This is a genomic window from Candidatus Neomarinimicrobiota bacterium (genome assembly GCA_017656425.1).
GTDB lineage: Bacteria > Fidelibacterota > UBA2242 > UBA2242 > B5-G15 > JACDNV01.
This window is the reverse complement of the sequence record JACDNV010000003.1, coordinates 1-230,293: the sequence shown is the minus strand read 5'-3', so window position 1 is coordinate 230,293 and position 230,293 is coordinate 1. Positions and strand designations below refer to the sequence as shown.

The 230,293-nt window shown below is 34.1% G+C and carries 231 protein-coding genes; 152 read left to right on the top strand and 79 right to left on the bottom strand.

From position 1 onward, the window contains the following. Positions 1-29 precede the first annotated feature (29 nt). Entirely contained in the window at positions 30-755 is a 726-nt protein-coding gene (locus H0Z29_03825) for a FadR family transcriptional regulator (protein ID MBO8130633.1), read from the top strand. Positions 756-1,065: 310 nt separating this feature from the next. On the opposite strand, the gene H0Z29_03820 is transcribed toward H0Z29_03825, so the two are convergent. From H0Z29_03820 to H0Z29_03805, 4 genes are all read right to left on the bottom strand, one after another. Further along, positions 1,066-1,281: a transposase gene (locus H0Z29_03820; GenBank protein ID MBO8130632.1), complete on the bottom strand. Its 216-nt coding sequence runs from the start codon at positions 1,279-1,281 to the stop codon at positions 1,066-1,068. Positions 1,282-1,296: 15 nt separating this feature from the next. Further along, positions 1,297-1,437, bottom strand: a complete 141-nt coding sequence (locus H0Z29_03815; GenBank protein ID MBO8130631.1) for a transposase — start codon at positions 1,435-1,437, stop codon at positions 1,297-1,299. A 64-nt stretch (positions 1,438-1,501) separates the two neighbouring features. Continuing rightward, on the bottom strand, positions 1,502-1,852 hold the full coding sequence (locus tag H0Z29_03810; GenBank protein ID MBO8130630.1) for a transposase: 351 nt from the start codon (positions 1,850-1,852) through the stop codon (positions 1,502-1,504). Further along, positions 1,815-1,976, bottom strand: coding sequence for a hypothetical protein (locus H0Z29_03805; GenBank protein ID MBO8130629.1), 162 nt, complete (start codon positions 1,974-1,976; stop codon positions 1,815-1,817). The genes H0Z29_03810 and H0Z29_03805 overlap by 38 nt, the downstream gene beginning before the upstream one ends. A 309-nt stretch (positions 1,977-2,285) precedes the next feature. On the opposite strand from H0Z29_03805, the gene H0Z29_03800 reads away from it, so the two are divergent. Both H0Z29_03800 and H0Z29_03795 read left to right on the top strand, forming a co-directional pair. Beyond that, positions 2,286-2,948: a corrinoid protein gene (locus H0Z29_03800; protein ID MBO8130628.1), complete on the top strand. Its 663-nt coding sequence runs from the start codon at positions 2,286-2,288 to the stop codon at positions 2,946-2,948. Continuing rightward, positions 2,939-3,820 carry a homocysteine S-methyltransferase family protein gene (locus tag H0Z29_03795; protein MBO8130627.1) on the top strand — a complete coding sequence of 294 codons (882 nt, stop codon included), beginning with the start codon at positions 2,939-2,941 and terminating at the stop codon, positions 3,818-3,820. The genes H0Z29_03800 and H0Z29_03795 overlap by 10 nt, the downstream gene beginning before the upstream one ends. Here H0Z29_03795 and H0Z29_03790 read toward each other — a convergent pair. Then, a complete protein-coding gene (locus tag H0Z29_03790) occupies positions 3,817-4,536 on the bottom strand; it encodes a TIGR02206 family membrane protein (protein ID MBO8130626.1) in 720 nt (239 codons plus the stop codon). The genes H0Z29_03795 and H0Z29_03790 overlap by 4 nt on opposite strands. 75 nt (positions 4,537-4,611) lie before the next feature. On the opposite strand from H0Z29_03790, the gene H0Z29_03785 reads away from it, so the two are divergent. Beyond that, positions 4,612-5,256: a class I SAM-dependent methyltransferase gene (locus H0Z29_03785; GenBank protein MBO8130625.1), complete on the top strand. Its 645-nt coding sequence runs from the start codon at positions 4,612-4,614 to the stop codon at positions 5,254-5,256. Here H0Z29_03785 and H0Z29_03780 read toward each other — a convergent pair. The 8 genes from H0Z29_03780 to H0Z29_03745 form a co-directional block, all read right to left on the bottom strand. Beyond that, positions 5,249-5,560 carry a DUF3467 domain-containing protein gene (locus tag H0Z29_03780; GenBank protein ID MBO8130624.1) on the bottom strand — a complete coding sequence of 104 codons (312 nt, stop codon included), beginning with the start codon at positions 5,558-5,560 and terminating at the stop codon, positions 5,249-5,251. The genes H0Z29_03785 and H0Z29_03780 overlap by 8 nt on opposite strands. After that, complete coding sequence (locus H0Z29_03775) at positions 5,561-5,887, bottom strand: hypothetical protein (GenBank protein MBO8130623.1); 327 nt, start codon at positions 5,885-5,887, stop codon at positions 5,561-5,563. A gap of 194 nt (positions 5,888-6,081) precedes the next feature. Further along, positions 6,082-7,344 (bottom strand): hypothetical protein, encoded by a 1,263-nt coding sequence (locus tag H0Z29_03770; GenBank protein ID MBO8130622.1) that lies wholly within the window; start codon positions 7,342-7,344, stop codon positions 6,082-6,084. Between the two features lie 9 nt (positions 7,345-7,353). Next, the gene (locus H0Z29_03765) at positions 7,354-7,827 is read right to left on the bottom strand and encodes a hypothetical protein (GenBank protein MBO8130621.1); all 474 of its coding nucleotides are present in this window, start codon (positions 7,825-7,827) and stop codon (positions 7,354-7,356) included. Positions 7,828-7,938: 111 nt separating this feature from the next. Then, positions 7,939-8,343, bottom strand: a complete 405-nt coding sequence (locus H0Z29_03760) for a hypothetical protein (GenBank protein ID MBO8130620.1) — start codon at positions 8,341-8,343, stop codon at positions 7,939-7,941. 187 nt (positions 8,344-8,530) lie between these two features. Continuing rightward, complete coding sequence (locus H0Z29_03755; protein ID MBO8130619.1) at positions 8,531-12,169, bottom strand: hypothetical protein; 3,639 nt, start codon at positions 12,167-12,169, stop codon at positions 8,531-8,533. Then, positions 12,156-13,490, bottom strand: coding sequence for a replication-associated recombination protein A (locus tag H0Z29_03750; protein MBO8130618.1), 1,335 nt, complete (start codon positions 13,488-13,490; stop codon positions 12,156-12,158). The genes H0Z29_03755 and H0Z29_03750 overlap by 14 nt, the downstream gene beginning before the upstream one ends. Before the next feature lie 71 nt (positions 13,491-13,561). Beyond that, positions 13,562-14,833, bottom strand: coding sequence for an MFS transporter (locus H0Z29_03745; protein MBO8130617.1), 1,272 nt, complete (start codon positions 14,831-14,833; stop codon positions 13,562-13,564). Between the two features lie 109 nt (positions 14,834-14,942). Between H0Z29_03745 and H0Z29_03740 the strand changes: the two genes are divergently transcribed. Continuing rightward, positions 14,943-15,173 carry a YfhL family 4Fe-4S dicluster ferredoxin gene (locus tag H0Z29_03740; GenBank protein ID MBO8130616.1) on the top strand — a complete coding sequence of 77 codons (231 nt, stop codon included), beginning with the start codon at positions 14,943-14,945 and terminating at the stop codon, positions 15,171-15,173. 143 nt (positions 15,174-15,316) lie between these two features. On the opposite strand, the gene rpmA is transcribed toward H0Z29_03740, so the two are convergent. After that, a complete protein-coding gene (gene rpmA / locus H0Z29_03735; GenBank protein MBO8130615.1) occupies positions 15,317-15,571 on the bottom strand; it encodes a 50S ribosomal protein L27 in 255 nt (84 codons plus the stop codon). After that, positions 15,561-15,971, bottom strand: coding sequence for a 50S ribosomal protein L21 (gene rplU / locus H0Z29_03730; protein MBO8130614.1), 411 nt, complete (start codon positions 15,969-15,971; stop codon positions 15,561-15,563). The genes rpmA and rplU overlap by 11 nt, the downstream gene beginning before the upstream one ends. Before the next feature lie 463 nt (positions 15,972-16,434). On the opposite strand from rplU, the gene H0Z29_03725 reads away from it, so the two are divergent. From H0Z29_03725 to H0Z29_03705, 5 genes are all read left to right on the top strand, one after another. Next, the gene (locus H0Z29_03725; GenBank protein MBO8130613.1) at positions 16,435-16,779 is read left to right on the top strand and encodes a winged helix-turn-helix transcriptional regulator; all 345 of its coding nucleotides are present in this window, start codon (positions 16,435-16,437) and stop codon (positions 16,777-16,779) included. A gap of 16 nt (positions 16,780-16,795) precedes the next feature. After that, the gene (locus H0Z29_03720) at positions 16,796-17,986 is read left to right on the top strand and encodes a CDP-glycerol glycerophosphotransferase family protein (protein ID MBO8130612.1); all 1,191 of its coding nucleotides are present in this window, start codon (positions 16,796-16,798) and stop codon (positions 17,984-17,986) included. 134 nt (positions 17,987-18,120) lie between these two features. Beyond that, positions 18,121-18,756 (top strand): DUF2490 domain-containing protein, encoded by a 636-nt coding sequence (locus tag H0Z29_03715; GenBank protein MBO8130611.1) that lies wholly within the window; start codon positions 18,121-18,123, stop codon positions 18,754-18,756. A gap of 13 nt (positions 18,757-18,769) precedes the next feature. Next, positions 18,770-19,504 (top strand): MBL fold metallo-hydrolase, encoded by a 735-nt coding sequence (locus tag H0Z29_03710; protein MBO8130610.1) that lies wholly within the window; start codon positions 18,770-18,772, stop codon positions 19,502-19,504. Between the two features lie 157 nt (positions 19,505-19,661). After that, positions 19,662-21,824, top strand: a complete 2,163-nt coding sequence (locus tag H0Z29_03705; GenBank protein ID MBO8130609.1) for a PBP1A family penicillin-binding protein — start codon at positions 19,662-19,664, stop codon at positions 21,822-21,824. Between the two features lie 14 nt (positions 21,825-21,838). Here the strand turns inward: H0Z29_03705 and H0Z29_03700 are convergent, their stop codons facing one another. From H0Z29_03700 to H0Z29_03610, 19 genes are all read right to left on the bottom strand, one after another. Continuing rightward, positions 21,839-22,798 (bottom strand): PhoH family protein, encoded by a 960-nt coding sequence (locus H0Z29_03700; GenBank protein MBO8130608.1) that lies wholly within the window; start codon positions 22,796-22,798, stop codon positions 21,839-21,841. Positions 22,799-22,848: 50 nt separating this feature from the next. Further along, a complete protein-coding gene (aspS, locus tag H0Z29_03695) occupies positions 22,849-24,615 on the bottom strand; it encodes an aspartate--tRNA ligase (protein ID MBO8130607.1) in 1,767 nt (588 codons plus the stop codon). 16 nt (positions 24,616-24,631) lie between these two features. Further along, positions 24,632-25,033: a hypothetical protein gene (locus H0Z29_03690; protein MBO8130606.1), complete on the bottom strand. Its 402-nt coding sequence runs from the start codon at positions 25,031-25,033 to the stop codon at positions 24,632-24,634. Then, entirely contained in the window at positions 25,005-26,438 is a 1,434-nt protein-coding gene (gene atpD / locus H0Z29_03685) for a F0F1 ATP synthase subunit beta (GenBank protein MBO8130605.1), read from the bottom strand. The genes H0Z29_03690 and atpD overlap by 29 nt, the downstream gene beginning before the upstream one ends. An 8-nt stretch (positions 26,439-26,446) precedes the next feature. Beyond that, on the bottom strand, positions 26,447-27,307 hold the full coding sequence (gene atpG, locus H0Z29_03680; protein MBO8130604.1) for an ATP synthase F1 subunit gamma: 861 nt from the start codon (positions 27,305-27,307) through the stop codon (positions 26,447-26,449). Between the two features lie 12 nt (positions 27,308-27,319). After that, positions 27,320-28,846: a F0F1 ATP synthase subunit alpha gene (locus H0Z29_03675; protein ID MBO8130603.1), complete on the bottom strand. Its 1,527-nt coding sequence runs from the start codon at positions 28,844-28,846 to the stop codon at positions 27,320-27,322. Beyond that, on the bottom strand, positions 28,847-29,380 hold the full coding sequence (locus H0Z29_03670; protein ID MBO8130602.1) for a F0F1 ATP synthase subunit delta: 534 nt from the start codon (positions 29,378-29,380) through the stop codon (positions 28,847-28,849). Next, the gene (gene atpF / locus H0Z29_03665) at positions 29,377-29,868 is read right to left on the bottom strand and encodes a F0F1 ATP synthase subunit B (protein ID MBO8130601.1); all 492 of its coding nucleotides are present in this window, start codon (positions 29,866-29,868) and stop codon (positions 29,377-29,379) included. Before atpF ends, H0Z29_03670 begins: the two co-directional genes overlap by 4 nt. Positions 29,869-29,882: 14 nt before the next feature. Then, a complete protein-coding gene (gene atpE / locus H0Z29_03660; protein ID MBO8130600.1) occupies positions 29,883-30,110 on the bottom strand; it encodes an ATP synthase F0 subunit C in 228 nt (75 codons plus the stop codon). 12 nt (positions 30,111-30,122) lie between these two features. Then, positions 30,123-30,917: a F0F1 ATP synthase subunit A gene (gene atpB / locus H0Z29_03655; protein ID MBO8130599.1), complete on the bottom strand. Its 795-nt coding sequence runs from the start codon at positions 30,915-30,917 to the stop codon at positions 30,123-30,125. Between the two features lie 351 nt (positions 30,918-31,268). Continuing rightward, positions 31,269-31,508: an AtpZ/AtpI family protein gene (locus H0Z29_03650; GenBank protein ID MBO8130598.1), complete on the bottom strand. Its 240-nt coding sequence runs from the start codon at positions 31,506-31,508 to the stop codon at positions 31,269-31,271. After that, positions 31,486-31,869, bottom strand: coding sequence for a polymer-forming cytoskeletal protein (locus tag H0Z29_03645; protein ID MBO8130597.1), 384 nt, complete (start codon positions 31,867-31,869; stop codon positions 31,486-31,488). Before H0Z29_03645 ends, H0Z29_03650 begins: the two co-directional genes overlap by 23 nt. Further along, on the bottom strand, positions 31,866-32,690 hold the full coding sequence (locus tag H0Z29_03640; GenBank protein ID MBO8130596.1) for a M23 family metallopeptidase: 825 nt from the start codon (positions 32,688-32,690) through the stop codon (positions 31,866-31,868). Before H0Z29_03640 ends, H0Z29_03645 begins: the two co-directional genes overlap by 4 nt. Further along, positions 32,687-33,544, bottom strand: a complete 858-nt coding sequence (locus tag H0Z29_03635; protein ID MBO8130595.1) for a ParB/RepB/Spo0J family partition protein — start codon at positions 33,542-33,544, stop codon at positions 32,687-32,689. The genes H0Z29_03640 and H0Z29_03635 overlap by 4 nt, the downstream gene beginning before the upstream one ends. Then, entirely contained in the window at positions 33,525-34,301 is a 777-nt protein-coding gene (locus H0Z29_03630) for a ParA family protein (GenBank protein ID MBO8130594.1), read from the bottom strand. The genes H0Z29_03635 and H0Z29_03630 overlap by 20 nt, the downstream gene beginning before the upstream one ends. 193 nt (positions 34,302-34,494) lie before the next feature. Continuing rightward, the gene (locus tag H0Z29_03625) at positions 34,495-35,289 is read right to left on the bottom strand and encodes a hypothetical protein (GenBank protein ID MBO8130593.1); all 795 of its coding nucleotides are present in this window, start codon (positions 35,287-35,289) and stop codon (positions 34,495-34,497) included. Positions 35,290-35,300: 11 nt separating this feature from the next. Then, complete coding sequence (locus H0Z29_03620) at positions 35,301-36,236, bottom strand: calcium/sodium antiporter (protein MBO8130592.1); 936 nt, start codon at positions 36,234-36,236, stop codon at positions 35,301-35,303. A gap of 6 nt (positions 36,237-36,242) precedes the next feature. Further along, positions 36,243-36,743: a nitroreductase family protein gene (locus H0Z29_03615; protein ID MBO8130591.1), complete on the bottom strand. Its 501-nt coding sequence runs from the start codon at positions 36,741-36,743 to the stop codon at positions 36,243-36,245. A gap of 145 nt (positions 36,744-36,888) precedes the next feature. Continuing rightward, positions 36,889-37,704: a purine-nucleoside phosphorylase gene (locus H0Z29_03610; GenBank protein MBO8130590.1), complete on the bottom strand. Its 816-nt coding sequence runs from the start codon at positions 37,702-37,704 to the stop codon at positions 36,889-36,891. A 185-nt stretch (positions 37,705-37,889) separates the two neighbouring features. Between H0Z29_03610 and H0Z29_03605 the strand changes: the two genes are divergently transcribed. Continuing rightward, complete coding sequence (locus H0Z29_03605; GenBank protein ID MBO8130589.1) at positions 37,890-38,903, top strand: arsenic efflux protein; 1,014 nt, start codon at positions 37,890-37,892, stop codon at positions 38,901-38,903. A 2-nt stretch (positions 38,904-38,905) separates the two neighbouring features. On the opposite strand, the gene H0Z29_03600 is transcribed toward H0Z29_03605, so the two are convergent. From H0Z29_03600 to H0Z29_03570, 7 genes are all read right to left on the bottom strand, one after another. Then, positions 38,906-40,633, bottom strand: coding sequence for a ferrous iron transporter B (locus H0Z29_03600; protein MBO8130588.1), 1,728 nt, complete (start codon positions 40,631-40,633; stop codon positions 38,906-38,908). A gap of 15 nt (positions 40,634-40,648) precedes the next feature. Further along, a complete protein-coding gene (locus H0Z29_03595; GenBank protein ID MBO8130587.1) occupies positions 40,649-40,894 on the bottom strand; it encodes a ferrous iron transport protein A in 246 nt (81 codons plus the stop codon). Between the two features lie 19 nt (positions 40,895-40,913). Beyond that, positions 40,914-41,822 (bottom strand): hypothetical protein, encoded by a 909-nt coding sequence (locus tag H0Z29_03590; GenBank protein MBO8130586.1) that lies wholly within the window; start codon positions 41,820-41,822, stop codon positions 40,914-40,916. Next, the gene (locus H0Z29_03585; GenBank protein MBO8130585.1) at positions 41,806-42,558 is read right to left on the bottom strand and encodes a metal-dependent transcriptional regulator; all 753 of its coding nucleotides are present in this window, start codon (positions 42,556-42,558) and stop codon (positions 41,806-41,808) included. Before H0Z29_03585 ends, H0Z29_03590 begins: the two co-directional genes overlap by 17 nt. A 459-nt stretch (positions 42,559-43,017) precedes the next feature. Further along, entirely contained in the window at positions 43,018-43,788 is a 771-nt protein-coding gene (locus tag H0Z29_03580; protein ID MBO8130584.1) for a tetratricopeptide repeat protein, read from the bottom strand. A 20-nt stretch (positions 43,789-43,808) separates the two neighbouring features. Continuing rightward, positions 43,809-44,579 carry a YjbH domain-containing protein gene (locus H0Z29_03575; protein ID MBO8130583.1) on the bottom strand — a complete coding sequence of 257 codons (771 nt, stop codon included), beginning with the start codon at positions 44,577-44,579 and terminating at the stop codon, positions 43,809-43,811. A gap of 14 nt (positions 44,580-44,593) precedes the next feature. Beyond that, a complete protein-coding gene (locus H0Z29_03570) occupies positions 44,594-46,450 on the bottom strand; it encodes a PAS domain S-box protein (protein ID MBO8130582.1) in 1,857 nt (618 codons plus the stop codon). 269 nt (positions 46,451-46,719) lie between these two features. On the opposite strand from H0Z29_03570, the gene H0Z29_03565 reads away from it, so the two are divergent. From H0Z29_03565 to H0Z29_03110, 92 genes are all read left to right on the top strand, one after another. Continuing rightward, positions 46,720-49,368, top strand: coding sequence for an Hpt domain-containing protein (locus H0Z29_03565; GenBank protein MBO8130581.1), 2,649 nt, complete (start codon positions 46,720-46,722; stop codon positions 49,366-49,368). 2 nt (positions 49,369-49,370) lie between these two features. Next, a complete protein-coding gene (locus tag H0Z29_03560; protein MBO8130580.1) occupies positions 49,371-49,961 on the top strand; it encodes a chemotaxis protein CheW in 591 nt (196 codons plus the stop codon). A 104-nt stretch (positions 49,962-50,065) separates the two neighbouring features. Then, positions 50,066-52,693: a Cache 3/Cache 2 fusion domain-containing protein gene (locus tag H0Z29_03555; GenBank protein MBO8130579.1), complete on the top strand. Its 2,628-nt coding sequence runs from the start codon at positions 50,066-50,068 to the stop codon at positions 52,691-52,693. Between the two features lie 39 nt (positions 52,694-52,732). Next, positions 52,733-53,281, top strand: a complete 549-nt coding sequence (locus H0Z29_03550; GenBank protein ID MBO8130578.1) for a hypothetical protein — start codon at positions 52,733-52,735, stop codon at positions 53,279-53,281. A gap of 17 nt (positions 53,282-53,298) precedes the next feature. Beyond that, positions 53,299-55,350, top strand: coding sequence for a methyl-accepting chemotaxis protein (locus H0Z29_03545; GenBank protein ID MBO8130577.1), 2,052 nt, complete (start codon positions 53,299-53,301; stop codon positions 55,348-55,350). Positions 55,351-55,360: 10 nt separating this feature from the next. Beyond that, positions 55,361-56,188 carry a methyltransferase gene (locus tag H0Z29_03540; protein ID MBO8130576.1) on the top strand — a complete coding sequence of 276 codons (828 nt, stop codon included), beginning with the start codon at positions 55,361-55,363 and terminating at the stop codon, positions 56,186-56,188. Beyond that, a complete protein-coding gene (locus H0Z29_03535) occupies positions 56,178-56,843 on the top strand; it encodes a hypothetical protein (GenBank protein ID MBO8130575.1) in 666 nt (221 codons plus the stop codon). Before H0Z29_03540 ends, H0Z29_03535 begins: the two co-directional genes overlap by 11 nt. A 62-nt stretch (positions 56,844-56,905) precedes the next feature. Further along, complete coding sequence (locus tag H0Z29_03530) at positions 56,906-57,355, top strand: chemotaxis protein CheD (protein ID MBO8130574.1); 450 nt, start codon at positions 56,906-56,908, stop codon at positions 57,353-57,355. Beyond that, positions 57,352-58,200, top strand: a complete 849-nt coding sequence (locus H0Z29_03525) for an HDOD domain-containing protein (GenBank protein ID MBO8130573.1) — start codon at positions 57,352-57,354, stop codon at positions 58,198-58,200. The genes H0Z29_03530 and H0Z29_03525 overlap by 4 nt, the downstream gene beginning before the upstream one ends. Before the next feature lie 13 nt (positions 58,201-58,213). After that, a complete protein-coding gene (locus H0Z29_03520) occupies positions 58,214-58,594 on the top strand; it encodes a response regulator (protein ID MBO8130572.1) in 381 nt (126 codons plus the stop codon). 2 nt (positions 58,595-58,596) lie between these two features. Continuing rightward, positions 58,597-59,061, top strand: coding sequence for a chemotaxis protein CheX (locus H0Z29_03515; GenBank protein ID MBO8130571.1), 465 nt, complete (start codon positions 58,597-58,599; stop codon positions 59,059-59,061). Continuing rightward, positions 59,062-60,093, top strand: a complete 1,032-nt coding sequence (locus tag H0Z29_03510; GenBank protein ID MBO8130570.1) for a chemotaxis response regulator protein-glutamate methylesterase — start codon at positions 59,062-59,064, stop codon at positions 60,091-60,093. Positions 60,094-60,191: 98 nt separating this feature from the next. After that, entirely contained in the window at positions 60,192-61,061 is an 870-nt protein-coding gene (locus H0Z29_03505; GenBank protein MBO8130569.1) for an HDOD domain-containing protein, read from the top strand. An 11-nt stretch (positions 61,062-61,072) separates the two neighbouring features. Continuing rightward, a complete protein-coding gene (locus tag H0Z29_03500; protein ID MBO8130568.1) occupies positions 61,073-61,438 on the top strand; it encodes a response regulator in 366 nt (121 codons plus the stop codon). Positions 61,439-61,447: 9 nt separating this feature from the next. Next, on the top strand, positions 61,448-62,086 hold the full coding sequence (locus H0Z29_03495; GenBank protein ID MBO8130567.1) for a hypothetical protein: 639 nt from the start codon (positions 61,448-61,450) through the stop codon (positions 62,084-62,086). After that, the gene (locus tag H0Z29_03490) at positions 62,083-62,319 is read left to right on the top strand and encodes a hypothetical protein (protein ID MBO8130566.1); all 237 of its coding nucleotides are present in this window, start codon (positions 62,083-62,085) and stop codon (positions 62,317-62,319) included. Before H0Z29_03495 ends, H0Z29_03490 begins: the two co-directional genes overlap by 4 nt. A gap of 15 nt (positions 62,320-62,334) precedes the next feature. Further along, a complete protein-coding gene (locus tag H0Z29_03485; protein MBO8130565.1) occupies positions 62,335-63,717 on the top strand; it encodes a DUF342 domain-containing protein in 1,383 nt (460 codons plus the stop codon). After that, on the top strand, positions 63,707-65,059 hold the full coding sequence (locus tag H0Z29_03480; protein MBO8130564.1) for a response regulator: 1,353 nt from the start codon (positions 63,707-63,709) through the stop codon (positions 65,057-65,059). Before H0Z29_03485 ends, H0Z29_03480 begins: the two co-directional genes overlap by 11 nt. Then, on the top strand, positions 65,059-65,616 hold the full coding sequence (locus H0Z29_03475) for a hypothetical protein (GenBank protein MBO8130563.1): 558 nt from the start codon (positions 65,059-65,061) through the stop codon (positions 65,614-65,616). Before H0Z29_03480 ends, H0Z29_03475 begins: the two co-directional genes overlap by 1 nt. Positions 65,617-65,707: 91 nt before the next feature. Beyond that, a complete protein-coding gene (locus tag H0Z29_03470; GenBank protein MBO8130562.1) occupies positions 65,708-67,087 on the top strand; it encodes a sigma-54-dependent Fis family transcriptional regulator in 1,380 nt (459 codons plus the stop codon). Positions 67,088-67,231: 144 nt separating this feature from the next. Next, positions 67,232-67,675, top strand: coding sequence for a hypothetical protein (locus H0Z29_03465; protein ID MBO8130561.1), 444 nt, complete (start codon positions 67,232-67,234; stop codon positions 67,673-67,675). 14 nt (positions 67,676-67,689) lie between these two features. Continuing rightward, positions 67,690-68,169 (top strand): flagellar basal body rod protein FlgC, encoded by a 480-nt coding sequence (flgC, locus tag H0Z29_03460; GenBank protein ID MBO8130560.1) that lies wholly within the window; start codon positions 67,690-67,692, stop codon positions 68,167-68,169. A gap of 7 nt (positions 68,170-68,176) precedes the next feature. Continuing rightward, positions 68,177-68,473 carry a hypothetical protein gene (locus H0Z29_03455; protein ID MBO8130559.1) on the top strand — a complete coding sequence of 99 codons (297 nt, stop codon included), beginning with the start codon at positions 68,177-68,179 and terminating at the stop codon, positions 68,471-68,473. Positions 68,474-68,483: 10 nt separating this feature from the next. Continuing rightward, entirely contained in the window at positions 68,484-68,780 is a 297-nt protein-coding gene (gene fliE, locus H0Z29_03450) for a flagellar hook-basal body complex protein FliE (GenBank protein ID MBO8130558.1), read from the top strand. Positions 68,781-68,783: 3 nt separating this feature from the next. Continuing rightward, positions 68,784-70,388, top strand: coding sequence for a flagellar M-ring protein FliF (gene fliF, locus H0Z29_03445; protein MBO8130557.1), 1,605 nt, complete (start codon positions 68,784-68,786; stop codon positions 70,386-70,388). Positions 70,389-70,404: 16 nt separating this feature from the next. Next, a complete protein-coding gene (gene fliG / locus H0Z29_03440) occupies positions 70,405-71,412 on the top strand; it encodes a flagellar motor switch protein FliG (GenBank protein ID MBO8130556.1) in 1,008 nt (335 codons plus the stop codon). After that, on the top strand, positions 71,409-72,095 hold the full coding sequence (locus tag H0Z29_03435; GenBank protein MBO8130555.1) for a hypothetical protein: 687 nt from the start codon (positions 71,409-71,411) through the stop codon (positions 72,093-72,095). Before fliG ends, H0Z29_03435 begins: the two co-directional genes overlap by 4 nt. Continuing rightward, positions 72,096-73,427 carry a flagellar protein export ATPase FliI gene (fliI, locus tag H0Z29_03430; GenBank protein MBO8130554.1) on the top strand — a complete coding sequence of 444 codons (1,332 nt, stop codon included), beginning with the start codon at positions 72,096-72,098 and terminating at the stop codon, positions 73,425-73,427. A gap of 1 nt (position 73,428) precedes the next feature. Then, entirely contained in the window at positions 73,429-73,866 is a 438-nt protein-coding gene (gene fliJ, locus H0Z29_03425; protein MBO8130553.1) for a flagellar export protein FliJ, read from the top strand. A gap of 3 nt (positions 73,867-73,869) precedes the next feature. Further along, a complete protein-coding gene (locus tag H0Z29_03420) occupies positions 73,870-74,400 on the top strand; it encodes a hypothetical protein (protein ID MBO8130552.1) in 531 nt (176 codons plus the stop codon). Continuing rightward, entirely contained in the window at positions 74,397-76,283 is a 1,887-nt protein-coding gene (locus tag H0Z29_03415; protein MBO8130551.1) for a flagellar hook-length control protein FliK, read from the top strand. Before H0Z29_03420 ends, H0Z29_03415 begins: the two co-directional genes overlap by 4 nt. A gap of 15 nt (positions 76,284-76,298) precedes the next feature. Continuing rightward, a complete protein-coding gene (locus H0Z29_03410; GenBank protein ID MBO8130550.1) occupies positions 76,299-77,012 on the top strand; it encodes an Ig-like domain repeat protein in 714 nt (237 codons plus the stop codon). Next, positions 77,009-77,410, top strand: a complete 402-nt coding sequence (locus H0Z29_03405) for a hypothetical protein (GenBank protein MBO8130549.1) — start codon at positions 77,009-77,011, stop codon at positions 77,408-77,410. Before H0Z29_03410 ends, H0Z29_03405 begins: the two co-directional genes overlap by 4 nt. A 97-nt stretch (positions 77,411-77,507) precedes the next feature. Beyond that, positions 77,508-79,433 carry a flagellar hook-basal body complex protein gene (locus H0Z29_03400; GenBank protein ID MBO8130548.1) on the top strand — a complete coding sequence of 642 codons (1,926 nt, stop codon included), beginning with the start codon at positions 77,508-77,510 and terminating at the stop codon, positions 79,431-79,433. An 89-nt stretch (positions 79,434-79,522) separates the two neighbouring features. Continuing rightward, on the top strand, positions 79,523-80,296 hold the full coding sequence (locus H0Z29_03395) for a motility protein A (GenBank protein ID MBO8130547.1): 774 nt from the start codon (positions 79,523-79,525) through the stop codon (positions 80,294-80,296). Next, positions 80,296-80,994, top strand: a complete 699-nt coding sequence (locus H0Z29_03390; GenBank protein MBO8130546.1) for a flagellar motor protein MotB — start codon at positions 80,296-80,298, stop codon at positions 80,992-80,994. The genes H0Z29_03395 and H0Z29_03390 overlap by 1 nt, the downstream gene beginning before the upstream one ends. A gap of 271 nt (positions 80,995-81,265) precedes the next feature. Continuing rightward, positions 81,266-81,946, top strand: coding sequence for a flagellar basal body-associated FliL family protein (locus H0Z29_03385; GenBank protein ID MBO8130545.1), 681 nt, complete (start codon positions 81,266-81,268; stop codon positions 81,944-81,946). 12 nt (positions 81,947-81,958) lie between these two features. Further along, entirely contained in the window at positions 81,959-82,945 is a 987-nt protein-coding gene (fliM, locus tag H0Z29_03380) for a flagellar motor switch protein FliM (GenBank protein MBO8130544.1), read from the top strand. Then, entirely contained in the window at positions 82,935-83,798 is an 864-nt protein-coding gene (fliN, locus tag H0Z29_03375) for a flagellar motor switch protein FliN (protein ID MBO8130543.1), read from the top strand. The genes fliM and fliN overlap by 11 nt, the downstream gene beginning before the upstream one ends. Next, complete coding sequence (locus H0Z29_03370; GenBank protein ID MBO8130542.1) at positions 83,795-84,355, top strand: flagellar biosynthetic protein FliO; 561 nt, start codon at positions 83,795-83,797, stop codon at positions 84,353-84,355. Before fliN ends, H0Z29_03370 begins: the two co-directional genes overlap by 4 nt. Further along, positions 84,339-85,088: a flagellar type III secretion system pore protein FliP gene (fliP, locus tag H0Z29_03365; GenBank protein ID MBO8130541.1), complete on the top strand. Its 750-nt coding sequence runs from the start codon at positions 84,339-84,341 to the stop codon at positions 85,086-85,088. Before H0Z29_03370 ends, fliP begins: the two co-directional genes overlap by 17 nt. Then, positions 85,085-85,354, top strand: coding sequence for a flagellar biosynthesis protein FliQ (gene fliQ, locus H0Z29_03360; GenBank protein ID MBO8130540.1), 270 nt, complete (start codon positions 85,085-85,087; stop codon positions 85,352-85,354). Before fliP ends, fliQ begins: the two co-directional genes overlap by 4 nt. 4 nt (positions 85,355-85,358) lie before the next feature. After that, positions 85,359-86,138, top strand: a complete 780-nt coding sequence (fliR, locus tag H0Z29_03355) for a flagellar biosynthetic protein FliR (protein ID MBO8130539.1) — start codon at positions 85,359-85,361, stop codon at positions 86,136-86,138. A gap of 3 nt (positions 86,139-86,141) precedes the next feature. Continuing rightward, entirely contained in the window at positions 86,142-87,236 is a 1,095-nt protein-coding gene (flhB, locus tag H0Z29_03350; protein MBO8130538.1) for a flagellar biosynthesis protein FlhB, read from the top strand. Further along, positions 87,229-89,307 carry a flagellar biosynthesis protein FlhA gene (flhA, locus tag H0Z29_03345; protein MBO8130537.1) on the top strand — a complete coding sequence of 693 codons (2,079 nt, stop codon included), beginning with the start codon at positions 87,229-87,231 and terminating at the stop codon, positions 89,305-89,307. The genes flhB and flhA overlap by 8 nt, the downstream gene beginning before the upstream one ends. Further along, positions 89,297-90,382, top strand: a complete 1,086-nt coding sequence (locus H0Z29_03340) for a hypothetical protein (GenBank protein ID MBO8130536.1) — start codon at positions 89,297-89,299, stop codon at positions 90,380-90,382. Before flhA ends, H0Z29_03340 begins: the two co-directional genes overlap by 11 nt. A gap of 6 nt (positions 90,383-90,388) precedes the next feature. Then, positions 90,389-91,264 (top strand): AAA family ATPase, encoded by an 876-nt coding sequence (locus tag H0Z29_03335; protein ID MBO8130535.1) that lies wholly within the window; start codon positions 90,389-90,391, stop codon positions 91,262-91,264. Beyond that, on the top strand, positions 91,261-91,509 hold the full coding sequence (locus H0Z29_03330) for a hypothetical protein (protein MBO8130534.1): 249 nt from the start codon (positions 91,261-91,263) through the stop codon (positions 91,507-91,509). Before H0Z29_03335 ends, H0Z29_03330 begins: the two co-directional genes overlap by 4 nt. After that, complete coding sequence (locus H0Z29_03325) at positions 91,499-92,284, top strand: FliA/WhiG family RNA polymerase sigma factor (GenBank protein MBO8130533.1); 786 nt, start codon at positions 91,499-91,501, stop codon at positions 92,282-92,284. The genes H0Z29_03330 and H0Z29_03325 overlap by 11 nt, the downstream gene beginning before the upstream one ends. After that, on the top strand, positions 92,271-92,519 hold the full coding sequence (locus tag H0Z29_03320) for a hypothetical protein (protein MBO8130532.1): 249 nt from the start codon (positions 92,271-92,273) through the stop codon (positions 92,517-92,519). Before H0Z29_03325 ends, H0Z29_03320 begins: the two co-directional genes overlap by 14 nt. Then, positions 92,500-93,264: a hypothetical protein gene (locus H0Z29_03315; GenBank protein ID MBO8130531.1), complete on the top strand. Its 765-nt coding sequence runs from the start codon at positions 92,500-92,502 to the stop codon at positions 93,262-93,264. The genes H0Z29_03320 and H0Z29_03315 overlap by 20 nt, the downstream gene beginning before the upstream one ends. Next, positions 93,261-93,530 carry a hypothetical protein gene (locus H0Z29_03310; protein ID MBO8130530.1) on the top strand — a complete coding sequence of 90 codons (270 nt, stop codon included), beginning with the start codon at positions 93,261-93,263 and terminating at the stop codon, positions 93,528-93,530. The genes H0Z29_03315 and H0Z29_03310 overlap by 4 nt, the downstream gene beginning before the upstream one ends. Before the next feature lie 9 nt (positions 93,531-93,539). After that, complete coding sequence (locus H0Z29_03305) at positions 93,540-94,748, top strand: PAS domain-containing protein (protein MBO8130529.1); 1,209 nt, start codon at positions 93,540-93,542, stop codon at positions 94,746-94,748. A gap of 5 nt (positions 94,749-94,753) precedes the next feature. Beyond that, on the top strand, positions 94,754-95,575 hold the full coding sequence (locus tag H0Z29_03300; protein ID MBO8130528.1) for a GAF domain-containing protein: 822 nt from the start codon (positions 94,754-94,756) through the stop codon (positions 95,573-95,575). 222 nt (positions 95,576-95,797) lie between these two features. Further along, positions 95,798-96,514: a flagellar hook-basal body complex protein gene (locus H0Z29_03295; GenBank protein MBO8130527.1), complete on the top strand. Its 717-nt coding sequence runs from the start codon at positions 95,798-95,800 to the stop codon at positions 96,512-96,514. Between the two features lie 17 nt (positions 96,515-96,531). Further along, positions 96,532-97,320, top strand: coding sequence for a flagellar basal-body rod protein FlgG (flgG, locus tag H0Z29_03290; GenBank protein MBO8130526.1), 789 nt, complete (start codon positions 96,532-96,534; stop codon positions 97,318-97,320). Between the two features lie 2 nt (positions 97,321-97,322). Beyond that, positions 97,323-98,015: a flagellar basal body P-ring formation protein FlgA gene (gene flgA / locus H0Z29_03285; protein ID MBO8130525.1), complete on the top strand. Its 693-nt coding sequence runs from the start codon at positions 97,323-97,325 to the stop codon at positions 98,013-98,015. Then, a complete protein-coding gene (locus H0Z29_03280) occupies positions 98,012-98,635 on the top strand; it encodes a flagellar basal body L-ring protein FlgH (protein ID MBO8130524.1) in 624 nt (207 codons plus the stop codon). Before flgA ends, H0Z29_03280 begins: the two co-directional genes overlap by 4 nt. After that, positions 98,584-99,756: a flagellar basal body P-ring protein FlgI gene (locus H0Z29_03275; GenBank protein ID MBO8130523.1), complete on the top strand. Its 1,173-nt coding sequence runs from the start codon at positions 98,584-98,586 to the stop codon at positions 99,754-99,756. Before H0Z29_03280 ends, H0Z29_03275 begins: the two co-directional genes overlap by 52 nt. A gap of 6 nt (positions 99,757-99,762) precedes the next feature. Further along, the gene (locus tag H0Z29_03270) at positions 99,763-100,134 is read left to right on the top strand and encodes a hypothetical protein (protein ID MBO8130522.1); all 372 of its coding nucleotides are present in this window, start codon (positions 99,763-99,765) and stop codon (positions 100,132-100,134) included. Next, positions 100,127-100,639: a flagellar protein FlgN gene (locus tag H0Z29_03265; GenBank protein MBO8130521.1), complete on the top strand. Its 513-nt coding sequence runs from the start codon at positions 100,127-100,129 to the stop codon at positions 100,637-100,639. The genes H0Z29_03270 and H0Z29_03265 overlap by 8 nt, the downstream gene beginning before the upstream one ends. A gap of 7 nt (positions 100,640-100,646) precedes the next feature. After that, on the top strand, positions 100,647-102,005 hold the full coding sequence (gene flgK / locus H0Z29_03260; protein ID MBO8130520.1) for a flagellar hook-associated protein FlgK: 1,359 nt from the start codon (positions 100,647-100,649) through the stop codon (positions 102,003-102,005). A 30-nt stretch (positions 102,006-102,035) separates the two neighbouring features. Further along, the gene (locus H0Z29_03255) at positions 102,036-102,917 is read left to right on the top strand and encodes a flagellar hook-associated protein 3 (protein MBO8130519.1); all 882 of its coding nucleotides are present in this window, start codon (positions 102,036-102,038) and stop codon (positions 102,915-102,917) included. Positions 102,918-102,935: 18 nt separating this feature from the next. Continuing rightward, entirely contained in the window at positions 102,936-103,364 is a 429-nt protein-coding gene (gene fliW, locus H0Z29_03250) for a flagellar assembly protein FliW (GenBank protein MBO8130518.1), read from the top strand. Positions 103,365-103,400: 36 nt separating this feature from the next. Then, complete coding sequence (gene csrA, locus H0Z29_03245; GenBank protein MBO8130517.1) at positions 103,401-103,637, top strand: carbon storage regulator CsrA; 237 nt, start codon at positions 103,401-103,403, stop codon at positions 103,635-103,637. Between the two features lie 62 nt (positions 103,638-103,699). Further along, on the top strand, positions 103,700-105,640 hold the full coding sequence (locus H0Z29_03240) for a glycosyltransferase (protein MBO8130516.1): 1,941 nt from the start codon (positions 103,700-103,702) through the stop codon (positions 105,638-105,640). A gap of 3 nt (positions 105,641-105,643) precedes the next feature. Next, positions 105,644-107,548: an asparagine synthase (glutamine-hydrolyzing) gene (gene asnB, locus H0Z29_03235; GenBank protein MBO8130515.1), complete on the top strand. Its 1,905-nt coding sequence runs from the start codon at positions 105,644-105,646 to the stop codon at positions 107,546-107,548. After that, the gene (locus H0Z29_03230; protein MBO8130514.1) at positions 107,545-108,669 is read left to right on the top strand and encodes a glycosyltransferase family 4 protein; all 1,125 of its coding nucleotides are present in this window, start codon (positions 107,545-107,547) and stop codon (positions 108,667-108,669) included. The genes asnB and H0Z29_03230 overlap by 4 nt, the downstream gene beginning before the upstream one ends. Next, the gene (locus H0Z29_03225) at positions 108,650-109,609 is read left to right on the top strand and encodes a glycosyltransferase (protein ID MBO8130513.1); all 960 of its coding nucleotides are present in this window, start codon (positions 108,650-108,652) and stop codon (positions 109,607-109,609) included. The genes H0Z29_03230 and H0Z29_03225 overlap by 20 nt, the downstream gene beginning before the upstream one ends. Before the next feature lie 18 nt (positions 109,610-109,627). Then, positions 109,628-110,590 (top strand): methyltransferase domain-containing protein, encoded by a 963-nt coding sequence (locus tag H0Z29_03220; protein ID MBO8130512.1) that lies wholly within the window; start codon positions 109,628-109,630, stop codon positions 110,588-110,590. Between the two features lie 4 nt (positions 110,591-110,594). Continuing rightward, positions 110,595-111,530 (top strand): GDP-L-fucose synthase, encoded by a 936-nt coding sequence (locus tag H0Z29_03215; protein MBO8130511.1) that lies wholly within the window; start codon positions 110,595-110,597, stop codon positions 111,528-111,530. A 14-nt stretch (positions 111,531-111,544) separates the two neighbouring features. Continuing rightward, a complete protein-coding gene (locus tag H0Z29_03210) occupies positions 111,545-112,315 on the top strand; it encodes an SDR family oxidoreductase (GenBank protein MBO8130510.1) in 771 nt (256 codons plus the stop codon). Between the two features lie 3 nt (positions 112,316-112,318). Next, entirely contained in the window at positions 112,319-113,362 is a 1,044-nt protein-coding gene (locus H0Z29_03205) for an FkbM family methyltransferase (protein ID MBO8130509.1), read from the top strand. 196 nt (positions 113,363-113,558) lie between these two features. Next, complete coding sequence (locus H0Z29_03200) at positions 113,559-114,404, top strand: sulfotransferase domain-containing protein (GenBank protein MBO8130508.1); 846 nt, start codon at positions 113,559-113,561, stop codon at positions 114,402-114,404. A gap of 70 nt (positions 114,405-114,474) precedes the next feature. Continuing rightward, positions 114,475-115,413: an NAD(P)-dependent oxidoreductase gene (locus H0Z29_03195; GenBank protein MBO8130507.1), complete on the top strand. Its 939-nt coding sequence runs from the start codon at positions 114,475-114,477 to the stop codon at positions 115,411-115,413. Between the two features lie 14 nt (positions 115,414-115,427). Then, positions 115,428-116,123, top strand: a complete 696-nt coding sequence (locus tag H0Z29_03190) for an NTP transferase domain-containing protein (GenBank protein MBO8130506.1) — start codon at positions 115,428-115,430, stop codon at positions 116,121-116,123. A 29-nt stretch (positions 116,124-116,152) separates the two neighbouring features. Further along, entirely contained in the window at positions 116,153-117,145 is a 993-nt protein-coding gene (locus H0Z29_03185; protein ID MBO8130505.1) for a kinase, read from the top strand. 10 nt (positions 117,146-117,155) lie between these two features. Next, complete coding sequence (locus H0Z29_03180) at positions 117,156-118,037, top strand: glycosyltransferase family 2 protein (GenBank protein MBO8130504.1); 882 nt, start codon at positions 117,156-117,158, stop codon at positions 118,035-118,037. Further along, on the top strand, positions 118,034-118,969 hold the full coding sequence (locus tag H0Z29_03175) for a glycosyltransferase (protein MBO8130503.1): 936 nt from the start codon (positions 118,034-118,036) through the stop codon (positions 118,967-118,969). Before H0Z29_03180 ends, H0Z29_03175 begins: the two co-directional genes overlap by 4 nt. Positions 118,970-119,002: 33 nt before the next feature. After that, a complete protein-coding gene (locus tag H0Z29_03170) occupies positions 119,003-120,268 on the top strand; it encodes a glycosyltransferase family 4 protein (protein ID MBO8130502.1) in 1,266 nt (421 codons plus the stop codon). Continuing rightward, positions 120,261-121,337: a radical SAM protein gene (locus H0Z29_03165; GenBank protein MBO8130501.1), complete on the top strand. Its 1,077-nt coding sequence runs from the start codon at positions 120,261-120,263 to the stop codon at positions 121,335-121,337. Before H0Z29_03170 ends, H0Z29_03165 begins: the two co-directional genes overlap by 8 nt. After that, entirely contained in the window at positions 121,334-122,095 is a 762-nt protein-coding gene (locus tag H0Z29_03160) for a sulfotransferase (protein MBO8130500.1), read from the top strand. Before H0Z29_03165 ends, H0Z29_03160 begins: the two co-directional genes overlap by 4 nt. A gap of 13 nt (positions 122,096-122,108) precedes the next feature. Beyond that, complete coding sequence (locus H0Z29_03155; GenBank protein MBO8130499.1) at positions 122,109-123,047, top strand: glycosyltransferase; 939 nt, start codon at positions 122,109-122,111, stop codon at positions 123,045-123,047. A 73-nt stretch (positions 123,048-123,120) separates the two neighbouring features. Further along, positions 123,121-124,035 carry a class I SAM-dependent methyltransferase gene (locus H0Z29_03150; GenBank protein MBO8130498.1) on the top strand — a complete coding sequence of 305 codons (915 nt, stop codon included), beginning with the start codon at positions 123,121-123,123 and terminating at the stop codon, positions 124,033-124,035. Beyond that, positions 124,035-126,983 carry a glycosyltransferase gene (locus H0Z29_03145; protein MBO8130497.1) on the top strand — a complete coding sequence of 983 codons (2,949 nt, stop codon included), beginning with the start codon at positions 124,035-124,037 and terminating at the stop codon, positions 126,981-126,983. The genes H0Z29_03150 and H0Z29_03145 overlap by 1 nt, the downstream gene beginning before the upstream one ends. A gap of 16 nt (positions 126,984-126,999) precedes the next feature. Then, on the top strand, positions 127,000-127,767 hold the full coding sequence (locus H0Z29_03140) for a sulfotransferase domain-containing protein (protein MBO8130496.1): 768 nt from the start codon (positions 127,000-127,002) through the stop codon (positions 127,765-127,767). 50 nt (positions 127,768-127,817) lie between these two features. Beyond that, positions 127,818-129,407 carry a tetratricopeptide repeat protein gene (locus H0Z29_03135; GenBank protein MBO8130495.1) on the top strand — a complete coding sequence of 530 codons (1,590 nt, stop codon included), beginning with the start codon at positions 127,818-127,820 and terminating at the stop codon, positions 129,405-129,407. After that, on the top strand, positions 129,404-130,924 hold the full coding sequence (locus H0Z29_03130) for a glycosyltransferase family protein (GenBank protein MBO8130494.1): 1,521 nt from the start codon (positions 129,404-129,406) through the stop codon (positions 130,922-130,924). Before H0Z29_03135 ends, H0Z29_03130 begins: the two co-directional genes overlap by 4 nt. Then, a complete protein-coding gene (locus H0Z29_03125) occupies positions 130,914-131,762 on the top strand; it encodes a glycosyltransferase family 9 protein (protein MBO8130493.1) in 849 nt (282 codons plus the stop codon). The genes H0Z29_03130 and H0Z29_03125 overlap by 11 nt, the downstream gene beginning before the upstream one ends. 1 nt (position 131,763) lies before the next feature. Then, positions 131,764-132,753 (top strand): cyclic nucleotide-binding domain-containing protein, encoded by a 990-nt coding sequence (locus H0Z29_03120; protein ID MBO8130492.1) that lies wholly within the window; start codon positions 131,764-131,766, stop codon positions 132,751-132,753. Continuing rightward, complete coding sequence (locus H0Z29_03115) at positions 132,743-133,801, top strand: glycosyltransferase (GenBank protein ID MBO8130491.1); 1,059 nt, start codon at positions 132,743-132,745, stop codon at positions 133,799-133,801. The genes H0Z29_03120 and H0Z29_03115 overlap by 11 nt, the downstream gene beginning before the upstream one ends. 2 nt (positions 133,802-133,803) lie before the next feature. After that, positions 133,804-135,159 carry a glycosyltransferase gene (locus H0Z29_03110; GenBank protein MBO8130490.1) on the top strand — a complete coding sequence of 452 codons (1,356 nt, stop codon included), beginning with the start codon at positions 133,804-133,806 and terminating at the stop codon, positions 135,157-135,159. A 54-nt stretch (positions 135,160-135,213) separates the two neighbouring features. On the opposite strand, the gene H0Z29_03105 is transcribed toward H0Z29_03110, so the two are convergent. From H0Z29_03105 to H0Z29_03065, 9 genes are all read right to left on the bottom strand, one after another. After that, the gene (locus tag H0Z29_03105) at positions 135,214-135,729 is read right to left on the bottom strand and encodes a hypothetical protein (GenBank protein ID MBO8130489.1); all 516 of its coding nucleotides are present in this window, start codon (positions 135,727-135,729) and stop codon (positions 135,214-135,216) included. Positions 135,730-135,731: 2 nt separating this feature from the next. After that, on the bottom strand, positions 135,732-136,148 hold the full coding sequence (locus H0Z29_03100) for a hypothetical protein (protein MBO8130488.1): 417 nt from the start codon (positions 136,146-136,148) through the stop codon (positions 135,732-135,734). 6 nt (positions 136,149-136,154) lie between these two features. Beyond that, positions 136,155-136,541 carry a flagellar protein FlaG gene (locus tag H0Z29_03095; protein MBO8130487.1) on the bottom strand — a complete coding sequence of 129 codons (387 nt, stop codon included), beginning with the start codon at positions 136,539-136,541 and terminating at the stop codon, positions 136,155-136,157. Between the two features lie 16 nt (positions 136,542-136,557). Further along, complete coding sequence (gene fliD, locus H0Z29_03090) at positions 136,558-138,039, bottom strand: flagellar filament capping protein FliD (protein ID MBO8130486.1); 1,482 nt, start codon at positions 138,037-138,039, stop codon at positions 136,558-136,560. A gap of 15 nt (positions 138,040-138,054) precedes the next feature. After that, the gene (locus H0Z29_03085) at positions 138,055-138,384 is read right to left on the bottom strand and encodes a flagellar protein FliS (protein MBO8130485.1); all 330 of its coding nucleotides are present in this window, start codon (positions 138,382-138,384) and stop codon (positions 138,055-138,057) included. A 198-nt stretch (positions 138,385-138,582) separates the two neighbouring features. After that, positions 138,583-139,404 (bottom strand): flagellin, encoded by an 822-nt coding sequence (locus tag H0Z29_03080; GenBank protein MBO8130484.1) that lies wholly within the window; start codon positions 139,402-139,404, stop codon positions 138,583-138,585. 329 nt (positions 139,405-139,733) lie between these two features. Then, the gene (locus H0Z29_03075) at positions 139,734-140,693 is read right to left on the bottom strand and encodes a glycosyltransferase family 4 protein (GenBank protein ID MBO8130483.1); all 960 of its coding nucleotides are present in this window, start codon (positions 140,691-140,693) and stop codon (positions 139,734-139,736) included. Positions 140,694-140,760: 67 nt separating this feature from the next. Continuing rightward, positions 140,761-140,955, bottom strand: coding sequence for a helix-turn-helix domain-containing protein (locus tag H0Z29_03070; GenBank protein MBO8130482.1), 195 nt, complete (start codon positions 140,953-140,955; stop codon positions 140,761-140,763). 57 nt (positions 140,956-141,012) lie between these two features. Then, positions 141,013-141,834: a flagellin gene (locus H0Z29_03065; protein MBO8130481.1), complete on the bottom strand. Its 822-nt coding sequence runs from the start codon at positions 141,832-141,834 to the stop codon at positions 141,013-141,015. A 215-nt stretch (positions 141,835-142,049) separates the two neighbouring features. On the opposite strand from H0Z29_03065, the gene H0Z29_03060 reads away from it, so the two are divergent. Further along, complete coding sequence (locus H0Z29_03060; protein ID MBO8130480.1) at positions 142,050-143,231, top strand: hypothetical protein; 1,182 nt, start codon at positions 142,050-142,052, stop codon at positions 143,229-143,231. Here the strand turns inward: H0Z29_03060 and H0Z29_03055 are convergent. From H0Z29_03055 to H0Z29_03030, 6 genes are read right to left on the bottom strand one after another with little or no spacing between them, the layout of a single operon-like run. Continuing rightward, positions 143,228-143,563 carry a type II toxin-antitoxin system PemK/MazF family toxin gene (locus H0Z29_03055; GenBank protein ID MBO8130479.1) on the bottom strand — a complete coding sequence of 112 codons (336 nt, stop codon included), beginning with the start codon at positions 143,561-143,563 and terminating at the stop codon, positions 143,228-143,230. The two genes, H0Z29_03060 and H0Z29_03055, sit on opposite strands and share 4 nt — an antisense overlap. Next, entirely contained in the window at positions 143,550-143,792 is a 243-nt protein-coding gene (locus tag H0Z29_03050) for a hypothetical protein (GenBank protein MBO8130478.1), read from the bottom strand. Before H0Z29_03050 ends, H0Z29_03055 begins: the two co-directional genes overlap by 14 nt. An 11-nt stretch (positions 143,793-143,803) precedes the next feature. After that, positions 143,804-144,118, bottom strand: coding sequence for a type II toxin-antitoxin system PemK/MazF family toxin (locus H0Z29_03045; protein ID MBO8130477.1), 315 nt, complete (start codon positions 144,116-144,118; stop codon positions 143,804-143,806). Positions 144,119-144,160: 42 nt separating this feature from the next. Then, a complete protein-coding gene (locus H0Z29_03040; protein ID MBO8130476.1) occupies positions 144,161-145,057 on the bottom strand; it encodes a homocysteine S-methyltransferase family protein in 897 nt (298 codons plus the stop codon). Next, on the bottom strand, positions 145,047-145,799 hold the full coding sequence (locus tag H0Z29_03035; GenBank protein ID MBO8130475.1) for a phosphatase PAP2 family protein: 753 nt from the start codon (positions 145,797-145,799) through the stop codon (positions 145,047-145,049). Before H0Z29_03035 ends, H0Z29_03040 begins: the two co-directional genes overlap by 11 nt. Continuing rightward, positions 145,786-146,343: a flavin reductase family protein gene (locus H0Z29_03030; GenBank protein MBO8130474.1), complete on the bottom strand. Its 558-nt coding sequence runs from the start codon at positions 146,341-146,343 to the stop codon at positions 145,786-145,788. Before H0Z29_03030 ends, H0Z29_03035 begins: the two co-directional genes overlap by 14 nt. A gap of 130 nt (positions 146,344-146,473) precedes the next feature. On the opposite strand from H0Z29_03030, the gene H0Z29_03025 reads away from it, so the two are divergent. Then, positions 146,474-147,112: a corrinoid protein gene (locus H0Z29_03025; protein ID MBO8130473.1), complete on the top strand. Its 639-nt coding sequence runs from the start codon at positions 146,474-146,476 to the stop codon at positions 147,110-147,112. A gap of 79 nt (positions 147,113-147,191) precedes the next feature. Here H0Z29_03025 and H0Z29_03020 read toward each other — a convergent pair whose 3' ends face one another. Next, entirely contained in the window at positions 147,192-147,353 is a 162-nt protein-coding gene (locus H0Z29_03020; protein ID MBO8130472.1) for a hypothetical protein, read from the bottom strand. A gap of 118 nt (positions 147,354-147,471) precedes the next feature. Here H0Z29_03020 and H0Z29_03015 point away from each other — a divergent pair, with 118 nt between their 5' ends. The 10 genes from H0Z29_03015 to mgtE all read left to right on the top strand — a co-directional run bounded on the left by H0Z29_03015 (position 147,472) and on the right by mgtE (position 157,388). Continuing rightward, positions 147,472-148,029 (top strand): DJ-1/PfpI family protein, encoded by a 558-nt coding sequence (locus H0Z29_03015; protein ID MBO8130471.1) that lies wholly within the window; start codon positions 147,472-147,474, stop codon positions 148,027-148,029. Beyond that, positions 148,026-148,733 (top strand): HAD hydrolase-like protein, encoded by a 708-nt coding sequence (locus tag H0Z29_03010; protein MBO8130470.1) that lies wholly within the window; start codon positions 148,026-148,028, stop codon positions 148,731-148,733. The genes H0Z29_03015 and H0Z29_03010 overlap by 4 nt, the downstream gene beginning before the upstream one ends. Before the next feature lie 139 nt (positions 148,734-148,872). After that, positions 148,873-150,006 carry a cation transporter gene (locus H0Z29_03005; protein ID MBO8130469.1) on the top strand — a complete coding sequence of 378 codons (1,134 nt, stop codon included), beginning with the start codon at positions 148,873-148,875 and terminating at the stop codon, positions 150,004-150,006. A gap of 26 nt (positions 150,007-150,032) precedes the next feature. Then, positions 150,033-151,001, top strand: coding sequence for an aminopeptidase (locus H0Z29_03000; GenBank protein MBO8130468.1), 969 nt, complete (start codon positions 150,033-150,035; stop codon positions 150,999-151,001). 31 nt (positions 151,002-151,032) lie between these two features. Then, positions 151,033-152,184, top strand: coding sequence for an aminotransferase class V-fold PLP-dependent enzyme (locus H0Z29_02995; GenBank protein MBO8130467.1), 1,152 nt, complete (start codon positions 151,033-151,035; stop codon positions 152,182-152,184). Then, the gene (locus tag H0Z29_02990; GenBank protein ID MBO8130466.1) at positions 152,181-152,774 is read left to right on the top strand and encodes a LemA family protein; all 594 of its coding nucleotides are present in this window, start codon (positions 152,181-152,183) and stop codon (positions 152,772-152,774) included. Before H0Z29_02995 ends, H0Z29_02990 begins: the two co-directional genes overlap by 4 nt. Beyond that, on the top strand, positions 152,775-153,488 hold the full coding sequence (locus H0Z29_02985; GenBank protein ID MBO8130465.1) for a TPM domain-containing protein: 714 nt from the start codon (positions 152,775-152,777) through the stop codon (positions 153,486-153,488). It begins immediately after the preceding gene. A gap of 5 nt (positions 153,489-153,493) precedes the next feature. Continuing rightward, positions 153,494-153,946 (top strand): TPM domain-containing protein, encoded by a 453-nt coding sequence (locus tag H0Z29_02980; GenBank protein ID MBO8130464.1) that lies wholly within the window; start codon positions 153,494-153,496, stop codon positions 153,944-153,946. Positions 153,947-153,966: 20 nt separating this feature from the next. Next, the gene (locus H0Z29_02975; GenBank protein ID MBO8130463.1) at positions 153,967-156,000 is read left to right on the top strand and encodes a hypothetical protein; all 2,034 of its coding nucleotides are present in this window, start codon (positions 153,967-153,969) and stop codon (positions 155,998-156,000) included. A 32-nt stretch (positions 156,001-156,032) separates the two neighbouring features. Next, on the top strand, positions 156,033-157,388 hold the full coding sequence (gene mgtE / locus H0Z29_02970) for a magnesium transporter (protein MBO8130462.1): 1,356 nt from the start codon (positions 156,033-156,035) through the stop codon (positions 157,386-157,388). 4 nt (positions 157,389-157,392) lie between these two features. On the opposite strand, the gene H0Z29_02965 is transcribed toward mgtE, so the two are convergent. The 4 genes from H0Z29_02965 to amrB all read right to left on the bottom strand — a co-directional run bounded on the left by H0Z29_02965 (position 157,393) and on the right by amrB (position 164,263). Continuing rightward, positions 157,393-160,506, bottom strand: a complete 3,114-nt coding sequence (locus H0Z29_02965; GenBank protein ID MBO8130461.1) for a PD40 domain-containing protein — start codon at positions 160,504-160,506, stop codon at positions 157,393-157,395. 70 nt (positions 160,507-160,576) lie between these two features. Beyond that, the gene (locus H0Z29_02960; GenBank protein MBO8130460.1) at positions 160,577-162,559 is read right to left on the bottom strand and encodes a T9SS type A sorting domain-containing protein; all 1,983 of its coding nucleotides are present in this window, start codon (positions 162,557-162,559) and stop codon (positions 160,577-160,579) included. Positions 162,560-162,573: 14 nt separating this feature from the next. Continuing rightward, entirely contained in the window at positions 162,574-163,437 is an 864-nt protein-coding gene (locus H0Z29_02955) for a DUF2520 domain-containing protein (protein ID MBO8130459.1), read from the bottom strand. Next, positions 163,427-164,263 (bottom strand): AmmeMemoRadiSam system protein B, encoded by an 837-nt coding sequence (gene amrB, locus H0Z29_02950; protein ID MBO8130458.1) that lies wholly within the window; start codon positions 164,261-164,263, stop codon positions 163,427-163,429. Before amrB ends, H0Z29_02955 begins: the two co-directional genes overlap by 11 nt. A gap of 151 nt (positions 164,264-164,414) precedes the next feature. Between amrB and H0Z29_02945 the strand changes: the two genes are divergently transcribed. Then, the gene (locus H0Z29_02945) at positions 164,415-165,632 is read left to right on the top strand and encodes an aminopeptidase P family protein (protein ID MBO8130457.1); all 1,218 of its coding nucleotides are present in this window, start codon (positions 164,415-164,417) and stop codon (positions 165,630-165,632) included. A gap of 336 nt (positions 165,633-165,968) precedes the next feature. Here the strand turns inward: H0Z29_02945 and H0Z29_02940 are convergent, their stop codons facing one another. Further along, entirely contained in the window at positions 165,969-166,412 is a 444-nt protein-coding gene (locus tag H0Z29_02940; protein MBO8130456.1) for a hypothetical protein, read from the bottom strand. Positions 166,413-166,587: 175 nt separating this feature from the next. On the opposite strand from H0Z29_02940, the gene nadB reads away from it, so the two are divergent. The 10 genes from nadB (at position 166,588) to hflX (ending at position 176,611) form a co-directional block, all read left to right on the top strand. After that, positions 166,588-168,156, top strand: coding sequence for an L-aspartate oxidase (nadB, locus tag H0Z29_02935; GenBank protein ID MBO8130455.1), 1,569 nt, complete (start codon positions 166,588-166,590; stop codon positions 168,154-168,156). Between the two features lie 126 nt (positions 168,157-168,282). Further along, entirely contained in the window at positions 168,283-168,498 is a 216-nt protein-coding gene (yajC, locus tag H0Z29_02930) for a preprotein translocase subunit YajC (GenBank protein MBO8130454.1), read from the top strand. Positions 168,499-168,509: 11 nt separating this feature from the next. Next, positions 168,510-169,022 (top strand): peptide deformylase, encoded by a 513-nt coding sequence (gene def, locus H0Z29_02925; GenBank protein ID MBO8130453.1) that lies wholly within the window; start codon positions 168,510-168,512, stop codon positions 169,020-169,022. 12 nt (positions 169,023-169,034) lie between these two features. Continuing rightward, the gene (locus tag H0Z29_02920) at positions 169,035-169,964 is read left to right on the top strand and encodes a methionyl-tRNA formyltransferase (GenBank protein ID MBO8130452.1); all 930 of its coding nucleotides are present in this window, start codon (positions 169,035-169,037) and stop codon (positions 169,962-169,964) included. Further along, a complete protein-coding gene (gene rsmB / locus H0Z29_02915; GenBank protein MBO8130451.1) occupies positions 169,961-171,274 on the top strand; it encodes a 16S rRNA (cytosine(967)-C(5))-methyltransferase RsmB in 1,314 nt (437 codons plus the stop codon). The genes H0Z29_02920 and rsmB overlap by 4 nt, the downstream gene beginning before the upstream one ends. A gap of 23 nt (positions 171,275-171,297) precedes the next feature. Then, entirely contained in the window at positions 171,298-172,038 is a 741-nt protein-coding gene (locus tag H0Z29_02910) for a PASTA domain-containing protein (GenBank protein ID MBO8130450.1), read from the top strand. After that, positions 172,038-172,712 (top strand): ribulose-phosphate 3-epimerase, encoded by a 675-nt coding sequence (rpe, locus tag H0Z29_02905; protein MBO8130449.1) that lies wholly within the window; start codon positions 172,038-172,040, stop codon positions 172,710-172,712. The genes H0Z29_02910 and rpe overlap by 1 nt, the downstream gene beginning before the upstream one ends. Next, positions 172,690-173,271 carry a hypothetical protein gene (locus H0Z29_02900; protein MBO8130448.1) on the top strand — a complete coding sequence of 194 codons (582 nt, stop codon included), beginning with the start codon at positions 172,690-172,692 and terminating at the stop codon, positions 173,269-173,271. The genes rpe and H0Z29_02900 overlap by 23 nt, the downstream gene beginning before the upstream one ends. Before the next feature lie 3 nt (positions 173,272-173,274). Continuing rightward, positions 173,275-175,362 carry a BatA domain-containing protein gene (locus H0Z29_02895; GenBank protein MBO8130447.1) on the top strand — a complete coding sequence of 696 codons (2,088 nt, stop codon included), beginning with the start codon at positions 173,275-173,277 and terminating at the stop codon, positions 175,360-175,362. Continuing rightward, the gene (gene hflX / locus H0Z29_02890; protein MBO8130446.1) at positions 175,343-176,611 is read left to right on the top strand and encodes a GTPase HflX; all 1,269 of its coding nucleotides are present in this window, start codon (positions 175,343-175,345) and stop codon (positions 176,609-176,611) included. Before H0Z29_02895 ends, hflX begins: the two co-directional genes overlap by 20 nt. Here the strand turns inward: hflX and H0Z29_02885 are convergent. Further along, the gene (locus tag H0Z29_02885) at positions 176,608-177,477 is read right to left on the bottom strand and encodes an NAD(P)-dependent oxidoreductase (protein MBO8130445.1); all 870 of its coding nucleotides are present in this window, start codon (positions 177,475-177,477) and stop codon (positions 176,608-176,610) included. The genes hflX and H0Z29_02885 overlap by 4 nt on opposite strands. 154 nt (positions 177,478-177,631) lie before the next feature. On the opposite strand from H0Z29_02885, the gene H0Z29_02880 reads away from it, so the two are divergent. From H0Z29_02880 to H0Z29_02860, 5 genes are all read left to right on the top strand, one after another. Further along, the gene (locus tag H0Z29_02880; protein ID MBO8130444.1) at positions 177,632-178,465 is read left to right on the top strand and encodes an energy transducer TonB; all 834 of its coding nucleotides are present in this window, start codon (positions 177,632-177,634) and stop codon (positions 178,463-178,465) included. A gap of 143 nt (positions 178,466-178,608) precedes the next feature. Continuing rightward, on the top strand, positions 178,609-179,004 hold the full coding sequence (locus H0Z29_02875; GenBank protein MBO8130443.1) for a Neelaredoxin: 396 nt from the start codon (positions 178,609-178,611) through the stop codon (positions 179,002-179,004). A gap of 255 nt (positions 179,005-179,259) precedes the next feature. Beyond that, positions 179,260-180,381, top strand: a complete 1,122-nt coding sequence (locus H0Z29_02870) for a GNAT family N-acetyltransferase (protein ID MBO8130442.1) — start codon at positions 179,260-179,262, stop codon at positions 180,379-180,381. 384 nt (positions 180,382-180,765) lie between these two features. Continuing rightward, positions 180,766-181,743, top strand: a complete 978-nt coding sequence (locus H0Z29_02865) for an NAD(P)-dependent oxidoreductase (GenBank protein MBO8130441.1) — start codon at positions 180,766-180,768, stop codon at positions 181,741-181,743. Then, positions 181,734-182,603, top strand: a complete 870-nt coding sequence (locus H0Z29_02860; GenBank protein MBO8130440.1) for a phosphatase PAP2 family protein — start codon at positions 181,734-181,736, stop codon at positions 182,601-182,603. Before H0Z29_02865 ends, H0Z29_02860 begins: the two co-directional genes overlap by 10 nt. On the opposite strand, the gene H0Z29_02855 is transcribed toward H0Z29_02860, so the two are convergent. Both H0Z29_02855 and H0Z29_02850 read right to left on the bottom strand, forming a co-directional pair. Further along, entirely contained in the window at positions 182,594-183,841 is a 1,248-nt protein-coding gene (locus H0Z29_02855; protein MBO8130439.1) for an HlyC/CorC family transporter, read from the bottom strand. The genes H0Z29_02860 and H0Z29_02855 overlap by 10 nt on opposite strands. Continuing rightward, positions 183,838-185,094, bottom strand: coding sequence for an HlyC/CorC family transporter (locus tag H0Z29_02850; GenBank protein ID MBO8130438.1), 1,257 nt, complete (start codon positions 185,092-185,094; stop codon positions 183,838-183,840). The genes H0Z29_02855 and H0Z29_02850 overlap by 4 nt, the downstream gene beginning before the upstream one ends. 166 nt (positions 185,095-185,260) lie before the next feature. Between H0Z29_02850 and H0Z29_02845 the strand changes: the two genes are divergently transcribed. The 4 genes from H0Z29_02845 to H0Z29_02830 all read left to right on the top strand — a co-directional run bounded on the left by H0Z29_02845 (position 185,261) and on the right by H0Z29_02830 (position 189,041). Then, positions 185,261-186,061: a 3'(2'),5'-bisphosphate nucleotidase CysQ gene (locus tag H0Z29_02845; GenBank protein ID MBO8130437.1), complete on the top strand. Its 801-nt coding sequence runs from the start codon at positions 185,261-185,263 to the stop codon at positions 186,059-186,061. 42 nt (positions 186,062-186,103) lie between these two features. Further along, the gene (locus H0Z29_02840) at positions 186,104-186,367 is read left to right on the top strand and encodes a hypothetical protein (protein MBO8130436.1); all 264 of its coding nucleotides are present in this window, start codon (positions 186,104-186,106) and stop codon (positions 186,365-186,367) included. Positions 186,368-186,630: 263 nt separating this feature from the next. Next, the gene (locus H0Z29_02835; GenBank protein MBO8130435.1) at positions 186,631-187,209 is read left to right on the top strand and encodes a hypothetical protein; all 579 of its coding nucleotides are present in this window, start codon (positions 186,631-186,633) and stop codon (positions 187,207-187,209) included. A 224-nt stretch (positions 187,210-187,433) separates the two neighbouring features. After that, positions 187,434-189,041: a dihydropteroate synthase gene (locus tag H0Z29_02830; GenBank protein MBO8130434.1), complete on the top strand. Its 1,608-nt coding sequence runs from the start codon at positions 187,434-187,436 to the stop codon at positions 189,039-189,041. Here H0Z29_02830 and deoC read toward each other — a convergent pair. From deoC to H0Z29_02805, 5 genes are all read right to left on the bottom strand, one after another. Continuing rightward, positions 189,036-189,683, bottom strand: coding sequence for a deoxyribose-phosphate aldolase (deoC, locus tag H0Z29_02825; GenBank protein ID MBO8130433.1), 648 nt, complete (start codon positions 189,681-189,683; stop codon positions 189,036-189,038). The genes H0Z29_02830 and deoC overlap by 6 nt on opposite strands. Before the next feature lie 39 nt (positions 189,684-189,722). Then, positions 189,723-191,081, bottom strand: coding sequence for a phosphoglucosamine mutase (glmM, locus tag H0Z29_02820; protein MBO8130432.1), 1,359 nt, complete (start codon positions 191,079-191,081; stop codon positions 189,723-189,725). A 70-nt stretch (positions 191,082-191,151) separates the two neighbouring features. Further along, positions 191,152-191,358 (bottom strand): 30S ribosomal protein S21, encoded by a 207-nt coding sequence (locus H0Z29_02815; GenBank protein ID MBO8130431.1) that lies wholly within the window; start codon positions 191,356-191,358, stop codon positions 191,152-191,154. A gap of 26 nt (positions 191,359-191,384) precedes the next feature. After that, positions 191,385-192,245, bottom strand: a complete 861-nt coding sequence (locus tag H0Z29_02810) for a sigma-70 family RNA polymerase sigma factor (GenBank protein MBO8130430.1) — start codon at positions 192,243-192,245, stop codon at positions 191,385-191,387. Positions 192,246-192,340: 95 nt separating this feature from the next. Beyond that, on the bottom strand, positions 192,341-194,470 hold the full coding sequence (locus tag H0Z29_02805; protein ID MBO8130429.1) for a patatin-like phospholipase family protein: 2,130 nt from the start codon (positions 194,468-194,470) through the stop codon (positions 192,341-192,343). Positions 194,471-194,662: 192 nt separating this feature from the next. Here H0Z29_02805 and H0Z29_02800 point away from each other — a divergent pair, with 192 nt between their 5' ends. Genes H0Z29_02800 through H0Z29_02785 form a run of 4 tightly spaced genes read left to right on the top strand, consistent with a single transcriptional unit; the run spans position 194,663 to position 204,793 of the window. Further along, entirely contained in the window at positions 194,663-197,473 is a 2,811-nt protein-coding gene (locus H0Z29_02800; protein ID MBO8130428.1) for a PAS domain S-box protein, read from the top strand. After that, positions 197,473-198,672 (top strand): hypothetical protein, encoded by a 1,200-nt coding sequence (locus tag H0Z29_02795; protein MBO8130427.1) that lies wholly within the window; start codon positions 197,473-197,475, stop codon positions 198,670-198,672. The genes H0Z29_02800 and H0Z29_02795 overlap by 1 nt, the downstream gene beginning before the upstream one ends. Before the next feature lie 19 nt (positions 198,673-198,691). Continuing rightward, complete coding sequence (locus tag H0Z29_02790; GenBank protein ID MBO8130426.1) at positions 198,692-200,044, top strand: hypothetical protein; 1,353 nt, start codon at positions 198,692-198,694, stop codon at positions 200,042-200,044. A gap of 54 nt (positions 200,045-200,098) precedes the next feature. Beyond that, positions 200,099-204,793, top strand: coding sequence for a PAS domain S-box protein (locus H0Z29_02785; GenBank protein MBO8130425.1), 4,695 nt, complete (start codon positions 200,099-200,101; stop codon positions 204,791-204,793). Here H0Z29_02785 and H0Z29_02780 read toward each other — a convergent pair. From H0Z29_02780 to H0Z29_02750, 7 genes are read right to left on the bottom strand one after another with little or no spacing between them, the layout of a single operon-like run. Then, complete coding sequence (locus tag H0Z29_02780; protein ID MBO8130424.1) at positions 204,786-206,372, bottom strand: transglutaminase; 1,587 nt, start codon at positions 206,370-206,372, stop codon at positions 204,786-204,788. The two genes, H0Z29_02785 and H0Z29_02780, sit on opposite strands and share 8 nt — an antisense overlap. 11 nt (positions 206,373-206,383) lie before the next feature. After that, positions 206,384-206,824 carry a type II 3-dehydroquinate dehydratase gene (locus tag H0Z29_02775; GenBank protein ID MBO8130423.1) on the bottom strand — a complete coding sequence of 147 codons (441 nt, stop codon included), beginning with the start codon at positions 206,822-206,824 and terminating at the stop codon, positions 206,384-206,386. A gap of 60 nt (positions 206,825-206,884) precedes the next feature. Continuing rightward, positions 206,885-207,667: a CRISPR-associated endoribonuclease Cas6 gene (gene cas6, locus H0Z29_02770; GenBank protein ID MBO8130422.1), complete on the bottom strand. Its 783-nt coding sequence runs from the start codon at positions 207,665-207,667 to the stop codon at positions 206,885-206,887. A 49-nt stretch (positions 207,668-207,716) separates the two neighbouring features. Beyond that, positions 207,717-208,181, bottom strand: a complete 465-nt coding sequence (locus tag H0Z29_02765) for a Mut7-C RNAse domain-containing protein (protein MBO8130421.1) — start codon at positions 208,179-208,181, stop codon at positions 207,717-207,719. 22 nt (positions 208,182-208,203) lie between these two features. Next, positions 208,204-208,905: a hypothetical protein gene (locus H0Z29_02760; GenBank protein MBO8130420.1), complete on the bottom strand. Its 702-nt coding sequence runs from the start codon at positions 208,903-208,905 to the stop codon at positions 208,204-208,206. Further along, complete coding sequence (locus H0Z29_02755) at positions 208,902-210,020, bottom strand: HEAT repeat domain-containing protein (protein ID MBO8130419.1); 1,119 nt, start codon at positions 210,018-210,020, stop codon at positions 208,902-208,904. Before H0Z29_02755 ends, H0Z29_02760 begins: the two co-directional genes overlap by 4 nt. A 32-nt stretch (positions 210,021-210,052) precedes the next feature. Next, complete coding sequence (locus H0Z29_02750) at positions 210,053-210,811, bottom strand: UDP-2,3-diacylglucosamine diphosphatase (protein MBO8130418.1); 759 nt, start codon at positions 210,809-210,811, stop codon at positions 210,053-210,055. Between the two features lie 177 nt (positions 210,812-210,988). On the opposite strand from H0Z29_02750, the gene buk reads away from it, so the two are divergent. From buk to H0Z29_02705, 9 genes are all read left to right on the top strand, one after another. Then, the gene (buk, locus tag H0Z29_02745; protein MBO8130417.1) at positions 210,989-212,062 is read left to right on the top strand and encodes a butyrate kinase; all 1,074 of its coding nucleotides are present in this window, start codon (positions 210,989-210,991) and stop codon (positions 212,060-212,062) included. A gap of 11 nt (positions 212,063-212,073) precedes the next feature. Beyond that, the gene (locus H0Z29_02740; protein MBO8130416.1) at positions 212,074-212,973 is read left to right on the top strand and encodes a bifunctional enoyl-CoA hydratase/phosphate acetyltransferase; all 900 of its coding nucleotides are present in this window, start codon (positions 212,074-212,076) and stop codon (positions 212,971-212,973) included. 150 nt (positions 212,974-213,123) lie between these two features. Then, positions 213,124-215,346, top strand: coding sequence for a type I DNA topoisomerase (gene topA, locus H0Z29_02735; protein ID MBO8130415.1), 2,223 nt, complete (start codon positions 213,124-213,126; stop codon positions 215,344-215,346). A 41-nt stretch (positions 215,347-215,387) separates the two neighbouring features. Further along, positions 215,388-216,854: a glycine--tRNA ligase gene (locus H0Z29_02730; protein MBO8130414.1), complete on the top strand. Its 1,467-nt coding sequence runs from the start codon at positions 215,388-215,390 to the stop codon at positions 216,852-216,854. A gap of 26 nt (positions 216,855-216,880) precedes the next feature. After that, complete coding sequence (locus H0Z29_02725) at positions 216,881-217,912, top strand: UDP-N-acetylmuramate dehydrogenase (GenBank protein ID MBO8130413.1); 1,032 nt, start codon at positions 216,881-216,883, stop codon at positions 217,910-217,912. A 300-nt stretch (positions 217,913-218,212) separates the two neighbouring features. After that, positions 218,213-220,753 carry a TonB-dependent receptor gene (locus tag H0Z29_02720; GenBank protein ID MBO8130412.1) on the top strand — a complete coding sequence of 847 codons (2,541 nt, stop codon included), beginning with the start codon at positions 218,213-218,215 and terminating at the stop codon, positions 220,751-220,753. A gap of 106 nt (positions 220,754-220,859) precedes the next feature. Next, positions 220,860-221,969 (top strand): DUF4876 domain-containing protein, encoded by a 1,110-nt coding sequence (locus tag H0Z29_02715; GenBank protein MBO8130411.1) that lies wholly within the window; start codon positions 220,860-220,862, stop codon positions 221,967-221,969. Between the two features lies 1 nt (position 221,970). Further along, complete coding sequence (locus tag H0Z29_02710) at positions 221,971-223,383, top strand: hypothetical protein (protein ID MBO8130410.1); 1,413 nt, start codon at positions 221,971-221,973, stop codon at positions 223,381-223,383. 14 nt (positions 223,384-223,397) lie between these two features. Beyond that, positions 223,398-225,584 carry a T9SS type A sorting domain-containing protein gene (locus H0Z29_02705; protein MBO8130409.1) on the top strand — a complete coding sequence of 729 codons (2,187 nt, stop codon included), beginning with the start codon at positions 223,398-223,400 and terminating at the stop codon, positions 225,582-225,584. Positions 225,585-225,590: 6 nt separating this feature from the next. Here H0Z29_02705 and H0Z29_02700 read toward each other — a convergent pair whose 3' ends face one another. Next, positions 225,591-226,751 (bottom strand): MFS transporter, encoded by a 1,161-nt coding sequence (locus tag H0Z29_02700; protein MBO8130408.1) that lies wholly within the window; start codon positions 226,749-226,751, stop codon positions 225,591-225,593. Between the two features lie 106 nt (positions 226,752-226,857). Beyond that, on the bottom strand, positions 226,858-227,433 hold the full coding sequence (locus H0Z29_02695) for a GNAT family N-acetyltransferase (protein ID MBO8130407.1): 576 nt from the start codon (positions 227,431-227,433) through the stop codon (positions 226,858-226,860). Positions 227,434-227,531: 98 nt separating this feature from the next. Here H0Z29_02695 and H0Z29_02690 point away from each other — a divergent pair, with 98 nt between their 5' ends. From H0Z29_02690 to H0Z29_02675, 4 genes are read left to right on the top strand one after another with little or no spacing between them, the layout of a single operon-like run. Further along, a complete protein-coding gene (locus tag H0Z29_02690; protein ID MBO8130406.1) occupies positions 227,532-228,083 on the top strand; it encodes an archaemetzincin family Zn-dependent metalloprotease in 552 nt (183 codons plus the stop codon). Further along, positions 228,070-228,945: an AAA family ATPase gene (locus tag H0Z29_02685; GenBank protein MBO8130405.1), complete on the top strand. Its 876-nt coding sequence runs from the start codon at positions 228,070-228,072 to the stop codon at positions 228,943-228,945. Before H0Z29_02690 ends, H0Z29_02685 begins: the two co-directional genes overlap by 14 nt. Beyond that, entirely contained in the window at positions 228,938-229,624 is a 687-nt protein-coding gene (locus tag H0Z29_02680; GenBank protein ID MBO8130404.1) for a hypothetical protein, read from the top strand. The genes H0Z29_02685 and H0Z29_02680 overlap by 8 nt, the downstream gene beginning before the upstream one ends. Before the next feature lie 57 nt (positions 229,625-229,681). Further along, the gene (locus tag H0Z29_02675) at positions 229,682-230,128 is read left to right on the top strand and encodes a hypothetical protein (GenBank protein ID MBO8130403.1); all 447 of its coding nucleotides are present in this window, start codon (positions 229,682-229,684) and stop codon (positions 230,126-230,128) included. The last annotated feature ends 165 nt before the right edge of the window (positions 230,129-230,293 follow it).

Genomic DNA, 230,293 nt, shown 5'->3' with positions numbered 1-230,293 from the left:
CTGAGTGGATCTAAGAAGTGAGGTGAGTAATGGCGTATGAATTTAAGGCAATTAAAAGAGCAGTAACATTAAGTCAGGAAGTGCAAGACCAGATTGAACGAGCGATTCTGGAAAAGAAATTTCAGCCCGGAGAGAAATTACCTACAGAGTTTGAATTGGCCGAGATGTTTGGTGTGAGTCGTACGGCTATACGTGAGGCATTACAAATGTTAAGAGCAAAAGGATTGATCTCTGTAAAGAAAAGAGATGGCATTTATATAGAGAATTATTCCCCTAAAAATGTTATTAAGCCTATGAGGTTTTTTTTTGAATTGAATTTTAATGAAGATTTAATAAAGCATCTGGTAGAAATAAGAAAGATTATAGAGCCTGAAATTTGTAGATTGGCAGCGCGTAATAGATCCGAGGAAAATTTAGGAGAGCTTGAAGAAAACCTTAATAAATTTTCCAATGTTGACGAAAGCGAAACTGAACTTGAAGGTAAACTGGACAGGGATTTTCATAGAATAATTGCCCGTTCAACACAAAATCCCATTATTCCGATTATGATGGATCCGATTTATCAAATCTTACCTAAAATAAAAACATTGATATTAGCCAAAATTAAAACTGCAAAGAATTCGGCTCAAATATATCATCAACAAATTTATGAGCACATTAGGGATCAGGATGAAGATGGGGCATATTTAATTATGAAAAAGCATATGAATATTGCCGAATCTCATTCAAAAGAACTTATTTCTAAGATAAAATAGCTTTAATTATAGAAATTATTTTTTAGAATACTTAAAGCATAATAACATAGTGTCAGAATAAATTGTGTCTGATAAGATAGACTAGCCACACCATGAAAAAATCGTATTGTTTAGGTATAAACGTTTGATATATAGAGAGATATAGTGACAAGATTCTTGAAAAAGCACCTTTTTGGTAAATTGTTGATGATGATCAAAAAAAAAGATAATAGCCCGATATGACGAAACCCAAGAAACGTTTTGATCGAAGTATTTCTCCGTGACTGTTTCATTTTTTGTGTAAATACCTATTTTCATTAGAATTCCAGGTTTAACCTTCCTTCGAAATGGATAGCCAATTGGGCAATAATTTTTGTCCAGTCGTTAATGGTTTTTTCCCATTTCTTTCCGAAGGATCTCTTAGAGACTGGACACGTGTTTGTGGGAAAACAGTCTCAATGGCTTCAGGGAATCCCTTTAAACCATCCACACAGGCAATTAGAATGTCTTCTACACCACGGTTCTGTAATTCAGTTAACACCGACAACCAGAAATTTGCTCCTTAACTCTCACCAATCCAGATACCCAATAAATCCCGTTGCCCCTGAGCATCAATACCAAGACAGGTATAGGCAGACCTGGTTTGAACTTTCCCATCACTGCGAATCTTATAGTGAATAGCATCAAAATATACCAATAACATAAACCGACTCTAACGGATGCTGTTGCCAGTCTTTGACTTCCTGAAGTACCTATCGGTAAGACGACTAATGAAGACAGTGGATAACTCCAGTCCATAAAGATCTTGTAAATGTTCCTGGATATCCCGTCCCGAATAGGGATCCTACGGATACACTCATCCCTTTGGCATACAAAGAGAGAATCTTACCCTCAAGATCACCAAATTCACTTTGATGCTTGGCAATCAGCAATGGTTCAAATTCACCTTCACGGTTCAGGTGAACTTGTCTCAAAAGAGATCCTTCGGATATTGCAATACTACCATATTTTCCTTTTAGACTTTTGGTACTACTACCATTGCGTAAGTTGCTACCCTGATGCTCTCTCTTCTGATAACGTTCATAACCCAGATGGTGAGTCAGCTCTTCCTGTAACAGTTGCTATAGTTAAGTGTTTGATGAACTTTTTAATGACGCCATTTTTACCAAGCAAGTCATCCATAGTTTTGACAGTTTCCAGATCCTTTTTCAGTTTCTGGATGACGGCTTTTTCTAATTTCATGGTAAATACCTCCTCGTTAAACGGTTAAACATAGCTCACAGAAGGTATTTACACAAGTCAGAAACAGTAAGAAAGATATTTTCTTTATCCCATTTACACAAAAATTGGGAAACTCCCGTTAAGGCGGGTGAATTTACACAACATTTTTGACTTGATGAATTGACATAACCTTTTGAAGTTCATATTCATGAAAAAATTAACTTATATTAAATAAAAATATTCGTTAAAATATTCGTAAATATTGCTGAATTTTTGATATTGTGGTTTTTGTTGTGAGAATATGTGAAGAATATTTTCCGGAGAAGAGTGATGGATAAATCTGATCTATTCAAAAGAATGGCAAAAGCGGTATTATTGGGGGATAAAGAGGTATCTTCAACAGCGGTTAAGAAAGCTCTTGAATTGGGGTTCACTCCAAATGAAATTTTAGAAAAAGCTCTTATTCCTGGTATCCGGAAGGCAGGGGATTTGTATGAAAAGGGGAATTATTTCCTGCCTGAGCTTATAGCCTGTGCCAATGCTATGAAATCATCTTTTGAGATTTTAAAACCTATAATAGAAAATAGTGGAAAAAGAGTTAACAACTATGGAAAAGTTGTTATTGGAACTGTTGAGGGAGATATTCATGATATAGGGAAGACACTGGTAAGTGTTATGTTAGGTACATCTGGGTTTGAAGTTATTGATCTTGGCGCTGATGTTCCTACAAACCGTTTTATTGAGGAAGGTATAAATAATAATGCCAGAATTATCTGTCTATCTGCTCTTTTAACTACAACTATGCTTAAGCAGAGGGAGTTAATAGAAACCTTAGTAAAAGAAAATTTAAGGGATAAATTTAAAGTTATTGTTGGTGGGGCGCCTGTTACTGCTGAGTGGGCAGAGAGTATCGGTGCCGATGGGTATGGTAAAAATGCGGTGGAGGCAGTTATAATAGCTGAAAAACTTATCGGAGTAGAAAAATGGATTTAATAAAACGAATTAATAAAAAGAATGGTTTAATCTTTGATGGTGCAATGGGTACTATGCTAATTGCAAAGGGATTGGAAAAGGGTAGACCGTCAGAAATTTTCAATTTAGAAAATCCAGATGCTGTGTATGAGATTCATCTTGAATATATAAAAGCTGGTTCTGATGTTATAACCACCAATACCTTTGGTGGCTCAGGCTTGAAATTATCCAAGACAGAACTAAATGGAAAGACAGAGGAAATCAATAGAATTGCTGTTAGAGTTGCAAGGAGAGCAGCCGATGGTTCTGTGATAGTAGCTGGTGATATTGGACCCACCGGGGAAATGTTAAAGCCCTATGGCGTGCTTGAACCTGAAGCAGCTGTTGATATCTTTGCAGAGCAGGCTTATTATCTGGATTCAGAGGGAGTCGATGCTTTTATAGTAGAGACAATGTTTGATATAAATGAGATGATCACTGCGCTTAAAGGTGTAAGAAAAGTTAGTGATAAGCCAATTTTTGCTACACTGACTTTTGTAAAAAAACCTGTTGGCTTTTTTACTTTAATGGGTAACGATATTCCAAATAGTATGCGTAGAATGCTTGATGAGGGAGCTGATATTGTGGGTGCAAATTGTTCTATTGGTAGTGATGCAATGGTTGATCTGGCTGCTCAGATTCGAAAATCAGTGGACAGTCCCGTTATAGTGCAACCAAATGCAGGAGTTCCAAAAATTATTGATGAAGAGGTGGTATACCCAGAATCTAAGGAATTCTTCGCCGAAAATATTATTAAGATTAAAACCTTGGGTGTGGAAGTCGTCGGGGGATGTTGTGGCACAAGCCCGGAATATATCGATATTATTTCTAAGAGATTGAAAAGAAAATTTTAATTGTGGTTTTTCACTTCTTCCGAAGAAATTTTCCTTTCATGATACGCGTATGGTTGATATGATAACCAGTAGACAAACATAAAAAATATTGCCAGTACCAGTAGATACCAGGGCCAGGCAGGAAGAAGACTTATCGGCCCAAAATTCACATCAGGCGGTCTTCTTAAGAACAAATAATTACCGTTTGTAAAATAGTTTACCACTGAATCTACGATTGCTAGAATCATCAGCGCAGCAAAAGCTGTCTTCCAGCTTCCCTTTGTAGGATATTGTTTTTGTATTAATATAAGATAAAAAATGGTAAATATAGAAATCCCATGGGATATAAACATTTCAAAATATTTAACCGATGGGAATCCTAATTCAAGGTCTGGGATTATAATAGCAAAGGTAGACCCTGCAATAACCCAGTAATAGCAAATATTAAAGATTGTCTGATTATTTTTTAACAAGTGATAGGCAAGTAAAAATTGTGTAACACTACATACGTGAAATGGGAGGTCCTTTTCAATGTGGAATTCACCACTGATAATAAAAAGAATTCGCCATGAAAGATTTTGGAAAACGATCAGAACAGCAAGAATTTTATCAAATGATTTTTTTAATCTTTTTGGGTTATATTCTTCCAGTAGTTTTATAGAAAGTGCAATAGTAAATAATGTCAAAAGAGTTGCTATAATATGTTCGAAGCTGAATAGTCTAAAACTTTTTTGCATACATCTTAAATAATAATAAAATGTTTGAAAAATCAAGTTATATTTATATTTTCAATGTTATGGAGTTTTATTTTAATGGATAGAAATAAATTAACTTGGGGAAGTTGTAATTCAGTAAAAAAATACAAAGAAAATCGATACAAAAATCCTGATCAGAGATTGGTTTCCTATACCGAACGCCGCCTTGTAAGGAATATTCTCTCAAGAGTACTGGAATACAGAAGAATAATACTTGATATCCCCTGTGGCTATGGGAGATTTAGTGATTTGCTCAGCAATTATTCTACTGAATTGGTTTCAGCTGATTTAAATATATATGCACTTAATCTGATAAGAGACGATCATAGGCATATTTATTCATTAAGTTTTTTTGAATATGTCAACAGTGACATTTTATCGTTACCATTTAAGTGTGATACCTTTGATTTAGTATTCTGCTTTCGCCTTTTACAGCATTTTAAGGGTTTCGATACCGTAAAGTTCACTTTGAGAGAGTTAATCAGGGTGAGTAGAAGGTATGTGTTATTCTCCATTTATATTGAAAATCCATTACATAGAATAATGAGGATTGCCAGGGATTTTGATATGAATATTTTCATGATTTCAAAAGATAGATTAAGGAGTATTTTACAAGAATTGAATGTCAGAATAATATACGCAAAAAGGATATTACCCTATTTTCATGCAAACACTATCATTCTGGTCGAAAAAATTAGTTAGGTAAATCTTCCTTAGGGGTAAATGGAATATTCAACTCTCTTTCGGGGATTTTAATCTCACCAAACTTATCTTCAAACTTTTTTATGTTGTCCATCAATGTCATAAGAAGTGTCTTAGCATGGATGGGAGTCAGGATAATTCTTGATTTTACAACGGCTTTATTCTGCCCAGGCATAATTCTGGCGAAGTCAATTACAAATTCAGCTGGAGAATGAGAGATTACTGTAAAATTGCTATATTTTCCTTCAGAGATATCCTGTGGTATCTCAATCTTCAATTCCTTTATAGATTTTTCATTTTCCATTTATAAATCCTCATCTTCTTCAAGATTATCAATGTCATCTAAATCTTCATCGATGTCTTTTCCTTCTTCTTCTTCCTCTTCCTCATCGAGGTCGTATTCTATATCCCATGCTTCTTCATCTTCGGTATTGTATTGATCTTCAAATTCCAATTCATCCTCGAATTCACTCCATATTTCCTTCTTTTTTTCAAAACTTGCCGGATCAATTTCCGATTCATCGTAGTCTTCAGTTTCTGTTGACAACATTTCATCTTTATACAGGTTAATGTCGAAGAAATCCACGTCATCAATAATATCATTGTAAACTAGCAGCTCAAGAAAATCTATGTATTTTTTATCTCTGAGATTGGTCTTGCAATGGGGGCATACAAGGGATTCTTTTAATTGTTCCTCTGTTAATATCTCCCCACATTCGGGGCATTTAAGGTCTTCCATTACGCCTCCAACGTTAAATTGCGTGGTAATATAATCTTAGAAATAATGTAGGTCAAGTAAAATATGATTTTTATTTACCCATCGTTTTAAGAGGAGACTTCATTGGATTTGATAAAAATTGTTCTTTCTTCCCTGGTCGCATGATATATATATTCCAGTAAGCTTATATCTATCCTATCTAATTGAACATTGCGTCTTGAAGTCACAATTTTTGCTGTGTTTATCATTTTATCAAATTTGTGTTCTGTAAAGCCTTCAGCTCCGCCCCATGTAAATGAAGGTATATATTTTGGAGGGAAATTACATCCATAAATATTACAACCTACGCCGACAACAGTACCAGTATTAAACATGGTGTTAATTCCAGTCTTCGAATGATCAGCTATAGTTAATCCCACAAAAGTACTCTGGCTATCAACATATTTACCATTTACCCATACTTTGACATTGCTGTAATTGTTTTTTAAATCAGAGCAATTTGTATCAGCTCCTATATTAACCCACTCGCCCACATAGGAATGCCCTATAAATCCGTCGTGTTGTTTATTGGAGTAACCCTGAAAGACACTTGATTCGACCTCTCCTCCAATTTTACAGACCTTCCCAATGTGACAACCTTTGTATATTTTTGCTCCTATCTTGATCACAGAATTTTCACCTATGTAACATGGACCGATAATTGTGCTATTTGACATTATTATTACATTTTTTTCAATAATGATTGGACCTTCTTCAGCATCAAGCACAGTGCCAGGTTTAATTACTGCATTTTTACCAATATAAATATTCTTTTTATTCAGAATAGAAACATTATCGTGGATTATGCCCTCGATAGTACCACAGGTGTAATATTTATTAAAATCTTCTATTATCATTTGTCCGGTAGTTAGTGGTATTTCAAAAAAATAGTTGTATACAAAAGGATTTATCTCCTGAGATGTTATATTTTCAGGAATATTTATTTTTATTCTGTTATTTTCGAAATCTATGAATTTTACGCTGTGGCTTTTATCTAAGTACGCAATTGCAGGAATTCCATTTACCGTAAAAATTGTATTTTTGTTTTGAGTTGCAGTTTTTATATCGTTAAGGGTGAATATCATTCTTCCGTTTATCCATAGACCGTCATCGATATAGCTTGGATTTACAGGGTAGGAGGGATATCTCTTTTGTATCGCATCTTTTAGAAATGGTCTGATAAAAAGACTAATTCTATTTTTATTATCAATTATCGATAGAATTTTTTCTAAGATTGGTCTCGTTCCTGAGATTAGCTCAAATACGGCACGTGTATATGCTATAGGTAAAAAATTATCAGAAAGCTGGTCCTCAAATATATAGATATTCATTTTTACCTTTTATTTTATATTGTTTAGAATTTCTATGACCTTATCATAAAATTTTGTTGAATTGTTACTGACTATTTCGATGTTGAAATATTTTGAAGAATGGTCGAATTTTTTCCCTATTCTTTGATTATATGCCGAATTTTTAACAATATTTGCAGTGGTAATATTGAATTTAAGGTTAAGATCAACAGAACAGAAGAATTTATCTTTTATTATTTCTTTATAAAAATTTTTGTTTGGGATTCCTTTACGATTGAGGTAATAATCAATTAAGGGAATCAAGTAATGTCTGTCAACTCCCCTAATAAGATGAAAAAATGATTGATGTATGAGAAAATATATCTCGGAGTTCTTTAGCTTTAAGTCTTTAAATTTTTCAAAAGCTTTCATAAAGAATAGCTCATCAACCGGTAGGCAAAGTAGAATTTTCTTAATATCGGGATTATCAACGATTGTAAATAGAGGATATTTTTCCTTCATCATGGTAACTCCTGATAGCTATAATTAAAATAAAACTAAATTTTTAAATAGCAAAAGTCTAATTGCGTTATTTGTTTTGTACTTTTGTTTATTAAAGTGAGAAATAATTGATTTTTATTCGCTGTTTTCTTCTTTTGCTTTTGATGATTTATATCCCCCTCTATCTCTTTTTGGCTTTTCTTCTTTTTCTTTAGCTGGCTCTTCTTCTATTTTTGAGGTCTTGCTAGATTCAATTTCATCCACTTTAGCAGTCTCACTGTCAGGCTCTGGTTCCTCTTTTTTCTCTTTTATTTTTTCTTCTGTTTTTTCGGCTTTTGTAAATACTGCTTCCATCCAGGAATCCCTATCCATGACCTTATACCATCCACAATTGTTGCAAACTTTGTAGTAAATTTTATTCCCAAAATATGAGCTTCTTCGATATACAACTTTTCCTGAGCACTCAGGACAGTCCTCTGCTGAATGTGCGTCGTAAGGCCTTCCACTGCTTTTTTTACCTGAGTTCACTTTTGTTGTCATTTTTTCATCTCAATAGTTTCTTCCTTATTCTTACTACTAAATATAAACTGGTTAACTATATATTTCAACAAATAAAAGATAGTTTGTTAAAAATTTATTCCTAATTATCAATTTATACTTCAAATAGCAATACATTACAACCAATGTATAAATATTTTAAATTATAAGAAAGCCCCGGTATTTATTGTTATAAACCATATGAACGCAGTCTTCCACCTCTTTCTTCATATTTTAAATCACGTAAAGTTGATGATTTAACATTTATTCTTAAATAATATTGTTTGCCATAACCTGTCGGTACCCAGCTGAAATAAAATTCCCAGCAATGCAGGTCTCTCGATATTTGTATGCTATGACTCACAAATTTTTTGTTTACCAAGTCTATATCGGTTGAATATCCTACTCTCCATTTATTAAATATTTTAAAACTTATATTACCAGATAACCAGAACCTTTTTATTGGATTATTTGGGTTAAATTTATTTAAAGAGAATTTCAAATGAAAATTGGCGTTAAAAAGTTTATTACTTTTTGAGTCAACTTTCGTTAAGTTTCCAGCACCAGAAGTGTCTAAAGATGTAATTGCAGTATCTTCTTTATCATAATTGCTTTTAAGACCTTCAAATGTAACATCAGAAAATTTAAATGAGGAAGAAACATTTAGCTGTGTTAGCCTAGGCATAGGTACACCATATCTATTAGTGTTGATTTTATTTATACGTTTGTTTTCATATTTGTATAAATCATGCGTCAATGAAATGTTTAGATTTAATTTTTTCGTTAAATCAGATCTAATGGAAGTTGATATTTGAGATAGTTTCAGGCTGTCAGCAGTGAAGTTGTAACTCCCGCTTGTACTTGTGGTTAGTAATTCTACTACATCTTCTTTATCATTTCTCTTGATTTTACCCTGAAATAAATTTGAAAGTGAGAAATTAAGTGATTTTGTTTCACGAGAAGGTGTGGGACCGATTGGAGTTGATGAAAATATATCAAACTTATTCAAAGATTTGTCTATTTTAAAATAGCCTGGATTTATCCCAAAAAATTCCTTTGAAAAATCGGGAGTATATGAGAAACTCATCCCTGGAGTTATAATATGTCTTATAGCTCTTATAGGACCTATGCGATAGGGGAATATCCCATATAGCTTTGTTGAAGCGCCAAATGACATACTACCCCATAGACGTGCTTTATTGTTTGTTACTTTTCTTGATACAATTTTTCCGTCCTTGTGTAAAAAGTTCCCGGCCGAGTCTAATAATGGTAGGTAATATTCTGGAGTTATATCGAATTTTAATGAGATAGATTGGTTTGTTGATATATATTTGAATATCTTTTGAGAACTGCTGAGAGAAGCATTAGTGTTAAGATAGCCGGATTTTTCTATTCTTTCTCTCCAGATATAAGCAGAATCTGCTTCGACCGACTCATAATAGACGTTCTTGTAGCTTCTAAGTTTAGTATTAAATGAGAGATAAATGTTATTGTACCATTTACCTGTTGCAGTTTTACCACCTTTCACTAATTGTGTAGAATTATAGTTTAAAGAAATATTTGGAAGGTTTCTTCTGATGTAATTTATCCGCTGCCTAGTACCGGATGGTGGTTTTTTAATTTTTTCCTTAGCAAGCAGATATCTTTCTTCTCTCAGGTTGGCAGAAAGAGAAAAAGGTGTTCCTGTCCATCTTTTGCTGTAAGTTGCATTACTGACAATATTTTGTTGCAAGCGACGATTTTTATCAAGCGAATATTTTTTATAATAGCTGTCGTCATTGACAAACATGCCATTGATAATTAATGATGAAGTTGGTGAAAGGACCTGGTGATGGGAAATTCGTATGCTCCATTTCCTTTCAGGGAAATATGATAGAAAATTATTTGTGTACATTAAATCTATGCTACTTAATTTTATTTTATAACGAACTGCATATCGCAGAAGTAACTCCGTTGTTATGCCATATTTATCGTAGAAATTTGTTGTGATTTTTGCATCAAAATAATCATTGACCGCCCAGTAATACCCAAGACCTCTTATAAAACCACCTGTATTTGCACTTTCCCCATAACTTGGCATTATCCATCCGCTATGCCGTTTTCCCTTTTTATCAGGGAAAACTCCAAATGGAATTCCTAATAAGGGGATATTGTGTATATATAATATAATTGGTTTCGCAATAACTTTATCTCTATGGATTATTTTCATTTTTTTACTTTTAAAATAGAAATGTGGATTTTTTTCTAGATCACAGGTGGTGTAATATCCACTTGATACGTAGAAGATGTTTTTCCCCTCTTTATTGATTTTTTCACCAGAATAGAACCCCTCAGCCATTTTAGCTCTGCCTTTGATAACTTTCCCCTTTTGTGTTTTAATATTATAGTTCAATATTTCTCCGTAGATGGGTTCCTGTCCTTTTTGAACAAATGTTGGTATATTGGTTAATGTATCGGTGGAATCACTATAAATAGGATAGGCGGTAAGAAGATTATTATCCCAGTCAATTTTTATCTCACCAGCTTCAAGTGTCATATCCCCATATATCATTCTTGCATTTTGCGAAAGGATGGAAATTCTGTTGTTTAAAGTGTGGTATATTTTATTCGCATAATAGTATACAGTAGTATCAACCTGTTCATTTGTTTCATGGGGAGTGAAGTTACCCTGACAACCACCCATTACCCAGATTCTATCAACAGTGTCATCTTTTATTTTTATAATAATAGAATCGCCAGAAGTTACGTTTAATCCTTTAATCACACTGTCTTCAGTTATATTAAAATAACTTATTGCCATAGTTTTTACGATCACCGAATCAAGCTTATTTCCTTTAAGAAATATTTCAATTTTTTCACCAGAAAGTTTATCATAGGTAGTTACTGTATCCCTTTCAGTCAGCGTATCACCTTTTGATGGAAGGTAAGCAAAGCCTTTTGACTCTATTGATGCGTCATCTCTGGCAATTATTTTATGAATTTTATTTTTTTGTAGATAAAAATTTATAATATCACCTTCTATTAGTCGTCTCTTTTGCCTTATCAATGGATTACCTTTTAATACAGCCTTTTCAATTTCCCCATAATATTCTGCGGTATCACAGGTGGAGACAATATTATCCTTAATTATTTTTACATTTTTGAATGAAGTGAAGCGATTGCTATCTTCATTACCTTCTATAAATTGAGCATTTAAACGAAACACCTGGTTGCCCAAGGAGTCAAGCTTGATTAGGATTGGATTTTTGTATGCCTGTATTGTCTTATTGATGTAATTGTAGACCAGACTATCCGATATCAAATGGGTATTGCGATCAGTGTCTAATAAGTGGGTTTCCGTATTAGACTTAGCCAATTTTTCTTGAGTATAGTATTCGATAAAATTTGTAGTTATTATTCTGTTTTTATTCTCGATTTTAACGTTGCCCTCTGCTTTGGCAACCTTTTCTTCTAAAAAATATATAATAGTATCTGCGGTTAATCGATTATCCTCACTTATTAAAATCGGATTTTTAAATGCTTTTATTACTTCTTTTTCGGTGTAATATTCCACCACCTCGCTTTTTAGAATATTCTTGTCATCTTTTATTAAAATACTGTCTTCAAGAATGAGGAAGTTCTGATTTTCATACCACGTAATTTTTTTACATTTTAAAATTATTTTATCTTTTCTCAACTCAACATTACCCTCAAGAATTTTAATCAATACGTCGTTAATTATTTTTTGTGATAACCTATCTGCATGTATTAATTCTATTTTATCTCTTGGGGTTGTAAAAGATAAAAATAGCAGTATTAATAAAATTGTGAAAAATTTATTTTTTTTCATTTTTTGTGGATCTATCAGGCCAGAGTTTTAATAGTCTCTCTTTGATAAACTTTTCATATCCCTCTTCTGATGGTTGATAGTAGTTTTTAGGTTCAGTATTCTCTGGGAAGTAATTTTCCTTTACAAAATGTCCGCCATAGTCATGGGGATATTTATAGTTAATGCCATATCCAAGGGACTTCATGAGATTTGTAGGTGCGTTCCTCAGGTGTAGAGGTACATTTGGCATGTCACTTTTTTTTACATCTTCAATAGCCCTATTGATTGCAAGGTATGATGCATTGCTTTTTGGTGCAGATGCCAGGTATGTAGTTACTTGAGCCAGTACAATAGCCGCTTCTGGCATTCCAATGAAATGAACGGCATTGTACCCCGATACAGCCACATTTAAAGCATTTGGGTCAGCGTTCCCTATATCTTCACTTGCTAAAATAATAAGTCTGCGAGCAATAAATAAAACATCTTCCCCTCCTTCCAGCATAACTGCAAGCCAGTATATAGCAGCATCAGGATCGCTACCTCTAATGCTTTTGATAAATGCAGATATTGTATCGTAGTGATAATCACCTTTCTTGTCATATAATGTTTTTCTTTGCTGAAGAGCCTCGACTATTAATTCTTTTGTGATTTCAAAACTTTTGGAACCTCCAGGATTGATCAAAAAATACACAGTTTCAATAATGTTCAGTAGTTTTCTCGCATCTCCGGTTGAATTTATTAATAGGAATTTGAGATTTTCCTTGCTTATATCAATTTTATATTTGCTCAAAATTATATCTTTACTTATGGCGTTGTAAAATATTTTTTCCAGATTCTCTATGCTGAGAGGGTTTAGTTTTAGCACTCTGCACCGCGAAATCAAAGGCGGTATTACTTCAAATGATGGATTTTCAGTTGTAGCACCAATTAATATTATTTTACCCTCTTCAACCGCATGTAACAATGCGTCCTGTTGCGCTTTGTTGAATCTGTGAATTTCATCAATAAAAAGTATGGTTCTAAACCCGTGTGATCTATTATATTTGGCATTTTCGATAATCTTCCTAATTTCATTTACCCCACTTGATACAGCACTTATTTCGTATAGTTTTGCTTTTATATTTTTAGCTATAATTTTTGCAAGTGTTGTCTTGCCAGAGCCAGGTGGTCCCCATAGTATCATAGAAAAAATATTACCACTTTTAAGTGCTTTAGATAATATTTTATCTTCACCAGCTATATGCTCCTGCCCTATGAAATCTTCTAATGTTGTAGGTCTAACGCGTTCTGCAAGTGGAGGCAGGAGTTCTTGATTTGAATTTTCTTTTTTAAAAAGGTCCATAGGCTATTTTAATAGTTTCTCATATTCAAATTCTAAATACAGTGATTATAATAATTTCTTTTTCTAATGTTCTACATACGAGATTTTTCAAGTACTTCCTTAGCCGTTTTTTCAGCTCTTAGGAGGAATGCAAAAATAAGTGCAGTAATACCAGTTATTGAAAATATATACATTCCAAGTCTATAATCTGTAACCCCATCAGATGTACTTATATCGTTCGCCAAACCAATAATGTAATTGAAAGCAGTAAGTCCTATATTTTGAATCATTGTCATTAGACCGTAAGCCGTACCAAGATTTTGCTGTTTCACAATTAATGCTACTGATGGCCACATGGCAGCGGGTACAAGTGAAAATGCTATGCCCATTATGAATGTTAAGAAAATTGGATGTATTTTTGTATGAACGAGTAATAAGTAAACGGGTATGATGAGTAATGAACCTATTATCATCACAGACGCTCTTTTTCCAAACTTATCAATATACAAGCCAAATATAGGAGTACCGATCATTGCGGCTAGTGTGATTACACTGGAGGCAAAGCCTGCAACCTGACGGGATAGATGGTGGTGTTCAATAAAAAATTTTATTGCAAAAGTTTGAAAAGGGAAAATGCCAGAGTAGAATGTTACACATAGAATTGTGATGTACCAATACGGTCGCCCGAAGGATGCTATACTCCTAAAATCAATCTTGTCCTGTTTTGGTTCTGGTCCTAGCTGGAACTTCCGCTGTGTACTTATTTCCATTAGAACATATAAAATAAGTGCCAGAACAGATAAACCAGCTCCGGCTGTAGAGATAATTAAGGGTCCTTTCCAGGTGTTGTAGAGGGATTTTGCCCAGGTAGGAGAATTCAATGCTGCAAAGCTACCCAGTCTTGCTATAGTTAGGTTTAAGCCAAATGCAAAAGAGAGTTCCTTTCCTTTGAACCATTTTGCAAGAATTGTTGTAATAGTTACGATTAGAGTTTCTGCTCCGAGACCAAAAATAAGTCTTCCTGTAGCCATTACTGTTAAATTTCCGCCACTGAAAGTTGTGAGTAGACTTCCCATCATACATGTAATAGAAAAAATCAAAGCTGATTTACGTGTGCCAAGATAGTCTATTATCATACCTCCTATTAGTACAAAAATTATATTGGGAAGGCTGTAGACCATGTTAAGAAGACCAATGTTTCTGTCTGTAAAACCCAGCTGTTTTTTTAGTAAGTCAGCTAAAGGACTAATGGAATCGTACACATAATAATTACCGAACATAGCAAAGCTTAGCATTATTAGTATTAGCCATCGGTAAATCGGATTATTCAAATCATATCTGGGACCTTTTTGATTTTCCTGCATTATTAATTCCTCGTTTTAAAAAAACTCCGCTACTACAGTTTGATAATCTAAGTTAAAATAGTTAAATATTGAAAAATAAATCTATTCAATCTTGTCAATAAATTTGTATATGTTTAAATTCACGGCGATTTTACAAATAGGAGAGGGAATTATGGCAATGAAAATTACAGATGAATGCATCAGCTGTGGTGCATGTGAGCCTCAGTGCCCGGTTAATGCGATAAGTCAGGGCGATGAATATTATGTTATTGATCCCAACTTATGTGTCGAGTGTGAAGGATATTATGATGAGCCTCAGTGTGTTGGGGTATGCCCAGTTGATTGCATTGTAAAGGCATAGTGGGACAGAAAATTTTTTATTAATTAGAAAATATTCAGAATAAAATATATTAATTTCATAAGGTGCAACTACACGGAAACCAGTAAAGCTAGATTATTTAGTCTTTAATTGATAAGTAAAATCTTGTTCAGAGTTATATATGGTTAATTTGGAATGACGTGAATAAATCTTTTATTTTTGTTTTTCTTCTCAAACTGGACAATTCCATTGGTCAGAGCGAATAGTGTATCGTCGCCACCTTTTCCAACGTTTTTACCTGGATGAAACTTCGTCCCTCGCTGACGTACAAGGATTGTTCCTGCAGTGACGTATTGACTCCCAAAGCGTTTTACCCCCAATCGTTTCGAGTGGCTTTCACGCCCATTTTTGGAGCTACCTACTCCTTTTTTATGTGCCATTGCTAGTCTCCTCTTTAGAATCTTTTACTTTTGAAGTTTGAACCTTTTGTTTTGTTGTTTGCTTTTTAGTTATAGGTGATGATTCAAGTTTGTCTATATGTATTATTGTATATTCCTGGCGATGTCCCTTTTTTACCTTGTATCCTTTTCTTCTTTTCTTTTTAAATACTATCACTTTGTTGTCTCTAAAATGCTCTTTTACAATTGCTTCAAATTTCATTCCCTCAATATACGGAGTACCAATTTCTATTGTTTCATCATTTTTATAATATAGTATTTTGTCTATTATCAATTTATTTCCTGGCTCCAGGTCTAATTTGGGAACTGTTAAATCTTTATTTTGTTCTAATATTACCTGTTTTCCAGCTATTTCAGCTATTGCATATGTTTTTCTTTCCATATCTCCTTCTCAATTTTTCAGGCTTCGAATTTATATATATCCTGAACATTTGTCAAGTTTTCACAAGAATTTTCCGGCCATTCCCAGCGAAAAACATCCATTTTTCATAGTGATCCTTCGTATGATAGTAACTATCGCGATGTAAATCCTATATGATTAAAACTCGTAACGCCCATAGTCAGCTACTTAAAGAAATATATATTAAAATTATTGCTAAAATTTTTTTCATGAACTTTCAGGATTTGTGTATTATAAAATTGATAATATTATATATACTACTTTCCCTCAGAGAGCTCATACAAATGGAGAGTAGTGTTGCTGATAAATTTTTTATTTATATCAGCAAAGTATCAAATGCTATTTTTTCAGGCAACTTGTTCTGAATTTAGATTAAAAAATATTGAGTAATTAAATAATTTAATTCAAAATCCTTTACAAATACCTGATTTTATGTTATTATTAGATGATGAAAAATATTGTCACTATAAGTAAGATATTAAAAGCAATTTCAGATTTTAATAGGCTTAGGGTCTGTATTATATTAAAAGAAAGATCGATGTGTCTTTGCGAAATTTCATCTATTCTGGATAATATTGTTCTTTCAACATTATCAAATCATTTAAAAATATTGTCTGAAGCAGGGATAGTTGTACAGAAAAAATATGGTAGGTACATAATATTTTCATTAAGTGAGGATGAGTTCATAAATAAATTGCTTGATATGATAAGAATTTATCTGTCAGATGATGAAAGAGTCCTTAAGGATATTGAAAAAGTAAAATCGATGCGGCCTGTATTGGATATTTAAAATTATATTTTGAGTTATGAATCATTCAAAAAAGAATCAAATTTTATATAGGTTTTTTATAGTTGGTTCGAGCCACCATCATCTTTACTATTTAATTCCATACATTGAAACTACAAAAGATAAGTTATGCTTTGTGATAAACGGAAATACAAAATATATTGAGATTGTTAAAAAAGAATTCCCTAATATAAACTTTATCACATTTTCCTACGATAGCGAGGAATTGATAAACTACTTAAACCAGGCCAGTTTCCTTTTACATTCAAATGCTTATGTTTTATTCGAAGAGAAAATCAGACCAAAAATAAATAGAAAAGTGGTGATTGGATTCATAAACCATGGAGTTCAGGGTAAATTTACCGACAGAGGTTATATCTCAACCAATTTTATGTGGGACATAACAGTTTATAACGGCAGGAAAGATCTAGACATTTTTTATACAGTGATGAAGATTCCAAAAGATAAGAGATTATATAGTCGTTCCTTGTTTTTAAAGACACCTAATGGTAGTGAGATTCAGGTGATACTTTCGGGAAATATAAGGGTACAACATTATATGAAAAATAAACCAGATACAAGTAAAATCATTGAAAGATTTGCCTCTTTTGATTTAACAAAAAAGATTATTCTCTATATGCCAACATTTTCCTATGATCCAGCCAGAAAAAATCCAACGTATAGCTCTATCCCTTTTTTTATAAAAATGTTAAAGTTGGGAGTTTTGCCAGAGGATTATAATTATATATTGAAACTGCACCCTAATATAATCTATGAAAAAGAATTGTTGGACGAGCTTCTTTTATCTTTAAAAAAATCACGAATAAGATATTACCTAGATGTTTTAGGCGGTGATTATCTCCCATACATGGACATTTCTGATTTACTGATAACCGATAGGACATCTGCCTTTTATGATTACTTGTACTTTGATAAGCCGTCTATTTTTCTTGATCACAATGATGAATGTCCTCAAAGGATATCTTTTAATGATGTAACTAACACTTATTGGTCCTATCAGTGTGGAGACGTAATTTCCGTTAGGAATGTAAACAATGTTTCTGAAATTATTGAAAGAAATCTTGTTAAGGATTTAAATAAAGAGATAAGAGATAGAGTTAAAAATTATGTATTTTACGATGGGATTTCTCCCTTAGAAGTGTTGAGTGAAATGCAGAAACATCCGAAGTTTAAAAGATTAGCTTTTTAGGGAATTTTTGAAGAGTTTGTTCTCTTGCAAAACCTAATAAAATTGTTATTGAGGAACCTTTTACTTACCAGTGGATCTATTGAATTTTGTCTTTTGTGTGAATAAAATCAAATTCTGAAAAATGGAGGAGCAGTATGAGAAATAGGGTGATTATTATTCTGGCAATATTGGTTATTTTTGCCGGTAATGTTTTTTCAGTAGAAATTATATGGAACCAATATGCATTAAAATTAAATCTTAAAGAAAGGTTGAATCTGAGTGTGTCATTGGAAAATAGGTATGATGATAGGCTGGGAGGGTATTTTTATTCCCACTACGATTATGGATTTGATTTTAAGGTGAATAATTTTTTATCTATTGGACCTTATTACCGTCAGGTGTTTGAGATAAAAAATTCAAACTGGATTACAGAATACAGACCATATTTATATATAAAGGGCAAATATAATTTTGGTAAAATGAGTGTGGAAGTAAGGGATAAAATTGTTCGAAGGATCAAAAGTGATGAGAAACTATTAAGAAATAGAACTCAACTAAGGGTGAATTTCCCCGTATATATAGAATTTTCCTTGAAACCATTCATTGCTTATGAACTATTTTATGAAAGCGATGTCCAAGATTTTAATAGAAATAGGGTTTATGTAGGTATAGGTTTTTATCCTGCCAAAAGGATCGGTTTAGCATTGATATATGTTCTTGAGTCAAAAAAGAGAAACGATTTGTGGAGGAGTAGTGATATAATTGCTATCAATTTTTCCCTGAGTAGATAATTCAGGAGGATAAATGAAAACATTAATTTATTCCTTAATATTTTTTATTTGTTTATATGGAATTATTCTTGGGAAAGAGAAATGTCAAATAGACGTAATTAAAACGTCTATCGGTGTTCTGAAGATCCATTTTATAGGGCATGGTACGTTGATGTTCGAAATTAATGATATGGTAATTCATATTGATCCATTTGGCAGGCTATACGATTATAATAAGCTGCCAGATGCTGATATTATTCTAATTACCCATCATCATAGTGATCATTTTGATGTAGAGGCTATAAAGAAGATACAGAAAGAAAATACAGTAATTATTTATACAAAAAAATGTTCGAAGGTACTGGAAGGCGGCAAGGTGCTTCATAACGGAGATAGGATAGAGGTATCAGGAATTAAAATTGAAGCAGTTCCAGCATATAATATTGTTAATAAAAGAGACAATGGCGAACCCTTTCATCCAAAGGGTGAAGGAAATGGATATGTTTTGAATATAGGTGATAAAAGGGTGTACATAGCGGGTGATACTGAGAATATTCCTGAAATGAAGGTCCTAAAAAATATTTACATCGCTTTTCTTCCGATGAATCTTCCTTACACTATGACACCCGAGATGGTTGCCGATGCGGCGAAATCTTTTAAGCCTAAAATTTTATATCCCTATCATTACGGTGATACCGATCCTCAAAAGCTTTTGGATTTATTAAAGGATGAAAAAAGAATAGAAGTCAGGATAAGAAATATGAGGTAAAATCTATCTATTAGCTGGATTTGATAAATAATAGTCTTTTAATTGGTTTAAGGAAAAAATTGTTTCTGAATAAATCGAACCCATTTTAGAACATTCCTTTTGAATATGAGTTTTATTTTTGATATTTTCCCATTGTCAAAATTTGGAATGTGTCAGAATGGGCAGAAAGAGCAAATATGTAAGACAGATTAGCTGGATAGAGGCATTTTTCTGGGTAATAATCATATACATTATTGGTAGTGGGATACTACTTGGTGTAATTGCGTACTTTTCGCAGGATTTACCTTCTCCGGAACAGCTTCAAAATATTAATCCAGAACTTGTAACAAGAATTTATTCTGCTGACGGCAAGATATTGCAAGAGTTATTTGTTCAAAGGAGAGTATATGTTCCTATAGAGAAAATACCCATTCATATGAGGAAAGCAGTTATATCTGTTGAAGACACAAGATTTTATAAACACTGGGGATTTAGCCTAAGAGATTTTTTAAGAGCGGTGATTATAGACATAGCCACATTAAGTAAAAAGCAGGGGGCAAGTACTATTTCTCAGCAGCTTGCGAGAATTTTATATGAAAATATTGGATATGAGAAGACAGTAGTGAGGAAAATAAAAGAGTTACTTACAGCTATTGAAATAGAGAAAAGGTATTCGAAAGACGAAATACTTGAGATGTACTTGAATTCAACATGGTTCGGACATGGTGTATATGGGGTTCAGGCAGCGAGCAAGCGATATTTTGATAAAAATTGTGATAAATTGACTGTTGATGAAAGTGCTCTACTGGCTGGTCTTATCAGAAATTCTTATATATATTCACCTATTTTACATCCAGAAAATGCTTTTAGGAGGAGGAATGTAGTACTTGCTCTTATGAGAGAAAATGGATTTATTTCCGATGAAGATTTTGCAATTTATAAAAATACCCCGTTATTTATTCAAAAACCTGAGCCTCCTGCTAAAATTGCTCCTTATTTCGTGGAATTTGTGCGACAGCAATTAAATAGTATTGCGAAAAAGTATAAATTTGATATATACAGAGATGGCTTATCTATATATACCACATTAGATACAAGGATACAAGAAATCGCTGATTCTGTTACTTTAGAGCATTTAAAATGGCAACAATCAGTTTTAAATAAACAGATTATTAGTGATCCTGAATCCATAATTAAATTAATTCCGGATTCTACTATTACTCCTGAAAAGATTGTTGCTATGGTAAAAGGTGAGATTCCTATGGATTCTACGCTTCAGTCGTATCTAACAGTCCAATGTGCACTTACGGCTATTGATCATAAAACAGGTCGAATACTGGCTATGATCGGCGGGCGAAATTTTAGAGAGTCACAATTCAATCGAGCTGTGCAGGCAAAAAGGCAGCCAGGGTCTGTTTTTAAACCTATAGTGTATGTAACTGCTATTGACAATGGTTTCCCTGTAACTACTCAACTACTGAATCAACCCGTTGTTGTAGAAATGGAGGATGGAACGAGATGGGCTCCAAAAAATTATGACCTGGCTACAGGAGGACCTACAACATTACGTGAAGCTTTAAAAAGATCATTGAATCTTGTTACAGTTAGAATTGTCCAGGAACTAATACAGCCAAAATCAGTAGTTGAAACTGCAAGAAGAATGCATCTAACAACGTACATCCCTGCTGTTGATGCTATAGCCCTTGGTGCTGCCTCTGTAAAACCGATTGAAATAACGAGTGCTTATGGTATTTTTGCTAATTACGGTATCTGGAACAAACCTTATGCTATTGAGAAGATTGTTGATAGATATGGAAATATTATATATGAACATAAACCCGTTAAGGACTTTGTATTTAGCAAGGAGGTAGCCTATGTTATGATAAGCCTTCTTGAGTCAGTATTAAACGAAGGGACTGCAAAAAATGCCAGAAGAATTTTTGGTTTCAAGCATCCTGGTGGTGCTAAGACTGGTACTACAAATAATTTCTCCGATGCATGGCTTGTAGGCTTTACGCCTTACTTAACAGCTGGCGTATGGGTTGGTATCGATAATCCTTCTGTTTCCCTTGGTCACAGGCAGTCCGGCGCTGTCGCTGCATTGCCAATCTGGGCAAAGTTTATGAAAATCGTGCATAAAGAAATGGGATGGTATCCAAGAGAGTTCCAAAGACCCGAGAACGTAATTGAAGTTAAGATATGTAAAGAGACGAAACTACTTGCTACACCATATTGTCCAGTTGAAACTGAAATTTTTATAAAAGGGACTGAGCCAAAAGAAACATGTCCCATTCACGGCAAAATAAGGGAAAGTAATATAGAGGATAAAATTATATTTTAAATTTACTTTTCTTGTTATTTAGCGTTCTTTTTATCATTCTTCTTATCGTAAGCTTTTATTATTCTTGTTACAAGCTTATGCCTTATAACATCACTTTCATCAAAATAAACAAATCCGATTCCTTCAATACCTTTTAAAATACTTTCTGCTTCAATTAAACCGGAAGTGGTTTTATCAGGCAGATCGATTTGCGTTACATCTCCTGTCACAATTGCTTTTGAACTTGCTCCAAGCCTGGTTAGAAACATCTTCATTTGCATACTTGTAGTATTCTGAGCTTCATCAAGAATAACGTATGCATTATTCAATGTCCTCCCTCGCATGTATGCGAGTGGTATTACTTCAACAATTTTTTGATCAATAAGTGTCTTCATTTTTTCCAGCGGTAGCATATCGTATAAAGCATCATATAGCGGGGTAAGATATGGATCTATTTTTTCTCTTAAATCCCCAGGCAGAAAGCCAAGTTTTTCTCCTGCTTCTACAGCTGGTCTGGTCAGGATAATTTTCTGTACCTCATGGTTCTTTAAAGCTGCAATGGCCATGGCAACAGCAAGATATGTTTTACCAGTTCCTGCAGGTCCAATTGCAAATACGATGTCATTGTTTAACGAGGATTTATAGTATTCTTCCTGATTTTTTGTCCTTGGTTTTATAGCTCCGTTTTTAGTGTATAGTATAACTGTACTTGGTGAAATATCCTCTTCCTTGATCAGCCCTTCTTTTTCAATATGAACGAGAGTTCTCACATCGTCTTCGCTCACATATCCCTTCTGGTTTATTGTCAGTAACATTTCGCCAAAGATTCTATCAGCCTTTTGGATTGATTCATCCTCACCCTCTAAGGTAATTATATTTCCTCGGGCGAATATCTTTAACTTGAGGTTTTCTTCGATTATATTTAAATAAAAATCATTTGTCCCATATACAAGGAAGGGATCAACCCCTTTAATTTCTATTATTTTTGTTTTCATCTTTTTTTGTGTTTCTATATCTTTCATCCTTCCATTGACTCTTTTATTTTTTATTCATATCTAACTATTTTGATTCCTAATTCTTTTAATTGTTCTTCATTTACTTCAGTTGGTGAACCATCCATTGGACTTATTCCATTTTTTGTTTTTGGAAAAGCAATTATATCTCTAAGACTATCCTCTCCTGCAAGAAGCATAACTAGTCGATCAAATCCCAGTGCTATACCACCGTGAGGAGGAGCGCCAAAAGATAGTGCTTCTAATAGAAAACCGAATTTTTCCTGTGCTTCTTCTTCGGATATTCCAAGCACTTTGAACACTTTTTTCTGAACATCAACTCTGTGATTCCTGATGCTGCCACCACCAATTTCAGTTCCATTTATTATAATATCATAAGCTCTTGATCTAACTTTTTCTGGATCAGTATCAAGAAGCTCGATGTCTTCAGGTCTTGGTGCTGTAAATGGATGGTGAACCGCTTTGTATCTTTTTTCATCGTCATCCCATTCAAGTAATGGGAAATTAACCACCCATACTGCTTTGAATTTGTCCGATTTTGGTATTTTTAATTTATCTGCAATATAGACTCGAAGCATTCCCATCAATTCATAAGGTTTATATTTTGTATCGCCAATAAAAAGTAAAATACTCCCTTGTTTTGCATTAAGAGTTTTTAAAATAGAATCTTTTATTGGGGAGATAAATTTACCTATTCCCCCCTCAAATCCATTTTCAGTGAATCTTGTCCATGCAAGTCCCCGACCACCCCATTGTTTGACAAGTTCAACTGTTCTATCAATCTCCATCCTTGTTAATTCCATTGAGTCGGGAATACATAAACCTACTACAGAGCCTTTTTCTTCATTAATAATATTTTTAAAAACGTTAAAATCAGTTTCAAGGAATAGTTTGCTTACCTCTTTTAGTTCAAGACCAAATCTGATATCGGGGCTATCTGTGCCGTATCTCCTCATAGCCTCTTCGTATGTGATTATAGGAAATTTTTCAGTAAATTCATAACCAACAGTATCTTTAAATACTTTTTTTATCATTTGTTCGGTAGAATTTATTACATCAGTCTCTTCTACAAATGACATTTCTACATCGATTTGTGTAAACTCTGGCTGCCTGTCAGAACGCAGGTCTTCGTCCCTGAAACATTTTACTATCTGATAATACTTATCAAAACCAGCGATCATTAAAATCTGTTTGAACATCTGTGGTGACTGAGGTAGTGCGTAAAATTTCCCTCTATGTAGTCGACTGGGTACAAGAAAATCTCTTGCTCCCTCAGGAGTGCTTTTCATGAGGAAAGGGGTTTCGATTTCTAAAAATCCATTATTATTATAATATTCCCTAACACTCTGAGCAGCTTTATGTCTTAAAATGATATTTCTTTGCATTTCTTTAGTTCTAAGGTCGAGGTATCTATATTTAAGCCTTAGATTCTCAAGAGCAGTTGATCGATCAGTTACCATAAATGGTAATGGTTTGGACTCATTATATACTTCGAGTTCCTTTACGACTACTTCTATCTCACCTGTTTCGAGATTGGGGTTTATTGTGTCTTCTGGTCTTTTCCTGACGATACCTTTGATTCCAATTACGTCTTCATAGCCCAGTTTCTTAGCTGTTTCATAAAAGTCTCCACACGTCGATTGATCAAAGACTATCTGTGTAATTCCATATCTATCTCTAAGATCGATGAAAATTAGACCACCGTGGTCTCTACTGGTATTTATCCATCCGCATAAAGCTACCTCTTTTCCAGCATCAGTTATTCTAAGCTCACCACATGTGTGTGTCCTTTTTATCATTATTGCAACCTCCGTATCACTTTTTTCTGAATCTGTCTGCAAATTTCAACTTGTTAACACTTCTCTTTAAATCAATACCTGCAAGTACAAAGCCAGCTAAAGAACCGTAAGTTTTCACTTTTTTATAAATATTATCAACTTCTTTTTTAGTCTCCTTAATGTTTATTTCACCTGGGCTTTCTGTAGATTCGGTCGTAATTAGTACGTCAGTTCCGGTAATTTCTGCAAATCCCCCAGGGCACCATAGAAAAAAGCTTTTACCATTCTTCTTATATTTTATATCCCCAGGTTCCAAATATACAATCGCAGGTATATGGTTTTTCATTATGCCCATATAACCATCTAAGGTTAAGAGCCTGACATATTCTATATCTTCAAGTTCGATTTTTTTATAAGGCGTTGCTATTATAAGTTTCATCTTTGAGTTTTATTTTATTTGCTCTTTCTATTACCTCATTGATCGTGCCAGCATATATGAATGCCTGTTCAGGGATATGATCAAGTTCCCCTTTTATTATTAATTCAAAACCTTCTATGGTGTTTTTCAATTTTACATATTTCCCTTTGTATCCTGTGAATTCTTCAGCTACATGAAAAGGTTGAGAAAAGAAACGCTGTATCCTCCTTGCTCTTTTGACTATTATTTTATCATCCTCTGATAGTTCTTCGATACCCAGAATTGCAATTATATTCTGAAGTTCTTTATATCTCTGAAGAATTCCCTGGATTTTTTTTGCAACCTGATAATGGCGCTGACCAATTATTCTTGGATCCAGTATTTTTGAAGTAGAAGAAAGGGGGTCTACCGCTGGATAGATACCAAGCTCAGCTATACCTCTGTCAAGAACAGTAGTGGCGTCTAAATGTGCAAAAGTTGTAACCGGTGCAGGATCGGTTAAATCGTCAGCAGGTACATATATTGCTTGGATTGACGTAATTGCTCCATTCTTCGTAGATGCTATTCTTTCCTGCAATTCTCCCATATCTGTTGAAAGAGTTGGCTGATATCCAACTGCCGATGGCATTCTCCCGAGAAGTGCTGACACCTCAGCCCCTGCCTGGGTGAATCTGAAAATATTATCAATGAATAGGAGTACATCCTTTTTTTCATAATCTCTGAAGTATTCTGCACAGGTCAATGCTGAGAGACCAATCCTCATTCTAGCACCGGGTGGTTCATTCATTTGTCCAAAAATCATCGCTGTCTTATCTATTACACCTGTTTTTTGCATCTCAATCCAAAGTTCATTTCCTTCTCTGGTTCTTTCCCCGATTCCTGCAAAAATAGCATACCCTCCATGTTCAGCTGCTATATTTCGAATTAATTCCTGAATTAATACAGTTTTACCTACTCCTGCTCCACCGAAGAGACCTGTTTTGCCTCCTTTCGTATAGGGTGCCATAAGATCAATTACTTTTATTCCTGTTTCAAACATTTCAGTCGCTGTGTCAATTTCGGTTAAGTTGGGTGGTTTTCGATGAATTGGTAGGTATATCTTGGCATTTATTGGTCCTTTTTTATCGATTGGATCGCCAAGGAGATTCATTACCCGACCAAGAACTTCTTCCCCAACAGGAAATTTTATCGGTTCACCAGTATCAATGACTGGCATACCACGTGATAATCCATCGGTAGAATCAAGTGCAATGCTTCTAACTGTTTTATCACCAAGATGCTGTTCGACCTCCATTGTTATAACACTTTTATCGTCTTTATATATTTTAAGGGCATTATAAATTGACGGCAACGAACCATTCGTAAACTCTACATCAACTACTGGTCCAATTATTCTAAGTATTCTCCCTTGATTTCCCATATTCACCTACGTTTTTAATGAATAGCCGATTTAATACCTCCAACAACATCTATCAACTCTGATGTTATCTCATTCTGTCTTGTTTTGTTGTATTCCAAATTCAACTCATTCAGCATCTGCTTTGCATTTTGGCTTGATGATTCCATTGCCATCATTCTGGCGGCTTGCTCTGCTGCATATGATTCCAATAAACATTCCCACATTTGTATGTTCAGATATTGAGGAATCAAATTTCTTACTATGTCCTCTGCCGATGGTATTAGTAACATGCTACCAGATAATTTTTTAGAAGCAGGTCTTCTTACTAATGGTAGATATTGTTGAATTACAACACTTTGCCTTATCATGCTTTTGTATTCATTATAAATAATTGTCGCTCTATCAATCTCAAACAGCATAAATAAGTCCATTACAACTTTTGCTACTTCCATAGCGTGCTGGTATCCAAGCTCATCAAAAAATCTGATGTATTCACCAATTACGTTGTAACCTTTGGCAGTAAAATATTCCTGCCCTTTCTTTCCCACACATATAAGGAAAAGTTCATCTTTATCAAGATATGAGAATTCTTTTTCAGCTGTTGAAATAATATTTGAATTGAATGAACCGCATAATCCATGATCAGAGGTTATAATTATATATAATTTGTTTACAGGTTCTCTTTCAGTAAGAAGAGGATGAATAGAGCGGTCAATAGATGGTAATAGGTCATTAAAAAGAATAGATATATTTTCTGAATATTCTCTTGCTTTAAATAAGGCATCATGAGCTTTTTTTATTTTTATTGTTGAAATGGTATGCATGCTGTCGATTATGTTCTGGATATCCCCGACACTTCTAATTTTTGATTTTATTTTTCTTAGCGTTAACGACATATTATCTCAATATCACTTGTTCTTCAGTAATTGAAGTTTAAACTTTTTAATTGACTCTCTAAGCTTTTCCTCTAACTGCTTTGAAATTACCTTTTTCTCATTAATTTCCTTTATTATATCGGGCTTATTAATTTTTATAAAATTGATTAATTCCTTTTCAAATTTCCTTACTTCATCTATATCTATATCATCAAAAAAACCATTTACTCCAGCAAAAAGAATCAAGATTTGTTCCTCAACTGGCATTGGTTCGTATTGATCCTGCTTAAGTAATTCTGTAAGAGTTTCACCACGGATAAGTAAGTTTCTTGCGCTTGCGTCAAGTTCGGAACCAAATTTTGAGAATGTTTCAAGCTCTCTATATTGAGCAAGGTCTAATCTAAGTGAGCCAGCTACCTGTTTCATAGCTTCTATCTGGGCATTCCCCCCGACACGGGAAACACTGATTCCAGGATTTATTGCAGGTCTTATACCTGAGTAGAAAAGATTGCCTTCCAGGTATATTTGCCCATCGGTAATTGAGATAATATTTGTTGGAATATATGCAGATATATCACCTGCTTGGGTTTCTACAATCGGAAGAGCTGTAAGGCTGCCACCGCCAAGCTCATCACTTAATTTAGCTGCTCTTTCAAGGAGTCTTGAGTGGAGATAAAATATGTCTCCTGGATAAGCTTCTCTTCCGGGTGGTCTTCTTAAAAGAAGGGATAACTGTCTGTATGCCCAGGCGTGTTTTGTCAGGTCATCGTAAATGATTAGTGCATGCATTCCATTGTCACGAAACCATTCACCGATAGAACATCCAGCGTAAGGTGCAATATACTGTAATGCGGCTGGGTCGCTTGCATTTGCCGCAACCACAACGGTATAGTCCATAGCACCGTAATTTTTTAAAGTATCTATAACTCTTGCAACAGTGCTTACTTTTTGTCCAATAGCGACATATATACAATAGACTGGTGAGTCCGTTTTATGTGTATATTTTTGATTGATGATTGTGTCAATTGTTATTGCTGTCTTTCCTAATTGTCTATCACCAATTATTAATTCTCTCTGTCCCCTGCCAATTGGTATCATAGAATCGATGGCTTTGATACCAGTCTGAAGCGCCTCTTTTACTGGTTGTCTATCCACTACTCCAGGTGCAGTTCTTTCGATTGGATAAAATTCTTTGAAATCTATTTTACCTTTATCATCCAGCGGTATTCCAATAGGATTTATAACCCGTCCAAGGATTTCCTTACCCACACCAATTTGCATTGTGTTATATGTTCGTCTAACTTTCTCTCCTTCTTTTACACCTTCAATGTCGCCAAGAATGATTGCACTCACTGTATCTTCATCAAGATTCATTACCATTCCTATTTGACCACTTTCGAATTCTATCATTTCACTTGCCATTACTCCTGATAATCCGTAAATGGTAGCCATTCCGTCGGCAACTTGAATAACCTCTCCGACTTCCTCAACTTTCTCCTCTTCAAGTAGATTTTCAAGCTTTTTCCTTATAGTGGCTACAAGTTCATCACTATTCCTCATTTATGATTTCTCCTCAAGGATAGCCCTTTTTATTCTTTCTATTCTGCCCTTTATAGAACAGTCTAATAGTTTATCTTTTATCTGGATTCTAATCCCACCAATTAGCTCGGGGTTTATCTTATAGTTACAGATGACTTTTTTATTTAGCGTCTCTTTCAATTTGTTTTCAATTTTAATTTTTTCATCCTCATCCAGGACGTTGGGGGTTTCAACATTTACCATTTCTGTGCCTGTTTCTATAAGATGGATATCTTCAAGAGTGTTAATTAGCTTATTCAGATTTTTGGGGATTTTTAAAAATTTGTATTCTTCAAAAAGAAAATTGGTGATTGTTCTTATTTCGCTCCTGTAATACTCTCCTATTTCATTAATAAAATTAAATGAAGTATTTATTTTCAAGGGTCGTTTACTGGAAGTATCTTTTAAGAATTTGTAAAGTAGTTTTAAAAATTCGAATAATTCTGGTTGAAATCCTTCTTTCGTCGAAGTTTCATACAAGGCAGATGCAATTGCTTTTATTTTTCTATTTTTCAAGATAGTCTATCCCCAATATTTTTCAAAGATTCTTCAATGAGCTTTCTTTGATCGTCAATAGTTACCTTTCTTTTTAATATTTTTTCTGTAAAATCAGCGGCAATGTCAACGAGTATTCTTTCGAGATCCTTTTTCGCTTTTGCCTTTTCTCTATCTATTTCCTGTTTTGCTTTTTCAAGAAGTTGAGTTGCAGATTTTCTTGCCTCATCGATAATTCCCTCTTTTATCTTTTCAGCTTTTTCTAATGCATCATCAATAATTTTTCTGGATTCTATCCTTGCCTGATCTAATAATTTCTCTGATTGTTTTTTATTTTCCTCTGCTTCCATTCTTAGTTGTGTGGCACGTTCAATTGCTCCACGAATAGTGTTTTCCTGTTTTTTTATAAGATTGTTGATAGGTTTGTATGCATATTTTTTCAGAAGGAAAAGAAGTATTATGAATATTACAATTGTCCAGATAGTTAATCCAGGCTCAATTTCAAGCATTTTTTACCAGCTATTTACTTAATTAGTATTACCAATAGACAGGTAATGATAGCTAAGAAAGCTAGTCCTTCAATTAGAGCAGCGGCAAGAATCATGGTTGTTCTTATTCCATCAAGAGCCTCAGGCTGGCGTGCTATTCCATCAACAGCGGATTTACCAATTATCCCGATTCCAATGCTTGCACCAATAATAATTAGTCCTATTCCAATAACGGCACCTAAGTATACAAGTGAACTTTCCATAAATTCCTCCATTTAATGCGACTTTATACTCATACTTATAAACATTACGCTTAATATTGAAAAAATATAAGCTTGAATAAAAGCTACTAGTAATTCAATAAGAGAAACAAATATTGCAATACCAAGTGCTAATGGACTTATGAGTAATGATTTTGTTAAAATTACCAGAAAAAACAGTATAATTATATTTATGTGTCCAGAAAGCATATTTGCAAACAACCTTATTGCAAGAACAGTTACTCTGATTAGTAACCCTATTATCTCCATGGGGAGCATGACAGGTATTAGCCAGAAAGGTATACCTCCTGGTATCAGACTCTTAAAATAGCCAAATAAACCGTGTGTTTTTATTCCCTCATATAATATTACAAAAAAGACTACAAGAGATAACCCAGCTGTGACACTCAGGTTTGATGTAGGACTTGCCATAAAAGGTACAAGCCCCATGAGGTTTGAAATTATTATAAACAAAAATAGTGTTGCTATAAAAGGAAAATATTTATCTCCTAACTTTCGTCCGAGCGTTGGATATACAATGTTATCCCTGATAAATATTATGATATATTCAAGTAAAAGAGCGAATCTGTTAGGTATCAATTTTTCTTTCCTGAATGAAAAATAAAATGATAGGAATATTATAAGTGACGAAATGAATAGCAAAACAACGTTTCTGGTTATAGATAAATCAATACTGATGCCTAGGATGTTAATTGGTGGTAATTGTGGTAGCTGTATCTTGTGACCAAATAATTCATAGTATTTTGTGTCTTTTAAATATTCTAATATGAAGCTACCTGATTTTTCCATACTTTAATCAATGTTCTTTTAAAAGTGTAAAAACTTCTATTCCCAATAGATAAATATATAGTGACAAAGAACCACCTAAGATGGCATTGAAGTTAAAGCTACCATATTTAAATATCAATATTATAAAAATTGAGATAATAATCAGCCTAATTATAATAAAACTGATGTACTTAAAAATATAAAATATTAAGTTTCTATCTCTATTTTTGTAAATAACATAAAAAGTAGGCATAAATAAGGGTGTTATAACCAATTTTATTAGTACAAGCTCGCCAATATGTTCTATTTCGTGGATAAGGCAATATATAAAATTTAGCAGATAGATAACAAATATATACTTAACAACAAAAATCAATTTTTTTTATCTTCCTTCTTGGAAGAGACCTTTTTTACTGTTAAAAAAAGAGTTCTCATTCCAAAAATAAATCCAGCAAGTCCTCCAAGAATAGTGCCCTGAGGTAAAGTATTGAACTTTTTATCAACAAAATATCCTATCATTACGAATATGAAGATTGTTATTGCTATATTTAATCCTATGCCCAGATATCCAATGAAATTTATATTTTCCTTAGAGAGATGTTTTTTTATCAATTTTTTCACTTTCCTTTGAAGGTTTATAACCTTTCATGTCACATCTACCTTCAAATTTTGCGCCCTCTTCGATAGAAATTGTTTTTGCTGTCACATCTCCCTTAAGATTAGCTTTGTTACTTAGTGCAACCCTACCAACTGCGTAAATATTTCCTTCAACATTACCACTTATCAAAATGTCATTCCCAATAAGTTTTCCTTTTATATCTGCTCCAGCTGCTATAGTAATTGTACCTTTGGTTTCTATATTCCCTATTATATTGCCATAGACAAGAATATTACCGTCAAGTCTAATATCACCCTCTATGGTTGCACCTTCGCCTATTATTGTGTTTACAGCAGCTTCTTTTCCCTTAATCACTTAACCTCCATACTGCTAAATGATATATTTTTATCCTTGTAGGCATATATAATTTTTTGGGGGTCTATTGGCATACCATCTTTCCATATTTCAAAGTGAAGATGCGGTCCCTCGCTCTCTCCAGTGTTTCCCACAAATGCTATTACCTCACCTCTTTCAACCATCTGATGCTCTCTTGCAATATTTCTTGAGTTGTGTCCATATATTGAAAAGTATCCGCCCTGATGATAAATGATTATCATGTTACCATAGTGATATGACCAGTTCGAAAAAATAACAATGCCTGATGCGGCTGCTTTTACCGGAGCTCCTTCTGGTGCTGCTATGTCAATGCCATAGTGATTATCTTCTTCAAAAAGGTTATCAGTAACAAAACCCTGTGTGATATATCCTCCGTCAACTGGTGGTGTTATTGGCATGTTATCAAGGAAACTTATCTCAAGAGATTTATTTTCTAGAAGTTTTGCATCAAAGTTTTCATCGGTTTCAGACATGTATGAGGTATCAGGTCCTGATAGAGCAAGGTCAGCTCCCAATACTGATCTTATATAATGATCTATCTGTTTTATTCTATTATAATCCGATAATATTTTGATTATTTTTAACCTATCCTTTATCAATTTTTCGTTTTCTCCCATCAGTTTATCATAGTTTATTGCCTTAGGTAAATAGATATAGGTAAAAATCCCAATGGTAACGATTAAGGTGAGTATTATGATTATAAAAATTTTTAAAAAGTTTGTACTTACCTTTATCGAAAATGGTTTTTTCTTTTCACTTGTTATTAACTGAAATATGTAATAACCTTTTGTCAAGCTCATTCCCCTTTATTTTCAATCAATTCCAGGACTCTATTGAGATCTTCGGATGAATAATACTCAATTTCAATCTTACCTTTACTTTCATTACCATTTATTTTTACTTTAGTTCCAAAAAAGTGCCTTAATTTTTGCTCAATATCTTTTACAAAAGGTGATAATTCCTCCTTTTGTTCTCTTTTTAACTGTTCCTTTTTTTCATATTTTCTGACAATACCTTCGACTTTTCTTACGCTTAAGTTTGCTTTTTTTATTCTTTCCCAGATCTTGATCTGAGTTTTTTCATCCTTAATTGAAAGAATTGCTCTGGCATGCCCTTGAGTCAAGACACCATTTTTGAGGTCATTCTTTATCTGCTCTGGCAGATTAAGTAGTCTCAATGAATTTGTAATTGTTGATCTATCTTTGCCCACTCTGCGGGCTATTTCCTCATGGGAAAGATTAAAAGCATTAGCAAGTACGTGATAAGCATTTGCCTCTTCTATGGGATTTAAATCCTCTCTCTGTAGATTTTCTATCAGAGCAAGTTCCACCAATTCCACGTCAGTGTCAACAGGAATGATATAAGCCGGGATAGTTTTTAGCCCTACATCGCGGGCAGCCCTTAACCTTCTTTCTCCCGCTATAAGTTCATAACTATCACCAATAGCTCGCACCGTTATAGGCTGAATAATACCTTTTTCTTTTACAGATTTCCTTAATTCTTCCATTCTTTCATCATTAAATTCTTTCCTTGGCTGTAGTGGATTCACTCTGATATTATCGATTTCTATCTCAGCGATTCTATATTCAGATTCAATATCTTTTGATAAGTCAGGAATTATAGCGTCTAATCCCTTACCTAATCTTTTCGCCATTTCTCTCCAGTATTTCACCTATTAATGATAGATAATCCTGTGCCCCAGCAGAATTTGCATCATAAAGTATAATTGGTTTCCCAAAGCTTGGTGCCTCGCCTAGGCGAACGTTTCGTCTTATTATAGTTTTATAAACTTTTTCTCCAAAGTGGCTTTTAACCTGTTCTGCTACTTCCTGAGACAGTTTCAATCGTGTATCAAACATGGTAAGTAATACCCCTTCAATCTGTAAATTCCTATTTAAACTTTTTTGAACCAGCCTAATGGTGTTTAAAAGTTGTCCCAGACCTTCCATCGCAAAGTATTCACACTGGATTGGAATTATGACCGTGTCTGATGCCGTAAGTGCATTTACTGTCAAAAGTCCCAGGCTTGGGGGACAGTCAATAATAATATATTGATAATCATCTTTAATTTTTTCTAAATGTTTTTTCAGAATTGATTCTCTTTCTGGTAAATCTATAAGTTCTACTTCCGCTCCTACAAGCCTTGTAGCGGACGGTAAAATGTCCACATAAGGGATTTCAGTTTTTTGTATTGTGTCTCGTACGTCTGCTTTTCCTATCAGTATTTCGTAAATACTATTTACAAGGTTTTTGTGGTCGATTCCGAAACCGAGAGTTGCGTTAGACTGAGGGTCTATATCGACAATCAATGTTTTTATCTCCGATACTCCAAGACAAGCACCAATATTAATAGCCGAAGTGGTTTTACCCACGCCCCCTTTTTGATTTGCCAATGATATAATTTTTTTCATTTCAAAAAATATCAATACCAGAAAAATTTAATCTTAAGGTTATCTAAAAACAAGAATTATTAAAGATGTCAATAATAATACAGCGACAACGATAGAATTATAAATATATCTCCTTTTTATAGCAGTTCTTTCTACATCATTACATGGTAATTAGATTGAATTTTTATTAGAACCATTCTTCCTTATTGATATATCATAATCTATACAGGTCAGGATGTCTGTCTTCGAATAGGTTGTTATTCTCTGTAATGTTTTTATCAAGAGCTTCCTCCGGATCTATTTCTACTATGAGAACATTTTCCTCTTTATCAGATAGAGAACCAAGTACTTTGCCGTCGGGACTTGTTACTTGGCTCTTTCCAGTGAATTTCAGATATGATTTTTTCCCGATTATTTCCATTCCTACTCTGTTTGCCGTAACAGTGAAAACACGGTTTTCAATACTGCGTGTTGTCATAGCGTTCTGACAATATGGTAATACAAGATTTGCAGGATGTGCTATTATCATAGCACCACTTAGCGCAAGGGACCGTGTGACTTCTGGAAAAATCCAGTCAAAACATATCATCACACCAATTTTTACATCATCTATGGTAAATACCTGCGGATATTCGAATCCCGGAGCAAAAATTTCTTTTTCAGTATTAAAAAGATGAATTTTTCTGTAAATACCTATAAAATTACCTTTGCTAAATACCGCAGCACTGTTGAAATATCTATCACCAAGCTTTTCCATTACTCCCATTATAACTGATGTTTTTATATTTCTGGTAGTTTCAAGCATTACTTTGGATGTTTTCCCCTTAGGGAAAAATTCAGCTAATTCCTCCATCTTTTTGATATTTTCGAAATAATATCCGGTTGTGCATAACTCAGGGAGCACCCACAGGTCCACATCTTTATATTTAAATAGTGTCTCGGTAATTCTTGACAGGTTGTAATCTACATCTGCCCATCTCGGTGAAAATTGATAAACGCCAATTATCATACCTTAACCATTTATCCAGTTACTTCTACTATTAATTTGCTGACATATAAGAAGTATATTAAAACAAATATGATCCCTTCAAACCGGGATATTTTTCCCCCAGTGTAAAGAAAGATTGCAAGTAGAATTGTTATAGATAACATAAATAGGTTGTCAAACTTAATTACAGAAAGTTCGACTTTTATTGGGTTGAAAATTGCAATAAAGCCAAGTATAAAGGCAATGTTGAATAAATTACTTCCTATTATGTTGCCAAGAGAGATGTCCTGTTCTTTTCTTATTATTGCGAGGATACTTGTAAAAAGTTCTGGTAGTGATGTTCCGAGTGCTACTATTGTAAGACCTATAAATAGCTCCGGTATTCCAAAAAGCTGCGCTACCTTAACTGCTCCTCTTACCGTGAAATTACCTCCTATAATCAATCCAAGTAATCCTCCCATAGTAAAAATTATATATTTTAAAGTATTACCTTTTGTATTATGATCGATGTCAGCTAAGTTTTCACTTTTCCTTCTCGATAATATGTATATCATATATGTAAGAAAAATAGCAAATAGTATTACCCCGTCGATTCTTGAAAGCTTGCCATCTCTTGAAATAAATATAAATAAAAGGGTTAAAAATAGTAAAAACGGGATGTCAAGAGTAATTACACGTCTTGATGAATTTATAGGTCTTATAATGGATGCTATGCCAAGAACAAGTAATATATTTATAATATTACTTCCAATAACATTACCAACACAAACACTATCCACCTTTTTTAAAGCTGAAAAAAAACTTACGACAAATTCCGGTAAAGAAGTTCCAAAAGCAACCACTGTCAGTCCAATAACAATCTTTTTTACTCCTGCGGCTAATGCTATCGAGGAGCCTCCTTTAATCAAATATTCTGCTCCATAATAAAGGAGAAGTACGCCAACTATTAAGTATATAAACCCAATCATTATGCTTCACCATTTTTCGTAGTGAATCTTTGATTCTTCATATAGTGCTTTGGGCGGTTTTTCTTCATCTGGATAACCTATTGATATAATTGAGAATAGTGTTATATGTTTTGGAATGCCTATTAAATCTAATATTTCTTTATTTTCATGGTGGTTTGGATAAACGCCGATCCATACACCGCCCAGACCTAAAGCTGGTAGACTCAATAGCATGTTTTCAGTAGCTGCGGCACAATCCTGTACCCAGAAATCTGTTGATTTTTCGTGTTCACCACATACAGCGATAGCCATTGGTGACTGGGAGAGCATTTTTCCGTGTGGATGGAATTCGGCTATTTTATCAAGAGTATTTCTTTTTTTAATGACAATAAATTGCCATGGTCGGATGTTATGTGCTGACGGTGCTGACATTCCAGCTTTTAATATTAGTTCGATTTTTTCAGTTTCCACGTCTTTTTTTAGATATTTTCTGATGCTTCTTCTTTTGAAGATATATTCTATGCTCATATTTACTCATTTATTAAAAAGTCCCTGCCATTTATGTGAACTTTTTAGAATATTCTTTCAATTAGCAATTAAATATTAAACAATTATTACGAAAGGGGAAAGAGAATTGAAAAGAACATATACAAATATTATAATAGTTGACACTTTAAAGTATTTCTGTTACAACTTTGTATATAAAGATGCTAAAGTTCTCTTTATTAGATAATACAGACTTTTTTACCTCTTTATGAGATAACGGTTTTTCAGCAAGACCTACGGCAAGGTTTGAGACAAAGCTAATTCCTATAACATCCAATCCGAGTCTTTTTGCCATAAATGCTTCAGGGATGGTTGACATACCAACGAGGTCACCACCGAGATATCTTATAAATTTTACTTCAGCAGGAGATTCATAACTTGGGCCAGTTGTCCAGCAATATGTTCCTGTTTTGGGTTTCACAGGCAGATTAGATTGTACAATTTTATTGTTAAGCGATAATGAAAAAGGATTTTGTATTGATTTTTCCCAGTTATTTTTAAAGATATTCAGCTGAGTGAAATTTATGTATCCATTTAGTAAAACTAAGTCACCAATCCTAAAATTCGGATTCACAGCTCCTGCCGCATTGGTTATTATCACCTTTTTTATATCTAATTTATACAGAAGTAAAATTGGCAATACTACCTTTTCAAGTCCAATTCCTTCATAATAGTGAGACCTTCCAAATATCGCCATCACATTCTTATTCCCCATTTTGCCAAACACTATTTTTCCATGGTGCCCGCTTACAGTTGGAACAGGATAGTATGGAATATCTTTCATATCAACCGAGATTTTTTCATTTATCTGATTTTCGATTATCCCAAGCCCTGATCCGAGTATAATAGATATTTTTGGTAAAGTATTAATTCTACTCTTTATATAGTTTATTGTTTGGGAATACCTCTCTCCTTTTATTAATTTTTGGAAATTAATACACATATTTAAAGTTAAAATCAAGATGACAAATATACAAATATTTATAATAAAATTAACAGAATCAATATGTGGTATAATATTAAAGTATAATATATAATATATATGGTTTATTTGGTATGTTAATTATAGTTGAATTAATTATTTCTGGTTTTAAATTATGTTGTTGTTATTAAATGGTAGGTTTCATGATGTTAAAAATTCTGTACGATTCAATTCTTATTACCATTTTTGTATTCTCAATGATGCTAATTATCGAATTTTTGAACATTCAGACCAAGGGCAACTGGGGTAAGATACTTGGTAGGAGAAGGAATAGACAGTATATAATCGGTGCCTTACTGGGTGCTATCCCAGGATGTTTGGGTTCATTTACAGCCGTTTCTCTTTACGCTCATAATATTATCTCAATTGGTGCGCTTATTACTACAATGATTGCAACGATGGGTGATGAAACGTTTATTTTACTTGCATTATCGCCGCAAAAAGGACTTGTTATTATCCTAATCCTTTTTTTGGTAAGTTTACCTTCAGGTTTTTTAGTTGATTTATTACTTAAAGAAAAACAAAAGAAGTTTTTTAAATGCGATTGTATGGAAATACATGAGGATAAGTTTGAATATTTTTCTTTAAGGCTCGTATTACCTCAGCTAAAGAGTATAAACTTTGAAAGATTTCTCTTAATGGTTTTAAATATATTTTCACTTCTGCTGGTTGCTTTTGGATTTATAGGACCTGAAGAATGGAATTGGGTGAGAATTACGATTATTATTGTTATCGGAATTGCTACGTTAATCAGCGTACTTGCATCGGATCACTTTTTAAAAGAGCATATTTGGGAACATATACTTAAAAAGCACATACCAAGACTTTTCCTTTGGACACTTGGGGCTCTGATATTTGTTGAGCTGATTGTTCACAGACTTAATATACAGGAATGGATACAGTCAAATAAATATATTGTTCTTTTGATCGCAAGTCTAGTAGGTTTAGTTCCTGAATCCGGTCCACATATTATTTTTGTTACACTATATATTCAAGGAAATATTCCTTTTAGCGTTTTGCTTGCAAGTTCTATTGTTCAGGATGGTCATGGGATGTTGCCAGTACTGGCTCATTCAAGGAGAGTGTTTCTTGGTGTTAAATTGGTAAATTTTGCTATCGGGTTATCATTTGGTTTTCTATTGATGTTATTGGGATTATAAAGCTACAGTATAAGGTGCAATAGAGATCCAGTAATAAACGTTGACACTATCATTATTAATGTGGCTTTAATCATTCCCTTTATACCAAATTCTTTTAGTAGTACTGTAAACGTTGCAACGCATGGAAAATACATTGTAAGTATGACGCTTGCTATTATTGACTGTTTCAGGTTTAGATTTAGAGGAAGCAGCATTCCAACGGCGACATCTTTTCTTAAAAAACCTACTATCAATGCAGTTACAGTTTCTTTAGGCAGGCCAAACATTCCTGTAATAACGGGTCTTACAATTTTCCCAAGGAAGTTAACTATTCCTGAAATGTAGAGGAGGTTTGCAATAAATACTCCAAATAGAACCCATGGGAGTGCTTCCTTAATAAAATACAGGATTCTCATCCAAACCTTTTTTAATGTGGCTTTAAAATAGGGCAATCTGTATGGTGGGATTTCTATAAAGAGTTCTGGAGCAGGACCTTTAAGTAGTCTCTTTAAAATAGTCCCAAGTGAAAGCCACACTAAAAAGAGTGTGAGGAATACACCTCCTATTCCCACAATTCCGTATTTTCCAACCAGTCCAATTATCATTGCGGTCTGTGCAGCACATGGGACGGCTATAGCCATTAGTGTTGCGGCAAGGAATCTTTCCCTTTTGCTTTGTAGTACTCTTGTGGATAAAGCACCAGGTACATTACATCCGAATCCTAAAATCGTTGGGATTATTCCGTATCCATGTAGACCTACCCTGTGCATACCTCTGTCAACAAGTACAGCGAGGCGAGGTAGGTAACCCGAGTCTTCAAGTAGTGATAGTGCAAGGTAAAAGGCAAATACATATGGTAAAACAGCTGCAATAGGTACGTATAATCCTGTTGTTAATAGACCAAAGGATTCGGAAAAATCTATATTACCATCTATTAGCTGCCCTATTAGAATATCATGGATAAATCCAGATGATCCTATGAGTCCTGATAGTTTCATAATGATGGGTGCCCATATATTTTCAAAAAGAGGATCAAATATAAGCCTGATAAGACCTTCACCTATGAATCTTATTAGCCCGAAAGTAACAGCTAACGTTAATATAGCGAATGGTATTCCTGTTGCCGGTCTTATAGTTATCTCAGAAAATCTTTCTAAAAATGTGTGATGATGGTGATATAATTTTTGCACATCATTTATGATTCTACCTATTATTTCCCATTTATTTTCCTCTTTTACCTTTATGTTACTTACCTTTGCCTCTTTTAATTTATCAACCAGTCTCTTTATCCCTTCTCCAGAAATTGCGCATGTTGGTATTATGGGTATACTTATTTTTTCTTCAAGTTTTTTTACATCTATTTCGATACCCTTATGTTTCGTCTCGTCCCAGAAATTTAAAGCCACGACCATTGGGACATCTTTATTTATTAGCTGGAGTGTTAGATTGAGGTTTCTTTCAAGGTTCGTTGCATCAACAACATTAATTACTATGAATTTATCCTTAAAATCTCTAATTGTGTCTTCAAGGATTTTTAGTGCGACTTCTTCAGCCTTTGTCGTAGGTTCCAGAGTGTAGACGCCAGGGACATCGATTACTTTTGCCATTGTTCCATTGATTTTAATGTTGCCTTCTGTAAATTCTACTGTAGTTCCTGAATAGTTTGATGTTACTACGTGTATGCCTGTTAACCTCGAGAATATAGCACTTTTTCCAACATTTGGATTTCCCATCAGCAAAATTCTTTTTATATCTTTTACCATATTTTATCCTTCTTTAATTGGTTCTACTAATATTTTTCTTGCCATACCATATCCAATTGCTATCTGAGTATTACCAATGGAAATAACGATAGGGCCTGCTTTGAATTGTCGAGATTTAGCTTTAATCTTTACTCCCGGGAAGATTCCCATTGCTTCAAGATTCCTTACAAGCCCATGACCTCCTATAACATCCACAACCCTTCCATATTCATTATCTTTTAATTCTGTTAAAGGAACTATTTTATGCATATAGGTATTTTCCTTCGCTTTAGAAACTAACTACTATCTGGCAAGCCAGTTGATTGTAATTTGATAGTTTATTATAAATGATCTGATATTCCAGCTTGATTGACATATTATCTTTCATATCAATCTTTGATAAGAGGTCGACTTTTTGTGAATTATTACCTGATAAAGTATACGAATTATACCTTATTCCTGCTGAATATAGACTACCAATTTTCTTTATTACGTCAAGATGAAATGCCTTTTCCATCTCAGTATGGAGAAATTCAAACTGTATTTTATAATTATTTGAACTTGATGAAAACTCATAACCAGTTAATGGCTTATTAGAGTATTCAGTTATCACGATAGAGTATCCAATATTGATGAACTTTGCAAAATTAAAAGATAGTCTCCCTCCTAAAGTTTTCCTACTATCAGGTAATCCATAAACACATTCTTTTAACGGGGACTTATTTACAATGAATATTTGATATTCAAGATATTTGGCCTTACCTGTGAAATTTATACCTGTTTCTGTCCATCCACCGTTCAGCAATGAATCTGTTGTCACTGGTTGAGATATAAAAAATCTGTCGGGTGTAGAGTAATATTTCCAGTCGATTCCAAAAGGAACATCAAAATTTCCTATCTGAATTGCCATATATTCCTTAAATATATTAAATTTCGCTATAGTCTGCCCCAGAGATAACAATTCACCTTGATACACAATAGCTGCCTCGTAAGATAACGAGCTGGAAAATCTACCCTCGAAGTCGATTTCTAATGAGCCAATGTTGAACTCTTCTGATTTTTTCTGATTGAATTTGTATGCCGTTTTTATGTCAAAAAATCCGGTTATCAAATTGTTATGCTCATAGGAATAGATATCTGTTTCAATTATTGAAATTACTAAGGGCAGAATCATTAAAATATTAAGTTTCTTTTTCAATTTCTACCTCCATATTTGTTGCTTCGACTTTAGATATTGAAGTCTGGTATCCCTCTATATTTATGCAAAATAGGTCTTTCTTGTTATCCACATGTACCATTTCAACTTTGTTAGCTGGGAATATGCCTTTTTTAAGTATCTTTTTTCTAATATTGGAGTCCGGACCAATCATTATAATATTCCCATGTTCTCCCGGTTTCATGTCTTTTAAAAGTATATGTTTCAGTTTGCCATTTTTTATGTAATGTGGGAATTTGGTTTTTACAAAACAATCCTTGCAGAAATCAGAGACACTGGATCCGATTACAGTGGAAGCTATGCATTCTTTGAATCCTTTGATAAATGATTTATCGGTTTTAGGACATGATATTATGTATTGATAAAGAAGGACAAGCCTTTCGAGAGTTTCAGATTCTAGGCAGTGTTCTAGCTTGCATGCTTCGCTCTCTGCCTTTTCTTTATCGATACCCAAGATTTCTTTTAAAAATTTCACCAGAAAATTTTGAAGACTAAACATGTAATGAGCCATGTTTTCACCCTTTTCTGTGAGTTGAATAAATTCATAGGCATGGTATTGTATCAGTCCGAGTTTTGATAGTTTTCTCATAGCTTCGGTTGCAGAGGGCATACTAACCTTTTTCAGTCGAGCTATGTCTTTAATCCGTGCATATTTTTTTTGTTGAGATATTTCATATATAAATTTTAGGTAATCTTGTAGTGAGCTTGAAATGTTCATAAGATTTCCCTCATTATAATAAGCATGCATAATATAATTAGGTATACCAAATAATGCAAAATATTTTTATGACTTTTTTATTATATCGGAATTTTTAGAAGCATGGGTAAGCATACTAATCATTTTGATTACCCGATACTTATTTTAAAAATTAATCAATTTACTAATTTTATCGGATTGTTGTAGGTCAAGCATATGTGGACGAAGCTATTTACGTAGAGTAAGTGAATTAAGTAAGAACGTGTAATGGTTAATTTATATAGTCCTTTTGTTTTGCATAGCAAATCACTTTGTCATTAACTGATATTTTCTAATTGTGATAACCTGTTTGCCTATTTAGATTAATAATAAATTGTTAAATCATTCATTTTAAGTTTATCAAAGAAGCAGTACATGTAACAAAAAAATTATTTTAATCTGAATTAATTTTATAAGAACTTATATTTAAAAAAGTTGGAATTATCTTATCTTTTTTAATAACTCACTTGCTTCTTTTATGCTCCTTTTTTCTGAGTCCGATTTTGGTTTTATTTTCGTTATCATTTCAAAAGCTTTTTTTGCTTCCTCTTTTTTACCAAGTTTTAACTGAGTCTTACCAAGCCATAGAAGGTGTCTTGGATCATCCGGGGCAAGTTCGTGTGCCTTTTTGAAGAAGAATTCAGCTTCCTCAAAGCTTGCCTTTGGAAGTTTCCCATATACAACAGTAGCAATCTGCCTTTCAATCCAGCTCAGATCTGAAAGAGCGTAGTGCCACCTCCCCATGAGATGATAGTTGGCATCGTCAGTGGGATCGAGTTTAATAGCGATTAGAGCATGCTCTTTGACTGCGTAGGAGTTTGTGATTTTTTGTTTTGTACCTTCAATTTCACCAATTCTGCCAATTAGTATTGCATAATACTTGTGCCCACCAGCGGAATTCTTATCAATTTCGATACATTTTTTGGCGTATTCAAAGCCTGGATAGAGATTTTCCTTTTGTAGATCTAAATCATCGGAATTTTGATCTGCTATGTTAAAATGTGCCCTTGCTAATCGCCAGAGTATTTCAGGGGAGTCCTTGTAGGAGTCATGTGCTTTTTTTAATATTTTTAACTCTTCTTGATAAAGCTTTTGATCATCAAGGTAATCGGCTTTTGAAATAATTTCTTTTAGGTTATCACTAGTAGCAAAAACCAGTATGGAAAGTAAAAATATAAGTGTTGGTACGGTTAAAATCTTTTTAGTTTTCATATTAATTCCACTTTTATTTTTTAGAAAAATTCAATGAATGTGATTTTAATTTCTCTTGAAAAATACTCGACATTTCTTCTGTTGAGTAAAATGTTATTAAAGTCCAATTCCAAGTGAAATTTTTGTACAAAAGTCCATCTTATCCCAGCATTTAGATATCCTTTTCCCTTTCCAAAATTAATTTCATTGGTTTCATTGTCGTTTAGAGCTGCATCGTATTCTACCATGAGAGTTAACTCTGGATTAATTTCTTTATCAATTCCACAGAAGAAAGATGGGTCTTTATCATTATCTTTTATTTCTAAATTGTTATAATTTATACCAAAGTGGAACCCCGTATTGCCAAGAAATCGATAATTTTTACTTGCAACTATATAAAACCCCTTTGCCTTTGTCTCATATCTGTCCAATGTTCTGTCGTATTTTCCGTATCCTTGAGAAGTAAATCCTATAAGTATTGCCGGAACGTTTTGTTTTTCTTCTATAACTCTATATTTTAGTTCTATTCCAGGTTGCTCATATAGATTAACTGAGCTATCGCCAATTATATTGTTTCCACCATATGAAATTCCAAACATGAACCTTGTAGTTAATCCAACGTAGATTCCTGCTGTTATGCCCCCTGATTTAAATAATCTTGTTTCTATTAGGTATGAACCACGCGGTATAGTACCAGCTGTGGGATTTGTAATTAGATTTACCGGTTGGGGATATACATCATTATATTGACACAAGGTTCTTGTGACAATTAGAAACAAAATAAGGTAGACTAGATTTAAAATTTTTTTCATAATATCTCCTATAACTATTTTTTACTTATTATTTTTTTTATGACTTTACCTAGCTCAAGTGGTCTGTAGGGCTTTCTAACAACGCCAGAAAATCCATGTTGCTTGTATTTCGTCATAATGGGATCATTCGAATAGCCACTTGATACTATTGCTTTCACATCAGGGTCTATTTTTAACAATTCGGTTATTGTTTCTTTTCCACCCATACCGCCCGGTACAGTAAGATCAAGTATAACTGCATCAAACTTTTTCTCCAACATCATCTGTTTTTTGTATTTTCTTATTGCCTCCTCACCATCGGCGGCAAAATCAACTTTATAACCTATGTTCTGAAGCATAATTCCAGCCATTTCTCTTATTTCTTCTTCATCATCCATGATTAAAATTTTACCCTCTCCTTTATAAAAGTGGTCTGGTTTTTCTTCCTCGGATTCTATATATTTTCCTATTGATGGCAAGTATATGTAAAATGCTGTACCTTTGCCATGTTCAGATTCAACTTTAATTGTGCCATTGTGTCTTTTTACTATTATGTAGGAAGTACTGAGTCCAAGTCCATGTTTTTTGTCCTTTGTCGTAAAATAAGGTTCAAATATGTGGTCTAAGATGTCCGAGGGGATACCTGGGCCATTATCTTTTACAGTGATTTTTATATATTTGCCTGGTTGTAATTCAAATAGTTTATCATTTTTTTCTTTTAAAAGAAAATTTTCTGCTTTTACGAGAACCTTGCCTCCAGACATCATAGCTTGCTGGGCATTTACTAGTAGATTGTTTAATACATAAATGATTTGTTCTTCGTCAATTTCTGCTCCCCATAAGTCTTTTTGAATATCTACATCTATCGTGATGCTTGTTCCTGCTGAAGTGAGGCTTACACTCTCAATTATAGCTTTTTTAACAGATGTAATCTTTTTAATTGGTTCGCCACTCCTTGTGAAAGTCATCAGTTTTTGAGTTAATTCACGTGCCCGTAGAGATGCTTTTTCTATTTTTTCAATTCTTTTTAGTATCTTATCTGTTACATCTGATGAAATTTTCAATAATGAAATGTTACCAAGTATTATCGTTAAAATATTGTTAAAATCATGGGCAATACCCCCAGCGATTTTCTCGGTTGTTTCCAACCTTGCGGCTTTTATTAATTCCTCTTCGACTTTTTTGTTTGACGTAATGTCTCTGAATATAAGTATGAAACCAGTTATTAATTGGTTTTTTATCGATTTAACCGGTATTATTGTTATATCTACAGTTTTAATATTATTACCTATCCTTAGGTTAGTTTCGAATCTTACCACGTTTTTTTTATTTAACTCTTTTGCATAATCAACTATCTTTTTAAAAACTTCTTTCTCAATAATATTTTCTAAGGGAACATTGTGTAAATTCAAAGATTTTATTTCCATTAGCTCTTGAAATGCAGGATTTGCAAGAGCTATGTTAAATTTATTGTCAAGCAGTAATATGCCGTCGCATAAATTTTCTATCAGTTTGCGGTATTTTTCTTCACTCTCTAATATTTTCGTTCGTGCATTGACTCTATTTGTAACATCGGTTTCGTAAATCGCAAAAGTAATTTCCCCGGTTTCTTCATCTTTCAATGGTTTTATCAGAGAGTTTACATAAAATATTTCACCTTTTTTGTTTACTCGAAGTCCTTCGACTTCATCTGTCACTTCGCTATAATAGGCATTTTTAAGAATATTTAAAAAGGTCTTTTGGTATTCTGTTGGAATTATTTTGAAAATTTTATTACCAATAATCTCGTCTTCAGAATAACCATACAGTTGCTTTGCGTATTTATCCCATCCGATTATTTCATAATTATGATCCGTTATTAATACTGCTTCTTCTTTACTTTTTGCTTTCATTCTTTTATTTTTATTTTAAAAAAGTTATACATAAGTGTAAATTACAATTTTAATTTAATTAACTAAAAGTAAAAATAAAAAGTTAAGATTAAAAAAAAGGGAATTCCTTTCCTGTAGTTCGGTAAAAATTTCCACCTCTTTTAAAAATTATTGTGATTCAATGGAATTGATACGTCTGACTTTGTTTAAGGCATAGATTTTGACAAAAAATTAATGGCTTTTTTACATCCTAAAATTGTATTTTTGGGGAGATTTTTCAGGTATGTGAAATGAGTAAAAATGATTTAGTTAGCCTATTGGAAAGGCTTGGAGAAAAAATTGTTCTTACCGATGTTTCAGATCTGCCTGTTCTTGGTGAAATTTTAAATGATCTGGATAAGGTTGAAAAACTGAGCTCTGATTTAAAAAATAAACAAATTAATGATCATGTTGAGTGGCTTAAAGCTACTATTGAGAAGATAATAGTTGGGGAAACAGATAGTCCTGCAGAGGTTTTTAATGAAGTCTCAAAAAGATTTTCAGATCTGCAAACTCTTATAAATTCAATTGTTCGTGATAGTGAAAGAGGTAAAAATAAAAGGAAAGAAGTATTCGAATATAATGAAGTGGTTGATAAAAGCATATTTGAGGAGTTTATCACATCTCTTGAAGGTAATCTTCAGGAAATCGAAAATTTAATTCTTGATTATGAAAATACTGGTAAACAGGAAGATCTAAATCAATTAAAGAGAATAATTCATACAATAAAAGGTGAATCGGGGCTTGTAGGAGTAGATGATCTGAATAAAGTCTGTCATGCACTGGAGGATTTTTTATCGGATAATGAAGATATTGATGTTGATATTTTATATAGGGTCAAAGACTGGTGTGAAGAGGTTGTTGAATATTATTCAGGGCAGAGAGATGCTTACACTCATGTCAAAGAGATAATAGGTTTATTGGAACCTGGAGATAAAAAAGAAAGGAAGGTGAAAAAGAAGAAAAAAAGGAAGAAGGAAAAGAGAAAAAAGGAAGAAATTGTAAATGAGGAAAAATCGGAACCGATACTGATTGAAGAACCAGAGGAAGAACCAGAGGAAGAATTCGAAGTCGTAGAGCCTTACAGTGTAGATGTAGAGTTGTTACCTGATTTTATTAACGAAGCAAATGAGCATATTGAAAATGCTGATTTGAATCTTTTGACAATTGAGAATGACCCTTCGAACGCTGAAGCATTAAATGCTGTATTTCGATCTTTTCATACAATTAAAGGAGTTGCAGGCTTTATCGGGTTAAAAGAAATACAAGAGTTGTCCCATAGAGCTGAGAATCTTCTGGATAAAGCCAGAAACGGTAAAGTAGTATTGGAAGGGGAAAATATTGATTTGGTTTTTAGAGCTGTCGATAAGTTGAAAGAAATGATAAAGGATCTTGAAGAGGTTACAAAAACAGGAGTAGTTAAGCCTCAAGGGCGAGAATTCTATCAACTTATAAAAGATATAGAAAATTTAATCAGGCTTGTTGATGAAGGTATTATAGAAGTGGAGGAAAGGGTAGAAGAAAAGAAACCAGTTTTGGGACAAAAGAAAGTTAAAGAAGAACAGCCTAAGGATAGGGATGAAGAGACTGCCACTGTCGTTGAAGAGCCGGCCCAGGATGAAAAAAGCAAAGATGATCAACATATAGCACCTGATGTCAGCCCTGAAGTGGAAAAAGCTGATGTTGAGGTACAAAAAGTAAAGCTGAAAGAGATTATAAAAATCGATGCTGATAGACTTGATAGGTTAGTAGATACAATAGGTGAGTTGGTTATTGCTGAATCAATGGTTACTCAAGCACCTGAAGTAAAAAGTATTGAATCACCAAGGCTTGCAAAATATGTTTCGCAACTTGATAAAATCACACGGGAATTACAGGAGCTCGGTACTTCATTAAGAATGATCCCGATAAAATCTACTTTTCAAAAAATGGCAAGATTGGTACGTGATTTATCCAAGAAAGCGGGGAAGAAGATTGAATTTGTAACCTATGGTGAGGACACAGAACTTGATAAATCGGTTGTTGACAAAATTGGTGACCCTCTTGTTCATATGATAAGAAATTCAATTGATCACGGTATAGAAGATAATCCTGAGGAACGTATAAAAAGGGGCAAACCAGAGTATGGAAAAATTGAACTCAGAGCTTACCACAGAGGTGGCAATATCATAATAGAAGTTTCAGATGATGGTAAGGGACTTGATAGAGACAAAATATTAAGAAAAGCTATTGAAAGGGGACTTGTTAAGGAAGATAAAGAATTATCCGATAATGAAGTATGGAATTTGATCTTTTCCCCAGGTTTTTCTACTGCTGATGTTGTAACAGACGTATCTGGAAGGGGTGTAGGTCTGGACGTGGTTAAGAGAAATATTGAGTCAATAAGAGGCAGGATTGATGTTTATACTAAGTCTGGTGAAGGTACGACTTTTCGGTTAATTTTACCCCTTACACTAGCGATTATTGATGGAATGGTAATTAAAGTTGGAAGTGAGCGGTATATCATACCGACACTTTCGGTTGTTACTACTTTTCGTCCAAGAAATAATGATATAAGTACATTAATGAAAAAAGGCGAGATTATCTCTTTTCATGGAGAGCTTTTACCTCTTATCAGGCTTTATAAGCTCTTTGATATTGAAAATGCCAAGGAAGACCCCTACAATGCTCTTGTTGTTGTAGTCGAATCAGAGAATATAAAAGTTGGCATTCTTGCTGATGATTTAATTGGTCAGCAACAGGTAGTGATAAAACCGCTTGGTACTTTGTTAAAAAAAGTCCCTGGCATTTCTGGTGGTGCTATTATGCCAGATGGTCGAGTTGGGCTTATAATTGATGTTGCAGGACTTATAAGATTATCGAGAGAGTCAAATGTAATTGAAAAGGTGATTGGGAGGTAATTATGCCCATTAATGTTGAAAATGAAGAGTTAGAAGTAAAAAATACAAAAAACGAAAGAAACAAAAGCAGGGCGGGGAAATATTTGACTTTTAAACTTAGCAATGAAGAGTATGGGATTGAAATACTAAAGGTTAGAGAAATAATTGGAGTAATGGATATAACCTATGTACCAAGGACTCCCGATTTTGTAAGGGGGGTTATAAATCTTCGTGGAAAGATTATTCCAATTGTTGACTTAAGGAAAAAATTTGGACTGGAGGAGGCTGAGATTACCGAGGATACTTGTATAATTGTGGTCGACGTATATAGAAATGATACCCTTGTACAGGCTGGATTACTCGTTGATAATGTTTCTGAGGTTCTTGATATTGAGGCAAATGATATAGAGGATGCCCCTTCCTTTGGAGCTGAAATAGATACCAGTTTCATATTGGGAATGGCAAAGGCGAAAGATGGTATCAAGATACTATTGAATATTGACAAAATTTTGAGTACAGATGAGGTTACCAAGATTGCGGACATTAAAGATAAGCTGGAGACGGGGGCGGAGAAGGCTGAAAAAGGGAAGTCTGCTAAAAAGAAGAAGAAGTAATAGTCTATTAAAATGATGATTGTATATGTTAAGCTCAAAATAAATGTTTATTATAAATACTTTAAGAATTATTTTAAATTTCCAAACTTGGGGGACAGTTACGTATGAAGCTTTCATTGCAAAACAGATGGATTTATATAACCTTATTTGTACTCATGTCTGTTGTAATTTTTGTATTGATACTTAGTTTAATAAATCAAAAAGGTGATGTGTTTAATATTGTACAAAATAAATCCTTAATGAAATTAAATATAGAACAAGTCGCTAACCTTGTGTATAAATTAATTGAAGATAGAGAAGAATCTATTAGGAACAATGCAGATAGAGACCTTGATAAGATAAAAATTTTACTGAATTTAGAAGAATTGGATGTTAATTCTTCTGTACAACATACTTGGGGTTTGAAAGACTATAGTGGTAAGGTGGTACGTGATGTCAACTTACCCGAGATAAAAGTTTCTGAAATAGTTTTGAATAGTATTAATAACTTAAGTACGATTAACCCTTTGTTTGCGAGACTTTCTGACACAGATGGAGAAGTTGCTTTTTACCAAAGAATAGATATAGATGGAAATATGATTAAGGTTGCTACAAATAATAATGAAGATCTGAAGAATCTTGGGGTGTTGATCCCGAACAAGAGCCAATCAGGAATAGCAAATCCAATAATTACTAATATTCTGAAAGGTGAAAATTATTATACCTATAGAATAAATAATAAAACCATGTTAATAGATGCTTATATGCCACTATCAACAAATGAAGGTTCTGTAATTGGTATGATTTCTATTACTAAAGGATATGATTTGACAGATTTGGTAGAGCTGATTAAAAGTACAAATGTTGGAAAGAATGGATATATATCCATAATAAAGGGGAAAGGGATCGATAGGGGTAGATGTTTAATTTCTGGTGGCTCATTTGAAACTGGCAAAATCCTGTGGAGTATGAAAGACAATAAGGACAGGTATATTATTCAGAAAATGATCACTGAATCGATTGATAAGAAAAATGATATATTATTCATTGATTATTCGCTTGGTGAACAAAAATCTTCCGAGAGATATTTAGCCGGCATAAAATATTTTGAACCATGGGACTGGGTAATTGTTGCAAATGCTTTTGAACGTGATTTTATCTCTGCCAGTGGTGGTGTCAGCTTTGTTAAATGGGTAACACTAGGGATTATAGTCATTATAACCTTTGTATTTTTTGCAACAGCGGTAACTATGTCTAGAAGATACAAGACAAAAGTATTAAAGCCCATTGAATATTTTAATAGGACATTGAAAGCTATATCAATGGGGGATCTGGATCAAGAAGTGGATTACCAGGCTGATGATGAAATTGGTTTATTAGCTGATAGTTTAAGGTCTTTAATTTCATCTCTTAGAGATCAGGCTGAAAAAATTCGTAGTATTTCTCACGGAGATTTAAGTGTAGAAGTTAATATAAGATCAGATAAGGATACTATTGGAAGAGCATTGTCAAGGATGAAGCAGGTTTTATTAGATGTCACGGAGAATCTGAACAATATGATTGAAGAGATTAGTAGTGGTAATCTTGATGTAAAAATAGATGAGAGTAAATTTGAAGGGAAATATATAAGCCTTGTTGAGGGTCTCAACAGACTTGTTGGCAGTATAAAAACACCCATAGAAGAAATTTCTGAGGTTATGAATAGCGCAGCTAAAAAGGATTTTACACATCGTATTAAAGGAGAATATATGGGTAAATTTGATGAGTTAAAAAACGATATAAATAAAACTCTGGATTCCTTGGAGGATGCTTTGTCAAGTGTTTCAGCTGTTACCAGTGAGGTACTGTCAGCGACAAATCAGGTTTATGCAGGCAGTCAGAGTTTGGCGGAGGGTGCAAATGAGCAGGCGAGTTCACTTGAGGAGATATCGAGCAGTTTGGAAGAGATGAGCAGTATGGTGAAGCAGAATGCAGACAATACAGGTCAAGCGAGAGTGATGATGAATGAGTCAGACAGGGTAATAAAGGAGGGGAGAGAGGCAATAAGGGAGTTAGAGGAAGCGATAAAGCAGATAAAGGAGAGTTCGGTAGAGACGAGTAAGATAGTGAACACGATAGATGAGATAGCGTTTCAGACGAATCTGTTAGCGTTGAATGCGGCGGTAGAGGCGGCGAGAGCAGGAGAAGCAGGGAAAGGGTTTGCGGTAGTAGCAGAGGAGGTAAGGAATTTAGCACAGAGGTCAGCGGAGGCGGCGAAGAATACGGCAGTAATGATAGAGGGTTCAGGTAGGAGTGCAGACAGGGGTGTAGAGAAGGTAAACAGGACGATAGAGGTATTTGATAGGATAGCGGAGAGTGCTAATAAGGTATTGCAGATAATTGAGGAGATAGCGGCTGCAAGTAAGGAGCAGGCAGAAGGTATTGAACAGGTGAATGTAGCTGTTAGCCAGATGAATACAGTGACTCAGAGAAATGCGTCGAAATCAGAAGAAGTGGCAAATATTATAGGAAGGTTAAATATTCAGTCTCAGGAATTATCAACAATGATAAGATCATTCAGACTAAGTGGAAGGTTTGAAAAAAAGGAAGTCATTAAAAAGAGTAATATTGAAAAAGGTGTAAAAGAGAAAGCAAGAAAAAAAGAAATTATGGATATAGAAGAGAAGAAAGAGGAAATGGTTGGGAAGAAGAAGCTAAAACCAGAGGAGATAATCCCTTTTAATGATAATCTTGAGAACCTGGAAGATTTTTAATTATTTGGGATTATTACAATAAAAATGCGGGAGGTAGATGTGAGGTTGAGAAATCTGAGCATTTGTATTTTGGCTTTTACTATTCTTACAGTTAACCAAATTAATTCTCAAAACAAGAATATACCAGTAGATAAAGTTATAAAAACTATTAAACAATTAAATTTTGTAATTATTACTCTTGGAATATTATCGGATGGTTTACCTGATAATGTAATTAACAGGCTTGCTCAATTGCAGACGGCACCACCGAGGTCCATGCGAATTTATGTAACCCAATCAAAATTGATTGCAGGTGATATATTTAATGATTTCACAGTTCTTGTAAATGAAAAACAATGTAATGCTATATTTGTCTGGCCTTCAGAGGCCATGTCAGATCCTTTTATTATTAAAAATATATGCAAAATGAGTAAACTGAAAAAAATACCTTTAATAGTTATGCAAGAGGGCTGGCTTGAAAATGGAGCATTAATTTATATAAAAAATACTGAACCAGTGGAAATTGTTGTAAATGAGCAGGTAAGACAGGTTTTAAATTTTCCTATAAATGAGAGCCCTGATTATATAATTACTAAGCAGACTCAATAATAGATTTGGGGGTTAAAATGTTTAAAAGGATATTAAAGTTTTTCTCCCAGTTTTTAACACTAAAGTACTGGATAAGTATAAGAGGCAGATATGTTATTGTAATATTAATGATAGGAATTGCAGCTTCCATTTTATTTGGTGTTATAGTTCCCAAAAGCACATATAAAGCTAGTCTGGATTTATTTTTAAAGCAAAATGAAACAATGTCTAAAATGCTTCTTCAGTCTATAGAAACATATCTCGAATTCAGTGATTATGAGTCTATCCAGGATGTTTTTAATAGAGTGGGTTCATCTGAAGAGATAAAATACCTTGAAGTAAGAAATGAGCAGGGTGAATCTTTCGCTCTATACAGAGATACAACATTTACAGATAGTATAAGTTTAAATGCTTTTGATTCTGTTGGAGTACTTATTGCTCCTAATGTTATATTAAGGAAGTCAGATATTGAAATTTTTAGGAAAAATTATAGTTTAATAACAGGGACAAGCATTTCGGGATTAAAGGAAACCCACTCCAATATGAGAAAAACCTTATTGAATTTTTCTATTTTGATGGGCATTTCCATGGTTGTGATTACTATTTTACTTGGGAATGTTATAACAGCTAACATTGAAAGATTAGTTGATAGGATTAAAGCCCTTGGAAGGGAAATAAAAAATGGAAATATTGATGAAAGGATTGATAAAAAAGGGCTTGGAGTAGATTTTGAAGATATTGGTGTCGTTGTTAATAGTACGATAGATTCTCTTGTTGAACCACTGGAAATTGTAGGGGATTATATAAATCAGATTGGTAATGGTGAATTGCCTGATGAGATTCGAATTGAATACAAAGGCTATTTTGATGAACTAAAAAGAGGTATTAATTCTTCTATAGATTCCTTAAGAGGGGTAATTGATGAGATAAAAACGCTCAATAATGCTGCATTAGAAGGTGATTTAAGTCGGAGAGGTAATCCAGAAAAGTTCAAAGGAGAATATGCAAGTCTGGTGGAAGGAATTAATAGAACTCTTGACGCTTTGATAACTCCAATGAAAGAAGTTATGGAAGTTTTTGAAGGGGTTGCTGAAAAAGAGATGAGAGTTCGGGTTAAAGGTGAATATAAAGGTGAGCTTGCAGAATTCAAGAATAATGTAAATAAAGCATTGGATAACCTTGAGGAGACTCTGAAGCAGGTAAAAATAGCGGTTGGTAGAGTAGTTTCGATTGCAAAGCAGATTGCTGCAGGCAGTCAGAGTTTGGCGGAGGGTGCAAATGAGCAGGCGAGTTCACTTGAGGAGATATCGAGCAGTTTGGAAGAGATGAGCAGTATGGTGAAGCAGAATGCAGACAATACAGGTCAAGCGAGAGTGATGATGAATGAGTCAGACAGGGTAATAAAGGAGGGGAGAGAGGCAATAAGGGAGTTAGAGGAAGCGATAAAGCAGATAAAGGAGAGTTCGGTAGAGACGAGTAAGATAGTGAACACGATAGATGAGATAGCGTTTCAGACGAATCTGTTAGCGTTGAATGCGGCGGTAGAGGCGGCGAGAGCAGGAGAAGCAGGGAAAGGGTTTGCGGTAGTAGCAGAGGAGGTAAGGAATTTAGCACAGAGGTCAGCGGAGGCGGCGAAGAATACGGCAGTAATGATAGAGGGTTCAGGTAGGAGTGCAGACAGGGGTGTAGAGAAGGTAAACAGGACGATAGAGGTATTTGATAGGATAGCGGAGAGTGCTAATAAGGTATTGCAGATAATTGAGGAGATAGCGGCTGCAAGTAAGGAGCAGGCAGAAGGTATTGAACAGGTGAACATCTCCGTAAATCAGATGAACGCAGTTACTCAAAAGAATGCTTCCAACTCTGAACAGTCCGCAAGTATAGCGGGAGAGTTAAATTCTCAAGCAATGGAACTTTCATCAATGATTGAATCCTTTACACTGAGTGGCGATGGTACAGAGTCAGTGGAAGGTAAATTAGATTTGGTAGAAATTAAAGATTCGGAAAATTTGGCAAAAGAAAAAGGATTACAAATAAAAGATAAAAAAGTAATTGGCTTAGAAGATGATGATATTTCAGAAGATTTTTAGAGTGTAGATGATAGATGATAAGACTTTTGAAGAATTAAGAAAAATAGTGTATAACCTAAGTGGTATAAGATTGACTGATCAGAAAAAAGCATTAGTAAGTGCAAGGCTAAATAAAAGGTTAAGGGCATTAAGGATAGATTCATATAATGATTACCTTGAGTATCTGATTAATGATAGAGAGGGTAATGAAATAATACAGATGATTGATGTGATCACTACAAATGTTACAAGTTTCTTTAGAGAAGCTGATCATTTTGATTTTCTTAAGGAAATAATGATAAGCTGGGTCAATAGTGGATATAGAAGATTTAGAATATGGTCAGCAGGATGCTCTACGGGCGAGGAAACTTATAGTATTGCTTTTACAATTTTAAATTCAATCCCCACATATGCTGATATGGATTTAAGAATTCTTGGGTCGGATATATCTACTGATGTTATAAATAGGGCTAAGAAGGGTGAATATGATGAGGAGAAAATGCGGAACGTTCCGTACAACTATCAGAAGAGATTTTTTATACGGACAATTGAAAATGGTCAGGTTAAATATAAAGTTACAGATTTTGTTAAGAACTATATTATTTTTCGAAGATTGAATCTATCTTATTTCCCCTTACCGCTTAAAGGTCCTCTTGATGTGATATTTTGTAGAAACGTTATGATATATTTTGGCAGTTCTATAAGGGAGTCTCTTGTAAGGGAATTATATAGATTATTGAAACCAGGAGGATACCTTTTTCTAGGACATTCTGAGAGTATTATTGGTATGGAAGTCGGTTTTAAAGTAGTTAAGCCATCTGTATATTTAAAGCCATCGGTGGAAAAGGATGAAGAATAATCCATTTAAAATTAAAATAGTATCAGATGATGATAAGTTCAGTAAAACCTTAATGTCGGTTTTGAATAATTATAAGAAGATCACCTTTTTTGTTGGGTGTGTTTATCATATGGAAAGCAAAAATCGAAATATTTTTAATGGTATAGATTTAGTTATATATGATTCAATTATTGAAAGTGGCGATAGAATTGGGCGGTTCAAAATTTTCAGGAGTACATATAAAGACTTACCTGTTGTTGTTCTTGTTTCTATGAAGGATAGCGAAAGTTTAATTATGGATTTTTTAAAGAATGGAGCAGATGATTATTTGATAAGGGAGACTTTACAGGTTGGATTATTTGTGAAGACTTTATTATTAGCTTTAGAAAAGAGTAAGGTTAAATATGAATTTATGGAAAGAGAAAAATTAAAAGGGATGTTGGAGCTTACGGGAGCTGTATGTCATGAGTTAAATCAGCCTTTACAGGTAATGTCCGGTTATTTCGAAATGATATATCCCCTTTTTGATAAAGGTGAGTATGAGAAGGTACTTGAGATTATAAAGATTATAAACAGACAGATGGAAATAGTTGTTGATATTGTTAACAGATTATCAAAGATAACATCTTATAAAGCAATTGAGTATGTAAGCAGGCAAAATATATTGAATTTGTGATGGTAAAAGGTAATATCTAAAAGTGAGGTATAAAGGTGATAAAAGTTGTTGAAATAGCAGATATGAAATTTACTACTGGGAATGGAGATGTGCTTATAACATATGCCCTTGGATCATGTATTGGCGTGGTATTATATGATCCTGAGAATCTAGTTGGTGCAATGTTACACAGTATGTTACCATTATCGAAAGCTGATCCCGATAAAGCAAAGAGAAATCCATTCATGTTTACTGATCTGGGAATGGAATTATTATTGAAAAAAGTATTTGACCTTGGTGGCGAAAGAAAAAATCTTATTGCAAAAGTGGCGGGTGGTGCTACATTACTTGATGATAATAACTTTTTCAGAATTGGAGAAAAAAATTATATGGTTGTAAGAAAATTTTTATGGAAAAATAACATTTTGATTTCTGGTGAGGATGTGGGAGGTTCGAAGCCCAGAACTATGTTGCTTGATATGGGATCAGGCAAAGTTATAGTCAAATCAGGCAAAGAAGAGTATGAAATATGATTAAAAAGGAAAATATATTATCAAAAATAAAGGAGATACCAGCAATACCTGCTATCGTTATGGAAATCTATGAAATTGTCAATAGTCCTGATGTGGACTTTAAGAGGCTTTCAGAGATAGTTAAATATGATCCTGCACTGGTTGCATATATTTTAAAGGTGGTTAATTCAGCATATTATGGTTCAATAAAACCTATTGATGATATAAGACAAGCAGTAGTTCGTTTAGGTGCAACTAAAATTTTTGAAATAGTAACAATGTACTTTTTGACACCGACATTGTCTAAAGAGGTAAAAGGTTATGATATACCTCCAGGAAAACTATGGGAACATTCGGTTACAACAGCTATTGGGGCTGAAAGACTGGCAGACTTGCTTGGTGTTAGAAAACCTGATTATTTGTACACAACGGGTATTCTCCATGATATAGGTAAGATTGTAATTGGAAATTACCTTAATATAGATATTAGCAAGGTTATAGATTATTCGATTAGTAATTGTGTCCCTTATAATGAAGCGGAAAGGGAGGTCATAGGTATTGACCATGGAGAAATTGGAGGGATGCTGCTTGAAGCATGGGAATTGCCAGAGAGTATAATAAAAGTTGTGAAGGGGCACCATGACATTAACAGGTATAATGAAAATAATATATCTCTTATTTGTGTTCATATATCGGATTCGATATCCAGGATTGTGGGATTCGGAATGGGGGTCGATGGCCTTTTTTATAGAGCTGACTGTAGTTTGTTGAAGAAATATAAAATCACTTCAAAAGTAATTGAAAAAACAGCTAGCTTTATGATAGACGAACTTGAAAAAATTAAAGTAAGTTTATTTTCTCTATAAAGGAGGATTAAAGGTGGGACTTAATGTTTTAATTGTTGATGATTCGAAGGTTGTTAGGTTTGTTATTAAGAAATCTCTTGATATAGCCGGTGTACCAACTAGTACTGTATTTGAAGCAGAAAATGGTAGAGAAGGACTGGAAATATTGAATAAGGAATGGATTGACCTTGTTTTTGTTGATATAAACATGCCAGTTATGACAGGGTTGGAAATGATAGATATTATGAATAGGGATGGAATATTGAGTTCAATTCCTGTTGTAATAATTTCCACAGAAGGAAGTGAGACAAGAATCGATGATTTAAAATCAAAGGGAGTGCGTGCATATATTAGAAAACCTTTTAAACCAGAGATGTTAAAGAAAGTTGTTGATGAAGTAGTAGGGGGAGTTTAAGTATGTTGAGTGATGAGTCTAAGGAGATTATTAAAAATGCGTTTTATGAGACTATTGAAAAATCGGCATTTATGTTTGGTGATGAAGTGGATGAAGAGGAGCTTGAGATTGAATACGATAGTTTTCTACTGGCATTTATGACTTTTAAGGGTGAAGGAAGAGGCAAGTTATCACTGATTGTCCCTGAAAAGATGTGCCCGGAGATCGCTGCCAATTTCTTGGGCGTAGAGCCGGACGATGAAAAAGTTTCGAGTTGTGCTGAGGACGCTTTAAAAGAGATATTAAATGTTACCTGTGGTCATGTGCTTACTGATTTAAAAGGGAAAAAAGCGGTTTTTGATCTCACTGTTCCTCAGATTAAAAGAATAAAGAAGAAGGACTGGAACTCCTATTATAATAACGAGGACTCAATTCTTTGTATTGTTGATGATTATCCAGTTTTAATACATTTTCAATTTGAGGATTAGATGGGTAAAATTAAGGTACTAATCGTTGACGATTCGGCAATAGTAAGGCAGATTTTTACGAAAGAATTATCAAAAGATCCTGAGATAGAGGTTATAGGATCAGCAGTTGATCCATATGAAGCTCGAGAAAAAATAGTGAATTTAAAGCCTGATGTTATAACTCTTGATATTGAAATGCCTCGAATGGATGGCCTCACATTCCTTAAAAAATTAATGCGATACTATCCTCTTCCAGTTGTCGTTGTATCTTCACTAACTCCAAAGGGTAGTCATTTGGCATTGGAATCTCTGAAAAATGGTGCTATAGATGTCCTTTGTAAACCTGGCCCATCTTATACAGTTGGTGATATGGCTTATGAGTTAATTGAAAAGATTAAAGCTGCAAGTAAAGCGAGACTTGATAAGGCTGTAGTACCTAAAATAAGACCTGAAATAAAAGAGAAACTTCATTTACTAAAAACAACTAATAAAGTTATTGCTGTTGGAGCTTCCACCGGAGGGACTCATGCAATAGAATATTTATTGAAGCATATGCCCAATACGATCCCTGGAGTTGTTATAGTTCAACATATGCCTGAAAATTTTACTAAGAGTTTTGCCGACCGGTTGAATGAAGTTTGCGAAATTGAGGTAAAAGAGGGTGAAAGTGGAGATTCTGTCTTAATGGGTAGAGCAATCATTGCTCCCGGCAATAAACATATGTTACTAAGAAGGTCAGGTAGCAGGTACTACGTTGAAATAAAAGATGGTCCACCGGTATCAAGACATAGACCATCTGTTGATGTTTTATTTAAGTCTGTAGCAAAGTACGCTGGTCCTAATGCAATTGGAATTATACTAACCGGTATGGGTAAGGATGGGGCTGAAGGTATAAAGGTAATGAAGGAGAGTGGTGCTTATACAATTGCTCAGGATGAAAAAAGCTGTGTCGTATTTGGAATGCCTAAGATAGCAATTGAAATTGGAGGTATTAAAAAGATTGCTCATCTGGAAAAAATTCCTGAGATACTGGTTGAACATTTAAGTGGTTAAAATTCCCTATTTGCTTTTTATGGGAAGTACTAACATGACTGAGAATGTATTTGGCATTTGATTTGAGAAATTGAGAATGAAATATTATGAGTGACGTAATGAATTATGAAATAGCTCAAAGGATAAAAGAGATAAAAAATCTTCCAACATTGCCGAGTATAGCTACAGAAATACTAAGAATTGTCAGAGATGAAGATATAACTATAAATAAAATTCTTGAAGTAATAGAAAAGGATCCTCCTCTAGCAATGAAAGTGTTAAGGGTTGCTAATTCGGCATATTATGGTCTGAGGTACGGAGTAAAATCACTAAAGCATGCGATTGTTTTGCTTGGTTTCAATGAAATAAGCAGAATAGCAATTGCTTTTTCTATAATAAAGATACTAACCCCATCTGGAAAACACAAAATTAATTGGAAACAACTATGGAAACATTCAATAGCCTGTGGTTATATAGCCCAAACGCTTGCGGATAGAGTTGGTGTGCCTGTACATAGCGGAATCTATTCCCATGGATTACTTCATGACATTGGTAAAATAGTTCTTTATCGCATAGATGAGAAAAGGTTCATTGAAGCTTTTGAAGAAACAAGCGATACTGATAAGATTGGTGCTGAAATAGAGAAAAAGTATTTGAGAATTTCTCATGATCAAGCAGGAGAGCTAATTGCACAAGAGTGGAATTTACCAGAGGAGTTTGTCATAATAATTGGAAAGCATCATGAAATCGATAAGATTGAAAATATATATATGAAAGATATCGCGAGTATTATAAATTTAGCAGATTATCTTGCAAATCGTATAGAGTTAGGATTTATGAGTACCAATATTTTAAATGATACAAAAAGTATTAATTATTTGAAAGAAAGGTTTGATGTCCTTGAAGATATAAGTTTAAATGATTTGGAGGAAGATATCCAGCTCAGTCTTGAAAAAATAAAGGATTTTATTCAACAGGAGGAAATTTAAAAATGGCTAATATTAAAATATTAATTGTTGATGATTCTCCCACGATGAGAAGAATTATTGTGAATGCATTAAATAAAATTGGATATACGGATATTGGCGAAGCGTCAGGAGGGCTGGAAGCTTTAGAGATGCTTGGTAAGGAAAGCTATGACTTAATATTAACTGATTGGAATATGCCTGAGATGAATGGTGAGCAATTTGTTACTGAATTAAAAAAGAATGATTCACTGAGAGATATTCCTATTATAATGATTACGACAAGGGGGATGAAAGAAGATGTGATAACAGCAGTAAAACTCGGAGTAAAAGGTTATATAATCAAGCCATTTACTCCGGATGTTTTGAAAGAGAAAATTGATGATGTTTTAAATAAATAGGGTGGCGTTATGAAGGTAAGTGAAAACTATGAGGAGATACTTATTAAAATTGAAGAAATGCGTGAATTTTTTAGAATTGGAGATGAGATCCTACCATTCTTGAGTGATTTGTTTAAATTTGTTAAAGAAGTAGTCCCTCTTCTTTCTCATGCAATTAGTTCTATTACTGATACCAAGTTTACTCTGCCTGATGCAAAAGATAGAATTATTGATGTGAATAAAACAACAGAAATGGCTACTCAAGAGATTTTGGATAGACTTGAGAATGTCTTTAAAACCCTCGAATATATAGAAAAGGAGACTACAAAAGAAAATTTTGACAAAATAGAAAGGCTAAAGGATGATCTAATGAATATTATGTATGCTCTGCAGTTTCAGGATATAACCGCTCAGAAACTGGAGCATGCTAATGAGATACTTACAGCGATAAATCAGAAGTTTACAGAATTATTTAAAAAGATAAGGGGTATAAAAATAAAAACAAAGGTAGGTAAACAAATCATTGCAGCTATAGAGGCAGAGATGCAGACCGAAGGTTTTAATAGATTAAGTGAGGAATTTAAAAATAAGATTGAGGATAAAGTTAGACATAAAAATATAAGTCAGGAAGATATTGATAATATATTTAAGAGCGGGGATATTGAATGAAAAATAAATCTGATATTTTAAAAGATTTGCCTTTTATACAGGAAAGTGCAAAAAGAATTCCAAAGGTATTAAAAAGTGCTTCTGTTAAAGGTGATAAAAAAATTATAGGTGGTGATTTAAAGAAAGAGCGTGAAGTAAAAATTGACCCAATTTATGATGGTGATGAAATTGTGGGCATTAAATTCATATGTGGTTGTGGAAATGAAGCAGAAGTGTATTTTGAATATAAATGATGTGGTGACATTAAAATGAAAATAGAGATATCTGAGGATAAGCTAAAAGCTTATATAACAATTGATGAAAAGGATAAAATCCCTTCAAAAGTGGAATTAATGGACATGATATGGAAGTCTGGAGTAACACATGGGATAAAAGAAAATATTATAAATAAATTGCTAGAGAAAAAAGAGCCTGTTAAAAATTTGTTAATTGCTGATGGGACTCCTCCAGTACCTGGCGAAGATGCTAAACTTGTATGGTATGTTGACATATCAACAAAGCCAATTGATAATGAAGAAGATTATGTAGATTTAAAAGAGCTCAAATTGTTTGAATATGTGAAGAAAGGTCAGGAGATTGTAAGTAAGCTCCCGAGGACATCTGGTAGACCCGGGATAGCAGTGACTGGTGAGGAAATTGTTATCCCAGGCAAAGATGTAAGTTTGCCAGGTGGCAAAAATACAACTATTTCAGAAGATGGGCTCACACTTTATGCTGATATAGATGGATATGCATACCTTAAGAATGGTAAAGTAAATGTTGATAAAGTTATCACAGTGAAAAATGTTGATTATAGTAGTGGAAATATTAAAACCCTTGGATCTCTAAATGTGGAAGGAGATGTAAAATCAGGTTTTCTTGTTGAAGCTGCTGGGACGGTTCACATTGGTGGAAGTGTAGAAGCAGGTTATGTAACATCCAAAAATGGGGATGTAATAATTGGATTAGGTATTATTGGGCATGGCAGGGCGAGAATTAAGTCGGGTAACAATCTTAAGTCTACTTACATACAGGACGCCTTTGTTAAAGTGAAGAATGATATTCTTGTAGAAAGATATATAATAAATTCAAATGTCGAATGTGATGGAAATGTTATAGTTAATAATAATGAGGGAATAATCAGAGGTGGAAAAGTATTTGCAAAAAACAAAATCATAGCTAATGAAATAGGAAGTGAGCAGGGAATCCTAACTGAAGTTGGCATTGCTGCTACTGAATTATTAGAAGTGGAGTTTCGTAAGAGTAAATTTGCTGAGATGAGAGAAGAACTTAATGAACAGATTTCTTTAGTGAGTAAAAAGGTAGCATTCCTGAAACTTCTTAAAGAGAGAGCACCCTCATTATCAGAAGCTAAAATTAGGGAACTCGTTGAATCCATAGTGAAGCTGAAGGAACTTGAAGAACAATATAATAAGTTACTGGAGGAAGAAAAAGAGAGTGATCATTTTGATAAGGAGGTCCTTTCTGATAAATGTATAATAGTGAATAAAGTGCTTCATCGCAATGTCATTCTAACCTTTGGAAATTATAATCATCTTACCACAAAAAGTTACGAACGAGTAAAGGTTTATAAGTTGGGTGATGAGTTAATTTTTGAAAAATTAGATGAGGAGAAAGTAGATGGAAATTAAACCTGAGGATGTAAAAGTATTAATTATTGATGATGAAAAATTAATATTGGATCAATTGAAATTCTTTTTATCTGAAAAAGGATATAATGTGGAGGTAACTGACGATTCTAAAGTGGCTATGTCAATGATTGAAGAAAAGAACTTCGATATAATACTTACTGACCTAGTAATGCCTCATTTTACTGGTATGGATATAGTAAAAAAGTTAAAAGATTTAAACAAGGATTCTCAGGTTATAATAATTACAGGTTTTGCAACCACAGATAGTGCAATCGAAGCAATAAAATATGGGGTGTATGATTATATACGTAAGCCATTTAATTTGAAGGAACTCCTTGTAGTTTTAAATAGAGCTGCAGAAAAGTTATATCTGAGCAGAGAAAATTCTGCGCTTACAAATAAAATGAAAGAAATGCTTTATACTGTAACTACACTTTATGAGGTTTGTTCTATACTTTATCAGGTTGATAATGTAGACTTTGCAAAAGGTATCATAATTGATACAATAACCGAAGGATTGAAAATTAAAAAGATGGCGCTCCTTTTAAAGAAGGGGGATAGGTTCGTTGTTGATTCCTCACATGGCATTTCTGATAAGTTTGGTAAAAATTTTTATTTCTCCTTAGGAGAAGAAATTAATGGGAAAAAGATCAATGGTGAAGAGATAATAGTTTTGGATAAACTTAATAAGGAGATAAAGGTTGGTTCAAGAAGTCTGGATATAAAAGAAGATTATGGTTTATCTTTTGTAGTTCCAATAAAGTATATGGATGAGGTATATGGATTCCTTTGTGTTTTTGACCTGCCTAGTGATGGTGTTTTTTCTATCGAGGATTATATAAAACTCTGGAGTATTATCTCAATACAAATTGCGCCAGCGATTGGAATGATCTGCGGGGGAATCAAAACCGAATCAAATTATGAGAGTGTCGTTCAAAAGCTGATTAGAGATAAATTACGTGAGGCTCAAAATCTCAACGAAGGTGTGACTTTTTCACTTGTTAGGTTAATTCCTATAGTGGATTTTGATGAAACCAAAGATATAAATGCAGTTTTAAGTGACGTTGAATCTGAGATAAAAAATAAGTTCGGTAGTGATATAGAGGTCTTAAACGATGGCATAGATACTTTGATTGTAGCTATACCCAGATTACATCCAATTGACATCGAGAAGGGATATGAGGAAATTAGAAAGAGAATAAAGGATAAATATTTTAATCAAGTTAAGAAAAGTTATATTGCCTTAGCATACGGATTTGCAAACTATCCAGAAGATGGCGAAAAATTCGGAGATATATTTATAAGCCTTAAAGAAAATCTTTTTAAATCAATTATTTCATAATGGACAATATAAATCTGTGCGTAATAACATCTAATGAATATTTAAGAAAACTTGTAAAATATTCCATCGAAGATATAGAAGCTGATATCAAGATATATAATGGTATCTCCGAGATCGAAAAAAATAATCAGGAATTTTTTATCATTGTTATTGAAAATTCCTTAATTAATCAGCAGTTAAAACAATTTATACTTAGTCTTGAGAATCGGTTTGTTATAATAACTTATGATATCACCCAGGTTTTAGACGTAAAGGAACTATTTGATCAGGGAATTGCCGATTTTTTTATAATGGAGCCAATTAGATCGGAGTTGGTGGCGGTAGCCATCAAAGTAGCTACCAGATATTTTAAAATGCGCCGTGAACTAAAATCCAAAGATAGTCAAATTTCAAATTTGAAAAAAGAGAAAGAGAATCTTGAAAAGGAAGTCAAAAAGCTAATTCCATCGACTGATATAAAAAGAAACATACCTGGAGAAATATATAAAAAAGTTGGAGCAGACCGCGAGACTCTATCAAGAGCCTATGATATAAAAGATGAAGAAGAGCCTAAGTGAAATTGTAAATTAGGCAAATTTTTCCATATTTTTATTTACGTATTAATATAATATTATTAATTTTTGTTAGTTATTGGATAGGTAGGGGGTTATGCCTGGGAAAAAATTACTAATAGTTGAAGATGATTATAGTATGAGGACAATTTTAAAAGAAGCTCTGGAAGAATCAGGTTATGAAGTTTCTGATGCCAAGGATGGTGAGACTGCACTGAATATGCTCGAGGAAAATAGTTATGATCTCGTTATATCTGATCTTATGATGCCAGGCATGGATGGAATTAAGTTACTGGAGATTATAAAGATAAAATATCCGGGGATAGGAGTATTTATAATTACAGCGTATGGAACAGTGGAAAGAGCTGTTGAAGCACTTCAAAAGGGTGCATACGATTTTATTACCAAACCCTTTTCGATATCTCATTTAAAGACCAGGATAGAAAACTTTTTCAACTATCAGTATTTGAAAAATGAAAATAAGGAGCTAAAGAGAAAACTGGATAGGGAGGAAAAATACAAAAAGATAGTGGGGAAAAGTGAGGTTATTAAGAAAATTCTCGAGCAGATTGATATTGTTGCAAGGACAGATATGCCTGTTTTTATCCAGGGTGAAAGTGGTACTGGAAAAGAATTAATTGCTGAGGCAATTCATTATAGTAGTGATAGAAATGATGGTCCATTTATAAGGGTTAATTGTTCCGCTATACCAGAGACACTTTTCGAAAGTACTCTTTTTGGTCATGAGAAAGGTGCTTTTACAAACGCCATGCGAACATTTAAAGGAATGTTCGAGGAAGCCAATGGAGGGACATTTTTACTTGATGAAATAAGTGAAATACCTATTTCAATGCAGGTTAAACTACTCAGAGTTTTACAAGAGGGTAAAATTACTAGGGTCGGTTCCACAAAGGAAATCCCTGTTGATGTAAGAATAATAGCTACCACAAATAGAGACATTAAACAACTAGTTGTCAGTGGTAAGTTTAGAGAGGATCTGTTTTTTAGGCTGAATGTGTTTCCTATTTATATCCCACCGCTAAGAGAGAGGATAGAGGATATACCTTTACTTGTAGAGCATTTTATTAGAAAGTATGGGGATAAATATAATAATTGTAGAGAAAAGAGGGTTGATCCTGAAACTATAGGTCATTTGATGAAGTACCGTTGGCCTGGAAATATAAGACAGCTGGAGAATGTAATAAAAAGGGCAATACTATTAAGTGGAGAAGAAAGTGTTATAAAGCGGAAACATTTACAGGTGGAAATAGATGAGATTGGTTCAAAGGAAACGAGTGAATTTGACTATGTTATGAGTCTTGCGGAAATGGAACGCAAACTTATATTTAATGCCTTGAAGAAGACACGAAACAACAGAACTCACGCAGCAAAATTACTGGGAATTAGCGTCAGGACACTGCGTAATAAATTAAATGAATACAGGAAACTTGGCTTGCTACCTGAGGAATTTGTATAAGACTGATAATAATTCATTAAAGTGGAAAATTTTTCCCTTTTAAAGTATCCCCAACAAAATATAACAGCTATATTTAGTCCTTTATAAATAAGCATAATCCAATAATAAATTGAAATACAATGCAATACGAGATTGTAATATTTTATGGAATTAAAACCAAAGAAATATATTTATGGCACAGATATTGGATATGTTAAAATTGGTATGAGTGTGAACTTGATCGATAATGAATATATAAACTTGGTAAAGAGAGCGATAAAGGCGCTTGAAAAGCAGCACGAGGCTATTTCGGAAAACATTTCAAATGTTGCTAATCCATATTATAGGCGGAAAAATACCGATTTCAGACATATTCTACAGACAGAGGAAAAATTATCAAAACTACATATCACGCGTAATAAGCACGTGCAAGGTCTACCTGATGAAATAACAGAGAGCACATTGAGTATAAAGAAAGGTGATTCCGAAGTCGACATTAATAGAGAAATGTCAGAATTAGCTGAAAACCAGGTAAGACATGATTTCGTGACAAGGGTCTTAAGAGGTATTTATGATAAATTAAATTCAAGTATTAAAGGGAAATTATAGAGGTAGTCATGGATATGGGTGGTGTGTTTAAGGTTTTTAAAAATGCTTTTCAGGGTTTAAGTACCTATATGAAAAAAGTTGAATTAATATCAGAAAATATTGCCAATGCTGAAAAACTACCGGATGAGAAAGGAAACCTTTATCATAGAAAAGTTGTCGAATTTGTCGACAGGGAAAAATCAGGTTTCGGTTTTTTTGATGAGTTGAAAGTGAGTTTAAAAACTACTAATACTAAACATATTAACCGGCCTCACTTTTTAAAGGATAATGTTAAAGACAAAAAAATGATTTTTAAGGTTAAAGAGATACCAGGTGAAAAACTGGTTTATGATCCTGATAATCCTAAAGCTGATGAGAATGGATTTGTAAGAATGCCAAATGTAGAGGTGATAAATGAAATGGTAGATATGATCTCGGCAGTCAGAAGTTATGAGGCAAATGTGACAATAATGGATTCAGCAAAAGAAATGGCGAAAAGGATTTTGAGGTTATAGGTTTTATATGAAAATCAATGATGTAATAAACAATTATAACAACCTTATTAAAGAATTTAATAAGTCGGAGAAGTTAATTAGAGATGAGAAAAACCTGCAGGATAAATTTTCCGATAATTTAAAGATTATCGAAAATGAGGAAATTTTAAATGAAAAAAAAGGTAAAGAATTATTGACTGAGGAGGAGAAAATAACGCTGTATTTCCTATTTGGATATAGTAAACCGGAAGAATTCAATTTCTATAGTAGTAAAGTTAATATTGATCAAATTGTCAAAGGGAAGCTTTTGGATGTAAAAGGCTAAGGAGGGAAAATTGAAAGTAAATGATGCTGTAAATTTAAATCTTATAAATGAAGTTGAGAAGATTAAAAAGGACCAGAAAACTAAGGAAATTAATTTTGGTGAGACAATTAAGAATTTTCTTGAAGCCGTTAACTCTGCACAAAAGGAGTCACAAGAAAAAGTTAGTGATGTTATAACGGGCAAATCAGATGATTTGACTGAAGCGATGGTGAAAATGGAAGAAGCTAGATTAAGTTTCAATTTAATGCTTGAAATACGTAATAAGTTGGTAGAGGCCTATAAAGAAATTGAGAGGATGCCGGTATAAGATATGAGAAGGTTGATAGAATTATTAGGGAAATTTTTGCAGCGTTACACTATTGGTCAGAGAATATTGATAATTGCAATATTTGTAGGTATTATATCTTCTATTATTGCTTTAGTTATATGGGCAAACAGACCTGAGTATAGCGTATTGTATACAGAGATGGATCCTGCTATTGCGGGTGAAATTGTTACTGAGCTGAGAGAAATGAAAGTCAACTATCGACTACGTGATGGTGGAAGAACTATACTGGTTCCTTCTGATAAAGTTGCTGAATTAAGGTTAAATTTTGCCGAGAAAGGATATTCGGGGATGAAGATTGTTGGTTACGAGATTTTTGATAATGCTAAAGTGGGTATGACCACATTTATGCAAAGGCTTAATATGAGACGGGCTCTTGAGGGTGAGTTAACGAAAACCATCAGCCAGTTTCCCGAAGTAAAAAGCTGTAGAGTTCATATCGTCCTACCTGAGGAAAGGTTATTTGAAGAAAGAAAGAATGGTTCTGCATCAGTTGTATTATTTCTTGAGCCGGGAAGATATCTAACTGATAGTCAGGTAAAAGGTATTCAGTCCCTCGTTGCAAATAGTGTTGATGGTATTAATGCTTCTGATGTAGTTGTGGTAGACACTGAAGGCAATATCTTAACAAGAAGTCCTGAGGAGGAGTCAAAACTTGGTGCAGCTGGTACTCAATGGGATTTGAAGCATAACATAGAAGATAAGTTACAGAAAAAAGTTAAAGAAATTGTTGAAAATGTTGTCGGAAAAAATAATGCAGTTGTAAAGGTGGCGGTTGATTTGAGCTTTGATAGGGTTGAAAGGACAGTGGAAAGATATGATCCAGACAATGTTGTGGTTGTCAGTGAAGAAAATCACTCCGAAGCTATCGTATCAAGTGATACCGCAAACAATGCAACCGAACAGCATAAAAGGGAAAATGTGGTTACAAACTATGAGCTCGGGAAAATAGTTGAGCATTATTCCAGCGAGCCGAGCAGGATAAAAAGGATATCCGTTGCTGTTCTTGTTAATGGTAGATACGAAACAGTAAGAGATAATAGGGGAAGAGAAGTAAAAAGATATATACCTCGTGATAATAGAGAATTAAACCAGATCGCTTCTCTTGTAAAAAGTGCAATAGGATATAGTGAAGATAGAGGGGATATAGTTGAAGTCCAAAATTTAAAATTTGACCAGACAGCTGTAGAAATGGAAAAGGAATATTTTACCCAGTTACAAAAGAGGGATTTATTTAAGAACATTTTGACAAAGGCTTTGTTATTTGTTGCAATTGTCGCTGTATTTTTCTTAATAAAAGGTTTGATAAAAACGACAACAACTGTTTTGGGGGAATTACCCGCTATGCAGAAAGCTCAACAATTACCACCTTCAAAACCAGGGGCTGAGCTACCATCCCCTGAAAAGATAGAAGAAGAAAAAGCTATTGAAGAACTTGAAGAAAAGTATTTAACCAAACTGTCACCTGAAGCCAGGGCTAAACTTAGAGCAAAAGATAAAATGACTCAGCAAGTCATAGAATATGCAAAGAAAAACCCCGAAGGAGCTGCTCAGCTAATCAAATCTTTAATTAAGCAGTCAACATCTTAACTCTTCAGGAGGAGTGATGGCGGAAAAGGAGAAGCTGACGCCACAAAAGAAAGCAGCAATAATAATGATAGCATTAGGAACACAAACAGCAGCTGAGATAATGAAGCATTTATCCGAATCAGAAATTGAAGCGCTAAGTATTGAGATTGCTCAATTAAAAGAGATATCGGCTGATGTACTGGGACAGGTAATTGAAGAATTTTATCAGCTAACACTAACTAATGAGTATATACTGCAAGGTGGTATTGAATATGCCAGGGAAGTGCTTGAGGCAGCGTATGGAAGGGAAAAAGCTGAGGAGTTAATTGAAAGAGTTGAAGCTGCCACTGAGGTAAGCGCATTTCATCTGCTGCAAAGTCTTGATGAAAAGCAACTCATCAATTTTCTTGGTAATGAAAATCCACAGACAGCTGCTTTAATTCTTTCAAACTTGAAGCCGAAACAGGCAGCTTCTATAATCTCCCAGCTACCTGAAAATATGCAGGCGGATATTGCTTTCCGAATCGCTACTATGGAAAGGACCAGTCAGGAATTCATAAAGGATATAGAATCAATATTAAAGCAACAAATTGATACAGCATTTGGTTCAGATTTACAAAAAGTTGGCGGACCCGAAACGGTAGCATCGATATTAAATTCTGTTAGCAGGTCAATTGAGAGGTCAGTTCTGGATAGTATCAGGCAAAAGGACCCTGAGCTTGCGGATCAGATAGCAAGTATGATGTTTCTGTTTGAAGATATGGTCAAAGTTTCAGATTTTGCTATACAAAGAATTTTGAAGGAGGTTGACACAAAAACCCTTGCCTTGGCGTTAAAGGCAGCAAGTGAAGAGTTAAAAGAAAAGATAATGAGAAATGTTTCGGAGCGCGTTGCAGAAATGCTAAAGGATGAAATGGAGTATCTTGGTCCTGTAAGAGTTAGAGATGTTGAAGCAGCACAAAGGAGAATCGTTGACATTGCCAGAGACTTAGAACAGTCTGGAGAAATAGTGCTTACAACAGAAGAAGAGGAAATAATTGAATGAAATTTAAATTAAGACTTGAGAAGGAAGTAAAGAATATATACTTGAACCGAGAATTGCAGAAAGAAGGTAAGGTAGGAAATATCCCTCAGGAGGAAATATTAGCCGGTGGGAATGGTGAAAAAGATACTATAACAGAAAATATTTATCTAAAAAGAATTAAAGAGATAGAAGAAAAACTTGCTAAAGCATCGCAGATTTACTATAAGGCAGGTTATGAAGAAGGTATTAAAATAGGTCGAAAAGAAGTGAAAGAAGAGATAGAAACATTAAAAGTTGAGTTACAGCAAAGTATTTTAAATCTAAAAGAGCAGTTTAATCAGGCGATTGAATCTCTGGAAGATCCGCTAGTTCGTTACTCTCTTAAAGTAGCTGAGAAAATTATTCATACAACAGTTGAAGATAAGAGTATCGAAATTGCAAGAAATAAAATTAAAACATTACTCAAGAAACTTACAGATCAGGTGAAAATTACTATAAAACTCAGCCCGCAGATCGCTGGTAGTTTTGGTGATATTGGTGAAAACCCAGATTTTCCTATAACACCAAATCAAAGAATTATTATTATTGAGGATGATTGCTTAAAACCTGGGGAGTGCATCCTCGAAACAGATAATTATATAATTGAGAGCACTATTAGAAGAGAACTTGAAAATATTGAATCAGAGCTTTTTAAGGAATTTTAAATGAGCTTTAGCAATATTATATCCGAAAAAGAAGAATTGCTTGAAAAGATTGAGTCAACCCAGATCGATGGAAAAGTCCAAAAACTAATCGGCTTAATTATGCAGGCAACACTTCCTGGGGCAACTATTGGAGAACTATGTTACGTCTATACTGACACTGGATATAAAATCAAAGCAGAGGTAGTGGGATTTTCTGAAAATAGTGTTCTTTTGATGCCTTTGGATGAAACAGTGGGTGTTTCTCCGGGGAATAAAGTAAGAAGAAGTCCAAAACCTTTATCTATTTTTGTGGGAGAAAATCTTCTGGGCAGGATACTGGATGGAATGGGTATGCCCATAGATGGAAAAGGAATAATATACTCCGATTTAAAATACCCAGTTTATAACCAACCTCCTTCTCCATTGAAGAGAAAAAGGATAAAAGATATTCTGGTGACAGGAATAAAGGCTATAGATGGTATTGTTACAATTGGTAAAGGTCAGAGGATAGGAATTTTCTCTGCCAGTGGTGTTGGTAAAAGTGTATTATTGGGGATGATGGCAAGATTTACGGATGCTGATGTAAATGTTATAGCACTTATAGGTGAAAGAGGTAGGGAGGTCCGTGAGTTTATTGAAAGAGATCTTGGTGAAGAGGGTTTAAAAAATTCCGTCCTTGTAGTGGCTACATCAGATCAAGCTGCAATGGTCAGGGTTAAAGGGGCACTGATTGCTACTACCATCGCTGAATATTTCAGGGACCAGGGGAAGGATGTGTTGTTGTTGATGGATTCTCTAACAAGAGTGGCAATGGCTCAAAGGGAAATTGGACTGGCATCGGGTGAACCTCCAACAACGAAAGGTTACACGCCTTCAGTATTTGCACTTTTGCCGAGATTATTAGAAAGAGCAGGAACATCAGATAAGGGTAGCATAACGGGAATATATGCCGTCCTTGTTGAGGGTGATGATCTCGATGAACCGATTAGTGATGCATCTCGAGCAATACTCGACGGACATATTGTATTATCAAGAAAGCTTGCTAATAAAGGTCATTATCCCGCCATCGATGTATTGGCAAGTGTAAGCAGGTTGCGAAGTGAGATTTGCTCTACAGAACATAAAAGATGCATTCAGAGATTTCTCGAAGTACTGGCAAATTACACTGAGTCTGAGGACTTGATAAACATTGGAGCTTATAAAAGAGGTAGTAATCCAGAGGTTGATCTGGCAATTGAAAATATAAACCACATTAATAGATTCCTCAGACAGGATATGAAAGAGAGATGCAGCTTTGAGGAAACTTTAAATCAATTGAAAGAAATATATAACAGAATTAGCAGGATACAGTAGTATGAAGAGAAGGAAATTTCCATATAGAAAAATTTTAGATGTAAAGAAGTCGCTAGAGGACAATAAAAAGATTGAATTAAAAGCACGAGTTTCTGAACTCGAGGTTGAAAAAGAAAAGTTAAAAGGACTTAACTCTATTAAAGAAGAAACCTTAGAAAAGGATACTCATGATAATTCTCTTATTTATCTCAGGTTAAAATCCGAATATATTCAGCAGTTAAACAGGATGATAGATGAGCAGATTAAGACTGTTTCAGATTTTGCAGAGAAAGTTGATAAAGTGAGGGATGAACTATCAAAGGTTCATAAAGAAAAAAGAATTATGGAACAGTTAGAGGAAAAGTTTAAACTAGATACTTTAAACTTACAAAAAAAAGAGGAAACAAAAATCAATAGTGAAATAGCATTGAGAAAAATAACAGCAGCAAAAGGTAAATAGAATATGCCAAGCTTTAAAATGCTGTTAGTAATGGTGGTTATCTTTTTTATTCTTAGTGGCGTACTTACCGTTTTACTTACTTTCCTATTTCCGATAGAAGGAGGATATATTGGAGAGGGGAAAATTGAAAGTATAAAAAATGATATGATATATACAGCTATTGATAGTTTGAAAAAAATTAATTATGGACTGAGAAGAGAATTATTTAAATATAGGGTTTTATCTGATAGTCTTGAGAATGAACTTTCTACAAAATCAGCTCTTGTTTATAGGTATGAGAAAACTATTGAAGATTTAAAAAAGCAGCTTGAGATGTATACAGTTAGGGAAAATAGTATAAAGGAACTTGCAAAAACCTATGAGGCGATGACGCCTGAAGAAATTGCCCCTATCTTAAGTAATGTCGATGATAATACAATAATTAATATATACTTTAATATGACATCAAGGAAGAGGCAAAATATTCTTAGGGCTCTTCCCTCTGAAAGAGCAGCACGTTTAACGAAAAAAATCGCTGAGATGGGTGGCTCATGAACGAGAAAATCAATTTATTAGAGTTACTGAAAAAAAATGGAATTGGCGTGATTCCCGGTATAGGAATTAAACCTGCAAATACATTCCCTAAGAGTTTTCTTGAAATACTGATGAAAAATCTTTCAGGTAAAATCGGTTCGATTAATCTGCATATTCTTGCGAAAAATTTAAAAAGTAGCAGGGGGTCGAATTTATGTAAGTACGCTGATATAAAAGATATTTCAGGGATTAAAAGTATTTCTGCAAAGTCAATTAGTATACTTTTAAGAAAAAATAATGGTATTAGGATAGGAAGTGATGAAAATGAGAAACATAACGTCCTAGAAAACATTCGTTGCAGTATCTCTGTAGATAAGAATATTGTGGATGCTAAAAGCGATAAGTTTGGAGAAACATATAATATCACAGATAATCATGAAGTGGTACTAAAAAGTAGCAATGTTAAAGTTTCAGCCAAGTCTGTAAAGGATATTGTAGAAGATGGAGAGCTAAGAGTTCAAAAGGGTGGAATTATAGATCGGGAAGGGGAATTATTTCCTCATAGAAAAAGTGTTATAATTAAATCCCCTGAAAACCACGGAAAGTTAACTGATGGGATAAATGATTTAAAGACTAATGAAAAGGCAGATATTATTAAAATGCGTGGCTCAGATATTGTAACAACAAATAATGATAAATTAAAGTTAGATCGTGGTAAAAGAATAGAAACAAATACAAAAGTAGCGGTAAATATTGATCCTACTCTGAAACAAAACCCAAAAAGTGAAAGACAGCAGGAAGCTGGTAAATTTAATAATAGTAGTTTAAAGGTTTCTCAGAGTAGTGATAATGATTTTAAGAGGCATATTAAGGTTAAGACAGATGGTTTAGTTGATAGAAAAATTAAGATTAATAACCAAAAAAGTGTAATTGCAAAAGATAAAAATAATGCTTTAGGCCATAATATAGTTAATACTAAAGAAGAAGTTGTGGAAGGTAAAAAGCAGAGCGTAGAGTTAGGAAAGCATTTAGATAATAGGGATTTTGTAATAGTAAATTCTGCTAAAGAAAGAAAAACTCAAAAAGTAAGTCATTCAGGAGTTGATCCTCAGAAAGTTAATGAACCTATTGAAGCTGATGAAAGTAGAAAGAAGAATGCTGTTGGTGATAATAAAGATCTTAATGAGCGGTTAAATCTTACCCTAAAGAATCAAACTGGTAGGATATCTAATTTGAGGGTCGATTATGAGTCTGATAAGAAACAAGATTCCACAAAAATTATTGATGAAGATAGACAATTATCTGATTTTGCAGGAAAAGATGTCAAAAAGGAACTGGTAACCAGAAACAATAACACAAAATTGGATGGTAGGCAGGTAAAAAATGAATCTTCTACCGATAAGAGCATAGCTTTTGAGCAAAAAGTTACCCAGGCGAAGGGTGAAATAAACGACAGGTATCAGCAGGTTAATATCAGAAATTTATTGATAAATAGGATTATCGAGGTTCACAATCAGATGTTTGGTAGTTCAAACAGAATTTTCAGGACAACTATTCGTGTTGATGCCGGTGAATATGGAGATATGGTGTTTATTGGAAGAAAAAATGAGGATAATGAAAGGATTGAAATACTGGTTCAGAATGAAAATATAAAAGAACAGATAAGGAAAATTTTGCCTGATATACAGAATAGAATCTATCAGAAAGGGTTTTCAGTTGATAATATAGATGTGGAGGTTTTCAATAACAGAAAGGAGAATAGACATAGCGCAGGTGATCATACCAATAATAATAATAATTTCCATTCAGAAAAAATTTCTGATTTATCAGAAAAAAATGATGATAGAAAGGAGGTAAAAGGTTTTAAGGACCTTGGTTATAACACAATGGAAATCCTCGCATAGAGGGGGAGGTTCATCATGGATGAGTTAAGTGGAATAACCTCAAATAATCTGTCACAAAGCCTGGAGGGGCTGACAGAAAATTTTAAGCTAAATAAGAATGAGTTTTTACAGCTTTTAATCAAGGAACTTCAGTATCAGGATCCTTTATCACCAATGAGTAACCAGGAATTCACTTCACATCTTGCACAACTGTCTTCTCTAGAGCAGCTAAGCAGTATTAATAAAAGTCTTCAGGAAGGAATACAAGTTGATACCTACCTAACTCAAATATTAAATAATACTCTTGCTACTACACTAATAGGTAAGAAAGTTAAGGCAATTGGCAGTACGATCAATATTTCAAATGGTCAGGCAGAAAGCATCTATTTCAGGTTGAATTCTAGTGCCAAAAAGGTGGTTGCTAGTATTTATGATTCATCCGGTAACCTTGTAAAAAAAATTGAAAAAGAAAATGTGTCATCAGGTGAAAATAGCATTAAGTGGGATGCAAAAGATTCCGATGGTAATACAGTCATTGACGGAGAATACAGATTTGAAGTAAAAGCGTATGATAAAGACGGAAATAGTATTAATGTGACCACATATCTGGTTGGAATAGTTTCTGGAGTTAAGTATGAAGATGGTAGAGCAATACTTATGGTTGGTGACGAAAAAATTGCTTTTTCGAATGTTATGGAAATTCTGGATATGGGAAATATAGTAAAAAAGATCAGTGAGGATGAGCTATGAAGGTTTATGAACTAAGTATTTCAAAGCAAGTTGATTCTGCTCAGAAAATTAATGAGAAAAAGACCGAGAATATCCAGAAACAAATGGAGAATAAGAAAAACTTATGCTTCCAGGATGTACTCAAAACTAAGGTTGAAGGTTTGAATGGTTTGAAGTTTTCTGCTCATGCAATTAAGAGACTAGAAGAAAGAAATATTGATTTAAATTCCGATGAGATTAGAAGATTGAGAGAAGGCGTAAATATGGTTGGGGAGAAAGGTGCGAGAAATTCCCTTATTTTAATGGGGAATCGGGCATTCATAGTGAGTGTAAAAAACAAAGTTATTGTTACGGCTTTGACAGAGGAGAGGTTGAAAGGAAATGTATTTACAAACATTGATAGTGTTGCAGTTGTGTGAAACAAAGAAACTAAAGACAAAAATAGGGCCGGTCCCGGTTAGGGGGGCCCTCTATCCACCGATCGACTGAGGTGGATAATAGGAAAGGAGGGTCATTATGTTTTCCTTTTACATTCCAACTTCAGCATTAAATGAGCAGAAAAAAGCCCTTGAACTAATGGGTGAAAATATTGCAAATCTAAACACTCCGGGATTTAAAAATTGCAGAGTAACCTTTATAGAAGCACTTGGGACGGTTACTGGGAAAAATCAGATGCTGTTTAGACAGGGAGCTCTCACTTATACAGGTAATGTTACTGATCTAGCTATCAAGGGGAAGAGCTTCTTTATACTGAAACATGGTGATGAAACTTATTATACCAGAGCTGGTGCATTTCAGGTAGATGAAATGGGTAAACTTGTAAATGTGGATGGTTATAATGTACAGGGATGGATGTATGATATTACAGCTAACAGTGAGACAAGAGTGAGTAACTCTATTACAGATATTGTAATAGATCCGGATCTGATATTGCCAGCTCGAGCAACTGAAAATGTATGGCTTTCAGGTAATCTTAATGCGGGGCTGGAGTCAACCCGTGAGGAATGGGCAACTGGTACAGCATTTCGGAAGAAAGCTATTGTTGAGGGAACTACCGATTTGAGTGGTGGAATTACGATTACAGCTGGAACTAATGACCAGTTCAGAATAATTTTTGATCCACAGTTTGGAGAGACAATTACACAGGATATTACGATTACCGCGGGTAATTATGCTGATGCTGATGCTTTAGCTAGTGAAATTAATACACAAATACAGGGCACCAGCCTTGATGGCAAAGTTAAGGCTGAAGCTGATGCATCAGGGCAGTATATTAGAATCAAAGCGATAGATGGATATAGTGGAACGCAGATTACTCTCAATGAAATAGGAAGTGGCACATTTCTAAATGATATCGGAATAAATGATGGTGCTCAGGCTATTTCAGGAGATGTAGCTGATGAGTCAACAGAGCTAAATGATCTTTTACAGGTTACTTCGGATCTAATTGGTGGAGATACTTTTAATATAAGTGGTACTGACAAAGATGGTAATAATATATCAGGGACCTTCACATATGGATCAGGAAACGATGGTACAACTTTAAGTGATTTGATTAGTGTTATAAATAATCTATATTCAGGATATTCAACAGCTACTTTGAGCGATGGGAAAATAGTTCTCTCTGATGACGTTCCAGGTGATAGCTCAACAACAATCAGTCTAACCGCAGATACTGGCAATACGGGGGTTATGTCAGTACCGGGCTTTGTTAATACTGTGGCTGGTTATACTGCCAATACCTCAGCATCGATGGTTGTATTTGATAGTCTTGGACAAAGTCATAATATAACTATTGTATTTAAGAAGACTGGTACAGCTGGAGAGTGGGAATGGGAAGTCAAAACATCTACCGAAGAGACAATAGTTTCGGGCGGTACAGGAAGGATACTTTTTGATGCCGATGGTGATCTTGTAGGATTCCTTTATGATGGAGGAGTCGATGCATTAAGATTGCGTCTTGCCAATGGAGCAGATGATCTGGAAATAAAGATACATTCTGAAGAGCAGGAAGGTGTATCCAGTGGTGTGACACAGTACAACGCGGTATCAACTCTACATACAAAGTATAGAGATGGACGTGAATCAGGTTATTTAAGTGAGTTTAAAATCGAAGGTGATGGTTCTATAATCGGATATTTTACAAATGGAGAGGAAGCAAAAATTGCCCAGATAGCCCTTGCGAAGTTTACGAATCCAGCAGGATTGAAAAAAGCCGGTGGAAGTAATTTCCTACCGACTGAGAATAGTGGTTTTCCAAATATTGGAGAGGCAGAGTCTCTGGATAGTACTATCGAATCAGGGAATTTGGAATTGTCCACAGTTGATCTTGCTGAGGAATTTACAAAGATGATAGAGGCTCAGAGGGCGTATCAGGCAGCCGCAAGAGTAGTATCGACTTTAGAACAGATAGCAGATGTAACAACGAATCTGAAGAGATAATTGAAATTGTATTTTTAAAATCCAGCGTCCAGCGTGGTAGTAATTGCTCCCACGCTGGACATACATTTTCTTAAAAATATGGGAATAGTATGGATTTAGCGACAATTTTGGGTATTATAGCTGGGCTTGGGTTAGTATTTTATTCCATAACATCTGGTGGTGACCTCACAACTTTTATTCATGTTCCATCTATGCTTATTGTTTTTGGTGGTACTTTTGCTGCAATACTTGTTAATTTCCCCATGTCTGAGATTATAAGTGTGATGAGTGTTGTAAGGAAAGCATTTTCGGATGATAGGAGAAAGGCGATATCACTTGTTCATCAATTTGTAGAGTTGTCGAAGAAGTCAAGGAAAGAGGGTTTGCTATCAATTGATAAGGAACTAAATAAAATTGGTGATGAATATATGAGAAATGGACTGGAGATGGTTGTCGACGGAATGGACCAGGACACGATAAGAGATATAATGGAAACAGAATTGACGTATTTAATAGAAAGGCATAAAAAGGGGCAGCAAATTTTTACATCCTTAGGGACATTCTCACCTGCTTTTGGAATGATTGGTACCCTGATTGGGCTTATACTTATGTTAAGAAAATTGGAAGATCCGACGGCAATAGGAGGAGGCATGGCACTAGCATTGATAACTACATTTTATGGAGTGCTTGCTGCCAATCTTGTATTCCTGCCAATAGCGGGGAAATTGAAGAATAGGTCCGATGATGAAGTAATAATTAAAGAGATGATAATTGAGGGTGTACTTGCTATACAAAATGGAGAACATCCAAGAATTCTATATAAAAAGTTGCTAAATTACTTACCACCAAAGATGAGGATTGAATCAACTAAGGAAGAGCAATAATGGCTAGAAAAAAAAGAGAAGATTTAAAACCACCTGGTTCCCCTCATTGGATGACTACATATTCTGATATGGTTACACTTCTATTAACATTTTTTGTGTTGCTTATATCTTTTTCATCAATAAATAAGATTCTTTTTGATAGAGCAATGTTTTCTATAAGAGGCGCTTTAGGGGTTTTGAATAAAAACGTTTCAATTTTAAACAATCCTACAACGCCGAAGGAAAGCATGATTGATCAGAGAAGGAGAGTAGCATTATATAGGAACATAAATGCTATGAAAGAAATAGCCAGAAAGATGGGGTATGAAAAGGATATATCAGTTGAGGAGACTCCAACAGGATTTCTAATAAGGATGGGTAGTAGAGTTCTATTTGATTTAGGGAGTGCGGACTTGAAGCCTGAGGCATATCCGATATTAAAAATTGTTGGAGATATGTTAAAAGAGGATGTAGCAGAAGTTATTGTATGTGGTCACACCGATGACTTACCTATAAGATCTGGTAAATTTCCATCCAACTGGGAGCTATCTACAGCAAGAGCTTTAAGCGTTGTGAAATATCTGATTAATAATGTGGGTGTCCCTCCTGAAATACTGGTGTCTGCTGGATATTCTCAGTATAGACCAATTGCTCCGAATATAAGTGAAGAAAACAGACAAAAAAACAGACGTGTTGAATTCCTTGTTACATGGCGATAAAAGTGAATAGGAAAAACACAAATTAAAATCGGCAAATATTTCCTCCACTAAAGGTAATGTGCTATAAACAAGCGGGATTTTGAATTTTTTATTTATAAATGAAATCAATATTTCAAGAAATATGTTGTTGTATATCAGTAATATATGATGATTTATGTTTTATTAATAAATTAACTAAACAAAGTATAAATATTCCAACAGGTGGCATAAAATTTGACATCTTCTAATATGTATAAATTTGTTTTATTGAAAGAAGAATAGGTTTATATATATGCCAGAAGAAGAAAAGACTCAAAAAGATAGCCTCAGAAAGTTCTTTAGGTATTTGATATTTGCTTTGTTAGCTATTGTAATTTCGTTAGCATCTTTTTTTATCACGCGTAGGGTAATATTACCAAAAATATTTGAAAAAAGGTTAAGAAATGATATAAGGGTCGAATTGGGATTGGATTCTGTGCTCGCTGATCAGAGTATAGAGGAGGAAATATTTTCTGGAGAAGAAAGCCTGGCAGTTGAAATAAAAGATACATCATCTTTATTTGATTCTCTTTTAGCTAAAAAAGATTCTGTGGAAGAGAAATCCGCTGGGTTTTTATCAAAGTTATTTGGAAAAAAAGGAGAAAAAGAGTCTGATGGAAGAGGTAGAGAAATAGGGAATATTGTAGTATTTGAAGATATAACAGTGAATACCAATAAATCAGAAGGATTAAGATTTGTATTGGTATCACTGGCTATTGAAACAATGGATAAGAAAGTTGCACAGGAAATAAAAGATAGATCACCTCAGCTAAATGATTTCTTTATTAATTATTTCAGATCGAAAACAGCTCTTGAAATCGCGAAGTTAGATTTTCAAGAGCAATCAAAAAGGGAGTTAAAGCAAAAATTAAATGAGATGCTCAGCTCTGGCAAGGTAGATAGTATCTATTATACAAAATTGATTTTACAATAGAGAAAGGTTGATATGGGCAGAATTTTATCACAGGAAGAAATAGATGAATTATTAGGTAGTGTAATATCAGGTAAGACAGAAGAACCAGCCGAGATAAAAAAGAAGAAAAAAATTACCACCTATGACTTTAGAAGACCCAGTATCATATCCAAGGATCAGTTGAGGCTACTCGAACAAATTCATGAACGATTTGCCAGGAATTTAAGTGTATTTCTGTCCGCGCAAATGAGGATGATAGTTGAAGTTAAGCTATTGGGTATTGACCAGATTATGTATTCAGAATTTATGATGTCACTATCTTCACCATCGGCTATATGGGTCGGTACAATTAATGAACCCTTTACCAAGTTTGTACTTGAGATAAGTCCACAGGTGGTAATTTTTATTGTTGAAAGGCTTTTTGGGGGAAGAGGGACACTTTCTACGGTTTTTCGCCCTATTTCAGTAATTGAGCAAAATGTAATGACAAAGATTGTTGATAGAATTGCAAAGGAAATTTCAGATAATTGGAAATTTCTTAAGGAGTTCGATTGCAGATTTAATCAATTTGAAAGAGATCCAGAGTTCGTTCAAATTTTGTCATCATCAGAACCGGTTGTTGCTATAAGTATTGAATTAAATATTAGAGGAAAGAGTGCGCTGATGAATCTGTGCTATCCTTATATATGGATATCCACAATCTTTTCCATGTCAGATGTGCAGGAAAAAATAATGTTTGGAGGCAAGGAAGTTGAAAAGGAAGAAAAAAAGCTTATAAATGATAATATAAGGGGTACGACGGTAACACTACGGGCGATTCTTGGAAGGATGAACATAAGAATGAAAGAATTTCTTGAACTTGATCTAGGTGATATTTTAAGGCTTGACAAATCAATAACTGATCTCATTGATATTTATTGTTCAAATAAACTCTTATATAAGGGTGTCCCAGGAAAGTCCAGAAATAAAATTGCTATAAAAGTAAGTGAAATAGTAAGAGAGGATAATTATGAAGATTGAGGAATTTAAGAAAGAGTTTGAAAATAATTTTGATAATTTGTTTAAAATAATCAATGAAGTTCTAAGTCAGATAACAGGTAAGGAATATAAAGTAAAATATGCTATAGAGGGTGTGGCAAGTTTGCTTCCTGAATACATCGATTTTGAATATCCTTTTCTAGCTTTAAAGTTTAAGATTGAATCCAGTAAAGTTTTTAATAATGTAATATTACTTAATCAGGAATTCAGTAACTTTTTATATTCTATGTTATTGGGTGAAGGAAATGAAGATATGCAATTAAGTGAAGAGACTTGTGATGGCATCAAGGAAATTTTTAATCAGGTCTTCGGCCAAATAAGGACAAATTTAAAAGATGGTGAGAAGATTAATGCAACAGATATAGATGTACAGATAATAGCTAAAAGTACCTATCTTGATGGAATAGAGAAAACGGACTCGAACTTTTTAGTAACGTATAGTCTCAAAGCTGAAGAATTAAACTTTAGAGTATTTCACTATATATCTTATGAAAAAGTTTCGAAAACTGAGAAGGGAGGGGATAAAATAGAGGTAAGTGAAGCAGAATTCAGAAATCTTGTAGAGGAGAAAGTTGTTGAAGAGACAACCAATATGGATATTTTGATGGATGTGGAGCTTGAGATAGTAGCGGAACTTGGTAGAAAGATTTTACCTATTAGAGATCTTTTACGACTTGGTAAAGGAAGCGTTGTAGAGTTGGATAAGGCTGCTGGAGAACCACTGGATATATATGTAAATGGAAGAAAATTTGCTGAGGGTGAAGTAGTAGTTGTTGATGATGCTTTTGGTATAAGAATAACTCAGTTTACATCAAATAACAGGATGAAACGATGAGAAGTAACCTCTTAAGTAACAATAATTCCCAGAAAAAAAGGGGGAATTTATTACTTGCGGCAATATTTTTTGCTATAGCTCTAATTGGTATTTTGATGATGGTGAATAATCCTTCGTATGAAAATCTGTCTCAGAAGACAATAGAGGATACGATAAAGGTGTCTGAAGAAAGCATAGTTGGAAACCAGGCAGGCAAAGAGATTAATTTTTATACTTTTATTCTTAAAACTATGCTAATAACGGGGATAATTATAATTCTGATACTGATTATAGCTAGGTTTATAAAAATAAAAGGATTCAAAAATTCGACTTTTGGGCAGAATATAAAAATCATTGGCAGGAAATATTTATCTCCAAAACAGTATTTATTAATAATCGATGTATATGGTAAAAAGATTTTACTTGGAGTGACTGAGCATAGCATTAACAAATTAGATGAATTCGAAGTTCAGGATGAGTTTTCCGAAAATAGTATATCAGATGCTAAAAAAAGAATTGAAGGCAATATAATAGAGAAGATTAATCTGAAAAAAAGACAGGATGATAAAGAGATATAAGGTAATCATATTATTGGCGTTTTTAATGGCTCCTATGATTGTATATTCTCAAACACCATTGCCAAGGGTAACTATTGGAATTGACGAATCTCAGCGTCCCGAGGATTTTGTGCTGTCTATAAAGATAGTTATACTGCTTACCATATTGGCGCTTGCACCATCCATCTTAATTATGATGACATCTTTTGTAAGGTTAATTATAGTATTCCATTTTATTAGAACTTCACTTGCTACTCAGACAGTCCCGCCAAATCAGTTGCTTGTTGGATTGGCGTTATTCATAACATTTTTCATCATGAAACCTGTAATTAATGAAATAAATGAAAATGCGATTCAGCCATATTTAAGTAGGGAAATAACGCAGTCGCAAGCAATAGAGCGATCTATCAAGCCTTTGAAAAAATTTATGCTATCGCAGACAAGAGCTAAGGACTTACAGCTGTTTATAGATATGAGAGGTGAAGGATTGCCGCAAAGCCCCGATGAGCTTTCTCTATCGATAGTTGTACCTGCTTTTATAATAAGTGAGCTTAAAACAGGATTTCAGATAGGATTTCTCCTTTACCTTCCAATGCTACTGATAGATATGCTTGTTGCTAGTGTTCTGTTATCTCTTGGAATGATGATGTTACCTCCAATTATGATTTCAATGCCTTTTAAAATACTACTTTTTGTGCTTGTGGATGGATGGCATTTGATTGTTGAATCTTTAGTAAAGGGATTTATGAGATGACGACAGATTATGTAATTTTTTTAGGGAGGGAAACATTGACCACTGCAATCTTTATACTTGCGCCCGTTTTAGGTAGTGCACTTCTGGTGGGTCTTGCAATTGCAATATTCCAGGCTATCACCTCAATCCATGAAATGACCTTGACTTTTATTCCAAAGATTGCAGTAGTAGGTCTTGTTTTATTAATTCTGATGCCCTGGATACTTAATATGATTATGGACTTCGTTCAGGAGGTTTATAGTCAAATACCGTTAATGGTAGAGTAGCGTTATGTATGAACTGATTGATAAAATGTCCGAATTGATGCCCGGATTTATGTTGGTATTTTTTCGTATAGTTTCCATGCTAATGGTGTTACCAATTTTTGGTTATCAATCAGTTCCCCAGCGGTTAAGATTTTTTATTGGTTTCGTGCTGGCTATAGTAGTTTTTCCAACAGTTAATCAAAGTGTAGATATAAATTCAGTTGAATCGTTAATTATTAATATTTCAAGAGAGGTATTCATAGGCTTGATAGTAGGATTTGGTGCCAGATTAATATTTGAAGCTTTCTACATGGCAGGTGGTTTTATCGGAAGACAAATGGCACTTGGATTGGCAAATGTAATGGATCCTACAAGTCATCAGCAACTTCCTATTATTAGCAATTTTTGGTTAATAGTTGTGATGGCATTTGTATTTGCAGTTAATGCCCATTACTATTTTGTTGCGTTATTGGCTGAGAATTTTAAAGCTGTTCCCCTTGGCCTGGGTAGTTTATCACCTCGACTTGGAAGACATATGATAGAGGGTGGCTCTATATTATATAGGATTGGTGTGGGCTTTGCAGCTCCTGCTATGGTATTTTTACTTCTTGTAGATATTGCAATATCCTTTATGGCGAGGGTAATGCCAAGGATGAATGTATTTTTTGTCACTTTACCATTAAAGATTTTCACTGGTATAGTAGTGCTTATAATTTCCTTAAGTATTTTTCAGGTAATATTTGATTCTTTCTTTTCTCAGATGGTTGATTATGTTAATACAATCTTGATTTTTTTAAGAGGTTAAAAAATGCCTGATGGTGCGCAGGATAGGACCGAAAAAGCGACTCCACGAAAGAGAGGTAAAGAAAGGAGAAAAGGTAATGTAGCAAGGAGCGTGGAATTAAATTCTGTTGCGATTCTTTTTGCAGGGATATTTCTTTTTATTTTTCTGGGCAAAGAATTGATAGAAAGAACTCTTCGCTTTATGATAGAGGTTTATCAATCTGTAAGTGTGTATGAAGTTACAGATGATACACTAATATATCAGGTTATGTTCATTTTGCGTTATTTTGGACCTGTTGTTGGTGCTTTTCTCTTGGGTGTAATGCTTACAGGTCTATTGATAAATTATCTTCAGGTGGGCTTTGTCTATGCAAGCGAAGCAATAAAAATTAAATTTGATAAACTTAATCCTGTTAATGGTTTAAAAAAACTTTTTTCACTTAACTCTATTGTTGAACTATTAAAAAGCTTGTTGAAGTTTATAATAGTTGGATTTATCGCTTATTCGGTTTTAAAAAGACATACGGAAGATTATCTACTTTTATTCAGCAGTACAGTCCCGAAGGCGGTTAGTTTCTTCGGTAGTGTGGTGTTTGAGTTGACGGTTAAAATAGCAGTAGTTCTGCTTATTTTAGCTATTGGTGATTATTTTTATCAAAAATATTCTTATGAAAAAAGGATAATGATGACTAAACAGGAAGTAAAAGATGAATGGAAAGACTATGAAGGCGATCCAAGAGTTAAAAGCAGGATCAGATCTCTGCAATTTCAGATGGCAAGAAGAAGAATGATGTCAGCTGTTCCTGAAGCGACAGTTGTAGTTACTAATCCAGTCTTTATAGCTGTTGCTCTTAAATATGAGCCAAAGAAAAGAACCGATGCACCTGTGGTTGTAGCAAAGGGGAAAAGAAAAATTGCAGAGAAAATAAAAGCAATAGCAATTCAATATAATGTACCAATAGTTGAGAATAAGCCACTAGCTCGAAGTTTATATGAGTCCTGTGAAGTTGGTATGGAGATACCATTCACTCTTTATCATGCTGTAGCAGAAGTATTAGCATATGTGTATCAAATGAGGAAGGATAATAATCCAGTAAATAAAGAGTTGATAGATGCCTGAAACTGTAGTGCAATCAAATAGAGTAATGCGCATATTGAGCAATAGTAATGTTGCTCTTGCAGCCGGTGTTATATTGATACTTACTGTTATGATTCTTCCATTACCAACTTTCCTTATGGATGTATTGCTTGTAATGAATATAACAGGTGCTCTTGTAATGTTATTCGTTTCTATTTATATTCTGAAACCATTGGAATTTTCTGTTTTTCCTAGTTTATTGTTAATAGTAACTCTTTTCAGATTATCACTAAACGTTGCTACTACGAGATTGATTTTGACCCAAGCCTATGCTGGTGAATTAATTCAGGCTTTTGGTTCATTTGTTGTGAGGGGGAATTATTTTGTTGGAATTATAATATTTTTAATTCTTGTTATCATAAACTTTATTGTGATTACAAAAGGTGCTACGAGGATAGCTGAAGTATCAGCTAGGTTTACCCTTGATGCTATGCCTGGCAAGCAAATGTCAATTGATGCAGATTTAAATGCTGGCTTGATAGATGACCAGGAAGCTCAGAGAAGACGTGAACAGATAGTGAGAGAGGCTGATTTTTATGGAGCTATGGATGGTGCCTCCAAGTTTGTAAGGGGAGATGCTATAGCAGGTTTACTGATTACAGCAATAAATATTATTGGTGGGTTGATAATAGGAGTTCTGCAAAGGGGAATGCCTATTGGTGAGGCAGCTTCTACCTATACAATACTCACGGTTGGGGATGGTCTTGTTGCTCAGATACCAGCTTTAATTATTTCCACTTCCGCAGGTATAATTATTACAAGGGCATCTTCTGAAAGTAACCTTGGTACGGATATATCGGCACAGATCACTAGGCAACCCAAAGCAATTTTTGTAACATCTGGTGTACTCGCTCTGATGGGACTTGTGCCCGGGATGCCATTTTTCCCATTCATGATTATGGCTGCTATTATGGCAGGGAGTGGTTATTTAGTTGAGAAAGCTTTGAAAATTCAAGAAGCCATGGCAAAGGAAGAAGAGGTTGAAGAGACAGCCGAAGCAGAAGAGAAAATAGAGGAGTTCCTTCATCCTGATCCCTTTGAAGTTGAAATAGGATATGGACTGATACCGCTTGTTGATGTGAATCAGGGCGGGAATTTATTAAGAAGAATATCAACAATAAGAAAGAGTATAGCTATAGAACTTGGAGTAATTGTACCACCAATTAGAATAAGAGATAACATCCAATTAAAATCTAACGAATATGTCTTCAAAATCTATGGAGTTGAGTGTGCCAGATATGAATTGATGATGGGGTATTATCTTGTATTGAATCCTGATGATCGAGCTGAGTTAAAAGGCATTGATACAGTAGAACCAACGTTTGGGTTACCAGCTAAGTGGATTCCAAAATCAGAAAAAGAGAAGGCAGAGCTTGCCGGTTACACTGTTATAGAACCAGTAGCAGTAATTGCAACTCATTTGATGGAAGTATTAAAAAATAATGCCTATAAATTGCTTGACAGGCAGGAAACCCAAAGGATGCTTGACCATTTAAAAGAGACTCACCCGGCAGTTGTTGAGGGGGTTGTCCCAGATATTGTAAATCTTGGAACAGTTACACAAGTACTTAAAAACTTGCTAAAAGAAAGAATACCAATTAGAAATCTTGTTACTATTATGGAAACCTTAGCGGACTATGGCGCAATGACAAAGGATTCGGATGTTTTAACTGAGTATGTAAGAAATGCTCTTGCTGAGGTGATAACTGGATATTACAAACAGGATAAGAACTATATAACAGTTATTACTCTCGATCCGCGCCTTGAAGATAAAATTATGGAGAATGTTAGAAGTGGTAATGGTAGATCACAAAACCTTGGATTTACACCAGATCAGGTTAATAAAATTTTTAGTTCCCTTGCCGAAAAAGTTGAGAAAGCGATACAGATGGGAGTAAAACCTGTTCTATTAACTTCTCCACATATACGAAGATATGTTAGAAACTTTATTGATCCGGTTTTACCAAATTTAGCTGTGCTTTCATATAATGAATTAACACCAGATACTGAATTAAAAACTGTAGGCTCAGTGGAGTATCCAAATGAGAATTAAATCATTTTATGGACAAACGTTGCAGGAGGCGTTAAATCAAGCTAAAGAAGAGCTTGGTGAAGATGTAATTGTTCTTGAAACAAAAGAGATAAAGGGTAATGGTTTGTTACTGGAAAATAAGAATCTTGTAAAACTTACTGTTAAGATTGAAGAGCCAGAGAGTACTGAAGCTAAGCCAAAACATGAAGAAAAGAAAAAATCGAAACCGGAAAAATCCGCTAATGAGGAATTGATTGTAAAAAGACAGCTTGATAAACTCTATAATTATTTCCGTAATATTTTAAATATAGGATTACCTGAGTTTTACGAGAATGCGTGGAGAAAACTATGTGATACAGGCATAGAGTATTCCGATTCAATCGCTATTATTGAAGATATATATTATCAATCTGGCGAAACCAAAGTAATAGATTATAGTGAACTTAAAGCCAGAGTGAGAAAGAGGATTGTTGAAAAGATAGGGGAAAAACTCGGGGATGTAGATAACTTGTTTAACAATGATCGGACTGTTTTTTCTTTTATGGGTCCCACTGGATGTGGAAAAACAACAGTACTAATGGAGATGGCATTGAGTCCAGTTTTAAATAAGATAAAGAATAAAAATATAATATCTACCGATATTTATAGAATAGGTTCAATGGATAGACTCGACAAATTTTCTCAGGTTTCTGGTATAAAGTTAATAAAAGCTAAAAGTCCTGAGGAATTGCTTAGAATTGTTAATGAAATAGATAAAGGTTTAGTGCTTATTGATACACCGATTGGTGATATAGATAGGTATAAGGATATATTCAGGGGTCTTCTAACGGTCCCAGACATTTTACATCTTGTTTGTATACCTGCTAATCTGGACTCGGGTGAAATTGATAGATATATGGAAAGATTTAATTCGTTGAAACGTGTAGGGATTGTTCTAACAAAGGTTGATGAGGTAAGAAATAAAGGCAGGATATTTAGTTTGATAAAAAGTTTTAAGCATAAGTTATTCTTTTTTACAATGGGTAATGAAATACCGGAGAGTCTGCATGTTATTAATGCCAGTGTTCTGGCAAAAGAAATAATAAAAGAATTTTGAGGTGTTATGGTTGAAGGTAGTGCTTTTGGAAGGTTATTAAAGTTTGGTGACGCCAGTGACAAGAAATCTGCGGAAATCATTGCCGTTACAAGTGGAAAAGGTGGGGTAGGGAAGACAAATCTTAGTGTTAATCTGTCTTTACTTTTAAGCCAGTTTGGTAAAAGGGTATTGCTGATTGATGCTGATATTCACCTTGGCAATATTGATCTTTTCCTTGGTATTAATCCAGATTATAATATTTCCGATTTCATTTTAAATCAAAAACCAATAGAAGAAATAATTTTCAAGTGTCCACAGGGGATAGACCTTTTACCTGCTTCGTCAGTTGTAAAGGAACTGATAGAGTCTGAGGATGAGGTGTTAAGAAAAATAAGTGCTGAATTTAAAAAAATTCAGCATAAATATGATACAATAGTGATTGATACAGGAGCAGGAGTTTCAAGAACTGTTCTATCGTTTGTATTGAGTGCTGATAAGGTTATAGTGATAGCAACCCCCGATCCAGCTTCTATCGCTGATACCTATGGGATTGTGAAAATAGTCAAGACTACTGAGCCTAATATGCCGATTATACTCGTTGTTAATATGGTCAAAAATCAGGAGGAGGGTGATTCGCTATTCAGAAAGCTGGATTTAATGGCGCAAAAGTTCTTGAATTCAAAATTGATTTATGGAGGGTATTTGGTGGATGATGAACAGATAGCGAGAGCAATTAAAATACAGAGTCCATTTATATTGGAGTATCCCAATTCCATTTCAACATTACATTTCAAAATAATAGTTAAAAAACTTATGAGTATTCCCATTATGGATAGAAGATTTGGAATTAACGTTTTTGATAGATTAATTGATAATAAAGAAATAATCTTAGGTAGAGAATGATAACCAAAATTATTTATAGTATTGCCCTTTCAATTTCAATTCTGACATTTATACTCTGTCTACTAAGCAATATTTCTCTTTTTACATCGATTATCCGTTCCCTAATTGTGTTTGTAGGTGTATTGTTTATATTCTTTATCGCAAGTGCAGTAATGGCAGTAGCATTGAGACCGAAAGAAATAGGTCAAAAAGAAAATGTTGAACAGGCAAAAAAAGAAGAAGGAAATAAAGTAAATGCTGAATGAAAAATTAAAAATCCGGGAAGATGCTGAATATCTTGTAAGGGAGTATATAACGACAAAAAATGAAAGTTTAAAAGAGAGGATTATTAAATCCTACATAAACCTAATAAAGCATATAGTGGGTAGATTACATATACCTGAAAATTGGATATTAAAAAAAGAAGATTTATATCAATATGGCATAATAGGATTGCTTGAAGCCCTTGAGAGATATAATCTCTCATATGGAGTTAGTTTTAAAACCTTTGCATATAAAAGAATATACGGAGAAATAATTGATGCTATAAGAAGAGAAACTGCTCTTAATAGAGGTCAGGTTAAATCAATAATGAAATTAAATGATGGTCTTGAACGTCTCAGAAGTAAACTTAAGAGAGAGCCTACCGTAGAGGAAATTTGTAAAGAAGTTAATATATCAGAAGAGGAATATTTTAAAATTCAGCAAATCATAGACATTGGTTATACCTTGTCTCTTGACGATAAACTGTATAAGGATGGTGAGGATAGCATCAGAATTAAGGATAGGATAGTTGATCCTGACCAGATGAACCCAGAAGAAAAAGTTGAATTTGATGATTTGAAATCTTATCTAAAGAATATCATTAAAGAGTTAGATGAAAGGGAGAGATTGATTCTTGCATTGTATTTCTATGAGGAGCTGACACTTGCTGATATTGGTCTTGTATTGGGTGTAAGTGAATCAAGGGTCTCGCAAATTTTAAATGAGACGTTAAGGTTATTGAGAAAAAAAGTAGAGGAAAGAAATGCCATTAGATGATAATGTATCTTCTCCTGATTTGAATCCTCTTGAATCGATTCATTCGATTAGGGGTGTGGATAGGGAGAGTAAGAGAGAAAAAAGAAATAATAAAAATAAGAAAAAGCCCAGGGACAAAGACAGGGTAGAGATAAGTAGTTTGAATCAGAAAATGGAAGAGAAAAAGAAAATCGATGAAGAGATAAATAAAGGTATTAAAAATAAAGGAGGTAAAATTGACATTCTCGCAAGGTAAATCAAAGGGTTTATTTTTATATAGTATTTTATTTCTACTTATAATTATATCATGCAAAATGTTGAAGGCTGAAACATTGGAAATAAAAGGGAATACAGGCAATTCAATTATTGTTATTCCTGGTGGAGAAATTTATATGAAGCCAGATATAAAAATAGACCCTGAGAATGGTAGAATGGATATAACTTTTGATAGGAACTCTATTAGTGAGTATATAACATATGGAGTGTTATCAGATATAAATTCCATATTGAGAATTGAATCATCTGTTATGGATTCTTTCTATGTGAGGTTTAAAATTATGACAGTACCATTCAAAAGTGCCAATTTTTCCTACGATGTTCTTGAAAATAAGTATATAGTTGAAATAACGTATCCAAGTATTGCTTTCTTTAATGATAATTTGATGGTACAGTATCCAGCTGAAAGGATTAAAAATAGTGCTATTTTTATGACAAATTTGAAAATTGTTTCAAGAGTCATGTTCCTCCTTTCCTTTTTATTCATGGTTATCGGATTAATTTATTTTCTTGTCAGGGACAAACACGCAAGACAGCTTCTAATCCTATTGAAGAGCCATCATATGGGCAGATCTGGTATACCTTCCAAAAGTAATCGTGGTGAAAAGAATTCCAAGAGTACTGGTAGTTCAAGTTTGCTGAAACATGGCAGTCAAGATTTAAGCTACGATGAGTTAAAAATTTTGAGTAAGCTGAATAATAAAAATATCGATTTCAGGATATGAACTTTTTCAGTAACTATAAAGTTTTTAGAAGGTTTTCAGTCGGAGACCTAGTAAGATGCAGAGTAATTGATAAGGTTAGTGATAAAAGATATATAATAAGGTTATATGGAGTAAATATTTACGTAGAATCAAATAGAGATTTCCAAATTGGCGAAGAAATGGAACTAAAGGTTCAAAGGGTGTTTCCAAGGTTATCTCTGGTAGATATAAACAGAGAGAAGTTTAACAAGATTGAATACAAAAGTGGAAAATTGGTTGTATATTAGAGTGGGGTTATGAGAAGCAAAATAAAAGATTATGAGACAACAGTATTAATTCTTGAAAGTATATCCGATGGTGTATTTATACTAAATAAAGAGGGTAAGATTGAATACGCCAATCGTTCAGTGCTTAATATGTTGGAAGTGAAATTTGATGAAATAAGGGGAAAGATTATTGATGAATTTATAATGGATGCAGATGAAGGTGAATTTGAAGAACAGGAAGATTTTTTTGAAAATAAAAAACGTTTGACACTTATAGATAAGCTTAGTAGCGGAATTTTTACGAATATCGAGTGTTATCTGGTTAATGGTCAAAAGGTTAACAATGTGCTAATCTCATTTAGTCCAATTAAGAATAGCGATGGTGAAGTTGATTATATTATAATGGTTATAAGAGATATTACTGAGTTTAAGGCAATGGAAAAGGAATTAAGACGGAATCAGGTTATCGCAGTCAGTAGAGATAGGTTAAGGGCACTTGGTGAATTAACTGTTGGCTTGATACATCAAATTAGTCATCCGATAAATGCGATGAATCTGAGATTGGAGCTACTAAAAAATAAACTGAAGGAGAAAGGGAAGTTACCAAAGGATAAATTGCTGTCCTTTATAGATGATTTTGAAAGAATGATTGGTAAAATGACTGGTATTGTTAATAGTATGAGGTTGTTTGCACAGCAGACTGAAGGAAATATTCTTGAGCTTGTAAGTATACAGGATGTAGTTGATAACTTGGTTAAAATATTCTCTTATGAACTAAGGAATCTTGGTATTGAATTAAAGGTGGAGCATAGAGATAGTTTACCTTTTATACTGGCAAATCCTTTATTGATTGAGCAGGTTTTGATTAATCTCATTTCTAATGCTCGAGATGCTTTTATCTATAATCCAAAGAGACGTGATGAAATTAAGTATATAAAAATTATGACGAGAGTTAACCCGGGGAAGTGGATTGAGATATATGTTGAGGATAATGCTGGAGGTATTGATAAAAGCATAATAAATAAAATATGGGAACCTTTCTTTACAACCAAAGAGGTGGATAAAAATACAGGCATTGGGCTGACTATGTGTAAAAATATAATAAATTCCATGGGAGGGGATATAAAGGTAGGAGTAAGAGAAGGAGAAGGAACTACATTTAAGGTTATTCTACCACTCGAGCAAAGAAGTGAGTCGAGCCAATTAAGAAATTTAATTGAAATATTGCATAAAGGATGAGTTTGATGGGTAAAGTTGGATATTCTCTTTTTCATGATATTAGCAATTTAATGTTGGAAGATGTTAGCTGGGATAAACTTTTCGAATCTATTTTTAATATTATGGAAAATACTATTTCTTTTACAGCATGTACACTTTTCTTGTACGATGCAAAAGAGGATAGAATTGTCCCTAAGTATAAAAGGGGAAATGTAATAGTAGATCTTGTAAGCGATTTCGATTTTGGAAAGGGGAAAGGGATAGCTGGATGGACTTCTGTAAATCAAAGACCAATTATACTACCATCTCTGGAAAGGACAAGAGCCTGTCAGGATAATGGATTTTCTTCTTTCCTGTCGATTCCACTTCGAATAGAAAATAAATTGATAGGGGTATTAAACCTTGCTCATGAAAGACCCGAGGTTTATAAACTTGAGTACAGAAAAGACTATGAAACCCTTGGTAATTATGTGGCAGTACTAATTGAAAAAGTTCAGATGAAAAGTAAACTTGAAAAACAAAACAGGATTTTAAAGAAAACTCTGCGAAGACTTAAAGATTTGCAGGCTGAACTTGTTGAGAAGGAAAAACTTGCAGCTATCGGGGAAATTGTTGTTACAATTAACCATGAGATTAATAATCCTCTTACATCTATTATTAATATCGCTGAAATACTTGAATATTCCTTACCTGCTCTAAGTATTGAAAAGATACGCGAAAGTATAAGAGCAATTCTAGAACAATCAAAAAGAATAAGGAAAGTGACCTACAAATTGAGTCAGCTTCGAGAGCTCAAAGATCAAAAGTATTTTGGCGATATTAAAATGATAAAGTTACCTGAGGAATAACAGGTAAAAAATTCACGGAAATTCTTTCCCATCTTTGTTAAAATATTCCTAACCTCAAATCTTTATTGTTTTTATATCAATATATGCTTGTAATTAGAATTCATAAATCATTGATTAACAATATAATATAAATGTTTTAATCTTAAATAGAAATTTTTCCTAATGAAAAAACATTGGCAGTGTTATTGCAAAAATTATAAATGGTAAATGTGATGAGTTGAGATGGATATAAAGTTTGATGAATTAAAAGATGCATTAAAATCTCAGGAAATTAAGCTTGATATAATATCTAATAATCTAAGTAATGTTGGAACAACGGGTTATAAGGGAAATCTTGTTTTTGTTGAGTTGATGGAAATTGAGGGAAAGCAATTATCGAATGTGAAGGTAAAGTTGAATTTTAAGGAAGGTGCTATTGAGAGAACTGATAACCCACTTGATTTTGCAATAAACGGTAGAGGATTATTTGCAGTACAAACCGAGAGTGGTGAGGAAAAATACACAAGGAATGGACATTTCACCGTCGATAGTGATGGATTTCTAAAAACATCCGACGGTTATTTCGTGCTTGGTAAAGGTGGTCCAATAAATGTAACAATAGATGGTGTAAAACCGGGGAAAGTTGAAGTTTCACAATCGGGAGAGATATATGTAGATGGTGATTATATTGATGATTTTCTGATTGTAGATATAGATGATTATGGCTTATTAGAAAGAGAAGCAAATGGCTATTATGTAGCTAATAATGTTGATGTGGTAGAGCTTGAGAACCCTATAGTAACACAAGGGGCTCTTGAAAGCTCAAACGTAAATCCAATCAAGGAAATGATCAATTTAATAACGGTCCAAAGATATTTTGAGTCAACGCAAAAAGCTTTGAAATCGGTGGATGACCAGCTTAAAAAAGCAGCCAATAATATTGGTAAATATAAAACATAACTTGGAGGGGACGTAAAATGTTAAGGTCTTTAAGAACAGCGGCTTTAGGCATGTCTGCTCAACAATTGCATATAGATGTAATATCTAATAACCTGGCAAATGTTAACACAAATGGGTATAAAAAGGTTAAGATGGAATTTCAGGATTTACTGTACGAAACGTTGACTCTTGGTAGTGGGGAGAAAAGTAATGGTTATGAAAAACCAGCTGAAATTCAGGTAGGTCTTGGAAATAGACCTGTTTCCACCTATAGAGCATTTTCTCAAGGGGAGATAGAACAGACTGGTAATCCTCTTGATATAGCGATAAATGGAAGAGGGTTTTTTCAGGTTCAGAGACCAGATGGTACTATCGCTTATACAAGAGATGGATCATTCCGCATTAACGCAAATGGGAATATTGTTAACAATTCTGGATACCTCCTGTACCCTGAAATAGTTATTCCTGAAAATGCCTCTAGTATAAAAATTGATAAAAATGGTGTTATTTATGTTCTATATGAAGACCAAACCGAACCGGAGGAGATAGGTCAGATAGAACTTGCTATGTTTATGAATCCTGCGGGGTTGAAGCCGATAGGTGAAAACCTCTTCGAGGAAACTGATGCTTCAGGTGTTCCTGTCTTTGGATTACCTGGAGAAGAAGGCTTTGGCGAGGTTGAGCAAGGGTATCTTGAAAAATCAAATGTGGATGTTGTGCAGGAAATGATTGATTTGATAGTAGCTCAAAGAGCATATGAAATAAACTCAAGAGCGGTAAGAACAGCCGATGAGATTTTAAGAATGACCAATGCTTTAGTTAGGTAATTATGCGAGTTAAACTATCGATTTTGTTTATTTTAACCTCTTTCGTTTTAGCTTCAGAATATAATGAACTTTGTGACAAGCTTCTGGAAAAATTTTCCCATGTCTATGGGATTAGTAAAGGCGATATCGAACTGCAAATATATAATTCTAATTATAAAAATAAATTTTATAATGACAAAGGATATGAGGTTCGACTGAATGGAATGTACAATAGGTTGGGGTTAACAACAGTTTGGCTTTTATATAAAGATTCAAAGGGCATTATTAAAGAGAAGATTCCTATAACCTTGAGAGTATCTGCCTTCTTTGATGTTTTAATTGCTAAAGAGAATATCTCGCCAGGGGAAACTATAGATAATGAAAAGATTGAAATTAGGAGATTAAAAATTGAACGTGGGAATCTTGACTTTTTTAGATTAAAGGACCTTCCAGAAATAAGTGGTATGGTAGCAAAAAGATTTATAAGAAAAGGGGAGATTATAAGAGATCATATGATAAAGGAAAAACCATTTGTATCAAGGGGAAGCAGGGTAAAGGTCAAATTGGAGTCAAAAAACTTTGATGTTATGACTGAAGGTGTATTAAAGGAAGATGGATATTTGAATCGCCGAGTAAGGGTAGCATGTGAACCAGCTGGGAAAATTTTGACCGGCGTTTTAAAGGAAAAAGAACTTGTAGTAGTGGAGTTGCAATGAAAAATAAAATTATATTATTTAAAATTACATTGTCACTCCTTTTATTGTTATCTTTTACAAACTCACAGAGTTTTAATAGCTCAAGATCAATATTTTCAGATTTAAAGGGATGCGATGTTGGGGATGCTGTTACAGTATTGATTGTAGAAAGTGCGAATGCTACTCGTGAATCAAAGATATCTTCTTCATCCTCATCCAATATAGGAGCTGAAGGTTCGGTAAAAGGAAATCTGACAGATTTTTTACCGCTTTTTGGTGCTTCCAGTAAAGTTTCAAATAGTCATAGCGGAAGTGAGGGCACAGAGCAAAAAGAAAGACTAACAGGGAAGATAACTGCTTTTGTAGTAGAGCGAACAGAAAATGGTCTATTAAGAATTAAGGGGGAAAAGCTGGTAGAGGTAAATGGTGAGAGAAATCTTATGAAGATAGAGGGATATGTGAGACCTCGTGATATAATGGAAAATAATACCGTTTACTCATATAATGTTGCCGATGTTAAAATCATATACAGAAAAGCTGGAATAAAAAACAAGCTTTTTAAGCCGGGGACATTTCAAAGGTTAACAACATGGGCGATTGGAATAGGATTAATAGCATTAAGTATTATGGGGCTGGATTGAGAGTTTTATTTGTTTTGTTAATTATTGTATCGAACGTACTTTCGCAGGTTCGTATCAAAGATATTACACGGGTAGAAAATGCGAAGCAGGAGATTCTAATCGGATATGGTCTTGTTGTGGGTCTTGATGGTACGGGCGACAGACCGGCTTCTCGTAGGGGAGCTATATTTACAGTACAGAGTATCAGTAACATGCTCGAACGGTTTGGAATAAATGTACCTAAGGAACAGCTGAGAACGAGAAATGTTGCCGCTGTCATGGTGACGGCGAAGACTCCAGCCTTTGGAAGGGTTGGATCACGATTTGATGTTGTGGTTTCCTCTCTTGGTGATGCTAAAAGTCTAGAAGGTGGCACTTTACTTTTGACCCCTTTGATGGGGCCCGATGGAATGTATTATGGAGTAGCCCAGGGTCCGGTATCAATTGGTGGCTATAATATCGAAACAACGGCTGGAGAAAAAGTTCGTAAAAATCATGCTCTTGTGGGGAGAGTACCGAATGGAGGTATACTTGAAAAAGCTCCAGAGGGCCAAGATTTTGACCTTTCAGTACCGCTAAGACTTATTCTTAATAATCCCGATTTTATTACAGCTACAAGGATTGCCGATGCAATAAACAAACTTTATAATCGAGAAAGTGGGGTAACGCTTGCAAAGGCAATAAATGCCAATGTTGTTGAGGTCAAGTATCCAGATTTTGTTAAAAATGTTGAAGATGGTGTGACCTTTATAGCAAGTATTGAAACGCTGACAGTAAGACCTGATGTTGAAGCAAGGGTTGTAATAAACGAGAGGACAGGTACTATTGTAGCCGGTGGAAATGTTAAACTGAGCGAAGTGTTGGTATCACATGGTTCCTTAACTATTCATGTGAGGAGAAGGCCAGTCATTTCGCAGCCATCTGCTCCTTTTAGTTCTGCTGGACAGACTGTTGTTACTTATATTACAGAAACTACAATACAGGAAACAGAAGCGAAAACTGCCGTAGTAAGAGAAACGACTACAGTGGCTGATCTTGCCCAAGCATTAAACGAACTTGGTTTGAAGCCAAGGGATATAATAGCCATTTTTCAGGCTATTAAAGAGGCTGGTGCATTAAATGCAAGATTAATAATCATGTGATAGGATATGAAAGTTCAGAATAAGTTTGCAGAACAGAATATTGAAATTCAAAAAAGAATAGAAGATTTAAAGTTAAAAAAAGCAAGTAAAGAGTTTGAAGGTTTATTTCTCTCATATGTTATAAAGGCTATGGAAAAAACTCTGCCGGAAGGAGGTATTGTTGGAGATAAAAATAATCTCGTAAGCATGCTTTTCAGCAGTATGATGGGAAAGGCAATAGCAGAAAATGGGGGAGTGGGTTTATCTAAGGTTATATATAGAGCTCTGAAAAAGAAGGGTGAGGTTGAAAATATGGAAATGATAAAAACAGAAAGTTACTTAGATGGTCTTGATCTGATTAGAAGTAAGATAAGATTGCTGGAGAACGATGATGAATAGTTCGAAAATTAAAGTGTTTACTGAACTAATTAAGATTCTGGATCAAGAGATAGGTGAATATGAGAAGCTCACAAGTATTCTTGAGGAGAAGCAGAATGCAATAATTAAAAGCGATATTGATACATTAAGAAGTGTTGTTGCTGACGAGCAGGCTGAGATAAAAAAGATAAGTGGCTTAATCAAAGAAAGAGAAACAACCTGTAGAAAGGCGTTGAAAGACTTTGCTCATAAAAAAGAAATTAAGATGAGTGATATAATAGAATTCTCACCGACTGAGGTAAAAGATAAACTTATTAAGATTAGACAAGTGCTTTTATCAAATCTTGAAAGAATTTCCAGACTAAACAGGGAAAATGAGTATTTATTGAATTTTTCTATCGATTTTACAAGGAATATGGTCAATCTGTTGCTCGATTTAGATAATGAAACCGAGAAAATATATGATTCAAAGGGGGTGAAGGTCGCCCCAACAAAATGCAATAAAATGCTTGACTTTCAGATATGAGGTAACTATGGCTATATCTGAAATTTTAAATATATCAAAAAAAGCAATTTTTAACTATCGTTCAGCTATTAATGTGACAGCTAAAAATATTGCAAATATTAATACTGAAGGATACAAGCGTAGAAGGGTTGAACTTTCCAGTATTAGTGAGTCAATAGGTGGCTTTAATCAACTCGGTGGCGAATTGATTAGCGAGAATATAGTTAGAATTAGGAATGCTTTCGTAGAAAATCAGGTTAATTATGAAAAGCAGAATCTTGCTAAGTACAAAATGGATGAGTCTCTTTTTGGACAGATAGAAGATATATTTTCGGAGCCGACTGATGCAGGTTTATCTAAAGTATTGCAGGATTTCTGGGAATCATGGAACTCTCTGGCTCTTGAACCTGAAAGTATAGCAGCACGAAATATTGTAAAAGATAAAGGGGTAATATTAACTAATACCATTCAGCGATATTACAATAATCTGGTTGAATTACAGCGAAATACCAAAGATGAAATTGTTAATAAGGTCGAAAGAGTAAATAATATCTTGTCTCAACTTGCAGAGCTTAATAAGAAGATAGTATCAAGAAGAACAAGCGATCTCCTTGACCAAAGAGATAAATTGCTAAGCGAATTGTCAGATTATCTCAATGTTAAAATAAAGGAAGAGAAAAATGCTTCTCTTACTATCTTAGCGGGTAATCAGATAGTATTATCAGGAGACCTTGCCTCTGAGATAACTGTTGATTTGACAATGGAGAATAATGTTTACAAAGCAGAGCTTTATACAGACGGAACCACAAGGCTGGCAAATATTGATTCAGGTGAAATAGGAAGCATGATGAATATTATTAATAATGAAATACCAAATATGATAAGTACACTTGATAATATTGCAATCTCAATTTCTCTTTATGTAAATATGTTACATTCCCGTGGTTATACCCTCGACGGAAAGACAGGTGTCTATTTTTTTAAAACCGATGTACAGGGAGCGTCTAATTTTGATCTAAATCCAGAAATAGTCAGGGATCCATCACTAGTAGTAGCAAGCTCAAAACCTGATGAACCTGGAAATAACGAGGTTGCAGTAGCGATACACGATCTCCAATTCCGAGATATCATATCTGATACTACAATTGAGGATTACTATAATTCTTTTATAAGCAATGTAGGTGCAAAGGCACAGGAGGCGGAATTCTTGAGAAGCAGTCAGGAAAAAGTAGTTACGAACCTTCAGAACACTCTTGATTCCATATCAGGGGTGTCTCTTGATGAGGAAATGACGAATATGATAGAATTCCAGCACGCCTATGAGGCATCTGCAAAGATGATTAAAACTGTTGATGAGATGATAGTAACTATTTTGAATATGGTATAATGTTTAAACAAAAAAAGAGGTGGGGAACCAATGAGGGTAACACAATCTGTGATAACAAGGACGTTGCTTCAAACATTAAGTCATAGTAAAGAAAGCCTGCATAAAAAGCAGGTAATGTTATCTACGGGTAAAGCTATAGAGAAACCTTCTTCAGATCCAGTAAATTATTCAAAGGCAGAAAATTTTAAAAGAAAAATTGAGAGAAATAATAGCTTCCTTCAGAATGTTGAGGATGCTTTAGGATGGGTTGATAATACTAATTCTATTCTTGATAATATTTACAGTAATGTTATTCGTCTTAAAGGAATTGCTATACAGGGTGCAGATAAGTCACTTAACGATCTTGAAAGAAAGACGCTTTCTGAACAGGTTGAAGCCATAATAGATAATGTTGTCTCAGCTGCAAATAGTACCTATCTAGGAAAGTATGTATTTGCAGGGACATCTACGAAAGGGGAGAAACCATTTACATACGATGGTAATCAGGTTATCTATAATGGAAATGAAGGTAAAATTTACCGCAGAGTTGCCGATAATTATTCGATAGTTCTAAATGTTACTGGTAGTCAATTTGCTTCAACCGGGATTTTTGAAACAATGATCAACTTAAGAGATGCTCTCGCTGCCGATGATCAGCCAACAGTTGCATCATTGATTGAAAATATAGATGAAGTTGGGGAGAAGATTATGAATCTGAACGCAGGTGTTGGCTCTGTTAGAAAGCAGCTGGAACTTGTAAAAAGCAGGCTTGAGATGGCAAATGTAAATTTATCATCATATCTATCTCAGGCAGAAGATGTTGATATGGCTGAAGCAATTACAAGCTATAATGTCGAAGAGACAGCCTATAAAGCTGCATTGAGGGTAACTGCTAATGCAATTCAATTGACACTCTTCAGCTTCTTGCAGTAAAAAGATAAGGGATGTGGAATGAAGGTAAATGTACCTGATTTTTTAAAAAAGCTGGATGTTGAAAAAATTGAAGAGTATGATTTCAAATATGGGTTACCAGGATTCGAGTGGATAAGAGCTTTTATGATAGCAGATATAAGTAATAATCCTCTTTTTTCTGTCCTTTTTGCAAAAGATGATCCAAACATATCTATGGTCTTAATGAAATATTTGCCCGATGAAAAAACAAAGAGTTTTTTTGATACAATAAAAAGAGAAACGAAAATCTTTTTCAATAATAATAATTGTGATATAGATATCTATTTTGTTGCAAAAATTGATAAAGAGAATAAAAAATTTGTGGCTAATTACGAAGCTCCCGTTGTTATAGATCGTAATTCCAAAACAGGCTATCAAATTTTCATTGAAAAACTAAATAACAAAGAAATATATGAAAGAGAAAGATGAGTAATATGATCTTTCGTATTCTCCAGGGAGGGAGAGATGCTGGTTCTTACAAGGAAGTGTGATGAAGTTATCCGAATCGGAAATAACATAAAAATAAAAATTATAGAAGTTAGTGGAAATTATGTAAAAATTGGAATAGAAGCTCCGCGTGAAATCCCTATTTATAGAGAAGAAGTTTATCAGAGGATATTACGGGAGAATAGATCAAGCATAATTACCGTAAGTCTGGATAATATGGAAATCAGCGATATGCTTTCCGATAACGGTAAGTAATTATTTACTTAAAAATTGTGACTTATTACCTCTTCAGTAAATGGGACTGAGGAGGCGAAGCTATGGAGGGGGTTTTGAATTATTTTTTTAAGAATGGCAAAGGATTGAAAAATGCAGTGAAAACAAATGGATCTGACATAGAAATTCTGAATAAGGCGGAATATTTCCTGAAAAAAAAGGATTTTGAATCGGCGCTTGAGATTCTCGAACCTTTATATCGATTAAAAGGGGATGACGTACATTTGAATCTCCTTCTTGGTGAAATACACCTTGAGATTGCTCAACCGAGAGAATCCTTTAATTATTTTTCAAGAGCTATTCAATTAGACCCTGAGAATCCGCAGAGCCTGTATGGGATTGGTAGAGTATATTTTCTGAAAGGAGCTTTTGATAAATCAGCTGAATATATTAGAAAATCCATAAATAGAGGACTAAAAAAAGCTGAGGTATACAATGATCTTGGCATTGTATATAATCAACTTGGTGATAGTAAGCAGGCAGAGGAGAGTTTTATAGAAGCTTTAAATATAAATCCGAATTTTACTCATGCTGTTGTGAATTTATCCGCTTTATATATTGAGACGGATAGATATGAGGAAGCAATTTATTTGATAAATAAATATTCAAAAAATGGTTTATCAAATGATGATGTAATTTTTAACAAAGGTATTGCCTATGAACTACTTGGTAACTATGATGAAGCAATAGCTGAATATGATAAAATACTTTCAAAGTATAAAAACAATATTAAGGTGTTGTATCACAAGGGATATTGCTATTTAAATAAGGGTGAAGTTATTAAGGCGCGGGAAATATTTCATAAATGTTCCAGGCTGGATCCGTATAATGAAAACATCCAGACAATGATGGCATTGACCTATGCAATTGAGGGTAAGATTACTCAAGCCATTGACGTATGGAAGGAATTTGTTCCTATTTTAAAGGATGTTCAGAAAAAAGATGTAAAAATAATCCCTGCCAAGATAAGCCCAATTAAAATCGTTGAGTCTCTAGATTATGCTGATAAGAAGAAAGATAGAAAAATAGAAATATCTGTGGTAATTCCTGTTTTAAATGAAGAGGGTTCTCTTTTGTTATTATACAATAAGCTGAAAAATGTTCTTGGCGGGTTGGGCAAGAATTATGAAATCATTTTTATTGATGATGGCAGTACAGACAATTCTTTAAAGATAATGGATGAGATAGCTCAAAAAGATAGCAGTGTTGCAATTATTAAATTCAGAAAAAATTATGGGCAAACTGCAGCTTTTGCTGCAGGCTTTAAATATGCAACAGGTGATGTAATAATTACAATGGACGCTGACCTGCAGAATGATCCTGAGGATATTCCAAAGCTTCTAGAAAAGTTAAGCGAGGGCTATGATCTTGTAAGTGGATGGAGAAAAGACAGGAAAGATAATGCTATTACAAGAAAAATTCCTTCCTGGATAGCAAATAGAATAATAAATAAGCTCATTGAGGGGACGAAAGTAAAAATACATGACTTTGGGTGCTCATTAAAGGCGTACAAGAAAGGTATACTCAAGAATTTAAAACTTTATGGTGAAATGCACAGATTTATACCCGCATATGCCGCGTGGCTCGGGATAAAGATAGCAGAAATACCCGTAAAACATCATCCGCGACAATTTGGGCAGACTAAATATGGTTTGAACAGAGTTGGGACTGTTTTACTTGATCTGATAACTCTCAGATTTTACACTGGATTCAGGTCAAGACCATTACAGTTTTTCGGTAAAATAGCTTTTGCAGTATGGTTTATTTCGACTGTATTTTCAATATTGCTTTTTATTTCAAAATTTATTTTTGAATGGGGGGTAGATTTTCAAACATTTCTTATGATGATAATGTTCTCGATACTAGGAGGAATGCAGTTTATAATTGTCGGATTAATCGGAGAAATCGTTATGAGAGGTTTTTTGGAAGCACAGGATAAAGCAGACTATGTTGTTGAAAATGTCATAACATATGGCAAAAAATAAAGTATGTGTGGGATTGTTGGATTTTTCTATAAAAATAATAGAAATCCCGAAAAAGACTTAATACAGACTATGGTGGATACATTAATTCATCGTGGCCCTGATGCTAAAGGTGTGTATCTGGATGATAAGGTTGCTCTTGGTCATAGACGCTTATCCATTATAGATTTATCCACTGCATCTAACCAGCCGATATGTAATGAAGATAAAAGCATATGGGTTATTTTTAATGGTGAAATTTACAATTTCAGAGAATTAAGAAAGAAATTAGAAGCAAAGGGACATATATTTAACTCGAGAGGAGATGCTGAGGTAATAGTTCATTCATATGAGGAGTGTGGTACAGATGTATTTGGCAAGCTTGATGGGATGTATGCCATCGGTATTTATGATAAAAATAGAAGAAAATTAATCCTGGCAAGAGATAGGTTCGGGAAAAAGCCTCTATATTATACGACACAGGGTGATATTTTCGCATTTGCCAGTGAGATAAAGGCTTTAAAAAAGCATCCAGAATTGTTATTTGAATATGATATTACATCTATTGCAAAATATTTTGTTTATGATTATATACCTGGAGAGAGAACAATTTACAAAAGAATTTTTAAGATCAATCCAGGAAGTTTCCTGGAAATTGATATATCAAATGAAGGTTTTAAGATTAAACAAAGAAGATATTGGTGCTTGAGTTTTACACCAAAAATTGATATTCCAATTTACGAGGCTAAAAGAAAGTTAAAAGGACTAATCTTAAATGCGGTCGAAAAGAGACTTATAAGTGATGTACCGCTTGGTGTGTTTTTATCCGGCGGAATAGATTCCAGCACGGTATTATGGGCTATTGTCGAAATAAAGGGAGCAAAAAATGTTGATGCTTTTTCCATCGGCTTTAGAGAAAAATCTTATGATGAATCATTTTATGCAAAAAAAGTAGCAGAGTACTTTGGAGTAAACTTTAATTTAAAAATTTTAGAAATAGAGGATTTAATTGATCTATTTGATAAAGTGATAGATATGCTTGATGAGCCATTCGCTGACTATTCAATATTTCCGACTTATCTATTGTCTAGATTTGCGAGTGAGCATATAACGGTTGCTTTAAGCGGAGATGGGGGTGATGAGTTTTTTTCAGGTTATGATACTTTTATAGCTTTAAAACTTTCGCAATTGGTGGATTTTTTACCGCACTTATTTATTGGAGTATTTAGAACTGTAGGGAAAATTTTTCCAGTTAGTGAAAATAATATGAGTTTTGGATTTCGATTGCGACGTTTTTTTGAGGGTTTTTCAGCTGAGATAGGTAGAAATTATCCTTTAAGAAACCAGGTATGGCTAGGCTCTTTTAATTATAAAAATATACCAATAAAAGACGGTTATAGGGATTTAAAATTCCTATATGATGATATATTGAGTTTGAATAGCAATTGCATTGATCTTGTTGATAGAGTGATTAATTCATATATGAAAACATATCTTGTTGACGATATTTTATACAAGATTGATCAGGCGAGTATGTTTAATTCATTAGAGGTAAGATGTCCTTTTCTTGATAAGGATTTAGTAGAATTCCTGGCAAAATTGCCATCGGATTATAAATTGAAGGGGATAAAAACTAAATACATATTAAAAGAGACAATGAAGGGGGTATTACCTGAATTTGTTATTAATAGAGCAAAGAAGGGTTTCGGAATACCAGTGGCAGGATGGGTTAGAAGGGAATTGAAAGACAGATTAGAAAAAATAATAGATATTTATAAAAATACCATGGGTGATATTTTGAATATGGATTATATAAACAGAATAATATTAGAGCATACTAATGGTAAATGTGATTATAGAAAAGAAATGTGGAGTTTGTTGATACTCGGAGAAATTATAAGGAAAAATTTTTTTGCTGAACAAATTTTATGAAAGTATTAGTTATTAATTATGAGTTTCCACCGATTGGTGGGGGAGCGGGAAAGGTTACAGAAAGGTTAGCTGAAAAATTGGTCAAAAAAGGTTTTAAAATAACAGTGTTAACGTCAGGATATAAAAATTTATCTGGTATGTCTATTAATAGAGGAATAAAGATTTTACGTCTAAAAACTTTAAGAAGTAACATTGGGTATTCCAGTACGTTAGAAAAAATTTCGTTTATCATTTCAGCGTTATTCATAATTAATACTCTTGTTAATATGGAAAAACCAAACCTTATTCATGCTCATTTTGCTATTCCCTCTGGTATAGTTGCATATTATATTAAAAGAAGATACTCCATACCGTACATAATCACTTCACACGGTGGAGATATTCCTGGATTTTCACCGGAAGCCACTGTTTACTTTAGGCTGTTCAATTGGTTTTTTAAAAAGGTCTGGAGAAGTGCAGATGCTATCATTGCCTTGAATGATGAGTTGGCAAATAAGGTCAGAAGGATTTATAAACCTGGGAAGGTTGAAGTCATACCTAATGGAATTGATATAGTCTATAAAAAATGTGAAAACCGAAAAGATACGTACTTTAGAATTTTATATGTTGGCAGATATAGTAAGCAGAAAAATTTAGGGTTTCTAATTAGCGCATTGAAAGATTTAAAAGAAAGTAATTGGGAATTATTTTTGATAGGAGATGGTCCCGAAAGGGGTGAATTAGAGAAATTGATAAGGTTAAATCATATGAACGATAGAGTACATTTGCTGCCATGGATGAGTAGAGATGAGCTATCTAAATTTTATTGTATGTCTGATATTTTTTGCATTGCATCGATAAATGAAGGTATACCCGTTGCTGGATTGGAGGCAATGGCAAACGGTCTTGCAATTGTTGCGAGTAATAATGGTGGGAATAGGCAGATTGTAGAAGATGGAGTAAATGGATTTCTGTTTGAGCTGGGAGATAAACAGGATTTAATAAATAAATTAGGTATATTGATGAATGATAAATTAAAACTTAGAAAAATGCAGAAGGAAAGTATGAAAAGAGCGATGAAGTTTGATTGGGAAAAGATTGCTGAGCAGTATAGTGAAATTTATGAAAAATATAGTTCATAACTTTTTTGGAAATATTGAAAATAGGACTCTGCTTTTGATCAATCTCTGGCCTGGTTCTCCAATGCATTATACAAAACAGCTGGCAAATAAGTTGGCTATGAGAAATGAAGTCACTTTAATTCTTTCCAGAAATTGCGATAAAAGATATATAGACAAATCTGTAGAGATTATATTGGCAGATTTAGAAGTACCATTTAGATATCAGAGGATTATGGACTACATAAGACTTTTGAATATTTTCTATTATTTTAAAGTTTTAAAACTAGTTTCATCAAAAAGTTATGATTTTCTAATAATAATTTTTTTTCATCCTTTTGTTATGAGCTTATTGAATACTAAAAATAAAATTTTTATATATCACGATCCATTTGGACATCTTGGTGAGAAAAATGTTTTTCTTCATATAATGCAAAGGCTTTTTTCTTATCATTGTGATTATGTAGTTGTTCATGATGAGCATCTAATACCGCAGGGTATCCCTTTGCATGAGCAGAAGAAATATAAAATCTCAAACCATGGGACTTTTGATTTCTTAAAAGAAATTGGTGATAGAGAGATAAAACCTGAAAGGGAAATTCTTTTCATCGGAAGGTTTGTGAAGTATAAAGGAGTAGAGTATTTAATAAGAGCTTTTGCAGAAATTCAGAACGAATTCTCAGATTGGAAGCTTGTTATAAAGGGATCGGGAAAACCCTATTTTAAAAAGGAATTAAAAAAAATAAATCCAGATCAACTTGTTTTTGAGAATAAGTATCTATCGGATGAGGAGCTGGTAAATTCCGTTAGGAGAGCGAGTATTATTGCCCTACCTTATGTAGATGGAAGTCATTCTGGTGTGTATGAACTGGCGAGGACTTTTGGGAAGAGGGTGGTGGGAAAAGATATTAATTTTGGAGAATTTTGCAGTAAATTAAAAAATGCATTATGTGATTATTTTTAACAGAATAAGGGAGATGGAATGAAGATATTTACAAAGATTGCACACTTTTTAAGAGGCATTTTTCATTTGAATAGCATTGAGAATAAAATAGATAATATTGAAAAACAATTGGAACAAATTAGTAATAGATTGGATGAAAAGTTAAGACAGATTAATGGTAAATTGGATGATCAGTTAGGACGGATTCATGCTGAATTGGATGAAATAAATGCTTATCATGTATTGTTAAATGAAAAATTTAATCTATATATTAAACTTATAAATAAAACTAATAATATATTACCTCAGAATAGAGTTCATTTGATTACTGAATATCCATTTGCATTTTATAGTGATGATTATAAATATCCGCGTGGGGCTAAAAATGATAATACTCATTGTCTAAGATTTGTTAAAAAATGTGAAGAAATTTTTGGTAGGAAAATAAGTTATCTTGATTTGGGATGTGCTGGAGGGGGCTTGGTTTTTGATTTTTTGGCCAGAGATCACTTTGCGGTAGGACTTGAAGGAAGTGATTATCCGTCAAAAAATCTAAGTGGAGAATGGAGTGTAATTGATGATTATTTATTTAATTGTGATATAACCAAAGAATTTAAAATAACGGATGCAAAAACGGGGCAGATTTATAGATTTGATGTTATAGGGTTCTGGGAGGTGTTTGAGCACATACCTGAGGAATTTCTGCCACAGTTGATGACAAATATAAAAAATCATTTAAAGAAGGATGGTTTGTTGACTGCTTCCATAGCTGTGTTTCGGGATGAGGACAAGGAGCTGGGTGCGGTTTATCATGTTAATGTGAAGGATAGGGAGTGGTGGGAGAAATTTTTCAAGAGCAGTGGTTTTGAGCTTGTGGATGGTCTTTTTGAAGTAGAGGATTTTCCTCGTGGTTCTGGAAATAGGAGAAGAGTCAGTGACTGGTCAGCTATTGAGAACCCCGAAATGGGGTTTCATATAGTAGCAAAGCTTAAAAAGGGGTAGAGTGATGAACTATTTAGGGGGTAAAAAAATTTTAATAACGGGGGCAACCGGTTTTGTCGGCAAGAATCTTGTTAGGGAATTGTTCAATAGAGGACAGGATTTATTGACACCTACTAGGAAGGATTACGACCTGATGGTGCAGGAAGAGGTTAGGAGGATGTTCAGGGAGTTAAAGCCTGAAGTTGTTTTTCATCTTGCTGGCATGGTTGGTGGTATTCTTGCAAATAAAGAGAGCCCCGCGGAGTTCTTTTATAATAATATTTTGTTAAATACCATGGTTATACATGAAGCTTATCTATCCGGTGTTGAGAAGCTCATTACTTTGATTGGAGGTTGTAGTTATCCTGCGAATGCCCCGAGCCCAATTTCAGAGGATGAGCTATTCAATGGATATCCTCAACCTGAGAGTGCTCCGTATTCGCTGGCAAAAGCCATGTCTGTAGTGCAGGCTCAGGCTTACAGAAAGCAGTATGGATTTAATGCAATTGTACTTGTGCCTGGGAACTTGTATGGACCTTATGATAATTTCGAGCTCGAGAGCTCGCATGTTATTCCTGCACTAATAAGAAAATTCCATGAAGCTAAAGTGAATGGGAAAAAGAAAGTGACTGTTTGGGGGACAGGAAAGCCAATACGTGATTTTATTTATATTGAGGATGCGTGTAAAGTTATTGTACGCGCTGCGGAAATATACAATGAGCCTGATATTATAAATGTGTCGTCAGGGGAAGGGATTTCAATTGCTGAACTGGTTAATCTTGTAGCTGAAGTCGTGGGTTTTGACGGGGAGATAGTGTGGGACCGGTCAAAGCCAGATGGGCAGATGATTAAGATTTTTGATGTGAAAAAAATGAAAGCAAAACTTGGAGAATTTGATTTTGTATCACTTAAGGAGGGGCTCAAGAAAACTTATCAGTGGTATCTGGAGAATTTGGATTAGCTGTTGGAAAAATGATGAAAGTTGCTGTTATAGGTGCTAAAGGATTTGTTGGTTCTGCTTTCACGAGGTTGCTAAGGGGGAAAGAAGGATACGATCTGTTTGAAATAACCCGGGATAACTATGAGAAATATAAAGGGTATTATGATATTGTAGTTTATGCCGCGAGTAACTCAAGGAAGTATATTGCTGATGAGAACCCTCTGGAGGATTTTGAGATGTCTGTTCTGAACAGAATGAAGGCTATACTTGATTACAGAGCTGGTTTGCAGATACATATATCAAGCGTGGATGTTTATGAAGAGCTGGATGACCCTGAGAAAACAACGGAAGAGCATCATATTGATGTGTCCAGGAATTCGAACTATGGGTTTCATAAGTATGTTGAGGAGCAGTTTATTCAGCATTACTCGAAAAAGTGGCTTATTTTCAGGCTTGCAGGGATGGTTGGCCCGGGATTAAAGAAGAATCCTGTGTATGATATTTTGAACGATAGACCCATAAGGATTCATCCTGAGTCTCGTTATCAGTATATAGATACTGATTCTGTTGCGAGAATAGTGTGGGAAATATTTGAGAAAGGGTTTGTGAATGAAATCTATAATGTCTGTGGTGATGGATTAATTTCCCCTGTCGAGATTGCTAGACTTGCAGGTAAAGCTGTAAATCTTGAAATGGTTTCTACGGATATGAAACCAAGGATTGTTGATGTGTGCATAGAGAAAATAAAGAGTGTTTGCGAAGTCCCAATGACATATGATGTTGTAAAGGAATTTGTTTTGGGGTAAAAGATGTTAAGAACAATTTTCAATAAAATATTGAGTTCGGGTGTTAAAGGAGAACCCCAAAAATTTATAGCTGACATGAATTGTTGGGTGATGGGACGCAGGTTAATTGATTTTGTGGATTTTGATGACATTAAACTATTCATGTACAAGAATGATAACATTTATGACAATTTCATAGATGATAGGAGAAAGAATTATCCTTTGAGGGAGTTTCTGAGAGGGGTTAGAGAGAAGGGATATCCCAGACCGGAAATAAATAGGGATACTATATCTGCTATCCAAAGTTGTAGACACCTGATATATTTGATTATGAAGCACTTGTGGGATGTCGGTGAAGAGTTTACGGTACTGGATGTAGGATGTCATGTAGGGCTTTTTGGTCTCAAGCTGGCCAGTGTAATCAGGGAGTTTGGTAAGGATAACGAAGTGATTTGTTTTGATATTGGGGAGGCAAGCGAGTTGATGCCGTATAATATAAAGGTGAATGGGTTAGAGAAATGGGTGACTTTTGAAAAATTGGCTATTTCGGATGTTTCCGGGCCGGCTATTGTGTATGCAAGGCAGGGGCATACGGATACGAACAATATTATCTGGAAATTGGATGATTCGTATAGTTATCTGGCGGAAGGGATAACTATAAGTGAGTATATTAAGGAGCATAAACTATCGGGTCCATTTATGATAAAGCTGGATGTTGAGGGATTAGAGTTCGAGATCATAGAGGAGATAAAATCTTTGATAGATAGTGATATTGTAGTCCTCATCTTTGAGTTTAGCTCTGAGCGCGTAAGAGATAAGGATTTTTTTTATAGTATTTTTGGTTACCTATTTAGAAACTACTATCTGTTTGACATTTATTACGTTTTATCTCCAAGTATGGCTGTTCCAATTTGTGAAGCGGACGAAAATAGCTTTTTTAAGGATGTATTGCAACGCCCTTATAGATATACGGATGTATTGGGAATTCCTAAAAAGCTGGACGGTGTTAAGAGATTGGGTGAGGGGCTGGAGTCTCTTGAGACTTTAGAGAGAACATATAAAATATAGTAGCAGGATAGCGATGAATGGAGAGTTGTTTTATTCCTGGAGGAGTTTAGGGAGATTGTTTTACTTATTATGCACCCCTATTCGGGTAGCTTGAATTTGCGTTGTGAGATATGGCTTAAACAACAAGGGAGCTAGGTTTTAGCTTTAAAGTAATTATTGAGGGTATTCTTAGTAATTGCAAGGGATGAGTGGTGGGGTGAGTAGAAATTTGTTGAAGGAGTTTAAGAATTTCGTTTCGAAGTATAGGATTATAATGTTTATAGATGAGAGTCTAGAGCCTGTTTTTGTTGTTGAGAGAGGGGAATGTAGATATAAAGTAGCAATCATATCCCTTCCTAAAGCCGGGACATACTTGTTGGCTGAGCTGCTAAAGAGTTTGGGTTTGGTAAGCACGGGATTGCATGTAACTGCTGATGGTTCTGGGTTCACGGATTATAGATTTATATCACTGGAGAAAGGACGTAGGAACTATAGAAATTACGTTTATAAAATGCCTTTTGATGAAGTGGTAGAAAGGGTGAGACCATGTCAATTTGTCGTAGGACATTTTCATTATAACGATTATATCAAGAGATGTTTGCAGGACTTCAAAAAAATTTTTATAGTGAGAGAGCTGCGTCACTGTTTGATATCGCATATGAGGTTTCTAAAGGATACGGGTAGAGAGGACTTAAGTCATTTTACCTGGCACAAGGAGCAGGATAAAAAAAATATGATGGTGGCTTATTTGAGGGAATTTGGCAGGATATTTTCTGATACCTGGGCTTTTCCGCTTATGGGGTGGATGAAGTGTGATGATGTATTGGTTTTGAGGTTTGAGGAAATTCTGGAGATGGAAGAGATGCCGGAAGGGATACTAACGAAGTTAGGGAGATTTCTGGGACTTGGAGATAGGAAAATTGATCCCGATAAGTTCTTATTTCGAGGAACATTAACATGGTCTGGAAAGTTGTCGAGTCTGGATGAGTATTGGTCTGAGGAGGCGGAGAATTATTTCAGACAACTGGGTTTATATGAAGTAAACACATATTTTGGGTACTGATTTATCGAAGTGAGGGCATTTTTTCTGTGTAAGGCATGAAAGTCAACAACCAATAAGGTATGAGGGAATTGTGAAGGTTTTAGTAACAGGTGGAGCGGGTTATATTGGCTCTGTCCTTGTTGGGAAGTTGTTAGATAAAGGTTGGGAAGTCCATGTTGTAGACAATTTGATGTATAAGCAGACGAGTCTTCTTGCTTATGCTTCTCGGGATAATTTTTACTTTTATTATGGTGATGTGCGAGATAAGAGGATTTTCAAACCAATGATAAAGAAGTTTGATGTGATAATTCCGCTTGCTGCTCTGGTAGGAATGCCGGCGTGTGAGAGAAGTCCACATGATGCGTGGAGTATAAACAGGGATGCTATTATTATGCTCGACAAAATGAGGAGTAAGAGCCAGATAATGATTTTCCCTAACACGAATAGTGGGTATGGTACTACTACTGGAGATATATATTGTGATGAGAATACCCCTTTGAATCCCATCAGTATCTATGGGAGATCAAAAGTGGAGGCTGAGAAATCGCTTCTTGATAGCGGTAATGTGGCAGTATTTAGGCTTGCAACGGTTTTTGGATATTCCCCCCGCATGAGGTTGGATTTGCTTGTCAATGATTTTACTTATAGAGCGATGAAAGATGGTTATATAATAATTTATCAGCCTCACTTTAAGAGAAACTACGTGCATATTTTAGATGTTTGTGATTGTTTCCTGTATTGTATCGAGAATTTTGATCTGATGAAAAATGAGGTTTACAATCTGGGGCTTGATGATGCGAATCTATCGAAGGCAGAACTGGCAGAGATTATAAAACAACATATACCGAATTTTGTGTATAAGTTTGCTGAGATAGGCGAGGATCCGGACAAGAGAAATTATATTGTATCTAATGAGAAAATAAAACAAGCCGGGTTTACCGCGAAGGTAAGTATCAATGATGGTATAGAGGAGTTGAAAAGAGTTTACAATATACTTATTAAGATTGATAATTTTTGCAGGAATGCGTAGGTGTTATAGATAGAATGGATATAGTAGTTTTAGCTGGTGGCAAGGGGACTCGCTTGCGGAGATTTTTCCCGGGCATTCCGAAAATTCTTGTGGAGATTAAGGGGAAAAGTATTCTGGATAGACAGATAGAGAACCTTACCAGCAGAGGTTTTGAGAGGATATTTCTTTCCCTCGGTTATTTGTCGGAAAGGGTTATTGGTTATCTGCATGATAGAGGACTGATTGATAAAATTATCTGTTACGTAGAGAAGATACCAATGGGGACAGGGGGAGCAATACCTCATATATACAGGGAGTACGGTTTAAAAGAACCTTTCTTTGTTCTAAATGGTGATACGTTACTGAAGATTGATTACAGGGAAGTTCTGAAATTCCATTGTCAAAAAGCTTCTGATATTACCGTGATTGTCAAAAGGGAGGAGGGTTTGAGAGATATTAGTTCAGTTGAGCTGGATGAAGATAATAAAGTTTTAAGCTTTGAGGAAAAAGTTGGAGATAAGAACTCTTTTATAAATGCTGGATGTTATTGTATCACTTTTAACAGAGTAAAGGAGCTGTTTGATAAGAACTGTCTGTCGATAGAGTATGATATTATTCCCTTGGCTGTTAAAAGTGGTAAGAGAGTGTATGGTTTTGAAATAGCAGCAGGTTTTTATGATTTTGGGACGGTAGAAAAGATAAAAAGATATTCTGCCTTAATAGATAAGTGATTCTACCTTGTTAAAAAAAAGAGGGTGAAATGATAATAGCAAGAACCCCTGTGAGAGTGAGCTTGCTGGGAGGAGGCACAGATTATCCTGATTTTTTTAGAAAGTACGGGGGGCAGACGCTTGGTTTGACCATTAACAAGTATTCTTATGTGACTGTTAGCAGGCTTGAGAGATTCTTTGATTACAATATAAGGGTTAGCTACTCCATTACGGAGCTTGTAAAGACTGTGGATGAAATCAAGCATCCTTCAGTTAGGGAGTGCCTGAAATTTTTGAACATAGAGGATGGTATTGAAATTAATTATGTAGGGGATTTACCTTCAAGAACGGGTTTAGGGTCTTCTTCCTCTTTTACCGTGACGTTATTGCATGCTCTACATGCTTTTAAAGGGGAATTTGTTACCAGAGAACAACTGGCAGAGGAAGCAGTCTACGTTGAGCAGGAGTTAATAAGAGAGAGAGTAGGGGTTCAGGACCAGTATGCGTGTGCGATAGGAGGGCTGTTACACCTCTCTATAGAGAAGAGTGGGAAAGTGTTGCCAGGTCCAATTCCGCTCGGTAGAGAGAGGATGAGGGAGTTTAGAAGCCATCTGATGCTGTTTTATACAGGGTTGCAGAGGTATGCAAGTGAGGTACTGGAGGAGCAGATTGAAAATATTAAGAGAGAAAGGATTAACAATAAGTTGAAGATTTTATATGAGTTAGTCAGTCAGGGTATTGAGGTACTAACCAATGGAAATAGTATCCTTGACTTTGGTGATTTGTTGAATACGGCCTGGGAGATAAAAAGAACTCTGTCCAGTAAAATAACGAACCCCAGGATAGATGAATGGTATGAGAGGGCTAAAAGGGCGGGAGCGATTGGAGGAAAACTTTTAGGTGCGGGGGGTGGAGGATTTTTGCTTCTGTTCGTGCCTCCTGAGAAAAGAACGTTTGTAAGAAACGCGCTGTCCGATTTGAGAGAAGTAAATTTTGATTTTGAGTATGATGGTTCAAGGATAATATTTTATAATCCATCGTGATGAGGTGATCATGAAAATTTCGGTGATTATGTATGATGGAGGGTATAGAGAGAGGTTTCACATAATTGATTGTTTGAATAATCAGACGATTGATAAGGATATGTATGAGATATTATGGGTGGAGCATTTTGATAAAGTGAAGCCGGAGTTAGAGAGGAAAGAAAATGTGAAGATAATAAAGCTTAACCGTAAACCGCCATTGTTCATTTCGTATTGCTGGAATGAAGGGATAAAAAGGAGTACAGGTGATCTATTAGTCTTGATTGATGGGGATGTTTATATTGATAACTACTTTCTTGAGGCCGTTTTTGAAGATCATGTAAAGAATGAAGAGCTGGTCATGTATTTCTATAGACTTGAGGAACCAAAGCCTCTCGTTCCCCCTAGGAAGTTGAAGCCGATTGACCCGGAATATTTAAAGGAAGTGTGCAGGTTGACTAATCCTGTTAATTACGGTGGGTGTTTGACTGTTAGAAAGAAATGGTTGTTTGAGGTTAATGGGTATGAGCAGTTTGAGTGTTTTGCTGGCGATGTGTATGCGGGAGGTAAGGAGTTATATACAAGGTTTAAGAATCTTGGGTTGCATGTTAAATGGAATCCTAGGGTGATGTTGTATCATCCATGGCATCCGGTTTCTTATGGTCTGTATGGTCATAGTTTTGAAAAGGGCTCTTTTAATTTTAAGTTGCAGCATGAAGTCATAAGGCGGAGGGAGTTGTCTCTTGAAACTATGCCTTACAAGGGTATTGATCCCAAGTATGACAGGGAACCTGAATGGTGGGATGACTGGATGAGAGAACATAGGGCGACTGGTGAGAAAAAGGTGGTTAAGAGGAAAGCCCTTACCGCAAAAGCTCGGGGGCTTTTCAGTAGAATTTTGGGGAGAGCATGAGCGGTGATGTAGAGTATTTTATCTCTGTAGTAATTTGTACGCACAACAGGGCTAAGTTTCTCAGAAAAGTTATTGACAGTCTTGTGAGGCAAAGCCTTTCAAAGGGTAGGTATGAGATAATTGTCGTTGACAATAATTCTACAGATAACACCAGAGAGGTAGTGAATAGCTACAGTGATGTTCCGAATATAAGGTATGTGAGAGAAGCGAAGATAGGATTATCACACGCAAGGAATGCGGGTATAAAGCACTCAAGAGGGAATATAATTGCTTTTATTGATGATGATGCTATAGCAACTAAAAAATGGCTGGAGAATATATTGCGCGTTTATACTACGGTGAAACCGCAGCCTGGAGTGGTTGGAGGGGAGGTTTTACCCATATGGAGTAGAAAAAAGCCAGTTTGGATGAATGACAGATTAGAAAGGGGATTGTCGACAGTAAAGTGGTCCAATAGAGGATTCTTTATTACGAAAAATGAGTGGCTTGTAGGAGCGAATGTTTGTTACTTGAAAAAAGTGCTGGAAGAATGTGAGGGGTTTGATACACAGCTTGGAAGGAAGGGGAAGAAATTAGTATCGATGGAAGAGAACCTGTTAAGAGAGAGGGCTGAACAGAAAGGTTATAGGTGCTATTATGAGCCTTCAGTAAGGGTATATCATTATATACCACCGGAAAGGTTGAAGAAGGGATGGTTTCTTAAAAGGAATTTTTACCAGGGGATTTCTGAGGCTATTCTTCGTGTTAAGAATGAAAAGCTGGGAAAGAGGAAGATATTGAAGATTATCGCGTTTAACGTGAAGAATACTTTTCTTAATTGTAAGAATTTTCTTTCACTAATTTTGCCTACTGATAATCCGGATAGGTTTTTCAGAAAGTATTTTCATTATTCTAGGGTGGGATTGATAGTGGGTTTGATACGTAAACTATGAAGCCATTGCTGGTGTAGTTTAGGGTGGGAATGAGTGTATAAGGTAGCCATAGTTACAAGGGTGTTGTGCCACAGCAGTGAATATGGGAGTTTTAAGTACCTCAAGAGTGTTGTAGATTTTTTTAAACTAACAGGTTTCAAGGTAATATATGTGTATATTGGAAGAACGTGCGGTTTCAATGTGGGTGAATTTTCGAAGGTCTACCGGGAGTGTAGGGTCAGTCCTATAGAGCCCTTTCTACCGGTTTACAGTTATATAATCTGCAGTTTGCTAAATAGGATTGTAAAAGTTGGGAGATTTTTCAGATGCAAGTGTGTGGATAGGGCGGTGAAATTTCTTGTTGATATTGCACCGCAGAGCGGTATAGAGTGTGGTGATCGCAGAGTATTGAATGGACGTGAGATAGATTTTGTGAGGAGAGTGATCAGGAAACATAGACCTCAAATTGTTGTTGCTGATCATACATGGATGGCCAATATATTTGATTCAGATTTCACCGAATGTTTGAAGGTTATATTAACGCATGATATTTTATTTAAGAGAAGAAGGTCGTTCTGGAGTATAGGTATGGAATCTGACTGTGAAGTTTGGGATAAGGATTTTGAGAAAGCTCTGCTTCAGAAGGGAGATGTCATAGTGACTATTCAAGACCACGAAAGGCAGGTTGTGAAGAAATTGTTGCCTGAAAAGAAGGTCATAAGTGTACCGTATCCTGTGGATGTAAAATTGGTAAAAGGAAGACCAAAGAAGGATAATATAGTTATTTTTGTTGGAAGCAATGCTGATCACAATGTTATAAGCCTTCAATGGTATCTTAGAGAGATTTGGCCAAAAGTATTAGAGAGAATTCCTGATGCATTGATGTATGTTGTCGGCAGCATTGGTAGCAGAAAAATTTTTCAGAATTGGGGTGATAAGACGGTAAGGTTCTTGGGATATGTTGATGATATCGATAGTTATTATGAGATGTCGAAAGTTGCTGTTATTCCATCTATTGTGAGTAGTGGTCTTAAGATAAAACTTGTGGAAGCCCTTTCGTACGGGGTTCCCTGTGTTGCAAGTGAAAATGCTCTTGTCGGAGTGGGAGAGCTTAAAGATGAGGTTGTACTCTGCGCCAGAGATAGCAAGCAGTTCGCAGGATGTGTTGTTGATTTGCTAATTGATGGGGAGTTGGCGGATAGGTTAAAGCAGAATTCAATTGATTATGTTAGAAAGAATCTAACGCGAGAGGTGGTTTTTGAACCCTTGAGAGAAGTTATTGATGATTATTTGGGAGCTGGGGGAAAGGGTAATGGCTAAGAGGGAGTTGTTGTGTGTTTATCCGTGGATGGCTATAAGCCAGGAATCTCCTGGTGATCATTTGAGAGTATGCTGTTGGTCCAAAGTAAACATCAAAAATATTGAGAAAAGAAGTCTAGAAGAGATATGGAACGGTTCTGAGTACAGGTATTTGCGGCAGAAAATGCTGGAGGGGGATATTGACAAGATATGTAAAGATACCTGTCCTTTTGTTGTTAATGGCAAATATGTTGCGAAGCCGGATCGTATAAATGGGATAAGTAAGGAATATATTGAGAACAAAAGATTGATGTGGGAAGAAATAGAGAGTGGGAAAGTGGTGATTTCCAGTAAACCGACTTATGTTAAGTTATACCCGACGAATAGATGTAATCTTGGCTGTATAATGTGTAGGCAGGGGAATGTAAAGTCTGAACATATTTTTGATAAAATGATGAATGAAATACGAGGATGGTTTAAGTACATGGATAGGATAGAGTTTGTCGGAGGTGAGCCTCTTTTATCCAGAGAGGTAATTGAGTTTATAAAGGAATTTGGTCCTGCAGTGTATCCAGATTTGAAGATACATATAATAACAAATGGTATCTTATTGAATAAAAACGTAATTGACATGATGGATGGGAAATTCAGAAGTCTGTCTATTTCAATAGATGGTGCCAGCAAAGAAGTTTACGAAAGTATAAGAATAGGAGGCAAGTGGGAGGTGTTAATGAAAAATATGGGTTATCTGGCAGGGAAGGTTAGAGGTAAAGATGTAGAGGTTAAGATTTTAACTGTGGTGATGAAAAGAAATATCGATGATTTGTTTAATATTGCAGTAATGACAAAGAATTCTGGGTTTAGCGTGGGTTACCAACCCATAAGTGGTATCTGGCATGGACAGAGTATAGAGCGCAGAAGAGATATTATTAGAGCAATTAGGCAGCTGAAGAAAGCTCAGAAGTATTATCCAGAGGGGGTATATGTTAATTCTGCGATTTCTGATTTAAGTCGGAAATTAGATGGTGGAGGGTCGCTTTTAAAGAAAGTTTTTAATAAAGTTTTGAGTATTGGGGGTAAGTGGTTATGAGGAATGTTTTAATACTTGGATCTGGTCGAAGTGGAACAAGTATGGTTGCTGGGACCCTTGCCAGTGCTGGTTATTTTATGGGGGATAGGTTATATCCTCCTCGCCATAGTAATCCAAAAGGTTTTTTTGAAGACCCCGAGATAAACGGGATAAATGAGAAATTAATTTCACTTGTTACCCCTAACAGACCGCCGATAATAGGCAAGTATTTTTTTAGGGCACGGCCGGTTTATGGTCAGAGGTGGTTGTCGCGTGTTCCTCTAAGTGTTAGATGGAAGATGACTCGTGAAATTGAAGAAAGGATTTGGAGGGTGGTTTATAGAGAGCCATACTGCTTTAAAGACCCGAGATTTTCATATACTTTACCGGTGTGGAGACCCTTCCTAAAGGATTGTTGTTACATATGTGTTTTTAGAGATCCGGCGGCGACGGTAAATAGTATATTAAAGGAGTGTAGTGAAGTTGGATATCTATTCAGCTTGAAGATCAATAGAAAGATAGCTCTCGAAGTCTGGGAATTAATGTATACCCACATTTTGGAGTATCATGTTAAAGAAGGGGATTGGTTGTTCATTCATTATGATCAGGTTCCAACTAAAGAGGGGTTGGATAAGATAGAAGATTTTACCGGTGCGAAGGTAGACAGGTCTTTTCCGGAGAAAGATCTAAAAAGGTCTAAAGGGGATTTTGAGGTTGATAGTAAGTTGCGGGAAATTTATAGTAGGCTATGTGAGTTTGCTGGTTATGTTCCCCGGTAAAGTGCTGTAGGTTATGGCTAAATCTGAAATTCGTGTTTCTGTGGTTTTGTGTACTACATTTAGTTCTTCCCTTGTTGAGAGAACGGTTGAAAGTATTGTTAATCAGGAGATAGATAGGCGCTTTGTTGAATTGATTTTGGTTATCAATGGAAAATGTGGTGGGGTGGAGATAGGCTTTCTTGATAAATATAAAGGTAATTTTAACATAGTTGTTCTGAAAGAGAAGAGACTTGGTTTATCCCGTGCAAGGAATAGAGGGTTAAATGCTGCTAGAGGTGAGTTTGTGGCTTTCATAGATGATGATGCTATAGCGGATAGGTGTTGGCTTAAGAATATTCTTGAGATTTTTGAAAATGCTGATTCCAGAGTTGCCTGCATAGGCGGGAAAGTTTTGCCTATTTGGGAGTCCGGTAGGCCAAGATGGTTGTCCGATAGAATGATGACCGCCCTTTCACTTGTAGATGAAGGAAATAGGGCTTTTTGCGTGAGGAGTGGGAAAAGTTTCTTAGCTGGGACAAATTTAGTTTTTAGGAAATCTGTTTTGGTCAAATATTTGGGTTTTAGGGCAGATTTGGGAAGGGTAGGCAGTAGATTGATTTCTAACGAGGAGAATTACATTATAGAATGCACTATAAGGGATGGGTATCGGGTGTTATATGCCCCATCGATTATTGTTTTCCATGTTGTGAAGAAAGAGCGACTTAAGAAAGGGTGGTTTTATAGAAGGATGTTTTATCAGGGCATTTCTAATGGGGTTATGGATAGTCTGATTCTAAAGAAGTATCCCCTGTTTTTTCTGAAAAGGTTGTTTTTGACTTTTTTTTATCTTTGCCTCCTCACTTATCTTTTTTTTATACTTTTTCTTCCGGTTGTGCATTCTCTTATTTTTACAATAAAGTGTCATATCCTTATTCCTGCGGGATACATATGGTTTTATTTTTATAAAAATTGACCTGATGGTGTCTAGTTCTGATACCTGTGTGTAATTTATGAGAAATTGTCCAATCTGCGGGAGCAGTAGGCTTGTGGATGAGAGAATGTTGAATGGGTGTTTGCTAGCAAGGTGCTCAAAATGTTCGTTTGTATTTGCTGACGTGTCGCTTGATGAGGTTAGGAGGCATAATTACCACGTTTCAAGCAGTACAGATAGCTTTTACATGCAGTCTCAGACGAAACTTGACAATTTGTGGTTTTGGAGCGTGGTTTGTAGGGTGACAAGAAAGACAAAAGCGGGTAGGGTTCTTGATGTTGGCTGTGGCAATGGTATGTTGTTAAAGCATTTTAAGGCAATGGGCTGGCATTGCTATGGCCTTGATGTTTCCCCATGGGCAAAGAAGTATGCTAAATTTTATGGCTTTACATTATATGATAAAGAAATTGAAGAGGATTATTTGCCAGAAAATTATTTTGACCTGGTTGTAAGTACTTCAACTTTGGAACATATTTATGATCCCTATAAGCATTTAAAATCTGCTCTAAGGATTCTTAAACCAGGAGGATATTTATACGTTGCAGGCGTGCCAAATTATAATTCACTAACTATTAAACTTGGTTTATCGAAATTTTATTTTAATAAACCACCTTCTCATGTGAATTATTTCACTCCACGAAGTATATATAATCTTATAAATCGGTTGAAGAGGTATTATAAAATATCGTTTAAAATAGGCACATATGGGATTCCTGAAAGCTTTTACTTCTATCATAAAATAAGAGAAACATATAAAAAATTGATAAATAAGAGGAGAGTCAAAAGGGGAATTAATAATAATAAAAGGATTACCATAGAAAAGATAAGCAAAGAAGTAGTTTTAGGGAATAGGGAAGTGTACATAATAAAAAAAGTAATAGGCCAGATTGCGGTATATTTAAGCTACGTTATAGGGCGACCTTTCAACCTTGGTGATAAAATAGAAGTTATCATTTATAAGGAGCAGTAATGTTAGTATATATACTATTAGTTTTTGGTTTATTAATGAATATTTTACTAAAGCTTCCTTTTATAAATATTCCACTTGATAGGGATTATGGTGTTTACGGTTATCATGCATTATTTAAACTGAAAAAAAAGAAGATCCCATATATAGATACAGGTGAAAATCACCCACCGGGCAGATGGCTTTTATATTTATTGCTTATAAGGTTATTTGGTATTTCAAGAAAAGTTTTTAGAATATCCAATATAGTCTTTCATTTATTAACAAATTTATTGGTTTTCTTAGTTGCCGGAGAACTTTTTGGCGATACAGTTGCTATAATCTCTTCTTTTAGCTATGCATTCATTTCATCTTTGCCGGCTTATGTGTGGACACAATCAAGTGATGAGGTTGAACAGATATTTTTTACTTCATTATCTTTTTATTTATTTATCTTAGGGGCGCAGGCTCAAAATTATTATTTGCTTTTAATAAGTGGTATTTCATCAATGGGAGCACTGTTTTTTAAACAGACTGCTTACTTAAACACAATTTTACCATTATGTATTAGTGGATTAATATACAATTTTAGGTTTTCTGGTTATATATCAATTATATTTGGAATGATAATTGGATTCATTGGTATATTTTTATTTTTCAAATATAATAATATTCCAACTGATCATTTTAGAATAATATTTGGATTTAAGTTTAAGTTTCTTAAGAAGCAATTAGAATTGTTGTTTTATCATACAAAGGAATTAAAAAAAGAAGAATCAGAGCCAGCAACTCATGCTGTTTTACAAAATGATCAGAAAAAAACTTTTAACTTTAAATATACAAAAGAGGGATACCTAAGATGGGTTAAAGTTGTAATGGTACCTATTTTAAAGAACAGTTCGATTTATATACTTTTTGCGTTATCGGGAATAGTGTTAGGGATTGTATACAGCCACAATATAAATAGTTTATTATTTACTTTAGTGTGGTTAGTAGGTGCTATTTTAGGGATTATAATTAACAAACATTATATGGCTTACCACTTTTTACCATTACTTGGCCCGATTTTAATTTTATCGGGATTTGGGGCGTCGGAGTTGTGGAAGATGCTGTCAACTAACGGTTCAATTCTTGCTATCGCTATTATCACCATTCTCATCGTGGGCTATTTTGGGATAATTTTAATTGATTTTAATAAATGGAGAAAAATAGAGAGAAAAGGAAGAGGACACATTTTTTATTATAGACAAGAATGGGAGATGAATCTTGCAGGAGAAAAAATAGGTAGGATGTTAAAAGATATCACAAATGAGGATGATAAAATATATGTCTGGGGACCTGAATATGAAATATATTTGTTCTCTGAGCGACCTTCACCTACAACAACTTTGTTCTGTCCTCGACCTTATATTTCCTACTCCCCTGATCCCTATGGAATGGAAACAATGATAGTAAATCAGCTTAGCAATGATAAGCCAAAATATATAGTTATTACAGCCTTAACAGAGGGATTTGAAAATTTTGAGAATTTTTTAAAAGAAAATTATTCGCTATATGCAAAAAAGTTTGGTGAGCTATCTATTTATAAAAAAAAGGAAGAAGAGATGGAAAACGTAATTAAGTTGAACACTAATATTTCTGCTCCACCAAAAGTATCTGTTATTACACTGACTTTTAATGGCATCGAATATACTAAAATGTTTTTTAAGTATCTTCTGAAAAATACCAGTGGTAGTTATGAAGTTATTGTTGTTGATAATGGATCAAGTGATGGTACAAGGGAGTATCTTGATTATTTGAGCAATAATTATTCACATGTAAAGGTAATATTGAATAATACTAACGTTGGTTTCTCAAAAGGTGCTAATCAAGGGCTATCTTTTGCAAACGGGAAGTATTTGATGGTTATTAATAATGATGTTCTGGTACCGCCTGAATGGCTGGAAAAAATGATAAAACCATTTGAAATCGATGAGTCGATTGGATTGGTTGGTCCATTAACAAACTGGATTAGTGGACTTCAGATGGTGGAGAATGTCCAGTATGAAAATCCTGAGGATTTTGAGGAATATGCTATGCGTATTTCAGAAGCGAGGAAGTACAAATATACACCCCGTAGGAGGATAGCAGGATTTGCAATGATGATAAACAGGAGATTGTATGACGCTATAGGTGGGTTTGACGAAAATTTTGTTGGTGGAAATTATGAGGATGATGACTATTGTTTGAGAGCATCAAAGGCAGGGTTCAAAATTGTTGTTGCTGAGAATGTGTTTATGCATCACTATGGGAGTGCCACATTTAAATCAAACAAAATTAATTATGAAAAATCTATTGAAATGAATAAAGAAATATTTAAGAAGAAATGGCAGGATATAGATTTTGAATGGCTTATGGAGAGAGATAAAAGGCTAGTGGATTTAAGTGAAGACCAGATTAATGTGGCAGTGGACTTATTTACACAATCCCGATATCAGGATGCCAGGGAAATTTTTGTAAAAGTTTTAAGCTATGATCCATTAAATGAGGAAGCATTATTCGGTCTTGCGTTATGTTATAGAAATGTTGACGACAATCTTAATGCTATTAGAATGCTGAAAAAATGCATTGACTTAAATCCGGATAACGCATATGCATATAATCAATCTGGCATAATAAGTGCCGAGTTGGGTGACTTTGAATCAGCAAAGGCATTGTTTGCAGCCGCTGTCGCAAAGGCTCCTGACTTTGTGGATGCTCAGAGGAATTATGCGGAAGTATTACTGGAATTGGAACAATATGAGGATGGTGTTCGTGCATTTGTAAAAATACTTGAAAACCACCCGAACGATGTCCTGACGTTGTTGAGAATGGCAGAATTATATCAGGAAGTTGGTAGATATGATGAAGCAAAGCAGTTTGCGAGCAAGGTTCTGGAATATGATCCAACAAATGTAAAAGCAATTGAGATATTAGAATTACAATCGAATTAGTCAAGGTGAGTTTATTGTGCCTAAAGCTACTCTGACTCTTGGGAAACCGGGGACAAAAAAGGTCGCTATTATTAGCCATGAAAGATCTGGCACACATTTTTTGATGAATTCGATTTCTATTAATTTTGGCTATATTGCTTCTCCAAGGATAGATCTCGATTTTAATCTGGGTCTCAATCTATATGCTCCGGTTTCAATTTTAAGTGTATTAAAAAGGCTACATAACCAGCCTGTATTAAATATTTTGAAGTCGCATCATCCAATTGATTTTTTAATAGATATAATGGATTATTTTACTGAACAATTCTACGTTTTCTATATTTACAGAGACCCGAGAGATGTAATGGTAAGTTTCTGGAAATTATTAAATGATTATCGATCTAAGGGATGGGATGAAGGACCTGCTACAAGGACAGTGAGTGAATTTATAAGGGCTCAACCTAGAGGAGCTATATTGAGATATCAAAAGGAGCAGGAGCCAACGATGTTACACCGATGGCAGACGAACGTTTTAGGATGGGTAAATTATGCTGAGAAGAATAAAAATAAAGTCATTACAATCAGGTATGAAGATTTGAATAATAAATTTGATGAGGAAATGAAAAGAATAGCGAAAATTACAGGCTGGAATTTATCCGAAATAAAAAGACCAAGTAAATATCAAAATGTAATTAATCCCGGGAAGGGAATGAATGGCACGTATAGAGAATATTTTGCTCCAGAAGATGAAGATTTTGTGATAGAGGTGTTGGGAAATACAATGAAAAAACTTGGATATTTATAGACCATTTATATACAGCTACAATTCCAAAACTTATACATAGTTATATATTTATGGACAATAAACGGCGTTCAGTTGAGACAAACGTAGCAGATTATATATATTTTTATAATCTAGGACGGAAATATATCAAATCGGGTGACCTAGAGAGAGCAGAAGATTGCTTCAGGCAAGTGCTAAAACTGAATAATGGATATAGTGAAGCTTATTATCATTTAGGAAGAATTTTCTTTAAGAGAGGGAAATACGAAGAAGCTATAAAAAATTATAGAAGGGTTATAGAAATTGATCCAGATCATGCTAAAGCTTATTTTAGTATTGGGCTGATTTTCCAGTTACACGGAAAAATTAGAGAGGCGGAGAAATTTTACTTAAAGGCTATAGAAATGAATCCGGATTTTGCTGAAGCTTATAGTAATTTGAGTTCCATATTTTGTAATAAGAGAGATTTAGGTAATGCACTTTACTATGCTGTTAAATCAGTTAGGTTGCAACCGCAAAACCCCTTTTCCCTTAACAATCTTGGAAAAGTTTACGGATATTTATATCAATATGACAAAGCAGTTAAATTTTTTAAAAAAGCAATCGAAATAAAGCCAGATCTTGTTGAAGCATATTCAAACCTTGGTTCATGCTATCTTAATCTCCGTGATATAAGGAAGTCTCTTTATTTTACCGAGAAAGCATTGAGTTTAAATCCAAACTTTGTTGAAGCCAGATGTAATCGTGGATTTATATATCTGACATTAGGAGAATACGAAAAAGGGTGGCAGGATTATGAATGGCGATGGTATCGCAAGGAGTTTGAAAAAATAAAAAGAGATTTTTCAAAACCTATATGGAATGGGGAAGATATTGTAAATAAGACGCTGTTCGTGTTTGCTGAGCAGGGATTCGGAGATACTATACAATTTTGTCGGTTTTTAAAAATTGCACGAAAAAAGGTGGGAAAATTAATATTTGAAGTTCCATCAGCCCTGAAAAAAATAATTGATTTCTGTGAAGGAGCTGATCTTGTGATTAAGTCTGGAGAAAGAATACCTGATTTTGATTTTTATATCCCCTTATTAAGCTTACCAAGAGTCTTGAATATAAAATTACAGGATGTATATACGGGTATTCCTTATCTGTCTGTTAAAAGAGATGATTTGGCACGGAATAGTATATTATCTAAATATAAGGATAAATTTAAAATTGGATTTGTCTGGGCGGGTAATAGAGAGCATCTAAATGATTTGAATAGATCCATTGATGTTACTTATTTTATTCGTCTTACTGATGTTCCGAATGTTCAGCTTTTTAGCCTCCAGAAAAACCCTTCAGAAGCGGATTGCTTGAAATTGAGAGAAAATGGTAAAATTGTGGATTTGAATGAATACATCAATGATTTCTATGACACAGCTATTTTTATAAAAAACATGGATCTGGTAGTGTCTGCTGATACTGCGGTGGCTCACCTTGCGGGAGCGATTGGTAAAAATGTGTGGTTGTTGCTACCATATAATTCCGATTGGAGATGGTTGCTGGATGGAGAAGATTCACCCTGGTATCCTACAATGAGAATTTTTAGACAGAAGAAACTGGGTAATTGGGAAAATGTTTTTGATAATGTTTTTACCGAATTGAAAAAGCTAATTAAATGAGTTTTAACAAAATAAAAAATATAGGCACTGAAGATAAAAAAGGTATAAATGAGTACAATGAATATATGAAGAGAGGTATGAAGTACCTTCAGAATAAAAACTATCTTAATGCTGTTGGAAGTTTTAGGGAGGCAATATCTATAAATCCACGATCGGAAGAAGCATACATCCATCTCGGGGATGCTCTCTTTAATATTGGAAAATATGATTCGGCACTAAAGGCTTATAGTATAGTAATGCAACTTAATCCCACAAGATACGATTTGTATTATAAGGCGGGACTTACTTTGTATTATCTTAGAAGATATAGGGAGGCAGAAAAGCTTTTGAAAGATTTTATTAGTTTTAATAAAAAATCTGAAGATGCTTATAATTGTCTCTATTTGATTTACCGAGACCTGGGCGATAATGAGAAGGGTGAAGTTATATTAAGGGAAGGTATTGCTGAGATTCCTGGTAGCGCAAAGCTACATAATAATCTTGCTAATATCTTACAGTGTCAGGGGAGATTTGATGAAGCTATTAAAGAATATAATATAGCAATAAAGCTATGCAATGATTTTGCTGAGGCTGTGCTTGGAAAGAGCCTGATTTACTTATTAAATGGGAATTTTAAAAATGGATGGGAGGGATATGAAAGCAGATTAAAATTACCATTTTTTAAAAGTGTTATGTATAAATATAAAAAACCAATATGGGATGGGAGACCATTAGCAGATAAAAAACTAATGATATGGACGGAACAAGGGTATGGAGATGCTATACAGTTTATAAGATTTGTAAAATTAATTAATAAACAATACGGGAGAATAATATTGAATTGTCAAAGAAAGCTGATCAAGTTATTTCAGCACGTTAGAGGAATTGATGTCATTTACGATAAGGATGTTAATCATAATGAGGATTATGATTTTCATATTCCAATAATGAGTCTTGGTAGAATTTTTGTAAGTGATGAGCAGTCTATTCCAGATTCCGTACCTTATATTGATATTCCTTTGAAAGATATCGATCGGGTTAGGCGAGAAATAGGCTTTAACAGAAAATTTTTAAATGTTGGTATTGTGTGGGGTGGTAATACGAAACATAAGGATGATAGAAATCGTTCGATAGATCTAAGCTATTTTTTAAGATTTACCGAAATGGAGGGAATTAAATTATATAGCCTTCAGAAGGGGGAATATGCTAAACAATTAGGTATGATTTCCGACAATAAAATAATCAATCTTGACGGGTATATTGATGATTTTTATGATACAGCTCTTATTATTATGAGTCTGGATCTTGTAATAAGTGTTGATACAGCGGTAGCACACCTTGCGGGCGCTCTGGGGAGAAGTGTATGGCTTCTGATACCCAAATATCCTGATTGGAGATGGATGTTAGATAGAGATGATAGTCCCTGGTATCCAACGATGAGGATTTTTAGACAGAAAAAGCAGGGTAATTGGGATGACGTATTTCGTGATATTGAGTTGAGACTTTTAAAGAAAAGGGTAGAGGTCAATGATAATTGAATGTTATCGAGCGGGTGCTATCGGTGACGTATTAATGACAACCCCCGCTGTTAGAGCATTAAAGAATAAGTATAAAGGATCGTATATTAGATATGTAACAGTTACGCCTAATCTCATTTTAAATAATCCTTATGTTGATGAAATTTCTCCAGTAGGATTAGATGCAGATTTGAAAGTTTACTTTGAGTATCCTCTTAAGAAGGGTTATCCCGATAAACCGCTTGAGAAACATCTTGTATATGAGTTTGCTGAATGTGCTAATGTAAAGGTTGATTCATTACGTGGCGATTTGAGACTTTATAAACATGAGATTTCATTTGCAGAAAATGCGGTAAAGAAATTTAGAAGAATAAATATAAAACTGGCTACAATACATATTACTGCAGGATGGTCTCCATACAAGGAATGGGAAATTGATTTATGGCAAAAAGTTGTTGATTATTTCAAAGGAAGGGTTTTATTTATACAGTTGGGATCAAGTGGACAACCTGTGTTAAAGAATGTACTTTCATTTGTTGGTATTTTGAGTGTTAGGCTTTCAGCAAGCATGACTTATGTTAGTGATTTTCATGTTGGCGTGGATAGCTTTCCAAATCATGTAGCGGCTGCTTTTAATAAGCCAGCAGTTGTACTGTTTGGCAGTACTAGTCCTGTAGGTTTTGGATATAATTCTGCAATTAATATTTGGAAAGGCTATGAATGTTCTCCATGTTATAGGGAGTATAATAAAAAGTCACTGCATCCAAAACCACCATGTCCCTACGGTAAAAAGTGCATGAGAGATATTTCACTTGACGAGGTTATAAATAGCATCGAAACAATATTAAGGAGAATATAAAGTGGCTGGTTTTATTGAGAAAAAGGCTTTAAAGAAGTTTTCTCCAGGAGAAATTATATGTCTGGAGGGGGATGCCGGGAATTCGATGTTCATAATCAAGTCAGGACAGGTGGAAGTGTATAATACCGTTGATAGGAGGGAGATTAGACTTGCAAAACTTGGACCGGGCGAGATATTTGGTGAAATGTCTCTAATTGATGGCAGGCCGAGATCTGCAACTGTTAGAGCTATAACAGATGTTGAATGTGTAGAAATTACAAGGGCAATGTTTGATAAAATTCTCGCCGGTAGCCCAAATTGGTTAGGGGTATTTATGAATGTACTGGTAGAAAGATTGCGTATTGCCGATAAAAAACAACGAGTAACTGATAGTGTTGAAATTGGTAAAAAGACCGTATATTTAATCAGTCTTATGCTTGAAAAGGAAGAAAAAACTACTGGTATTATATATAAACAGTCATGGAAGAAATTAGTTGAGGATATATCATTTCTACTCGATATTCCACCGAGTCAAGTTAGCGGTATTCTTTCAAAACTAATTTTTACTCCCCTTGCAGAATCAGAGTTTAATTATAAAGATGGTAAAACTTTCATTGTAAAAGATTGGGAAAGGTTTTTAAAATTTACCAGGTTTTGTAAAGAAAGGTATCTAAAGAATATTACCAAAGGCATAATAGAGGAGTTCGAAGTAAAATCTGAAAAAGAAGTCAAGTTTTTAAAATTTATAAACGAAATATTGAAAGAACAGGCAAGAGCAAATGATATAGAAATGGAATATATGAATTCTAAGTGTTCTGAGATATTGAATGAGGACATATCCAAATATGAAAAGGTAATATCAGAATTGGTGAAATCTGGTATTTTGAAAAAAGCAGTGCGAGATGATGGGGGTAAGTATATTTTAGTTGATCTGGAACTTTTTGATATAAAATTCCAGAAATATGTTGACATTGAGCTTTTTGAAAATATATTAAAGAAATTTGAAAATTAAAGATATATTTTTAACAGCATGCATTATAGCTCGAGATTCCTCAGAATTTATTGGTAGGTGTATAACATCTATAAAAAATGTGGTGGATCAGATTGTAGTTATTGATACTGGGTCGGTTGATGATTCAGTGAGAATAGCTAAAAAATCAGGGGCAGAAGTCTATTTTTATAAATGGAATGATGATTTTTCCAGAGTGAGAAATGAAGCTTTAAAATATGCTAAGGGAAGCTGGATATTTCAGATAGATACAGACCATGAACTAATTTTTGGGAAAGATTTTGAACTTAAGGATTATTTAAGTAGAACAAATAAGATTGGATTTTTTGTTTCTGAGAAATCTGTCCTATCGAACGGAGACTATAAAATTCTAGATCGTCTGTTGGTATTTAGAAATATACCGGGCTTGAAGTATGAGGGTGTTATTCATGAGCATCCAGTAAAGTCTCTAAGAGAATATGCAAATAAAAAAGGAATTACTAATCCCTTCGATAAAATAAGAGAAATTAGTTTGTTGCATTACGGGTTTCTTGATATTGATAAAAAAATGGAAAGGAATATTGCTATACTTAAGAAGGCTCTAAATAAGGAACCAAATAATTGGCATTATAGACATAAGTTACTTCTATCTTATAAAAGTCTTAGGCAATCAGAGAATTATAATAAACTAATGGCAGAAACGATATCGATGCTGAAAAAAAACCTACCTAATAATACAATAACTATATCATTAATGGGAATTATCGGGCAAGTTCTTGATTATTTCCGTGAAAATAATCTTTATGATATACAATTAATAAACTATGCTAACCATGTTATTAGGATTTCAGATTACGCTGATCTTAGAATTGCATATCCTCTTGCAAGAATTCACCTCAATTCGGGAGATTTTGAAAGGGCTTTTTCTATTCTTCATAAATATTTTAGTTCCGAAGGTACACCTGGGTATATACCTATTAGTTCTAGAGATAGAGATGAAGCAATCAGGCTATATATAGATTTAGCAGAAAAAGTAAATGGGAATGTTATCAAACTAAAAATTAATAAATAGCCATGAATAGAAGACAGACGTTATCGCTTTGTATGATCGTTAGAAATGAAGAGCATGTAATTGAAGATTGTTTGAGAAGTGTTGCTGGGATAGTTGATCAGATTGTAGTTGTTGATACAGGTTCGACAGATACGACAATTGATATATGCAAGAAATTTGGAGCTGAGGTATACAGGTTTAGATGGGTTGACGATTTTTCCAAAGCTAGAAATGAATCTATTAAATATGCTAAAGGTGACTGGATATTATGGATGGATGCCGATGAAAGACTGGATCCGGGGAGTATTAATGAGCTGAAAAAGCTTTTAAAGTATGAAAAAATACCGGTTGCATATAAAGTATCAATAAAAAATTTCAAAGCCGATGGCAGCTTTTACTTTTCTGATGCCCACAGGCTTTTTAATAATAATAGAGGGATATCCTTCTATGGTCCAATTCACGAACAGGTGTCGCCAAGTATTATTGCTATGAAAGGTGAATTGAGGAATTCGAATGTACTGATTGTTCATCTTGGATATTCATACAAAGGCGAAAGAGCTGAAAAGAAAAGAGAAAGAAATAAAAAGCTATTATTAAAATATGTAGAAAAGGATCCAAAAAATGCCTATGCACATTATACGCTTGGACAGTTTTATGGTTTAAATGGGGAATATGAAAAGGCAGTCAGGCATTACAGAGTAGCGTTAAAGTATTGTAATTTTGATAAACCTCTCACCTGTTCACTTTATAATTGTATGGCTGAGGCTTTAATTAATATTAAGGACTATAAGAGTGCAGAGATATTTGTGAGAAAATCATTGGAAACTATACCTGAACAGGTATATGGTAATTACCTTTATTATAGAATTTCCCATGAATCTGGGAATCATCAAGAGTGCATTACGCACCTAGAAAATTTACTAAGAGCGAACGAGTATATAAAAAAATATGGGAAAAGGATTTCGGCTGATGGAGTTATTGATGATGAGAAAATAACGTTTTCCCTTTTATCATGTAGCTTTAATGCTGAAAATTATGATATATTTAACAAATATTCTTCAGTATATATTAGCTCATTCGATGATACAAAAGGATTAAAATATATTTATAATATGTCGGTCAAAGCGAAAGATTATACATTCGCAGTAAAAATTTTAGAAAAATTATATAAATCTGAGAAAAATATAAAATATCTTGAAGACATGGCAATTTTGTACATAAAATTACAGAAGTTTCAAGAAGCCATCACGGTGTATGAGAAGCTTATAATGTATAATCCAGAAAATGTTGAGTATTACAAGAAGATCGCAGGATTATATGCAAAAATTGGGCAGAAAGATAGAGCTATAGCGATACTATCCAAACTTAATATTATGTGACTTATTAATTACTTTTTATTTTTAATAGAATAGGGGGCTTAAATGCCCCTTTTTTTATATCTGAGAATTACGTATTTGCTGGATAATTTTTTCAGCCAGCTTGTCTATAACTTCGTCTTTTTCATATTCCTTATTTTCTATCTTCTCTTTTGTCTTGGCTAATTTTTCTTCCCTTTCCCTCTGATTCACTTTATCGAGTGAATGTTTTTGAATTATTTTACTGAAAGTGGGCAGTGCTAATAGCGATTCCGCAACTTTGTTCAATACGTTATCCTGGTTATAAAAATTGCTTTCTATTTTTTCCTTTATTTTCTGTATTTCGTTCTGATCAAGTAGATTTTTTTTCTGAAATAGTTCTTTGTATTTATTATTCTTTATACTGTATTCGTAAAGGGTTTTAGCGGCCTGGGATATTTCTGCTCTATCGGATGCAATCTTGCCTGTTTTTTCCAGTCCTGTACTATCATTTTTTACCTTTTCAGAATCAGGCTTGGATTTCTTGATATCCTCTTTTTCTTCAATCTTCTGATATGAGTTATTTAAAGGATTTATGTTATTTACGTAACTCAAAGTTACCTCTGTTTAATATCAAAAAATTTAGGTTTTATACCTATAGATGTCAAAGAATTATATCTTCTACTTTTAATATCGGTTATTTTTGAAATTTCTTTAATGGTTTTTTCTTTCTTTTCCTTTAAAAATTTTATCACTTCTTTATCGATTTCTTCTATTTTTTTTATTTTATTTTTTATATCATTTATTTTTTGTTCTATATTCTTATCTTCCGGCAGATTTATGATAAACTTAACCTTGTCTTCATATTGCATTAGCTCTTCAAATAATTTCCCTCTTTTTTCAAGGGTTTTATTTATTAAATCCAGATCATAATTTTCCTGATATAAGGAGTTTTCACTTATAATTAAAATTTGCGATACTATATCTTCTACTCTTTTTAGGGTAGTATCCGTGTCTTTATTATCCTTTTTCATATAAACTCAGGATACTTTTTTATTATACAAAAGACCTGCTATCTCTCTAAGTTTGGAAATAAGTAGTATCATTTCTTCTGGCGGAATTTTTCTTATAACTTCTCCAGTAGTAGAGTCTGTAACTACAATAACAGATCTTTCTATCCTTGGGTCGTAGGAAAATGTGATTTTTGTGTTAAAGACCTTAATGACTTCATTTAACTGTGCGACTATTTCTCCCATATCAACTCTGGATGTATTTATTTCTTTTGACTCGGATCTTATTTCTTTATCAGGTTTTTTTAGCTCTTCTTTCTGCGTGGTCACTTCCTGTGTTTCATTTTTTGAAGTATCAGTTGAATTGATAACTACACTGGCCTTGAAACTGTATTCAATAGGTTCTAAACCATCCATGGTTTATCCTCTCGCGTTATGATATTTTAAAGAAATTACTAAAATAATTTAGTTGATATGTCAGTGAAGTCATCATTTCCTGTAATTTTGCAAATTCGTCTCTTAGTTGCTGTTCTCTTTTTGCTAATATTTCATCCCATGCATCGATTCTATCTTCTACACTTGAAATCTGACTTTCTAAATTATTTATACTTTTATCTATTGTCCCGCCAACTGTAACGAATCTTTCAATATAATCCTTTATTCTTGTTGCTATTCCATCAGTTGCTCTAAATAGGTCAGAGACATTGGTATAATTAGCTTCGAGTGCTTCTTCAAATTCCTCACTATCAGCTATAGAAAGCTTTCCATCTTCATCAGGTTCAATTCCTATTTTGAATAAATAGTTATAGTCAGTGTTGGTTACCCCAGTTACCTCGCTCATGATGTAATTTCTTAAGTCGTATATTATGTTCTTATAGGTAAGTTCATCTGTAAGTAGTCCCCTATTGTAAGTATCAGGATTAATTTGAGTATTCTCTTTCAGAAAATCTAATAGGTCATTGTAAGCATCTATGAAGTCCTGAACTTCTTCCTTTACCGCCTCTGTATCTGAAGTGACTGTTATGGTTTCCTCAGTTGAAAATGTATCAAGTAAATCAATTGTAAGTCCGCTTAGTACATCTGTTACATGATTACTATCTCTGTAAAATGTTAGACCATCTATATTAAATTTTGAATTGAGTTCACTATCGGTTGGACTGGTACCAACATAGGTAATCCATCCTCCGGATGAACCACTTGACTGTGAACCACTGTTAACTTCAAGAAAATTCAGTAGGTTATCTGAGCTATCAGTAAAATCCATTCTATAAGTATATCCTGAGTTTTCGGATCTTAATACTAGCCTGGACTTTCCTGATTCTTCACTTACAACATAAGCGTGTACTACTTCATCATTATCAATTGTTTCATTTAGAACGGCATTACTCATTGCAGAATTAATTGCTTCTGCGATGTCAGCAAGCACATCGTCATCATTTTGTGAAAATGTACTGGCTGAAACTGTAATTTCTATTGAAACCCGATTATTTGGATCAGAATCTGTAGGATGCGCTACTTCAATGTAAAAAGTTTGATCGGTTGTAAATCCTGTAAAGCTTGTATCTGTGTCTGTAAACTGTTTTGAAACTCTGGTATCTGAGGATGCAAGTCTTTCCACGCTTATTGAATGGGTACCGGCTGTAGCGCTTGCACCAGCAGAAACCGTGAATTTTTCAGTATCACTGCTTGTGGCTGATTTTTGTGCAAAGTAGTTTGTAATAGGATCAGTTAATCTATCAACAATGCTTTTTAGAGCTGACATTTTGCTGTCTAAGTTATTTAGAACCTCTTTTTTCTGGTTTAGTGCTTCTTTTTGCTCTTCGAGCTCCTTTTTAGGCTTTGATTCCTGTGCCATATATATTTCTACGAGGTAATCTATATTATATTTGGAGTCAAATATGGAAGTAATATCCATAATTTACCTCGAAATTTATATACTAATTTTCATGGCTTTTTCCCATGTATTTTTTATATCAGTTAAATAAATTTCTGCTTCGTTAAATTGATTTTCACGAATTAATTTGCTTATATAGCGATATACGTTGAAAAATGTCATTGCCATCTCTTTTTCATCGAAGTTTAAAGAATTTATTAGTACCTGCATAGCTTCTAATGCCTTTATTTTATTCTTTACTTTACAAGCTTTTATTGCGATGTCATAAACATAAGAAACAAGTTCTTCTGGTGAAGCAGTCATCACTTTATGTTTCAGGTACGGATTTGGATTTTCTTGACGTGCCATATCGAAACCACCTCTCATTTTTTCCTCTCCTTTTAACTTCAACTATCGTGCCATAATAGTCTATATTATTACGAAAATAACACAATGTAATTTACTGATTATTAATAAGATATATCATATTAGTTGATATTTTAAAAAGTATTCTAACAAAAATGGAAGGAGAGGGAATTATCTTCCCTCTCCTTCCTATTTTTACCTGTTTTATCAGCATAACTATTATCTGAATAGTGTGAGTACAATCTGTGGTGACGTATTTGCCTGCACATAGCTTGCCACAGCGGTTTGCTGTAGGATTTGTAGCTTCATTACCTCCATTTGTTCTTTTGCGAAGTCAGCATCTTCAATGGTACTTCTTACAGCCTCAGTATTAGTTATGGCTACAGATAGAGTTTGTTCTTTTGAAGATAGCCTTACTTTGAATTCACCAACATCCTGTATGTAGCTGGCTAAGTTATCGATAGCGGATGAGAGAGTTCCAATTGCAGCACTTGCGCTTGCAGATGATGAAACATTAATACTGTTAATTCCCAGTGCTGCTGAATCTGCATCTTTTAATGACACTAACAGCTGGTTAGATGATTCCTCACCTGTTTGAAAATAACCCGAATAACCTCCATCAATCAGTTGGTCATTATTAAATGTTGTCTCACTGACGATGTCATCGATTTCTGATATTAGTGCCTCAACTTGGTCCTGAATTGCGGATCTTTGAACATCCGACAGTGAATAATCAGCTGCCTGAGTGGCTTTTTCCTTTAAAGTTTGGAGAATGTCCATTATGTTCTGATATCCTCCCTCTGCAACATTTAGGACGCTCTGTGCGTTCTCTACATTCTGGAGTGCAACTTCCAGTCCTCTTCTTCTTCTTTCAAGGGTTCTTGCAAGTTGATAACCAGCAGGGTCTTCTTCTGTTGAGTTAATCTTTTTACCAGTGGAAAGTCTCAGCGTTCTGATACCTAACTCTTTGTTAATGTTGTCCAATGATTGATAAGCCCACATTGCTTGAATGTTTGCGGCAATTTGCATTAATTCACCCATTTTAACCTCCTTGTTTTTTTGGCTTCCTTGCCATTTTGGCTTGCCATTCTGGCTTGCCACTCTGGTGGTTTAAAATTTTTGTTCTAAAGAGTGCCACCCTCACTCCTTAGAATTTCAAAAATCACCTGCTAATAATATCGATTATGATATTAGGGTTGATTAAAAATGGCTGATTTTAGGTGGTAGTGATAGTTATGTGGGATAAAAGTTTACTAAAAATAATTAAATTTGCAGTTTAATAAATTGAATATATAAGGATTTGTAATTATTGAATAAATTTATGTTAATTTAAGTAAACAACAATAAAATTATATGAATAATTATAAAAATCATGAAAATTTCATAATGGCGGTATAAATGGCGTGTTCCCATCCTTCTTTAAATTTTTGAAAATTGTGGTTCTCTATGACGTATTCTCTTGCATTTTTACCAAGTCTTATTGCAAGATTTCGGTCATTCAGAAGCTCCAAAGCATATTGAGTTAGCTCATGTGGATCATTTGATGAGAATCCATTGATTCCATTGATGACTGGTGAACTTGGATGCTGGTTTGTCAGGATGGGCATTCCAGTGGACATTGCTTCCAGTGAGGCAAGATTAAAGCCATCTTCGTAATCGTATCTGGCAGTATGAAGGTAAAATCTGTGTTTTTGATATTGTTCTCTTAGTTCGTTTATATCCCTGGCAGGTTCTACATCAGGTAATTCAGGGTTGTAACCAACAATTTTAAATGGAAGCTTTTCAATAACTTTGATAAAAAATCCTATGTCATATATGAGTGATTTCTGAGCTATCTGGTTTGCTATTCTCAATCCTGCAGATATTTCACCTGTATACCCGGAGAAAAAGTCCGTATCAACAGTCAATGGCACAATAATGCAGTCTTCAAGTCCCCAAGTTTTTGCTTTCATTTCTGAGGTGGATACTGGAATAATTTTAAATTTATCTATATAAATTTTTAAAGCACTTATGACATCCTGAGGTTTTACAGTACTTCCTTGCTGGTGAATATATCCTGTTAGAGATACATCTATTTTTAATATTTTTGGTGCTTCTATATTTTTCACGTCAAGTAAGTCCGTGATACTATGTGCTATAATTACATCATATTTTCTTTTATTAGCTTCCTCTAAAGTTATTAGTTCTGCGTTTTCAGGTATGGGTCTTATTCTCTCATCCCATTTTTTTGTATATCTCCCAGGAAGATAGTCCACAATATCGATCGGATAACCAAGTTTTGTTAGAAGACAGACATAGGCTTCATGGGAGTTTAGAGTTAAAATTTTCATAATATAAAATAAAAAGCCCCCTTACATTATGCAAGGGGGCAATTTGTTTTCTTTTTTAACGGAGTTACTATTTCTTTATTTCCCTGAGTTTCTCGCTCAGTATTTCTTCAAATAGCCTGTCAATATGTTCTTTTTTTATCTTCCACTGCCCTCCAATTTTCAAAGCTGGGATTTTGCCCTGCTGGACCAGGCGATACACGGTTTGTTCTTTTATTTTCAAATAATTTGCAACCTCTTTTACACTCATTATTCCATTTGACATTGCATGCCCTCCTCTCTATCTCAAAGATTCTTCAGGTTCTGGTTTTCAGAAAGCGGATTATCTGAATAGGTTCAGTACCACCTGGGGGGCAGTGTTCGCCTGTGTCAATGATGCTATTGCTGTTTGTTGTAATATTTGCAATTTAAGCAACTCCATTTGCTCCTTTGCAAAATCAGCATCTTCAATTGTACTTCGTACAGAGTCAGTATTTGTAATTGCCACTTCAAGCATATCTTCCTTGGCGGCAAGCCTTACTTTATATTCACCGATATCCTGGATAATGCTAGCAAGAGTATCAATAGCAGTTGAAAATGATGCTATCGCAGCACTGGCGTCAGCCTGAGTGCTTAGAGAAATACCATCAAGACCTAAAGCGGCAGAATCTGCGTTTTGTAAGGATATAAACATTTGATCATCTGATCCCTCTCCAGTATGAAAGTAACCACTATAATTTCCATTAATAAGGTTGGATTCATTGAATTTGGTCTCGCTTACAATATCATCAATCTCTTCCAATAAGGCATTTAATTGTGCTTGGATAGCCTGTCTCTGAGTTGAAGAAAGGCTGTAGTCTGCTGCCTGGGTAACTTTTTCTTTTAGTGTCTGAAGAATATCCATTACATTCTGGTATGCACCTTCGGCAACATCAAGGATATTCTGGGCATTTCTTACATTCTGGAGGGCAACTTCCAAACCCCTTCTTCTTCTTTCCAGCGTTTTTGCTAAGTGATATCCCGCTGGATCCTCACTAGCAGAGTTAATTCTTCTCCCTGTTGCAAGTCTTACCTGGAGTGTTCCCATCTCTCTATTAATCTTGTTTAAAGAGATGCGGGCTTTCATCGCCTGGACGTTTGTGTAAATTTTCAAAAGGTCACTCATTTTTTAACCTCCCTGTTTTTTTCTTTTACTTCCCTGTCAAAAATTTTCAAAAATCAATAAAATTCATTACACATAAGTATTATCGATTAGATTTTTATAAACTTTAGTAAAAATTTTTATTATATAATAAAAAATAATAAATAATCATATTTCTGTACAATTTTGAATAATTTTAAGATATTGTATGTGAGAAAAAAAAAGTTTATTTTTTAGTGATGTATTGTACTTTAAATAGGCTTTTAAAGATCATAATTATCGCCCTTACAATAATTATTAATGTTGAGGTATATCTTTTTGGTATAGGTATAGAGGGAGTATATTATTTAAAAGGAATAAAAGAATCTTATATTACAATTTTAGAGTCTAGTACTAGAAAAACATATTTTATGGAATGGGAAAAAATAAAGGGATTTTCAATTCTCGATTCGTTAAAAATAGATAAAAGTGCAATAGACAATGGGGTATACAATCTTACACAAACTAATAATAGGTTATTATTAAAAAACTATTATCCGAGAGATATTATCAGCAAATCTATAATAATTGAAACAAATTTTGTTAAACGTAAGAAATATCCAGCTATATATTTAGAATCCAAAAATCTGGTTACTTTTCTTGAGTTTCTGCAAAATTCCAATGGTAATATTTTTATTGTTGACACCATCAAATTTATAGATGATGATACTTATGGAAGTAAAATTCATTATTGGAATGAATATTTAAAAGAGTTTGTGAATCGTCGTTATAGCAGAGATCCTGAAGAGGTTAAGGAACTTTACTCTATTTATTACAGGGATAGTATTGATCGTGGTTTATCTTTCAAAAAGAGTGAGTTAGAAATTGATAAGAATACGATTAAGTGGCTGGATGTAAATTGCGATAGTGCTATGGTTTTTCAACAGGGGGAATTTGCATATTTGTTTGCGAAATTTAGCATATTAACGGATAAAGTAGTTAAAAACCTGAATAGTTATTATGTACTTTTGCCTGAAAAGGGTAAATGGAAAATTATCTATGAAGAAGAAAAAGTAATCTCCCTGACTATTATAAGTGAACTCTTGGAGGATTTTGTTAGAAAGTGGCTTGATTCATGGATGAAGCTTGATATTAATAAATATGAAAATTTCTATGATGATTCTTTTAAGTCCGGAAAGTTTAATTACAAAAAGTGGATTGATTATAAGATAAATGTGTTCAGCAAGTTGAATTGGGTTGATATTAAGGCAGAAAATTTAGTGATACTGAGTGAGGATAAATACCTGTGGAGAGTCGAGTTTTTACAGCACTACAAGTCCGATAAATCAAGTGATTTAGGATATAAAATTTTATATATAAGAGGTACTCCAGGTGAATTTAAGATTGTAGAAGAAATCTGGATGCCAGTAAAAAAGAATTAGTGGGTTAAGAACTCAATAATTTTATCAATAATATAATCAATATCTTTCTTGTCCAATTGACTAATCTTTTTGTCTATTATGCTGGTTGGTATTGTTGCAAAACGCATTTTTACGACAGCTGGTTTTGGCAAACCAGCTTCCCGCCAGTTTTTTATTGTATAGTCTCCATAATTTTTAGATTTTATGTCTGACGTTATCATAAGAATTGTACATGACTCTGTGCCGTCGATTTTATTAGTTGACAGGATAAGAGCCGGCCTTTTTTTAGTAGTTGTTGAAGATGTGAAAGGAAATTTTACAAGTACAATATCCCATTTGTTATAGCTTGTCATAGATTTCATCTTCCTTATTATCCCAGTCAAGAAATGCCTGTGCTGAAAGACCTGTTACATCGAAAGTCTCTACCTGCGGTGTAAGAAAATGGAGCCTATCTTTATTTTTCTCTATATAGTCTTCCAGAAGTTCTTCGATAAAACCACCGATTGTTTTTCCCTCATAGGATGCAATTATTTTAAGTAGCTTTTTATTCTTATCTTTTATTCTAATACTCATTACTCCCATAATTAATCTCCTTATAATAATTTTAAAATATTAAAAATGTCTTCCTGATGCAGGGTACCAATTTTCTTTGTTATTATAGAATTTGAAATAGTAGCAAACCATAATTTTACAATGGCTGATTTAGGTAGTCCTGCTTCTTTCCAGAAATTGATTTTGTAATCTATATTGGAGATACTACTAATATTACTTGTAATAGGGAATATAACTGAGTAACCTTCTCTGTTATATTCATTTGGTGAGACTATAAGAGCAGGTCTTTTTATCTGCTGATTATTCTTATTTATTGATATTAAGACTATGTCCCATTTATTAATTTGTTGATTCATACTTCATATAACTTAGTTACATGTAATATAGTAATAATTTTTTTAATTATTCAACAATAATTTTTTAGCCCTATTTATACTTTTTATATATTTAGCTGTAGTGAAGCAACAGCCTCCAATTATTTTTACACCCATTTTATACCATTTTAAAGCTATTTTCCGGTACTTTTCTGGCGTGAACTCTTTATCATCATACCATTTACCATTTTTAAGTATCCCTGCATTTACATATAAACAAACTGGAATTTTTACTATTTTCAATAGCTTTTCCAGGATAATTTCTATTACTGAATAATGAGTACAATTTATAGAGAATATATCAATGCCCACGTCGTATAGTTTATGATATCCCTCGATTAGGTCCTCACCACTTAATATTCTGGCATCCTCTCGTAGAACAAAACTAGTTGCTACAGGTAATCCGGTTTCTTTTGCAGCTTTTGAAGCAGCTAATGCTTCATTTATGGTATTCATTGTCTCAATTAGTATAAAGTCCACAGAGGCTTCTTTCAGTAATCTGGTAGTTATTTTGTGATACCTGTATGATGTTTCGAAATCAGGGGATAAGTCTGGAGAATAGCAATCTTCCAACGGTGAGGTTGATCCTGCAATGAATACTCTTCGCTTAGATTTATTCTTTTCTATAGAATTTCTTGCAATCCAAACCGCACGATTAATGTATTTTTCTAATGTTTCAAGTGAATAACCTAATTTTTGAAATGTCCATGGGTTGGTTCTGAATGTGTTTGTAGTTATAATGTCTGTTCCAGCTTTTATGTAATCAATATAGATTTCTTGTATTATTTCCCAGTTATCAAATATAGCCTCTGCAGACCAGAGTTTGGTTTTAAATTTTATTCCCCTTCGGATTAATTCTGTCCCCATAGGTCCATCAAGAACTATAAATTTTTCCTTATTAAGGAACTCTCTAAAATTCATAAAATAGCGAGACAGATTTGGTAGTAGGTTCAAAAAATATTTTTATAAGATTATCATTATAGTTTTTAGCAAAACTTCTTCCGATCAATGTTCCTAGCATAGCTCCTACTATCACATCTGATAAATAGTGTTTATTATCATTTATCCTTGTTGTGCCTACAAAAGCGGCCATGATGTATGCTGCTGTACCAGCTTTTTTTCCGTATAGTTTATTGACGACTGCAGCAAGTGCGAATGAGCCAGATGTGTGTCCTGATGGGAATGACATAAAACTTTCTTTATTTGGTCTCTGGCGGTTAGTTATCTCTTTTAAAATTGAAGTTATAGTTGCAGTTAACAGAACTGACTCAGATAAAAATACAAACTGAGAAACCATTGTATTGAGTTGATTTTTAGTAAATATATTATCGTAAATTATGTAGCTTCCGACTATCACATATCCAAGCGGGTTACCATATAGGTCACCAATTTTTGAAATATAATCAGGGTAAATCGGATTTTTCTGTATTTGAGTTTGTAATTTTTTGTCAATTATAAATGCAATGGGGAGGGAGGTTGCCCCTGCAATGAATATATTTTTATGGTATTCTAAGTTTATAATAGTCTTACCGGATTTTAAAATATGTTTTGAGTATGCTTTAAAACTATATTCAAAAGCTCTTCTGTCAATACCGTTCAGAGTATCGTAATTTATTGTAAAAAGAATAATTAAAAGCAAAAGTAACCTTTTATAACCATTCATCAAGATTTATTTCCTGTGGATATTTTTCAATTTTATAATTCTCAACTTTCAAATAGGTGTTGCTTCCTAGATATAGAATTGGAGTAACTGCATCTGTATTGAGAAGCTCCTCAGATGTAAATTTACTTTTATCGTATTTTATGTGTACAATTCTTCCAATTAAAAATACATGATCACCAGTTTTTATTATTTTGTGAAGTTTGCATTCTATTACAGCGTATGAGTCTTTTATATAGGGTGTTTTAATTTTAACACCCGAGGAAGTTTTAATGTTTAAAACTTTGATTTTATCTACATCGTTACCACTTATCCTACCGATGCCATGTGCTATTTTTATTTTTTCATAAGGAAGGAAATTGCAGTTGAATTCCTCGCTTTTTTTTAATAGCTGATAGGTAAATCTTTTTTCCGCTATGGCAATGCCATAAAGTGGTGGATCAAAAGAGAGGTAAGTATGCCATGCTACAGCCATATAGTTAGTCTTATCTTCAAAAGATGTTCCCACGATGTTAACAAGTTTTGGATAAGCATGATAGAGTTTCATAGTTACCTCCCTATAAAATATAGTATAATAAATATAACAAATTCTTACTTTTCACAGAATAATTTATTTAAATTATGCTAAATTGAAAGTGTTTTTGACAGGTTTATTAAAATAAGAGGGAGATAGAATAATGAAAGATGAATATTTACAGCAAATTGGTAAATCAATTGAGGCAGGTGACGTAAATAAGGTGCAGAATCTTGTAAAAGAAGCGCTGGATAAGGGTTTTTCTGCTGAAGAAATCCTTAATAGGGGTCTGCTTGCGGGAATGAGTGTTGTAGGAGAAAAGTTTAGAGATGGATTAATTTTTATTCCTGAAGTTTTGGTAGCTGCAAGGGCTATGCAAAGCGGTATTGATATTTTAGAACCACACTTTAGTGTTGAAAGTGTAAGCTCAAGAAAGAAACTCCTTTTGGGAACTGTTAAAGACGATTTACATGACCTTGGGAAAAATATTGTCTCAATTGTATTCAGAGGGGCTGGTTTTGAGGTATATGATCTTGGAATTAATATTCCTGAGGAAATGTTTCTGGAAGAGGCGAAAAAGTTGCAACCAGATGTGATCGGATTAAGTGCATTACTTACTACAACAATGGTAAACATGAAAAATACTGTTAAAGTCTTGAAGGATAATGGTATTGATTCAATTATAATAGTGGGAGGGGCACCAATAACAGAGGATTTTGCCAGAGAAATTGGTGCTGATCTTTTTGGCAAAAATGCTATGGATGGTCTTGAAAAAGTGAAAAAAGCTTTATCTTTAAATTAATCTAATTTTTCAAGTGGCTTCTATCTATTCAATTACCATTACTAAGCTTTATAAATGTGAATAAACCAGAACGGTTCTTTTATCTTCTAATTGCTAATTCTATGACAGTTTCACTCCGATTGTTATTTTCATTCATCCATGAATTAATTGAATTATTTACTCTATTATAAGATAAGGCCATCAGTACCAGTAGTGATATTGAATAGATTGATATTAAGACTATTTTCATTGCTAACTTCACTTTTTTCTCCTTCTTAAAAAATCAAAATAGAAATGACAGCTTATTAGATGTATGTATTTTAAAAGGGTTGCCAATTTGTTAAATTATTTTTAACAATTTTTTGAGAAAGGAGGTGCCCATGAAAGAATATAATGCGTTATTACCTCTTGCTGAGGGATTTGAAGAGATTGAGTGCGTAACAATAGTAGATGTATTAAGGAGAGCAGGAATTAACGTTGATGTGGCAGGGCTTAAATCATTGGATGTAAAAGGCTCTCATGGCATTACGCTACGGGCGGATATGCTATTAGATGATGTGGATAGGGACAAATATAATTTAATTGTGATGCCTGGAGGTATGCCTGGATCGGTCAATTTGCGGGATGATGAAAGAGTGCTTGAACTGGTAAGATATATTTACTCAAGAGGTGGATATGCCTGCGCAATATGTGCTGCGCCAGTGGTTTTGTACAAAGCATGTCTGCTGGATGGTAAGAAGTTTACTATTCATCCATCTACAAGGGATATGGTTGACAATAAGGCTGTTGAATTGGATGTTGTAGTAGATGGAAGAATCATTACTGGTTGGTCACCAGGTGCGGCAATGAAATTTGCTTTGAAAATTGTTGAAGTACTGCTGGGTAATGAAGAGGTAGATAAACTACTAAGTGCAATGTTGTATGAAGGTTATAAATGAGAAAGTTGCTTATATTGATTGATATAGATGGGACTCTTTTATCCCCCGGTCTGGCACCGAGATTAGCTCTTTATGAGGCTATTAAGGAAGTAACAGGGAAGGAGTATATGCTTCGCGTTTGGGATATGGCCGGTTTGACTGACCCACTTATCGTCAGAAATGCCATGATAAAGCTTGGGTATTTAAATGGAAAAAATCTAGATGGTATAATAAAAGAAGTGATTGATAGGTATCTTGTGCATTTTGAAAGAATATTCCCGGAAAGAGATGATAAATTTGTTTATCCTGATACTATTGGTTTTCTTGAGTATCTTTCAAGTTTGAATGTCAGAATTGGTGTTTTAACGGGAAATGTGGAAAAGGGTGCTATTATAAAGTTAAAGGCATTTGGTTTGGATAAGTATTTTTCTTTTGGGGTATATGGAAGTGACTCGGAGGATAGAATTAAATTGGCGAAAATAGCTCTTATGAGGGCTGGGAAAATGTTTGGGGAATCTTTTAATAGTCAGGATACTGTAATTATAGGGGATACTACATGGGATGTGATCTGTGCTAAAGAAAATAATATGATGTCCATAGCAGTTATTAGAAGGAGGATATGGGAAAAGGATGTTTTAGCATTAAAACCAGACTTGGTAGTTTATGATTTTAGCGAAGACGGTCGTATTAGAAATTTTTTTGATTTACTATTGGGTAAGAAATAGGAACTATTTTACATAGGTTTAATAAATTAGTTTTATCATATTACAACTTAAAAAATTTATTTTTAACCTTGAAACCAACATTTATGGTGAATAAATTCATCTAACATTTTTGACATTGATTTAATTTTTTATTAGCAAAATGCATTATTATAGTAAAAATAATAGAGTGAATTTTAGTTATCAGCGTATTGAGGGATGGTCTTCAATTCTATTAAATATTTTACTTTTTATATCGAAAATTATAGTCGGTTTTATTGTTAATTCTCTATCATTGATAGCTGATGCATTTCATTCATTATCTGATGTTGGTACATCTGTTCTGGTACTGATTAGTTCAAAAGTTTCTTCTAAGCCTGCGGACCCAAAACATCCTTTCGGTCACGAAAGGGTGGAATATGTTTCTACTTTTGCTATGGCAATTATTTTAATCGTGGTTGGTATTGAATTTTTAAGGGAGGGTATCCCAAGAATCTATAGAAGTATTTCTATTAAATTTTCTATTCCCCTTGTTCTGTTTGTATTATTGACAATAATATTAAAATTTGGGCTTGGTATTTTTTCACATAGGCTATCAAAGAAGGGAAATTCAGACCTACTTATGACAGAATCGATGCATCATTATAGTGATGCTATTAGTTCCATTTTTGTATTGGTTGCAATTCTTTCCTCGAAGCTCGGGTTAAATTTTTTAGATGGTGTATTTGCCTCATTGATTGGGTTGGTGCTTGCCTATTCAGGATATAGATTTATTTTAAATTCTATAAATCAGCTTATAGGTGTAGCACCGGATTTGACTTTTATCCAGTGGCTAAAAGGTTTTACAAATAGATCTGAAGGAATCTATGGTATTCACGATGTAATGATCCATTCCTATGGCTCAAAAAAATTCATAAGCTTTCATATAGAAGTAGATAAAAAACTGACACAGGATGAAGCACACGATATTGTAGAAAACCTGAGGGAAAAAATACAGCAGTATGTTGATGCAAATATTACTATACATGTTGATCCAATTGACATAGATAATCCACTGGTTGGAAAGGTCAAGAAAATTCTGGACGGTTTTATTAAAAGTACAGGGGATATAGAAGAATATCATGATTTGAGAGTCATTGAAAAAGATGACCATAAAGTTATTATTTTTGATATAATTCCAGTGAAGGATAAAGGCAAAAGTCCTAAAGGGATTTCAGTAAAGCTGGAAAGATTGATAAGTAGTAATATAAAGGGGTATGATATTAGAATTAACATTGATCCTCTATATTATTACTGATTAAAAATAAATACGGGAGGATTATATTGGAGAAAAAAGAGCTATTAGCAAAATCGGCTAAAATTGCTCTCCAGCAATGTATGGCGTTGAAGTCTGGTGAGCACTTTTTAATAGTGACCAACCCTGAAATGCTCTCCATGGCAGAGGCATTATTTGAGGTTGGTAATAAATTAACTCGTGAGACTCGTATGATTGTATATCCCAGAGGTAAGATGAATGGAGAGGAACCTCCACAATGGGTTGCGGAACAGATGTTTGATGCAGATGTAATAATTGGAATAACAGTTACAAGCATAACCCACACTCGTGCAAGGAAAAGAGCTTGTGAAATTTTTAAAGCTCGGGTTGCAACAATGCCTGGAATAACCGAGGATATTTTTATACGTGGATTGAACGCAGATTATAATGAGATTTCTAAGATATCTCATAAGCTTCTTGAATATTTTGAAAGAGCAAAAGTTGCTAAGGTGACGACACCTTACGGGTCAGATTTTACTGTTGAACTGGGTAATCCTGCAGAAGTGTCTGATGGGTTGTGTCATAAACCCGGTATGATTGTTAATCTCCCTGATGGGGAAACTGAATGTGCACCAACGAATGCCAACGGTGTAGTTGTAGCGAATATAAGTGGAGAGCTTATAACTGAGCCAACGAAGATAACATTGAAGGATGGATATATTACTGATATTGATACTTCAAATGATTCAGGAAAGCGCTTTAAAGAGTTTATTGAGAATGCAAAAAAGATTGATGGGAATAATAACTCTGAATTCATAGCTGAGTTTGCGATGGGAACGAATCCCAGTGCAAAGATAACTGGAAATATTCTGGAGGATGAAAAGGTGTTAGGGACTGTGCATATTGCTTTCGGAACAAATAGCAGTTACCCGGGTGGTAAAAACAACAGCTGTATACATCAGGATGTAATATTACTTGAGCCAACTGTGTGGTTTGATGAGGAACTGGTCATGAAAGACGGCAGGTTATTGGTTTAAGAAGTTAGCAAAATTACAGATAGTTGTTAGCATGTTCGATATAAATTATATAAGGAATAAATTTAGCCTTTGTGATGAGTTAATATACTTGAATAATGCAGCGACTGGCCCTCTGCCTGACAGTACAGTATCTGCAATCAATGAATACTTAAAGCAAAGACAGTGTAGCAAGATAAACAATTGGGAATGGATACTAGGGAAAAAGGACAGGCTGAGATATTTATTTGGCAAAATTATAAACTCACAACCCGATAGAGTCGCTATCTTACAAAACACCAGTCAGGGGATAAATACAATTGCATCTGGCTTGGATTGGCATGAAGGAGATGAAATTCTTATTCCAGAGAGGGAATTTCCGGCAAATGTATATCCTTTTTTAAATTTGAGAGAAAAGGGTGTGAAAGTAAAATTTTTGCCAAAACCTGAGGGAGGATTGACACAAGAAGTTTTAAGTAAAAATATCACTGAAAGAACGAAAATGTTAAGTGCAAGTTTTGTGGATTTTATAACAGGTTACCGTATTAATTTAAAAGAAATAGGTGAAATATGTCATAATAATGATATTATATTTTTTGTTGATGGGATACAGGGAGTAGGTGTAATACCTGTTGATGTAGAAGAGGCAAAAATAGATGCCTTGGCATGTGGTGGTCATAAATGGTTATTGTGTCCACAGGGTGTCGGATTTTTGTATGCGAGTGAAAGGTTACAGGGGATTATAAAGCAGAAGTTTGTGGGCTGGACATCGGTCAAAGATCCTGAGGATTTTTTAAACTACAATCAAAAGCTGACAGAAAGTGCGAGGAGATATGAATTGGGAAGTTTTAACAGTGCTGGAATTGTGGGTGGTGTTGCGTCTCTGGAACTATTATTAGAGGTTGGAATTGATAATATTTATAATTATGTTATGGCACTAATTGATTTGATCTATGATAATTTCTGTAGAGAAGGTTTAAAATTAAATTCCAACATGGATAGAAACGTCCGATCCGGGATAGTTTCTTTTTATCCACATGAGAAAAGAAAATCCGAATTATTGATAAGCTACCTTAGGAAAAATAATATTGAAGTTAGTATGAGGGAAGGTGTGATAAGAGTATCTCCTCATTTTTATAATACAATTGGCGAGATAAATAAATTTTTAGAGGTTTGCAAAGAATTTTTAAAATTGGAGGTAACATGAGGTCAGGCAGGTTAAATCTATTAATTATCGGAGTAATAATAGTATTTCTGATTTTTTATTTTATTGGGGGTTATAATTCTCTGGTAAGACTGGAGGAGGAAGTAAATAGTGCATGGGCACAGGTGAGCAATCAGTACCAGAGAAGAGCAGATCTGATTCCGAATCTGGTTGAGGTCGTAAAGGGCTATGCAAAGCATGAAAGGGAGACATTTCAAGCGGTTACTGAGGCTCGAGCAAAAGCAACACAGATAACATTATCACCGGAAATATTGGATAATCCAGAGGCATTCAATAAGTTCCAGCAAGTTCAAGGGGAGCTAAGTTCAGCTCTTGCGAGACTTTTGGCAGTAGCAGAGAACTACCCGCAGCTAAAAGCTAATGAGAATTTCCTTTCTCTGCAGGCACAATTGGAAGGGACTGAGAACAGGATTGCTGTTGAAAGAAGGAGATTTAATGAAGTGGTGAGAAGATATAATACGAGAATCCGTAGGTTCCCGACCAATATTATAGCTGGACTTTTTGGATTTGAAAGAAAAGCATACTTTAAAGCAGAACAGGGTGCTGAAAAAGCGCCGAAGGTACAGTTTTAAATGAGAAATCTTTTACTATTCCTGACGGTAATATTTGTCCTTGCAGTTAATTTATACTCTCTTGAAATACCACCACTTAAAGGTAGAGTTATGGATCTGGCCGGGGTACTAACTCCAAGCCAGGTTTACAGACTTGAGGAAAAGCTGTATCTATTCGAAAAGCAAACAACGAATCAGATAGCAGTTTTGATAATCCCATCACTTAAAGAGGAGTCACTTGAGGACTTTTCAATAAGAGTGGCAGAAAAGTGGAAGCTTGGTGCGGAAGGCAGAGATAATGGTGTCCTACTTCTTATATCTATAGCAGAAAGAAAAATAAGGATTGAGGTTGGTTATGGGCTTGAGGGTTCTTTACCTGATATAGTTGCATTTAATATTATAAGAACTCAAATTGCTCCATATTTTAAGAAAGGATTGTATTATGAGGGTATAAGTGCTGGAATAGATGGAATAATTGGTGCTATAAGAGGAGAGTTTTTCGCAGAGCCTGAGAGGGAGATTTCTGAAAAAGAAGTAGGTAAATCAATAGGCTCACTTATAACTTTTATAATTTTAATGATTCTTTTCCTACTTCCTGGACGCAGACGAATGGGATGGTTCTGGGCAGGAGTAGGTCTTGGATCATTTTTTAGAGGAAGTTCTGGAGGAGGTTTCGGTGGATTCTCTGGTGGTGGAGGCGGATTTGGAGGAGGTGGTGCCTCAGGTGGCTGGTGATAGATATGGCACTAATAGATAAATATTTCAAAAAAGAAGACTTAGAAAAAATTGCACGTACTTGTACGGAGGTTGAGAAAAACACTTCAGGTGAGATCAGAGTAAGTATTTACAATAAGAAGCCCTGGCGCCTCAGGAAGAAAAATATTTTTGAGCTTGCATTATATGAATTTTATCGGCTTGGTATGGATAAGACCAGAGATAGGACAGGGATTTTACTGTTCATTTTATTAAATGAGAGAAAATTCCAGATACTGGCTGATAGCGGTATAAATGAAAAGGTTAATCAGGAGGTCTGGGACAATATTGCCTCAGAATTAACAAGTTATTTCAAACAAGGCAAATATATGGAAGGTGTTGTAAAAGTAGTTAAAAAAATGGGTAAGGTACTTTCGAGGTATTTTCCACGAAAACCTGATGATATAAATGAATTGTCTGATGAGGTAAGTGTAATGTAGTAGATCAAAAGGAAGCTTTTATGAGGAGAGTGTTTACATTTTTATCTTTAGCTATTATAATTTTCGGTTATTCTTGTATGGAAAAAGAAGAGGGATATATGATTGGTCAGGAGGAGGCAAAAAAAGTAGTCGATAAAATGATTGAAAAGTTTGGGATTCAGGCGTCTGATCGTATAAAAATTGGGGTGGAGCAGGTTAGAAAATTCTGGTCTGAAGAAGATGGAAGTTTGAAAGACTTTGAAAATTTTTGTATGAATAGTTTTATAGCAGATAAAAAAAGGCTAGATAGCAGTTTTATGCGAATAGAATCGGCTTTTGAAACAATAAACGGTTTGCTATTACAGATGGAAAGAGAACTGCAGTGGAATATTCATGTTGATGTGGGTCCTATCTATCCCGTTGATCTTATGATTGCGAGTTTTAATCTATCATCCCACCTCCAGGAGGATTTATTTAAGAGTAAATTGGCTTTTTTCATACTTTTGAACTGGGAAAAGAAAACCTTACAGGAATGTCTACGTTATGGTGGAGAATGGGATAGAAAGAAGTGGGCAGAGGTGAGATTAGCACAAACTGTAATATCCAGAGTTCCCTCGGAAGTACAGCAGGAAGTTCATGAAGCTTTTTTGAAAGCTGATAATTACATAAGCAACTACAATATCTATATGCACAATTTGCTAACAGAGGACGGCAAAAGATTGTTTCCGAAAGGATTAAAATTAATATCCCACTGGGGCTTACGAGATGAGTTGAAACAACTCTATAAAGAACCTGATGGGTTCGAAAAGCAGAAAATGATTTATGAAGTAATGAAGAAGATTATTTATCAAGAGATCCCGAAAGTGGTAATTAATAACCCTGATGTTGATTGGAAGGTTTATTCAAACCAGGTAATAGGGAAAAATGCTGATAATACTCCAGAACCTAATACACGATATAAGCATTTACTCGCTATTTTTAATGCTGAGAAAAGGATGGATCAATATTATCCATCTTATCCTACCTTTATTGATAGAAGATTTAATCTAGATCGAGAAATACCTGAGGACACAGTAGTAAAAATGTTAGATGAGCTATTGTCGTCAGATGAATTCAGAAGAACTGCAAAGATAATTGAGAAAAAGCTGGGAAGAAAACTGGAACCTTTTGATATATGGTATACAGGGTTAAGGGGACAGAGTAAATACAAACAGGAAGAACTTGACAGGTTAGTAAAAGAGAGATGTCCTGATATAGAAGCATTTGAGAAAGATATTCCTAGCATTTTAATGAAGCTTGGTTTTGATAAAGATATAGCAACATTTATTGCAAGTAAAATAGAAGTTGATCCTGCAAGAGGAGCCGGACATGCGATGGGTGCAGAAAGAAGGGACGATAAAGCACATCTCCGTACAAGGTTTTCTGAGGAAGGTATGGATTATAAGGCATATAACATTGCGATTCATGAACTTGGTCATAACACAGAGCAGGTAATATCGTTGAATATGATTGACTATTATTTTCTTCATGGTGTTCCTAATACTGCATTCACAGAAGCGTTTGCATTTTTATTTCAAAAAAGAGATTTACAATTATTAGGTTTAGACGATTCTGATCAGGGGGATTTGAATATCTTACATCAGCTATGGTCCGTATGTGAGATTGCTGGTGTATCACTTGTTGATATTGGTGTCTGGAAATGGATGTATAATAACCCGGATGCTACAACGGAGGAGTTAAAAAATGCCGTTATAAAGATTTCTAAGGAAGTATGGAATAAATATTTTTATCCTGTTTTTGGAATAAAAGATGAACCTATTCTTGCGATATATTCACACATGATAGACGCAGGTTTATATCTTCCGGATTATCCTATTGGTCATATTATTCAGTTCCAAATAGAAGATTATATGAAGGGTAAAATCGTTGGCGAAGAAATGTTGAGAATGTGTAAAATTGGAGAAGTAACCCCTGATCAATGGATGAAAGAGGCAGTAGGAAGTTCGATATCTCCAAAATCTCTACTAAATAGAGCTCATTATGTACTTGAGAGGTATGAAATGATTGATAAATAATACATAGTTTTATTAAAAGATTTATTTGAACAATGTTTAGGGAGCTTGTTATTCCGGAAATAAGAGAATTAATTAAAGATAAGGACTTCAGAAGTCTTAAGGAGTTTCTGAAGGATTGTCACCCATCAGATATAGCTGATCTTCTTGAAGGGCTGTCTGACGAGGAGGCAGGCATTTTATTCTTGTTATTATCACGAGAACAAGCTGGCGATACATTTACAGAAATGGAGCATTCTAAGCAGGAAGCTATTCTTAAAAAATTGAACGAAAGGCAGATTCGGGACCTGATACTGGAGCTTGAGCCTGATGAAAGGACAGAGCTTTTTGAGGAGTTGCCAGGAAATATTACTAAAATGTTGCTTGAGTTACTCCCGCCAGAAGAGAGGAAAGAAACTCTTCAAATTCTTGCATATCCCGAAAATACTGTGGGAAGATTAATAACACCAGAATATGTAGCTGTAAAGCCTTACTGGACAGTTAAGGAGGCTATGGATTATATCCGTAAAAATGGTAAAGATGCAGAGACAATTGATATGGTCTATGTAATAGATGATAATGGGAAATTGATAGATGATATACCGATCAGGAGATTTATTTTAGCAAATCCTGACGATAAAGTTGAAAAGTTAATGGATAGACATTTTGTATCCATTTCTGCATATGAAGACCAGGAAAAGGCTGTCCAGTTAGTTAAGCAATATGATCTTATTGCGTTACCTGTTACTGATTCACATGGAGTTTTAATTGGGATTGTTACCGTTGATGATATTATAGATGTTATGGAAGAAGAAAGTACAGAGGATTTCAGGAAGTTAGGTGGTGTTGGTCTTACAGAGGAGGAAGACCTCGTTACGAATATTAAAGAGATGTCTTTTAGGAGCTTATATAGGGGTAGAATGCCATGGCTTCTTGTTCTTTTATTTATGAATATTTTTTCAGGAGGAGTGATTAGTTTTTTTGAGGGTACAATTGCAAAATATGCGGTTCTTGTTACATTTTTACCAGTTATAATTGCAACGGCTGGGAATGCAGGGTCTCAGAGTTCCACACTAATGGTGAGAGCGCTTGCAATAGGAAATGTTAGATTAAATGATTGGGCAAGACTTATTGGCAAAGAATTGTTGATTTCAATAGCTCTTGGTATTACGGCAGGAGTTGGGATATTTTTTATTGGTATTGCAAGAGGTGGTATAAAAATATCCATTATTGTCTTTTTGACAATGGTGGTAAATGTTATTGTTGGGAGTTTATTGGGAATGTCACTACCCTTTATTTTCACAAAACTAAAAAGAGATCCAGCTACAGCCAGCACCCCTCTTATCACAACAATATGCGATATCGTTGGGACTTCGGTATATTTTATAATAGCAACATCTATTCTATATTAAAAATTTACCAATCTACACCAAGTGAAAACATCCATAGCGGTTTATACCACCTGTCAAGATCATATCTCCAGGCAACATCTATTTTCAAAAGAGCTATTCCTACATATATACGTGTTCCAAATCCTGTTCCCATCACAAGATCATCCATATAATATCCGCGATAAGTGTCTTTACCAAAGGGATGAAAATCGTTTCCATACCAGGCAGAACCAATGTCGAGGAATGTTACTCCATGAATTCCACCCATTGTCATTGGGAGTGGCCAGCCAAGTGACAGGTATTTTATAAAGGGATATCGAAATTCAGCATTGATAAGAAAGAATCGCGTACCTTCTCTTTCGTAATACCTTGCCCCTCTTAATGGAGTGATAAACTCAGAAAAATATAAATCGCTCAGGTTACCATAATTATGTCTTCTGCTCAATCTGTAATTCATCCAATTTTCTTCTCCACCGACAAAGAACCTCTGAGGATTTTCTCCATTGCTCATTCCCATAGATAATCTTATGCCAAAAGAGTACTCAAAACTTGTCTTAAAATACTTTCTAATATCAGCTTTTACAGTGGTAAAGGAAAGACTTGTATTTTTATATTTTGGACTTGTAATTAATCCTACCCATATCCTCCAACCATCGATAGGATAAAAGTAACTCCAGAGGGAATTATCATATACCCAGTTTATCCCTGGCAATATTGTATTAATATTATACTCATAGTATTTTTGTCCTGTAAAATATCCAAAACCCTCAGCTTTTACATTATATGATAAAACAGAAATTTCAATCCTCTCATATATAGACTTTGGGTATATAGCAGCTATGTAGCCACCGTAGTTTCTGAATCTGTAGAGTAGTGGTTCTGGCAAGCTATAGGACGATACTGATATAAAGTCGGCATTGTTAAAGATCAAGAATGAATAGTCTGTTCTTTTAGCTAAATAATCATAAGCGATATAATAATCACTGTTTTTAAGATTAATATTGTTCTCTGTAGCTATAGTTATCCTATTATTCCCGAGGATATCGCTTATTACAAAAACAGCTATGCCGTTGTATCCCCATAGAGAACTATATGAGAAATAGCTGTATACAAGATCGAGAGTGAATTTAGTCTTGTATTCTTTAATTCTTACTGAATCCTGGCTTATTTCTCCTTCACTTTGTTTGTTATAAATTGAGTCCTGTCTTTGTGGTATTTGCCAGTTCTCATATCCCGGTGCGAAGATATATCTGGAAAAGTCCTTCCCCCGTTTGATTATCTTTGTTTTACTTAACTCCGTTTTCTTTTTGGATGGTTTAAAAATTGGATAATATCTTATGTTTTTATCAGTGTCTTTGAGGAATTCTTTAGCAAATATTGTTGGTTTAATTTTCTCCTTTACATCAGGTTTATCTAATGGGTTACTATAAATGTATATATCCCAGCCAAAATCACAATATCCAGCAAATGATAGCTTGGTATCATCATCAGAAATTGAAATTTGGTATATTCCTGTTGATACATTTGTAATTGCTTTTTTCTCTTTTGTATCAAGATTGATGACGAAAATGTTTGATATACCATTATAGTTAGATGTATAGATTATTGCATTTTTGGTGTTTGCCCAGATTGGGGACTCTTCGTCCCAGGGAGTGTCCGTTACCCTTTCTACTTTTTTAGTCACAAGATCATATATAAAAATGTCTTTTTCAGCATAATTGAAGGAGTTAAAATCAACGTTGCCATTATCATACTTTATAGTATCAGTAGAAAGTCCTCTTTGAGAAACAAACGCAATTTTTTTTCCATCTGGTGACCAGCTTGGCTCAAAATCTGAGAACTGGTCATTTGTTAACCTTATGAGTTTTTTATCTTTTATACTATAGATATAAAGGTCAGTTCGATCATTTTTTAGACCAATGAAAGCTATATTTTCACCATCGGGCGACCAATCGGCAGTATAGATCTCATCAACTTCATCGAAGGTGACTTTTTCCTGTTTCCCTGTTTTTACATCGACAAAAAGAAGAGCATCGTGGAATTTGCTTTTTACTGCAAGGACTATTTTTTTGTTGTCAGGGGACCAGCTGAGTTTTGGATTTAACCATTTTAATTCTTCGAGTTCCGGAGTTCTTTGCCCTTTTACAAGTTTTTTCAGCATTTTACCATCGAGAGCTGATATCAGGAATATATCTGCGTATCCATCCCTATCCGACATAAAGGCAATCATGTTTCCATTTGGGGAAATTGCAGGACTGACATTATAGTAACTATTTACTTTTTCATGATCAGTGAGTTTTTTTGCTATATCTTCAATGTCTGATCTATCCTGATAATCTGGCCAGAATTTCTTTTTTAGCCATTTCTGCCACTTTTCCTCAAGTTTTACAGGTTCGATTCCAAAGGTTGTTTTTATTCCTCGGGAAACAGATTTTTTCCCTTTCATGTTGGACCATAATTCACCTATTTTTTCAAGTCCGTACCTCTCTGTTACAAAATAGTAAAAAGATTGCCCCCCCTTATATGCCATATATCCATTGAGATTGGAAAATCTTGGTACCTGTTTATTTATGACAAGATCCCTTAGAATCAAATCGGCTTTATCGTCCCATCCTATAGATATAAATTCAGCTAAACCTTCATGCATCCACAAAGGTATGTTTAGGGTTACAGCTCCCGAAACGACACTTGAAATATTGCCACCGTAAATTAAATCATTGATGAATACATGCACGAGTTCGTGCCTTATTACATGTCTGAAGTTATCATAGGAGCCGTCATAAGCTACAACGGCTCTGTTTTTGAATAATTCGGTAAAACCGGCAATACCCTCTGTCAGTGTTTCAAGAGTAACATTTGTCTGCTGGAAATCACTATGGGAATTGTATATTATTAGTACTATCCTTTTATTTATTTTCCAACGCAGAATAGTAGAGTAATCATCGTAAGCTTCCTCAGCGATTTTTGCTGCGAAGTGTGCTAAGTTTTCTCCTCCTTCATAGAAGTAAATATCAAAATGGGATGTTTGCAAAATTTTCCATTGAAATTGTTCATATGTAACTTTATTTTTCCCGAAGTATTGTGCTTCTAATGATGTTGAAATTATGATTATGAGTATTATCAATAAAGAACTTCTCATCGCAAGATCAATTTAATTTTTTTCATTATAAATAGACATCTTTTTTAACATAATGTTAAAAAGAACATTGCTATTTTAGATAAAGCACTTTTTTAAACAATGTTCCATCTTTGTGTTTAAGTTTTATAAAATATATTCCACTAGGGATATTCATTGGATTCCAGATTATTTTATTGTATCCCTTTTTTGATTTATTATTGACTAGTGTCTCGATATCTTGACCTATTAAGTTATAGATATCAATTCTAAATGGGGTCTCATCGGGTATATAAAATGGAATATTTAAAACATCATTGAATGGGTTCGGGAAGGGTTGCAAAAGGAGAATACCTTCAGGGTAGTATCCCAATTCAGGTATTATATTAGAATAACTTATTGTTTTTAAAACCCAATCGTCAGGGTCCACTTTTACCGATTCAGGTACGAAGGTTTCAGGTAGGTAAATATAATATTCCTGAACTCTTTGATTATTCCATACTGAGATAATGGTGTCCTTAGTATTAGAAATTATTTGAATATCCAATGGCATAGTGAAAGGGCTCTGTGCTTGACCTTGATTGATCTTTATGTATACAGTATTTTTATCATTGCCAAAATAGAATCTATATGTTATATAGTAATTGGGTATGCCACCTGAGTACACCCATTGGTCGAAAAACCAATTCAGAGTGTCACCATAGATGTATTCGCACACCCTTTGAAAGTCCTCCGTAGTTGTGGACCGATATTCAAATCTTTTTCGGTATTCTTTGAAAATTTTAAAAAAATTTGTATCACCAACAACTTTTCGCAGCATATGTAAAACCCAGGCTCCTTTATCGTAAACTGTGAGATCAAACATTTTAGCTGGATTGGTTGTGTCTTGAAGGTAAAGAGTGTAATTATTCCATAGGTTAGGTCTATTTAAAAGATTCATGTAGGAATGTAAGGTCTGTTTGCCATATTTATGCTCTAACCAGAGAGCTTCGGCATACCTTGCAAAACCCTCGTTTAGCCATAGGTTTCTCCAGTTTGCACAGGTGATCATGTTTCCCCACCAATGGTGGGCAAGTTCATGACATATCAGCAACCTGTCGAAACTACCAATACCAGTGCAGGTTTGGTTTTCCATGCCTCCGGGCCAGGTAATTTGTACCTGTCCGTATTTTTCATTTATGAAGGGGTATTCGCCCCATATTGATGAGAAAAACTCCATCATTTCCAGGGTAACTGGTAGTTTCTCTTTCGCTCTTACCGAGTCTTCGGGGAACACCCAGTAAAAAATTGGCATTTTTTTTATACCTGGATATTCCTGACTCCAGGAATAGTAATTACTAATATACATAGCAACAAGGTAAGTTGAAATAGGGTAATTTTCTTTCCAGTGATATTTTTTAAAACCATGTTCTGCTTCATATATTGATACAAGACAACCGTTACTGGCAGCTACCAGAGTATCGGGAACTGTTATAAAAATGTCAACTGAATCGGCTTTATCATTCGGTACATCCTTACATGGGAACCAGCTTCTTGCATAATATGGTTCATTTATTGTGTAGATTACTGGATAATTAACACTATCAGATGTATCTAAATGGGTATCGAACACAAATCCATCGTTGCCAAAAATAGCAGGTCGGCCGTGATACTTTATACCTATTGTAAATATTTTACCTGACTCTACAGGAGTTTGAAGATTTATTTTCAAGATATTTCTTGAAATGGATGTATCTCTTACATTTTCATAAAATTCGTCAATTAGAATATTTTCCCCAACACCATAAAAGTCCAGATTTATCTCAGATAGATTATTTTCATTAGATATAGCTTTTATTAGTGTATTTCCATAAATGATCGAACTGTCAATATCTACTTTAATTTCTATTCTGTAATAAGTCACATTGTAGTTGTCTCTTTTTACATTGGGGAGCGTTTCTAAGGTGGTTTTTAGCAATTGAAAATTTTTTTTGCGATTTTCTATTTCCGTTAGAATCCAATCCGGGTTTAATTGTGGATAAATAATATTTTTCACGGTGAGTATTAGTATAAATATTGAAGTAATTAATTTCTTCATTGTGTCTTAGCGTTCTACATAAATATTTTTTTGATATTTTCAGACATTGGCATTTTATTCTCTATTAGTTTTTGACATATTATTTTACCAGAAAGCAAGTAAAGACTTTTGAGCTCAGGATATTCTTCCAGAATTTCAATGTGCTTTTTTATTATATTATAATCACCTCTCAAAATTGGGCCTGAAATTTCCTTTTTAAAATTATTGGTAATGGAACTGTCAAATTTATTCGAAAAAATTTTATTGAAATCTTCTCTGAAATTTTCAATTTCCAATTGATTGGTTGACATGAGCTTCTTTATTTCAGTTGCTAATCCAACGGTGTAATTCAACAGGAACACAGCAACAGTATGTAAAATGAGCTTTTGTTTTTCAGTAACTATTATCCCAATTTTTCCAATTTTTTCAGCAAGATTTTTTAGCCAATTTGCTATATCACCCTCACATGTAAAAAGTGTTTCTGGTATTAGGCTTATTCCTGTTTCAATATCGGGAATACTTATAAATGGGTGAAAGGCACCTGTTTTTGCACCTATTTTCTTAAGCGGGGAAAGTGCTTTTGATCCAATAGCACCGGAGGTGTGGAAGATAATAATGTCATTAAGATCATAATGCAGTTTGCATAATCTTTGAACTAAGGATTCAATTGCATCATCGCTAATGGAAATTATCATAAAATCGATATTCTGTGGTAAATTCTTTAGATCAGTGGAGTATCTTTTAAAGTCAATGTATTTTAAAGCATTTTTTAATCTTTCACTCGATCTATTCCAGCAGAATGCCGGGATATATCCTTTTTTACTAAGATGGTATGATATTGATATTCCTGTCTTACTTGCCCCAAGTAAAGCAAAGGAATTTTTTTTATTATGGTTCATAAATAACAGCGGAAAGGTAGCCAACTACTTGTGATTTTGTACCAGAGGTATCTCCAGAGTTTTTATAATCAAGGGTTTTGAAAACAGGACTGCCTGATAGTTTAGCATATTTCAATAACGTTAAAATTGGTGCTATTCCACAGGCTTCAAGGTTATTTCTTATAAAATCTTCTTCCAGCTCTTCCAAATTATATTTTTCGAGCTTATTTATAAGTAGCCTGTCGATTTTAACAGCTATATCGTAGCTATGGTAATGGGAAAGGTCAGAGCTTGCAATCACTATAAAATTATGGTTTTTTGAAGCCTCTTGCAGAGCTGTCGAAAGTTCATTTATTACATTCAAATCATGTTCTCCAATTACAATTGGTACGATGTTGAAGTCATTATTAAAAATTACCTGAAGAAATGGTAATTGAACCTCAAGAGAATGTTCTTCCCTGTGTCCACTATATGATAAGTCAATATATTTGTGATTTTCAGCCAGGAATGTTCCAATTTCTTTATTGACTTTTACCAGCCCAAGGGGTGTCTGATAATAATCACCGGGAAATATTGATGCTCCTAAAAAGTATTCCTTGTGGCTTGGAGCGGTTATTATTATGTCCTTTGCTGGATTATTTTTTAAAAATTTGTAACCTGCTGCAGCGACAATACCGCTATATATGTAGCCTGCATGTGGTGAAATAATTCCATATACCTTTTTAGGTTTGATATCAAAATCGGGTGCTTCATTTAGAAATTGGTTTATCTGCTGGGTCAGACTTGTTATTGATCCAGGGTAAAACATCCCGGCTACTACTGGCTCTCTTATAATTTTTTCAGCCATTTCTACCTCTATTTTCAATACAATTAAAAGTAAATCTAAAGTATGATAAAATCAAGAAATGTTATTTTATATGCATATTATGTTTGTGAATAATTGAAATAAAATTGTTAATATTGACAAGGTATATTTAGCAAATGATGAGTTTTATATGCTGAAGGAAAATTTGATTAGGGAGAAAGTTGCTCAGGCTAAGAGTCTTTTAAAGTATTTTAATATCGATTGCTGGATGACGGTTACCAGAGAGTCTGGTTTAAATGGTGATCCAATCCTTCCCTATCTTTTGCCTGGAGATGTTACATGGTTAACGGTTATAATGTTATTTAAAAATGGGAATGATGCTGTAATAGCTGGTGAGTATGATATAGCGAGCGTAGATGAATTAGGGGTTTATAGAAATGTAATCGGGTATAAAGAAAGTTTGAAGAGTGTTTTTCAGGAAATTTTAAAAAATGAGAATCCTCGTACCATTGCTTTGAACTATTCCGAAGACAGTGAAATTTGCGATGGGCTTACTCATGGGCTCTATATTAAGATGAAGAATTACCTGAGAGAGTTAGGATTTGAAAGTAGAATAATATCTTCAGAACCTATTATCTCAGCGATTCGGGAAAGAAAGACCAAGTCTGAGATAAAGCTTATAAAAAAAGCTATAATTGAAGCAGAGAGGATATTTGATGAGGTAAGAGATTTTATAAAGCCTGGTGTAAGTGAAATAGAAATTGCAGATTTTGTGAGGAGTAAAGTAAAAGAAAGAAATTTTACAACAGCATGGGATGAAAGAATATGTCCGTCCGTTTTTACTGGACCAGAGACTGCAGAAGCACATTACAAGCCTACTGGCAGAAAGGTTGAAAGAGGGCATGTTTTAAACATGGACTTTGGCGTTAAAATAGACGGTTATTGCTCTGATTTACAGAGGACATTTTATGTGCTGGAAGAAGGAGAGACTTCGCCGCCTGAGGAGGTTATTAGAGGGTTTAATACAATAATCAGGATCATAGATGAGTCCCGAAAGGCGTTAAAGCCTGGGGTAAAGGGTATCGAGGTGGATACTATAGCAAGGCAAATTTTAAAAGAAAACGGTTATGATGAATTTCCTCATGCTCTTGGACATCAGGTTGGTCGATTTGCTCATGATGGGACAGCTCTTCTTGGTCCTGCATGGGAAAAATATGGTGATAGACCTTTTAAGGAGCTAATGCCAGGAATGGTTTTTACAATTGAGCCGAGGTTAAAGGTTGAAAATAGAGGTGTTATCACAATTGAGGAGATGGTATTAATTGCTGAAAATGGGGCAGAGTGGCTTTCTCATCCTCAGAAGCAAATACATATAATTCGTAGAATCCCTATTCGGGATAAGATAGATTAAAAAGTTTTTAACTATGGGCTATACTTTTAAAGATTGACAATTTCAGACTTCTTTTAATCAATCAGTATGTTCGTAGAATCCCTATTCGGGGAAGGTATCAAGAGCTGCATAATAAAGTGTATCTTGGCGGTGGGTACCAAATTTTGCATTTATGAAAATTGTATCTCTGGGGATATACAGGAACTGGAAATCATTTCCGAATAGCTTATGTTTAAATCAAGCTCATTTTTAAAACGATGATTAATAGTTTTGGTGAACACAGAGAGTAATGAATATTTCATCTTCATCTCATTCATCTTAATGTTACGGTTTTTTAATTATCAATTTAGGATGTTCTTAATTTGGGATTATGATTGTTGTATCAAGGTCCTGTTCCGCACCAAGCCATAGCAGGTTGACCAGTAAGTGAAATGAACCCGGGTAGAAATTATCAAAGACAAAATCGTTTTTAAAGAGGCAGATGCAATCAGCTGGAGGTCCTGTATCATCGAGTGTAATTTCGATTGTGTTATTGTAGGTAAGTACACTGTCAATAAATTTAGCGCCGCAGTTTGTAATAAATCTGATGCAAATAAAAAGCGAGTCATCATTGACCATTATTGTATCCAGTTGAGGTTTAGGGTTGTATAATGCCAGATAATTGGAGAGGTTTTCACTCTGGCAACCATAATTTATCATTTTCATGTAGTTAATATTGCCACTGTTTTTATCAAGTTCAGTCTTACTGCAGGAGGTTATTATGAAAAGTAAAAATGAAATTATAAATAAATTTTCTTTCACTACTTCCTCCTTAATCCTATTGGTTTTATTTTAAATAATAAAATCTATTTTGTCAATATCCATAAACTAGATATTTAAAAGGTTTTCAGTAAACGTTTAATTTTTAATAAATTAGCGGGTAACTATCGTTGATTGGAAATTATAGAATAGTTAGAAAGGAATAGTTTTGGAGAAAATGAAAAAGGAAGAAAGTGTAATATATACAGACGTGTTGGTTATAGGTAGTGGTCTTGCAGGATGTGCATCTGCACTGTCAGCTGCAAGAGAGGGGCTGGATGTAATTATTATAACATCTCAGAATAATTTCTTTGAATCCTCATCAAATTATGCCCAGGGAGGGATAATATACAAAAATTTAGAAGATAATCTCGAAAGATTCATTGGAGATTTCCGAAAAGCGGGAGATTATCTTGTAAATGAGAAAGCTGTAAAACTGCTATATGAAAAGGGTCCTTCTCTAATTGACGAGATACTTGTGAATGATCTGAAAGTCCCTTTTAACAAGAATGAAAAAGGTGAGTTTCATCTTACGCTTGAAGGTGCTCATTCTTTACCAAGGATAATACATGTAAATGATGTCACCGGAGAGTCAATTCAGAAAAATTTTTACAAAAAACTAAAGGCTGTTTCGAATATAAAAATTTATACAGGAGCTACTGCAGTTGACCTTATAACTCTTGCCCATCATTCATTAAATCCATTACACATATACGAGCCAAGTACCTGTTCCGGTGCCTACGTATTCTTCCAGAAAAAGGGAAAGGTAATTCCCATTTTATCTAAATTTACTATTCTGGCAACGGGAGGTCTGGGATGGATATATTTACATTCAACGAATCCAGAGAACATCAGAGGCGACGGATATGCAATGGCATACAGAGCTGGTGCCAGATTGATGAATATGGAATATGTCCAGTTTCATCCAACCACTCTTTATTCGAATGATACGAAGCGATTTTTAATAACTGAGGCTTTGAGAGGTGAAGGTGCCATCCTCCGAAATAGATTTGGTCAGGATTTTATGAAGAAATATCATTCAGATGGATCGCTTGCTCCAAGAGATGTCGTATGTAGGGCGATAGTTCAGGAGTTATTGAAGACAGGTGGGCAATGTGTATATCTTGATGTAACACATGAGGATAGCGATTGGATAAAGGAAAGATTCCCTGGTGTATATAGGAGATGTCTGGAAGATGGAATTGATATAACAACCCAACCAATACCTGTAGTCCCTGCTGCCCATTATGAATGTGGTGGAATAGCCACGGATTTACTGGCAAATACAACTATAAACAGATTAAAGGCTGTTGGTGAGGTTGCCTGTACAGGAATTCATGGTGCGAATAGAATAGCTTCAAGTAGCCTATTGGAATGTTTGGTATTTGGAACAATTGCAGGGAGAGACTGTGCGGATAGAATTAGAAAAGAGTCGATGATAATACCGAATGTTCCTGCCTGGAAAGAAGAGAATGAAGAAGTTGACCCAGAATTATTACATCAGGACTGGTTAACCATCAAACATACAATGTGGAATTATGCAGGGATAATTAGGACTAAGAAAAAGCTTGAAAGAGCGTATGGGATTATTGAAAAGTTGAGACAGGATATTTATCCTTTCTATGCAAATGGGCGCCTGAGTGATGATTTAATTGGATTGAGAAATGCTGTAACCACTTCGTTTTTGATTCTGCATGCTGCAAAATTAAACAAACAGAGTCGTGGTTGCCATTACCGATTAGATTGATTAAAATTAAAAGGTTTTTAAAATAAAGGAGGTAAAGTGGGTAGTTTATTATATGCAGCTGGTCAATCGTCAGGTTCAGGTAATTCGCTATTAGCATTTTTACCTTTTCTATTGATAATCTTGATAATGTACTTTTTAATGATAAGACCGCAGGCTAAAAAGCAAAAAGAAAAACAGATTATGTTACAAAGTCTTCAACCTGGCGATGAAGTGATGACGATTGGTGGAATAATAGGAAAGATAGAGGGTATAAGAGAGAAGGAAAATGTTGTTATCCTCAGGATTTCAAAGGATGTGAAAATACAGGTATCTAGAAACGCAATTGCCAGCAAACTAAATTGAAAAGGTGTATTATGAAAATTTATCTTTATGGTTCTCCTATTTTGGAGAAAAAGGTAAAGGATATTGATAAAATACCGGATGGTTTTGATAAAATAATTAAAGAGATGTTCGAAACGATGTATGAGAATATTGGTATAGGGCTGTCGGCAAATCAGGTGGGTCTGGATATGAGTTTTTTTATTACTGATATATCAGTACATGAACCTGAATATAAACGTATGGTTTTCATAAATCCGCAGATAGTTTACTCAGAAGGCGAAAGCGAAATAGAGGAGGGATGCCTGAGTATTCCGGGAATTAGATCAAATGTAATAAGACCTGATACAGTTATAGTCAGATATAAAACACCTGAGGGGGAAGAAAAGGAAGAAAGGTTTTCCGGTTTAATGGCAAGGGTAATACAGCATGAGATAGACCATTTGAATGGAATTTATTTTGTCGATAGAATTAGTCCTCTTAAGAAGAGTTTTTTGGCCTCTCGTTTAAAGCGGCTAAAAGAAAAAGCTTTGCGAGGAGAACTATAGGATACATATCCTATGAAAATAGTATTCATGGGTAACCCTGAATTCGCACTACCATCTTTATTAGCGATAAACAAATCGAGACATAAGATAGTGGCTGTTGTTACAAATCTGGATAAACCTAAGGGCAGAGGTTTGAAACTCCAGAAGACACCGGTGAAAAAGCTTGCTGAGGATCTTGGATTACCGATTTTACAACCGGATTCGCTAGAATCAGAGGTTTTTTTAAATCAGATTCGAAGTTTTAACGCGGATATTTTTGTTGTAGTAGCATTCAAGATACTTCCAGAATCACTTTTGGAGATACCTCCAATGGGTGCTATAAACCTCCATGCTTCACTATTGCCGAAATACAGAGGAGCCGCTCCAATAAATTGGGCATTGATAAATGGAGAAAAGAAAACAGGAATTACAATATTTAAGATAAGAAAGAAGGTGGATACTGGCGAGATTCTTTATCAAAAATCAGTTGAAATTAATGAAGACGATACCGCCGGTGTATTGAGTCAGAAACTTGCAAATCTCGGTGGTGAATCCCTGGTGAAGGTTCTTGATTTGCTGGAAGAAGGAAAAATAGATCCTATACCCCAGGATAATAGTAAGGCAACCTATGCTCCAAAAATTACTACTGAGGTGGGGAAGATTAACTGGAAATTAGATGCAAAAAAAATAAAAAATTTAATTCATGGTCTATCTCCTGATCCGGGAGCATATTCATATATTTTTAAAAAAAGAGTAAAGTTCTTGAAAGCAGGCTACGAGGAATTGGATACAAGTTACTTGCCGGGTACAATAGTTTATATTGATAAAAAACAATTGAAAATACAGACTGGCAAAGGTCTTTTAGTACCAAAAGTACTACAGATGGAAGGGAAAAAGCCTCTTGATGTAGCTTTTTTTATAAAAGGCTTCAGAGGTAAGATTGGGGACAGATTCATATCGTGAATGCAAGAGCTGCCGCTGTTTTGACTCTTAATAGATTTGGAAAGGGATCGAATTATAAGCTTGAAATAGAAAAATTTGCCAGACAATATAGCGTTCCAGATAAAGATCTGTCTCTATTTTATAGCATAGTTAAAGGGGTAATCCAGAATCTTTGTTATATAGATTTTATAATTTCCCTTACCTATAAGAAGAATATAAAAAAACTCGAGCGGATTGTTTTGAATCTGTTAAGGGTTGGAGTTTATCAAAAAATGATTTTAGGAGTGCCTCCACATGCTGCGGTTTATGAGACAGTGAATACTGCAAAGGAGATTTGTAATACTGAGATTTCAAAACTTGTGAATGGAGTTTTGAGGAATTTACCCAACGAGTCCATTATTGAAAAGAAACTAAGAGAATTTAATGAGATAAAGGCGTTATCAATAAAATATTCTCATCCAGAGTGGCTTGTCAAAAAATGGGTTGGGCAATTTGGCTACAATGAAACAGTTGAATTATTGAAATTTAACTCTATCATTTATAGTCCTTTTTTTCGACATAATCCAATGAAGATCAAATGGGAAGATTTAGTTTTTGAAATTAAAAAAATGGGAATTAGCATAAGAGATACTGAATACAATGGTTTTCATTTTTTTAGATCCAATGAACCATCTGCATTGTTGCGTAGTAGGCTTTTTCAAAAAAGATGTTTTTCTGTCCAGGATTTATCCCAGGCTTTGTCCGTTTTTTTACTTCAGCCGGATGATAATGATATAATTCTGGATTGCTGTGCTGGTCCTGGTGGGAAGACAACATTGATTGGGCAGATTACAAAGAGAGCAAAGCTGATTTCTTGTGACATTTCAGCACGTAAAATTTATTTGCTGAAAAAAGAGGTAGATTTGATTGGTATCAAGAATGTAAAGTTGCTAAAGCTTGATGCGTCAAAGGATGATTATCCGGAGTTTAACAAAGTGATTATAGATGCTCCATGTACTGCAACAGGGACAATTGCTAAGAATGTAGATGTTAAGTTTAACAGAAAGCCTGAAGATATTGACAAACTAAGAATGCTACAAATGGATATCCTTAAAAATATTTCACGGCAGATGAAAAGAGGAAATATACTGGTATATTCCACCTGCTCTTTCGAAAGGGAAGAAAATTGGGATGTAATTGATAAGTTTCTTAGTACAAATGTTGATTTTAGAGTCGAGCATGCCTGGAAGTTTATCGATAAAAAGTACTGTGACGATAGAGGAGCGGTTTTTGTGCTCCCATATAAGCACAAGATGACCGGAAGTTTTGCTGTTAGATTATTTAAGTATTGAATAAATTTTAATGGTTTACTGATATGTCAATAGTTTTGAATAATTTTCTAAAAATACTGATTGCTTTTATTGTCTTTACAATAATATTTGTACTGGTACTCGATAGGTTTATTATGCCATGGTATGTCAGACATGGCAAGGAACTTGAAATGTTTAATGTAATCGGTAAGTCATATTCCGAGGCTGAAGCAATATTAAAGCTTAATGGTTTTTTTGTAGAAGTGATAGACACTATACATAGTAGTGAAAAGCCCCCAGGGATAGTGCTGGAACAAATTCCGAAGCCAGGCAGGAAAGTTAAAAAGGGTAGGATAGTTAAATTAGTGATTACTGGTGGTAAAGTATATCATGAAATGCCGAGATTAGTGGGGAAACCTTTAGAAGTGGCCAGGTTGGAACTTGAGAGATACCATGTATTAATAGATACGATCTTTATGCAATTTTCATCAGTTATGCCTGCTGGTGTTATAATAGATCAAGATGTAAAGCCAGGCTATGTGATAGAGGAAGGTGCAGCTGTGAGACTCTGGGTTAGTGCTGGTCCACCTGAAAAGCTTTTTAGGGTTCCCGATGTAACGGGCAGAAGCCTTAGTGATGCCAAGGAAATTCTAAAAAAGGCAGGGCTTGGGATTGGTGATATTAGATATATCCCGATGGATGAACTTACACCGTATACTGTAATCGATCAGATACCCTCAGCGGGTAAGGAGTTTGAAAATCCAGTAAAGGTTAATTTGAAAGTTAGCACCATGAGGGTAGAATGATGAATGTTGAAATTGTTCCATCCCTTTTGTCAGCAGATTTTACAAGGCTTGGGGAACAGATTAAGATTCTTGAGAAGGCTGGTGCTAAAAGAATTCATTTAGATATTATGGATGGTCATTTTGTTCCGAATATAACCTTTGGTCCTCCAATGGTAACTTCGATAAGAAAAGCGACACCACTACATTTAGAATCACATTTAATGATTACAAATCCCGAGAAATTTATTGATCCCTTTGCTAAAGCGGGAAGCAATACGATACTCGTGCATGCGGAAATAGGGGAAAGAGTGAGAGAATTACTGCAGAAGATAAAAGAATATGGAATATCAGCAGGACTTGTTGTAAATCCTGAAACACCAATTGATGAGATAAAGAATCAGCTACAATATGTTGACCATCTTCTTATAATGACTGTTAACCCTGGTTTTGGTGCGCAGAAAATGATTATGGAATGTCTGGATAAGGTGAGGTATGTCAAAGAGTACAGGGATAGTCAAGGGCTGAAATTTTATATAGAGGTAGATGGTGGTATAAATGATAAGACGATAGTGGAGGCTATTGATGCAGGTGTTGATTTGATAGTTGCTGGTAACGCAGTTTTCAAGAACGATTCGCCATATGAAAACTTCAAACTCCTGGAGAGAATAGTAAGTGAGAAAATTAACGAAAGGTGAAATAGCCAGAAAAGTAATTCATTTCACAGCATCTTTGATTCCAATTATTTACTATTTTTTTGTAGAAAGAAGGACAGCTTTAGTTATACTTGGAATATTAACCGTTATATTTCTTTTTGCTGAAGTATTACGAATGCTGATACCAAATCTTTACGATCTATATCTGAAAATATTTGGCTGGATGTTGAGAAGTCATGAAGCAAAATACAACCTTACTGGAGCTACTTATGTCTTTATTGGTAGCTTCCTCACTATTTTCTTTTTTCCTAAGGATGTTGCTACTACTGTTTTGTTATTCTTAACTATTGGTGATTCTACTGCATGTATTTTAGGGATGAAATACGGTAGAATAAAGATTTTTAATAAAACATTAGAAGGATCATTGGCTTTCACTATATCAAGCTTGATTGCTACTATCTGGATAACAAGCATTCCTTTTCATATTAAAATTGTAGGAGTTTTAGTAGCTGCTCTTGTGGAACTTTTACCAAAAAAATTCGATGATAATATTTCTATACCAATTATTTCAGGACTTATAATCACCATATTGGGAATTTAGAATATGGGCTTTTTGAATCCTCAAGTTTTATACCTTCTCGGTCTTGCAGGACTCCCCATATTAATTCATTTCCTTGGTAGAAAAAAGTACAAGGAAGTCTACTTCAGTGATATACGATTGCTAAAGAATCTGGAGAAGGATGCAATTCGGAAAGTAAAGATATCACAGATTTTGGTTCTTTTACTAAGGACGTTGATTATTCTGTTTTTAATTCTTTCCTTCGCAAAACCTTATTTGTCAGAAGTAGTCAAAAGTTTATTTATTAGAAAGAATTCAAGACTGAATTTGGTCATTGATAATTCTCTATCAATGTCCTGCCTTGTAAATAATTCAAATGTTCTTGAAGAGTCTATATCATACCTTTCCGCCCTTTCACAGAAGTTTGAATACCCATTCTATCTAAGTGTTTATACAACAACTAATAATAAACCGGTCATCAAGGATAGAAGGATAGAAGCAGAGGAAGATTTTATATCCAGCATAAAGAGAATTAGCATAACAAATTTGGAAGGTAAACTAGATATTACATTGAGTAATATCCTGAAAGAGATTGAGGGAAATGAAAATGTGGAAAATTATGTATGGATAGTTACGGATTTACAAGAATCTAATCTTGGCTCTGGTAATGAGATAAGCAATATGATAAATGGATTAAATAAATGGGACATTGTTCCAGTGATTATCAAGACGGATTTTGAGCTTAAGAATTTTGCAATAACTGGAAATTTATCGACTGGTTTGATATCCACTAATAATCCATTAATTGTAAATTTACAAATTAACAACTGGGATACAGTTGCATCAGAGATTCCAGTAACATTATATGTTAATGATGAAAAAGTTGGTAAAGATGTTGTGAATATTGAACCGGTTGGGCGGGAGGTAGTTCAATTTAAGATTATGCCTCAAAAGAATGGTTTTACAACAGGATATGCTGAGATTAGAAATGACAATCTGCCTGCAGATAATAAATGGTATTTTGTAGTCTACCTCCCAGAAAGAATTAAGATTTTAATAGTCGGGAAAACTGGACAGGACATTCGCTATATTTATAATGCGTTAACTTCTTCACGTTCTGATTATTATGACGTTGATATTTCGTCTGTGAATCAAATAAACTATTATGAGTTACTTTCGTATGATATAGTCATTTTTTCAAATGTTTGTTATTTGAAAAATGAACAAATAGCCAGGTTAAAGGAACTGGTATCAAAAAGTACATCGATTGTTGTTTTTCCTGGTGATGATTGCGATCTTGGTGGTTATAATAACCTGTGGCATAATATATTAGGATTTCCCAAACTTGTAAAGTTCTTAGGTAGTAAGGTTGAAGAAGCTTTTGTAAGTCTTGGAAAATTTGATAGGGAACACCAATTATTTGTAAATGTGTTCCGTAAAGATGTGGATATTTTATCCAATGTAAGGTTTTTCAAAGTACCTGTATTTGATATTGATAATGATGATCATGCAATCATTTATTATTCTGATGGGAATCCATTTTTAATTGAATGTAAGGATGATTCAAGAACGCTTGGATTTCTTATTGCAACTGGGATTGACGGTAGGTGGTCAGATTTACCATTCAAGGGATTTTTCCCTGTTTTGCTAAATAGAATTATTGCTTATCTTTCAAATACATCCAGTTTTAATCTTATAAAATCTACGGGTGAGCAGTATGTAATCGAGAATGTAGGTAAGAAAGCTGTGGAAGAGATAAAGATGGTGGGTCCGGATAAGCGCGTTTTCTATCCGTTAATAGAGAGAAATAAATTGGTATTTGATAGGTTTGATGATACAGGTTTTTTTGAAGTTTATTCAGAAAATAGTATAATGAAAGAATTGGCGGTTAATATATCGCTGTCAGAGATTGGCAATAGTTTTTTAGATCAAAGAACATTTGAGAGAAGATATAAGGTGGATAAAAATAAATTTGTATGGATTGATTTGAATGAGAAATCAAAAGAAAATTACACTATGATTGAAAAAAAAGATTTATCTACTATTTTCATAATTCTTGTTGTTTCGCTTTTGATAATTGAAACTTTTTTAAGTAGAATTAATAGAGTCTCAAGTGAGAGAGATGGTGAATAAAGGTGAATTAAATAGAACTATTTTGGTCGGAGTCAGCAAAAACAGGGGAGATGCTTGTTTAGTAGGGGAATACCTTGATGAACTTGAAAGGTTGGTAGATACACTCGGTTTTGAGGTTATTTGTAAGTTAATGGTTAATCTAAAGCAAATTAATCCTGCTACATTTATCGGAAGAGGTAAAGTAGAAGAAATAAAGTTGATAGTGAAGGGAAAAGGTATAAATGAAGTAATATTTGATGATGATTTATCTCCAAGGCAGCTGAAGAATCTTGAAAATTTGCTTGGAGTAGAGGTAACAGACAGAACGGGAGTTATCCTTGAAATATTTGCAAAGCATGCAAAAACGAAAGAAGCCAAAACACAGGTTGAACTTGCATCCCTGCAATATCTCCTTCCTAGATTACGTAGAAGATGGACACATCTGGAGAGACAGATTGGAGGTGTAGGGGTTCGTGGAGGACCTGGTGAAACACAAATTGAGATTGACAAACGAATAATCAGGGAAAGGATTGCAAAATTAAAGAAGGAATTAATGGAAATAGATAAAGAGAGAGAGGTTCAGGATAAAAGAAGGGAAAATTTTTTCAGAATAGCACTTGTTGGATATACTAATACTGGAAAGTCTACAATACTAAATACTCTAACTTCAGCTGATGTTGTTGCTGAAAATAAGCTTTTTACCACTCTCGATACGACTACCAGATTATGGCAGATTGATAAATATCATAAGGCCTTAATAAGTGATACTATTGGATTTATTAGAAAATTACCACATACACTTATTGCCTCATTCAGGAGTACTTTAAAAGAGGTTAGAGATTCCGATTTGATAGTTAAAGTTGCTGATATAAGTACTGATCAGTGTCTAGACCAGATAGAAAACGTTAATGAGGTTTTAAGACAGATTGGAGCTGATAAAAAGCCTTATATCATCGTATTTAATAAAATAGATATTATGAATAGAGATGTATTTTTACGAGCGAAGAGATTGTATTCTGACGCAATTTACATATCAGCTCTTAACAAGTTGAGAATAAATACGCTGAAAGAAAGAATATTAAGGGAGATTGAGAAAGAGGAATTGGAAGTACCGATAGAATTGCCGCTTGAAAGTGTCAAAGAAATATCGCTCGTGAGGAATTTTTGTAAGGTATTGGAAGAGCAGTATTACAACAGTACTGTCAGTTTTAGGGTAAAATGCTATAGAAAGGTATGGAACTGGTTAAAATATCAATTGAGTAAATCTTAGATTTTTATTTTCTTAAGAAATTTATAGACTGCCGTAAAATCATCCCTCGATAATCCATAATTTTTTGCTAAGGCGTAAATAGATTCTGCCACACTTGTAGCAGGCATAGGCACATTATTTCTATAACCCGTTGCAAGACATAGGAATAGGTCTTTCCGTAGCCATTCTAATGGAAATTCGGGTGAAAATTCTTCGTGTTCAATTTTGCTTCTTTTTGCTGATAGAAAAGGTGCCGTAAGATGACTGTTTAAAAGAAAATCAAGAATTAACTTTTTGGGAATACCATGTGATTCAGCATGAATAAGAGCTTCTACGAAACCCATATATGTTACACCAAGCAGGAGATTAGCAGCAAGCTTTAGAGCTGATCCTTTTCCATTCTCACCAACGTGTATATATTTTTTGCCCATTGCATTAAAAAGAGGGATACATTTTTCAAAAATTTCCTTTTTGCCCCCGACTAAAAATATTAATTCCCCTCTTTCAGCTGGTATAAGTGAGCCCGAAACAGGAGCATCGAGAAAATTTATACCATATTTTTCTGCTTTTTTTGACATTTTTATTGAAAATTCAGGGTCTACTGTCGTCGAATCTATCCATATGCTATCTTTTTTCATATGTGTCAAAAAACCTCTTTCACCGCAGGCTATTTCATTTACTACCTCAGGTGTAGATAGCATTGTTATTATAATATCAGAGTTTTTTGCGAGTATAACAATGTCGTTAACCCATTTAGCACCTGATTCAATCACTGGCTTTGCCTTTTCATATGTTCGATTATGAACTGATACATCGAAACCGTTTTTTACAAGATTCTTTGCCATTCTACTTCCCATAATCCCCATTCCAATGAATCCAATTTTCATGATTGCACTCCTTTCTTTAAAATTGCTCAGCGAAATTTAGAAAATGATGGGATTATATTCCAATAATGATTTGAAAAAGTTAACTTTTAGTTTACTTAATTTTCATTTGAAAAGTATTGACAAATTAAAAATATGTTGTTATATAATAGATGTTATGAAGATTATAGTTTGGATAATAACAATATCGCTATTATTTTTTTCTTCGTGTAGTCAGATAACTGCACTTTTTACAAAGAAGATTGAATCAGATATTAACCCCCCGGTGTTATTAACTCAGTCCAAGCCAATATATCCAAAAGAAGCTGTAAGTCGGGGGCTACAGGGTAGAGTTGAACTAAATATTTTAATAGATGATAGCGGAATGGTTAAAAGGGTAGATGTACGAAAATCTTCTGGATATCAGATATTGGATGAGGCTGGTGTTGACTATGCAAAAAGTTTGAGATTCAAGCCGGCAGAGAAAAATGGTACACCAATTCCTATATTAACAACCTTCGGTGTAGTTTTTAAACTTGAAGAAGCTGAGTCAAAAGAGATATGGCATAGGGCACGTCGAATAAATAATATGATAGAAGACACAGAAATAACCCAAGGTAATGATAGAGAGAAATTAATAAGAGAGATTTATTTGGAACTTCTTAATTTCTATACAACTGGTTATCTTTCAACTTTATTATTTAATAAAGCTTTGGAAAGCTTTGTTGATCCGAATATTTATATGGATTGGAAGGAATTCACTGATGAATATTCACTGAATTTTTTAGTGTTTCATGATTACGTTAAAAGATTCCCTGAATCTATTTATAAGGAGGATGCTATCAGGATGATGTTCAGCATTGTTAAAAAAGATATTAAAAATATAAATAATAGAAACCTGATAATAAAAATTAGAGAATTTCTAAAAAGCGAATATTCTATCTATTTTGGCTCTGATATTGAAAAGATAATAAAAGATAGATTGAAAGAGTTACAATCTTCTGGTGTTTAAAAATAGCTAATACTTTTGTTTTTGCAAATATACCAGTCTAATATTAGTCAACACCCAATATTTTTTTACATAAAAATTTTCTGTAACAAAAGTAATTGGGTTGTATCTAAAAGATGTCCTATTTGAGGAGAGGAGGGAATAAAATGGGAGAAACAAAGAATTTATTTCAATCAGCAGATTGGAAAACTGAAAAACATGTTCCGGTAATCGATTGTCCAGATAGTATAAACAAAGGTGAATCAGTTCTGGTAGAGATTACAGTAGGAAAAGAAATGCCTCATCCGAATACCACTGCCCATCATATTGAATGGATTCAGTTATTTTTCCATCCGGACGGTGAAAAATTCCCATATGAGGTAGGTAAAGCGGAATTCAAAGCCCATGGAGCATCTATTGATGGTGCGGATGCAAGTACTGTTTATACTGACCCTATTACTGTTTTTCGGTTTAAGACTGGAAAGACTGGAAAATTAATTGCCGTATCCTATTGCAATATACACGGATTGTGGACAAATGAAAAGTTTTTAAAGGTTTTGTAAAATCTGGTAAATTGTTGTTCATCCAGAAGACGGCTCCTATCTTTAGAAGAGGTTGAACTGAACTTGTTTATATTATTTTTCGAAATAGAATTTAATAGTGATATTAATTCAACTACCTTAATATAAAAAGCATTTATTCGAATAATCCCTGAATGTTAAAAATTTTCCTTTTCTCATAAAATTAAGTAGTTTTTTACTGCTTTATTTTTAAATTACAAGTAGGATATAAAATTAGTCCCGCAATTGGGGGTAATAATGATAAGAGTATATTCAGTAAAAAGTAGAAGAGACCTTAAAAGATTTATTATGTTACCTTGGAAGATTTATAAGAATGACAGGAATTGGGTGCCTCCATTAATTGTTGATCAGAAGGAGTTATTTAACAGAAAAAAGTATCCGTTCTTTGAGCATTCGGAAGCAGAATTTTTTCTGGCTGAGCGAGATGGTGAGGTACTTGGTAGAATTGCAGCGATTAAGAACAATATGCATTTGAAGATTTATAATGATGGTGTGGGTTTCTTTGGTTTTTTTGAATGTACCACTGATCAGGACATTGCAAAAATTTTGTTTGAAAAAGCTGAAGAATGGTTAGCTGAAAGGGGATTGAAAAAGATACGTGGTCCAGCAAATTACTCGATAAACGAGGAGATTGGATTGCTTGTGGATGATTTTAAATCACCTCCTGTCATAATGATGCCATATAATCCGAGGTATTATGAGATTTTGATAGTATCTCAGGGTTATAAAAAGATAATGGACTTATATGCGTATCAGATAGTTAAACAGTTTGATAAAGTGCCAGAAGAATTGGAAGAGAAGGTAAAGAAAATTAAAGAGAGAGCATCCTTTGTTGTAAGAAAAATTGATATGAAGCATCTGGATGAAGAAGTAGAAAAGATAAAAGAAATTTATAATCAAGCATGGTCGGAGAATTGGGGTGCAGTTCCATTAACTGATAGTGAGATAGAGCATTTGAAAAATAATTTGAAGTTGATTGTTGATCCAGACCTGGTATTTATTGCTGAGAGGGATGGCAAACCAGTGGGTTTATCGTTGACTATTCCTGATTTTAACGAGGTTTTGATAAAGATGAACGGAAGGCTCCTGCCATTTGGGATATTTAAGCTTTTGTTGAATAAGAACAAGATTAAAGGATTGAGAACACTTATAATGGGTGTTCTAAAGGAATACAGGAAAATAGGTATAGATACTGTTTTTTATTATGAAACTATAAAAAACGGTCTGGAAAAGGGTTATGAGAAGTGTGAAATGTCCTGGATACTGGAGACGAATAAATTGATGATTTGGGCGATAGAAAATCTGAGTATGGCAAAGAGATATAAGACATATAGGATTTATGAAAAGGACCTGGGATAGGTCTGTTGCATTACTTAATTCACTTTTTATACAATCAGGGAAGTTTGTTAAAAACATGGATATTTTTTGAACCTTTATCAAATGATATAAATTTTATAGCTAAATTATTAATTGAAAAATTATTGCTGTAAAAGTATTTATATTTTCTAAAATGGAGTATATTACATTAATACAAGTATTATTGTATATATTGAATTTTTTATTGTGATGTTATAATAAAGGTGAAAGGAGTAAAATTGATTGTAGCCATTTCATTTAAAGTAAAAGTTGTGCACTTTTAAAAAGTATATTGTCAATTTTCCCTGATTTGAGATACACTGATTAAATTAATTTGTATTATAGCAATTTTATTTATACTTTCACTGATTTTATTGAGAAGATAGAATGAAAATTCTTGTAACTGGTGCTACAGGTTTTATAGGTAGAAATCTCGTAAGAAAACTTTTACAAAAAAATTACTATGTTAGGTGTTTAATAAGAAATACAAGTATCAAACCTTCCGAATTTATTGGTAAAGTTCAATGGATTGTTGGTAATTTGTCGGATTACACAACCCTGATACCTGCCATTGAGGGAATTGATGTGGTTATACATCTCGCTGGCGTAATAGAGGCAAATAAAAAGTCTGATTACTTCAAGGTTAATTACTATGGAATGGTGAATCTTCTGGAAGCTATTAAAAAGTCAGGTAGAAGAGGGATAAAATTTTTATATGTAAGTTCTCTTGCATCAGCCGGTCCTTCCAATAATAATAGTCCAAAAAAAGAGGATTCAATTAATTCTCCAGTATCAAATTATGGGAGAAGCAAACTTGCTGGAGAGATAGCACTTTTAAAAGAGTGTGATTATGTGAATGCTGTGATAGTTAGACCTGCTATTGTATATGGACCTGGAGATAAAGAGACATTTTCTTTTTTCAAATATGTTAAAAACCATCTTAGACCTGTTATTGGGTTTAAGGAAAGATATTTTTCACTAATATATTTAGAAGATCTTGTAAAGTTGATAATACAATTGATGGAGAGGAACATAGAAAGTTGTGAAATATTTTTTGCCTCTGATGGCAAAATATACACAGCAAGTCAATTGCTTAAACAGGTATCAAAGATTATGAATAAATGGACCATACCAATCCCTGTGCCGTTATTCTTATTGAAATTCATTGCTATTGTAAATACTATATTTTCATTTATTAGTGGTAAAGTACCAATAATAAACATTGATAAATATTATGAGATTAGAGAACAATACTGGATGTGCTCCGCGGATAAAATTTTTTCTCTTGGTTTTAAACCCTCCTATGATCTTGAGAGGGGGTTAAGGGAGACCTACAACTGGTATATTAATAACGGATGGCTATAAATACAGATACTTTGAGAGAAAGGTTAATTTTAACCGATTATCTATTTCTTTTATTTGATGTTTATCTAATACTTATTATTCTTTTATTTCCCGATCAAGCATTAAAAAATTACAGCCATTTTTTATATATAAATATTGCTCTTCTATCTTTGTTTATTGTATCTATTTATAAAGAAGAGAGTGAAAATATATTCCATTGGCTTCATTTATGGTTTCCTATCATTTCCTGTATGTTTTTTTATATTGAAGCTTCAAGCCTGGATAATCTGATATTTTCCCATACCTTCGACAATTTTCTAAATAAAATTGACATTATAATTTTCAGAAAACCAATATATTTGATTCTATCAAAAAGTGTTAATTCCCTACTTGTTGATGAGATCATGCATGCTATGTATTTTTCTTATTATGTTCTGCTATTCCTCCCTGGATTATTCATTTTTAGAGTAGATAAAGAATATTTTAAAAAAATGGTTTTTGGGATAACGCTTATGTTTTATACCCATTATCTATTCTTTATGTTTTTTCCTGCCGATGGTCCCATACATTATCATGATAAGCTTTTTCCATCGGGGGTAGTGTTTATACCGCTGATGAAAATCATTTACCTTTTGGGAGAACAGGGAGGAGGTGCCTTTCCAAGCACCCATGTTTCTGCGAGCTTATTAGTTTTTCTTTTTTCGAGAGAGTATTTTAAAGAGAGATCATGCATTGTAGGCTTCTTTGCAGTTGGGGTTTTTTTGGCAACCTTTTATTGTAGCTATCACTATGTGATTGATTCTGTTGCAGGGATAATCACGGGTTTTATTTTTTATAGATTATCAATTATTATATGGGAAAAATATAAAAATTATTTTTGATCTAATTCCTTTATTTTTACTTCTAATATGGCTCGTTTGGTTGCTCTTTGTATCGTGAATTCATAATTATTGTGGATTACTTTTTCACCGGGGAAAGGTATTCTTTTTAGTTTATCAATTATAAATCCGCTTATTGTTTCATAGTCACCCTTTGGTAAGTCTATTTCAAATTTTTCTTTCAGTTCAGCTACAGGATATTTTCCTTTAACAGTAATACTTCCGTCGGGATTTTTTGTATAGCTTGGAATGACGACATCATATTCATCTTCGATATCACCAACGACTTCCTCGAGAATATCCTCAATTGTTAGAATGCCTTTTGCCAGTCCATACTCATCGACGACTATTGCCATACTGTTTCCTGTGGTCTGCATATATTTAAGTATGTCAGTAACTTTTGCAGTAAGGGGTACATAATAAGCTGGTCTGATGAACTGATTTATTTTCTTATTCTTATCTTCTCCAAGTATATCAAAGCTGTTAAGAATTCCAATGATATTATATACTCTCTCTTTATAAACAGGAAGTCTACGATGTTTTGTTTCGATGAATTTTACTTTTGCTTCATCGATTGTGGCTTCTTCAGATATTATGGCAACATCTATTAGAGGAATCATAATGTCTCTTGCTTCTTTCTCTTTAAAGGACAGTAAGCGATTGATCATTTTTCTTTCATCTGGCTTTATGTCGGTGTACGCTGGTCCTTTTAGATTCATTATTATTTTCAGTTCCTCACGGCTGAAGAAACCTACATTCTTATCGTAGTTTTTACCACTCATGATTCTATTTATGCCTGCTGATATTGCAGTAAAGGTTTTTACGATAGGATAAAACAATATAGAAAAAAATCTGAGGACATATATAGTCTTTATGGTTACTGTATCAGCTTCCTGCTGGAATATACTCTTTGGTACTATCTCTCCAAATATCCAATTTATAAAGGATATAATGGCAATTGATATCGGAATCCCCGATTCGCCGAAGTAATTAAAGAAAATATAAGCTGATATAGTTGTACTGGTAATTGTACATAGGTTTGTGCCAACGAGTGTTGTTCCTAATAAGATCTCTGGTTTTTTAAGATAGTAGTAGACAATTTTAGCCCTTCTACCACCCTGTTTTATTTTATGCTGGAGTAAGACTCTATCTATTGAGACTATTGCTATTTCGGAACCGGAAAAGAATCCCTCACAGATAACGCAAAGCAATATTACTATTATACCTAACCAGACAGTCATTGATCTTTTTTTACCCTGATAGTTTCTATCCGATTATTGGATATTTTTTCAACTGTGAAAACAAGGTTTTTATATCTTACCGTAGAGTTTACAACTGGTAATTCACCAAATAGTGAAAATACAAATCCTCCGATTGTGTTAACATTCTCGTTGTAGATGTCTGTGTCCATTATTCTGTTGAACTCTTCAAGTGAAAGTGTTGAATGAACTCTGTAAACATTATTATCTATTTTCTCAAATTTTTTATCTTCCTTTTCGAATTCGTCGGATATCTCACCAAATATTTCTTCTAAAAGGTCTTCCATTGTGACAAGTCCCACAACACCACCATATTCGTCAAGAACTATGGCAATTGATATTTTCCTTTTCCTTAAAGTTTGAAATAAATCTTCTGCTTTCTTTGTATCAGGTATAAATAATGGTTTATGGAGCAATTTCCTTAATGTTTGCGTGGAGTTCTCAATTTCCTTATCGGTTAGTCCAATTAAATCTGTGGCAAATATAATTCCGAGTATATGGTCAATATCTTCTTTATAGATTGGAACTTTTGAGTAATGATTCCTTTTTATTTCTCTAATAATGTCCTTTAATTTCATATCATATGGTAAGGCAAAGATATTTGCTCTAGGTGTCATTATGTCTCTAACCAGTGTATCTCCGAAATCAAATATCTTATATATAAACTCTTTTTCAAGAGCGTCGATTATTCCTTCTTTTTCACTTTCATCTATAATTGATTTTACCACATCCTCACTCAAAATATTATCACTTCGTGTTTCTTTTTTTACAACTATATTTACAAAAAGATCGGATATGTTTCTTATAAACCATCTAACTGGTGTGATTGCTTTAGAGAAAATTATTAAGGGAGTGCTCACAAAGGATGCGAATTTTTCATTATTACGGATTGCGAATGATTTAGGCGTTAATTCACCGAGAAGCAAAAGGATTGGGAATACAATCACAATATTAATCCAAGGGACTTCTGATCCAAATAGGGCCATTATTATTCCAGCGGATAATGTTGATAGAGAAATGTTCACGAACTCGTTCCCCAGAAGTATGGTAATTATCAGTCGTCTGGGGCTTTCCAATAGGAAACGTATCTTTTTTGCTTTTTCTGGGTTTTTTTTAGCTATTTTTTCTATTTGTGTTTCAGAAAGAGAGAATAATGCCGTTTCTGATCCAGAGAAAATCGCTGATAAGATGAGAAGTAAAAGTATAATTATAAGTTGTATAATTATAATCGTCATTTATGAATATCTAATATAACTTATATAATATAATACAGGAGTTAAAATAATACAACTAATGAGCAAAAGTTTAAATCATGTGGAGTATGTGATTGTTGCTATAGTTTTATAAGGCTTATATTTCTTTGAGTTGAATTGCTTGGGTATTTTTATTATATTTGACGCCATGAAAACTGAACTTGAGGTTGCGAGAGAAGCTGCTATAGAGGCAGGAAAGATTTTAAAAAAATATTTTACATCGAATCAGTACTGGGTAAAAGAGAAGGGTATAAATAATCCCGTTACTAAAGCCGATTGTGAAGCTGATGAGTTTTTGAGAACATATTTGCTGGATAATTTTCCGAATTATGGCTGGTTGTCAGAGGAGACCAAAGACTCGAGTGATAGGCTGAATAAAAAGTATACATGGATTATTGATCCACTTGACGGTACCAAAGAATTTATAGCTGGAATGCCCGAATTTGTTGTTTCAATCGGACTCGTGGAAGATGGTAGGCCGGTGATAGGGGTGATATATAATCCAATGAAGAATGAGCTTTATTCAGCAGAGGTTGGTAAGGGAGCTGAATTGAATAACACTTCAGTTTCTGTTACCCAGGAAAGGGATCTCTCTAATGCTTTTGCAATGGTGAGCAGGACAGAAGTAGCTGATGGTTTGTGGGATTCGTACAGGAAACTATTTAAAGATTTTAAGCATTGTGGTAGCGTAGCGTATAAACTTGCAAACCTGGCAGCGGGTAGGGTTGATATTGTGATTAGTCTGAAGCCAAAGAATGAATGGGATATTTGCGGAGGGCACTGTCTGGTGGTTGCTGCAGGTGGAGTATTTAAAAGGATTGATGGACAAGATGTGTTCTACAATCAAAGTAAAGTAACAAGGATTCCAAATGGAATAGTTGGTGGGAATGCAGAGATTGTCCGTAGAGCTCTTGAGGTTTTTAATAATCAATATCGATATTGTAAATGACCCATTTAAAATATAAATTAGCGAAATTTTGAATGCGTAGTTATGCGTTTTAATCAGAATAAAATTAAACCTTCGAGACATGCTAAAGAAATAGGAATTCAGATTAATGAAATGGAAAAATTTAAGCGGTGTTGTAGTAGGGAAATTGGCCAGGATGCTGGTAAAAAAGCTTATCTAGAATGGGTAGAAAAGTATGGGGCAGAAGTAAGGGAATGGCTAGAATCCTTGAGTGATGAGGAGATTAATAAAAGATATGATTCTCTGCCGGATAGAATAAAAAAGTATATAGAGGAAAAGATAAGATAAACCTCCCATCTACAATGCAAATCATTATAAAAAAAGATTTTAAATATTTATTGGAGAGGGAAGAAATCGAAAAAATATTGGAGCTCATTTGTGATAATCCTTTAATATTAGATAAGTTAAAGGCATTTTCAAAACTACAAGATTCTGAAATAAACAGCGAAAGTTTGGCTACACTGCAAAAAATATTTAGTTCTTACGATATAAGTATGATTCGTAGAAAATTAAATTTATTTTTTCATTTTTTAGGTGAAACTTCAGGAAGTTTGAAAATTAATCTCACCAAAACGAATGAGTCTGCAAATAGAACAAGGTCTGATCTATTAGATGTTTTCAAAAAGTATCGTGAAATTATTAAACCATACATTACGTATCTGGTTTTTCGGGGAATTAAAATCGATAGCGGTATCATGGAAGAGAATGGAGCATTTCAACTTACAGGAAAATCCCTTCATAAATTTTTTAGAAGTAATGACAAAAAAGGCACTGCATACCCTTTGATAATTTATGTTGCCACAATTGGAGAAGATTTGGATAACCGGGTGAATAAACTAAGTGGGAAAAATGGTGATATTTATGAAGCGTATCTATTAAATGGTATAGGAGCAGGTTATACAGATACTGTTGTTGAAGATTTAGAATTATGTTTTCAGGATAGGTTTAAAAATGAGCTTAATGGTAGAAAATTGGTAAGGGTTAGCCCCGGTTATGGCGATTGGATTTTGTCAGATCAAAAAGTAATTTTCGATGTATTGAAACCGGAGAACTCTATTAAAGTTATCCTTAATAAATCATTTTTAATGCAGCCAATAAAATCAACATCGGGATTAATTGGACCGATATAAACATGTTAAGCGCAATGTCTCAATGCAGAATGCAAAATGCAAAATGCAAATTGAAAAATGCAAAATCGCCTTTTGTCGGATTTGGCTTTTGTACTCAAAATGTAGACAGAAATAAATTTAACTTTTGCACATTGCAATCCTCATTTTTCAATTGCCGTAAGGCTATCTTGCCCTTCGGTAAATCGCCTTCGGCGACTTCGTGAATATACGATGTGATATTTAAAATGGATATTTCAAAGAAACTTAAAGAAGACATTTGCCTCTTTATATTTCCGGAAAAGGAGCAGGATTTTAATAATTTTACAGATGATGATATATCACAGTTAATGTCCTATCCCGTATTAATTTTACCTGATAATTTACGGGGAAGTTGCCACGGTATAGTAGAAAAAGAATTGTTGCAGAGTGATAATATTGTTTATACACAAATTGTGCATCAGATATCCAGCCAGACTATTTTGTCGCCTGATAGTTTCGATAGTTTTTATTTGAAATATAAGGAATTGTTTAGGTGCGATAAAAATAAACCTGAGTTTGTAACTTTCTTTAATTTTGATAACGTTACGCAAATAAGAACCTCAATAATATCATTGAGAGAGAGCGCAGGGTATGTTCCTTTCGTGATCTTTCAAAAATTTAATTCTTCTGGAATAAGTAATGATGGGTTTAGCATATATTCATATATGGAAATGGTTTCTGGATTTGAAAATGGGTGTGCTGGTTTTGTAATCGATAATGTAAACTGTAGCATTATTGATAAAATTCAGGGTCATAATTTTGAAAGGAAATTACCAATAGCGCTGTTTTTTAGTGAAGAGTCAGAGCAAAATATTGAAAAGATATTGGATAATCTAGGACAGCTGAATGTAAGAGTTATTGGCTTATGCAGTAGGAAAGGTCTGTATTTTCTCAAAAGATTAAATTTTAAAACTTTAAAGAAAAGAGTGGATTCAGAGACTACCTTGGTTCATTCGATATCAGGTTTGAGAGATGCGGTATATTTTGGTAATAGTTTCCCTTTTGTAAAGATAGGTGAAAGGATAAATCCTACAAATAGAAAAAGCCTATCTGAAGCTATAAAAAGTTCTAATCTTATTCCATTAGTTGAAGAGGCAAGGCGACAGATAGAAAATGAATCACACTGCCTTGATGTTAATCTCGGTGTTCCTGGAATAAATCAACGGGAAATCTTTGTAAAGGCAATTGTTGAAATTCAGAATAATTTTGATGTACCTATATTTATAGATTCCGATAGAAAAGCTGTAATTGAAGATTGTTTGAAAGTATATCGTGGAAAACCAACAATAAATAGCATCAATGCTAAAGAAGAGTCCTATGAAGAATTATTGCCTATTGCAAAAAAGTATGGCTCTATTATTGTATTATTGACGGTTGATAATAAATTGCCTGAAACCACTAGTGATAGAATAAGAATTCTGGAAAAGATGCTCTCTATTTGTCAGGAATACAATGTTGCTTTTGATAAGATTATAGTTGATCCTGTAGTATTTGCTGCCGGAACAGCGCAGGATTCAGCAAAGGGGACTCTTGAGGCTATTAAAATAATTAAAAATGAGTTTGGTTTACCAACAATAGTTGGTTTAAGTAATGTTTCCTTTGGTTTACCTGAAAGGAAGTATATCAATAGAGCCTTTTTGATATGCGCAATTATGATGGGATTGGATGGGGCAATATTCAATCCCCTTGATAAGGAAATGCACAACTATATAGCGAGTGCATCAGGATTATCCGGTCGTGATAAAAACTTTACAGAATATATAAAGCGTTTCAGGAAGATAGATATTGATTTTGATATTGACCTGGATTTATAATTTTTTTGCCTCATCGGCTATTGCAAATCCACTGCTTGTACCAATTCTGTCGGCACCAGCTTTTATCATGTTAACAGCATCTTTTAGAGACCGTATACCACCGGAGGCTTTTATTTTCACCGGTGGTTTTAGTATATCTTTGATGAGTTTTATATACTCTAATTTTGCCCCCTCGCCGAGGAAACCGGTTGATGTCTTTACAAAATCTGCACCTGCTGAGGCAATAATCTCACAGGCTGTTTTTATCTCGTCCAAGCTAAGAAGAGAAGTCTCAATGATTACTTTTAGAATTTTTTCTCCACAAATATTTTTTACATTTCTAATTTCATTTTCTACATAACCATAATCCGTACTTTTTAATTTTCCGATATTCATGACCATATCAATTTCATCAGCTCCATCTTTAAGAACTGATTCGGCCTCTTTTATTTTTATTTCGGTTTTATTAGCTCCAAGTGGAAATCCGACGACTGTTACTACTTTTATATCAGTTGATTGGAGAATTCTTTTTGCTTCGGCAGTATGGACTGGGTTTAAACATATTGCAAAAAAATCATAATTTTTAGATTTATTGATGAAGTCTTTGAGAATTTCATCAGAAGTATCGGGCTTTAATAGAGTTTGATCAATATATTTTTCAATATTTTTAATGATTTCTGATTCGCTGGTATTTTTCAATATCTACTCATTTTTTAATAAATCTTTAATTTTTTCAACCAATTCTCTGGCAAATCCCATATTATCTGCTTCTGAATATATTCTTATTATAGGCTCTGTGTTGGATGGTCGAATATGTAGCCAGTAGTTTTTCCAGAGCAGTTTTATACCGTCTGTAAAATCGATACTGTCTGGCTTGAGCAAATTCTTAACATTTTCCAGCTTTTTATGTACATTTTGAAGATCCTTGTTTTTTATTTTAATTTTATCTTTTATCATATAAAATTTTGGTAGGGAGTTGACGTATTCGCTTATATTTATATTTCTTTCAGCTAGCATTTGTAATATTAGTACTATTCCGACAAGTGAATCACGTCCATAGTGGCATTCAGGGTAAATAATTCCTCCATTTCCTTCGCCACCGATAATTGCATTAACTTTTTTCATTAACTCTACTACATTAATTTCTCCAACACTGGATCTAAAAATATTACCATTGTACTTTTTTACAACTATATCCGCAAGCTGTGTTGTAGACAGGTTGACAACAACATTTTTTTTGCTGTTGTCTGAGCATTTAGATAGAATGAGTTCGATTCCCATTACTACTGTGTACTCCTCACCAATTGGCAGACCTTCGTTTGATACAACGGCAAGTCTATCTCCATCAGGATCAATGGCAAATCCAATATCTGCATTTGATTCCTTTACCTTTTCGCTTAATTCTTTAAGATTTTCAACCAGTGGTTCTGGATTCCTAGGAAAAGGTTTTGTAGGGTCACAATTGATTTCAATGGTATCGCATCCGATTTCTGTAAGTAGTTCTGGGGCAGTTTCTGAACATGCACCATTAACAGCGTCAATCACCACTCTAAAATTCTTTTTTCTTATAAGTTCTATATCAATCGGTTTTAGTTCTAAAATATATTCTACGTGACGTCTGCGTATTTTGTTGTCCTCTATTATCTCGGCACTTTTTGTCCCTTCTCTTTTGATTTCGATAGTTCTTTTTAATTTTAATAATTTTTCCATCTGTGCTTTGTTAAGGAACGTACCATCTGCATTAATGAATTTCAGCCCATTCCATGGTAATGGATTATGGCTTGCAGTTATTACAATTCCGCCATCATAACCCAATTCTTTTGTTAAAAATTCGATTGTTGGTGTTGGACATATCCCAGCATCAAGGACGTGAACTCCCTGAGAAGCTAAGTATTTTTTTACGATTTTAGATATTTTTATCCCGCTTTTCCTTGAATCTCTTCCAATGATCACTTTACAGGGATCTAAAATGCATCGAAACGATTCTATGTATTTTGAAATTAATTCTTCAGTAAAATCATGCTCGTATGCTCTTATCCCAGAAATACTTTCTTTTATCATTTTATTAATCAAAACAAATTACCCACTCGTTATGAGTGGGTAATTTAGCGAGTAGTGTTGATTAAAAAATTTAAAATCTTCTGTTTTTCTGATTGGCTAATGCTTTTCTTAATCTTTTTAATGCCTTTGCCCTTCTCATTCTTTTTTCTTCGCTCGGCTTTAGGTAAAAGGTAGTTCTTTTAATGTCTTTCAGGATGCCAGCTTTTTCGAATTTTTTTTTGAATCTTTTGATTGCCTTTTCTAGTGGTTCTTTTTCATTTACATTTACCATTACCATTGGATTACAATCACCTTCCTTTCTTTTTATCCACCCAGATACGCTCTTAGTTTTTTACTTCTTGATTTATGTCTTAACCGTCTAATAGCCTTTTCTTTAATCTGCCTGACTCTTTCTCTTGTCAGGTTAAACTCTTCACCAATTTCATTTAAAGTAAGTGCATATTCTCTATCAATTCCGAAATACATCTTTATAACTTCTCTTTCGCGTTCTTTAAGTGTGTTTAGGGCATCTTTGATTTCTTGTTTAAGTGATTCGCTCATTATGGGTTTTTCTGGTGGTAATTGTGTATCATCCTGAATAACATCGATTAGGGAATTTTTTTCACCATCTTTAAAAGGTGCCTCCAGGGAATGGTGCCTACGCGATATTCTTATAGCGTCGGAGACCTCATCGGGTTGCATATCGAGTCCATCGGCAATCTCGTCCTGCCTAGGACTTCTTTCATATTGCTGTTCAAGAAGCTCAGCCTCTTTAGTTATCTTACTGATTGTTCCAACTCTATTTAATGGGAGCCTTACAATTCTAGAATGTTCCGCAAGCGCCTGGAGGATAGACTGTCTAATCCACCAAACGGCATAGGATATAAATTTAAAACCTCTTGTTTCGTCGAATCGCTCAGCTGCCTTTATCAAGCCAAGATTACCTTCGTTTATAAGGTCTGTAAGAGGTAGCCCCTGACCTTGATAGTCTTTAGCTACACTTACAACAAATCTAAGGTTTGCTTCTATTAATCTTTTTAAGGCTACTCTATCACCTTTTTTAACTCTTTGAGCTAATTCAATCTCCTCTTCAGGAGATAATGGTTCATATTTACCTATCTCTTCTAGATATCTACTTAATGCTCTGTTTGCATCATTGGATGCTTTCTTTTGTTTTTTAGACATTTCCTCCTATACCACCCTCCTTTATTAAAAAGCATAAATTATATAATATTATTAAAAATCTTTTTTATTTTCAACACTTGTTTGTCAAATTTTATTCAAAAAACATGTCCAATGCGGATATATAACGATTTTCTATTTTTCATGTTCCAGCTGTATTCCATATCTATAGGTCCTATTGGAGTAGCAAGTATAATCCCTGTCATTATCCCTGTTTTTGCTTTCATCCAGTTAAAATTTTTTAATTCATTCAAAATATCACCATATGCGAAGTAAATATTGTAGTATATTCCACTTCTAACCTTTAACCTATATCCAACTCCAGCGCATATTACAATATTGCCTAAGAACTCGTCTTCTCTATAAGCTGGTAGATCGTCAATTCCACCCAATCGAAAGTATTCATAAAGATTGTTATTCTGGGAATTATAACCTACTTTTAAATATGTATAATAAACGCTTCTTTTGTTTACATCTTCATATACCCTTGATTCAAGATCCAGCTTATATAGTTTTAAATTATCGATTGTTGCGTATTCAAATGTTATATTATTTTTCTTTCCCCTATTTGGCAGATCTACGTCATCTCTATTGTCAACGAAAATATTTATGAAAATTGATTTCCTATAAAAATTATTGTTTAATCCTGTTCGATTGTCACGAATATTAATTGTCTTATAACTTGTGCCAACTGATGTTAAACCAACCCTTTTTATTTGTACTCCTGTAAGAAAGCTAACTCCACTTTCCTTAAATTTCAAAGCTTTATATTCTTCTCCATTTACATAGAGAGGCAATTTTTCATAGTCGTAACAAAATCTTAAAATTTGTGCTATGTTGGAAGTAAGAATACCAGGATTAATTATATTAAAACCAATATTAGTATTAAAATTGCTTGCTATAAAGAAAGCTTCACTGTTTATACCGAAGCCAAATATATTGGAATATGATAATTTTATAAATGCTTTAGAATCCCTTTCGGAATAGTATCTTGCACCTATGGTATAAAGAATACGTTTATTTTCTTCTACATCTATTTTTAGTTCAGCATTATTTTTATCAATTTTATTTATTGAAACCCATATTGTGTTAAATAGCCCCGTGCTTAAAAGATTATTATATCCTTTTCTTATCTTATCAAGATCAGGTGTTTCACCTTCTTTAAGTCCCAGTTCCCTCTTTATTACATAATCTCTTGTGATGTAGTTGTTGATGATTGTTATTTTTTTAATTTTAACATTTTCTAAGGAATTATTATTTATAGATTGCCTCCGGTTTTTTTTTGAGATGTAATTTTTAATTAACCCAATATAATTCTGTGTTGTTTTATATCCAATCTTGATAAGAGTGTCAATCTTATTGAAATCTGTAGAACTGATGTTATTTAATTCAGGGCGAATGAGTACATCTGCCATGAGTAAGTTCTTTGTATCTGCATAGTAAGAAAGGGTATTGATTGTCTGCCCCATGTATGTAAATAGGTCAATATCGCTACCCTTTATTGTTGTAATTTTACTTGTTATATCAACTGCTATTATAAAATTAGCTCCAAGAGAGTCAGCAACATCGCAAGGAACGTTATTGGTAAGACCTCCATCCACAAGTAGATAATCTCCATATTTTACTGGGGCAAAAACCAGTGGGAAGGATGAGCTTGCTGCAACTGCCTTTGAAAGACTTCCATTTTTTATTACAACTGTCTTTCCATTTTTTATGTTTGTTGCAACTACTCGAAAAGGAATTGGCAATTTGTCAAAATCCCCATTGCAAAGGAATTCATGTTCGGCAATTTTCTGGAAAAGTACATCTTGTAATCCCTGCATTGATAAGATGTTTCTTGGATACACTAGATTAAAGTTCTCATCAAATCTGATGTTAAAGATGCCAGGGAGCTCAAACATTTTCTGTGTTGCAAGCTTTATATCCCTGAGTTTAGGTCCGGATAAAATCTGTGTCCAGTTTATTGATTTAATGTACTCTTCAATCTCGGTGGCTGTCATCCCACAGCAGTAAAGTGCACCAATTATTGCACCCATGCTTGTCCCAATAACGACGTCTGGGTAAAAGCCTATTTCCTCAAGCGCTTTTATAACACCAATATGTGCAAAGCCCCTTGCCCCTCCCCCGCTTAAAACAAGAGCTGTTTCATATTCATTTTGTGATGCATATGATAAATTTGTAAATAAAATAATTATAGTAAAGGCAATATTAATCTTAAATAATTTCATTTTAAGTTGTATATAATTTAGTTTGTTATTTTATATTTTTCAAAGAAACTCATCTTGATTAATTTATTAAAAGCATAGGTAATTTCAAATTATAAAGGAAGGATTGACAAATTCATTTAGAAAATTTATATTGAAATTGATGAAAGGCTTAAATAAATATAAAAGCAATATTGTCAATTAAAGGGGATTTTTATGGTTTCAGATGGTAAGGGAAAAAGAATTGTGATTGTAGAAGATGAAAGACTTGTTGCAGAAGATATAAAGTATATCCTTGAGTCTCTGGGATATAAAGTTGTAGCTATTTATACCAATGGAAGCAAATTGTTGGCTGATATTGAGAAGAAAAATCCTGACTTGATTTTAATGGATATAATGTTGAGTGGAAAACTTGATGGTATTGAGACAGCACACAAACTACGTTCAATAAAAGAAGTCCCTATTATATATCTAACTGCGTATGTTGACGATAAGACTCTTTCGCGGGCTAAATTAACGGAACCTTACGGATATATAGTTAAACCCTATGATGAAAGAATACTTAGAAGTACAATTGAGACAGCCTTTTATAAATATAATATTGAACAAAAAATTAAAGAAAGTGAGTCAAAGCTATTTACCACGTTAAAATCCATAGGTGATGCTGTCATTACAACGGATGCGGAAGGTAAGATTAACTTCATGAATCCGGTGGCAGAGAAGATTACGGGCTGGACTCTGTCTGAGGTAATTGATGAGGATGTTAATAAAGTGTTTGATATATATAATGAATTTACAGGTAAAAAAGCAGAAGACCCTGTTAGTAAGGTTCTGGGGCAGGGTATAGTTGTTGGTCTTGCTAATCATACAATTTTAAAAACAAGGGATGGAAAATACGTACCAATTGCCGATAGTGGTGCTCCTATTAAAGATAGCAAGGGGAATCTGTATGGTGTAGTGTTGGTATTTCAGGATATAACTGAAAGGAAAGAGGCAGAACGTAAGATCAGGGAAAGTGAAAGAAAATATCACGCTCTTTTTGAAAATGCCAATGATGGAATATTTTTAATGAAAGGGGAAGTTATTATTGATTGTAATAGGAAATCTCTGGAAATATTTGGATGTGATTACAAAGGACTTGTTGGAAAAACTCCTTTTGATTTTTCTCCAGAGCTTCAACCCGATGGAATGTCCTCAAGAGTTAAGGGTATGAATTTTATCAATAGTGCCATGAATGGGACTCCACAATTTTTTGAATGGGTGCATAAAAGAAAAAGCGCTGAACTATTTGATGCAGAGATAAGCCTTTCCAGAATCGATATCGATGGTGATTTTTATATACTTGCTATAATTAGGGATATAAGCGATAAAAAAGCATATTTGAAAAAAATAAAAGAAAGTGAAGAAAAATTCAGAATGTTGTCGGAAAAATCGATTGTTGGGATTTATATAATCCAGGATGATAAGTTTATATATGTTAATCCCTGCTTTTTACAGATGACAGGTTATGATATGAATGAGGTAATTGGAAAAGATTACCGTGAGTTGGTTCACCCTGATTCGTTAGATTTTGTTGAACAGAATATTAGAAAGAGCATATATACGTCAGGTTATTCATTAAATTACACATTTAGGTTACCAACAAAATATGGTCATGATATTTATGTGGAAGTATTTAATTCAATGATAGAATACAATAATAGAAACGCCGTCGTAGGGACTATAATTGATAGGACCGAAGAGGTCAGGGCAAAAAATGAATTAATTGCATATAAGGAAGATCTGGAGAGAAAGTATTATCACCTTGATATTCTATATAAAATTTCCGAGATATCTAACAAAACAGATAATGTTAAAGAGTTGGCAGACAAGACAATTGATGTATTATCCGGTTTTTTACAATATGCAAGAACAAGTATCTTTAGTTATAACAAAGAAGAGAATACGCTAGTTCTTCTGAGTGCTAAGGGTTTTGGCGATGAATTTGATAAGGTATGCCATAATATGCCAGTAGACGAGTCACTAAATGGTTTTGCTATTAGAGAAAAGAAGCTGATAATTTGTGATGACATGGCAAATGATAATAGGATATTTGAGCCTAAGAGAAAAGTTTTAAAAAAGAATGGATTGAATTATGCTATTATTGTTCCCTTGATCGCTGGTGAGGATGTATTGGGTTCAATATTGTTGGTATTTAAAGAAAATCCCAACATCTCAGACTTTGAGATGAATGTGCTTAAATCAATATCTGAGACGGTATCAATTGCTTTAAAGAAAATCACTTCTCTGGATGAGCTCGAAAGAGAGATAAATGTTAGAAAAATTACAGAAGAAAAATTGAAAAACTATGCTGAACGACTAGAAATACTAAGAGCCATTGATTTGAAGATTATAGAATCAAAAAATCTGGATGAGGTTCTTAAATACATATTAAAAGAGGTGAGAAAAAGGATAAAAGTTGATGCCACGGCGGTAATTAGAATTTATCCAGAACAAAGAAAAGTCAGGATTGTTAATGTTCAGCTTGGCAGGTTTTTGAAGTATAAAAAGGGGGTGGAATTTACTTTTCCTAAGGGCGGGAATGAAATGTTAGAACGGTATAAACAGGTAAATAAATATGTCGTAAGCGATCTTGAAAAAGACGAATTTATTCCAGATCATATCAAGGAGATGTCAAGTCATGGATTAAGAGCCTTTATAGATTTTCCTTTGAGATATAAGAACGACGTGATTGGAGTATTTGGTGTCGGAGGGAGGTCAATAAGAAAACTTTCAGATGAGGATGTGAAATTTTGTGAGGAAATATCTTCGCAAATCGCTATAGCTCTTGTCTATTTTGAGATGAAAGAGGAGGTGGAAAAATCTAAAATGATGCTTGAGCAAAAGGTAGAAGAAAGGACAAAAGAGTTGCAAAAAATTGTTAATTCCCTTGCTGACAGAGAGTTAAAGATGGTAGAACTTAAAGAGAAAATTAAAGAATTAAAAAAGCAATTGGAAGATAGTGGATTAAAGCCAATAGTTGACTGATGGAAGTCTTTTTAAAAATCTTCGATTTATTTCCCTTTCCCGTATCTTTTAGAATCAATAAAAATAAATTAGTATACGTTAATAGAAAATATAAAAGACTTTTTGGGTTGGATGAACACAACCAGGGATTATTTCCTCGGGGTTCAGTTGAATATCTGCATGATTTGAATAATCAACTTGAAATAGAAATGACAAACAATAATCATTTAACCAAAAAGATGGAAATTGTAGATGTAAATGGTAGGCGGAGGTACTTCAAAATTTGTAAAAGTAAAATTCGCATTGATGATGGAATAGCTGTCCTTTCAATATATCTGGATTTGACAAAAGAAAGAAAGATTAATAAAAGATTACTGGAATACAGAAGAAAATATAAAGCTGAAATTATAAAAAGAAAAAGAGCTTTAACTAAAAAATTTCTTGATTTAGAAAGGCTTAATAAGGCATTAATTAATCTTATAGATGATTTGAATGAATCAAATGATAAGATAAGGCGGACTAATGAGAGATTGAGTCAATTGAATGAACAATTAAAGACGTTTAATTATGCAATTGCCCATGACCTTAGAGCCCCGATTAGGGCTATAAAAAATTATGTTGAATTCATTGAGGAAGGTTGTTCAAATGTTCTGGATTATAATATTTCTTTTTATCTTGAGAGAATATCTAAATCAATTGAAAATATGGAAACCATTATAGATGATTTGGAGAAGTTGGGTGAGATTACGGAAAAGGAGATACTATTTGAAAAGGTAAATCTAAGGAGTATGATTAAAGAGGTTTTGTCTCTTTACGAAATGGAAATAAGAAGCTTTAATATAAAAATCATAACTGAGAATCTAAATCATGTAATAAATACAGATAAAATCATTTTAAGACATATTCTTATAAATTTGATATCAAATGCAATAAAATTCAGGAAGAGAAGGGGGCAATCGTTTGTAAAAATTTATACAGAGAAAGATAAGACAAGTATAAGAATTTTTGTTGAAGATAATGGAATAGGAATTAGTAAAAGAAATTTAGCAAAAATCTTTAAACCATTTGAAAGATTGCACGGTCAGGATGATTATCCCGGTTTTGGTTTAGGTCTTACTCTGGTTTTAAATGGTGTAAGCAGATTGAAAGGTAGGATAGATTTTACATCGAAAGTTGGTAAAGGTTCAAAGTTTTGGATTGAATTGCCTCTGGGGAATTAAAAAAGCTGTGGAGCGATACATGTTTAAAATTTTATTTATTGATTGTGAGAAAGACCTTTATATGAAGCTTAAGGATCAAATATTGAATGACTATGACTTTGTTGAGCTCGTATTTTTATCAAATTACGATGAGCTGTCAAGGAATAAAAGTTATGTGGATTTAATAATTTTTGATAAAAATGTGGAGTGGTTGAGCTTTGGAAAACTTGTCGAGTTTTTTTCCGATATTCCTATAATAATTTTTACAAATGATAACCGCCTGGAAAATGCTTTAGGATACCTTAAAAGAGGTGCTATAGACTATATAGTAAAGAGTGAATCTGGTATGGAAGAGTTAAAAGAGTCTATTAAGAAAATAATTGATGGTTCAATTTATGATAATTTGTCGTATTATAAACAGATGTTATTTAATGATTTACTGAAACTATTCCCTGTTGGTTTTATCCATGTTAACTCACAGTGTTTTATAAAATTTTTAAAGGGTAACATTTTTAATCAAATAGGTATAAATACAAAGAAATATCTTAATGAATCATTAAAAGAGCTCGCCCAAAAAAATGAAAAACTGGGGAAAATTTATAACACTCTATGTATATACAAGAAATTTTTTGATAATGTTGAATGTGATGGTAAAATGTTATTAGCCGATTTTAAGGTGAAGAAAGTTGCCAATAGACAGGAGTTGTATGGATTTGTATTCGATGATTCAGATAATATTAGAATAAGGGAAGAATACCGGAAATTATTAAATGATAAAGAAGCCTTGCTAAGAGAGCTAAACCATCGAGTGAAAAATAACATGCAATTTATTTTCAGTCTAATAAACATTTATAAGAGAAATGTTAAATCTGCTCGGACAAAAGAGATACTTAATGATATACAAAATAGAATATATCCGATGCTGATAGTGCATGAAAAGTTGAGTGTAAAGGGGGAAAAAAGTTTATTACGTATGGATATACTGATAAATGATTTGATAAACATGATTTATAGAGCATATTCTCTTAAAGCTGGTGATGTGGAAATTGAAGTTAGAGTGGATAAAATAGAGTTTTCCACTGGAAGAGCGCTTGCTATTGCAATGGTGGTGAATGAGTTGATATCCAATATTTTCAAATATGCTTTTCCTCCTGGATTTGATGGAGAGAAAAAAATAAAGATATCTTTGAGAAAGAGAAGGGGGAAAGGTGATTATGTTATGGAAATTGCTGATAGTGGAGTTGGTATTGATGATGTAAAAAAGCTTAAAAGTAAGTCAGGAATGGGAATGAAATTGATTAATATGTTTGTTAATGATAGGTTAAATGGTACTATGAAGGTAAAAGGTGGTAAGGGTTTGACCTACACTATAAGGATTCCAAAAATTGATTAATATTTATGTAAGTTATTAGGTTTTAATTAGAATTGAGAATTATGTGAGAGAAAAATGTCAAAGAGTCTAAAAGCTTTAATTGTCGAAGATGATTTAATAACGGCTGAGGATATCAGTCGTATATTAAAAGAGGCTGGATATAGAGTGCTGGGTATAGCATCCAGTTATAAGAGTGCAATGGAAATAGCGAAAATAAATAGGCCAGATATTGCGCTACTGGATATTCACATCAAAGAGAAGTTTGACGGTGTTGAAATAGCGGATAAGATAAGGCAGAATTTTGATATACCGATAATTTATATCACCGGTTATTGTGATAAAGAGACAATAGAGAGGGCAAAGAGATCAAATCCCGTCGGGTTTGTATTGAAACCTTTCAGAGAAGTTGAACTGTTGAGTATAATGGAAATGGGATTACATAAATATCGACTCGAAAGAGAGTTAAAAGAGAGAGAAAAGAGATATAGAAAACTTGTCGAGGATATTAATGATATAGTGTTTTCAATAGAGCCGGGAGGGAAAATAAGCTATATAAGTCCGAATATCGAAGCTATATCAGGATTTAGGCCTGGAGAAATTGTTGGAAGAAATTTTGTAGAATTCATAGAACCGGAGGACGTGGAAAATGTTATTAAAGAATTCAGGAGTAAAGTCTTGATGGGTTTGCCTGGTGAAGTAGAATGTAGAATGAAAAATAAAAAAGGGGAAATAAGGTGGACTAGAGTTTCCGTAAAACCCGAAATGCAAGATGGCAACCTAGTAGCTTCAAGAGGAATTTTATATGACATTACTGAAAGAAAAAATGCTGAGGCAAAAATTAAAAGGATTAATAAAATATTAAGATTGATATCAGACGCTTCGGGAGTATTTCTAAAGTCCCGCAGTTGGGATGAAAACATACTTGATATTTTGAAAATGATTGAGGAAGCACTAGATGTTAGCAGAGTATATATTTATCAGTTTTTTTATAAACAGGGCAGATTATTTACACGTGTAATTCATGAATGGGCGAAGAAAGGGATAACTTTGCAAAAAGATTATCCCGAGTTGCTGGATTTCGATATGGAAAAATATGGTTTCATGGATGAGATAGAAAAATTTAAAAGAGGTAAAACTGTATATGGATTTGTGGAGGATTTCCCTGAGGCTGAAAGGAGAGTATTTGAATCTCATAATGTAAAATCATTATGTAATGTTCCAATATTTGTTAGAGGGGAGCTTTGGGGATTTTTTGGTTTTGATCAATGTGAAAGAAAGGAAATAGTCTGGTCAGAAGAAGAGGTGAATCTGTTGAGTTCTTTTGCTGAAATAATAGGTCTTGCCATTGAGAGAGATCTTTACCATCTGGAATTGGCAGAGACAAATAAGCGATTTGAAGATTTTGCCAGAACATCGAGGGATGTATTTTATATATACCAGGTAAAACCACAACCAAAAGTTTTATTTATTAATAAAGCTGCTGAAGATATTTCCGGTATTCCTCTGAAGGAATTTTATGATAATCCAGATGTCTGGGAAAGAATTATTTATAAGGATGATTTAGGAATTCTTGTAAAAATACACGAAGAAAAGTCCAAGTCATCGCAAAAATATCAGGCCAGATGGGTTGATAGAAAAGGAAGTATACGTTGGATGGAGCATGTAAATTTCCCAATTTTTGATAAGGATGGTAGTATTAACGTGGTTCAGGGAGTGGCAAGAGATGTTACGGAGAGAAAGAAATACGAAGAAAGATTGAAGCAGGAGATGGAGAAAGCCAGGGCATTTTTTGAGACTGCAGGGTGTATCATGCTAATATTAGATAAAGATGCAAACATATATGATATTAATGTGAATGGGTGTAAGATTCTGGGTTATAAGAAGGAGCAGATTAAGGGTAAAAACTGGTTTGATATAGCTATTCCAGAAGATCATAGAGAGGAGATCGAGAAAGTATTTAAAGTAATAAGAGAAGAATTATTAAGCAAAACCTATGTTAGTCCAATTATTACCAGGAAAGGTACAAAAAAGGAAATTTTATGGAATAATAGTGTTTTGACTGATGAGAAAGGAAATTTTGAGTTTATTATTTCTTCGGGAATTGATATTTCAGGAATACTATTTGCAGAAAGAAGATTTAAAGAAATGGTTGATTTACTTCCCGTAGTGGTCGTTGAAACGGATAAGAACGGCAGAATTACATTTGTAAATAAAATATCAACTGTGATGTTTGGGTATGATTTGGATGATTTGAAGAAGGGATTGAATGTATTTGAATTTGTTAGTGAGCCTGATGCTGATGTTGTAAAGAGAGATTATAAAAAGGTATTAAGAGGTGGCAAAGTATGTAGTTTTGAGTATGTATTAAAAAGAAAAGATGGTTCAGTTTTTCCAGCACTAATATACGCCACATCAATTAAAAGAGATGATACAGTAGTAGGGATAAGGTGTGTTATAACTGATATTACTACTCTCAAAGAGTATGAGAATCAGATAAAGTGGATTCATGATATTTACAGAAAGGCTATTATGAATGTTGGTGCAATCCCTTATCTTTTGAAGTACCCTAGTAAGACATATGAATTTTTCGGTGAGAATTACAAAAAAATACTTGGGTTTGAATTAAAGGAAATGAAGGCTGACGAATTTGGAAAAAGAGTTTCGAGCGTAAGGGTTATGGATGAAAATCTCCCATCAGATTATCGAAGACTAATAGACGCATTTGAATCCGGAGAAGTCGATAGATTTAAAGTTGATTATGAAATTATCGATGATGTGGGAAAGAGAAGATGGATACATGATTCATCAATTCCTATAAAAGATGAAAAAACAGGTGAAGTTGTGAAATCACTGGGAATATTATTAGATATTACAGAGAGAAAGAAAATTGAACAGAGACTTGTGGAATCGGAAGCTCAGCTAAAGAGTATCCTCTCATCCATAGTAGACCTTGTGTTTGCTATAGATAAGGACGGAAAGTTTTCATTTGCACATGTTGGAGATAAGAATCTTCTTTATCATATTGGGAGCATTATTGGTCAGAATTATAGTGAGATATTACCTCACAGCCTGGTTGAAAAAATTGATGTAGCTATTAAGAAGAACAGGGTGGGTGAGGTTGAGTCTTTTAATTTTGAACTTGAGGTTCCTGAGGGAAAACGTTGGTTCTCTGCGAAGATGTCACCAATGATAGTAAATGGTAAATATTTAGGATCGGTTGTAGTCGCCCGTGATGTAACTGAGACTCAAAATATGATAGCCGAGCTAAAAAGAAGTGAAGAGAATTTTAGAAACATAGTAGAAAATTCCTATGATGGGATAATAGTCTGGCAAAATGATAGGTGTGTTCTTGTAAACAAAGCAGTAGAGAATATTTCGAACTATTCAATAGATGAGCTTCTTGGAAATACTATAAATTACGGGAATATGTTACCAAAAGAGGAATTCAGAAAGTTATCGGAGCTTCAGGATAGGATAAGTAAAGGATTGGTAAATTTTCCGATAAAATTGGAATTGAGAGCATATTCAAAAGATAAAAGATTTCTATATCTTGACATTACAGTATCGAGATTCAACTGGAATGGGAAGCCAGCTTTCTTAATTATAATCCGTGATATGACAGAATTTAATAAACTCTTGTCCGAGAGAATAACCTCTGAGCGAATGGAATCTATTGGGTTACTGGCAGGTGGAATAGCACATGATTTTAACAATATCCTTTCGGCTATTTTGGGAAATGTAACATTAGCTAAGATGAATTTGAGTAAGAATCAATCAGGCTATAGCTACTTAAATAAAGCGGAGGCAGCAATAGAAAGGGCAAGTAGTCTCACGAGACAGTTGCTGATATTTTCAAAAGGAGGGGCTCCTGTTCTCAGGGTTGAATCAATTGGAGATATAATAAAGGATAACGTAACCTTCTGTCTTGCTGGTACAAAGGTAAAACCAGTTATAAATATACCAGAAAATTTGCCGAATGTCAAAATTGATACTGATCAGATTAGCCAGGTAATTATGAATATAACAACAAATGCAAAAGAATCTATGCCGCTTGGAGGGAATTTATATATAGATGTGACAGTTGAAAATGTTAATAAGGATAATGAAATAAGAAACTTGGAATACGGTGATTATATTAAAATTTGTTTTAGGGATGAAGGTATAGGTATTCCAGAAAGTGTGATTGATAGAATATTTGAACCATTTTACACAACTAAGGAAAAGGGTAGTGGTCTTGGTCTTGCTACGTCCTGGGCTATTATAAAGAAGCACGGTGGTACAATTACAGTTGAGTCTTGGGTGGGTAAGGGGACAGAATTTCGTGTTTACCTTCCTATAACAGAAGAAGCAAAAGAGAGAAAAGATAAAAAGGAGCAATCTATTGAAAATTTAAGCGGAAAAGTTCTGGTTATGGATGACCAGGATGAGGTCAGGAATTTTTTAAGGGATATTCTGGAAATATTTGGTCTTGAGGTAGAAACAGCAAGTGACGGTGATGAAACAATTGAAAAATTTAAGGACGCTAGGGAAAAAGGTAAGCCCTTTGATGTTGTAATTCTGGATCTGGTTATCCCTGGTGGATTGGGTGGCAAGGAAGTTTTGAAAATTATTAAGAATATTGACAAAAATGTAAGGTCGATTGCAATTTCGGGATATTCAGACGATCCAGTTATTGCTTATCCTGAACATTACGGATTTGATTATGGGCTTGCAAAACCCCTCGATATAAAGGTATTTAATAAAATTTTATCTGATATTCTCTCTACTTAAAGACAGGCTCCCATTCGGCAATTGTTTCGACCTCGTAATGAGTATTTGGTTCGGTTTCGATAAACTCGTTGGAATTATAATACCAGCTTAGAGTGGTAGAGTTTCCTCCACTTTCTGTTGTTATAAGGAATCTATTTTGAAGATACCCGAAACCGAGCGCCTGCTCTCTTGGCGATGGTTTGTCTCCACCAGATGGGTCTATCGGGATCCATCCATAGCCAGGCATATATACTTCAACCCATCTATGGAATACATCATCCATGCTTGCATCATCTCCCCTTACCACGACAGAACCGACATATCTTGCGGGTACACCAGCAGAGCGACAAAGTGAAATGAATACAAAACTGTATTCACTACATGAACCATTTCCCCTACTAAGGACAGTAGGGGCAGTATTCCATCCTCCAGAAAGTTCATAATACATGTGATCCAGTACATACCTGTATATTTTTCTTATTATCCAGTAAACGTTTTGCTCATCGCCAACAGCTTTATTTAATGCTTTTTTTATAACAGGATGATTTATCTGATATTTGTCATTGTCTACCGTATATTTCTTTTTTATTTCTTTTGGAATATCTTTTAATGTACCAACTTCATCAGGATATATGAAATATCTTACCGCATATACCTTAACATGGTATTTTATAATTGATTTTACTACTTCATTTGGATTTATGTTTGTATATAAATAGTATGCGGTTTTTTGTCCCCATTGATCAGTAACGAAGTCCTTTGGCTCTGTTATGTATTCATTTTCGCTTACCAATTCCTGATTATCCCTATCTTTTGGGAGGGCGATATGTACCTCAGCTTTCAGGATTCTTCCAGGACCAAAATTTCTTATTAAGTGCGTAAAAGTAACTATGGATTCTCTCTGGTCCTCTCTAATGAACTTTATACCGTCTCTTATTTTTAATTTGTATATATAGTCGTTCTGGTAGTCAGCTACCCATATGGAATTACCATCAAATGCAAGACCTCTTGCGAATGGTCCAGGAGCATCAAAGACAATTAAAACTTCACCATTATCTGGACTCATCATGTAAATCTCGTCCTGAATTCTATCCGCGATCCAGAGGTATTTCCCATCGTATGTAAGTCCTCTTGGGTCACTTGCGGGTGCATCAAATTCGACAATTGTGGTACCATCAGATGGACTTATTTTAATTATCTTATCTTCTGCGTTGTCTGCAAGCCATAGGTATTTACCGTCCCATGCCAGACCGCGTGGGCTTGGTGTTGGAGTATCGATTGCCCTTTTGACTATACCACTCTTTGTATCTATCATGTATATTTTCCCAGTTTTCCAGTCTGCATTCCAAAGATATTTCCCATCCCATGCAAGACCCATAGGCCAATAGGACGGGGATGGGATTTCTTTGATAACTTTACCTGTTATGGTATTAATACAAAATATTTTATTCAAACCTCTATCAGCGAGCCATAGATTTTTTCCATCATAGGCGAGTCCTGTTGGAGAATTTCCTGGTGTTTTTATACTTTCTTCAACCTCACCAGTATATGAAAATAACAACCGAGTTAATATTAAACCACATAATAAAACTTTCTTCATTTTTTCCCTCACTATTTTTTTGAAATAATAATTTTATAAATTGAATTTAACCCTTTTATATAAGCATATATTCCAGAGTCGTAAATTCTGTCCGATACAACTTCTTTTAGAACAGATTTTTTATAGTATTCGTTAGAGAAAGGGAACTCTTTCAAAATTACTTCAACGGTTGGGATTTTTGTAATCGAAATAATTTCCCTTATTGAATAGCACGTGAGGGATAGCGATGTAGGATTGATTAAAATACCATTGACGGAGTTTCTATTTTGGCTAATAATCTTTACAATTTTGGATTCATTATAATATTGTAATATTTTTATTTCTAATTCAAGTTCCTTAGACCTAGAACGAAGCGACTTGTCTATCTTATCTAGTGTTAGCCTTTTGTCTGTTCCTGCGGTTATTTTGCCAATAAGTGGAGTGTTTGGTCCGTGAATTACCAGTATCTTCATATTCACTGAATATAATTCCGAAAAATTTGTTTTTCAAGAAAAGTATGTTGGGATACCTGATTATATCTGCTGGATCATTCCAAAGCCGAGATGATTACTTTCACCAATTCCTGTTATATATGCAAGTTTAATTAACTCAGGGTTGCCTCGTAGCGTAAAATGTGCATCGAATGCTTTTATCTTTAATTCTTTATTACGCCAGTTTTTTATTGTTATTAGTCTTGTTATCTTTTCTACTCCACCAATTGATTCTAAATATTCTTTATCAATATCAAATTCAAAGGTTTTATCTTCTGGTTCATGTCCAAATATTTTTTTGTACCTTGCAACTATGTTTTCCCTAATTCTTTTCTTCAAGCTGTTGTCTCCAGGTAAGAGGTATTTTACACCCCATGATTTTCTAATTTTCTCAGAGACTTTAATGGGTGACAATGTCCTGAATTTCATGAAATTTTCAAAATTTGGTTCATTAATTACGTTTATTTCATCCACAATAAATGACCGCGATGGATGCCCGAGATAAAAAATGGATGACTTGAAAAAATTTAATATCCTTTCAACAAAGTTTTCAGGTATCATTAGGGATGTAAAAAAATGAACTTTGTTACATTTCATCAAAAATCCTGAGCCTATTCTTTTTCTCAATGGGATCATGATTCTTGAAAAGGTGAAGTATTTAAGGTTTTTCATAATAACTGGCAGTAATCCAGTTTCATTTTTCTGTTTTATTTCTTTCTGTAACATTTTAAAAATACCGTATAAATACGCTATTATATACCTGTTGTGATTAAACGGGATGATTATTTTATTTTCTTTTGGCTTTAAAAGTAACTTAAATCTCATTTCAATTATAGTTTAACAATTCTTCGGGTTATATGGAAATATTTATCTATTATTTTAAAGTTTTAAAAATCTTTTCAATTTTTTCTGTCATTCTTTTTGTATGTCCACCCATCCAGTAAATTCTATTACATTGAGGACATTTATAAAACTCTTTGAAATACTCAAAGACTCTTCGAGGAATATTTTTTTTCTCATCTAATTTTTCTACAGGAAAAATCTCAATGTTACAAATAAGACATCGGGAAAATAGCTTCTCCGGATCATAACTTATTTTTACTTTTTCACGTAACTCCAAAATCTGCTTATCTATTTTATCCGAGTATAGTATCACAATGTTTGATTTTTCTATTTGACCTGTATATTTTTTGCTTCTTGTAATGAATATTCGGTCTTCCTTCTTTATGTATTCTATTATTTTATCAATATTTTCAGGTGGAGGGTATATGCAATTGTATCCCAGTGCTCTTAAATATTTTGCCAATTTACCGAGCATATTGTCGGCAATAAATTTCATCCTGGGTTACTTTGTGTTCTATTTATTCGAATTCTTCCCACTCAACTTTTTTTATATAGTGGCTGTATTTCCTGCCCTCGGGAGTGTAAATAATACATTTAAATGGTAATTCCTCTTCTGGATATATTGTGCAGTCTGTTTGTACTCCAGTTTTATATATAAATGGTCTTCCCTCGAGGTATGTAGTATCTGCATCAATTAAATTTGCTTTTTCATCATACGCCTCTATAATAACTCGGGGGAAATCAGCTCTTCTCAAACCAATATTTTTTATCTTTCCATTGTATTCAATTCTATTTTTATATACAAGCTCCTCCACAGGACCTGAAAATATGAGCTTTGCTTCTTTATAATCTGCACTTGTTATCTGCTCGATATCCCTCTTATACAAAGTTAGATAGCCCATATTTGTCTGTATTATGACCTTATCGATATCTTCTTTTACTAATTTACCTTTGATAATACTTCCGTTCTTAAGAATGATTGTATTAGTTATTTCAGGAAGATTAAGGATATTTTTCACTTTTTCTTTTAATCTGGAATCAGAAGCTTCTATTTCAATTTCGTACACTTTTTCTCTTAGTAGCTCCATCTCTTTTTTTAATTCCTCGATAGATTTCTTAATTTCAAAGAATTGTTTCTCAGAAGCATCCTTTTTTTGCTGAGAATATACAACTGATATCAGTAGAGAAAGTATTATAATGAAGAATAATTTTCTTATCATTTCTTACCCTGATATATTGCTTTTTGAGTTTTTAGCTCTGTCTCTCTCAGTTTATCTAACAATTCTTTATCACCAATTTCTTTTGCCATTTTATAGATCGGTTTGTATAGAATATAATTTTTTGGTTCTTCTAAAAGTTTTATCAGCTCAAGGCAGATATATTTGTCTCTGAATTTTGTTAATGAATTGATGGCATTTTCTCTCACCTTGTAAGGGTATATTTCACTGATTGCTATGTCTTTTAATACCGGTACAATTGTGGTATCTGTTACATCTTTTGTGCTTTCTGTTAATTTCTCAAGAAGAAGAAGGTATTTGCTTTTTTCATTCCTGTAAAGATCAGCCAGTGCATATATCATCTGATATGATGGTATCTCTTCCAGAGTAGTCAAAGCGAAATCTCTAAATTTTAATTGGGTTTCTGGATTATGAAGCATATCTATGAATGCTCTTGTTACCTCCGGATGATTCTTTTTGCTTAAAATTTCAATTGCAAGGGATCTAGTGGAAAAATCAAGTTCAGGGTCTTTCGCGATGTCAATAAGTATTGGTATAACTTTTTTATCATCAATCCTGCCCAATAAAGTGGATAATGATTGTTGCATTTTCAAGTAATTTTCCTTTTCAACTTCATATAGTTTTAAAATTATCTCTATATTTATTTCTGGTGGTATTGTCGAAAGTTTATTTAAAGTAGATGTTCTGGATTGAATATATTTTTCATTAGCGGAGTTTATTCCATTTAATATGGTTTCTATATTTTCTGTTGAGGCATCTTTAGCTATTATTTCAATGGCATTGTTAAAAAGCCTGTAATCAATATCGCTGGATCTGGCAATAAAGTTCTTTATTGCCTCTTCTGCATCGGGATGACCTGTCTCAGATAGTACCTTAAGGGCTTTCAATCTAACCTCATAAGGCAGGGTTTTATTTTTAAAAATAGATATTAATTCTCTTATAGTTTCTATTTTTCCTTTATTATATTTTACTCGAAGCTCCTCAATATATTTTTCATTGATTGTTTTTGTCTGAGATGCACAATTAAAAAGAATAATAGATGATGTTATTATTAAAATCGAATAAAAGTATTTTCTAATCATATTCAACTCTGCCATTTTTTTACCTTATTGAAAATAGATTATTCCCTCTATTTTGTCAAGGAAAAATTATGGTTTTTTTTATCCCAGTAGCATAGTGAAAAGTTTTTGTCATCATAGTAACCAAAGGTAAAATGCTTTAGCCAATCTCCTATACAAATTAAGAATTTATCTTTTTCTATCTCTTTAATAAAGGGTGTATGATAATGACCAATTACAATATATTTGTATCCTTCTTTAGCAATTTCCTTCGCCCATTCTATTAATTCTGCCTTCATTTCGTGAGTCAGGATGTGGTTTTTATAATTATTTCTTGGATAGTTAGAGATATGATTAACAGCTTTCATTGTTATATCTGGATGAATGCATTTTAATAGTTTTATAAGTATCCTGTTCCTCATAAGTGGTTTAATGATTCTATATCCTCTATCGCTTTTTAACACGCCGTCTCCATGTGTTATGTAAAATAAATTTTCTTCATTAGATATTGTCATTTCATTTCTGAATATCTCTGCGTTTACAAATCTCTTAAAAAAATCAAGATGCCAGTAATCGTGGTTGCCACATATTATGTGAATTTTTACTCCATTTTCGGCTGCTTTTTTCAAACTGTGTAGTACGTTGAAGTAATATTTGGGCATAAAGTATTTATATTCTATCCAGAAATCGAATATATCACCAATTACTATAAGCTCCCCTTTTTGTTTTATTATTTCATTTATTAACTCCTCAAACTTTTTTTCGCTATAGTTATTCTTATCAGGCAAATTTAAAAAATGGGCATCTGATACAAAGTATAGTTTATTCATTACCAACCCTTTTTATACAATTAAAAATAAAATTATAAATTTTTTCTATTTTGAGAATTAATTTTTTCAAGTTTAATATATGCAAATAATAAATCATTTCGATAGTTCAAATGGCACTGTACTTGTAATATACCCTATGTAAGATTTTTAACAAAGAATTTTGTAAAGGAGTAGATAATGAAAGAGGTTGTACTGGTTGTAAATCCAGGAAGCACCTCAACTAAAGTAGCTTTATTTTCGAGAAACGGTTCTGAAAAGGAAGAATGTGTTGACCATACACTGAATTCCATTGGTAAGATAATCGATAATATTATGGATCAGATACCTTATAGAAAGAATGTTATTGATAAAAAACTTAAGGAATGGTTAGGAGGGAATTACAGGCTTATTGGTATTGCTGGCAGGGGTGGTCTTTTAAAACCAGTTAAAAGTGGTGTATATAAAATAAATGATAAAATGCTTAATGACCTGAAGTCCTGTCGTTATGGCCTTCACGCCAGTAATATGGGGGCTATTTTAGCAGATGAACTATCAAAAAAGTATAATATCCCTGCTTTTATTGCTGATCCTGTTACGTTTGAAAATATGTTGCTGGAGGCTAAAATCTCTGGAGTCCCAGAGATTGAGAGAAAGGGGAGAGCTCATGTACTCAACGTACTGGCATGTGCGAGAGAAGTGGCAAAAAATATGGGGAAATCGGTTAACCAGGTGCGATTTGTTGTGGCGCATCTGGGTGGTGGTATAACTATAGCGCCTGTCGACTGTGGTGTGATTGTTGATTGTAACGATGCTTTACTTGGTATGGGACCTTTTTCTCCTGAGAGAGCTGGTGCATTGCCAACTGCCGGAATTCTGAATTTAGCATTTTCTGGTGAATACACGAAAGAATCGTTAGAAAAAAAATTTTCAAAAGAGAGTGGATTGAAGGGCTATCTTGGTACGAGTAATGTTAAGGAGATTCTCAATAGAATATCTAGTGGTGATAAATATGCTAAATTAATTGTGGACGCAATGATATATCAGGTTGCAAAAGAGATCGGTGCTATGGCTACTGTGCTAAAAGGAAATATTGACGCAATAATTATAACAGGTGGCATGGCAAAATCAGAATATATTATAAATAAGATAAAGGAAAGAGTGGATTTTATCTCAGAAGTAGTTTTGTTACCCGGGGAGTTCGAGATGAAGGCGTTGGCGGAAAGTGTATTCAGAGTGCTTGACGGTATTGAAGAGCCTAAGGAATATATCTAAGAGGATCTATTATGTTAAAAAAATTTGAACAAATTAGGGAGTTAGCGAGAAAAAAAGGGAAGAAAACTATTGCCGTTGTTGCTCCTGAGTGTGACACTATTATAAAAGCAGTGGAAAGGTTAACAAAAGAAGGCATCGTTAATGCAGTATTAATAGGTGATGAGGGAAGAATAGAAGAAGTTGCAAGTCGTCATGGTGTTAATTTAAAATCCTGCAGAGTTATTAATTCAACAGATTTGGTACAAAGTGGATATATAGCGGTAGATGAAATAAATGCAGGTAGGGCAGATATATTAATGAAGGGAAATATAGCAACACCTGATCTTATGAAATCTGTGTTATATAGAGAAAGAGGATTAAGAAAAGGAAAGCTTCTAAGTCATATTGGTGTCATCGAATGTCCTCGCTATAATAAACTTTTAATTGTAACTGATGGTGGAGTAAATATCAGGCCTGATGTAGAAAAGAAAGCTCAGATAATTAAGAATGCCATAGATTTTGCAAAAAGAATTGGAATTGATAGGCCAAATATTGGTATTCTGGGACCCATTGAGAGAGTAAGTCCAAAAATTCAGGACACAGTTGATGCACAGAAACTTGTAGAGATGTCGAAGCAGGGATGTTTTGGTGATGTGATTGTGGAAGGACCTATAGCAATGGATGTGGTCCTCTCCAAAGAGGCAGCAAGGAAGAAAAAAATATATAGCAGTATTGCTGGTGATACTGATATTTTAATAGTTCCTGATGTGACAACAGGTAACGCTATATTAAAGACATTGATATGGCTTGTCGGTGCCAATGTTGGCGGAATTGTAATGGGTGCGAAGGTTCCAATAGTTCTTGCATCAAGATCCGATACACCAAAAGAGAAAATTCTATCCATAATTTTATCGATTGCAGTTTGTGAATGATGTAATTTGTTTGATACTTTTTACATAGTTCAACATAAAAAACATCTCAATCTAATCGTGGTGTGACCATATTTAATTAAAATTTGACAAAAATTACTTGTATTTATAAACTCAATTTGTAAATTCCTAACCGCTTTTGGTGGAGCATGTATGGCTAAGAAGTTATTGATTGTGGAGTCACCATCGAAATCCAGAACAATAAGACGGTATCTTGGAAAGGATTTTAATGTCCTTGCATCTATTGGTCATATTAAAGATTTACCCGAAAAGGACTTTGGGGTAAATATTGCTGAAGATTTCAAACCCAAGTATGTTACAATAAAAGGTAAAGGCAAAATAATAAAAAGATTAAAGGAGGCTGCAAAAGAATCTGATGCAGTCTACATTGCCACTGATCCTGATAGGGAGGGGGAAGCCATAGCCTGGCACATATCCAACGAAATAAGTAAGAATAATTCAAATACCTCTATTTTGAGGGTATTGTTTAACGAAATAACTAAGGAAGGAATAAAAAAAGGCTTAAAAAGTCCCCGTAGCATTGATCTGAATCTTGTCAATGCTCAGCAGGCTCGAAGAATACTTGACAGAATAGTAGGTTATCAGGTTAGTCCTTTTCTGTGGAAGACGATTTATGCGGGTTTAAGTGCGGGTAGGGTTCAATCTGTGGCTCTTAGATTAATTTGTGAAAGAGAAGAAGAGATAAAAAATTTTATCCCTGAAGAATACTGGGAAATCGAAGCTGATTTTAAGCTAAAAGGTGATCAGATCATCACTTCAAAATGTATTAAAATCGGTGGTAGAAAGCCTGATATAAAAGATGAGAAGACTGCAAGTCAGCATGTTGAAAGGATAAAGGGAGGAAATTTTTCAATTGACAATGTTGAAATAAAAACTATTAAAAATACACCACCTGCACCTTTTATTACAAGCACATTGCAGCAGGAAGCTGCAAGAAAATTTTATTTTTCTCCTTCCAAAACAATGAATATAGCTCAACAGCTTTATGAGGGAGTTGATATTGAAGGTGTACCTGTTGGATTGATCACATATATGCGCACTGATTCAGTGCGTATAGCGAATGAAGCAATACATAATGTAAGAAAATTTATTAAAGAAAAATATGGGAGTGAGTATCTCCCTAAATATCCAAGGCAGTTCAAAAAAGCAAATCCACTTATTCAGGATGCTCATGAGGCAATAAGACCAACAGATGTATCAAAAACACCCGACTCAATTAGGGATTACCTAACAGATGATCAGTATAAATTATATTCCCTTATATGGTCAAGATTTATTGCATGTCAGATGAGCCAGGCGCAATATGAGAGAACAATAATTGATATAGCGGGTGGAGAATATTTATTCAGATATCAGGCACAGAGGTTAACTTTTGATGGCTTTCTTAGGGTGTATAGGGAATCCAGTGAAGAAGGTGGTTCTGAAAAAGTTTCACCACAGCTGGTTGTATCGAAAGGAGATCTTGCTGAGCTTATTAAAGTCGAGCCGATTCAAAAATTTACCGAACCACCTCCAAGATATCGAGAGGGTACTTTAATAAAGGAAATGGATAGATTGGGAATAGGAAGGCCGAGTACATATGCAACTATAGTATCTACTATATTACAAAGGAAATATGTGGAGAAGAAGAGAGGAGTACTTTATCCGACAGAGCTTGGGCAGGTAGTCAATCAGATTCTGGTAAACGGGATGCCGGAGATTTTTAATGTTGATTTTACTGCAAGAATGGAGAAGGAGCTTGATAAGATAGAGTCTGGCAATAAAGAATGGGTTAGAGTTGTTCGTGAATTTTATGTACCATTTAAAAAAGCTCTTGATATGCTTAATGAAAACAGGCGAAAAATTAAGATTGGTCTGCAGGAAAAGACTGATCAAACCTGTGAGTTGTGTGGTGCTCCTATGGTAATAAAATGGAGCAGGAAAGGTAAGTTTCTTTCATGCTCGAATTATCCCAAATGTAAAAATGCCAGATCCCTATCTTCTCTTGGTGAGACAGAGAAAAAAGTGTGTCCGGAATGCGGTTCGAATATGTTGATAAAAGATGGGAAATTTGGCAGATTCTGGGCATGCTCCAGATATCCACAATGTAAGACAACTCTTCCCTATACACTTGGTATTGGTTGCCCCGAAGAGGGTTGTGATGGAGAAATAGTTCTAAGAAGATCAGGTAAGGGGAAAGTTTTTTATGGATGTTCAAAATATCCTGATTGTAAATTTGCAAGTTGGTATGAACCGGTTGATCAAGCCTGTTCGAATTGTGGGTATGGAGTGCTGGTTAGAAGGGTGGATAATAGACAGGGTAATTATTTAGAGTGCCCCAGATGCAAATCTAAATACAAAGAAAATAATATTTAGGAAAGTTTGGAGGTAATGTGGGAGAAAACGAAAAAGGATTAATGGAAAAGGTTGTCTCACTATGCAAAAGAAGGGGGTTTGTATTCCAGTCGAGTGAAATTTACGGTGGTCTTTCCAGTTGCTGGGACTATGGACCTTTGGGAGTTGAATTAAAGAAAAATATTAAGGATTTCTGGTGGCATAGAGTTGTAATTTCGAGAGAAGATGTGGTTGGAATGGATGCTGCAATATTTATGCATCCCAGGGTATGGGAAGCAAGTGGACACGTAAAGCATTTTCATGATCCCTTGATTGATTGTAAAAATTGCAAAGCTCGATTCAGAGAAGACAGTGCAATTTTTTACTATCGATGTAAAAAGTGCAGATATGGTTTTCAGATTAAGGATAAAAAAATTATTCCTGAGAATGAATATATGAACAAGGTCGGCGTCCAGGATTTGAGTGGTGAGCCAGGACATTATAAAGGTGGTGACTGTCCTTGGTGCGGTGCAAAGAGTTCACTTCATCTGGAAAAACTCACCTGTCCTGAGTGTGGCAGTGAAAATTTATCTAAACCCAGGCTGTTTAACCTGATGTTTAAGACATTTTTTGGACCAACGGAGGATTCCGCATCTATTGTCTATCTTAGGCCTGAGACAGCCCAGGGAATCTTTGTGAATTTTGATAATGTGTTGACAACTTCCAGAATGAAGCTACCTTTTGGTATTGCTCAAATCGGAAAGGCTTTCAGAAATGAGATAACCACCGGAAATTTTATCTTTAGGTCCAGGGAGTTTGAACAGATGGAACTTGAGTTTTTTGTCAAATTAGAGGAATCGGCGAAGTGGCATGAATACTGGATTGACGACAGATTACAATGGTATATAGACATGGGCATAAGGGCTGAAAATTTGAGATTGAGACCTCATGAAAAAGATGAGCTTGCTCACTATGCGAGAGCATGTACAGATATAGAATACAAATTCCCCTTTGGATGGTCAGAGCTGGAGGGTATTGCAGATAGACAGACCTATGACCTTGATCAACATATAAAATGTAGTGGTAAGATGCTTGCCTATTATGAGACCGAAATAAAAAAGCACATCGTACCTGCTGTTGTGGAGAGTTCAGCTGGCGTGGATAGAACCTTTCTGATTGCTATTCTTGATGCATACTGGGAGGACGCCGAACATGATAGAGTAGTATTAAGACTAAGCCCCAAGATTGCACCTATAAAAGTTGCTGTATTCCCTCTTGTTAACCGAGATGGCATGCCTGATATTGCTAGAAAAATTTACGAGGATGTTAAAAAACATATGTCTGCTTTTTATGACCAGAGTGGTTCAATTGGAAGGAGATACAGACGCCAGGATGAAGCAGGAACACCATTTTGTATTACAGTTGATTCACAGACACTTGAAGATCAAACTGTTACAATAAGAGATAGGGATACCCTAAAACAAATAAGAGTATCTATGGAAAAGATTGTTGAAACTATAAAAAATGCCATAGATAAAGGTAGTTTATAAGATAAAAATCTTTTAAGGATTAATAATTGAATATAGAGACAAGTGTATATGCATCTTCATTGACCACAATTAAACTTGGTGGTAGGATTGCGTATTTTGTAAAAGCTTTTTCTGATTCAGATATCGTAGAAGCAATTAACTTTGCGAATAAAAAGGATTTACCTTATAAGGTTATAGGAGGAGGTAGCAATATAATTTTCCCGGATGAGGGATATAAAGGCGTTGTTATAAAAAATTGTATTTCCGATTTTAATATAAATAAAAATGGCGATGAGGTAACCATAACTGCTGGAGCCGGGATTGAGCTCGACAAGGTAGTACTATGGTCGATTGTCAATGAATTATCGGGGATGGAGAGGTTGTCATGGATTCCCGGTACTATTGGGGCTGCGCCTGTGCAAAATGTGAGCGCCTATGGTCAGTCTATCTCAGATGTTTTACTATATTTAGAGTCTATAGACATAGAAAGAAACCAGGTTGTGAGACTTTCTCAAGAGGATTGTGAATTCGGATATAGGGATTCTATTTTTAAAAGTAATAAAAAAGGAAATTTTATAATAACAAGAGTAATTCTCAGTTTTAAGATTGGGGTTAAGCCCGAGCTTGATAATGTTCAGATTAGTGAGGTAATAGAAGAAAGGTTCAAAGAGCAAAAAAATTCTCTTATGGCAATTAGACATGCACTTTTTGAGATTAGAGCAAGTAAAGGAATGGTCCTTGATGCTGTGAGTAATGCTTTCGGCACTGTGGGATCATTTTTTATAAATCCTGAGGTAGATATTGAAAAAATAAATGTACTTAAAGAAGCTTATCCCGATATTGTATTTTTTAATACTGGTGAAAAATATCGAATTCCTGCAGCTTGGCTTATAGAAAAAGCTGGCTTTGAAAGGGGTCTTAAGTTTAAAAATGTAGGAATCTCTCCCTTTCACAATCTTGCTCTTATTACCTATTCTGGTTCGACAACAGCTCAATTATTAGAATTTTGCAAAGAGATACAGCTTAGGGTAAAAGAAAAGTTTGATATTGACCTTATTCCAGAACCTGATATAGTCTAAATAAATAATCGCATAACTTAAAAAGACTTGGAATAGTAATCATTAATACATGTTTACAATATTTTTTAAACTGGCTTTTCAATTTATTTATAGTTAATGCTTGATAATCAAAAAATAATACCGATTATTACTTGACATGATACGAAAAATCATATATAATAGCATTTAGTGAATTTTTGATAAGCTATTCTAATATCTTTATTTAATTACAGGGAGTGTTTAAAAGTTGGTTAAATTTTATTTAAAATAAATGTCCATATAAATAAAATCTATCTAATGATCTGTGAATGTGGGATATTGATGTATGTTATTGGAAAGGTAATAGCTGTAATATTTTTTTATGTTTATTTTTTATACTCTGCATCGATCGAGGGTACTGTAACTGATTATATAGATAAGGTGCCTATAAAAGAGGCAGTTATTACAATTATCCACACTGATACTGCCAGAGCAGTTGCTTCCACGATTACCGATGAGGAAGGGTATTTTAATTTTCCTGATTTAGAACCCGGTAGATATCATATTCAAGTTTTAAAAGAAGGATATTATAAAAATATTCTATTTGATTATAAGATTTTTAAAGATGGGAATTATAGAGTAAATATAAAATTATTAAAGGGCGATAGGGAATGTACTGTAGAATATTGCTTTTTATTGGGCAGTATCGAAGTGATTGTTGATTCGAGAGAGTTAATAAATAGAGATTTAACGACTGTAAGAAAAATATTCTCCGGAGATATAGAACATCTGCAGGCTTCAAATCTTGGAGATATATTATATCTTGTCCCTGGTCTTGAAAAATCCAAAAGTCTCGGTCTTTCGCGAGATGTAAGAGCGGGAGTGAGATCGATAACAAATGTTGGTATGCCCGGTACAATTGAGTCTTTTGGTACATCAATAATAATTAATGGCAGAGAGGTTTCTAATGATGGAAATGCCAAACAAAAGGGGCAGACAGGAATCTATGGTATTGATTTGAGGGAGATTCCTGCTGACAATATCAAAGAAGTTAGGGTGATTTCAGGTATTCCATCGGTAGAATACGGTAATTTTGCCAATGGGATTATTGAGGTTATAACAAAATATAACTATGTCAGACCAAAGTTAAAGGTGAAGCTGAATCCTGATACAAAAGCTGCCAGTCTTACTTCTGGACTAAAATTTAAGAGTTCTGTTTTTAATTGGTTCTTTAATTATGCATACAGCGAGAGAGACCTGAGAAAAAAAGGGGATGAATATCATAGATTTTATTTTTCCGGGAATTACTCAGGAAGTACCAGAGATAAAAAACTGGATTACAGATTATCTTATACTTACACCAGGCTATTGGACAATCAAAAGCCTACTGACATATACAGAATGAAGACTTTTAATCGGGGATATCTTGCCTCCGGTTCATTTTCTCTTGATTATAGATATTCAAATGACCGAATTCTTTCAGCTATAATGAATATGGGTTTAAATAGGAGGTGGTATTATCAGGAAAGGTGGGTGGCAGAGCAATTGGTAACACCTGATACAATATATAATGGCTACATAGGTAAGCTTAATGAAATAGGAAAAGAGCTGAATTATTTCATTAAGGTAAAAGAGAGGATAAGGAGAAAAGGGGTGGTTTTCGACCATAACTTTTTGAAAGGATTTGAGTTCGATTTCAGAAGAAATATTGGTCCGGGAATGGTTATTGATTCTGTTTTTAATTTTTATGGTGCCAATTCACCTAAAAGGTCCTATTCTTTTAATGATATGGATCCCATATACAGGTTAACATTTTTTTATGAAGATAATATTAGCACATATGTGTTATCAAAGAAACTGGAAGCCATGGCTGGTATTAGATATGATGTAATTAATCCAGAGAGAATATCTTTAAAAGATGGGCTTTTTAGGGACAGGCATGGGGAGTATTTATCTCCAAGGTTGAATATTGGTTATTGGTTAGGGAAGACTGTTAGAGTGAGAATTGGAGCGGGTCGCAGTGTAAAGTCAGTATCACTTGCCTATGTCAATCGGAGCCCTGCTTATTGTAAATATATGGTTCAGGATTCAATTGTGGAGGAGAAGAGGTCGCAGAGAAATAGAAATTTGAAAGCGTATTGTTCTGATAGATACGAGATTTCTGTCGATTGGCAGTTTCGGAAAGATATTGGTTTATCACTCACTGGATATCTTTTCGATATTGACAGAGTGCCTGTTTTGATAGAATATCCTTGGAACTGGGAAAGTAATCCGGAAGAGATAACAAGCAAAACCTATTCACGATTTGAGAATCGAGGTTGGCTTGTTCTGAGTGGACTTGAGCTTATCATGAGGACGAGGAGAATCAAGAATTTCAAATATGACTTGAATATTACCTATAGGTATCAGAAAAAAGGTCAGTATGGTAAGATTTATGACCCTGCTCCGGATACAACCTGGGAGCAAATCTGGTACGTTCCACCATATGAATGGCAGGAAAAGATTATTTTAGACCATTGTATATCATTTGTGAGCGATAGATTGGGGTTATGGGTTTCTATAGATCTACAGCACATTTTATTGAATCATTACAAAAAAGTATTTCAATCCAACAGCACATTAGTTGAAATCAATGGTGTGAGGAGGATTATATATCAGGGCATGAGTGATTATAGATACTGGGAAAGATATTTAAAAAGTTATCCACAGAAGTTTATTTTCAGTCTGCGTTTGACAAAGTCAATTGGTCACAACACAGAAATTTCTATCTACATCAATAATATTCTTGATGATAGAGCTGTTTACTATGATCGTTATGAGAATGTTCAGTTAGAGATGAATCCTCCAATTTATTATGGAATAGAATTAAGCAAACAGTGGTAAATGCTTAAAATTACATTTATTATTGTAATAATGTAATATTGTCATGGCAAATCGTTTGAAATCTTTTGTTTACTGTACGAAATAAATTTATTATTTTATTCGTGGGATGGTGGGGAGAATAAAAATATCAGATTATATTGTTGTTAAAGAAATATTGCTTATAGTTTGTCTGTGTATTTTTACGTTTAATAATTGTTCTAAAGAGGAACCACTCCTGTACGATGGTAATCTTGATATGATATTCTTTGTGTCATATCTGGGGAAACCGGCCAAAAATATCCACATACGTCTGAAATCACTTGATTTTAATATTGATGACGTTAGGAAGGTTACCGATACGAATGGTTATGTCGAGTTTTATGACCTGATTTATTCCAGATACATAATAAATGTTTCCGATACTATATACTATGTTTCTGATATTACTCCTGGAGAGGTAATTAAGATACATGTTATAGGAAGTAAAATTGTTGAACCTGATAGTTTCTTTATTAATGATACTTTAGAATTATTAAAAGAAAATGAGGGTGCTGGTTTAAAAATAAATGAGATTTATGTTTCAGGAGCGAAAAGTGATAATTTTTATTTTTATGATCAGTTCATAGAATTATATAACAGTTCAGAGGATACATTATATCTGGATGGTATGATAGTCTGTAGAGTTGGAAATATAAATAGTGTAAAATTTATTTTCAGGTTTCCTGGGGAATCGGTAACAGGAAGGCAATACCCTGTGCCACCACACTCTTTTGTTGTACTTGCACATGATGCATATGATCATACAAAAAATGTTGAGAGTAGCGTAGATCTGTCCAATGCAGATTGGGAATTTAGAAATAGTTTAGATGTTACTGATTGGGATAACGAAGATGTCCCAAACATTGATAATATAGAAGAGGGGTATGAACGTGATTTTTTATTGAGCTTAACCAATGATGTGGTTCTTATTGCCGATGGGACTGATATCAATTATCTTGATGGTATTGATCCATCTACAGTTATAGATTGTGTTGAATATTCCAATAATTCTGATTATAAAAAAAGAATTGAAAAATTCCTTGATGCGGGATTTGCGGGTATTGGTATGGTAGCTTATAGTGGTAAATCATTGGAAAGAGTCAGCCCGGGTTTTGATACAAATAATTCCGCTCTGGATTTTGTATTAATTGATCGTCCGACACCTGGCTGCCACTATCAGAATTTAGTGAAAAGATAATATGAAAAGATTAGCCCTTATAGGACTGGTTATAGTATTATTTAAATATTCATCAGGATACGAAAGCCTTCTCTATTTTGAGCGAAGTTGGTATGATAGCCTTAGTTCTTCTGGCATAACAAATTCTTTGGAAGTTAATCCCGTCAGGCTGTTATATACTAACAACAATGATAGTTCTGTTATTGGTTTGTATTTACATAATACTAATTTTGGATATAAACGTGAATATGACCCGGAAAGTGTTTTTGAGTTTGGTCTGATATATAGAAATTATAAAACACTTAGTGATAAAAACATTATATCCAGTAGAATATATTACTGCCAGTTTGATTACTTAAAACTCGGTCGGTCACTGGAGAAGTCGTTCTATGATAACTACTTTTCAATAATTGATACAACAGTAGGAAATGTAAGTTACAATGGTCCAGTCCTATCATTTGCTGATCTGTACCGATGGAGAGGGGGCTTGATAGCTGGGTTTCTGATAAATTACGGGATTGAGAGAGGGCTTAAAGATGTATATACAAAGTGTGAAACTATAGCCAGGAATTTTGATAGTTCAATAGGGGTTGGTTTTAAAGGTAAAAGGATAAATTCTTCAGTTTATTTTCGTTACCTTAATAATCAGAGGAAATACGAAGCGGTTAAAGAATACCAGGATGCTTTGATAAGGACTTTTTACGGATTTCACATATATAAAATTGAAGAACCGGGGGTTTCAAAGAAGAAAGATTATAGTTCTCAGGGCTGGGAGATAGGAGGTGGGTTCGAATATAATTTTTTCAAAGGCTGGAATTTAAATATTGAATACTACGTGGGTATGAAAGAAGCTAAAATTGCAGTAAATAATGGTAGTGTTATGAAACCAAGGGGGGATTGGGTAAGGGAGGGCTATTTCATAAACGCTGGGATTATTAAAAAATCTGGAATAATATCAAGTGGCTTATGTTTTTATAGAAAAGAGATATCGGACTGGGCTGAGTCGTCCGAGTATAAAGTTTTAATTCTTGAAAATAATATGAAAGAAAATTTCATAAGTGGTAGTTTGGATATTTTTTTTGTAGATAGATACTTTGGCATCAATGTTGGATTTGGCAGAAGTAATGTTGATTATGTGGAATACAACAGTAAATTTAATAGTGTTAGTACATTGAAAAAATTTAAAATAAAGCTTAATTCAGGACTAAAGTTGAAAGATAATTTTAATTTAGATTTGAATTATTTTATATCGACTTTTGATACTGATTTTAGATGGGATACAGACAGTATCTTTTTAAGTCAGATAAGTATAGTATTATCGAAACTAACAATTTATGGCAGTGTTAAGACGTCGATTTCTTTAAAAAGTTATAAGCCGTATTATTCGAATTGTCGGATAAATACCGGCGAAGTGCAGTTAATGGTGGGGATATAAATAGAGAGGGGCAGATGAGATCTAAATTTTCAATCATTATTTTAGTATCTTTTTTTATTTTTAAATTGTATTCATCTGATTGGGAAGTTGTAAAGACTGCTGGGGGTATTAGGACTACAAGCAGGGGTTATTTTATTGATTCTATGACTGGCTTTCTGGTATATGATGATGGAATTGTATGGAAAACAACAGATGGTGGTAATACCTGGTTAGTTGTGAGGGATTCAGATGGTGGTGGATTGGAGTGGAATGATATAGAATTTGCCGATGAAAATGTTGGTTATGCATGTGGAGAATCTGGAATAATATACAAAACTACCGATGGTGGGACTAATTGGACTCAAGTAGGAGATACTGCAAACTATAAGATGGATTTAATATGCCTTTCTGTAGTGAATGAAGAAGTTGTATTTTTCGGGGGTAAGGATAGTACCGTTTTAAAAACTACCGATGGTGGTGAAAATTACGAGAAAGCTAATTACGGTTTTGAAGGACAGGATATTGATGGTGGAATAGCTTTCTGCAATGAGGACGTTGGTGTTGCAATATCTGATTCGAAGGGTGGATATACTTTTTATACCTACGATGGAGGAGAGACCTGGCAATGCGTTATGATTGATAAATTGTTTCCATTGGATGCAAAAGCTAGAAAATTATACTGCGTTTCTGCTGGAGGTGACTCAACTATTTTCATAGGTGGTTATCATTATTGTGGATTTTTGTCTAAAGATGGAGGCAGGACCTACAGACTCGTTACGCCCTATACATCAAGTTTTGAATATTTAATTTCTGCAGATGTAGTAAATAAAGATACAATAGTTGCGGGGGGAACCAGCGGATATTTGATTATCACCATAGATGGTGGAGAAAGCTGGGATACCCTCCAGACAGCATCAGGGCAAAATGTAGAGCTTGTAGATTTTGTCGGAGATGGTGTGTGTTATGTTTTTCAGTCCCTTGGTCAGTGGTTTAAAACTGATAATTATGGAAAAAGCTTTACCCCTATGAATGAATGGCCGTCTCTAGACTTTCATAGTATAGAAATTATTGGTGGGGGTAAAATTATCGCAACCAGTTTTGGAGGTGGTGAGATAACTATTAGCAGTGATAGTGGTTCAAGCTGGGAGTATCCGAACAATTTAAGAACAGGGGTAAATGAAAATTTAAATGATTGCGAATTTTTAAATGAAGAAGTCGGATTTATCACCGGGAGCTGGGGTAAAATACTCAAAACTGATGACGGTGGAAATAGCTGGACGGTTGTAGGAAGTCCATTCTCTGAATTATCTAATAGAAATTTTTATAGTATCGGGCATCGAGGAGACACCGTCTTTATCGCTGGTTCAGCAGGTTATTTATTTGTATCCCTAGATGGTGGCAATACATGGATAGGGGACAGTTATTTTAAAGGAAGTGTTAATGATGTATACATGATCTCCGATTCACAAATTGTTGCTGTCGGAACAGGAGGTAGAGTTTTTGTTGCAAGACTATTAAATGATACGATTTATTTTGATGAGGCATTGACTCTTAGTAGTTTGACATTGAGTGCAGTAGAATTTAGAGGAGACACCGGTTTAATTGTGAGCGGTGATGGTATTATTTATAGAACTACTATCGATGAAATTTATGACACTGCATACACGGTCTTTACTGATCCCGATGGGGATTGTTTGAATGATGTAGAATTTGTTACTGAAACTTTAGTATTTGTAGCGGGTAGAAATCGCAAGATTTATAAATCAGATGATGGGGGAGCGAACTGGAGTCAAATGCAAGTGCCCCAGGGTGTAGGAGATGTGGAATTTAAAAGGCTGAGATATGGCTATAATAAACTCTGGGCGGTTGGAAATAAAGGTACAATCATTAGTATGCCTCTTAGCATTAATAAAGTGAGCCATTTGGATGTCAAAATAGCTGATAAGTTTATAGTTTACCCAAATTATCCGAATCCATTTAATTCATCTACTGTTATTAGTTTTTCAATTCCTGCAAGTTATAGGATTTCGATTAATATTTATAATATGCTTGGTGAGAATATCAGAACCATTGTAAATAATGAATTATATGACAGGGGATACTATAAAGTTGTCTGGGATGGAAAGGATAACCTTGGCTGTATGGTACCGAGTGGAGTCTATTTTTATCGTGTGGTTTCCAGTGATGATATCCAGACAAAGAGGATGCTTTTATTGAGATGAGTAGAATTATATATATGAGATTTTCTTGAGATTATTTTTTATAATATAGAAAATTACTATTACCACAATTGTTCCAATTGGTATAATTGAGAATGCTAATTTCATTCCTTTTAGATCGTAAATTATACCAATTGTATATGGTAGTAGTATTCCGCCAAGGATTGCTATTGAGAATACCAGACTGAGAGCAGTACCAGCAATTTTTTTATAGATATCACCTATTATCGCAATAATAATGGGGTATGTGCAGGAGAATCCGTAACCTGTTAAAAAAATCAGAAAAAATGAAGCTATTGGGGTTTTTGTAAAAATAAGAATAACCGATGCAATTGTACTGATTGGCATAAAGTAGAAAAATAATGTAGTTGGAGAATATTTGAGTGATAGCCTTGATAAATAAAATCTACCAGCCATCATTCCAAGCCAATAGGTTGACAATGAAAAACTGGCAATTGATACCTCCATATCATATGCATCAGAGAAAAACGATGTAGTCCAATTTCCTGCTGACATCTCAATCCCACTCTCAAAAAAGGCAAGAGCTGAGAAGAGGATAATTGTTCTGCTTTTAAGCAAAGATAGATCATGAATAGTAATCCTGGATTCATCATGCTCTGACGATGGATATTTGATTAAGGAAAAAATTATGGTACTGAGTAAAATGTAACAGGATATTAAAAATATTAAAAACCTTGGAGATGATATGTTTAAGAGAGTACCAAAAATTAGTGGGAAGCCAAAAGCACCGACGCAAAAAAATGTCCCGAGTATGCTTAGATAGTAAGTCCTGTTTTTATGTCCAACTTCTGAAGCAAGAGCATTTGAAATACCATTTATTGCACCTGCTCCCAATCCAATAACAAAGAGCATAAACTTTATAGTATATAGATTATAAAAAATTGAAATGATAAGAAGCCCAATAAAAATTGCTGAAGAGCTTGATATTATTATATGTTTATATCCGAACCTATCAATTATTGGTCCGAATAATAGTGACCCTATAAAAATTCCCAGATTGATATATAAAATAAGCTGTCCGCTTTCCTGTCCTGATAGAGAAAATTGCCTTGCAAATAGCGGCAGAACTGAGCCGAGAAAACTCAGCGATATGCCAAAAATTATTATACCAAAAATGGCGGATAAGAAAACTATCTTTCTATTATACATTGATTTACTTCAGATAGATTATTTAAAGAGTTTAAAAAACCTGATAATTTAGTTTTTACATATCATTATTGGTATTTAATTATGAAGATTTTTAAATAAAATATGATTATAAAGGACAGCGATAGTATTCAAAAGTATATCCAGTGCCATTCCAGTTTGGGAATTTTTTAAGAATTTGTGTACTCTTTTTGAAATTTAGAGCTACTCCTTCACGTACATGACCTGAAATGTATTTAAATCCAATCTTCTTCATATAGCTCTGATAAACTCTTTTTAACATTTTAGCAAGTCCGAGTTTACGGTGGTCTTTTTTGACTATAAATGCATATGTATAAACGGTATTGTTTTTCCCAAAGTTTGAATCACAATGCGCCCATGACTCTTTTGCAAAATGCTCGAGAGGGATACCGATTATGAATCCCTCGATTACACCATTATATCTTACCATAAGTGGAAATGTCTGTGGAAAATTAAAATACTTCGTGATTGTACTTCTTGTGAATTTAGCTTTACTTCCATAAATATCTGCAAGCTCCTCAGAGATGGCAATTATTTGACTGTATTCACTTTCTCCGAGTCTTTCAACTAATTCTATTGAAATTCCATTGTTAGTATAAGCCAATTGTTTGCTTTTTGTTTTTGATGATAAAATATCGAATAATTGATTGGATTCCTTTTCCATAGTTTGATTATAAACCTTTTTATGGTTTTAATCAAGAATTAATGTTTTTACATTAGTCTTTATTCTTAATTAATTGTTTTATAATATTTTCTATGGTCATGATATTTGCGATAAGAAATTTTAGTAAAATAAAAATCATTCCAACATATAATATAGAAAATGATGTATTGAAAAGGATATCGGTAGAGCTTAATAAAATGTTCAGTTTGCCAGTAGTGATAGCAGAGCCTATGGAAATACCTCAAGAAAGCTACAATAAAATTCGTGAGCAATATAATTCAACGGTTGTATTGAGGCACTTAAAATCTCTTATTGAGCCCAATACTGCAACACTCATTATTACAGATGTTGACCTTTTTGCTGATGGATTGAATTTTGTTTTTGGTGAAGCAAACATATTAGATTCTGTTTGCATCATTTCCACTTGTCGACTCTGGTTCACTATGAGTGGTTCTAAAGTTTATTATGATTTTTTTATTTTGCGTATTATTAAGGAAGCTGTACACGAGCTTGGGCATTTAATGGGATTAGGACATTGCAGAAATAACAAGTGTGTAATGTATTTTTCAAACTCAATTCTGGACACTGACAGGAAGGGTAAAGATTTTTGTAATAATTGCAAAAGGAGATTAGGTCTTGATAATAGCTGATGAAAGCTGGAGAGAGCTTTTAAATATTCTTAAAATAGAAGATGAACAGAAATCTGTCTACGTCATTGGCTGCTCTGATAGCGGTAAAACTACTTTTTGTAGGTATTTATTAGAAAATCTTCTCGGAAAATTTTTGACCGCATATATTGATTGTGATCCGGGGCAGTCAGTGATAGGACCACCCACAACAGTCGGTATGGAGATTTATGAGAGTAAAGTTTTGAGTGATAGTAAACAATATCTGATGTTCACTGGTTCAACCTCTCCAAAGGGACATCTTCTTCAAAATCTCACTTCAATAAAATGTCTTGTAGATTTTGCTAATAAATCTGGTGTTCAAAGGTTAGTTATAGACTCATCTGGTTTTGTTCTTGGAGGTATAGCTCAGGAATTTCAGTATAATGTTATTCAGTTAATAAAACCTGATTTTATAGTTGCATTTCAAAGAGAAGATGAGCTGGAAGGCATTCTAAAAAATTTTAATAAGTACAGGCAGTTGAAAATTTTCAGGTTTACTGTCTCAGAACATGTCAGGCAAAGAACTTCTCTGGAAAGACAGATTTATAGAGAAGAGAAATTTCGTGGGTATTTTAAAGTTGTTCAGGAAAATAAAATAAATATAGATGATTACGGATTCCATGGTAGAATTCCTGGTCCGGGAATACTAAAGCAAAAAAATAGGCTTTTTTCTTTAAATGATGATATTGGCTTTGTAATAGCACTAGGAATTGTCAAAGAGGTTGATACTGAAAATAAAACTATAATTTTTTTTAGTCCACCTTTTGATATGGAGAAAGTATCGAATATTCAGATTGGAGATGTTTTCCTTGAACCTTCAGGTAGGGAAATAAAAGGTGAATAGATATCTTTATCTTGTGAAAAATTTACGAGCTATCTATATCCCCATTGATGATAAGGAGCAGGATAACAGAGTTAGCAAGTTGTTGAAAAAATTTTATAGATATAGAATTGTTGGTGTTCCTGTCTGGTATTGTAAAGGTGAGCAAAATATTTGTGATACAAAACCGTTTTATAAATTGGATGAATTTGATGAATTGGAGAGGATACTTGACCATTTATTTAGAAATGAATGGCTAAAAAATACAGTTGTATCTTCATACTTTGTTGTGCCAATTGTATCCGGATTCAAGCAATTGAATAATATTATAAAATGTATTGAACCAGTAGTTGAATATAGGCACTCTGGAGATATTGAAGAAAGGGATATTAAGTTTAATATACGGCTCGGTGATTATGCTATGACAGATTTTTTAGATGATCTTATATCGTTTACTAAAGAAATGTTATCAGAAGATATGCCCTTTGAACAATTAGCGAAGCTCAGAGCCGATAGAATGAAAGATGATTTCAATAAACGATACTGGAGACTAATTGAATCGAATGAAAAGAGAGGCAGTGAAATAAGTTTAACGATCTTATATATTGACGTATTTAAATCTTTATATGATTACGGTATTTCCATAGGTATTATTAACAAATTTCCTCTTCTTTTTAATGCTTCTATAATTATTCTTTTATAAAAATATTTCCCAGTAACCTACTAGGAAATAATAAGTCTAATTTTAGTAGTTTTTTAAATGAAAGGGTATATTGATAAAATGAAACGGGAAGAAGATTTTATCTGCATCGATTGCATAAGATTAAAAGAGTGTAGAGAAGATAGGCTATCATGGGTGTTTTTTACTATTGCTTTGATAGCCACAATTGCTATAAGGGCAGTTAATCTCGCACATTTTGTAAATCCGTGGCTCGGGAAAGCATTCTGGTACTTAGGGGTTGGTGGATTTAGTATCTATTTTTTATACAAATTCAAAAAGGACCATAAATTACACAGGGAGATTGAGTCCTCAACTCTAATTCAAAAACTATTCGACAAAGAGAAGTTGACAGATCGTGAATACTATGTACTTGGAACAATCCTATGTAGATTGAGCTCAAAGAAAGATAAAGTTAATTATTTCTTTATATTTTTCTTTTCAGGTATTGCGCTCATATTGGCTATTTATTTTGATTTTATAAATTGAATAAGACTGGAGACGGAAAAAGTAGACTTTAAACCAGAAGTTTTAATGGTTAAAAAGTAAAAAAACATTAATCCCGAAAATATTAGTCCCGAAAGTGATAAGAATTTTAAAATTTGTCTGATTCAGGGACATGGTATACACTTTGAGAAGGCATTTTGCAATAAT

Coding starts and splice junctions, on each gene's coding strand:
- H0Z29_03825 (MBO8130633.1), top strand. CDS start 30: ATGGCGTATGAATTTAAGGCAATTAAAAGAGCAGTAACATTAAGTCAG.
- H0Z29_03815 (MBO8130631.1), bottom strand. CDS start 1,437: ATGTTATTGGTATATTTTGATGCTATTCACTATAAGATTCGCAGTGAT.
- H0Z29_03805 (MBO8130629.1), bottom strand. CDS start 1,976: ATGAAATTAGAAAAAGCCGTCATCCAGAAACTGAAAAAGGATCTGGAA.
- H0Z29_03800 (MBO8130628.1), top strand. CDS start 2,286: ATGGATAAATCTGATCTATTCAAAAGAATGGCAAAAGCGGTATTATTG.
- H0Z29_03795 (MBO8130627.1), top strand. CDS start 2,939: ATGGATTTAATAAAACGAATTAATAAAAAGAATGGTTTAATCTTTGAT.
- H0Z29_03790 (MBO8130626.1), bottom strand. CDS start 4,536: ATGCAAAAAAGTTTTAGACTATTCAGCTTCGAACATATTATAGCAACT.
- H0Z29_03785 (MBO8130625.1), top strand. CDS start 4,612: ATGGATAGAAATAAATTAACTTGGGGAAGTTGTAATTCAGTAAAAAAA.
- H0Z29_03780 (MBO8130624.1), bottom strand. CDS start 5,560: ATGGAAAATGAAAAATCTATAAAGGAATTGAAGATTGAGATACCACAG.
- H0Z29_03770 (MBO8130622.1), bottom strand. CDS start 7,344: ATGAATATCTATATATTTGAGGACCAGCTTTCTGATAATTTTTTACCT.
- H0Z29_03765 (MBO8130621.1), bottom strand. CDS start 7,827: ATGATGAAGGAAAAATATCCTCTATTTACAATCGTTGATAATCCCGAT.
- H0Z29_03760 (MBO8130620.1), bottom strand. CDS start 8,343: ATGACAACAAAAGTGAACTCAGGTAAAAAAAGCAGTGGAAGGCCTTAC.
- H0Z29_03755 (MBO8130619.1), bottom strand. CDS start 12,169: ATGAAAAAAAATAAATTTTTCACAATTTTATTAATACTGCTATTTTTA.
- H0Z29_03750 (MBO8130618.1), bottom strand. CDS start 13,490: ATGGACCTTTTTAAAAAAGAAAATTCAAATCAAGAACTCCTGCCTCCA.
- H0Z29_03745 (MBO8130617.1), bottom strand. CDS start 14,833: ATGCAGGAAAATCAAAAAGGTCCCAGATATGATTTGAATAATCCGATT.
- H0Z29_03740 (MBO8130616.1), top strand. CDS start 14,943: ATGTTTAAATTCACGGCGATTTTACAAATAGGAGAGGGAATTATGGCA.
- rpmA (MBO8130615.1), bottom strand. CDS start 15,571: ATGGCACATAAAAAAGGAGTAGGTAGCTCCAAAAATGGGCGTGAAAGC.
- rplU (MBO8130614.1), bottom strand. CDS start 15,971: ATGGAAAGAAAAACATATGCAATAGCTGAAATAGCTGGAAAACAGGTA.
- H0Z29_03725 (MBO8130613.1), top strand. CDS start 16,435: ATGATGAAAAATATTGTCACTATAAGTAAGATATTAAAAGCAATTTCA.
- H0Z29_03720 (MBO8130612.1), top strand. CDS start 16,796: ATGAATCATTCAAAAAAGAATCAAATTTTATATAGGTTTTTTATAGTT.
- H0Z29_03715 (MBO8130611.1), top strand. CDS start 18,121: ATGAGAAATAGGGTGATTATTATTCTGGCAATATTGGTTATTTTTGCC.
- H0Z29_03710 (MBO8130610.1), top strand. CDS start 18,770: ATGAAAACATTAATTTATTCCTTAATATTTTTTATTTGTTTATATGGA.
- H0Z29_03705 (MBO8130609.1), top strand. CDS start 19,662: ATGGGCAGAAAGAGCAAATATGTAAGACAGATTAGCTGGATAGAGGCA.
- H0Z29_03700 (MBO8130608.1), bottom strand. CDS start 22,798: ATGAAAACAAAAATAATAGAAATTAAAGGGGTTGATCCCTTCCTTGTA.
- aspS (MBO8130607.1), bottom strand. CDS start 24,615: ATGATAAAAAGGACACACACATGTGGTGAGCTTAGAATAACTGATGCT.
- H0Z29_03690 (MBO8130606.1), bottom strand. CDS start 25,033: ATGAAACTTATAATAGCAACGCCTTATAAAAAAATCGAACTTGAAGAT.
- atpG (MBO8130604.1), bottom strand. CDS start 27,307: ATGTCGTTAACGCTAAGAAAAATAAAATCAAAAATTAGAAGTGTCGGG.
- H0Z29_03675 (MBO8130603.1), bottom strand. CDS start 28,846: ATGAGGAATAGTGATGAACTTGTAGCCACTATAAGGAAAAAGCTTGAA.
- atpF (MBO8130601.1), bottom strand. CDS start 29,868: ATGCTTGAAATTGAGCCTGGATTAACTATCTGGACAATTGTAATATTC.
- atpE (MBO8130600.1), bottom strand. CDS start 30,110: ATGGAAAGTTCACTTGTATACTTAGGTGCCGTTATTGGAATAGGACTA.
- atpB (MBO8130599.1), bottom strand. CDS start 30,917: ATGGAAAAATCAGGTAGCTTCATATTAGAATATTTAAAAGACACAAAA.
- H0Z29_03640 (MBO8130596.1), bottom strand. CDS start 32,690: ATGAGCTTGACAAAAGGTTATTACATATTTCAGTTAATAACAAGTGAA.
- H0Z29_03635 (MBO8130595.1), bottom strand. CDS start 33,544: ATGGCGAAAAGATTAGGTAAGGGATTAGACGCTATAATTCCTGACTTA.
- H0Z29_03630 (MBO8130594.1), bottom strand. CDS start 34,301: ATGAAAAAAATTATATCATTGGCAAATCAAAAAGGGGGCGTGGGTAAA.
- H0Z29_03625 (MBO8130593.1), bottom strand. CDS start 35,289: ATGATAATTGGCGTTTATCAATTTTCACCGAGATGGGCAGATGTAGAT.
- H0Z29_03620 (MBO8130592.1), bottom strand. CDS start 36,236: ATGATTGGGTTTATATACTTAATAGTTGGCGTACTTCTCCTTTATTAT.
- H0Z29_03615 (MBO8130591.1), bottom strand. CDS start 36,743: ATGAGCATAGAATATATCTTCAAAAGAAGAAGCATCAGAAAATATCTA.
- H0Z29_03610 (MBO8130590.1), bottom strand. CDS start 37,704: ATGTGTATTAATTTCCAAAAATTAATAAAAGGAGAGAGGTATTCCCAA.
- H0Z29_03605 (MBO8130589.1), top strand. CDS start 37,890: ATGTTAAAAATTCTGTACGATTCAATTCTTATTACCATTTTTGTATTC.
- H0Z29_03595 (MBO8130587.1), bottom strand. CDS start 40,894: ATGCATAAAATAGTTCCTTTAACAGAATTAAAAGATAATGAATATGGA.
- H0Z29_03585 (MBO8130585.1), bottom strand. CDS start 42,558: ATGAACATTTCAAGCTCACTACAAGATTACCTAAAATTTATATATGAA.
- H0Z29_03580 (MBO8130584.1), bottom strand. CDS start 43,788: ATGAAAACTAAAAAGATTTTAACCGTACCAACACTTATATTTTTACTT.
- H0Z29_03575 (MBO8130583.1), bottom strand. CDS start 44,579: ATGAAAAAAATTTTAAATCTAGTCTACCTTATTTTGTTTCTAATTGTC.
- H0Z29_03570 (MBO8130582.1), bottom strand. CDS start 46,450: ATGAAAGCAAAAAGTAAAGAAGAAGCAGTATTAATAACGGATCATAAT.
- H0Z29_03565 (MBO8130581.1), top strand. CDS start 46,720: ATGAGTAAAAATGATTTAGTTAGCCTATTGGAAAGGCTTGGAGAAAAA.
- H0Z29_03560 (MBO8130580.1), top strand. CDS start 49,371: ATGCCCATTAATGTTGAAAATGAAGAGTTAGAAGTAAAAAATACAAAA.
- H0Z29_03555 (MBO8130579.1), top strand. CDS start 50,066: ATGAAGCTTTCATTGCAAAACAGATGGATTTATATAACCTTATTTGTA.
- H0Z29_03545 (MBO8130577.1), top strand. CDS start 53,299: ATGTTTAAAAGGATATTAAAGTTTTTCTCCCAGTTTTTAACACTAAAG.
- H0Z29_03535 (MBO8130575.1), top strand. CDS start 56,178: ATGAAGAATAATCCATTTAAAATTAAAATAGTATCAGATGATGATAAG.
- H0Z29_03530 (MBO8130574.1), top strand. CDS start 56,906: ATGAAATTTACTACTGGGAATGGAGATGTGCTTATAACATATGCCCTT.
- H0Z29_03525 (MBO8130573.1), top strand. CDS start 57,352: ATGATTAAAAAGGAAAATATATTATCAAAAATAAAGGAGATACCAGCA.
- H0Z29_03515 (MBO8130571.1), top strand. CDS start 58,597: ATGTTGAGTGATGAGTCTAAGGAGATTATTAAAAATGCGTTTTATGAG.
- H0Z29_03510 (MBO8130570.1), top strand. CDS start 59,062: ATGGGTAAAATTAAGGTACTAATCGTTGACGATTCGGCAATAGTAAGG.
- H0Z29_03505 (MBO8130569.1), top strand. CDS start 60,192: ATGAATTATGAAATAGCTCAAAGGATAAAAGAGATAAAAAATCTTCCA.
- H0Z29_03495 (MBO8130567.1), top strand. CDS start 61,448: ATGAAGGTAAGTGAAAACTATGAGGAGATACTTATTAAAATTGAAGAA.
- H0Z29_03490 (MBO8130566.1), top strand. CDS start 62,083: ATGAAAAATAAATCTGATATTTTAAAAGATTTGCCTTTTATACAGGAA.
- H0Z29_03485 (MBO8130565.1), top strand. CDS start 62,335: ATGAAAATAGAGATATCTGAGGATAAGCTAAAAGCTTATATAACAATT.
- H0Z29_03480 (MBO8130564.1), top strand. CDS start 63,707: ATGGAAATTAAACCTGAGGATGTAAAAGTATTAATTATTGATGATGAA.
- H0Z29_03475 (MBO8130563.1), top strand. CDS start 65,059: ATGGACAATATAAATCTGTGCGTAATAACATCTAATGAATATTTAAGA.
- H0Z29_03470 (MBO8130562.1), top strand. CDS start 65,708: ATGCCTGGGAAAAAATTACTAATAGTTGAAGATGATTATAGTATGAGG.
- H0Z29_03465 (MBO8130561.1), top strand. CDS start 67,232: ATGGAATTAAAACCAAAGAAATATATTTATGGCACAGATATTGGATAT.
- flgC (MBO8130560.1), top strand. CDS start 67,690: ATGGGTGGTGTGTTTAAGGTTTTTAAAAATGCTTTTCAGGGTTTAAGT.
- H0Z29_03455 (MBO8130559.1), top strand. CDS start 68,177: ATGAAAATCAATGATGTAATAAACAATTATAACAACCTTATTAAAGAA.
- fliF (MBO8130557.1), top strand. CDS start 68,784: ATGAGAAGGTTGATAGAATTATTAGGGAAATTTTTGCAGCGTTACACT.
- fliG (MBO8130556.1), top strand. CDS start 70,405: ATGGCGGAAAAGGAGAAGCTGACGCCACAAAAGAAAGCAGCAATAATA.
- H0Z29_03435 (MBO8130555.1), top strand. CDS start 71,409: ATGAAATTTAAATTAAGACTTGAGAAGGAAGTAAAGAATATATACTTG.
- fliI (MBO8130554.1), top strand. CDS start 72,096: ATGAGCTTTAGCAATATTATATCCGAAAAAGAAGAATTGCTTGAAAAG.
- fliJ (MBO8130553.1), top strand. CDS start 73,429: ATGAAGAGAAGGAAATTTCCATATAGAAAAATTTTAGATGTAAAGAAG.
- H0Z29_03420 (MBO8130552.1), top strand. CDS start 73,870: ATGCCAAGCTTTAAAATGCTGTTAGTAATGGTGGTTATCTTTTTTATT.
- H0Z29_03415 (MBO8130551.1), top strand. CDS start 74,397: ATGAACGAGAAAATCAATTTATTAGAGTTACTGAAAAAAAATGGAATT.
- H0Z29_03410 (MBO8130550.1), top strand. CDS start 76,299: ATGGATGAGTTAAGTGGAATAACCTCAAATAATCTGTCACAAAGCCTG.
- H0Z29_03405 (MBO8130549.1), top strand. CDS start 77,009: ATGAAGGTTTATGAACTAAGTATTTCAAAGCAAGTTGATTCTGCTCAG.
- H0Z29_03400 (MBO8130548.1), top strand. CDS start 77,508: ATGTTTTCCTTTTACATTCCAACTTCAGCATTAAATGAGCAGAAAAAA.
- H0Z29_03395 (MBO8130547.1), top strand. CDS start 79,523: ATGGATTTAGCGACAATTTTGGGTATTATAGCTGGGCTTGGGTTAGTA.
- H0Z29_03390 (MBO8130546.1), top strand. CDS start 80,296: ATGGCTAGAAAAAAAAGAGAAGATTTAAAACCACCTGGTTCCCCTCAT.
- H0Z29_03385 (MBO8130545.1), top strand. CDS start 81,266: ATGCCAGAAGAAGAAAAGACTCAAAAAGATAGCCTCAGAAAGTTCTTT.
- fliM (MBO8130544.1), top strand. CDS start 81,959: ATGGGCAGAATTTTATCACAGGAAGAAATAGATGAATTATTAGGTAGT.
- fliN (MBO8130543.1), top strand. CDS start 82,935: ATGAAGATTGAGGAATTTAAGAAAGAGTTTGAAAATAATTTTGATAAT.
- H0Z29_03370 (MBO8130542.1), top strand. CDS start 83,795: ATGAGAAGTAACCTCTTAAGTAACAATAATTCCCAGAAAAAAAGGGGG.
- fliP (MBO8130541.1), top strand. CDS start 84,339: ATGATAAAGAGATATAAGGTAATCATATTATTGGCGTTTTTAATGGCT.
- fliQ (MBO8130540.1), top strand. CDS start 85,085: ATGACGACAGATTATGTAATTTTTTTAGGGAGGGAAACATTGACCACT.
- fliR (MBO8130539.1), top strand. CDS start 85,359: ATGTATGAACTGATTGATAAAATGTCCGAATTGATGCCCGGATTTATG.
- flhB (MBO8130538.1), top strand. CDS start 86,142: ATGCCTGATGGTGCGCAGGATAGGACCGAAAAAGCGACTCCACGAAAG.
- flhA (MBO8130537.1), top strand. CDS start 87,229: ATGCCTGAAACTGTAGTGCAATCAAATAGAGTAATGCGCATATTGAGC.
- H0Z29_03340 (MBO8130536.1), top strand. CDS start 89,297: ATGAGAATTAAATCATTTTATGGACAAACGTTGCAGGAGGCGTTAAAT.
- H0Z29_03335 (MBO8130535.1), top strand. CDS start 90,389: ATGGTTGAAGGTAGTGCTTTTGGAAGGTTATTAAAGTTTGGTGACGCC.
- H0Z29_03330 (MBO8130534.1), top strand. CDS start 91,261: ATGATAACCAAAATTATTTATAGTATTGCCCTTTCAATTTCAATTCTG.
- H0Z29_03325 (MBO8130533.1), top strand. CDS start 91,499: ATGCTGAATGAAAAATTAAAAATCCGGGAAGATGCTGAATATCTTGTA.
- H0Z29_03320 (MBO8130532.1), top strand. CDS start 92,271: ATGCCATTAGATGATAATGTATCTTCTCCTGATTTGAATCCTCTTGAA.
- H0Z29_03310 (MBO8130530.1), top strand. CDS start 93,261: ATGAACTTTTTCAGTAACTATAAAGTTTTTAGAAGGTTTTCAGTCGGA.
- H0Z29_03305 (MBO8130529.1), top strand. CDS start 93,540: ATGAGAAGCAAAATAAAAGATTATGAGACAACAGTATTAATTCTTGAA.
- H0Z29_03300 (MBO8130528.1), top strand. CDS start 94,754: ATGGGTAAAGTTGGATATTCTCTTTTTCATGATATTAGCAATTTAATG.
- H0Z29_03295 (MBO8130527.1), top strand. CDS start 95,798: ATGGATATAAAGTTTGATGAATTAAAAGATGCATTAAAATCTCAGGAA.
- flgG (MBO8130526.1), top strand. CDS start 96,532: ATGTTAAGGTCTTTAAGAACAGCGGCTTTAGGCATGTCTGCTCAACAA.
- flgA (MBO8130525.1), top strand. CDS start 97,323: ATGCGAGTTAAACTATCGATTTTGTTTATTTTAACCTCTTTCGTTTTA.
- H0Z29_03280 (MBO8130524.1), top strand. CDS start 98,012: ATGAAAAATAAAATTATATTATTTAAAATTACATTGTCACTCCTTTTA.
- H0Z29_03275 (MBO8130523.1), top strand. CDS start 98,584: ATGGGCGATTGGAATAGGATTAATAGCATTAAGTATTATGGGGCTGGA.
- H0Z29_03270 (MBO8130522.1), top strand. CDS start 99,763: ATGAAAGTTCAGAATAAGTTTGCAGAACAGAATATTGAAATTCAAAAA.
- H0Z29_03265 (MBO8130521.1), top strand. CDS start 100,127: ATGAATAGTTCGAAAATTAAAGTGTTTACTGAACTAATTAAGATTCTG.
- flgK (MBO8130520.1), top strand. CDS start 100,647: ATGGCTATATCTGAAATTTTAAATATATCAAAAAAAGCAATTTTTAAC.
- H0Z29_03255 (MBO8130519.1), top strand. CDS start 102,036: ATGAGGGTAACACAATCTGTGATAACAAGGACGTTGCTTCAAACATTA.
- fliW (MBO8130518.1), top strand. CDS start 102,936: ATGAAGGTAAATGTACCTGATTTTTTAAAAAAGCTGGATGTTGAAAAA.
- csrA (MBO8130517.1), top strand. CDS start 103,401: ATGCTGGTTCTTACAAGGAAGTGTGATGAAGTTATCCGAATCGGAAAT.
- H0Z29_03240 (MBO8130516.1), top strand. CDS start 103,700: ATGGAGGGGGTTTTGAATTATTTTTTTAAGAATGGCAAAGGATTGAAA.
- asnB (MBO8130515.1), top strand. CDS start 105,644: ATGTGTGGGATTGTTGGATTTTTCTATAAAAATAATAGAAATCCCGAA.
- H0Z29_03230 (MBO8130514.1), top strand. CDS start 107,545: ATGAAAGTATTAGTTATTAATTATGAGTTTCCACCGATTGGTGGGGGA.
- H0Z29_03225 (MBO8130513.1), top strand. CDS start 108,650: ATGAAAAATATAGTTCATAACTTTTTTGGAAATATTGAAAATAGGACT.
- H0Z29_03220 (MBO8130512.1), top strand. CDS start 109,628: ATGAAGATATTTACAAAGATTGCACACTTTTTAAGAGGCATTTTTCAT.
- H0Z29_03215 (MBO8130511.1), top strand. CDS start 110,595: ATGAACTATTTAGGGGGTAAAAAAATTTTAATAACGGGGGCAACCGGT.
- H0Z29_03210 (MBO8130510.1), top strand. CDS start 111,545: ATGAAAGTTGCTGTTATAGGTGCTAAAGGATTTGTTGGTTCTGCTTTC.
- H0Z29_03205 (MBO8130509.1), top strand. CDS start 112,319: ATGTTAAGAACAATTTTCAATAAAATATTGAGTTCGGGTGTTAAAGGA.
- H0Z29_03190 (MBO8130506.1), top strand. CDS start 115,428: ATGGATATAGTAGTTTTAGCTGGTGGCAAGGGGACTCGCTTGCGGAGA.
- H0Z29_03185 (MBO8130505.1), top strand. CDS start 116,153: ATGATAATAGCAAGAACCCCTGTGAGAGTGAGCTTGCTGGGAGGAGGC.
- H0Z29_03180 (MBO8130504.1), top strand. CDS start 117,156: ATGAAAATTTCGGTGATTATGTATGATGGAGGGTATAGAGAGAGGTTT.
- H0Z29_03175 (MBO8130503.1), top strand. CDS start 118,034: ATGAGCGGTGATGTAGAGTATTTTATCTCTGTAGTAATTTGTACGCAC.
- H0Z29_03165 (MBO8130501.1), top strand. CDS start 120,261: ATGGCTAAGAGGGAGTTGTTGTGTGTTTATCCGTGGATGGCTATAAGC.
- H0Z29_03160 (MBO8130500.1), top strand. CDS start 121,334: ATGAGGAATGTTTTAATACTTGGATCTGGTCGAAGTGGAACAAGTATG.
- H0Z29_03155 (MBO8130499.1), top strand. CDS start 122,109: ATGGCTAAATCTGAAATTCGTGTTTCTGTGGTTTTGTGTACTACATTT.
- H0Z29_03145 (MBO8130497.1), top strand. CDS start 124,035: ATGTTAGTATATATACTATTAGTTTTTGGTTTATTAATGAATATTTTA.
- H0Z29_03135 (MBO8130495.1), top strand. CDS start 127,818: ATGGACAATAAACGGCGTTCAGTTGAGACAAACGTAGCAGATTATATA.
- H0Z29_03130 (MBO8130494.1), top strand. CDS start 129,404: ATGAGTTTTAACAAAATAAAAAATATAGGCACTGAAGATAAAAAAGGT.
- H0Z29_03125 (MBO8130493.1), top strand. CDS start 130,914: ATGATAATTGAATGTTATCGAGCGGGTGCTATCGGTGACGTATTAATG.
- H0Z29_03110 (MBO8130490.1), top strand. CDS start 133,804: ATGAATAGAAGACAGACGTTATCGCTTTGTATGATCGTTAGAAATGAA.
- H0Z29_03100 (MBO8130488.1), bottom strand. CDS start 136,148: ATGAAAAAGGATAATAAAGACACGGATACTACCCTAAAAAGAGTAGAA.
- H0Z29_03095 (MBO8130487.1), bottom strand. CDS start 136,541: ATGGATGGTTTAGAACCTATTGAATACAGTTTCAAGGCCAGTGTAGTT.
- fliD (MBO8130486.1), bottom strand. CDS start 138,039: ATGGATATTACTTCCATATTTGACTCCAAATATAATATAGATTACCTC.
- H0Z29_03085 (MBO8130485.1), bottom strand. CDS start 138,384: ATGAGAGGTGGTTTCGATATGGCACGTCAAGAAAATCCAAATCCGTAC.
- H0Z29_03080 (MBO8130484.1), bottom strand. CDS start 139,404: ATGGGTGAATTAATGCAAATTGCCGCAAACATTCAAGCAATGTGGGCT.
- H0Z29_03075 (MBO8130483.1), bottom strand. CDS start 140,693: ATGAAAATTTTAACTCTAAACTCCCATGAAGCCTATGTCTGTCTTCTA.
- H0Z29_03070 (MBO8130482.1), bottom strand. CDS start 140,955: ATGTCAAATGGAATAATGAGTGTAAAAGAGGTTGCAAATTATTTGAAA.
- H0Z29_03065 (MBO8130481.1), bottom strand. CDS start 141,834: ATGAGTGACCTTTTGAAAATTTACACAAACGTCCAGGCGATGAAAGCC.
- H0Z29_03060 (MBO8130480.1), top strand. CDS start 142,050: ATGTATTGTACTTTAAATAGGCTTTTAAAGATCATAATTATCGCCCTT.
- H0Z29_03055 (MBO8130479.1), bottom strand. CDS start 143,563: ATGACAAGCTATAACAAATGGGATATTGTACTTGTAAAATTTCCTTTC.
- H0Z29_03050 (MBO8130478.1), bottom strand. CDS start 143,792: ATGGGAGTAATGAGTATTAGAATAAAAGATAAGAATAAAAAGCTACTT.
- H0Z29_03045 (MBO8130477.1), bottom strand. CDS start 144,118: ATGAATCAACAAATTAATAAATGGGACATAGTCTTAATATCAATAAAT.
- H0Z29_03040 (MBO8130476.1), bottom strand. CDS start 145,057: ATGAATTTTAGAGAGTTCCTTAATAAGGAAAAATTTATAGTTCTTGAT.
- H0Z29_03035 (MBO8130475.1), bottom strand. CDS start 145,799: ATGAATGGTTATAAAAGGTTACTTTTGCTTTTAATTATTCTTTTTACA.
- H0Z29_03030 (MBO8130474.1), bottom strand. CDS start 146,343: ATGAAACTCTATCATGCTTATCCAAAACTTGTTAACATCGTGGGAACA.
- H0Z29_03025 (MBO8130473.1), top strand. CDS start 146,474: ATGAAAGATGAATATTTACAGCAAATTGGTAAATCAATTGAGGCAGGT.
- H0Z29_03015 (MBO8130471.1), top strand. CDS start 147,472: ATGAAAGAATATAATGCGTTATTACCTCTTGCTGAGGGATTTGAAGAG.
- H0Z29_03010 (MBO8130470.1), top strand. CDS start 148,026: ATGAGAAAGTTGCTTATATTGATTGATATAGATGGGACTCTTTTATCC.
- H0Z29_03005 (MBO8130469.1), top strand. CDS start 148,873: ATGCATTATTATAGTAAAAATAATAGAGTGAATTTTAGTTATCAGCGT.
- H0Z29_02995 (MBO8130467.1), top strand. CDS start 151,033: ATGTTCGATATAAATTATATAAGGAATAAATTTAGCCTTTGTGATGAG.
- H0Z29_02990 (MBO8130466.1), top strand. CDS start 152,181: ATGAGGTCAGGCAGGTTAAATCTATTAATTATCGGAGTAATAATAGTA.
- H0Z29_02985 (MBO8130465.1), top strand. CDS start 152,775: ATGAGAAATCTTTTACTATTCCTGACGGTAATATTTGTCCTTGCAGTT.
- H0Z29_02980 (MBO8130464.1), top strand. CDS start 153,494: ATGGCACTAATAGATAAATATTTCAAAAAAGAAGACTTAGAAAAAATT.
- H0Z29_02975 (MBO8130463.1), top strand. CDS start 153,967: ATGAGGAGAGTGTTTACATTTTTATCTTTAGCTATTATAATTTTCGGT.
- mgtE (MBO8130462.1), top strand. CDS start 156,033: ATGTTTAGGGAGCTTGTTATTCCGGAAATAAGAGAATTAATTAAAGAT.
- H0Z29_02965 (MBO8130461.1), bottom strand. CDS start 160,506: ATGAGAAGTTCTTTATTGATAATACTCATAATCATAATTTCAACATCA.
- H0Z29_02960 (MBO8130460.1), bottom strand. CDS start 162,559: ATGAAGAAATTAATTACTTCAATATTTATACTAATACTCACCGTGAAA.
- H0Z29_02955 (MBO8130459.1), bottom strand. CDS start 163,437: ATGAACCATAATAAAAAAAATTCCTTTGCTTTACTTGGGGCAAGTAAG.
- amrB (MBO8130458.1), bottom strand. CDS start 164,263: ATGGCTGAAAAAATTATAAGAGAGCCAGTAGTAGCCGGGATGTTTTAC.
- nadB (MBO8130455.1), top strand. CDS start 166,588: ATGAAAAAGGAAGAAAGTGTAATATATACAGACGTGTTGGTTATAGGT.
- yajC (MBO8130454.1), top strand. CDS start 168,283: ATGTACTTTTTAATGATAAGACCGCAGGCTAAAAAGCAAAAAGAAAAA.
- def (MBO8130453.1), top strand. CDS start 168,510: ATGAAAATTTATCTTTATGGTTCTCCTATTTTGGAGAAAAAGGTAAAG.
- H0Z29_02920 (MBO8130452.1), top strand. CDS start 169,035: ATGAAAATAGTATTCATGGGTAACCCTGAATTCGCACTACCATCTTTA.
- H0Z29_02910 (MBO8130450.1), top strand. CDS start 171,298: ATGTCAATAGTTTTGAATAATTTTCTAAAAATACTGATTGCTTTTATT.
- rpe (MBO8130449.1), top strand. CDS start 172,038: ATGAATGTTGAAATTGTTCCATCCCTTTTGTCAGCAGATTTTACAAGG.
- H0Z29_02895 (MBO8130447.1), top strand. CDS start 173,275: ATGGGCTTTTTGAATCCTCAAGTTTTATACCTTCTCGGTCTTGCAGGA.
- H0Z29_02885 (MBO8130445.1), bottom strand. CDS start 177,477: ATGAAAATTGGATTCATTGGAATGGGGATTATGGGAAGTAGAATGGCA.
- H0Z29_02880 (MBO8130444.1), top strand. CDS start 177,632: ATGAAGATTATAGTTTGGATAATAACAATATCGCTATTATTTTTTTCT.
- H0Z29_02875 (MBO8130443.1), top strand. CDS start 178,609: ATGGGAGAAACAAAGAATTTATTTCAATCAGCAGATTGGAAAACTGAA.
- H0Z29_02870 (MBO8130442.1), top strand. CDS start 179,260: ATGATAAGAGTATATTCAGTAAAAAGTAGAAGAGACCTTAAAAGATTT.
- H0Z29_02865 (MBO8130441.1), top strand. CDS start 180,766: ATGAAAATTCTTGTAACTGGTGCTACAGGTTTTATAGGTAGAAATCTC.
- H0Z29_02860 (MBO8130440.1), top strand. CDS start 181,734: ATGGCTATAAATACAGATACTTTGAGAGAAAGGTTAATTTTAACCGAT.
- H0Z29_02855 (MBO8130439.1), bottom strand. CDS start 183,841: ATGACTGTCTGGTTAGGTATAATAGTAATATTGCTTTGCGTTATCTGT.
- H0Z29_02850 (MBO8130438.1), bottom strand. CDS start 185,094: ATGACGATTATAATTATACAACTTATAATTATACTTTTACTTCTCATC.
- H0Z29_02845 (MBO8130437.1), top strand. CDS start 185,261: ATGAAAACTGAACTTGAGGTTGCGAGAGAAGCTGCTATAGAGGCAGGA.
- H0Z29_02840 (MBO8130436.1), top strand. CDS start 186,104: ATGCGTTTTAATCAGAATAAAATTAAACCTTCGAGACATGCTAAAGAA.
- H0Z29_02830 (MBO8130434.1), top strand. CDS start 187,434: ATGGATATTTCAAAGAAACTTAAAGAAGACATTTGCCTCTTTATATTT.
- glmM (MBO8130432.1), bottom strand. CDS start 191,081: ATGATAAAAGAAAGTATTTCTGGGATAAGAGCATACGAGCATGATTTT.
- H0Z29_02815 (MBO8130431.1), bottom strand. CDS start 191,358: ATGGTAATGGTAAATGTAAATGAAAAAGAACCACTAGAAAAGGCAATC.
- H0Z29_02810 (MBO8130430.1), bottom strand. CDS start 192,245: ATGTCTAAAAAACAAAAGAAAGCATCCAATGATGCAAACAGAGCATTA.
- H0Z29_02805 (MBO8130429.1), bottom strand. CDS start 194,470: ATGAAATTATTTAAGATTAATATTGCCTTTACTATAATTATTTTATTT.
- H0Z29_02800 (MBO8130428.1), top strand. CDS start 194,663: ATGGTTTCAGATGGTAAGGGAAAAAGAATTGTGATTGTAGAAGATGAA.
- H0Z29_02795 (MBO8130427.1), top strand. CDS start 197,473: ATGGAAGTCTTTTTAAAAATCTTCGATTTATTTCCCTTTCCCGTATCT.
- H0Z29_02790 (MBO8130426.1), top strand. CDS start 198,692: ATGTTTAAAATTTTATTTATTGATTGTGAGAAAGACCTTTATATGAAG.
- H0Z29_02785 (MBO8130425.1), top strand. CDS start 200,099: ATGTCAAAGAGTCTAAAAGCTTTAATTGTCGAAGATGATTTAATAACG.
- H0Z29_02780 (MBO8130424.1), bottom strand. CDS start 206,372: ATGAAGAAAGTTTTATTATGTGGTTTAATATTAACTCGGTTGTTATTT.
- H0Z29_02775 (MBO8130423.1), bottom strand. CDS start 206,824: ATGAAGATACTGGTAATTCACGGACCAAACACTCCACTTATTGGCAAA.
- cas6 (MBO8130422.1), bottom strand. CDS start 207,667: ATGAGATTTAAGTTACTTTTAAAGCCAAAAGAAAATAAAATAATCATC.
- H0Z29_02765 (MBO8130421.1), bottom strand. CDS start 208,181: ATGAAATTTATTGCCGACAATATGCTCGGTAAATTGGCAAAATATTTA.
- H0Z29_02760 (MBO8130420.1), bottom strand. CDS start 208,905: ATGATAAGAAAATTATTCTTCATTATAATACTTTCTCTACTGATATCA.
- H0Z29_02755 (MBO8130419.1), bottom strand. CDS start 210,020: ATGGCAGAGTTGAATATGATTAGAAAATACTTTTATTCGATTTTAATA.
- H0Z29_02750 (MBO8130418.1), bottom strand. CDS start 210,811: ATGAATAAACTATACTTTGTATCAGATGCCCATTTTTTAAATTTGCCT.
- buk (MBO8130417.1), top strand. CDS start 210,989: ATGAAAGAGGTTGTACTGGTTGTAAATCCAGGAAGCACCTCAACTAAA.
- H0Z29_02740 (MBO8130416.1), top strand. CDS start 212,074: ATGTTAAAAAAATTTGAACAAATTAGGGAGTTAGCGAGAAAAAAAGGG.
- topA (MBO8130415.1), top strand. CDS start 213,124: ATGGCTAAGAAGTTATTGATTGTGGAGTCACCATCGAAATCCAGAACA.
- H0Z29_02730 (MBO8130414.1), top strand. CDS start 215,388: ATGGAAAAGGTTGTCTCACTATGCAAAAGAAGGGGGTTTGTATTCCAG.
- H0Z29_02720 (MBO8130412.1), top strand. CDS start 218,213: ATGTATGTTATTGGAAAGGTAATAGCTGTAATATTTTTTTATGTTTAT.
- H0Z29_02715 (MBO8130411.1), top strand. CDS start 220,860: ATGGTGGGGAGAATAAAAATATCAGATTATATTGTTGTTAAAGAAATA.
- H0Z29_02710 (MBO8130410.1), top strand. CDS start 221,971: ATGAAAAGATTAGCCCTTATAGGACTGGTTATAGTATTATTTAAATAT.
- H0Z29_02705 (MBO8130409.1), top strand. CDS start 223,398: ATGAGATCTAAATTTTCAATCATTATTTTAGTATCTTTTTTTATTTTT.
- H0Z29_02700 (MBO8130408.1), bottom strand. CDS start 226,751: ATGTATAATAGAAAGATAGTTTTCTTATCCGCCATTTTTGGTATAATA.
- H0Z29_02695 (MBO8130407.1), bottom strand. CDS start 227,433: ATGGAAAAGGAATCCAATCAATTATTCGATATTTTATCATCAAAAACA.
- H0Z29_02690 (MBO8130406.1), top strand. CDS start 227,532: ATGATATTTGCGATAAGAAATTTTAGTAAAATAAAAATCATTCCAACA.
- H0Z29_02675 (MBO8130403.1), top strand. CDS start 229,682: ATGAAAGGGTATATTGATAAAATGAAACGGGAAGAAGATTTTATCTGC.